This is a genomic window from Aggregatibacter aphrophilus ATCC 33389, assembly GCF_900636915.1.
In the GTDB taxonomy this organism is placed as follows: Bacteria; Pseudomonadota; Gammaproteobacteria; order Enterobacterales; family Pasteurellaceae; genus Aggregatibacter; species Aggregatibacter aphrophilus.
This window is the reverse complement of record NZ_LR134327.1, coordinates 459,111-689,796: the sequence shown is the minus strand read 5'-3', so window position 1 is coordinate 689,796 and position 230,686 is coordinate 459,111. Positions and strand designations below refer to the sequence as shown.

Here is a 230,686-nt window from a genome sequence, read left to right as displayed (position 1 = left end):
AAGGCCATGGGCGCGCAAGAGGTTTATCAACAAATTGTGCAGGAGCAGCCGCAAGAACCCGAGCCGAAACCACATAATTACAGACCTTATGGCGATTCTTTGGTGCATCCCGTGTTTCAGCAACATAAAAATAAAGTGGAAAAGCCGACTACGCCGTTGCCAAGCCTGGATTTATTGGAACATCATCCAACCCGCGCGCAAGATATTACGCAAGAAGAAATTGTGGAAACTTCACAGCGTATTGAACAACAATTACGCAATTTTAATGTGAAGGCCAAAGTGAAAGATGTCTTGGTGGGGCCGGTGGTGACGCGTTATGAATTGGAATTGGATCCCGGTGTGAAGGCTTCACGCGTTACCAGCTTAGATACGGATTTAGCGCGCGCATTGATGTTCCGTTCTATTCGTGTGGCGGAAGTGATTCCGGGCAAACCTTATATTGGTATTGAAACACCGAACGATCATCGTCAAATGGTGCCGCTGCGGGATGTGTTGGACAGCGACGAATTCCGTCATTCTAAGGCCTTACTTTCCATGGCATTGGGTAAAGATATCAGCGGCAAGCCGGTGGTCGTGGATCTGGCTAAAATGCCACATTTATTGGTGGCGGGAACGACCGGTTCCGGTAAATCCGTTGGTGTGAATACGATGATTCTGAGTCTGCTTTATCGGGTGAAACCGGAAGAAGTGAAGTTCATTATGATTGACCCGAAAGTCGTAGAACTTTCTATTTATAACGACATTCCACACTTGTTGACAGAAGTGGTGACCGACATGAAAAAAGCCGCTAATGCATTGCGTTGGTGTGTGGATGAAATGGAGCGTCGTTATAAATTATTGTCGGCAATTCGGGTGCGAAATATCGAAGGATTTAATGAAAAAATTGCTGAGTATGATACTTTAAATATGCCGATTCCGAACCCGTTATGGCGTCCCGGCGATTCAATGGATAATTTACCGCCGCCATTAGAAAAACTCAGCTATATTGTTGTGATTGTCGATGAGTTTGCGGATTTAATGATGGTCGCCGGTAAACAGGTGGAAGAACTTATCGCCCGCTTGGCGCAAAAAGCCCGTGCAGTCGGGATTCACTTAATTTTGGCAACCCAACGACCTTCTGTGGATGTGATCACCGGTTTAATCAAAGCCAACGTGCCAACCCGTATTGCATTTACCGTCGCCACTAAAATCGACTCGCGTACGATTCTTGATGCCGGTGGTGCGGAGTCGCTGTTAGGCAAAGGGGATATGCTGTATTCACCACAAGGGTCCACAGAATTGATGCGTATTCACGGTGCCTTTATGACCGATGACGAAGTGGGGCGGGTTGTGGATGATTGGAAAGCACGTGGCAAGCCGAATTATATTGACGGCATTCTTGATGGTGACGAAGAGGAAAATGGCGCAGACCGCACAGGCGATCGTTCCGGTGAAATTGATGACTTATTTGACGAAGTCGTAGAATTTGTCGTCAGCACCGGCACGACTTCTATTTCTGCCATTCAACGCCGTTTCCGCGTGGGTTTCAATCGTGCCGCTAACATTATGGATCAGTTGGAAGAACAAGGCATTGTTTCCGCCGTACAAAACGGTAAGCGTGAAGTGTTGGCACGTGGAACGGATTATTAGAATTAATCGATTCTTTTGATGTCAAATTGTTACTTTATTTTTCTTGCCTTTTCAGCCGTCCGTAAACGGAGAGAGAAAAGGTAATCGGCTTAAACAAGGAATTTAATCATATGAATAAAATGCTCCAAAAACTCACCGCACTTTCCCTTCTGGGTATGGTATCGCTTGCCTGGGCAAATGCCGATATTGAGCTACAAAATCGCTTAAACAAAGTGGATGTGTTGAGTGCGGATTTTGCACAAACCGTAATGTCGGCGAATGGTAAAAATGTGCAACAAGGCAACGGCAAATTACAAATTAAGCGTCCGAATTTGTTCCGCATGGACACCAAATCCCCACAAGAAACACAAATTATTGCCGATGGACAAACCCTTTGGTTTTATGATCCGTTTGTGGAACAAGTTACGGCCAATTGGGTAAAAGACGCGGTGAATAATACGCCGTTCGTGTTGTTGACCAGCAATGACAAAAGCCATTGGGCGCAATATTCCGTTGAGCAAAAAAGCGATACTTTTGTGTTAACACCAAAAGCGAAGAATAGCAATATCAAGCAATTTGATATTCGTATTGATGAAAGCGGCGTATTAAAAGGGTTTAGTACCATTGAGAAAGACGGCCAATCCAATCAATATGTGTTGCGTAATATTTCCAATCAAAATTTAGATAGTGCATTGTTTAAATTTAGCGTGCCAAAAGGCGTGGAATTGGACGACCAACGCAAAAAATAATCGGAATTGACGATGTCCAACTTCAGCTTTGATTTTAACGAAAATGATTTCCGCCCACTCGCCGCAAGAATGCGTCCAACTACATTGGCGCAATATTGCGGTCAGTCGCATTTATTGGGTGAAGGCAAACCGTTACGCAAAGCCATTGAGGCGGGATACGTCCATTCCATGATTTTCTGGGGGCCGCCAGGCACCGGAAAAACCACTTTGGCAGAGATTATCGCTCAACGCATTAACGCTGAAGTCGAGCGAATTTCTGCCGTCACCAGTGGCATTAAAGAAATTCGTGAAGCCATTGAAAAAGCCAAACAAAACAAATTGGCGGGTCTGCGCACCATTTTGTTTGTGGACGAAGTTCACCGTTTCAACAAAAGCCAGCAAGACGCGTTTCTGCCACATATCGAAGACGGCACCATTATTTTTATTGGTGCCACCACGGAAAATCCTTCTTTTGAATTAAATAACGCGCTACTTTCCCGCGCACGGGTTTATATTCTCAAACCGCTTTCTACGCAGGAAATTGAACGCGTTTTGCAACAAGCGATCGACGATCAGGAAAATGGCTTGGGCAAAGTACGGTTAGATTTGCAGGAGAATTTGTTGTCGCTTTTGGCAGAATACGTCAACGGCGATGCACGCCTTGCGTTGAACTGTTTGGAAATGATGGTGGACATGGCCGCTGAATCCAAAAACGGCAAAATTTTAGACCGCACTTTACTTACGGAAGTGTTGGGCGAACGGCAGGCGCGTTTTGATAAACAAGGCGATCGTTTCTACGATTTCATTTCCGCGCTACATAAATCCATTCGCGGATCCGCACCGGATGCGGCGCTCTATTGGTATGCCCGCATTATCACTGCCGGCGGTGATCCGCTTTACGTGGCTCGCCGTTTATTGGCGATTGCCTCGGAAGATGTGGGTAATGCCGATCCGCGTGCGATGCAGGTTGCCATTGCTGCATGGGATTGTTTTACCCGTGTCGGTGCCGCCGAAGGCGAACGCGCCATTGCGCAAGCTATTGTCTATTTAGCCGTTGCGCCAAAAAGCAACGCTGTTTACCTCGCCTTCAAAGCAGCGAAAAAACTGGCGACTGAATCTGCTGATTTTGATGTGCCGGAACACCTCCGCAACGCCCCAACCAATCTCATGAAAGACCTCGGCTTCGGTGCCGAATACCGCTACGCCCACGACGAACCCAACGCCTACGCCGCCGGCGAAAACTACTTCCCGCCACAACTCAAAGACACCCAATTTTATTTCCCTACTACAAGAGGCATGGAGATTAAGATTAAGGAAAAGTTGGAGTGGTTAAAAGGGCTAGATCAGGAAAGTTAGAAGAAACGATATAAATAGCCCCCCTACTTTCTTGCTTGTGTAAGACAATTACAAGTCAACAGATCAGATGAAACCCCACTAATGCCTGATAAAAGTGCGGTGAGTTTTAGAATTAGTTTTTGACCTGAAAACATCTGAAAATTAGACCGCACTTTAGAGAATAATGTACTGATTAAATAGATTCCCCCTATAAATTGCCCGAACGTGGGGTAATTTTTAGGGAAATTTCGCGTGTTTGAGCGAAGCGAGTTCGAAATTTTTCGTAAAGAAAATTAGCCCTAAGAGAGGATAAGCAATTTATCCGGGGTGTGCTTTCTTTTGGTTACTTTTCTTTGCACAAGCAAAGAAAAGTGACAATAACAAAAAGGCTACTCCCAACGAAATAGCCTTTTCATTCAACAAGATTTAATCAAATCTTCAAACTACAAATATCCAAACATCCCCGTAAAGATATACCCAAAGATACAGGAAGTAATCACTCCGATTAATCCAGGAAGGATGAAACTGTGGTTGATCACGAATTTACCAATATGAGTGGTGCCGGAGCGGTCGAATTGAATCGCCGCTAAGTCGCTTGGGTAAGTCGGTAAAATGTAGTAACCATAACAAGCGGCAGCGAACGCCAGGATGATTGCCGGATCAACACCGATATTTAATGCTAATGGTACGAAGGCAACCAAAGCAGCGGCTTGAGAGTTTACGAATTTAGAGATTAATAACAACATCACTGCATAAGTCCAAGGGTGGGCTTTTACAATGTCACCTAATGCCGCTTTCATCATTGGGGTGTGAACGGTGAACATAGTTTCCGCCATCCAAGAGATACCGAATACCGCAACTAACGCAATCATACCGGAGCGGAAAATCTCGTTTTTACTGATTTTACCGGCATCGGTTTTGGTGAAGATGATGATTAGCGCACCGGCTAATAACATGAAGATTTGGATAACATGAACCATGCCTAACGGGGCTTTTTTCTTCACACTGTCTTTTAACACGATAGTAGCGTTGGCAATGGTGTCGGATTTATCACCGGCGGTGATGACGACGTTGTTATCTTGGGCGGCTAAAGTTTGAGTTAATACGCCTTTAGCGTCATAAATTTCAATATTGTCATAAGCGGTTTTGGCTTTTGCTTTGCTGTCTTTTACATCAAGTGCCACTTTACCTTCTTTAGCCAGTGCGACGATTTTTCCGTCTTTCACATTGAAGCTTTGTACCGCTTTGTTATCGGAAACCACTTCAACCACTTGCGCAGGTGTGGATTTTTCAAAGGACGGACGTAATTCTTTGAAGTAACCTAATGCAGCAACCACTAAAATGGCACCGAAGAAAATCCACATAGCATTCCAACTGGATTGCGGCAATTTTTTGCCAAGTAAAGAGGTGCTGTCGCCATACACATATTTTTTGAACTCAGGATCTTTCAATTTTTCTTGGAATTCTTTGTCCTTATCCAAATCTTTACCGCGGAACCAACTGAAAATACCGATGGCTAACACGCCGCAAAGGGTGGATGGCACAGTGATTTTTAATAAGTCTAAATAACCATCGAAACCGGCTAAGTGATTTTGTGCATTGACTAAGAACGCAGTTAATGTCACTACAGCCACGGATACAGGGGAGGCGATGATACCCATTTGTGAAGCGATGGAACTGGCCGCCATTGGGCGTTCTGGACGGATGTTATTTTTAATAGCGATATCATAAATAATCGGCAACATGGTATAAACCACATGGCCGGTACCGCAAAGAATGGTGAGGGTACAAGTGACGAACGGCGCGAGAATACTGACATATTTCGGGTTTTTGCGTAGTAATTTTTCCGCGATTTGCAACATCACATCTAAACCGCCGCTGGCTTGTAATGTAGCGGACGTGACTACCACGGCAAGGATGGTGAGCATAACATCAATAGCCGGTTTGCCCGGTTCGATACCGAACCCGAAAACCAATACGATTAAGCCGATTCCACCTAAAAGACCTAATGCAATACCGCCTTTTTTGGCCCCGTAGAATAAACAGATTAAGACGAACGCAAGTTGAATAGCAAATTGCGTGCCTTCACTTAAGTTAGTTAAAAACTCCATAGATACTCCAGAAAATAACTTCATTTTGTGATTAGAAAATCGGCGCTAGTCTAACATTAAGACTACTTCTTAAGTAGTAGAATTATGTGGATCGTTGCGTTAAATCAAAATTCCTTGCATTAAAGAATTTTGTAGCGGCGGAAACTAAATCGTTTCATCGACATTTGTAAATATTTTCTCCTCTCAAGAGAAAAACATCGCTAAAAACGACCGCACTTTAGTCCATGTTTTCACTAGTCTATTTGGTTAATACGATATAGAATAAATGTATTTTTAGTCACAGGATAAAGGTAACAATTATGATCGATCCGAATTTACTTCGTAATAATCTGGTGGAAGTCGCAGAAAAATTAAAAGTTAAACGTGGTTTCACGCTCGATGTTGCAAAAATTACCCAATTAGAAGAACAACGCAAAGCCTTGCAGGTGAAAACCGAAACCTTACAAGCCGAACGAAATGCCCGCTCCAAGGCCATTGGTGCCGCGAAAGCGCGTGGCGAAGACATTGCGCCATTGTTGGCAGAAGTGGATCACATGGGAGAAGAATTAGAGCAAGGCAAAGCAGAACTTGAAAAAGTGCAAAACGCCTTAAATGATATTGCGTTAAACATTCCTAACATTCCTGCCGATGAAGTCCCGTTGGGCAAAGACGATAGCGACAATTTAGAAGTTTCCCGTTGGGGCGAGCCGCGTAAATTTGATTTTGATATATTGGATCATGTTAGCCTTGGCGAGCAATTGCAAGGGTTGGACTTTGCCGCTGCGGTGAAATTGACCGGTTCCCGCTTTGTCGTCATGAAAGGACAAATTGCTAGATTACACCGTGCAATTTCGCAATTTATGTTGGATTTACACACTGAACAACATGGTTACACCGAAGCTTATGTGCCTTATTTAGTGAACCACGATACCCTTTATGGTACCGGACAGCTTCCAAAATTTGGTGAAGATTTATTCCATACCAAACCACTGGAAGGTCAGGATCCAAATGAAGTACAACGTACTTACGGCTTAATTCCGACCGCAGAAGTGCCGGTAACCAATTTAGTACGCGGTGAGATTCTAGAAGCGGAAAATCTGCCGTTAAAAATGACCGCACATACGCCGTGTTTCCGTTCCGAAGCAGGCTCTTACGGACGTGATACTCGCGGCTTAATTCGTATGCACCAATTTGACAAAGTAGAATTGGTACAAATCGTAGAACCGGAAAAATCCATGGAAGCCTTGGAAGAACTTACCGGCCACGCAGAAAAAGTGTTGCAATTACTTGGCTTGCCATATCGTAAAGTGTTGCTTTGCACCGGCGACATGGGCTTTGGTTCTTGCAAAACCTATGACTTGGAAGTGTGGGTACCGGCGCAAAATACCTACCGTGAAATTTCTTCCTGCTCTAATATGTGGGATTTCCAAGCGCGCCGTATGCAAGCCCGCTGCCGTTCAAAAAGCGACAAGAAAACCCGCTTGGTGCACACCTTAAACGGTTCCGGCTTGGCTGTTGGTCGTACTTTGGTTGCAGTGTTGGAAAACTATCAAAATGCCGATGGTTCTATTACTGTGCCGGAAGTCTTGCGTCCTTACATGTGTGGCTTGGAAGTGATTGGAAAATAAGCCATCTATCCGTTTTAAAAAACGTTAAAAAAAATGACCGCACTTTTAACTCTAAAAAGTGATCTGCCCTCCAAAAAGTTTGGATGACAGATCATTTTTTTATTTCAACAACCGCGCCCAAATTTCTCGCACAAACGCCCGTTCTGCACAAAATTCCGACGCGTCCACCACAGAGGGTAAACCGAGCAAATTCAAATGGTGAATACGGTTGCGCAGGTCTACATAACATTGTTTTAAGCGTTCGCTGTCGGCGTCAGAAATTACGCCGTATTCTGCCATGATTTCGAAAATCCGCACATTGTCTGACCAGCGGGTGAGGGCAGGCTGTTGCGGCGAATGCGCCAACACCAAATATTGTGCGATAAATTCAATGTCCGTAATGCCACCTTGGTCGGTTTTAATGTTGAATTGGGCGTCATCATGTTTTGCCAAATGTTCATACATTTTTTCCCGCATTTCGCCGACATCGTGTTTCAGTTGAACTAAGTCCCGTGGGGCAGAAAGCACGTTGTGACGAATGGTTTCAAATTCGTCCCGTAGTTTCTGTTCGCCGAACACTGCACGGCTACGCACCAAGGCTTGTTTTTCCCAGGTCCAGGCTTCGTTTAGTTGATAGTTTTCAAAGGCGGAGAAAGAGCAACCAAGCAACCCTGCATCACCGGATGGGCGTAGGCGCATATCCACGTCATATAAAATCCCCGCGCTGGTATTCATGCTGAAAATACTGACGATTTTTTGGGCTAAACGTAAATAAAATTGGTTGCTGTCGATGACTTTTTTGCCGCCAACGGTTTGACTGTTGCCGGCTGGATCGTATAAGAAGACAAGATCCAAATCGGATTTATAGCCCAATTCAATGCCGCCCAATTTGCCGTAACCCACCACGAGGAAGTTTTTCTCCCCTTCCGCCAAATGTTCGGGCACACCAAAACGAACGGCGATTTGTTGCCACGCCAAATTGACCACTGCACCGATAATCGCCTCAGCCAAATAAGTGAGATGATCGCTCACTTTCATTACCGGCAACACGCCGAGAATATCGGCGGCGGCAATGCGGAGCAGGGCAGCGTGCTTAAACTGGCGCAAGCCGTCGATAAATTGTTCTTCGTCATCTTGCGGCAGGCGCAATAAATATTGCTGTAATTCGGAGGCGAACTCGGTAAAGTGCGGTGGATTTCGCAGGGATTTTTCATCAAGCAATTCATCGAGCAAAATCGGGTGGCGCGCCACTTGTTCTGCAATAAATTTTGATTGGGCGCAAAGTTCGATAAGCTGCGTCAAGGCTTGCGGATTCTCTGCCAACAGTTCGAGGTAAGTGGTACGCGTGAGGATTTTTTCAATAATCGTCAAAATCCGTGGCAGTAAAATAGGGCTGTTGGGCGTGTGTAAAACTTGTTCCAGCAGGTTTGGCATTAAGCGATTGAGCACTGCCCGCCCGCGCACACCAATGGCATAACGAGGCAATTCGTTGCGAAATTGCAACAGACGATCCAACACCGCATCTTGTTCCGTCTCCGGCACGCCGTTTTGTTGCAAAATGCCGAGCAATTCTTGTTCGTCAAAATCCGTTTCGAGGAAATCTTCCCACGCATTTTCCGATGTATTTTCTTCTTGTTCATCGCCAATTAATGACTGAAAAACCGACCGCACTTTGCGCTGATGTTCTTGTAACACAGAGAGAAAACTCGCCCAATCGTGAATCGGATAGGTGACGGAAACACTTTCTTGTTGCGCACCCCATTGGGTAAATTCCGCGCATGAGAAGATTAAACGTTGACGATCCCATTCATTCTCGGGCAGTTGTTGGGTTTGTTGATCTTTGATGGCTTGCAGCACATTTTCCGCTCGGCGTAAAAATAAATAGGCATGGCGCAAATCGGATTCCTGTTCGGTGGAAATCAAATTCAGCCTGCTCAGTTCCGGCAATAAATTTAGCAATTCGTGCTGCTGCAAGGCAATTTCCCGCCCTCCGCGAATTAACTGAAAAACCTGCACGATAAACTCAATTTCACGAATGCCGCCCGCGCCCAATTTGATGTTATCGGTGAGGTTGCGGCGGCGCACTTCCCGTTCGATTTTTTGTTTCATCTCACGCAACGCCTGAATCACGCTGAAATCAATGTAGCGACGATACACAAACGGGCGCAATAAATTCTGTAAAACGGCAATATTGGGATCCATTGCTTGCGCACCTAAAATGCGACCTTTGATCATGGCGTAACGTTCCCAATCGCGCCCTTGATCCTGATAATACTGCTCCATGGCGTTAAAACTGAGTGCCAGCGCGCCACTGTCGCCAAAGGGACGTAAACGCATATCCGTGCGGTACACAAAGCCGTCAGCGGTGTATTGATCCAACGCGTTAATCAAGCGTTGCCCCAAACGGGTGAAAAACTTCGCGTTATCCACGCTACGGCGTGCCCCCACGGTTTCTCCTTGGCTTGGATAAGTAAAAATCAAATCAATGTCGGAAGAAAAATTCAGCTCAAAGCCACCAAGTTTGCCCATGCCGAGAATATATAGCTGCTGCGCGTTGCCCTGCGCATCCATCGGCGTGCCCATTTCTTCACAAGCCCGCGCATAAAGCCAATCGCGCGCACCAATAATCAGGCTTTCAGCCAGTTGCGACAAGCGAATAAAAACCTGTTCCACCGTGGCGAAATTGAGACTTTGGCAAACACTCAGCTTCACCATTTCACGGGCGCGAAACAGACGTAATTCCCGGTAAAGTTGCTCTTCCGTTTGCACATGCTGTAACACCTCATCTAACCGCTTGGCGTACTGGTCACAGTCCTCAAAGTGCGGTAGTTTTTCCCAACATTTTGCTAAAAACGCAGGCTGTTTCTGCCACGCCTCCGCCACAAAATCCGACATTGCCACCGCCACAGCCATTTGCCCGATATTCGTTGCGGGATCTTCTCTTTGTTGTTCGATTTGTTCAAACAAGGTGGAATCGAATTTTTCCGGAAAAGAGTGAATTAAAACCTCGGCGAGAGAACGGAGTTTATCGGTAAATTGAGCAACAAAAGACATGGTGAATCCTTATGAAAAATGATACGTAAACTTTAGCATGAAATGGCGAAAATTTCAGGGGAGAAAAAGTGTGATTGGGGTCTCAGAATGAGAGAAAGGTGTTAGATGATATGCAATATTTTTGATACGCTCTGACTACAAGTAAGTGTGATGTTATGTTTCTAAAAAATCTAAATTTATTCTTAAAGAAACCACACCTTATTTATTAAATAAAAAATAATATTGTATTTAACCTTAGGAAACCAAAATGTCCCAATCTGTTATTCGCTACGCCCATTCCGCGCAAGACAAACTCGGCAATCTCTTACCTTACGAACATTGGCAAACCTTACAAAGCCATTCGGTCAATGCTGGTGAAATGGCTGCGGAGTTTGCTCGGGTGTTTGGTGCGCAGGAAATTGCCTGCCAGACGGGACAGCTTCATGATGTAGGGAAATATTCGGAACCCTTTAATCAGCGATTGCATGGAGGCCCATCAGTCGATCATGCCACCGCCGGAGCCAAAATTGCTGTCGAGCGTTGGGGAAATGTTATCGGCAAGCTGATGGCATTTTGCATTGCGGGGCACCATGCCGGGTTGGCAAATGGAAACGGTGAAGGCGATAACCGCCGCACGTTAAAGGATCGTTTGGCATTGCGATTCGGCGCAGATATTCCCGTTCTCGATAACCTGTGGCAACAAGAAATCAAGCTCCCGGAAACCCTATCCGCACCGCCACTCAAAGCCGACGCGCATCATCCTTTTTTCTCCTACGCCTTCTTCACCCGAATGCTCTATTCCTGCTTGGTGGATGCCGATTATCTTGACACCGAAGCCTTTTATTCAAACCTAGAAAACAAAGCCATCGAGCGCGGCGGTTATCCCGATTTAAACGCCTTACAACACAATTTCAATCAATTTATCAACAATTTCAGACGACGTATCGCCCAAGCTCCAGAGCAAACTGAAGCCGAAAAACGCAATGCCACCTTAAACTGCCTGCGCAGTGAAATTCTCGATCATGCCGTAGAACAAGCGGCACAACCGCTAGGGCTGTTCACGCTCACTGTGCCGACCGGCGGCGGCAAAACTTTCACTTCCATGGCATTTGCGCTGGAACACGCCAAACAGCACGGTATACGACGCGTGATTTACGTCATCCCGTTCACCAGCATCATCGAACAAAATGCTGCCGAATTTCGCAAGGCCTTTGGCGAATTGGGCGAACAAGCCGTGTTGGAACATCACAGCACCTTCGACGACGGCAAACTGCAAAATGAGGCCACCAAAGACAAATTGCGCCTTGCCTCGGAAAACTGGGACGCGCCGATTGTCGTAACCACCGCCGTGCAATTCTTCGAGTCCCTCTTTGCCGACCGCTCCTCGCGCTGTCGCAAGCTGCACAACATCGCAGGCTCCGTCATCATCCTCGACGAAGCGCAAATGCTGCCGCTCAATCTTTTGCTGCCCATCATGCAAGCCATCAAAGAATTGGCGCAAAACTACCGCTGCAGCGTCGTCATGTGCACCGCCACCCAGCCAGCCGTGCAAGCCGAAAACGGCTTCTATCGCGGCTTTGAGAACGTGCGCGAAATAGCCCCAAAACCGACCGCACTTTTCGATAAACTGCGCCGCACCACCGTGCAACACATCGGCACACAAACCGACGCCAACCTGCTCGCCAAACTTGCCGAACACCCGCAAATGCTCATTATCGTCAATAACCGCCGCCACGCCCGCAGCCTGTACGACCAAGCCAAACATCTTGACGGCACGTTCCACCTGACCACCTTGATGTGCGCCAAACACCGCAGCCAAAAGATTGATGAGATCCGAGGTCGTCTGAAAAACGGCGAACCCTGCCGCGTCATCGCCACCTCCTTAATTGAAGCCGGTGTGGATGTGGATTTTCCACTGGTGATGCGCGCCGAAGCAGGTTTAGACAGCGTTGCCCAAGCCGCCGGACGCTGCAACCGTGAAGGCAAAAGGCTACCTGAAAACAGCTTTGTCTGGATATTCGCGCCCGAAGAACAATGGAAAGCCCCGCCAGAACTTGCTACCCAAGCTGCCGTTATGCGCCTGACTGCCGATGAGTTTTCAGACGACCTCTTATCCACGCAAGCCGTCGCTGCCTACTTCGCCGAGCTTTATCAATTAAAAGGCAGCGAACTGGATAATAAAAAAATCCTGAAAATGCACAACGATACAGGGCAAAGCCTTGATTTCCCATTCCAAACCATCGCCGACAAATTCCGCATGATCGAAAGCCACATGCAGCCGCTGATTATTCCGTTTGATGGTGAGGCCGAAAACCTCATTAGCAGCCTGCACCACACCGACCACATCGGCGGACTCTTACGCAAATTGCAACCCTACACCGTCCAAATCCCCGAAAAAGCCCTCGCTGCTTTGTATAAAGCAGGACGTATCGAACCGATTAACGAGAAAAACTTCGGCAAACAATTTTATACGCTGATTGGACTTGATTTGTATGATGAGGTGGCGGGGTTGAGTTGGGAGGATACGGCATTTTTGAAGGGGGAGAGTTTGGCGTTTTAAATTAACTTATAATTTATAGAATATTAATTTGATTTTTACCTTTAAAAGGCATATCCTTCCTGTGGCTTAAAAAGTAATTTGGAGAAAATTAAGACCATGTCCCAATCTCAACTGACACTACATCAAGCTCGATACTACTCCTGGTTTTTAACCCGTCAAGCCGAGGGTGGCAGTATGGACTCGTTAGCAACAACATTGGTTGATGCCCAAGTCGATTTAAACCCACATCAAGTTGATGCAGCTTTGTTTGCCTGCAAAAATCCGTTGTCGAAAGGTGTGATTTTGGCAGATGAAGTAGGTTTAGGAAAAAACATCGAAGCGGGCTTGGTAATATTGCAGCATTGGGCAGAACGCAAACGTAAAATTCTGATTATCACCCCAACCGTTTGATTGAAGAGCTGGAAGAACAGTTGAAACAGAAGGTTGAAGAGGAAGAATTGTTTTTTATTGAGTGGGAGATGGTGTGATATGAGTCAAATTGAAAGGAAAAATAAATATGGCTGATTCATCTTTAAGATTAAGACCATGGGTCTCGTTAATTCTTTTTATTAGTGCATATTCTCCATTAATGGTGATTATGGCAATTAAACAAATAGATTTGACAAGTCCAAACTATTTTAATTCTCCAGAAATCGGAATTGGCTTATTAGTTGCAGCAATAATTAGCAGCATCATTGTGTTGCAAGTGGTTAAAAGCGTCCGAAGTGGATTAATGGTTGTCGTGAGTAAGGCATCGAATAAGTCAGGAGATATGTTTGGATATACAATTCCTTATATGATGTCTTTTATGCGGATTGACTTAACTGATTGGCAAACAATATTGGCGATTATATTATTTTTGACTGTATTGTTCACTATGGCTTATCGAACAAAAACAGTATTTATCAATCCTATCTTGGCTATTTTTGGATATATGTTGATTGATTGTACATTTAAGCGAGGGGAAAAGGAGGTGCAAGCAATGGTTATTACTAAGCAACCCATTAGCTATGGTGATACAGTTTGTTTGGATAGGCTTTCTCATTATCTATATATTCGTTCAAACTCTGACTATAAGAATGATAAGGAAAAATCATGAGCACAAACACTAAAAAACAAATTAAAGAAATACAAGCAGAAAATTTTAACGATTGGTCTGTATCATTCTGGCTGATAAAAAGAAAGGCTCCAACAACTATCAAAGAAGCTTCGTATCATGCTTGGCGTGTCGATATGGATAAAAAATTGCCTACTCGCTTTAAAGGCTACCTGAAAAATCAACTTCAAGGGAAAAAGTTTCATGTTGAGAAATATGATTATAGCAATGCAGACTGTGATGATGTATTGCTAACAGTTGATTCTGGTATCACAGATTTTGAAAAAGTTGAGGCGGAAATAAATAAAGGTTTTGATAATCCAAGAGTAGATAATCATAAAGATCTACTTAATTCATGGGCCTATGTTATTTTGTTTGAAAAAGATGATAAAAAATTGTATGCCTGGAAAAAAATCAATACGGACACGCAGCCTAAAAAGGTGGCTTCAAAAGGGATTCTGTTTTTTATAAATAAAGAATTGGTTGATCCTGATGATAAAGAGGTTTTTGTTATTTATCCAAATTATGATTTTTTTGTTTATAAAAGAACAGTATTTATAGCGAGCAAAAAACAGTTTGAGAGTTCAATGAATTTTCGGGAAGGGATGAAGCGAAAATCTGCCGAAGTGATTGCTGATTTTAAAAATCTTGAAACTTTTAAAAATATAGAATTGATTGAGCAGTATGTTGGTAATAATCTACATCACTTACGAAAAATGGCTTCTATATTAAAATCTGGTTATTATAAACAACCTGATTATCTTAAAAAATTAATTGCTGTCAATAAAAAAGAAAAATGGGATTTGAAGGTGGAGAATGGGCAGATTGTAGTTGAAGAAGAAACAATAGATTTATTGTTAAAACTGCTTAATAACGATCGTTTGCGCTCACCCATCAATGATGAAATATTTGATGCTGCTGCAAAATCCAAGGTTAATAAATAAGGTGTAAAGTTATGACCAAACAAAAACTAGAACTCACCTGAATAGGCAAACACAAACGTCCGAAGTTAGAAGCGCGGATTTTGCTGGAAGACACGGAAAAGTCCTATCATGCCAAAGTGTGGTCAGAATCGGCGGTGTTTGATAACCGATTGATTTTCGGCGACAACCTGCTTTCGCTTAAAGCGTTGGAGCAGGAATTTACGGGTAAGGTGAAATGCGTGTTTATCGAACCACCTTTTAACACTGGCTCTGCGTTTGAACATTACGACGATGGGGTGGAGCATTCTATTTGGATGGGGCTGATGCGCGACCGCTTGGAAATCATCAAACGCCTGCTTTCAGACGATGGTTCGCTATGGATTACCATTGACGACAACGAAGCGCATTATTTGAAAGTCTTGTGTGATGAAGTGTTTGGGCGGAGGAATTTTGTTGTAAATGCCATTTGGGTTAAGAAATCTGCTCCTCAAAATGATGCAAAATTGATTATGTACTGATTCCGCATGATGAAGTTGCCGAATCAAAAAAATTAGCAGATTTTTTAAGATTTGAGAAAAAGTCTGCCTAAAGCGGATCGCATTTATCAAGTGCGTGGATTGAAACTAAAATTTATAGGTTATCAGTAAAAATCAGCCGCTTTCGGGCGGCTGTGTGTTAAGGAGTTTATATGGCAAATCAAATCCGCCTACACATTTGGGGCGATTATGCCTGTTTTACCCGTCCGGAGATGAAGGTGGAGCGGGTGTCTTATGATGTCATCACGCCGTCGGCGGCGCGCGGGATTTTGGCAGCGGTGCATTGGAAGCCGGCGATTCGGTGGGTGATTGACCGGATTTATGTGTTGAAGCCGATTCGGTTTGAGTCGGTGCGGCGCAATGAGTTGGGCGGCAAGATTTCGGCGGGTAAGGTCAGCGGGGCGATGAAGCGCAAGAGCGTTGCCGATTTATATACGCTGATTGAAGACGACCGCCAGCAGCGCGCGGCGACGGTGCTTAAAGACGTGGCTTATGTGATTGAAGCTCATGCGGTGCTGACGGCAAAAGCGGGGGCAGATGAGACCGTTACCAAGCATATCGAGATGTTCAAACGCCGTGCGAAAAAGGGGCAATGTTTTCAGCAGCCTTGTTTGGGCGTGCGTGAATTTCCTGCTGATTTTGCGTTGATTGACGAAGGCGAGCCGCTGCCGCCGTTGGCATTATCGGAAAGAGAGGCAAACCGAGATTTGGGCTGGATGTTGCACGACATTGATTTTGATCACGGCAGCACGCCGCATTTTTTCCGCGCACAAATGAAAGACGGCGTGATTGATGTGCCGCCGTTTTACGCCGAGGAGGTGAAAGCATGATTCTTGCCTCCCTTGCCCGCTATTACCGCCGTTTAGCAGCGGAAAACGATGAAATGGGCAACCCGAAAGTGCCGCCTTATGGTTTTAGCGAGGAAAAAATCGGCTGGATTTTGGTGTTGGACAAAGAAGGTCGTCTGAAAACCGTTGTGCCGAATCTGACCGCCGATAAAAAGCCGCAGCCGAAGCTGATGAGCGTGCCTCAATCTTTCAAACGCCCTGGTACTACACCCAAGCCATTTTTTCTGTGGGATAAAACTTCTTATTCGCTTGGTGTGGAAACCAATAAAAACAAAGCCGAGGCGAAGGAAAAGCCGTTTACGTCGTCTGAAAAAACTTTTGATGCCTTTAAGCAATACCATCTCGATTTACTGCAAAATAGCGAAGATGAAGGCTTGCAAGCCTTGTGCCGTTTTCTGCAAAACTGGCAGCCTGCATATTTTGCTGCCGAAAATCTGCCTGCCGAAATGCTCGATGCCAACATCGCATTTTCTCTTGAAAAACCGACCGCACTTATCCATAAACGCGAAGCCGCACAAACCTTGTGGGCAGGCTGCCTGAAAAGCGATGAGGCGCTTGAGGGCTTGTGCTTGATTAGTGGCGATACAGCCCCGATTGCGCGGCTGCATCCGGCGATTAAAGGCGTGTTTGGCGGGCAAAGCTCCGGCGGTTCGATTATTTCGTTCAACAAAGAAGCCTTTGCCTCTTTTGGTAAAGAGCAAGGCGCAAATGCACCTGTTTCCGAACAATCCGCCTTTGCCTACACCACTGCGCTGAACTATCTGTTGCGCCAACGTAATCAAGAAGAAAACAATCACTGTTTGACCATTGGTGACGCCAGCACGGTCTTTTGGGCGGAAGCGGATGATAACGCAACTGCGCAGGCTGCCGAAGGTTTCTTCGCGCATGTGTTCACGCCGCCGGATGACGAACAAGAAAGCGCCAAAGTTTTCAACGTATTGGAACAGATCGGCAAAGGTCGTCCGCTGCAAGAAATTGCGCCCGAACTCTCTGCCAATACCCGTTTTTATATCTTAGGGCTTGCCCCCAACGCCGCGCGGATTTCTGTTCGGTTTTGGCTAGACACCACGTTTGGGCAGCTAGCGGAAAATTTGGCGCAGCATTGGCAAGATTTAGCCCTTGAGCCTTGTGCATGGAAAACGCCGCCGTCTATTTGGCGACTCTTATTGCAAACTGCCGTGTTGGGCAAAAGCGAAAACATTTCGCCCGTATTGGCAGGTGAAATGACCCGCGCCGTGATTTGCGGTACGCCGTATCCCATGAGCTTGCTGTCGCAACTGATTACCCGAATCCGCGCCGACGGCGATGTGAACGGTCTGCGCGTGGCAATGATGAAAGCCGTATTAGAGCGGCGTTTTAGAAAAGGTTTTATCGAAGAAGGAGTTCCTATGAGTTTGAACAATGAAAGCCCGAATCGCGCCTATCTTTTAGGGCGGCTGTTTGCCGTGTTGGAGCGCATTCAATATCAGGCATTGGGCGATTTGAATGCTGGTATTGCCGACCGCTATTACGGCTCCGCTTCCGCCGTGCCGTTTTCCGTTTTTCCGCGTCTTTTGTCGGGTGCAAAACACCATTTGTCGCGCTTGCGTAAAGACAAAGCCGGCATGGCGGTGAATTTGGATAAAGATTTGGGCGAAATCATTGCCAAACTGCCCGAAACCTTTCCGCGCCATTTGAGCATTGACGAGCAAGGCCGCTTCGCCATCGGCTATTACCACCAAGAACAAAGCTATTTTGCTAAAAAAGAAACCGCTGAAACTATTGAAAACTAAGGAGCCAGAAAATGTCTGCCATTCAAAACCGCTATGAATTTGTTTACTTTTTTGATGTTACCAACGGCAACCCTAACGGCGATCCCGATGCGGGCAATATGCCGCGTCTTGACCCCGAATCCAGTAAAGGCTTGGTAACCGATGTCTGCCTGAAACGCAAAATCCGTAATTTTGTGGAAATCAGCAGCGAAAATGAAGCCGGTTACGAAATCTATGTCAAAGAAAAAAGTGTGTTAAACCTGCAAAACAAACGCGCTTATGAAGCACTCGGCATTGAGTCAGAAGCCAAAAAACTGCCTAAAGACGAAGCCAAAGCCCGCGACATTACCGCGTGGATGTGCAAAAACTTCTTCGATATCCGCACCTTCGGCGCCGTGATGACCACCGAAGTCAACAGCGGACAAGTGCGCGGTCCGGTGCAACTGGCGTTTGCACAATCTATTGACCCGATTGTGCCGTTGGAAGTTTCCATCACCCGCATGGCGGTAACCAACGAAAAAGACTTGGAAAAAGAACGCACCATGGGTCGCAAATACATCGTCCCTTACGCGCTCTACCGCGTGCATGGCTTTATCTCCGCCAACCTTGCCGCCAAAACCGGTTTTTCAGACGACGATTTAGCCAAACTCTGGCAAGCCCTGCAACTGATGTTTGAACACGACCGCTCCGCCGCCCGTGGCGAAATGGCGGCACGCAAACTGATTGTGTTCAAACATGACAGCGCGCTCGGCAACCAGCCTGCACATAAACTGTTTGACGCCGTGAAAGTCGAACGCGTAAACGGCGAATCAGGTACGCCAGCTAGCGGTTTTGACGATTACAAAATCAGCGTGGTTTCAGACGGCTTAAATGGCGTGAGCGTGGAAGAGTTGCTTTAAAAAACACTTAAAAAGATACTCATAAATCACTTATGTGATTTATTCGCTCCTTCGGAGCCGTTGGCATAGCCAACGTTCAAAAAACGGAGTTTTTTGTGACCGCACTTTCAACTGAAACCCAAAGGGGAATTCAGGACACGCGCTTGATTCCCCTTTCCGCCCTGCAACACTACGCCTTCTGTCCGCGTCAATGTGCGTTGATTCACAACGAGCAGGCGTGGGCGGAGAACTATTTGACCGCGCAGGGCAAGGCGCTGCATGAGCGGGTGGATTCGGGCGAGCCGGAAACGCGCAAGGGTGTGCGCTTTGAGCGGACGGTGCAAGCTGGGCATCAGCGGTGTGTTGGATTTGGTGGAAGTGGACACGAAAACAGGCCGTCTGAAACCCGTGGAATACAAACGCGGCAAGCCCAAACCTGACCCGATGGACGAAATCCAGCTTTGCGCCCAAGGCTTGTGCTTGGAAGAAATGACGGTGCAAACCGTCTCTGAGGGCGCGCTGTGGTATATGCAAACCCGCCACCGCGTCCCCGTCGTGTTTTCAGACGACCTGCGCGCCCAAACACTCTCCACCATCGCCGCCGTGCGCGAACTCCTAAACAGCGGCCAAACCCCGCCGCCCGACTACGGCAAACGCTGCAAAGCCTGCTCGCTGGTGGAGATTTGTCAGCCGGAGCTGTTGGGAAAACGGGATAGGAGTTTGGGGTATGTGGTGGGGTTGTTCGAGTAAATAATATTTTATCTTAAAGTTTATGGAGTTAAATATGAATATTAGACCTGACTTTTTACCATTGCCTTGGCAATTAAATTCATTATTGGAATGTGCTAAGGTGCTTGAGAACAATAAAAATGATTGGTCTCATTTAAAAAATAAAGAAGATTTTTCTCAAGTTTATTACTTAGATTTAAAAGATCGCTTACCATTGGAAAAAATCTATGCAACTGGCGCAATGGTGTCAGGAATGTCCGATGACTTAAGACAATTCAACTATCCAAATTATTACCCAACGCTAACTTCATTTTTACAATCTAGCGTTATTAATAATATCATTACTGGGAAATGGTCTGATGATTTAACCTCAATATTAAAAAATGCTGAGGATAAAGTTTATGAATTAAAAGAAAATAGTGTCAGTGTTCCCTGGGCTATTGAACAGATGCTGAAATTATTTAAAAAGCAAATTGAGTTGCTTAATATCATAAGACAATTTTTAATTGGTTTGAAGCAATCAAATATTTATCAACGTGAGAATGAAATCTTAATAGGAAGTGTTTCAGTGGAAAGAATATTAGAGTGTATAAATAGAGCGGGAAAACGATTTGAAGATTTACCAGCCACATATAATCAGTTTGGTGAAGAGGATTTAAGGGATAATATTTTACTTGCATTAAGTGGAATATCAGATATATCAGCCTATGGTGAAGTTTTTAATAAAGTTGGAAAAACTGATATATTAGCTTTTGAAAATGGAGAAAAAAAATTTATAGCAGAATGTAAATTTTGGAGAGGTGAAAAAGTTTTTCTAGGAGCAATTAATCAGCTGCTAAGCTATTTGACTTGGAGAGATAATAATGTCGCGGTAATCATTTTTGTGGATAATGTTGATTTTGTTAGGGTAATTGATATTGCAAGAAGTTCAATTCAACAGCATCCATATTATGTCTCTTTGATTTCTCAAAGAGACGAAAGTTGGTTTGAGTATAAATTTAATAATGGTAATCAAGATATTAATTTATCGTTAATGATCTACCATATCCCGTCTTCAATTCAGCATTCGTAGCATTCTAAAGTACGGTCAACCCCTAAGGAGTTTTCCCCATGCGCAAACTGCAAAACACGCTCTATATCACCACCCAAGGCAGTTATCTGCATAAGGAGCGGGAGACGCTGGTGGTGGAGCAGGAGCGCAAGAAGGTGGCGCAGTTGCCGGTGCATTCCATCGGGCATATTTTCTGCTTTGGGAATGTGCTGGTGTCGCCGTTTCTGCTGGGGTTTTGCGGCGAAAATAATGTAAATTTGGCGTTTTTTACCGAAAATGGGCGTTTCTTGGGGCGGCTTCAGGGGCGGCAGAGCGGCAATGTGCTGTTGCGGCGGGCGCAGTATCGGGTGTCGGAGCAAAATCCCGTGTCGATTGCGCGCAATATCATTGCGGCGAAGATTCAGGCGAGTAAGCGGGTGCTTCAGCGGCAGATTCGCAATTATGGTGAGAATGCGGCGATTCAAAGTGCGGTCGATTCTTTGAACATTTCGCTGCGGCAGTTGAAGGGTACGGCGGAGCTGGACGTGGTGCGCGGCATTGAGGGCGATGCGGCGGCGCGTTATTTCGGCGTGTTTGGGCAGCTTTTGAGCGAAAAAAGCGGCTTTTCTTTTGATGGGCGTAACCGCCGCCCGCCCAGAGACGGGGTGAATGCGCTGTTGTCGTTTGTGTACAGCATCTTGGGCAAGGACATCAGCGGTGCGCTGCAAGGCGTGGGGCTGGACCCGCAGGTGGGTTTTCTGCACGCCGACCGACCTGGGCGCGACAGTTTGGCGCAGGATATTTTGGAAGAATTCCGCGCATGGTGGGCGGACAGGTTGGTGTTGTCACTGATTAACCGCGGGCAAATCAAACCACAGGATTTTGTTGCCGAGGCAAGCAGTGCGGTAAGCTTAAAAGCCGATGCGCGTAAGCTGTTGTTCCAAGCCTTGCAGGCGAAAAAGCAGGAGAAAATCGTGCATCCGTTTTTAGGCGAAGAAGTAGAAATCGGGCTGCTGCCGTATATTCAGGCGATGCTGTTGGCGCGGCACTTGCGTGGAGATTTGGCGGAATATCCGCCGTTTTTGATGAGATAAGTCATGTTAATGCTAATTACTTATGATATTTCTTTTGACGATCCAAATGGGCAAGCGCGATTGCGCCGCATCGCAAAACATTGCTTAGATTACGGCGTGCGGGCGCAATATTCGGTATTTGAATGCGATGTCACGCCTGACCAATGGGTTATGTTGAAAAACAAACTGTTGGAAACCTACGACCCCACGTGCGACAGCCTGCGTTTTTACCACTTGGGCAGTAAGTGGCGCAATAAAGTGGAGCATCATGGGGCAAAACCGGCAGTGGATGTATTTAAAGACGTGCTTGTCATTTAGTTCGCTAACCTGTTGTTCTCATTAAAACCCTGATGGGATAGCGATCCTTATTTTCTTTAACAATTTGGATGAATTAATCTATTTGTATAACGACAATGTGGCCGTTATACTTACCAAACTCCTTATCATAAAATCAGTTAGCGAAATACAGTGTTTAATCTGCTGATTTTTCTTACTTTTTTAGGTAGGGAGCAGCCGCTTTCGGGCGGCTGTGTGTTGAAACAGATATTTTTTGTGTTTCTGTACATAACAATAATGCAGCCGCTTTCGGGCGGCTGTGTGTTGAAACTTAAAACCCAAAAATTCAGATTCACCATTTTTTGCAGCCGCTTTCGGGCGGCTGTGTGTTGAAACACCCATTATGCGGCCGAACTCTCCCCATCGTCGCCAGCCGCCGCCTTCGGGTGGCTGTGTGTTGAAACGGCAAAGGCCACGGACAAGCAAAACCGATTGAACGGCAGCCACCTTTGGGCGGCTGTGTGTTGAAACAAGATGTCGAGCAAGTCGTGCTCATTTTGTGCGGTGGCAGCCGCCTTCGGGTGAGTATATATTCTATCTTTATGAAAAATAAGTGATATATAAGTTTCAAGCCTTTCTGCAAAAACGTCTGGAAAATCCACCGCACTTTTCTTTCATAAAAATAAAAAGCTGAACCTCTTTCGAGATTCAGCTTTTCTTTTGGGGTCAGATTATTTTAACCGCTCTTTTTGTTGACCTATGCTGAAATATTATTACATTTTCGGAATTTCAACGCCTGAAGAGAGTAGGTCTTGAATATCCGATTTCAATACATCAGCTTTTGGCCCGTAAATGGCTTGAATGCCTGTGCCTTTGACGATAAAACCCATTGCGCCTGCTTGTTTCCAAGCCGCTGCATCGCCCACCAGCTCAGGGTTGTGAACGGTGATACGTAAACGGGTCATACAAGCATCTACCTCAGCAATATTGTTGCGTCCACCCAGTAAATTTACGATTTGCACTACTTGCGCACTGGCATTAGCGACTTTTTTCTCCTCTGCAGGGGCTTCGTCAGTGCCTTTCGCATCGTAGTTGCCGTTGCGACCGGCGGTGGCTAAGTTGAGTTTCTTAATCATGAAATTCGCAATTAAGAAGGCAGCGACGGCAAACACACCGGATACCCAAATGAAGTTGATAAGATCCATGCCGATGCCTGCTTTAATCGCCATTGGCGTACGGGTTAAAAACTCAATATTACCGAATGAGTGAACGCGTAAGTTCACAATATCTGCCATGGCAAATGCGCAACCTTGGATAGCCGCATAAACAAGGTAAAGCGGTAGTGCAACGAACATAAACATATATTCGATCGGCTCTGTTACACCGGTTAAGAACACGGCAAGGGCAGAAGAAAGGAAAATCCCTTTGTAGATGGTTTTCTTATCTGGATCAACGTTCACGTACATGGCGAGCGTAATTCCCATTAGAATACCGCTTGAGCCGATCATTTGACCCACTTTAAAGCGCGCCGGTGTCACTGTTGAGAGGAGCTCGTTATATTGCGTCATATTGCCCGCGTCTTTCAGGTTGATTAAATCACTGATCCAAGCGAGCCATAACGGGTCTTGTCCGAATACTTGTTTGCCTTGTTGCATACCGGTTAAGAATTCATAGGTACCGCCCAATGAGGTGTAGTTCATTGGAATGGTGAGCATATGGTGTAAACCGAAAGGCAGTAAAAGACGTTCTAATGTACCGTAAACAAAAGGCGCAAGGATAGGCGCGGAGTCTTGTGAATTGGCAATCCATTCACCGAAATGGTTAATTCCGGTTTGCACTACCGGCCAGAACACCGCTAAGATTAACGCCACTAAAACGGAACGATAAATCACCACGAATGGTACAAAGCGTTTACCGTTAAAGAAGGTAAGCACTTCAGGCAGTTTGCGGAAATTGTAGTAGCTATTAAAGGTGGTTGCCCCTACAAAACCGGCGATGATCCCTACGAATACACCCATATTTAATGCAGGTTGTCCGAGGATATTCACAAAGTAGTTGGCCACTGGAATGTCGCCTGTCAAGATGGTACCGACGTGGGCATTCGGATCAGTCAACATTTCAATTTTTACGCCGAAGAAGTGACCGGTAATTAAGTTGATTAAAATAAAGGCAAGACCTGCGGCAAACGCACCGCCTGCACGCTCATTCGCCCAACTGCCACCAATGGCTAAAGCAAATAACAAATGCAGATTGCCGATAATGCCCCAACCGATTTGCGCGATGATATTACCCACGCGCGCCAGCCATTCGGCATCGCTAATTAACGGTAATGAGTTACCGATACTTACCATTAAACCTGCGGCAGGCATCACGGCAATTACCACCATCAGGCATTTGCCGAATTTTTGCCAAAATTCAAAACTGAGCAATTTTTTCATGTATGTTCTCCTACAATGTAAGCTCGACTTCCAAACCGAAATGGTCGGAAACTACCGGTTTATTTTTGCCATTAAAAACCACTTGACTCGATAAAACCCTTTTTGTTTGATTTAAAAAAATATAATCTAATCGTTTTTCTTCGCTGTGGCCTTTCCAACCATCAATCGCTTTCTCAACGGTAATCCCGCTATCTTTCTGTTCCGCCATCTCAAAAGTATCAAGTAAACCGAGAGATTTAATTTTCTGATAAGCGTTTGGATCGCTGATTGCATCCGTATTGAAATCACCCATCAAAATTTTAAGATTTCGGCTTTGGCTACGCTCCACGATATTGCGAATGTTGTCCAGTTGATTTTCACCTGCGCAATTCGGCAAGTTGATATGGCAGGAATAACAATCTACAAGTTGGCCTTGATATTCCACGGTTAAGCCAAGAATTTTGCGCGAGAGGATAGAATCGAGGCGCTGATGTTGGCTGCAATAAAAAGCATCCACTTCATAAACCGGCAAGCGGGTTAAAAAGGCGATGCCTTCGTCATATTTATCGTAGCCAATATGCGAATTGCTCCAAAACAGCGAATATTTTTGCGTCGCCCGTTGATTGATTTTATTTAGCAACACAACGCCATAGTTATCCTGCTTTAATGCTTGTGAAATCGCGGGCGCTGACATTAATTGGTTCACCTCTTGTAGGGCAACGATGTCGTAGCCCTTTTCAACAATGGTGTCGGCAATAATGTCGATTTTTTCCGCCTGGTTATCTTCTAACCAAGCGTGTACGTTGAGGGTGAGTAGTTTCATATGTTCCCCTTAATCCTCACAATGCCAAATATCGGTGTTATATTGTGCAATGGTGCGATCCGATGAGAAGAAACCGGCTTTGGCGATGTTATGAATCACTTTTTCGTTCCAGCTATCTTGATCTTCATAATCCGCCAGAATCTGTTCTTTCGCCGTGACATAAGCATCAAAGTCAATTAAGGTCATAAACCAGTCTTTATTGAGCAATTCATCATGCAGACGTTTTAAACGGTTTTTATTGCCTAGTTTCACCAGCGTAGAATCAAGGATAAAATCGACCGCTCTTTTAATGTGTTTATCCTTTTTATAGTAATCTTTTGAAACATAACCGGCAGTTTCATACAGTTTAATAATGCTTTCCGAATCTTTACCGAAGGTGTAAATGTTTTTCGCGCCGGCTAATTCGGCAATTTCCACGTTCGCGCCATCCATTGTGCCCAAAGTTAATGCGCCATTCAGCATAAATTTCATATTGCCTGTTCCGGAAGCTTCTTTTGAGGCAAGGGAAATTTGCTCTGAAATATCTGTCGCCGGAATCAATTTTTCCGCCACGCTGACATTATAGTTTTCCACCAAATGCACGTTTAAATAGTGATTCACATCCGGATCGTTATTGATTAACTCAGACAAGCAAAGAATTAAATGAATAATATCTTGTGCAATCACATAAGCCGGTGCGGCTTTCCCACCAAAAATCACGGTAATTTTACGTTTCGGCAGTTTGCCCGCTTTGATTTCAAGGTATTTATGAATCACATAAAGCGCATTCATTTGTTGGCGTTTATATTCGTGGAAACGCTTAATTTGAGTATCGATAATGGAATTTTCGTCCAACTCAATGCCTTTATTTTCTTTAAGATATGTTTTCAGTGCCAATTTATTCCAGAATTTAATTTCAGCTAATTTTTGATGCACTTTTTTATCATCTTTAAAGGCAAGCAGTTTTTCCAGTTGCGTTGCATCATGTAAGTAACCATCGCCGATAAGTTGTTTAATATAAGCGGCTAGCTCTTGGTTGGAAAATTCTAACCAACGACGGAAGGTGATTCCGTTAGTTTTATTATTAAACTTCTCGGGATAAATTTCATAAAACGCTTTGAGTTCGGAATTTTTCAAAATCTCCGTGTGTAATGTCGCCACACCGTTCACGGAGTTTGAAAAATGAATATCCATATGCGCCATATGGACGCGTTTTTGCTTATCAATAATTTGTACATCAGGGTTCGGATATTCTTTCTGCACCAATTTATTCAGTTTTTTGATGATTTTAACTAAATGTGGAACCACTTCTTCTAAATAAGCTAAAGGCCATTTTTCTAAGGCTTCGGCAAGAATCGTATGGTTCGTGTAGCCCACCATATTGCGCACGATTTCTACCGCCTCTGCAAATTTAATACGATGTTTTTCCGTTAATAAGCGAATCAATTCCGGAATCACCATAGACGGGTGAGTGTCATTAATTTGCACATAGGCATAATCGGCTAAATCATGTAAATTACTGCCTCGTTCAATGGCTTCATCAATTAATAACTGCGCCGCATTGGAGACCATAAAATATTGCTGATAAATACGTAATAATTCACCGTTTTTATCGGAGTCATCCGGATAAAGGAATAAGGTCAGATTTTCTTTGATTTTTGTTTTATCAAAGGTAATGCCTTTTTTAATCAATTTATGATTAATGGATTCAATATCAAATAAGTTGAGATGATTTTTGGTGTCTTTTTTGTAACCTAGAATATCAATGCGATCTAATTTAGAGGTTAAGGTGAAATCTTTAAATGGCACCTCATAACGGATGTCTGTAGGAATTAACCAAGACTCTTTTTCAATCCAGTTATTTGGTTCGGCATGTTGCTCATTGTTTTTAAAGACTTGTTTAAACAAACCGCAATGATAATTTAAGCCTACGCCCTCCGCATTTAACCCGAGTGTGGACATGGAGTCAATAAAACACGAGGCTAAACGACCTAATCCGCCGTTCCCTAAAGACGGTTCCGGTTCAATATCTTCAATATGGCTTAGTGATTTGCTTGCCTGCGCCAATTCATCTTTGATTTCTTGATATACGCCAAGATTGATTAAATTGTTAGACAGTAATTTACCAATCAAAAATTCCGCAGAAATGTAGTAAACCTTACGTTTAGCCGTATTTTTTTCTTTATTCGCAGCAAGGGTTTTAACATAGTTTAATAACTGTACGTAAATCGCATGATCACTTAATTTTTCAAGTTTTTTGTTTGTTGTTTGCTGTACAAATTCACTAAATTTAATCATTACTTGTTCCTTATTGGCACGCCCATATAACATGGTTATTTGGGTTAAAAAATCTTTTTTAGCTTTTGTTAAATCGCTTTCTTGCATTCGCCATTCCCAGTTTCCACCTATAGTAGAAGGAAGATTCATTCTGGAACTAGCCGGCAAATCTAAAATATCTTGCATGGTGGCAATAACCGTATTACTTACGGTAGCAAATAATTGGCGAATCATTGCCTGACAGACAGATTCATCGGTAGCGCGATGGGTATAAGCGTTGATATATTGTTGTTGTTTTGTGGATAAATCCGCATACCAGCCATTAATCACATCATTATCGTGTGTGCCGGTATAGGCAATGCAATGTGGAATGCAATAATGTGGGCTATCCAGGCTTTCGCCACTCACATTTTCAAAACCAAATTGCAAAATTTTCATGCCGGGATAACCGCAATCTGTGAGCAATTTCTCCGCTTTTTCATCAATATTGCCAAGATTTTCGGCGATAATCGGCAAATCACCTAGCTGTGCTTTTACCGCTTTAAACAAATCGTATCCCGGCCCAGGTTGCCAAGTGCCATATTTAGCAATGTCTGCTTTGCCATCCACTTGCCAATAATCGGAGAAGCCTTTGAAATGATCGATACGAAGTACATCGTAAATTTTAAAGCTTTCTTCAATGCGATGAATCCACCAGGCATAGCCTTGTTTTTTATGTTCAGGCCAGTCATAAAGCGGATTGCCCCAAAGTTGTCCGGTGGCACTAAATTGATCGGCGGGAACACCGGCAACAAAGAGCGGTTTGCATTCTTTATCTAATTGAAAGAGTTCCGGCATTGTCCATACTTCAACACTGTCCTCGGCCACATAAATCGGCATATCGCCAATAATTTTAATCCCTCTTTGATTAGCGTAATTTTTCAATGCCAACCATTGTTGGAAAAAGAAATATTGCGTTACTTTGAAATACTGAATTTGCTCTTTCAGCATCGTACGATATTTTGCAAGTGTCTTTGGCTTGCGGGCAACAACCAGTTTATCTTCCCATTCTTGTAGGGCCTTATTGCCGAAATGCTCTTTGATTGCCATAAATTCCGCATAGTCTTCCAACCAAGTGCGGTTGTTTTTTTCAAAGTTTTTGAAGTCTGCTTGACGTTTTTTATCGGCAAGGAAATGTTTGACGGCGATTTCTAAAATTGGACGGCGCGTATAAAAAATGCGCTCGTAATCCACTTTTGTTGGGTCATCACCAAAATTAACTGAAGCATAATCCGTTTCTTGCAATAAACCCATTTGGGTGAGTAAAGCAAAGTCAATTAAATGTGTGTTACCTGCAATAGCAGAGAAGGATTGATAAGGGGAATCACCGTAGCTGGTGGTGGTTAATGGAAGGATTTGCCAATAGGTTTGTTTCGTTTCAACTAAAAAATCCACAAAATCATAAGCGGATTGCCCAAAGCTACCAATTCCAAATGCATTGGGTAATGAGGTGATGTGCATTAAAACACCGCTTGACCGAGTAAGCATAATTTTTCCCTTCAGAAGTAAAAGTTGGAGAGATTTTAATCTAAATTCTATTTTACGCAACAGCTTTTACGTAAAAGTTTAAACGTTAACGTAAAAGTGTGATTTTGATCACAAAAACTATACGTATAAGAAGAAAGGTTTGTGTTATTCTATTGAATATTTGAAGTGAGGGAATGAAAGTAAAAAATGGAGTGAAAAAGTGAGTAAATACAAAGCGGTTTATAACGATATAAAAAGCAAAATAACCGATGGAATTTTACCTCCTAAGCAAGAATTACCCAGTGAAAGTGAGCTTATGCAAGAATATGGTTTTTCTAAAGATACCATTCGTAAAGCCCTTTCTCTGCTTGAAATGGATGGTTACATAAAAAAGCAACAAGGTCGCACGTCTATTGTTCTTGAACATAATTTATCAACGCCTCAACAGCTTTCTGAAATCAAAACTGTTGGTGAGCTGAACCGTCCTTTAACCCATCAAGTGAAAACAACCTTAACCAGCTTGTATATTGTGCAAGGAGAAGAGGAATTAATGCAGATCTTTAACGTAAATGATCAAATTGATTTTTACCGTATAGGTCGTGTTCGTGAAATTGACGGGGAAGCGGTGGAATACGAAGTCTCTTACTTTGATCGTCGTATTGTTCCTTTTATTAATCGTGAGATTGCGGAACAATCCATTTATCACTATTTAGAAAGTGAACTAGGTCTAAAAATTAGTTATTCACAGCGTGAAATAGTGTTTCGTTATGCCAATGAAGAAGAAAAAAGCACCATGGACCTCGGTGAGTATAATATGGTTGTGAACGTTACCAGTACCACTTATTTAGCCGACGGACGTCTATTTCAGTACGGTAGCATTAGTTATCGTCCTGATAAAATTACCTTTGCTTCCACTGCGAAGCGACATGTTTAAAAAAAAGAGAACTTTTCCGTATTTTGTTGAAACACGTCTAAAAACGACCGCACTTTTCTTTTCCATAAAACAAAAAAGCTGAACCTCTCTCGAGATTCAGCTTTTCTTTTACCAGTAAAGGAGTATCTGTGAATTAGGCTAATTCCGCACGTAATTTTTTCGTGATATCCACCATCACTTTTAATGCGGCGATGGTTTCCGGCCAGCCGCGGGTTTTTAGGCCGCAGTCCGGGTTTACCCATAAGCGTTCTTTTGGCACCACTTGTAACGCTTTGCGAAGAAGATGTTCGATTTCTTCTGCGGTCGGTACGCGTGGGCTGTGGATATCGTACACGCCCGGACCGATGTCGTTCGGGTATTTGAAATCACCGAAAGCGGTAAGCAATTCCATGTCGGAACGGGAAGTTTCGATGGTGATCACGTCGGCATCTAGGGCAGCAATGGCTGGTAAAATGTCGTTAAATTCGGAATAACACATGTGTGTGTGAATTTGCGTATCATCTTTACAACCCATTGAACTTAAACGGAAAGCTTCGCCAGCCCATTGTAAATAAGCGTCCCAATCGGCACGTTTGAGCGGTAAACCTTCTCGGATTGCCGGTTCGTCAATTTGAATGACTTTGATACCTGCTTTTTCTAAGTCCAACACTTCATCGGAAAGCGCTACAGCAATTTGTTTACACACCGTTGAACGTGGAATGTCGTTACGCACGAAAGACCATTGTAAAATCGTTACCGGGCCGGTCAACATACCTTTCATCACTTTGTTGGTGAGGCTTTGAGCATATTGCGACCAACGCACGGTCATCGGTTCCGGACGGGTCACATCGCCGTAAATAACCGGTGGTTTGACGCAGCGGGAACCGTAACTTTGTACCCAACCGAATTTGGTAAACGCGAAACCATCGAGCAATTCGCCGAAGTATTCCACCATGTCGTTGCGTTCTGCTTCGCCGTGCACTAACACGTCCAAATCCAATTTTTCTTGCTCACGCACCACGAATTCAATTTCTTTTTTCATTGCCGCTTCGTAATCTGCCAAGCTGAGATCGCCTTTTTTGAAGGCGGCACGGGCATGACGAATTTCCGTGGTTTGCGGGAAGGAACCAATGTTGGTGGTTGGCAGCAACGGTAGATTTAACCACGCATTTTGTAACTTAATCCGTTCCGCAAATGGCGATTTACGTTGAACGGCATTTTTCGGCAGATTTGCCAAACGTTCCGCCACACAAGTGCGGTGGATTTCACGAGAGTTTTTACGCGCGTCAGCTGCTGCTTGGCTGGCATCAAGCTCTGCTTGCACTGCTTCACGTCCTTGCTCAAGTGCGGTCTTAATGACGCGTAATTCTTGAATTTTTTGTAAGGTGAACGCCAACCATTGATAAAGCTCCGGCTTGTTGGCTTGCAGTTGGATTTCCACTGCCAAATCATAAGGCGTATGGAGTAGGGAACAGCTTGGCGCAATCCATAAACGCTCACCTAATTTCGCTTTTAATGGTTCAACCACATCTAACACTTGGTTTAAGTTCGCACGCCAGATATTACGTCCGTCAATCACGCCTACGGAAAGGATTTTGTCGTAATCGGCAAAGGCGGAAAGTTGTTCCGGTGCACGTACCAAATCAATGTGAAGACCAGCTATCGGTAAGGCTTTTAATAAATCGGCGTGTTCCGACACGGAACCGAAATACGTGGCAAGCAACAGTTTGGCGTTTACTTGTGCAGCAAAAGTGGCGTAAACCTCTTTATAAGCGGCAACCCATTCTGCCGGTAAATCAAGGGTTAAGGCAGGTTCATCAATTTGAATATATTCCACCCCTTCAGAACTCAACGCGTTTAAGATGTCCACATAAACCGGCACGAGTTTGTTTAACAAATCGAAACGATTAAACGCTGCACCTTTTTCTTTACCTAACCAAAGGAAGGTTAATGGGCCAACGATGGTTGGTTTTACGTTGTGACCAAGGGCTTTAGCTTCGCGGATTTGTTGCACATAGTGCGCCGGGTTGGCTTTAAATTGGGTGTCCTTGTGGAATTCAGGCACGAGATAGTGGTAGTTGGTATCGAACCATTTGGTCATTTCAATGGCGAATTGTGTTTTGTTGCCACGCGCCAATTGGAAATATTGATCCAAGGTTAAGTTTTGGCTATCAAAACCAAAACGCGTAGGAATGGCGCCTGTTGCTACTTGCAAATCCAAAATGTGATCGTAGAAAGTAAAGTCCGCAACCGCCACGAAATCCGCATTCGCATTGGCTTGATGTTGCCAGTTAATTTCACGCAATTTTTTTGCAATGTCTAATAAATCGGCTTCGGCGATTTCACCGCGCCAGTAACGTTCTTGGGCAAATTTGAGTTCACGCTTGGCACCTACACGCGGGAAGCCTGCTAAATGAAATATTGTCATCATAATTCCTTGTTTTGTGTTAAATGATTTAGACGGCTAAACGTCTGTACGTGTGTAGAATGAAGGAATTAGGATTATTATGCAAATTAATAATTTTCCAAATTTGTATGAATAATTTTAATATTTTGGTTTTGACGTAATAGCACAGAACGTAAAAACATTTTGATTTTCGACCGCACTTTTATTTCGTAGAACATTAAAGCGCAGTCGGTTTTGGTGTATGATACGAGTTCATTATTTTTCTTATTAATATGAATCTTTCTCATGAAACCAATCTTTCTCGAACTTCGACACCTCAAAACCTTACTCGCTTTAAAAGAAACGGGCAGTGTTTCTTTGGCTGCAAAGCGGGTTTATCTCACACAATCCGCACTTTCCCATCAAATTAAACTGTTGGAAGATCAATACGGCTTGCCGTTATTTGAGCGTAAAACTCAGCCGTTGCACTTTACACCGGCTGGCGAGCGTTTGATTCAGCTTGCCAATGATATTTTGCCTAAAGTGATTGAGGCGGAGCGTGATTTGGCGCGGGTGAAACAAGGGGAAGCAGGGGAGTTGCGCATTGCGGTGGAATGCCACACTTGCTTCGATTGGCTCATGCCCGCCATGGATTTATTCCGTCAGCATTGGCCGTTGGTGGAGTTGGATATTGTGTCCGGTTTCCACACCGATGCCGTTGGGTTGCTGTTAAGCCATCGTGCCGATTGGGCGGTGGTGCAAGAAGTGGAAGAGACTCCGGACATTGTGTATAAGCCGTTGTTTTCCTATGAAATGGTGGGATTGTGTGCGAAAGATCATCCGCTGGCAGCGAAAGATGTTTGGCAGGCGGAAGATTTTATTGATCAAACTTTGATTACTTATCCTGTACCGGATGATATGTTGGATTTATTGCGTAAGGTATTACACCCGAAAGGCGTTAATCCGACCCGCCGAACCAGTGAGCTCACCATTGCCATTATTCAATTGGTGGCCAGTAAACGTGGTGTTGCCGCATTGCCGTTTTGGGCGGCAAAACCCTACTTGGATCGTGGTTACATCGTGGCGCGTAAAATCACCGAACAGGGGTTACACAGTAATCTTTATGCCGCAACGCGAGAGTTGGATTCGCAAATTGCTTTCGTGGATGATTTCTATGAAACCGTGAAAGCCCAAAGTTTTTCTACCTTGCCCGAATTATCCATATTAGAAGAGATCTAGTTGTATGTCTGACGTAAAGACAAATTCCCATCCCATTTGGGCGGCTGCGAAAGCCGCCTTGCCCTATAGTGCGCCGATGCTTGCCGGTTTTTTGTTCCTTGGCGTGGCTTACGGCATTTACATGAAAGCGCTTGGTTTTAGTTTTTGGTACCCCGTGCTGATGGCATTGTTAATTTATGGCGGCTCGGTGGAATTTATCATTGCCGGCGCATTAAGTTTGGCATTTGCGCCGTTAAATGCGTTGTTGATTACCTTGATGGTGAGTGGACGACAGCTTTTTTACAGTATTTCTATGTTGGAAAAATATGGAAAGTCATTAGGCAAAAAACGCCCGTATCTCATTGCCACCCTGGTGGATGAATCTTTTTCCTTGAATTACATGGCAAAGGTTCCGTCGCATATTGATCGTGGCTGGTATATGTTTTTTGTCTCGTTTTATTTGCATATGTACTGGATGATCGGCGCAGGCCTCGGCAACCTGTTCGGTAATATTATTCCCTTTGATTTGAAGGGCATTGAATTTGCTATGACGGCGTTATTTTTAGTGATTTTTGCCGAAAACTGGGCTCAGGAAAAATCTCATGAAAGCTCTTTGTTGGGTTTGGCGATTGCCGCGATTTCCCTCATCGTTTTCGGACGTGAATATTTCTTATTGCCAACGTTAATCGGCATTTGGACAGTGTTGACTTTCCGTCGTCCGAAATTGTCCTCAAGATTGGAGAGGATAGAAGAATGACATTAACCGAACAAATCATCACCATTGGCATTGCCGTATTAGGTGTGCAATTTACCCGTTGGTTGCCGTTTTGGGTTTTCCCTGCTAACCGCCCGATTCCGGAATATATCCGTTATTTAGGTAAAGTTTTACCTGCGGCGATGTTTGGTATGTTAGTGGTGTATTGTTACAAAAACGTGGATGTGTTTAGCGGCTTTCATGGCGTTCCCGAATTTCTTTCCGGTGTGATCGTCGTTGCGTTACATTTGTGGAAGCGCAATATGTTCTTGTCCATCGCTGCCGGCACCATGTTATATATGTTCTTAGTTCAACGGGTTTTAGTGGCGTAAAAACGTTCTTCGAGATAACCGCACTTTTTCTGACATGATAAGTGCGGTTATTTTTTTAGGTGTTTTTTATTGACGTAAAATTGCTTCAAAACGGGCAGCTTTGACTAAAACTTTTCTTGCTAATGCCTCAAGGTGAGGTTTGTCGGCAAGTTGTTCCAATCGTTGATACAAATAAACCGACTGTGGGTTGCCTTGCTGCCAATAACTGTCCTCAATCATGCCTGCCACAGAGACGAGTGAATCAAACTGACGTTTGATGTATTGCTGTTGCTCAGCTTGTTTTTTGCGAAGTAGTGTTTCGTCTATACCGTTTTCAATAATTTCATCCAAAATTTGATGGGTCAATTTGATTAATTCTTCAGCACGATTAGGTGCGCAACTGAACGCAATTTTCCCTTCAATTTGCGGCGTATGCGGATCTTGGCTGAACCAACTATTGACGGAATAAATGCCCGATACTTTTTCACGTAAAACAAGGCGAAGTTTTTCTTGTACAATTTCACCAAGGATTTCTAAGGCATATTTCTGTTCCGGATGCCATTGATTTTCAGCGGTAAGATAAATTTCCACATCAGCACGTGGTTCACTTAATCCGCGCATAATGAATGCTTTTTTAGGAGTATGAATATAACCGGGCTGATAAGCGCGGGCCTGTGTTTTTATTTCCACTGTCGCTAAATATTGCTTTGCCAATTTTTCGAGCTCGGATCGGGAAATATCACCAATAATGAAATAAGTGAAATCCGTTTTACCTAAAATCTTTTCTTGATAAATTTGACTTAATTGTGCAGCTGTAAAGCTAAGCTGTTCATTTTGATTTTGGGTATAAACCGTAGCCGTGTTAGGTCGGCGCAAATAGGAAATAGCTTGCATAAACTTTGTTTCGGCATCAATTTGTTTAAAATAATCCTGTGTTTCCCGATGATATTTTTGTAACACATTATTTGAAACGGGAGCGGATTGGAGTTTCAGACGGAAAAGTGTCAGTAACCTACTGAGATCTTGCGGTTTTGCCACGCCGGTAAAACCTTGCTTATCGTCATCAATAACCGTTGCCAACACAAGTGGGCTTTGACCAAAGAGGTTGCTGACATCTGCCTGCGTTAGTTCACCTGTGCCGGTATCATCAACTAAGGTAATCGCCGTTCGCAATAAATGATAATCTTGGTTTGGTACAGATCGTAATCCACCGCTTGTTACTGCTCGAAAATGGACTTGGTTCGGTGTTTTATTGCTGTAGTGATAAATTAATTTTGCCCCGTTACTGAGGCGAAATTCATCAATATTGCCTTTATCCCAGTGTTTTTCTAATACTAATGAACCGTCTTTGAATTCAAAGTGCGGTTGTTTTACGATGTGTTTTTTGTTTTCCCATTGATTTTGATCGGAACGCATTGCTTGGTTCCAACGCTGTTCTATATAAGTTGCATCAAAAGGAAGTTTTTTCTCCGGTAGTAGTTGTGTTATCAGTAATAGCTTAGCGTTTAACGCTAACATTTGATTAAATGTTACATTTAAGTCAGTTACTTTAATTTCATTCAAAAAACGTCGATTTAGATTATAGCGTTCTTTAGCGCTTAACATGATTTGATGATTTGCCGCGATTGCAATCAAATCATTAGCAATTTTTAAGCTGCCGGGACGAATATTTTGTTGTTTTTCATTGAGATTATGTAGTCGTGCAATTTCACTGTTAAGCTCATCGGCGGTAAATCCATGTTGTTTAATTTCGGCGATAAAAGCAAAAAGTGCGGTGATATTTTTTAAATAATTGGTATCGGCTAATTGCAAGGAAAAGACGCTTTGCAAGGTTTGTTTACCAAGATGAGAGCGATAGAAATTCGCCGAATCCAACCAGTTATTTTGGTTTTCTTCCCATTTTTGTAGACGTAAATTGACTAAACGAGTCACAATTTGTTGAATGAGATCTTGTTTGTAGTCAGTGATCGTTTCCTTTTGTTTATCTTCTTCAAAAAAACTTAACTCCAGTGCCGGGATATTGGTGCCTTGTTCGGCAATACTTGCTACCCGCCAATGGTGAATCAACGGAATGCTAAAATCAATTTTATCTAATGGGCGTTGTGTGTGAGAACTCGGTTTATCTAGTTGTTGTGATATTAACTGTGTAATTTTGTGCGTATCGATATCACCGACGACAATAAGAGACATATTATCCGGTCTATACCATTTATGATAAAAATCGGCTACGCGATCACGGGAGATGTGACGAATAATATTCATATCGCCAATCGGGTCACGTAACACATAGCGCGAACCTGCCATTTCAATTGCACTTTTTTTATCTCCGAGACGTAACATTGGGCTTAGTCGACGTCGCCATTCTTCTTGTACCACGCCGCGTTCACCATCAAGGTCTTTTGGTAAAATTGTGAGATGATTCATCCATTCATTGATAACATCAAAAGCAAGGGATAGTTTTTGCGGGCTATTACCGTCTAAATTCAGAGTATAAACGGTATTTTCAAAATCAGTGAATGCATTAATATCGCGGGCAAATTTCATACCCAATTTTTCAAGGGCATTAATGATGGTATTTTCAGGATATTTTTTCGAGCCGTTAAACGCCATGTGTTCTACTAAATGGGCGATGCCTTTTTGATCATCATCTTCATGCATTGAACCGGCATTTACCACTAAACGAATATATACCCGATCTTTGGGATCACGATTATTCAAGATGTAATATTGCAATCCGTTTGTCAGTTTGCCGTGTTTAATATTGGGATCGAAAGCTAAGGCATCAGGATCTATTCCGGCTTGACAAGCAATGACTAAGCGAAAAGAGCAGAGCAGTACGAAAAGTGCGGTCAGTTTTTTCATCGTTTTTTGATTGGACATAACAAAGAAAACCTACGCTAATTCACATTAGCGTAGAAGTATGAAGTAATTATTATGAACTAGAATTTATAGCCGACTTCCAGCCAAAACTCGCGGCCGGGCGTGTAAATACCGTATTCATCGTTACTTGAAATTGGTTTCACGGTTTTTGATTTACGGGTTTTATTTAGTACATTTAGTATGTCAACTTGCAAATAAATACTGTGATTACCTGTAATGGTCGGTTGCCAACGAATACTACTGTCCCATTGGGTGTGTCGGCCGTAGTGATAAGAACGATAACGGGAAATTCCGTCGTTAAAATCACCTTCCAAAACGTCATAACTGCGAATCGGTGCTTTTATATACACTTTGTTTGACCAAGTGATGTTGTAATCGGGGATTGCCATATCCAAGCCGAAGCGGGTAATCCAGTCTTCTGTAGAACTATTGACTTTGTTCAGCATTTCTCTGCGGGTAAGTAATTTACCATCGAGATAAACCAATTCATTGGGATCAAGATCTCGACCTATATCCGCCCGTTTGGTTTTTAACCAATCAAATCCCAGAGAGCTTGTCCAGTAGCTTTTACCCAATTGCCAAGGTTCAATATTATTCATTTGGAAAGTGTAAACTTCGACGCTGAAGTCACTGCCGTTATGATAAAAATTAACTTTATTGGCATCACGTTTTAGCACAATACGATTTTTATTTTTGCGATGAATATAATTAAGTTTAAATGCCAGATTATTGAATTCTTGATCAAAACCGATACTAAGTTCATCAGCGTAAGGGGTTTTTAAGGAATGAAATTCTTGGTATTTACGACTGGTATCACGGTTTATTTTTAAAATCTCATTCGTTAGCTTTAATGAAGCGAAAGAACGTCCATAATAGCGATTTAAACCTAATGTGAATCCGGTTTCCTCCCACGGTTTATAGCGTGCAACAAAACGCGGAGCGATATTATTGTTTTGTAGATAGTCATCACGTTCAATACGTACACCCGGGCGTAGCTCCAATTTTTTCCACTTAATTAAATCTTCGGTATAAAAAACAAAGTTTTGATAACGGGTTTGGGCATTACCTTGGTGGGTAACATTTGTTGTCTCAATTGGGCTAAGGTTAGGATATTTTTGAATAATTTTGGAATGTACATCCTGCGGGCGGTTAAATTTATAATGGGTTGCCTGATAAATTCCACCTATAGAAATAGAATGGTTGGCAAAACCTAAATTAAAGGGATCTACGGCAAATTCTGTGGAGAAATGAATGTTGTCTTGCGTAAGGGAACTATTACCATAACCACCTTTTTCATAATCATAAAGCGGATCAAAGTTTTCATCGAAAACAGAAACGATTTCAACATTGGCAGAGGAGGATTTCCGCTTGTCTTTAAAGTGATCGTAAGCAAGTGTATTTGTCAAAATGCCTGAATTAAAAGAATGTACCCAGGCTAATGTTGAACCGAGGGCTTGATGATAATCACTGACGTTACTATCAATATTAGTAGCATAGTATTTTTGTTCTTTATAATTAGAATAACGGAAGCCCAGTTCAAAACGATCTTTTTCACTTGCCGCCAAATTGAAGTTCAACAATAAATTATCTGAATCGCGTTTATGATTTTGCTTGTCTAATTTAACGTCGGGAGCATAACCAATTAATCTATTCTGTTGAATGCGGGCGTGGCGTTTACTGTAACCGATCACCATGCCCAAATTTTCCGTTAAGCCTTTTTCTGCCATGATGCTGAACGTCTGTTTATGGTATTTAGGTTGAAATTCGGCAACACCGCCAGCATCAGGTCTAATTTTATCTAAAAGAGTTTTTGCTGAGCTATCTGCATTAATTTTTGCCCAACCGGAGTTGGTGGTGCGATATTTTAGTGAAACACCGTCTTTACCATTATATTGTTTGGTTTTAGCTACGACTGCGCCTCCCATGAAACCACCTAAACTTGCGGAAATGTTACTATCGTGAACTTCGACTTTTGATAGCATAGATGCATCAAAAAAATAAGCTTGCGTATTACTAATACCCGGAACAACCTGCATGGCTCCATCAAAGATTTCGTTATCGACGGTTAAATCATTATTTACGTTTACGTTATCGACAAAGTAAGCAGTTTGGTTTGCATCGGCTCCATTAATTGAGATATTTTGTGGTTTAATTTCGCCGAGCTGAAAACCATTTTGGTCACTGTCTTCATAACGAATGTGCGGATTGGAACGTAGATAATCGGTGATGTTATTATTGGTTGTCGGTATTTTTTCCATCTCATTGGAAGTAACAGCCTGGGTGGAGGAAAGGGATTTATTACTATCTCCATATACTATAATTTCCGGTAACATATTGGATTTATTTGTTGATTTTTCTTCCGAAAGAACATGCTGTGCGTAAAGCGCCGTACAAATGAAAAATGCGATCTTGGTTTTTTTATACATAGTGTTTCCTCTGATTCTGGCCATAAATAAAAACGATTCGCATTATATTTTTGTTTGGCTTAATGTAAATAATAAATTTATAAAATATTTGATATAAAATTTTGTAATTTTGACTACCTTACGTAGTGAAAGGTCCAGGGTGGCTTTTTAGTTAATTAATTGGGCTCATGTTTTAGGGACGTGACAAATTAAGTGCAGTGGTTTTTCCTCGTGTTTTTACGGTGCATGGGCGCATTTAAAACGACAAGGCTTTTTGCTATAATCCGACACTTAATTTATTGAATTGATTTTTATGGGGTTTATGATGGCAATGTCCCATTTTCCGACGTTTCATGAAATGTTTCCTTATGAAAAACGAAAATTAAAATTATTGCGGGAAGGGTTGCGCTATGGGGCGCGTCGTTTGTTTTTTGCCGAACAATGTTCGGCATTGGTCAAGTTTATTCAAGCCAACCCGTTGTGGCAGCCTATTTTTACTCAGCATCCTTATCGGGTGAATACGTTGTTAAGTCAGTATTGCGATAAGCGTTTTAATTCAACACAACGTTTACAGGCTATTCAAACGAATTTTGCAGTGGTAGAAGCGAAGTTTGGCAAAGCCTTATGTGAAACGTTGATTGCCCAACAACCGATATTGTTATCACAGTTGACGGAAACGTTGGCATTGCAATTACGTTTAAATGATATTGATCCTTATGAAGGATTTTTTGCGGTTGGATTAACCGACAGTGATCAGCGTACGATTTATTCCGCCAGTTTTACATTTTTGTCAGGCAATCGACTATTGGTGGCGTCCATTCAGGGGCCAAAGGGCGAAGAGGCGCAAGAGCTGGTTCGAGTGGCAACCAAATCATTACACGGTGTGCGACCGATGTTTATGTTGGTCAATGCCTTTAAATTATTAGCCACACAGTTGAATTGTCGTTTAGAAGGCATTCCGCATAAAAATCAGGCGAAATACCGTTGGAATGATTCAGCAAAGTTATTGTTTAATTATGATGAATTTTGGCAGGAAAATGAGGGGAAGTTGACTGAAAATTATTGGCAAATTCCGACCGCACTTGAGCGTCGTCCGTTGGAGGATATTCAGAGTAAAAAGCGGTCTATGTACCGTAAACGCTATGAGATGTTTGACAAGATGACAGCCGATATTCAATCCCTTTTTACAGAGAATACCCATGAATAAAATTATTACGGTGGACGGACCAAGCGGCGCCGGTAAAGGTACGTTATGTTATGCCTTGGCAGAAAAACTAGGCTTTGCATTGTTGGATTCCGGGGCGATTTATCGCGTGACCGCATTGGCAGCATTAAAACGCAATGCGGATTTAACCAATGAAACGGAATTGGCGGAGTTTGCCCGTCATTTAGATATTCAATTTGTACCGCAAGACGGTGAAGTGAATGTGTTATTAGGCGGTATGGATGTAAGCCGTTTGATTCGTACACAAGAGGTTGCGGATGCTGCATCAAAAGTAGCGGTTTTCCCGCAAGTTCGTGCCGCATTACTACAACTTCAGCAGGATTTTGCGAAAAATGATGGTTTAATCGCCGATGGCCGTGACATGGGAACGGTGGTGTTTCCTGATGCGCAAGTAAAACTATTTTTAGACGCCAGCGCGGAAGAGCGTGCAAAAAGACGGTATAACCAGTTGCAAAATAAAGGGATTAGTGGTAACTTTGCACAGATTTTAGCCGAGATAAAAGAGCGTGATTTGCGCGATAGAAATCGTGCCGTTGCCCCTTTAAAACCTGCTGAAGATGCGTTTTTGCTTGATAGTACATCGTTAACTATTGATGAAGTTATTGAGCAGGCGCTGACTTATATTCAACAGCGTCTTGATATTAAGGTTTAAAATTTTACGGTTTATTCACGGATGAATGAACATTATCATCAGCCCCACTTTTTATGGATTGGAAGTGGACGTTATTTATTTAAAATTGAAGATTAATTATGACAGAATCTTTTGCTCAACTCTTTGAAGAGTCATTGAAAGGCCTTGAAACCCGTCAAGGCGCAGTCGTTAAAGGTACCATCGTTGCTATCCAAAAAGGCTACGTTCTTGTAGATACCGGTTCTAAATCCGAATCTGCAATTCCTGCTGAAGAATTTTTTAATGCGCAAGGCGAATTAGAAGTTCAAGTTGGTGACGTTGTTGATGTAGTGCTTAAAGCGGTAGATGACGGTTTTGGTGAAACAGTTGTTTCTCGCTCAGATGCTAAACGCAACGAAGCTTGGATTGTATTGGAAAAAGCCTACGATGAACAAGCGACTGTGCTTGGTTTAGTGAACGGTAAAGTGAAAGGCGGCTTCACAGTTGAGTTAAACGGTGTTCGTGCATTCTTACCAGGCTCATTGGTTGATACCCGTCCGGTTCGTGATGCTGATCACTTATTAGGCAAAGAATTAGAATTTAAAGTAATCAAACTTGATCAAAAACGTAACAACGTTGTTGTTTCCCGTCGTGCAGTAGTCGAATCTGAAAGCAGCCAAGATCGTGAAGAAGTATTAGCGAACTTGTCTGAAGGTGCTGAAGTTAAAGGTACCGTTAAGAACTTGACCGACTACGGTGCATTCGTTGATTTAGGCGGTGTTGACGGTTTATTACACATTACCGACATGGCTTGGAAACGTGTTAAACACCCAAGCGAAATCGTGAACGTTGGTGATGAAATCACTGTTAAAGTATTGAAGTTTGACAAAGATCGTACCCGCGTATCTTTAGGCTTAAAACAATTAGGCCAAGATCCTTGGGCTGCAATCGCTGAAAACCACCCTGTAAACAGCAAATTAACCGGTAAAGTGACTAACTTAACCGACTATGGTTGTTTCGTTGAAATTTTAGACGGTGTTGAGGGTTTAGTTCACGTTTCTGAAATGGATTGGACTAACAAAAATATCCACCCATCTAAAGTGGTTAGCTTAGGTGATGTAGTTGAAGTTATGGTATTGGAAATCGATGAAGAACGTCGTCGCATTTCTTTAGGTTTAAAACAGTGCAAACCAAATCCATGGACTCAATTCGCTGAAACTCACAACAAAGGTGACAAAGTTGTTGGTAAGATCAAATCTATCACCGACTTCGGAATCTTTATCGGTTTAGAAGGTGGCATTGACGGTTTAGTCCACTTATCTGACATTTCTTGGAACGTTCAAGGCGAAGAAGCTGTTCGTAACTACAAGAAAGGTGACGAAGTTGCTGCCGTTGTATTACAAGTTGATGCAGTGAAAGAACGTATTTCTTTAGGTATTAAACAACTTGAAGAAGATCCGTTTAATAACTTCGTAGCAATCAACAAAAAAGGCGCGGTATTAAACGCTAAAGTTGTTGAAGCTGATGCAAAAGGCGCTAAAGTTGAATTAGATGGCGGTGTTGAAGGTTATATCCGCGCAGCCGATTTAACTAATGAAGTTGCTGCAGGCTATGTTGTTGAAGCGAAATACACCGGTGTGGATCGTAAAGCACGTATCGTTCACTTATCTGTTCGTGCGAAAGATCAAGCTGAAGAAGCAGCTGCTGTGGCAAACGTGAATAAGCAAGAAGAAGTTGCTATTCCAAATGCAATGGCCGAAGCCTTCAAAGCAGCTAAAGGTGAATAATTCACTTTATTAATAAAACCGGCATAGCAATATGCCGGTTCATAAAGAGTTAGGAGAATAGTATGACAAAGTCAGAACTTATTGAACTTTTAGTGAAAAAAAATAGCAACATTCCCGTTAAACATGTTGAAGAAGCGGTAAAAGCAATTTTAGAACAAATGTCATATGTATTAGAAAGTGGCGAACGTATTGAAGTACGCGGATTTGGTAGTTTTTCTTTACATTGTCGTCAACCTCGCATAGGGCGTAATCCTAAAACTGGTGAACAAGTTAAATTAGAGGCAAAATGCGTGCCGTATTTTAAGGCAGGCAAAGAGCTAAGAGAACGTGTTGACGTTTACGCATAATTTATTTAACTAACTTTTTCATAACGGCACTTTTAAGTGTCGTTTTTTGTACTCATTTTTGGCATAATGGGCAACAACTTTATTTCAAGGAGAAACCAAATGATTAAATATATTTTGGGATTAATCATCGTCTTGGCTATCATTTTAGTTGCTGTTACCGTGGGGGCTAACAACGATCAGGTAATTACCTTCAATTACATCTTTGCACAAAGCCAATTCCAACTTTCTACCTTAGTTGCTATTTTATTCGGTTTGGGTCTCATCCTCGGTTGGTTTATCACCGGTTTTTTCTACCTCAAATTAAAACTTAAAAATATCGCATTAAATCGTCAAATCAAACGTCAAACCCAACAAATTAACGAGTTAACGACCAGCAGAGATAAGGTTTCTCAATAATGCTTGAATTACTCTTCCTTCTTTTGCCGATTGCTGCCGCGTATGGTTGGTATATGGGTCATCGTAGTGCAAAAAAAGATCAGGAAGATGTCAGTAATAAGCTCTCCCGAGATTATGTTACCGGAGTTAATTTCCTTTTAGCTAATCAAACCGAGAAAGCCGTCGATTTATTTTTGGATATGTTGCAAAAGCAAGAAAACGAAAATGAAATTGACAGTAATTCACAGTTTGAAGCTGAGTTAACTTTGGGTAATTTATTTCGTTCTCGAGGCGAAGTGGATCGCGCATTGCGTATTCATCAAGCTTTGGATAACAGTCCTAATTATACATTCGAACAGAAATTACTGGCTAAGCAACAGTTAGCCCGAGATTTTATGGCCGTTGGTTTTTTTGACCGGGCCGAACATCTTTATATTTTAATGGTGGATGAACCGGAATTTGCTGAGGGAGCGTTACAACAGCTTGCGGTAATTTATCAAAAAACGAAAGAATGGAAAAAGGCCATTAATGTCGCTGAAAAATTGGTGAAAATTTCACCGAATAGTAATCGAATTGAATTGGCTCACTATTATTGTGAATATGTGCAAAATCTGCCTGATGAAAGCAAAGAAGAGCCAAAACAAATTTTGTTACAAGCCCTCAAGGTTTCACCGAATTGCGTTCGGGCGTCAATGATGTTAGCGGATTTATATATTAAACAGAAAGAGTACAAAAGTGCGGTAGATATTTTAGAAAATATTTTAACGCAAAATGCCGCTTATATCGGCGAGGTATTACACAGTTTAAAATTCTGCTATCAACAACTAAACCAATTGGATAATTTTGAATTATTTTTAATTAAGGCAAGCCGCGAAAATAATAACAGTGCGGTAGCTTTAATGTTAGCGGATTTAATTGAAGAAAAGGATGGTTTTGCCGCCGCACAGCTTCAGCTTTACCAACAACTACAGCAGAATCCGGCGACACTAATTTTTCATCGTTTTATTCAATATCAAATTAATGACGCAGAGAAAGGCCGAGGAAAAGACAGTTTGATTCTGTTACATAAAATGGTGGGTGAGCGGATTAAGCAAACTTTTGGTTATCGTTGTAGGAATTGCGGTTATCAAACTCACAAATTAATTTGGTGTTGCCCTTCTTGTCGCCAATGGGAAACGATTAAACCGGCTAGCTCAATTGAACATAATTAGGGGCTAGCCAGCTTTATTTATAAGGAGAAAACTATGACGAATAAAGTCATTATTGCATTAGATTATGAAAAAGAAACCGATGCCTTGGCATTGGTTGATCAGTTTGATCCGCAAACCTGTCGTTTAAAAGTGGGAAAAGAAATGTTTACTACCCTTGGCACGAGTTTTGTGAAACAGCTACATAGTCGTCATTTTGATGTTTTCCTTGATTTAAAATTCCATGACATCCCAAACACGGTAGCAAGAGCAGTGTGTTCTGCCGCCGATTTAGGGGTTTGGATGGTAGACTTACACGCCAGTGGCGGTTTACGCATGATGGAAGAAGCTAAAAAAATTCTTGAACCTTATGGCAAAGAGGCGCCATTGCTTATTGGAGTGACTGTGTTAACCAGTATGGAAGATTTGGATTTATTGCAAATTGGCATTAATTCGTCCCCGATGGAGCATGTTATTCGCTTGGCGAATTTAACTCAACGTGCGGGATTAGATGGCGTGGTATGTTCTCCGCAAGAAGTAGAAATTTTACGTAATAATTGTGGACCCGATTTTAAATTAGTCACACCGGGTATTCGCCCGATTGGGACGGATTTTGGTGACCAACGTCGTGTCATGACGCCTGCGGCTGCTATTCGTTCCGGAGCAGACTATCTGGTGATTGGTCGTCCGATTACACAAGCCGAAAATCCGGTTGAGGTTTTAAATTCTATTAATGCGTCTATTGCTTAAATTATCATGACAAGTCATTTAGTTTATTCGACAGAGGTAGGACGCATTAAGTCCGAGAAGCCTCAAGAGCAAGTACCGCAAGGCGATGGCGTTGTACGTATTCAGTTGCAAAAAAGCGGACGAAAAGGCAATGGTGTTAGTATTATCACAGGCTTGGGGCTTGCCGAAACCGAATTAAAATTACTTGCGGCAGAGTTAAAAAAACGTTGTGGTTGCGGAGGGGCGGTAAAAAACCACACTATTGAAATTCAGGGTGAGAAACGTGATTTACTGAAACAGCTACTGGAACAAAAAGGCTATAAAGTGAAATTAGCCGGTGGTTAAAATGAAAAAAAGTGGGTACTAAACCCACTTTTTTATTTCTAGTGAAAATATCCCAGTAAAATTGTTGCAATGAGTGAAATCAGGGCAAGAAAGAAAAACAATGGCTTAGATGACGGATTTTTCTTACTGAAATATTTTGCTGAGAACACAATATAACCTACCAATAAAAGGATTTTGATGATAATCCAAATTGGTAAACCGTAGTTGAACATGACCAACATAATCACACCGCTTAAGATTAAGAGTGTATCTACTAAGTGCGGTAAGATTTTCAAGAGTTTTATGCTACGCCAGTCTTTTTGGCTTAATTGCATACCTCCACGAACAAGCAATAATCCTAAACTTAAGAATGCGCAAAGGATATGCGTATAAGTTAGATAAATTCCCATTTTTCACTCCAACATTAAAGGCAGTAGTAAAACACTACTGCCTTGAAATAGAAATAACTTAATATCGTTATTCTTCGGTATTTTCAACCGCACTTTCCTGTTCGCCTTCGTCATCATCTACATCACAGATGCGCTCTAGGCTGACAACATGTTCATCTTCGCTAGTGCGGATGAGGCGAACCCCTTGTGTGTTACGTCCCACAATGCTGACTTCGCTGACGCGTGTACGAACAAGGGTTCCTGCATCAGTAATCAACATGATTTGGTCAGTATCGATCACTTGTGTCGCGGCAACGACTTTGCCATTACGCTCACTCACCTTAATGGAAATCACACCTTTAGTGTTACGGGATTTGGTTGGATATTCTTCCAATTTGGTTCGTTTCCCATAACCATTTTGCGTTGCCGTGAGGATTTCTCCATTATTTTTCGGCACCACCAAAGAGACAACTTTGTCGATATTCAAATCTAATGTTTCTTCCGCATTGTCATCAGAAACATCTTCAATTTCTACCGCACTTTCGTCGTCACTTAGATCATTGGTGAGAGCCAATTTTATCCCGCGAACACCGGTAGCTAAACGCCCCATTGCGCGTACGGCGGTTTCACTGAAACGAACTACACGGCCTTGAGAGGAGAATAACATGATTTCGTTGCTACCATCGGTAATATCCACACCGATCAACTCATCTTCATCACGCAGATTCAAGGCGATGATCCCGCTGGAACGCGGACGGCTGAATTCGGTTAAGGCGATTTTTTTCACCACACCGCCGGCGGTTGCCATGATGACGAATTTATCTTCTTCATATGCGGTTACCGGTAAGATCGCCGTAATTCGTTCATTTTCCCCTAACGGCAAAATATTGACGATTGGACGACCGCGTGAACCACGGCTGGCTTGTGGAAGTTGATACACTTTCAGCCAATATAAGCGTCCACGACTGGAGAAACAGAGAATCGTGTCGTGAGTGTTCGCAACTAATAGTTTTTCGATGAAATCTTCTTCTTTCATCTTCGTTGCCGATTTACCTTTGCCACCGCGACGTTGTGCTTCGTAATCGGTAATCGGTTGATATTTCACATAACCTTCGTGGGAAAGAGTAACAACTACGTCTTCCTGTGCGATTAAATCTTCCAAATTAATATCACCGGAAGCGGCCGTAATTTCCGTTCTGCGTGGGTCATTAAATTGTTCGCGGATTTGTTCCAATTCTTCTCGAATAACTTCCATTAAGCGTTCCGGGCTACGCAAAATGCGAAGCAATTCGCCAATGGCTTCCAACAATTTTTTGTATTCATCAAGAATCTCGTCGTGGCCTAAGTTGGTTAATTTTTGTAGACGAAGATCTAAAATGGCTTGAGCTTGAACTTCGGTTAAATAATACAAACCGTCACGAATACCGTATTGTTCATCCAAATCTTCCGGACGAGCCGCATCCACACCTGCTGTGGCCAACATATCGGCAACATGACCAAGTTGCCATGGACGGGCAATTAATTCGCGTTTGGCTGTTTCCGGGTTTGGTGCTTGGCGGATAAGCTCAATAATCGGATCGACGTTTGCCAAGGCAATGGCCAAGCCTTCCAAAATATGCGTACGTTCACGCGCTTTGCGCAATTCAAAAATAGTACGGCGTGTCACCACTTCACGACGGTGTAAAACAAAAGCTTCGATTAATTGTTTTAAATTTAATAATTTAGGTTGGCCGTGATCTAAGGCCACAATGTTGATGCCGAAAGTCACTTGCATTTGGGTGAGCGCATAAAGGTTATTTAAGACCACTTCACCTACGGCATCACGTTTGATTTCGATAACGATACGCATACCGTCTTTGTCTGATTCATCACGCAGACCGCTAATGCCTTCGATTTTTTTCTCTTTGACGAACTCGGCGATTTTTTCGATTAATTTGGCTTTGTTAACTTGGTAAGGAATTTCGTTAACAATAATGGTTTCACGGCCTTTTTCATCGGTTTCGATTTCGGCTTTTGCTCGCACATAAATTTTACCGCGGCCGGTTTTATAGGCTTCTTCAATGCCTTTACGGCCGTTAATTAGGGCTGCTGTTGGGAAATCCGGACCGGGAATGTGGCTCATTAATTCATCAATAGTGATATCGTTATTTTCAATATAAGCCAAGCACCCGTCTAATACTTCGCCTAAATTGTGTGGCGGAATATTAGTTGCCATCCCCACTGCAATACCGGAAGAACCGTTAACCAGTAAGGCCGGGACTTTAGTCGGTAACACCTCAGGAATTTGTTCGGAACCGTCGTAGTTCGGCACGAAATTCACGGTTTCTTTGTCTAAATCTGCCAATAATTCATGGGCGATTTTGGTCATACGGGCTTCCGTATAACGCATTGCCGCCGGCGCATCACCATCCACCGAACCGAAGTTACCTTGACCGTCTACCAACATATAACGCAGTGAGAAAGGTTGCGCCATACGCACCAAAGTGTCATATACTGCGCTGTCGCCATGCGGGTGGTATTTACCGATAACATCGCCCACAATACGGGCAGATTTACGATAAGGTTTGTTGTAGGCATTGCCGCCTTCATGCATGGCGAATAATACGCGGCGGTGTACTGGTTTTAAACCGTCACGCACATCAGGTAACGCACGCCCCACAATAACAGACATGGCGTAATCAAGGTATGAAGATTTTAATTCTTCTTCAATACTCACCGGCGTAATATCTTGGACTAAATCAGTCATTTAGAACTTCCTAATCATTAAATTTAATCGTGAAAAAATTGGCGTGATTATAGCACAAAAGGGCTTTTCTCCCTAAGAAAAATTGCGAAAATCTTGCATCGGATTGCATAAAAGTGCGGTCGTTTTTTAGGATATTTTTAGTGTTTTTGCTACACTAGGCACATTATGTAAAAAGTGGAGCATAATCATGAATGTTGATCAGCAAGAAATTGATAAATTTGAAAAAATGGCAATAAGTTGGTGGGATCCAAACGGTGATTTCAAGCCTATTCATCAGCTAAACCCACTACGTTTAAACTACATTTTGCAACAAGCCGGCGGGTTGGCTGGCAAGCGTGTTTTGGATGTCGGGTGCGGAGGCGGTATTCTTGCAGAATCAATGGCAAAACAAGGCGCTTTTGTTACCGGTATTGATATGTCTTCAGCACCTTTGGCTGTGGCTAAAACACACGCCGAAGAACAGGGGCTGAAGATTGACTATCAACAAATTACCATTGGAACAGTTATGTGAAAATATTTTGCAAAAACAGACCGCACTTTTAGCAGAAAATGAGTAGGCAGAATTTGGCTTTGATGTGATTACCTGTATGGAAATGTTAGAACATGTGCCGGATCCCGCATCAATTATTGAAAATTGCGCCAGGCTATTAAAATCCAATGGCGTCTTATTTTTTTCTACCATTAATCGAACATTAAAAGCTTGGGCGTTGGTCGTGTTGGGCGCTGAGTATGTGCTGAAAATGTTGCCGAAAGGCACTCATGATTATGATAAGTTTATTCAGCCGGCCGAATTATTGGCTTGGACGGATAAGGCAGGATTAGAATGCGTTGAGATGGTGGGGTATCACTATAATCCGCTAAGCGGAAATTTTTGGTTAAATAACGATGTGAGTGCCAATTATATGGCGGCTTTTCGCTTAACGACGTTTGATTTAATAAAGTAAAGTGCGGTCTGATTTTGATGTGTTTTTAAAAACGAAAAGGTGGTTCTGAAACCACCTTTTTTAGATTATTTTTTATTGTTTTCGCTACAGTGATTAATGTCACTGCATTTGCCGTAAAGGTACAGGCTATGGCTGGAAAGCTCAATGCCGTGTTGTTTACTGATTTCTTTTTGGCGATTTTCAATTAATTCATCATTAAATTCAAACACTTTTCCACAATCGGTACAAATAATGTGATCGTGGTGTTGTGTTGGGGCTAATTCAAAAACCGATTTGTTACCTTCAAAATTATGACGAATTAAGATTTTCGCTTCATCAAACTGATTTAATACACGGTAAACTGTGGCTAAACCGATATCTTCACCATTTTCCAAAAGCATTTTATAGACATCTTCGGCAGAAAAGTGCTGATCGTGATGTTTTTGCATTAAGGCTAAAATGGTTAAACGCGGTTCTGTGATTTTCAATCCCACTTTTTTTAATAGTTTAATGTTTTCTTCAGACATAACAGCTCCTTTTTTGCTATTAAGCTAATTCAGCTAAACACATCTCATCGTAGACCTGTTTAACCCATTTATTCACACGTTCAGACGTTAATTCCGGTTGGCGATCTTCATCAATACATAAACCGACGAATGTATTGTCATCAATTAATGCTTGAGAAGACTCGAAGGTGTACCCTTCGGTTGGCCAGTTTCCTACAATAATCGCGCCATGCGGTTCAACAATGTTGCGCACAGTTCCCATCGCATCGCAGAAATAATCTGCGTAATCTTCCTGGTCTCCACAACCGAAAATGGCGACCAATTTATCCGTAAAATCAATCTGTTCTAACGTTGGGAAGAAATCGTCCCAGTCACATTGCGCTTCGCCGTAATACCAAGTTGGAATACCGAAAAGCAAGAAATCATATGCTTCAATATCTTCCTTGCTGCTTTTTGCGATGTCGCGAATATCAACTAAATCACTACCTAATTGCTTTTGAATCATTTTAGCAATGTTTTCTGTATTGCCGGTATCACTACCATAAAATAAGCCAACAACAGCCATTTCTTTTTTACCTATTTTTCAATTTTAAAATAATCTTGCAAAATCGTGACAATTAATTCGGAACGACTAACATTCAGAGTTGATGCTAAATCTTCTAATTGTTGAACCAGACCTTCATGCAACTTTAACTCAACACGTTTTAACCCACTAGATTTATCGCGCTTTAATTGATTGCGTTTATTGATACGAATCTGTTGTTCTCGGGTCAGTGGATTAGTTTTCGGACGTCCAACTTTGCGAATATCGCTAAATAAATCTAAAGTAATGCAGTCAGAATCTTGTTTTGCCATTTTTTTAACCACTGGCGTGTAAATTTACTTCCTTTAATAAAAAGAATTATTTAGGAAGTGATAATGATAAGCTACAACCAAATTGGTAGGAAACTATACCATAATTCAAAGGCAAATGAAATTTTATTTAGATTCGTATTGACTATCAATTTTATCTAAAAAATTTGCTATTGCACGAATGACAAACTGCGGTTTTTCCGCATGCACCCAGTGACCGCTACCATTAATGATAAAGGCGTTTGCCTGTGGGCATTGTTTGATAATTTGTGACTTATATTGTGGCAAGATATAAGAGGAGTTACCGCCTTTGATAAACAAGCAAGGTTGTGGAATATGGCGGGTGTGCCACCCCATAAGGTTGGCATAATTTTGTTTAAGTGCGGTCAGATTAAAACGGAAGCGCTCGGGGGATTCGCCATCAAACGATTTCAGCATAAACTGTTGCACGCTTTCATCTTCAATGTGTTGTGCCAAAATCGGTTTAGCCTCTTGACGGGTGTGCGGTTGGGCGGCTTTGACCGCAAATAATCCGGCAAATACCGAATCATGGCCATGATTACCATAAACGACCGGCGCAATATCAATGACGACCAAACTTTCCACCATTTTCGGGTGTGATGCCGCCAGCGCCATTGCTGTTTTACCACCCATAGAATGTCCGATAAGCACCACTTTTTTAATGGATAAAGATTGAATCACTGCAAACACATCTTCCGCCATTGCATCATAATTCATTTCATCGCTATGGAAACTTTGTCCGTGATTGCGTAAATCCACGCGTAAAATGGCGTAATCATCACTAAATGCACGGGCTATCACGCCTAAATTATTCATATCGCCGAATAAACCATGAATAAAAACCAATACAGGCTTGTTAATTGCTTGTTTTAATTCATGAAATTGGAAATTGAGTAATTTTTGCATGGCGTGAATTTTTGTCTAGAGAATTTGTTAATAGCCCGCTATAATGTGCCAAAAGATTAAATAGATCAAGCAAGTGGAGAGATAAAATGAAAATTATTGAAGTCGATGAAGAGCTTTATCAATACATTGCCGGCAATACGCAATCTATTGGCGAAAGTGCGTCGGATATTTTGCGCCGTTTATTAAATCTTTCTCCGCGCAATGCTTATGTTAACTTATCGGAAAATCAATCCGGTCTTACACCATCTTCTTCGAATGAACAAACGCAGGTGACCGAGCAACCAACCGTTTTTGAAGAAGAAATCAACAAACCGGTGATCAGAAAACAATCTGACGAAGTCATGCAAAAAACCATTACGAAATTGGAATCTTTGTTAAATTCTGAAGAATTCAAACAGGAAAACAAAGCGGTTGTTCGTTTTTTAAATATTTTGACAATTTTATACCGCACCAATCCGGAAGGTTTTGCGCTTGCTACCGAATCTCTACAAGGGCGCACCCGTGTTTATTTCGCCCGTGATGAAGGTACTCTGCTAATGGCGGGGAATCATACCAAACCGAAACAAATTCCTGACACGCCATATTGGGTGATAACCAACACAAACAGCGGTCGCAAAATGTTAATGTTGGAAGGTGCGATGCAGTCTATGCATTTGCCGGAAGAATTAATCGAACAAGTGCGGTCATATTTTACGGCGAATTAGTAATGATCCCGCCTTGGCGTTGTTTTTCCAATTCACCATTGTTTTCCGAACGAATCGCCTTGCAAGTTTTGCAGGGCGAAACTTTTACATGGCGTCGGCTTGCGACAACGCTCCAAGCTCTTTCCTCCTATCTTGCACAACAAGGTGTAACCAAACAAAGCGGCATTGCGTTATGCGGGAAAAATAGTCTTGAACTGGTTCTGTTTTATTTGGCGGCGATTCAGCTTGGTGCTCGGGTGCTTCCCCTAAACCCGATGTTTCCAACGGAAAAAATCCTTGAGCTGTGTCGTGTAAATGACATTGAGTTTTTCTTGATATCCGAGCCGTCTGAAACAGCGTTTGAGCCACTCAAGTGCGGTCAATTTTTCAAACGTTTTTTCACCTTAACCCAGGCAATGACGCAAGCCCTGGAAATTGACCATTGCCACGATTTCAAATTTGATGATACACAACCTGCGACCATGACGTTAACCTCCGGCTCTAGCGGCTTGCCAAAAGCGGTTGTGCATTCGGTTCGGGCACACTTAGATAATGCCAAAGGAGTGTGCGCTTTGATGGATTTCACAGCAGAGCACTCGTGGTTGTTGTCTTTGCCTTTATATCATGTGTCGGGACAAGGCATTGTATGGCGTTGGTTGGTGAGCGGAGCCACATTGGTGTTGCCCGGTGAGGATTTTTATGTCTCGATCAATCAGGTTTCTCACGTCTCGTTGGTGCCGACACAGGTGCAACGCTGGTTGCATTATCTCAGCGAAAATCGAAGCACCTTTCAGACTCAAGCGGTGTTGCTTGGTGGCGCACAAATTCCCCTTGCGCTTACGCAAGCGCTAAAGTCCGTCGGAGTCAAAAGTTATGCCGGCTATGGTATGACGGAAATGGCTTCCACCGTTTTTGCTAAGGTTTATGATGGAAAAAATGGTGTTGGCCGACCTTTAAACGGACGGGAATATCAGTTGGTGAATGATGAAATTTGGCTACGCGGTGCCGGGGTGGCGTTAGGTTATTGGCAACAGGGACGAGTGGTGTCTTTGCTAAATGAACAAGGTTGGTTTGCTACCAAAGATAAAGGGGCTTGGGTTGATGATGAACTTGTGATTTTAGGACGAATTGATAATATGTTCATTTCCGGCGGCGAAAATATTCAGCCGGAGGAAATTGAAGCAAAGATTTTACAATCAGACCTGGTTCGTCAAGTGTTTGTGTTGCCCATTAGTGACAAAGAATTTGGGCAACGGCCGGTCGCGGTGGTTGAATTTAAAGAGATATTCAATCAAAGTGCGGTCAAAAATCTGCAAGAATTTTTACACGGGCGGTTGGAACGTTTTAAACAGCCCGTTGCCTATTATCCACTGCCGTCGGATTTGGTCTGCGGTGCAATTAAGATTTCACGGAAAGTGCTGGCAGATTGGCTGGCAAAGCAATTAGGATAACTATGAAAATATCGTATTTTTTAACCGCACTTTGCGCCGCATTTGTGTTGAATGTGGCTGTGTCGCAAAGTGCATTTGCTGATCAAAATAACAACGCATTGCCGACGGAAAAAAGCCTTAAAGCGGATCTTGCTGCGGCAAATAAAATGGCCGATAGCGATGAGAAAAAGGCGTTGATTGACAGCTTGCAAACTTCATTAGATTTGTTGCAACAAATTCAAGCTCAACAAAAAAACAATGATGCATTGCAAAATACGATTAATGGCGCTGATGCCGAAATTCAAAAAAATAACAGTGAGTTACAAAATCTCAAGAAGCAACTTAACACCGCCAAAGCAGAGGATTATCAGTCTCGTACCTTGGCTGATTTGCAGGCTCAGCTTGAAAAATTAACCAATCAACAGCAGGAGACCCAGGCGGCATTAAGTGTCGCGAATGGTCAATTGGCGGGGCAAAGCTCTGTTTCCGAGCGGGCGCAAACCACATTAACTGCAAATCTAAAGCGCACTCAAGAGCTTAATCAAAAACTTAGCAATAGTGGCATCTCAAGTGTTTTGAAGCAGCAGTATCAGTTGGAATTACAACTAATCGATTTGAAAAATACCTATAACCAAATTCTGTTGAAGAATAGCGATCAGCTCACGGTGTTGTATCAGAGCCGTTATGATTTATTAAGCGTTCGCGTACAAGTGCAACAGCAACAATTGGCAGTGATTCAGGAAGTTATCAACCAAAAAAATTTAGAGCAAACGCAAAATCAAGTCGATCAAGTTCAGCAACAAAGTCAAAATGCAGTCAAAAATGAGTTTATTCAAAAAGAATTGGAGCGTAATGCACAGCTTAGCAAATATTTGTTGGAACAAACAGAAAAAACCAACACGCTTACGCAAGATGAGCTGCGGATGCGTAATGTGTTGGATAATCTGACGCAAACCCAACGTACGATTGATGACCAAATCAGTTCTTTACAGGGCACATTGGTGCTATCGAGGATTATTCAGCAACAAAAGCAAAAATTACCGACAAATTTAAACATTCAAGGCCTCTCCAAGCAAATTGCCGATTTACGCGTGCAGATTTTTGATATTACGCAAAAACGTAATGAACTCTATGACTTAGATAGCTATATTGAAAGAATCCAGCAGGATGAGAATCAAACTTTCAGCGCGGCGGAAAAAACACAATTTATTAATTTGTTAATTGAGCGTCGCAAGATTGGTTCGGATTTGATTAAGTCATTGAATAATCAGTTAAATCTTGCTATTTCATTAGAGTTGACACAACAGCAAATTACGCAAATTAGTGATCAGATTCAATCTAAATTGGATCAACAGAGTTTTTGGGTAAAGAGCAACAATCCGATTAATTTAGATTGGATTAAAAACTTGCCGATGTCTTTAAGTACCCAGTTTGACGGTATTGTCAAAAAATTAGGCTTTCCAAACGACTTTGATAATTTGCCGTATTTGTTGACTTATGTTTTTATTTTAGTGGTTATCGGCGGCATTATTTTTAAATTTAAACCGGCAATTAAACATCGCTTGGGATTAATCAACGGCCAAATTAATACACTACGTTCCGACAGCCAATGGCATACGCCTATTGCTTTATTCTATACGGCTATTCTGTCTTTATCCGCGACTTTATGGTTCCTAGCCATTTGTCAAATGATTGGATTTTTCTTCTTTAGAAATCCGAATGAATTTTGGCAATGGTCACTGAGTATGGCGGGATATTGGTGGTTCTTTAGTTTTGTGTTGGCGGTGTTGCGCCCGAACGGCATTTTAGTGCGTCATTTTGGCTTTACGCAAGAAGGCGCGGAGAAATTGCAATCCATTACCAAGCGAATTATTGTTGCTATAGTTTTATTACTTAACACGTCAATTTTTAGTAATGTGATGGACAGCGGATTGGCTAATGATGTGCTAGGTGAAATTAATACGATTGTAGCGCTTGGTTTTTGTGTCGCGATTATTGCTCCGCGTTTTAATAAAGCGGTAAAAACTTTTGGTGATAGTGCACAAGATAATCGGGATAAAGTGATTCTAAAAATCGTTCGGATTTTGCTTCGTTTAGTGCCGGTGGGATTAATCGTGCTAGTGGCCTTGGGCTATTATTACACCGCGTTGAACCTGATTTCTCATGTGATTAATACTTATATTGCGTGGGTCGTTTGGTCACTTGTCCGCCATACGGTGTATCGTGCTATTACTGTTGCCTCCCGTCGCTTGGCCTATCGTCGATTACAGGAGAAACTCCAACAAAAAGCTGTTGAACCCAATGACGGAACATCATCTGATGATGTTGTGGTGGTCACTGAACAAGAAGAGGGTTTAGCGCTAAATGAAGTGCGTAGCCAATTGATGAGATTTGCCGATTTGTTTGTATGGACGGCCTTATTTGCTATTTTCTATTATGTTTGGTCGGATTTAGTCACTGTAGTAAGTTATTTACGAGACATTACGCTGTGGCAACAAACGACAACCACTGAGACTGGGATGGTGACGGAAAGCATTTCGTTATTCAATTTAATTGTTGCCTTGGTGATTGTAGCGATTACCTATATCTTGGTGCGTAACATTCCGGGGATTTTGGAAGTGCTTGTGTTCTCCCGCGTAAAATTGTCACAGGGCACGCCTTATACCATCAACACGTTATTAACCTATATTTTGGTGGCTATCGGTAGTGCTTGGGCATTCGCCACACTGGGGATGTCGTGGTCGAAATTGCAATGGTTGTTTGCTGCACTTTCCGTTGGTCTGGGTTTCGGTATGCAGGAAATTTTTGCGAACTTCGTGTCAGGTATCATCTTATTATTTGAACGCCCGATTCGCGTGGGAGATACCGTTACTATTAATGATGTCAGTGGTACGGTAGCAAAAATTCGCATTCGTGCGATCACTCTTATTGACCCCGATCGTAAAGAAGTCATTGTACCAAATAAATCCTTTGTAACCGGGCAGGTGATTAACTGGGCACTTTCTAATACCGTAACCCGCTTGGTGATTTCTATTGGCGTGGCGTACGGTTCCGATTTGGAACTGGTGAAACGTTTATTGTTACAAGCCGCAAACGAACAGCATTCCGTATTGAAAGATCCGGAACCACGAGCTTTGTTCCTAAGTTTTGGCGCGAGTACATTGGATCATGAATTACGCGTTTATGTAGGGCAACTTTCCGAACGTATCAACACTATTGATGCATTAAACCGACGGATTAATGAATTATTTGCGGAACACAATATTGATATTGCTTTCAACCAACTTGATGTCTTTATTAAGAATAAAGATACCGGTGTGATGATGCCGTTGGTGGATGTGAAATCGTAATTTGCAGTAAAGAGAGAAAATTATGGCAGGAAATACTATCGGGCAACTGTTTCGCGTGACCACTTTCGGTGAATCCCACGGCATTGCGTTGGGCTGTATCGTTGACGGCGTACCACCAAATATGGCGTTATCGGAAGCGGATATTCAACCGGATTTGGATCGTCGAAAACCAGGAACATCGCGTTACACCACCCCCCGTCGTGAAGATGACGAAGTACAAATTTTGTCCGGCGTATTTGAAGGTAAAACGACAGGTACCAGCATCGGCATGATCATCAAAAATTCGGATCAACGCTCACAAGATTATGGCGACATTAAAGATCGTTTCCGTCCGGGGCACGCAGATTTTACCTACCAGCAAAAATACGGTATTCGTGATTATCGGGGAGGTGGACGTTCTTCTGCTCGTGAGACAGCCATGCGTGTCGCCGCTGGAGCCATTGCAAAAAAATATTTGCGTGAACAATTCGGTATCGAAGTACGTGGTTTTTTAAGTCAAATCGGCGAGGTAAAAATGGCACCCCAAGCCATTGAAAACATTGACTGGGCAGAGGTGAATAGCAATCCGTTCTTTTGCCCGGATCAAAGTGCGGTGGAAAAGTTTGATGAATTAATCCGTGAACTGAAAAAACAAGGTGATTCCATTGGCGCAAAAATCACTGTGGTAGCGGAAAATGTACCTGCAGGGCTGGGCGAGCCTGTGTTTGATCGCTTAGATGCCGATCTTGCTCATGCTTTAATGAGCATTAATGCTGTGAAAGGCGTTGAAATTGGTGATGGCTTTGCGGTGATAGAACAGAAAGGCAGTCAACATCGTGATGAAATGACACCTGAAGGCTTTCTTTCTAATCATGCAGGCGGTATTTTAGGTGGTATTAGCTCTGGTCAACCGATAGTCGCCACAATTGCCTTAAAACCTACTTCCAGTATTACCATTCCGGGACGTTCCATTAATCTTGATGGCGAACCGGTAGAGGTCGTTACCAAAGGTCGCCATGATCCTTGTGTTGGTATTCGCGCTGTGCCGATTGCCGAGGCCATGATGGCGATTGTGTTATTGGATCATTTATTACGTTTTAAGGCACAGTGTAAATAAGCATAGTGAGACGATAAAATGAAAAAAACGTTACTTGAATTCCTCAAAAGTGCGGTCATTTTTAGCGGCGTTTTTTATACCGCCCAAGTGATTGCCGCACCGCAAGATTGGCAACAAATTAAGCGCCCGATTCCGGCAGAAGACGGAAGACCTCAACCCATCGGAAGTTATACCAATGGCTGTTTGATCGGTGCACAACCCTTGCCTTACAAGGGAGTGGGCTATCAAGTCATTCGCATGAATAAAAACCGTTATTACGGCCACCCTGATATGATTAGTTATTTACAACGTTTAGGTGAGCGGGCTAAAGTAGCAGGCTTGCCAACGATGTTGGTGGGAGATATTGCCATGCCCGGTGGCGGACGTTTTTTAACAGGGCATGCCAGCCATCAGATGGGATTGGATGCGGATATTTGGTTACGCATGGGAGCAATGTCTGATACGGATGCGCTAAACTCTGACGGTAAGGGGTTATTGGTGGTAAATCGTAAAGCACAGCGGGTGGATGAGAATATTTGGAATGCAAATCATGCAAAATTAATTAAACTCGCGGCGGAAGATCCAAAAGTCACCCGTATTTTCGTGAATCCGGCAATTAAGTTAAAACTTTGTGAAACTGCCGGAACTGACCGTCATTGGTTACATAAAATTCGACCTTGGTTCGGACACGATTCCCATTTCCATGTGCGGATCGCTTGCCCGCAAGGAGCACAGTATTGTGAAAATCAAGCACCAGTGCCAGCCGGTGATGGTTGTGGTGAGGAGCTTTATTCTTGGTTTGAACCCGCCAAGCCAGGTGCGCCACCAAGCAAACCGAAAGTCACCCCTCCGGAACCGTTTTTATGTCAACAGGTGTTAAGCTCTCCAAATCGAAGCGAATGGTTGGAGTAACATATGGAGTTTGGGGTTGATATTTTAGCCATTTTATTTGCGGTAGCGTTCATTGCCGGTTTTATCGATGCGATTGCCGGTGGTGGCGGGTTAATAACGATTCCCGCCTTATTAATGACAGGCATTCCCCCAGCTGCTGCTCTTGGCACAAATAAACTCCAAGCCTGTGGCGGTTCATTTTCAGCCAGTTTATATTTTTTACGCAAAAGAGCGGTTAAATTTTCGGAAGTTTGGTTGATTTTGCTGATGATCTTTCTTGGTTCTGTAGCCGGCACAATTTTGATCCAATTAATCGACGCCTCCTTAATTAAGAAAATTCTGCCATTTCTCATTTTGGCCATCGGCTTATACTTTTTACTTACGCCTAAATTAGGCGATGAAGATCGTAAGCAGCGCCTATCATATCCCATCTTTGCTTTTTGTATCGGCTCATTAATGGGATTTTATGATGGTTTTTTTGGTCCGGGCACCGGCTCCATTATGAGTTTGGCTTGTGTTACTTTACTTGGTTTTAATTTAGCCAAAGCCACCGCACATGCCAAAGTGATGAACTTTACGTCTAATCTGGCTTCGTTAATTTTCTTTTTAATCGGCGGACAGATTTTATGGACGGTTGGCTTGGTAATGATGGCAGGACAATTTATTGGCGCAAATTTCGGCGCTAAAATGGTCATGACCAAAGGCAAAACCTTAATTCGCCCAATGGTGGTGGTCATGTCTTTTATCATGACGATAAAAATGGCCTTTGATCAAGGCTGGTTTAATTTTTAACGGTATAAAGTGCGGTGAATTTCCGCAAAGTTTTTTATGACAGATTCTCAACAGAACATTCGTTTAACCGCACGTGTCGGCTATGAGCCGCATTTTTCATGGTCGTATTTAAAACCCAAATACTGGGGTGTTTGGCTCGGTATATTGGCACTGTTATTGCTGGCTTTCGTGCCTTTTCGCCTGCGTGATAAATTGGCTGCCAAACTGGGCGTGTTTATCGGACATAAAGCGAAAAAACAACGCAAACGGGCGCAAATTAATTTGCAATATTGTTTTCCTCAATGGACGGAGCAACAACGCGAGCAGGTGATTGATGAAATGTTTGCCGTGTTGGCGCAAGTAATGTTAGGTATTGGCGAAATTGCCGTACGTTCTAAAAAACATTTGCAAAAACGGAGTGAATTTATCGGCATTGAACACATCAAGCAGGCAAAAGAGCAGGGGAAAAACGTAATTTTGTTGGTGCCGCATGGTTGGGCAATTGATGCCTCCGGCATTATTTTACACACGCATGGCATTCCGATGACATCTATGTATAACCCTCACCGCAACCCGTTGGTGGATTGGCTTTGGACATTGGCGCGGGAACGCTTCGGCGGCAAAATGCATGCCCGCCAAAATGGCATCAAACCGTTTTTAGCGCATATTCGTCAGGGTCAGATGGGCTATTATTTACCGGATGAAGATTTTGGCGAAGAGCAGAGCGTGTATGTGGATTTCTTCGCCACGTACAAAGCAACCCTGCCGGGCATCAATAAAATGGCGAAATTGGCGAAAGCGGTAGTAATTCCCATGTTCCCGCGTTATAACGCCGAGGCGGGCAAGTACCAAATGGAAATTCATCCACCAATGACCTTAAGCGATGATCCGCAACAGTCGGCGCGTGCCATGAACGAAGAAATCGAAAGTTTTGTCACTGCCACTCCGGTCCAATATGTGTGGATCTTGCAGCTGTTGCGTACCAGAAAAAATGGTGAAGATCTTTATCATTAATGTTCGGCAAATCGCCTTTTTATGGTAATATGCCGCCCGTTTTATAATTTCAATCCGCGTTCAAAAATGACCGCACTTTTAGGTAAAAAAATGGAAAACAAACTTGCATTAATTGCATCTTCAATTAAATCAATTCCTAATTATCCGAAACCGGGAATTATTTTCCGTGATATCACCAGCTTGGTCGAAAATCCAAGTGCATTTCATGCCGCAATTGAACTCATCGTGCAGCATGTTAAAGCGAAAGGAATTACCAAAGTTATCGGCACCGAATCTCGTGGCTTTATTTTTGGGGCGCCCGTGGCTTTAGCGCTAAACGTGCCTTTTGTGTTAGTACGCAAACCGGGTAAATTGCCACGTGAAACCATTGCACAATCCTATGAATTGGAATATGGTCAAGATACCTTGGAAATCCATACGGATTCTATTCAAGCTAACGATAACGTATTAGTTATTGACGATTTGTTGGCAACTGGCGGTACAGTCGAAGCAACCATTAAATTGGTACAACGCCTTGGTGGAGATGTAAAATATGCCGCATTCGTGATTAATTTACCGGATTTAGGCGGCGAACAACGTTTACTTGGGTTGGGTGTTGAACCTTATACTTTAGTGAATTTCGAAGGCGAGTAATTTGCCTTCTTTAGCATGATTCAAGCAAGGATAAAGCATGAGTTATCAAGTATTGGCAAGAAAATGGCGACCAAAAACCTTTAACGAGGTTATTGGGCAGCAGCACGTCTTGGCGGCACTTGCAAATGGTTTACGTGAAAATCGCTTGCACCATGCTTATCTTTTCTCCGGCACCCGTGGTGTGGGCAAAACCTCCATCGCTCGGTTATTTGCTAAAGGACTGAATTGCGTCAACGGCGTGACGGCCGAACCTTGTGGTGAGTGCGAGCACTGCAAGGCCATAGAAGAAGGCAATTTTATTGACTTAATCGAAATTGATGCCGCTTCCCGCACGAAAGTGGAAGATACCCGAGAATTACTGGATAACGTGCAATACAAACCGGTGGTTGGACGCTATAAAGTGTATCTTATCGACGAAGTGCATATGCTTTCCCGCCATTCCTTCAATGCGTTGTTAAAAACCTTGGAAGAGCCGCCGGAATATGTGAAATTCCTGCTTGCCACTACAGATCCGCATAAGCTGCCGGTGACAATTTTGTCCCGTTGTATGCAGTTCCATTTGAAGGCTTTGGAGCCACAACAAATCTCTGCGCATTTGGCCGATATTTTGCAACAGGAAAATATTCCGTTTGAAGATCTGGCGTTGGATAAGTTAGCCAATGCAGCCCAAGGTAGTATTCGAGACAGTTTAAGTTTAACGGATCAAGCCATTGCCATGAGTAACGGCAAGGTGACGCTGAGCGTGGTAAAGGAGATGCTTGGCTTATTGGATGAAAGTCAAGCTATCGACATCATTTATGCCTTACAACAAGGTAATGGCGAAAAACTTATGCAGGTGGTGAATGCTGTTGCCGATAAAGCTGGGGATTGGGATGAATTATTACGGGAAGTGGCGGAAAATTTACACAAAATCGCCATGCAACAATTATTGCCACAACCGAATATTGATGAATCCAATCAAATTGGTTTTTTAGCCAAGCATATTGTACCGGAAGATGTGCAATTCTTTTATCAAGTATTGGTTACTGGCCGAAAAGAACTCACCTTGGCACCAACGCCACGCATGGGGGCGGAAATGGTGCTATTGCGTGCCTTGGCATTTCATCCGAAATTAGTGAATCATGTCATTGCTACGGAACCGGCGCAAAGTGCGGTAGAAAATGCTACTAAATCTTCGATGCCATCCGCTGCACAATCGGTTCATGCCATTGAAATGCCGGTAGTGTCTCAAGCTATCAAGGCACACTATCAGGCAAAAAAACAGCCGATTCATCAAGATGTTCCCCATCAAGCCAATCTTCAAACTACACAGGCTCAATCTTTGGAACAACCCGCCGAAGCGTTGGTGAATTCGCCGGTGCTTAATGCATTAGAAGGCCTGAATCAATTAGGGGCTATGCCAAGCCCTAGTGCATCAGAAAAAAAAAAGTCTGAGCACTTAAGCGAAAATTCGTTGCCAAAAACGACCGCACTTTTAGCCGATAAAGAAAATAGGGAAGCGAAAAGTGCGGTAGAAAATTCAACCGAATCCGATACCGATGAAAATGATGGCGAGCTGCTTGGTGAGGACTATCGTTGGGAGTGGAGCAATCCAGAACTTGCCAATGTGCAAGAAGGCCCAAAACCTTCCGAAATCAAGGCCGCCATTCTGCAAGACATCACACCTGAATTACAACAAAAAATCGTCAATTTAACTCAAGAACAAGATCGTTGGGCACGCTTAATTGAGCAAAGTGGTGTAGAGAATCTCACTAAAGAATTTGCTTTGAATACCTTTATTTGGCAGGAATCAGATGATGAATTAAAACTTGGTGTGCGTTCCAGCCATTCTCATTTGAATCAAGAAAAACATCGTAGTGCTTTGCAACGAGCAGTTTCTCTTGTGCTAGAAAAAACGTTGCAGTTGACTGTGGATGTCAATGATGATGCAGCTTACTTAACGCCAACAGATTATCGCCGTAAAACTTACATGACATTGCGTGAACAGGCAGAAATAGATGTATTGCAAGATAAGAAACTGAAATTATTAGAACAGGCATTTAATTGCACGATTGACGTGAAAAGTATTCGCCCGGTGTAAGGTTGATTTCCAATGCGTAAGATTTTATTTGTGATTTTTGCTGTGTTAGCTACTGTTCCTTCTTACCTTTTTTATAGCGTGGAGATTTTTTCTCCCGTTCATATCGAATTCCAACAGACTGAGAATTTAGCTTATCACCCGATGAAAACAGATAGCGGTTTGACTTGTTTCCAAACGGAGGAAAATATTAACTCGATTCAGCAAGATAAGTTTCGTTTATTGATTTGGAATGTGCATAAAGGGTTGGATCATGGTTGGCAAGAAGAATTGGAAAATTTAGTACAGGGTAAAGATTTTCTGTTGTTACAGGAAGCCACCAATACGCAAAACTTAGCCGAGAAATTTTCATCGCAATTTCCTACCGCACTTTATGCTACGGCCTTTGCTTATTTAACACAGCAATCCGGCGTGCAGATTCTTTCAAAATTTTCACCGCACTTTTACTGTGCCGGTGCAGAAGTTGAGCCTTGGATTCGCATTCCTAAAGTGGGGGAGGCCATGACATTTCCATTGGCTAATGGGCAAGCCTTGCTCGTGGTTAATGTGCATTTGATTAATTTTGAAATCAATCTTGCTGCTTATCGTCAACAACTTAGCAGACTGATGTCATTGGTGAACCGACATCATGGGCCGATTGTGTTGGCAGGAGATTTTAATTCTTGGAACGGTTATCGCTTAGCGTTAATTCGCGAACTGGCAAAGCAATATGATTTACAGGAAGTGAATTTCTCTGAGGATCATCGCCTGCGCTTTTTAGATTATCCGTTGGATCATGTCTTTTTACGCGGTTTATCCGTGACTTCCGCAACCACCCGCCCAACTGAGGCTTCCGATCATGCTCCATTGTTGGTGGAGGTGGATGTATTTCATTAGACTGCTGCCGTCACCACAATTTCAACTTTCCAGCGTGCGTCCGCTAATTTTGCCTCAACAGTGGCGCGCGCAGGGGCATTGTTTGTATCACCCCATTCATCCCAAGCATGATTCATTTCAGCATAATCCAACATATCGGCAAGGAAAATTTGAGCATTTAAAATACGACTTTTATTCGTATTGGCTTTGGCGAGTAATTTATCAATTAATGAGAGAACTTCTTTCGTTTGTGCGTAAGCATTTTCTGTTAGCGTTGTTTCTGGAACTTGACCCGCTAAATAAGCAACACCGTTATAAATTACCATTTCCGATAAACGGGCACCGCTGTCGATACGTTGAATGGGGTGCATCTTTTTCTCCTCGATTGTTTCAGCACAAAAATAACCGCTGGAGATTATACCAATTTGACGGAAAAAGCTCTAAAATTCTTGAACCTTTAAACTGATAATAAGTCCTATTTATGAAACTACTAATTTCTAATCAGCATGGCGCCATCGTAATGGCCTTAATGCCATTTTTATACGGAATGTTACTCGGTCGCCCTATTTGGCAACATGTTTTCTTCTTATTGGCATGGTTTTCGTTATATTTAATGACCTATCCGTTCTTAAATTTATTTAAAGGCAGAAATTTAGAACTGTATATCAAATGGTCATGGATATATTTCTTCGCTTGTGTCATTTTTGCCATTCCAGTGGTAGTTTATAACTGGCACACTGTATTATTTGTTGTTGCCATGTTGCCGTTAGTTTTAGTTAGTATCCATTATGTTAAGCAAAAAGATGAACGTGCATTTTTAAATGATTTAGTTGGGATTATTATTTTTGCTATCGCCGGTATGGGGTCTTATTACTTCCCTGACCGTGCGTTTGACCACAATATTTGGTTGGTCGCTTTATATCCAAGTCTATTTTTTATCGGAACCACATTGTACGTAAAATCGGTCATGCGTGAACGCAAGAATCCGTTATATTTGAAATTCTCTATTGGTTTTCATGTGGTTTGTATTCTTGTCTTCCTCTTGTTCCAACAATATTTAATGGCATTCGCTTTTGTACCGCCGTTAATTCGTGCAATTTGGTTACCGCATAAGAAATTATCGGTAAAGCAAGTTGGGCTCACCGAAATGGGCATTTCCCTCTTGTTTTTCGCCAATTTGTTATATGCTACTTTATGAAGATGATGAAAAAACAGTTAAGAAATTTTGCGATATTGTTGGGGCTATTCAGTTTCTCCGCACAGGCAATCGATGATGTGGCCTGGTCGGTAGAGCAAACTGCGCAGACCATGAGTAAGTTTGTACAAAATAAACTGAATAATGATGAATTAAGAAATTTAGCAAGGCAATTTTTTGCTCAAGATGATGCCCGTACTGCCTTTAATATTATGCGGATTTTAGCATTAAAAGATGATCGAAATGCTCAATTAGATTTAGGTCGTTTTTATTTTGGTGGCGACGGCGTTGAGCAAAATTATGAAAAAGCCTATTGGTGGTTTAGTGAAGCAGCAGAAAAAGGCAGTGTCAATGCGCTGACCAATTTAGGGATTATGTATGTCGGAGGCTACGGTATACAAAAAAGCTTGAAACATGGCATGGAGTTATTGGAGCAATCAGCAGAATTCAACGATTCTCATGCTATGCTCATTTTGGGCATGCTATATTTTAACGAGAACAAAATTAAAAATTTTAATAAATCTTTTCACTGGTTAGAAAAAAGTGCCAAATTAGGTAATGAAGAAGCTATTTTTCGTCTAGGCCTGATGTATGAACACGGTGTCGGCACCAAACGCAACCGTCCAATGGCAATTTCTATCTACCGTGACCTCATTGCTCAACAGAGCCATTTTTCCGGAATGGCACGGGAAAGACTAGAGATGTTAAGTTATTATCAATAACCATAAAAAAATCCATCTAATAAGATGGATTTTTTTGTTGAGTGGTTTTTTCAAATTCTGATCCTTTCTCAAACAGGAATACACTCGATTTTTAGGATGTTTTAGTGAGTAAAACACCCTAAAATTTAACCGCGCTTTGAGTTTATTTTAAGATGGTTCCTACGATACTTCGTGTGTTTTCTTTTACTTCGTTCAGTTGCACGCGGATAAGATCGCCGATTTTATATTGGCGCTGATCTTTAATGTAGAAGGCTATTTCATCATTATTTATGGTGATTTCCTCTCGGTTGTCATGGAGTGTGGAGGCCGGGATAAACATGGAGGCACCGTTTTCCAACAGCATGACACGCAAGCCGCCGCGGGTGACGTCTTGTACTTCGGCTTCAAATTCGACTTTGCTTTCCACCTTATCCGCCAAATAACGACAATATAGCCAATCGGCAATATCACGTTCCACCAAACGATTTTGGCGACGTGCTTCTTGCAAGCGGGCAAGTACCGTTTCTTCCGGTTTGGTAAAATCGCGGTTGGCTAAATGGGCTTTGATTAAGCGATGGTTCACCATATCGGAATATTTGCGGATTGGCGACGTCCACGTGGCGTAACCCTTTAAGCCTAGGCCAAAGTGCGGTGCTAATTCCGCTTTAAATTCTGCGAAAGTGAGGAAACGACGCAAACGGAATTCCAAATAATCTCCTTCAATCGGTTCAATATCATGGCGCATTTGGCAGTAACCTTTTAAGGTTGCCAAATTTTCTGGTGCATAACGGCTTTGTAATTCCGCTTTATTTTCATCATTGGCTAAATTAGCTAACAAGAAATTGTGGGCGTTTTCCAAGAATTTTTTATCGAATCCGCTGTGCGTGTTAAAAATGCCGCACTGTAAGTTTTCATGTAAAAATTGGGCGGCGCAGATATTCGCGATAATCATGGATTCTTCCACGATTTGGTTGGCGATACGGCGATACTCCGCCTTAATTTCTTGCACTTTGCCGTTTTCTGCCAGCACGAAAGAATAATCCGGTTTTTCTTTAAAAAGCAGTGCGTGGGTTTTGCGCCATTGCGTTCTAGTTAGGGTAAATTGGTGCAACCAGTGAATTTGCTGTGCCGTTTCCGGATTTTCCGGTTGCCAAGCATTGTCTTTGTCTTCTAAGTAATCAGAGACTTGGTTGTACGTTAATTTATCTTTTGATTGCACATCGGCTAACACAAATTTTGCCGGCGCACTGATGTTGCCCTGTAAGTCCGTTTGAATGTAGCAAACCAATGCCGGACGGGTTTCGTGAGGTTTTAAGGAACAAAGCTCATCAGAAAGTTCCCGTGGCAACATCGGAATATTGAAGCCGGGCAGATAATTGGTGAAACAACGTTGTTTGGCGTCTTTTTCGATTTGTGAATTTAAACTGATATAAGCCGTCGGATCGGCAATGGCAACCACTAATTTCCAGCCGGTTTGTTCACCGTTTGAGGCAATAGGCTCAATATACAAGGCATCGTCCATGTCCTGCGTGGTTTCAGAGTCGATAGTGACGAAGTGAAGTGCGGTCAGATTTTCGCGCGTTTCTTGATCTTGCATTTCATAGTGATCTTGTCCTTGTACCGGTTCACGCGGTTGTTCGTGACGCGCAAGTGTCACCCACCAAGGTGCCAGTTCATCATCGGCGTGGCAAATAAATTGAGTGATTTGCGCATAGAAAAAACGATCGTCGCGCAAAGGGTGGATTTTTAAGGTTGCCACAACCCAATCGCCTTCCTGTAATTCTTCTTTGACGGCTTTGCTTTGCGCGGCGCCAATGGGCTGATTAATGTTAGGGTGATCAACAAGCACCTGCAATTTCTTGTCTTTATTGAACCGCACTTTCGCGATAAAACGGGTAAGCATCGGCTCGATTAAGGTCTCCGGTTCGGCTTGTTCTTTATCGCCTTGTTTTTCGATAGTGGCACTGATTTTGTCGCCGTGCATCACTTTTTTCATGGCAGGTGGTGCAATAAAGTAGCTTTTTTTATCACATTCTAAAAAGCCATAGGCTTTATCGGAGCCTTTTACCGTGCCTTCTACACGTTCTTTACTGTCATGAATTTGTTGTTTGAGTTGTGCGAGTAATGGGTTGTCTTGGAACATAATTATTTTTATCGTAGGGCAGAGTGGAGTCCGCCGAAGCCGTCATAAAATGGCGGACTAAAATCCGCCTTACAAATAGAAAAGGCAGGTTAAAAAACCTGCCGATAAAATAAAGGAAGAAAAAATTATTCTTCGCCTAACTCGCCCATGGCGGTGATGCTGAAGCCTGCATCAACATGGACGATTTCACCGGTGATGCCGGATGCTAAATCAGAGCATAAGAACGCTGCGGAGTTGCCCACATCTTCAATGGTCACGGTACGGCGTAATGCAGCGGTTTTCTCGAAGGTTGCCAACATTTTCTTGAAGTTTTTAATGCCGGAAGCCGCTAAGGTACGAATCGGGCCTGCGGAAATGGCGTTCACGCGAATGCCGTCTTTGCCTAAATCTGCTGCCATCACACGGGTTGCCGCTTCAAGAGAGGCTTTGGCTAAACACATCACGTTATAGTTTGGAATGGCACGTTCTGCACCTAAATAAGAAAGGGTTAATAATGCCGCGTTAGGATTCAAATATGGACGTGCTGCTTGCGCCATTGCTACAAAACTGTATGCACTGATGTCGTGGGCAATGCGATAACCTTCACGGGTTGCCGCATTCACATAGTCGCCGTCTAATTGATCGCCCGGTGCGAATGCGATGGCGTGTACAAAACCATCAAATTTATCCCAGTGTTTGCTTAATTCTGCGAAGCAGTTTTGAATGCTTTCATCGGTGGCAACGTCTAACGGAAGAACGATGTTTGCGCCAAATTCTTTGGCAAATTCTTCAACACGCGGTTGTAATTTTTCATTTAAATAAGTGAAGGCTAATTCTGCACCTTGTTCTTTCATGGCCTTAGCGATACCGTAAGCGATAGAACGGTTGCTGGCGAGACCTGTGACTAAAATACGTTTACCTGTTAAGAAACCCATAGTTATTCCTAAATTGTTTGAGTTAAAAAGTGGCAAGATTATACTTGTTTTGCCGGTCTTGAGCAATGTGGCGGTTTTTGGTTTAACCAGTTAAGCCGGATTATCTATATCCTTAAATTCCACGTCAAAACCGTGTTCTTTTGCCAACCATTCGCCGAGAGCTTTAATGCCGTAACGTTCAGTGGCATGGTGCCCGGCAGCAAAGAAATGAATCCCTTGCTCTCTGGCGGAGTGAATGGTTTGCTCAGATACTTCACCTGTGATAAAAGCGTCACAATTTTGTGCTGCGGCAAGGTCGATATATCCCTGTCCGCCACCGCTACAAATACCGACTTTACTAATAAAGTGCGGTCCGTTTTCCGTGCAAATTAGCGGTTTGCGGTTTAACACGCGTTCAATGCGTTCGGCAAATTGTTCGGCGGTTGACGGTTCTTTTAAGGTGCCCCACACCGGAATGCTGACTGCGTTTTGTTCTAACGGTTGAAGATTTTCAATGCCAAGTAACCGGCCGAGCAGGGCGTTGTTGCCGAGTTCGGGGTGAACATCTAAAGGCAAATGATAGCCGTATAAATTGATGTCATTGACTAATAAGGTTTTGATTCGCTTGCCTTTCATACCGCGGATACAAGGATTTTCGCTTTTCCAGAAATAACCGTGATGAACAAGCAAGGCGTCTGCTTTTTGCTCAACGGCATAATCAATTAGGGCTTGGCTGGCGGTGACGCCGGTGATGATTTTTTTGACTTCGACCTTGCCTTCCACTTGTAAGCCATTTGGTGCGTAGTCGTTAATAGTATCGCTATTGAGCTTTTGATTAAGCAGATTTTCTAGGGCTAAATTTTGCATAAAGGTTCTCTAAAAGAAGAAAAAGAATGGCGTAATAATAATGGCTTTAGTAGGGAATAAGAAGAAAAAAATGGCCGATGCGAAGATCTTTTGACAAAGACGTGGGGGAGTTTTTGCATCGGCCACTGTGTTTAAGAATGACGACTATCTTAAATAAAAACGACTTCATTATACAATTTAATATATAGCGATCAAGCTAAATTTAAGTTTTTTCGACAAGAAATTTATGCTATGCCAATTAATTTATGCGTTTGTACACTTAATAACCACTTTGGTTTGTTGGGGCGTTGGTTTAATAAACCTAATTGGGTAATGGTTTCCAGCAAATTCATTTTGCCGTTGATTTCGCAAGGGGAAAGGTAGTAGCGAGTCGCCTGAATGTTCTCTTCAATCAACGCACAAAAATCACTGACATCGCCGTCTGCAACAATGCGTACTTCATCGGCAAATTCAATGCAACACTGTTCATATTTATGTTGATATAACCGTTTCGGGCTGGTGGCGATATAGTCAATTTGTGTGGGAATCGGTTTCAAGCCGTTAGTCTCAATGGCAAGAAAATAGCCCTCCGATTTCATTTGATCCAGCAGAAGCTCAATATTCGGCACAATGGTCGGCTCGCCACCGGTGATAATAATATTCTTTGCTGAAAATGACCGCACTTCTTCCATGATTTGCGCTAAGGTCATGCGTTCAAATTGATTGTAATTAGTGTCGCACCAAGGACAGGCGAGGTTACATTTGCCGAAACGTACAAAAATGCTTGGCATACCGGTGTTAAACCCTTCACCTTGTAGGCTCTCAAAAATCTCAACGATATTGTAAGAAGGCGTAAAAACGTCAATTTTTTGCACTGCACTTATTCCTCATATTCACAAAATGACGTTGGGGTTTCCCATAAACGGATGGCAGAAACCGGCAGATTTTCTTCGTCTTTCAAACGACGATAAATAAACTGTGCCAGCTGCTCGGCCGTCGTGCGAAACGGTACACCAAAGGTTTTGGAATCCAGCTGTTGTAACAATGTGGCGATTTTGCTTTCCCGCTCGCTGGTTTGATCGTAAATGAAAGCATGATCCATAGGATCTAAAACGGCACGTTTTACAATGGTTTTGAGATCGCTAAAATCAATCACCATGCCCTGTTTGGCACCGATTGCATATAAATTACCGCACACTTCAACTTGTAATTTATACGTATGCCCGTGCAGATTTTGGCATTTCCCGTCATGCCCATCCAACAGATGGGCCATATCAAAACTAAATTCTTTAGAAACTTTAAACATAATCAGCCTGTTAATGTGGTTAATAATGATCTAAACCGTTCGCTAACATAAAACATCATCGGCAGTCACAGAGGTGGTTGGAAAGAAAAGAGGAAATGTCATGTGATACCTAGTTTTTTTATGTAGGAGGTTTGCGAACTACAAATTGAAAATTGGCGGTATTATACAATGCACGGTGGCTTTTATGTGATTTATTTATAGTGCGTTGATAACACAATGAATTTTTATTTTATGTATGATGAGTTGTTTGTGCGTGAAGGGACGTTAGCAGTAGATTTTCAATATTTTTGAGGGAGGATAAGTGCGACTCTCATCTCACGCAATGAAAAAATATCAACATTTTGGTGATTCTTTTGTCTTATCTAAGGTGGTCTTTTTTTAGAGACAGTGTGAAGCGACTACTTGCAAGTCTGCTATGTAGCCATTATTTAATAAATCAGTTTTTTATGTCACTTAAATAATATTAAAATAGATTAAAGTGCGGTGAAAAATTAAGGTGTTTTATTGCATTCTTTCCTTTTTTGAGGCTTTTATGAAAAATATAAAAAAAACTATCTTTTTACTTCCATCTTTGCTTTTGTTGAACCCGTTAAATAGTCTTGCCGATGTAAAGATGTCTTCTGATAATTCCAATATAAATTCGCCAACAGTGCAAAAAACAACTTTAAAGGAAAGCGGATTAATGCTGGATATTGCAAGGCACTTTTATCCGCCTGAAGTTATTAAATCTTTTATTGATACTATTAGCCAGTCGGGCGGGACATTTCTGCATTTACATTTTTCCGATCACGAAAATTATGCTTTAGAAAGTCGGTTGCTGAATCAGCGTGTGGAAAATGCGATTCAAGATAAAAGCGGAATTTATATTAATCCTTACACCAATAAACCCTTCTTGAGCTATCAACAGCTTGATGACATTAAAGCATATGCAAAATCAAAAGGCATTGAGCTTATTCCCGAACTGGATAGCCCGAATCACATGACGGCGATTTTTACGTTATTAAAACAAGAAAAGGGGGAAGCCTATCTTCAATCTTTAAAATCACCACAAAATGATGACGAAATTAGCATTACCAATCCGGACAGTATTGAGTTTATGCAATCTTTGTTGGCTGAAGTTATTCATATTTTTGGTGACAGTACTAAGCATTTTCATATTGGTGGTGATGAGTTTGGTTATGATGAAAATAGTAATCATGAATTTATTGCCTATGCCAATAAATTAGCTGATTTTTTAAGAGAAAAAGGATTAAAAACCCGAATTTGGAATGATGGTTTAATTAAAAATACCGTCGATCAATTAAATCCTAATATTGAAATTACCTACTGGAGTTATGATGGTGATACGGAAGATGAAGGCGAGGCAAATCGACGTCGTCATCTGCGGGTGAGTCTGCCGGAATTAGTCGAAAAAGGTTTTACTGTTTTAAATTATAATTCTTATTATCTTTATATAAATCCTAAAACCTCTTCAACGCTTTCGCATGATGCGAGCTTTGCTCAAAAAGACGTCTTAAATCATTGGGATCTTAGTGTTTGGGATGGACAAAATACGGAAAATAAAGCACAAGATACCCATAAAATTGCCGGCGCGGCTTTGTCTATTTGGGGAGAAGATGTCAAGGCCTTGAAAAGTGAAGCCATTCAGAAAAATACAAAAGGCTTACTGGAGGCGGTGATTCAAAAGACGAACAGTGAGATTAAATAAAAAGTGCGGTCGGTTTGAAAAATGTTTTTTAACTGACCGCACTTTTTATTACTCAGACTAGAATGATTGTACTAGCAGGGTATGATTGCCATGAAAGATAGTAGATTGTTTAGGATACTGTATTACGTATTAGAAAAGGGGAAAGCTACTGCAAATGAACTAGCAGATAGGTTTGAAGTATCAGTAAGAACGATTTATAGAGATATAGACTCAATAAGCAGTGCAGGTATTCCAATTTATGTTATTCAAGGAAAGGGTGGTGGAATAGAGGTTGCTCAAGAATTTATTCTAAGCAAATCTTTACTGTCCCAAAATGAAAAAGAGCAAATAATGACCGCACTTCAGAGCCTGGAGCATACAAGTAAGTTATATGAAGGAGAGCTGTTAACGAAGCTATCTGCGCTATTTAAAATGAAAAATCAAAATTGGATAGAGATTGATTTTAATAATTGGCAAAACAATGAGGCATACGAAAAAACTTTTAATGATTTAAAGTTCGCTATTTTGAATAGAAATATCATTTCCTTTTCATACTTTAGCAGTAATCAAGAAAAAACATGTCGAACGGTAAAACCTGCTCGCTTATTATTTAAAGGTCAAGATTGGTATTTGTACGCTTTTTGTTTACTGAGAAATGATTTCAGATATTTTAAGCTATCGAGAGTTAAGAATTTAGAAATACTACTATTACATTTTAAAGAAAATTTTGGTGATATAAGACTAAGAAAAGATATAAAGCCCGACAATATGGTGCGAATAAAAGTGAAGTTTGATCGTAGGGCTGCTTTTAGGGTATATGATGAATTTAATGGAGATATTACTAAGGATGATGAAGGAAATTTATATACAGAAATAGACATACCTAATAGCGATACGTTATATAACTATATATTTTCATTTGGAAATTATGTAGAAGTGCTAGAACCGGAGGAGGTTCGGTTCCATATTAAAAACCTGGTAAATGAGATAGCGGATAAATATAAAACATGACAAATGGTGTCAAGTTTTCCCCTGTATAATGGAACCTGTGAAATTATATAGGAGAAAACTAAAATGAAGTATGAATGGAAAAAGAACGAGAAACACCTTTATGGCATAAAACAAACACCTGAGCTTGTAGATGTGCCAAGCCAAAAGTTTATTATGATACAGGGAGCAGGTAACCCTAATAAAGCGGATTTTTCAGATAGAATATCCACGCTGTATTCGCTTGCATATTCAATTAAGATGTTATTTAAATCCATGATGAAGAATGAATCTGACGATAAAATCACAGATTTCACAGTGTATCCTTTAGAGGGGATTTGGGAAAAAACCGACGAAGATGGGTTAGATAAAGATAAGCTAAAATATACGCTTATGATTAAACAACCTGATTTTATTACACAAGAAATTTTTCTAAATGCACTTGAAAATGTCCAAAAGAAAAAGCCAAACGTCTTATATAATAAAGTAAGTTTTGGCTGTATAGATGGTGGTAAAGCAATTCAAATATTGCATATAGGGAGTTATGACACTGAACTTGCCTCCTTTGAAAAAATGGATAAATTAACCAAAGAACTGGGCGTGTTTAGGTGTGCTGATTCTCATAGAGAAATATACTTGAGTAATAAAAACAAAACTTCGGAAGATAAATTGAAAACAATTTTAAGATATTTCGTAAGATAAGAGATGGTTTTGCTCCTTGACCGGTGTTACTTACTCTTTTATATAAGCGAATATCTTCCCCGTATGAGTTAAAACAAAAGTGCGGTCAGTTTGAAAAATGTTTTTTAAACTAACCGCACTTTTTTTGTCAATTAAGCAAATTCGGCTTGATGTGCCATTAATTCTGCTTTGGTGAGGGCAAACACGCCGAAGCCGCCATTAGGGAGATCCAACCAATGGAATGGTACATCGGGGTATTGTTCCATTAAATGCACCATGCTGTTGCCAACTTCGCAAATCAATAGACCGTTGTCGGTGAGATAATTAGAAGCCATGCGTAAAATTTCTTTAGTTATGTCTAAGCCGTCATTGCCCGATCCAAGTGCCATTTCCGGCTCATAATGAAATTCTTCCGGCATATCGGAGAGATCTTCCAAGTCGACATAAGGTGGGTTAGCAACGATGAGATCGTATTGTTCTTCCAATAAATGAGAGAACAAATTCGATTGAATCGGGAAAACACGGTGGTTCAGATTGTGGCGTTCGATATTCATTTCCGCCACATTGAGCGCATCAATAGACAAATCAACCGCATCTACATCAGCTTGTGGGAATTGTTCGGCGCAAGCGATGGCAATGCAACCACTACCGGTGCACATGTCTAAAATTCGTTTTGGTTCGTAGTTTAAGAGTCCTGCAAAGCGCTGTTGAATGAGACCGCCAATCGGTGAGCGTGGAATGATGACCCGCTCGTCCACATAAAATTCTAAACCGCAGAACCACGCACGATGAATTAAATAAGCAATAGGGACGCGTTTTTCCAAACGAATCATGACTAAACGAATTAATTCTGATTTTTCCGCCATGGTTAAACGGGCATCGTACAATTCGCTTGGAAAATCCGGCGGTAGGTGTAAGGTTGCCAGCACAAGTTGTTGTGCTTCATCCCAAGGGTTGTCATAGCCATGTCCGTAGAAAATATCGGCACGGTTGAAAATAGTGTAAGTCCAGCGTAGAAAATCTTTGATGCTGTGTAGGTCGTTTTGTACGTTGGCAGAATAAATATCGTCAATTAATTCTTGATTAAAGGCAATTTCGTTCATGATTTTCTCTTATCAATGTTAAAATTGGGGCTAGTTATATCATATTTGAAATAGGAAAGCGAAAATGTTGGATGAAGATGACATTTCTCTTTTTCGCGCCGAAATTAAGGGCGTTAAAAAGTTAAAACAAGATACGTTTTTGCCGCCTCGGCAGAATAAAAAGAAAGCTCAAATTGCCTTGAAGGACATGCGTGAACAACAGGACACGCTGTTTTATTTTTCTGATGAATATGAACCGCTGTTAAACGATGAAAGTGCGGTCAAATATTTGCGTGAAAATGAAGACTCCCATTTGTTGAAACAATTGCGGCGAGGGGATTTTTCGCCCGAGATTTTTTTGGATCTACACGGCTTAACCCGCGAGCAGGCGAAGCTGGAATTGGCGGCATTAATTCAGACTTGTGAGAAAGAGCATATTTATTGTGCCAGTGTGATGACGGGATACGGCACTTACACCTTAAAGCGTCAAATTCCTCGTTGGTTGGTACAACACCCTAAAGTACGCGCCTTGCACCAAGCCCCGAAAGCGTGGGGCGGTGATGCGGCAATTTTGATGTTAATTGATGTTTAGTCAAACTGCTGAATCGCACGATAAAGCGAGGGCAAAATCTGATTTATCATGTTGAGCTGTTGCATGGGAATATGGGACGATTGTTGCGTGGCTTTATCCTTTTGTGCTAAGTGGTTTTGCGCCTCTTTTAACGCGGTTTCAATCGCTTGTTGTAGCTTATCAAAAATTGCCGGTGACAATTGCTCAATATGTTCCAAAATATAAATAATTTTCTTCGCTGCCGGATAAAATTCGGCTAAAAAGAATGTGCTTTGTTGTAGTCGCTTCATTTTGCTGCGATAAGCCCCTAGGGCAGAAATGTAGCTAAGCAAAGAATAATTAATTTTTAATAATTCAAATCCCGCCTGCAAATGTGCTTGGTATTTTTTCGGTTCGTGGTTCATGTTAGACATTGTCGCGCTTAATGCCGCCGCATATTCATGGGCATAACGGCGGGCAATGCGATATTTTAGATTATCCCCTTTACCAAATTGTAGTTGACTGACGATATGCAACAAATATTTGGCATTGCTTTTAATCGCTTGACGACTTACTTTCTCCAATTGTAAATATTTCCAATCCGGCCATAAATAAGAGACGGCAAACCATGAAATGGTGGCGCCAATGAGCGTGTCAATCACCCGTGAATATAGCGCTTGTTCCACATCGAATCCCATCACATCAAAACTGAAAATTACCTGTAACGTAATGAAAAAGGTGGAAAAACTGTAATTATTGGTACGGAAAAAGAAGAATAGAGTGCTGGTGAGAACAATGAGCCCTAATTGTAATTCTAAGGTTGGGTTGGCATAGGGTAGTAAAGAACCGAACACTACACCAAGAATAGTACCGAGGATTCGTTGCTTAAGTCGTAACTTAGTGGCGGTGTAGTTTGGCTGACAAACAAACACCGCGGTGAGCAATACCCAATAACCGCGATCTAACGGTAAAAACTCACCGATCGTACAACAAATAAAAACCACAATAGATAAACGTACGGCATGGCGGAACAGTTGTGAATTAAAATTAAAATGGCTGCGAATGGTGAATAAAATATTTTTCAGGCCGGTAATTTGTTCCGTATAAATTTGAGCCGTGTCGGTTTGTTCAAGCTCGTTTATCTCTTGATCGATATGGCGTAATTGATAGTCCACGCTTTTTAAATTATCCAACAAGGTTTGGATATTAATCAGGATCTCGTTTTCTGTGCCGTGTGTGTTGTAGTAAAGCTCAAAAGATTGGTTTAAGCCATTAATGGCTTTTTCCACACGGGAGTCGTAACGATAGGTTTTGTTTTGTTGCAAGCTGAACGCAACATCACGACAGGCCTGTGCTTGTAGCTCCAGTAGGCGTTGAATGCGGAAAATCAAATCGGTATTTTTTAAGTGTTCAGCCAGCATTTTATAATTAAAATGGCTTGAACTGATTCGCTCGTGAATATCTTGTGCGGAGAAATAATAGCGAATCATTTTCGTGGTACGACTGTGACGATGTTGCCCCCGAATACGATAAAACAGCGCGGTTCTGGCGTCATTAAATGCATTAATGAGCTCGCTGTTTTTCATTGCCATAGTGATATGTTTATTCTCAATCTGATCGATATCGTCAGGATCGAAAAAGGTGGATTTTGCATCAAGGTAATTTGCTAACGCAATAAACGATTTTGCTACGCTTTCCTGGACGGGACGGTTAGGGAAAAATAAATGCACACATAGGGTTGTTACGCTATACAGCAATGTTCCGCACAAAATCATCAGCGGATTCATATACCAAACGGTTTCAGGCAAATAGGTTAATGTGGTATATAACGCTACAACCAAGGTGCCGAATGCGATGGTGCTATAACGTTGGCCAATAGCGCCGATCATTGTGAAGGCAAAGGTCATCGCCGTCATTAACAGCATAAATTGCCAGTTGTGATTAATACTGAGTTGAACGCTGATAGAAGAAATAGAAAAGGCGAGAAGCGTGTAAAACACATTTTTAATTCGACCGGTTAAGCGGTTATCCAAATCCACCAAACCACCGGCGATAATACCCAACACTAGCGGCATACTTTGCTCGGAAATGTTGAAATACCAAATGGCAATCATCGCCAGATTTACGGCAATAAAAATAGGAATGGAGGCGATGACTTTTGCATTAAACCAATGATTCATGCTTAACCTTAGCTCTTCTGCACTATTTATAAAAACGATCGTATTGTGTTGCGTTTCGTTGACGAATTAGCTCTGCCATGTCTTTAGGGATGACCCGTTGCCCCACCGGAAATAATGCGATTCTGGCAATGTTGAAATGAGCCAACCCGGTCGGGATGCCGATAATCGTAAGACATTGGGAAACACCACAAAAAATATGCGTGATAAATAACCACCAACCGAAAAAAATAAACCAAACAACATTAAGTAACGATCCAATAGAATTTTCCACCGCACTTTTGGGTTCTAAATATTTAACATGAATTAAATCATTGCCGAATGGCAGCAAAGACATTTTACAAATTTCCCAACAGCTACGGGTATAAGGAAGCGTGATAATTAATGCGGCACTCATGACGGTAGCAAATAACCAGCCAAGTGTCGTCACAAAGCCCCCGAGGACAAAATTCAGAATATTTAAAATTAAACTTAAGTTCATAAGCATTACTATTTCAAACGTTCAGCTAAATAACCTTGATAGTCGGGAATACGGATATCGCTATTACTATTAAATAATGGCGAGGTGATTAAAAAATCCGCACTGGCAATATTCATTGCCACCGGAATATTCCACACTGTTGCGATTCGCATAAGCGCTTTCACATCGGGATCATGTGGCACCGCATTCGTGGGATCCCAAAAGAAAACCATTAAATCAATTTTATTTTCGGCGATTAACCCACCTAATTGTTGATCTCCACCCATAGGCCCACTGAGCAAGCTGTTTACCGTTAAGCCGGTTTCCCGATGAATGAGATTACCGGTAGTGCCAGTGCCATATAATGTGTGATTGGCCAATAAAGTGCGGTGAGTTTTACACCAGTTTATGAGGTCTGCTTTACAGTGGTCATGAGCCACTAATGCGATGTGCTTACTTGCCGGTAATGTGCGATAGGTTGTTTGCATAATTGCTCCTAAAATAAAAAGTGAGCGGGCGGGCTCACTTTTTGCAGATAAATTTAACGGGATAGATCACCGATTATTTTTGTTTTTTAGCCCAATCAATGAAACGCGCTTGTGTTTCTTTATCGGCTTGTTGATACCAATATTGCAACATTTGTTCTGCGACGTTTTCACCTTGTAAAGTCACCTTACCTTTATTAACTTTACCGCTTGCTGCAGCACTGGCAACAACAGCTGCGGCAGGTGCTGCGGTTGCACTTGCGAATGCCGGTACGGCGGCTGGTGCGCCGGAGGCATTATATTCACCTAAGTCTTTGATTAAGCTCGTTGCTGGGAAGAAGCCTTCCTGCTTCAAATATTCTTGTTGATTAGCAACATTCGCGCCTGATTGGGTTTTTACGCTGATAACAGGGGATTTTTTGAAAGCATTAATGTCGCGTTCATTTTGCAAATGCGGAGCAGAAATCGCGATGTCTTCATTTGAACCTTGGAAAGTCACCACAATTGGATCTGATTCAAATAAAGAGCGGTCAGAACCCATTTGAACAATTTCGGATACACGTACCACCACTTGGTGTTTTTGCGTATCATTGATATTGAAAGAGCGGGTTTCTTTTAAGAGGGATTTGCTCGGTTTTTGGCCGTCAATGGCTAAGAAATCAATGTTTGATGAACCTGTTACCACACCTGCAAAGCTCGCAGTACTGGCTAAAAGTGTTGCAGCTAATGCAGCGAAACGAAATTTCATATTTACTCCTGTTTTGAAGGACATTAATTAAAATTAGATGACACTTTATAGCATAAAGCGTAGCCTGTATGCTATTCCAAATTAGGCAAAATGAAAACAGAAAATTCAGATTAATCGGGATTTTTTGCTTTTGTACAACATTAAGGAGACAAAAATGCAGAAAAAACGCTTTCTTGTTTATGGTCAGGTACAAGGTGTTGGATTTCGTTATTTTACTTGGAACGAAGCACAAAAAATCGGTGTGTTAGGTTTTGTGCGAAATTTATGGGATGGCTCTGTGGAGGTGATAGCTTGTGGTTCCGAGGAGCAAATTGAAACCTTTTCTGCATGGTTGCATCACGGGCCACGCACCGCTAAGGTAACGCAAGTTTTTGTGGAAGATTACCTTAGCGAACGGGAATTTACCGAGTTTCAGGTGCTACATTAAATCTGAGTCTTATTTTGCTATACACAAGCGCAATTAAGAATACTGCTGCTTGGAGCAAGATGATACAAGGACCGGTTGCGCCGTCAATGTGATAACTGACAATCGTGCCTAAAATGCTGGTGCTGATTGAGGTCACCAAAGCAATGGCAATCATATAATCAAAACGTTTGGTTAAAATAAATGCCGTAATGCCCGGTGAAATTAGCATAGCAACGACTAAAATAACGCCCACTACTTGCATGGCGCTCACGATGGTTAAGGCGAGAAGAATCAGCAAGCTGTAATGCAGGAGTCGAGGAGATAAGCCGACAATTTTGGCTTGCGTGGCATCAAAACAATACAGCAGAAAATCCTTACGGCGCAAAAAAACAACCAAAAAAATGACCGCACTTATGACCAGTGTTTGAAGCATTTCTGCATCGCTCACGCCAAGCAAGTTACCAAATAAGATATGGGTTAAATGTTGATCCGTTTCAATTTTGGTGAACAATACAATCCCGAGAGCAAACATCCCTGAAAAGACAATGCCCATGGCGGTATCTTCTTTAATACGACTGTTTTCTTTTAAATATCCCACGCAGACGGAACAAGTTAAACCTGCGACAAAGGCACCGATAGCTAAGGGCAATCCTAACCAGAAAGCCACCACAATGCCCGGCAGAACGGCATGCGAAATCGCATCTCCCATCAACGACCAACCTTTCAACACTAAATAGCAGGATAGCATGGCGCAAATAATGGATACCAATAACGCTGTAATCAAAGCATTTTGCATAAACGGATAGGTGAAAGGCTCGGTGAACCACTGATAAATGGCGGTCATTGTTGCACCTCTTCTTGCGTAATCGGTTTACGTTGACGTAATAAGCCGTATTTTGGTGAGAAAATGAAGGCCAATAGGAAAAGTGCGGTCTGAATACAGACAATGACGGCACCGGTCGCACCATCTAAGAAATAGCTGATATAAACCCCAATGGCACTGGAAAGGATACCTAGGATAGTCGCGATGATAGCAAGGGTTTTAAATCGATCGGTAAGTAAATAAGCGGTTGCGCCCGGTGTGATCACCATCGCGATGACCAAAATAGCGCCGACGGTTTGTAAGGCGGCAACGACACAAGCGCTGAGTAAAGTAAAAAACAGCACTTTGTAATAAATCGGTGTGAGGCCTACGGAAGTGGCATGGACTTCATCAAAGAAAATTAATAACAGATCTTTCCAAAAAATGAGTAATAAAATCAGACTAATGCCGATGATAATCGCCACTTGAATAATATCTTCATCCGCAATGCCTAGGATGTTACCTAACACAATGTCTTGCACATTGACGGAAGTCGGGTTGAGGGAAATGATCAGCAAGCCGAGAGCAAAAAATGTGGTAAAAATAAAGCCGATAACCGCATCTTCCCGTAGTTTGGTAATGGATTTTACCCATAAAATGGACACAGCAGCTAAAATGCCGGAGAAGAAAGCGCCTAATGCATAAGGCAGGGAAAGCGCATAAGCGATGGCAACACCGGGAACAACGGAATGGGAAAGGGCATCACCAATGAGCGACCAACCTTTTAGCATCAAATAGGCAGACAAAAAAGCACATACGCCACCCACTGCGGAACTGAGCAAGATGGCTTTCACCATATAATCATAGGAAAAAGGTTCCAGTAAGAGATCTAACATTATGGTTTTTCCTCTGATTTACAGTGTTTCACAATCGGCGCAGGTGGATCGACTTTGGTTTTACCATAGAACACCGCAGCCCGTTCATCATCGGTAAGCACTGTCACTGCTCGCGGATCTTCGTCATCGTGTAGGTCTGAACCGAGCAACTTAATGTGGCGCAATACGCCGCCAAAGGCCAGTTCCAAATTATGTTGATTGAAGGTCGTGTCCGTTGAGCCGGCTGCAATTACGGTACGATTAATCATCACCACCTGATCACAAAAATCCGGTACAGCACCCAAGTTATGGGTAGAGACCAAAATGAGATGGCCTTCGCTACGTAATTGCCCGAGTAAATCGACAATGGCATTTTCTGTTTGCACATCAACGCCGGTAAAAGGTTCATCCAGTAAAATAATCTGACTTTGTTGGGCAAGCGCGCGGGCTAAAAAGACCCGTTTTTTCTGACCACCGGAAAGCTCGCCAATTTGACGGTGAGCAAGGTGCTCAATATTCACCCGTTGCATGGCTTCTTGCACTTTTTGCTTATCTATTTCACTTGGGCGGCGCAACAAATTCATGTAGCCGTAGCGTCCCATGAGCACCACATCATAAACAGATACTGGGAATTGCCAGTCCACTTCTTCTGACTGGGGAACATAAGAGACCAGGTCTTGTTTTAATGCCTGCTTTATTGGCAAATGACACAACGTAATATTGCCTTGTTGTGGATTAATCAACCCCATTAGACTTTTAAATAGGGTTGATTTTCCGCTTCCATTTACGCCTACAAGAGCACAAGTGGTGCCGCCTTCTAAGTGGAAGGTGACATCGTGGATGGCGGTATGACCGTTGTTATAGCGAACGGTTACATCTTCAACACAGATCGAGGCAATATTAGATGACATTATTTTTCAAATCCTTTTGCGATAGTGGAAACGGTGGTATTCAACAAATCAATATATGTCGGTACCGGGCCTTTTTTATTGGAAAGGGAATCCACATAAAGCACGCCACCGTATTTCGCACCGGTTTCTTTCGCGACTTGTTTTGCCGGTTTAGGTGAAATGGTACTTTCACTGAAAACGACCGGAATGTTGTTGGCCTTAACAGTTTCAATGACTTTACGAACCTGTTGAGGCGTACCTTGCTGTTCGGCATTAATCGGCCATAAATAGGCTTCTTTAAAACCATAGTCACGGGTGAGATAGCTAAATGCCCCTTCACTGGTAACCAACCAACGTTGAGCTTCTGGCACTTGCGCTAATTTTTCGCGGAGTGGTTTATCCAACTCTTTGATTTTTTGTGCATAAAGTGCGGCGTTTTTTTCGTATGTTTCTTTATTCTGCGGATCGTATTTCACCAACGCATTTTTAATGTTCTCAATATAAATCAATGCATTGGAAGGGGACATCCAAGCGTGCGGATTCGGGTTACCGGTATAAGGACCTTCATGAATAGACATTGGTTCAATACCTTCAGTCACAACAACAGCCGGTTTATCTTTCACGTTTTGGAAGAATTTTTCAAACCAACGTTCAAGATTTAAACCGTTCCATAATACTAAGTCGGCAGATTGGGCTTTCACAATATCTTTTGGTGTCGGCTCATAATCGTGAATTTCTGCACCTGGTTTGGTGATAGATTCCACGGTAGCGACATCACCGGCGATATTCTGCGCCATGTCTTGAATGATGGTGAAGGTGGTAACAACTTTGAATTTTGCATAAGCCAAGCTGCTACTTAAACTTAGTGTAAGTACGCTGATGAGGGTTGCGAGTAAACGCATGATTTTTCTCCTTAGTTTTTTAATTATAGAATAACAACATAAGTTGCGAGGATGATTATATTCTTTTATTTTTTAAATGCAAATGATTCGCAAATTGGTTATAGGCATTTTGCCGGTTTAGGTAATCCGGCTAATTTGGTTGCCTGTTTGGCAGGGCCATCGGGAAACAGCCGTTGTAAATAACGGCTATTCCCTTTGTCTTCACCCAGTTTTTGTGCAGTGGCTTTTACTAGCATTCGAATAGCAGGAGAGGTTTTATATTCTTGATAAAAATCCCGCACAAAATGGATAATTTCCCAATGCGCTTCGGTGAGTTCTAAATTTTCTAATGTTGCAATAGCCAATGCCACATCCGGGGTCCAATCATTAATATTTAATAAATAGCCTGACGCATCAGTTTCAATTTGCTTATTATTTACACTCAACATCGTGATAACCTTATTGTTTTCATGGGTTTGATTATACAAAAACGCCCCAGAAAAGGGGCGTTGAATTTATCTATCAAATTAATAATTAATCTCTGGAAGAGAAGAATGAAAGCAAGTTTAATAAGCTGATAAACAGGTTATAGATAGACACGAATAAACTTACGGTCGCACGAATATAGTTGGTTTCTCCGCCGTGGATAATGTTGCTGGTTTCATACAAAATCCCCATGGTGGAGAATACGATGAATAGCGCGCTGATACCCACATAAAGTGCCGGGAAGTGGAAGAAGAAACTCGCTACCATGCCAACTAACAATACAACGAATAACGCCAACATTGTACCGGATAAGAAAGACATGTCTTTTTTGGTGGTCAACACATAAGCGGAGCAGGCAAAGAAGGTAATTGCCGTACCGGCCAACGCTAACACGATAGCATCACCCAAACCCGCGCTTACATACATATTCAAAATTGGCCCAATGGTATAACCCAAGAAACCGGTGAATGCAAACGCAGCCAAAATACCTAATCCACTATTCGCCAAGGCGTTTGTTAAGAAAAGCAAACCATAGAAACCCACAAGCAGAACGATTAACCCCGGGCGAGGTAAATCCATTGCCATAGAAACATAAGCCACCACGGCGGAAAATGCTAATGTTAACGCCAACAAGAAATACGTGTTGCGCAGTACTTTGTGTGTACTAAGTAACGATTCTTCTCTGCTGTCAACAATAATACGAGATTGCATAAAAGCTCCTTTAGTGTAAAGAAAATAATAGGTTGAAACCTTTGTGTAAGGTAAGGGCTAGGACACTAAATGTCAATTATTCCGCATAAATATTTTTAGATAGAGGAATAAAAGTGCGGTCAAAAAAATGATTGTTTTTCTGACCGCACTTTCTATGTTTGCGCGAAGATAGAGCAACTATTTTTCTGCCTTGAAAATCCCTGAAGAGCCTTCGGAATAGTCTTTCGGCTGATCGTCTGAATTTGTCGGCAACGGATTCCCTTTGTCATCCAATAAATTATGTTGGAACAATGCCTTGTCAGTGAGTTCCGGCAATAACCGATTAGAGGATTGTGCAAGGTGTTGATACAGTTTTTGATAATCCTGTGCAAGGGATTTCAACAAATCGGCACTTTCCGAAAAATGTTTCTCCAATTGTTGTTTTTGATTTTCCAACTGTTCTTTTGCGGCGCGTAATTCCGCTTCGGTTTTCACTTGTTTTTTGGCAGATTCTTTGGTGAGTCGTAATAAAAAATAACCAATAATAAAACCAACCACTAAACCGATTAATGCAGCTTGCCACATTTCAGTTGTCCAACTTTGCATAAATAACCTCCTCTAAATTTATGTGAAACAATTGGTTAAATCATAGCTTGAATGTTTTTGTATTTCTATGTGTTAGATCACAGAACGAAAATTTTCCATAAAAAAATGACAACTTAGTTTTTAAACGGTCATTTTGGTTATTGATGACGTGGTACATCAGAACGTTTAGTCTTATCTTCTTCATCGCTACTTGCTAAAACTTGAAGGGTTTTAATTGGTAACAAAGCCGTATCGGCTACAAAGCTAAATGGTAGATCTATTAAATACAACGATTTTATGAATGCATCTGCTAAATCAGCCGATGTTCCGTGAGATCGAGAACGATCATTAAGCGACTCAATATCCATTCGTGTACCGCTGTAAAATTTAGGTTTATCTAAGGTTTCAAGAGTGGCACAAGTATTTAATAATATGGTTATTGATATTGTTGCGAGTATTTTTTTCATGAAATTTTCCTAGGTTATTGAATATGTGAGGCGTTGTGTAGCTTTTCGATTATAGTGTTTTTCTTTGCTAATTCAATGAGTTGATAGGTTTTTCTACATTCCCTTAACAGAAATAAAAAGGGTGAATTGCTTCACCCTGATAAAAACGCTTAAAAAAATGACCGCACTTTACTGCCAATTTTCACGTTTTGCCTTTTGCAATTTAGCATAGGCTGCCAATAATTTTTGATGTTCACTAAAGTTAGCGAGAGTTTCGTCGCTGGCAGGCAGGTTATAGAACGGATTTCCACCTTGAATCGCGCCCCACGCAAATGCCACCGCGTCTTTGCCATACATTTTGTCGAATACCATACGGTATTGTTGTGGCGTGCGTTTGCTGTCCATAAATAATTCAAGGCTGCTAATTAAGCAACGGTAATAATTAGCGCGTTCAGCGGTGAACACGGAGCTGTTCATATTGTATGTCCAGTTCGCCCAGTCTAACGCCATTGCCAAGTCGCCTAAAGCGAGATAAAGCATGGATTTTAATTCACCGATGCGCAAAGTTGTCCAGCCGCTGGCTTTCGGTGCCACGATGCCGATAAATTCACGTACGCGGGTGGCGTCGTCAATGTCTTGTTCGTCCAGTTCGTCCAATAATTCTTGATAGGTTTCTTTGTCGTGGTGGAAGTGCGGTAAATCCAACAGGATTTCTCGCCAGTCCATGCCCATGTTACTGTTGGCGTAAATTAAGTCGTCTGCCGGATAAATATCGGACATGCTCGGCACGATGATGCGACAGGCGTAAACACCTAAGTGATTGTAGTCCATGATGTAAACCTCTTTGTTTTCCTCGCGGAGAACCGCCATGAGATTGTCGTATTCTTCATGGGTATCTTTGCCGGAGAAATCCCAATCGGCGAACTCATAATCCGGTGTGTCTTTGAATAAATCCCAAGAAATTAAACCGCTGGAATCAATAAAGTGGGTTTCCAAATTGGCGTGTTCGGCCACATCATCGTTATTGAATGACGGCGGGGCGAAAACGTCCAACTCTTTTAGGCTACGACCTTGTAATAATTCGGTGACGGTGCGCTCTAATGCCACTTGGAATTTTGGGTGCGCTCCGAAAGAGGCAAAACACGTGCCATTGGTCGGGTTGAGTAAAATGACACAAATCACCGGATATTTACCGCCAAGAGAGGCGTCATACGCCAAAATCGGGAAACCTTCCTGTTCTAGTTTATCAATAGACGCTTGAATGGACGGATAACGCGCCATTACGTCTTGCGGAATTAACGGCAGGCTGATCGCTTCTGCGATGATTTTATTTTTCACATAGCGCTCAAACACTTCCGACAATCCCTGTACACGGGCTTCAAATTGGCTGTTGCCGGCAGACATACCGTTGGAAACATAAAGGTTAGAGATAATATTTTGCGGAATATACACCGTCTGTTGATCTGATTGGCGTACATAAGGCAGCGCGACAATGCCTCGCTCATAGTTGCCCGATTGCAAATCCACTAAAAGTTCAGGTGTCAGCTCTTGATTCGGATCGAAATGTTCAAATAAATGATCGTCTAAAATACCACGAGGCAATAGGGCTTCATCTTCAATAGGGAACCATTTTTCGTTCGGATAGTGCACAAAATCGCTATTGGCAATGTCTTGCCCTAAATAGAAATCCGTCCAGAAATAGTTGGTGGAAAGACGCTCAAAATATTCGCCTAATGCGGAAGCTAATGCCGCTTTTTTACTGGCACCCTTGCCGTTGGTGAAACATTGCGGGCAGTCTTTGTCACGAATATGTACCGACCACACGTTTGGCACGGGATTTAACCACGAGGCTTCTTCAATGTTAAAGCCAAGTGCGGTCAGTTTTTGTTGAAATTTTTCAATACTTTCCTCAAGGGCGGCATCTTTGCCGAGAATAAAGGTTTGTTCGGTCATAATGTTCCTATTTTTGATGTATTTTCTTCTTGAATAACCAATAAAAATATGAATTTTTCTCCTCTTCCGTAAACGGGCGAGGGGAAGATAAACTGAATTTAAAGTGGCAACCCGGCAAACACGGCATAACCTTCTTGCATGCCATGCACACGATAGTCTGTATCTGCTTCAACGAACGCCGCTTGTCCTTGTTTCAAAGTGAGTTTTTGTTGTGCGGCTTCCAATGTGATTTCGCCAGTCATTACTAAGAGAATCGTGCCGTTTAAAGTGCGGTCGGAAATCTCGGTGTTTTTTGCGTAAGGCATATTGCTCAAGGCAAAATCGGCAATGGGCGTCGGATAGGTGTAAACCTGATTTTTAGGTGCCGGCGCGATAATCTGAGGGACAATTTCACTGCAATCGATGATTTTTAGCAATTGTTCGATATCAACGTGTTTTGGCGTTAGACCGCCACGAATGACATTGTCGGAACAGGCCATTAGTTCAATATTTTGTCCGCGTAAATATGCGTGCGGCACGCCGGCCGCTTGGAAAATACCTTCGCCAACCTGCAAATTCACAATATTGAACAAGTAAAAACTCATTAAGCCTGCATCTAACTTGTCTCGGGAAATCTGCATGGCGTGCAATGTGTAAAGCACCCAGTAATCAGGATCCTGCATGGCAAGTTGATTTTGCTCGTAAGCCTTCTGTTGACCCTCAATAATCGGCAAGAGCCATTGTGCTAATTGATCTTGTTTGGCTAACATAATGTCAGCGTAAAAATCCGCTAAATTCTGCGAGGCCAATTTTGTTGCCAGATCCGCAAGTGACGTGCGTTGGCGTAGGGTGTCGAGAATTTTGGATTTGGTTTTAAAACCATGTAAAAGCCAAAAATCGGACAAAGCAATCATCATTTCCGGCTTATGGTTATCGTCCTTATAGGTGCGCTTCGGATCATTTAACGGGATGCCTGCGGCATTTTCCTGCGCAAAGCCAATTTCAGCTTGTTTTTTAGTCGGGTGCAACTGAATGGAAAGGGGATTGGCGACATCTAAAATTTTCAGCAAATAAGGCAAATTATCACCAAACAATTGACGACTTTGTGTACCAAGTGCGGTGGGATTTTTGTGTAGAAAATCAAGTAATGATATTTCACCGTTGGCGATAAGTAATTGTGACGGGGCGGAAATGTGTGCGCCTAACCAATATTCAGCGTATGGTTCTTGATTGTTTGTGACATTTAGTAAGTTCGCAATATAATGTTTGCCACCCCAAGCATAAGGTTGAATACAGCCTTTTAGTTGATAAATACCGGCCATGTTAATTTCCTCTGTCAGTGTTTTGTCGCGTTATATTGGGCACGCATTTTAGCATATTTTCACTTTTGGCTGTTGCTATAAACGTGCTTTTTTTATACATTTAGCAATGTCTAAAATTTTTATTTTGCAAGGTATTTTTTTTCCTTTGTCTAATTAAATTTTAGACGGTTCACCCCATTGAATTAACCTTAGGAGGAATAAAAATGGCGCAAGGACATTATGAATTAAAAACAGCAAAAGACGGTCAATTTATGTTCAACTTGATCGCCACTAACGGACAAATCATTTTAACCAGCGAGCTTTATAAAACCAAAGCTTCTGCGCAAAACGGCATTGCCTCAGTGCAGAAAAATGGCGTGGATGAGAAAAATTTTGAGCTTCGAACCACTAAAAGCGATCAACCATATTTCGTGTTGAAAGCAGCCAACCATCAGGAAATCGGTCGTGGCCAATATTATTCTTCCCAAGCTGCCACTAAAAAAGGTATTGAATCCGTGATTAACAATGCTTCTACCACGGTAATCAAAGAAGCTTAATTGGTATTTTTTTCTAAAATCGGCATTTTCGAATGCCGATTTTTTTGTCCTAACTAATCACGTCCAGTCAGTTTTCTTGTTAAAACGAGATCTTAATCATGTTTTTTGTTTATATATTGAAGTAGTATTCTAAAAATATTTAGCACATGGAAAATTAACTCCATAAAAAAAGAAAATGGATTTCAGTTAAACATAGTGAATAGGAGACGAATTATGTTTAAACAACTTCAACAAGTAGGTAAAGCTTTTATGTTGCCGATCGCCATTTTACCGGCGGCCGGTTTATTATTAGGTATCGGCGGTGCCTTATCCAACAAGGCCACCGTGCAAGCCTATCCTTTGTTGGATAACCCTGTTTTGCAAGGCATTTTTCAGATCATGTCGGCTGCCGGTTCGGTGGTGTTCGGTAATTTGGCACTATTACTTTGTATAGGTTTAGGCATTGGTTTAGCCAAACGGGATAAAGGGGTTGCAGCGTTAGCGGCAACGGTCGGCTATTTGATCATGACCGGTACGATTGCAGCATTGATTCCGCTGTTTTCACCGGAAACCAAAGGAATTGATACGGGCGTGATCGGTGCTTTGGTGATGGGGTTGATTACCGTCAAACTGCACAATAAATATCATAATATTCAATTGCCTCAAATTTTAGGCTTTTTCGGCGGTTCACGTTTTGTGCCGATTGTTACCTCCTTTGCGGCGATTTTTGTCGGCGCCATCTTCTTTTTAATTTGGCCGACATTTCAAAATTGGTTGTTGTCTGCCGGTGAACATATTGCTTCTATGGGCGCAATCGGAACATTCTTTTATGGCTTCCTCATGCGCTTATGTGGTGCAGTAGGCTTACACCACATGATTTATCCTTTATTTTGGTACACCGAATTAGGCGGTACGGAAATCGTGAATGGTGAAACCATTATCGGGGCGCAAAAAATCTTCTTTGCCCAATTGGCGGATCCGAATCACCAAGGTTTATTTACGGAAGGTACACGTTTCTTCGCAGGCCGTTTTGACACCATGATGTTCGGCTTGCCGGCAGCCTGTTTGGCGATGTATCACTGTGTGCCGAAAGCGCGTCGTAAAACCATTGGCGGGTTATTCCTTGGTGCGGCGTTGACCTCTTTTATTACAGGGATCACCGAGCCTATCGAATTTATGTTCTTATTCGTTGCACCTTGGTTGTATGTTTTCCACGCCTTTTTAGACGGTGTATCCTTCTATATTGCCGACATTTTGAATATTTCCATCGGTAACACGTTCTCCGGTGGATTTATTGACTTCCTGTTGTTTGGGATCTTGCAAGGCAATGAAAATACCAACTGGTTTACGGTAATTTGGGTCGGCGTATGTTGGGCGGCGTTGTATTATTTCAGCTTCCGTTTCTTAATTACGCAATTTAATGTGATGACCCCGGGACGTGCAGAAGAGCAAGAAGACAGCGTGGAACAGCAAACCTCTTCTTTAACGGAAAACGCCCACGAGATCATCAACGCCCTAGGTAGTGCAGAAAATATTGAAAACGTGGATGCTTGCATTACCCGTTTACGGGTGGCAGTGAAAGACGTCAAATTAGTGGATAAACCACGCTTAAAAGCGTTAGGCGCCGTTGAAGTATTAGAAGTTGGTGGTGGCGTACAAGCAGTTTATGGGGCTAAAGCAGTATTATATAAAAGCGAGATTAACCAGATTCTAGGTAAAGAAGATTAATTTTTTCCTCACTACAAATAGGAACGGTCAGAAATTAATTTATTTCTGACCGTTATTTTTTTCTTTAAAGACTAAAGATCTTCCGCTTGTTTCAACGCTTCTGCCAGTTGTAAAAACGCCGGAATTTTTGACCGCACTTTTTGCGGATTAAGCGTCAACGGGTAGGTGCGTTTTTGCGCCACGATAACCGTTAACGGGGCAAACCAACCGGCGGCTTGATGGGATAGCGCCAAATTCCGCTGTTCCAAAATATCAAAGTTTAGTAATTCCAACCAATCAATGATCCGCCAAATGCAATAATGACGTGAAGGGAAGTCTCCCGTTTTTGATTTAAAAAATAGACCGTTAAACGGATTAAACAGACTGAGGAACAAATAGCCGTCATCGGTGAGAACGCGGTGGGTTTCGCGCAACACTTGATGGGGATCTTGGACAAAATTCAGCGTGTTAGTCAGCACACAAGCATCCAACTGCTGTTGAATAAAGGGGAGTTCGGTGAGCTTGGCTTGTACAACAGAATGATGATCGTCTAAAAGTGCGGTCAAATTTTCCGTTATTTTTTCGCTGAGACTAATTTGGTGGCGCAAGGGCAAATCACATTGAATTTCTGCGCTAAGTCCGCCAATTTTCAGAATCTGATAACCACAAATTTTTGTAAACCAAGGGGCAAAATAAGCGTTTAATGCGTTACAATAAGCGCACCCATTTGGCAGTTGTTGCCAACCGGTGGGCATCGCCAGTGACTTTTCATATTTAGCACGCCACATCATGGTAACTCCGAGGTCCTATGTTAATTCCGATTCCTGCGTTAAACGATAATTATATTTGGCTTTATGCACGGGAAAATTTACCGTTGCTCATTGTTGACTTGCCCGAAACCGACAAGCTATTTCACTTGTTGGAAGAACAACATTTTTCCGTTGAAGCATTGTTGCTCACGCACAACCATGCGGATCACACGGACGGTGTTGCGGCGTTTAAACAACGTTTCCCGCAAGTACCGATTTATGGTCCGGCAGAGTGTGTTGAACATGGGCTGACGCAGGTGATTAATGAAGGCGACCTTATCACCGAACATTACCAAATTCAAGTGCTACCCAGTGGCGGACATACAGCGCAGCATGTGAGTTATTGGGTGGATGGGCATTTGTTTTGCGGTGATGCCTTATTTTCCGCCGGTTGCGGGCGGGTATTTACCGGTGATTATGCGCAAATGTTCGCCACCATGCAGCGTTTCGCGGCGTTGCCTGAGGACACCATTGTTTGCCCGGGACATGAATATACGTTAAGTAATTTAGCGTTTGTGCAAAACGTTTGGGCAAACAAAAGTGCGGTGGAAAATCATCGTGTTTTGGTGGCGCAGTTACGTGCTGAAAATAAACCAAGCCTACCGACCACGATAGGCTTGGAAAAACAAATTAATCCGTTTTTAACGGCAACCAACTTGGCGCAATTTACCCAATTACGCCAGGCAAAAGATAAGTTTTAGCGAGTTGAGGGTAAATAAAAATTTAGGGCGGATAAGAGGCAAATAGCGACCTCAAAAGGCATTAGTAGATTAATGAGTTTTTTATAATCAATTACCGTGTTAATCGGTTTTTCTATTTTGACCGTGCCCACTTATTTGATGGTACGCAATAAAATTGCAGATTAATGGCTTTTTTCTTACATCAATTTGCCCAAAACTTGGCAATTCAGCTAGAATATGCCCGTTTTAATTTCTATCTTTTATTTTTCTGTGGGACAAATTTCGCCGCATTTGTATTTTAAAGAGAAAGTGCGGTGATTTTTTCATGTATTTTTTATGACGATTTTAGTTCTGGGTATCAATCACAAAACCGCTTCTGTTGCGTTACGGGAAAAAGTTGCGTTTTCTGACGAAAAGCGCGCTTTTGCCTTGCGTAATATTCAGCAAACCGAATTGGCGGAAAGCGCGGTTATTTTGTCCACTTGCAATAGAACAGAAGTCTATTTACACAATAAACGTGTTTCACCGCAAGAAGCACAAAGTTGGATTACACAGGCAGTGCAATGGTTTTCGACGATCCATCAGTTGGATTTAGCTGAGCTTAATCGTTGTATTTATATTCATGAAAATCTGCCGGCGGTAAATCATTTGATGGAAGTAGCTTGTGGCTTGGATTCGCTAATTTTGGGCGAACCGCAAATTTTAGGGCAGGTGAAACAAGCCTATCAAATGAGTGAAGAGTATTATCAACACGAACATCAGTCCATTTCCGGCGAACTCTCCCGTTTATTCCAAAAAACCTTTGCGACGGCGAAGCGGGTGCGGACTGAGACCAATATCGGCGAAAGTGCAGTGTCCGTTGCTTATGCTGCGTGTAGCTTGGCGCGTCAGATTTTTGAGTCTTTACGCGATCTAACGATTTTGTTAGTGGGCGCAGGTGAGACGATTGAATTGGTTAGTCGCCATTTGTTGCGCCATGGCGTAAAAAACATTGTTATTGCTAACCGCACTTTAGCCCGTGCGGAGACCTTATTGGACAAATTAGAGCGGCCGCAAAATGTTCAGGCGATTGGTCTGGAACGGTTGCAAGAAGGATTGAATCAAGCGGATATCGTGATTAGCTCAACGGGTAGTCCAACCGTGCTCATTACGCAAACAATGGTGGAGATGGCGCAACAACAGCGGGATTATAAACCGATATTGTTGGTGGATATTGCGGTGCCCCGTGATATTGAAGAAAGTGCGGCGGAATTAGACAGCGTTTATCATTACACTGTGGATGATTTGCAAAATATTATCCAGCATAACTTAAGTCGGCGGGAACAGGCTTCGGAGCAAGCAAAAGAGATTATTCGGCAGGAATGTCAGGATTTCTTTGAGTGGTTAAAAGTACATCAATTTTCTAATTTGATTCGCAAATACCGTGAAAATGCCGATCAAACCCGACAAGTTTTATTGGAAAGAGCTTTGAACGCAATACAACAGGGTGAAGATGCCGAACTTGTGGTGCAAGAATTAAGCTATAAATTAATGAATAAGTTAATTCATTCGCCGACACAAGCCATGCAGACGATGGTAAAAAACGGCAATGCTACCGGTTTACAAATGTTTTCCAAAGCCCTTGGCATGGAGCAGGAATAGCTATTTCCTATTTATGAAATCCGCTTTAAAATAATTCAATTCATATTTTGTGGGAGAATAAAATGCGAGAAAATCATCAAATCGCAAATGTTGATTTAGTGAAACAGATGAATAGTGCGGTGGTCTATAAACTTATCGATCAACAAGGGCCTATTTCTCGTATTCAAATTTCAGAAACCAGTCAACTTGCACCGGCAAGCGTGACGAAAATTACCCGTTATTTATTGGCGCGCGGTCTGATTAAAGAGGTGGAGCAGCAAGAATCCACGGGTGGTCGCCGTGCAACCTCTATCGTGGCCGAATATAAAGCCTTCCGTGCCATTTTAATCAGCTTAGGACGTGAACACTTAACTTTAGCGATTATGGATTTATCCACTAAGTTGCTCAAAAAAGAGGTGTTTGATTTACCTGTCCATCAATCTCCAAAAGAATTTGAAGCGTTTTTATTTCAGCATTTAGAAGCGTTCATTCAAGCTAATCAAAAACGCAGTAGCGAATTCATTGCTATCGGGATTACTGTGCCGGGATTTGTGGACATGAAAAGTAATATGATTGAACAAGTACTGCATTTTGAGCTCAATGAGCCTTGGGATTTGGCCAATCATATTGCGGCACACTTTAATTTACCGACATTTATCGGTCATGATGTGCGCAGTTTAGCCCTTGCCGAGCATTATTTCGGCGTGACAAAAGATTGTTATGATTCTTTGTTGTTGCGTATTCACAGAGGGGTTGGTGCGGGAATTGTGATTAATCATGAAGTCTTTTTGGGTTATAAGAATAATGTGGGGGAAATCGGACATATTCAGGTAGATCCATTAGGCAAGCGTTGTATGTGCGGTAATGTGGGTTGTTTGGAAACGGTTGTTAGTAATTCTGCGATTGAAAATAAAATGTCGGAGTTATTGGAAGATGGCTATCAAAGCAAATGGCTTTCTTTAGAGGCTCATGATATTGAAGCGATTTGTAAAGCCAGCAATAAACAAGACGCGGTGGCAACGGAGCTAATTGAACACGTTGGAGTGCAAATCGGGCGTGTGCTGGCGATGAGCGTAAATATGTTTAATCCGGAAAAAATAGTAATTTCCGGTGAAATTACCCAAGCGAAAAATGTGTTATTTGCTGCAATTCGTCGCACCTTAGAAAGCCACGCATTACCTGCGTTTGTGCAAAATACGCCGTTAGAAGCATCCGAATTAAGCAATGAAGATGTTATCGGTGCGTTTGCTTTGGTTAAGCGTGCATTGTATGACGGCAGTTTGTTGCGTCGTTTGATTGAGGAATAAAAACACTCAGGCTGTAAAGTGCGGTCAAAAAACAATGTTTTTTGAATATTGGCTTTATCAACAGCTCCAAAGGAATGAGTAGGTTTCTATGCGAGCTTGTGAATAAAATTAATACGATTTGTTTAATCTCTATTCGAATGTTCCGAAAATATTTATTTTAATAAAAAAATGGTTGACGAGTAGGGTCGATATCCGCATAATACGCTCCGCAAAGTCAATGAGATAGTTGCAAATAAATGGCTATGTAGCTCAGTTGGTTAGAGCACAACACTCATAATGTTGGGGTCACAGGTTCGAATCCCGTCATAGCCACCATATTGCGGGACTGGCGAAATTGGTAGACGCACCGGATTTAGGTTCCGGCGCCGCGAGGTGTGTGGGTTCAAGTCCCTCGTCCCGCACCATTCATTTCATTGATATCAATATAGTAGTTGGGGTATCGCCAAGCGGTAAGGCACCGGGTTTTGATCTCGGCATTCCTAGGTTCGAATCCTAGTACCCCAGCCATACTATTCCAAATTCTATTTTTCAGTACACTTTCTATTGGGGTATCGCCAAGCGGTAAGGCACCGGGTTTTGATCTCGGCATTCCTAGGTTCGAATCCTAGTACCCCAGCCATGTTCCTTATTAATAAAATTAAATTTCTACTTTTTATTTAGTTATCAATGTGATAAAGGCGCATTGTATGCGCCTATTTTGTATTTAATACCCGACTGTTTTCCCTTCAGGATTGCGTGGGTCGGAATAACCATAGAAGCCATTTTCGGTGGCTTGGATGATTTGAACCCGTCCCATTGGGGCTTTTTCTTTAATGTTGTAACCTTGCGCTTTGAGTAAAGACAAGGTATCCGGACTTAAGCCTTCTTCTATACGTAACTCATCAGGCAACCATTGATGATGAACGCGCGGGGTCACGATGGCTTCTGCCGGGTTCATTTTGTGGTCGATGGTATTGACGATACTTTGTAGTACGGTCGTGATAATTCGTGCGCCACCGGGGCTACCGGTGACTAACCACGGTTTATTGTCCTTCATTACTAAGGTTGGCGTCATGGATGAAAGCGGGCGTTTTTGCGGCGCAATGGCATTGGCCTCGCCGCCGATAAGCCCAAAAGCGTTTGGTACGCCCGGTTTGGCGGAGAAATCATCCATTTCGTCATTTAACAGAATTCCTGTGCCTTCTGCCACAATGCCACTACCGAAGTTAAAGTTGAGGGTATAGGTCACTGCCACCGCATTACCGTGCTTATCCATAACGGAAAAATGGGTGGTTTGGTCACTTTCGTAAGGTTGCGGCTTACCCGGTTTGATTTCACTTGCCGCTTTCACTTTACTGTCGCTAATACCTTGGGCTAATTCATCAGCGTATTTTTTCGAGATTAAGCCTGTTACCGGAATTTTTACAAAATCAGGATCGCCTAAATATTCGGAACGGTCGGCGTAGGCAAGTTTCATCGCTTCCGCCAAATAGTGAATGCTTTTGGCACTGTTCACGCCGTAATCAGCCATCGGATAGCGTTCCAAAATATTCAAAATTTGCACTAAATGCACTCCGCCGGAACTTGGTGGCGGCATAGTCACCACTTTATAACCGCGATATTCGCCTTCAATCGGTTTACGTTCCACGACTTTATAGCCTTTTAAATCTTCCAGCGTGATTAAGCCTTGATTTTTCTCCATTTCAGCGACAATTTTCTTGGCTATATTGCCTTCATAAAAGGCTTTTGCCCCTTGTTTGGCAATCAGTTTTAGAGAGTTAGCCAAGTCTTTTTGCACTAACAAATCGCCTTCTTGCAACGGCTCACCATTTTTAAAGAAGATGGCTTTTGATTGCGGCCATTTGCCTAAATTGTCTTTTTCTTCTTTTAATGTACTTGCTAACATCGGGCCAACTACAAAGCCCTTTTCTGCCAATTTAATGGCCGGTGCAATGACTTGAGCGAGGGACATTGTGCCCCATTTTTTCAAGGCATATTCCATACCGGCAACAGTGCCCGGTACACCTACGGCAAAATGAGTGTAAAGAGAACGACCGTCAATCACGTTACCGTCTTTATCCAAATACATATCACGATCTGCTTTCAACGGAGCAGTTTCACGGAAATCAACGGAATAATTGCCGCCGCTTTTGGCATCGTGTAATACCATAAAGCCACCGCCACCAATATTGCCTGCATTAGGCAACACCACCGCCAGCGCAAAGCCTACGGCAACGGCGGCGTCAACGGCGTTACCACCTTGGCGTAAAATGTCTGCGCCCACTTGTGTGGCTAAACCTTGTTCACTGGCAACCATCCCCTGTTTGGCATAAACAGGATGGAAGATATCATTGGCGCTGTCATAACGCGCTGCTGCCAATTCCGTTGCAGACGGTGTGGCAGCCGGTTGATTAGCTATGGCAAATGGGCTTCCCACTGCGAGGGCAATAGAAAGCGCTAAACTGCTAAATAAGCATTTGGTGGCGAGTTTTTTCATATTTTCTCCTGTTGTGTGTGCAATAACTGCTTTGAGATTAACCTAATTTTGGTGATTAAAACAACAAGAGATCGTAAGGTGAGCGATGAATTTGTGACTTAGATCATGTTTTAATATTTTTTTTAATGTTTCAGATAAATAAATTTTATGTGATTTCGTTTTGTCGAATAAAGAAAAGAGGGCGGTCATGTATTATAAAAAATACGAAAAAAACTGACCGCACTTTTGGCTGGAAGAGAGGGGTTATTTTACGCTAGTGATCTTACTGGTCTTTTTTAAACGCCATAACTGATAAATATGCACGACAACTAGAAATGCGTTTAATAATGCTACCGGGTAGGTTTGGGTGATGAGGGCGTAAACTACAAATAATGCGGCACCAATGCTATTAACGATACGAAGCGGAACGATGGATTTAAATAAAAAAGATGCGGCGACAATTAATGTTGCGACATAACCGAAAATTTCGACAGAGTCAATTCCAAACATAAATTACCTCAAATTAGTGAGTAAGAAAGGGGGCCTATGATATGGTAAATAGCGAGCAGTTGCAAAATCTTTACAAATAGGTCGTAGAGTACGGTTCGTTTTAGAAACGTTTTTTGTGGTTTAGATAAGATAAAAAATGGGTGTATGTAATGCACCCTTGGATCATTGTTATTTTAAACCGCACTTTGTAGAGATCTGTTACGTGTGTTCGTTAATCTCAAAAGTGCGGTGCTTTTCCTGCGTTTTTATGCTTTTTTATACAACTGTGGCAACGCGGAATCTTTATTTTTCGCAAGTAAACCGGTGCGGGAATAGATACCGAGTTTGTCACGAGTATCGGAGATATCAAGGTTACGCATGGTTAACTGACCAATACGATCCACTGGGTCAAATGGGGCGTTTTCCACTTTTTCCATACTCAAACGTTCCGGATGATAAGTTAGGTTAGGGGATTCAGTATTGAGTAAGGAATAGTCATTACCACGGCGTAATTCTAAGGTGACTTCACCGGTGATAGCACGAGCTACCCAACGTTGGGCTGTTTCACGCAACATCAGGGCTTGCGGGTCGAACCAACGACCTTGATATAACAAGCGACCTAAACGGATACCGTTGATGCGGTATTGTTCAATAGTGTCTTCGTTGTGGATACCGGTTACTAAACGTTCGTAAGCAATATGCAATAGTGCCATGCCAGGAGCTTCATAAATGCCACGAGATTTGGCTTCGATGATGCGGTTTTCGATTTGGTCGGACATGCCTAGACCATGACGACCACCAATGCAGTTGGCTTCTAAGAACAATTCCACGATATTATCGAAAGTTTTGCCATTTAATGCTACCGGTACACCTTCTTCAAAACGCACGGTTACTTCTTCTGCTTTGATTTGTACGTCTTCGCGCCAGAATGGCACACCCATAATTGGGTTAACGATGCGAATACCGGAATTTAAAAATTCCAAATCTTTGGCTTCGTGGGTAGCACCAAGCATATTGGAGTCGGTGGAGTAGGCTTTTTCGACAGACATTTTGTAATCAAAGCCATTTTCGATTAAGAAATTGGACATTTCAAAACGACCGCCCAGTTCGTCGATAAATTGTTGATCTAACCAAGGTTTATAGATTTTTAAATTTGGATTGGTCATTAAACCGTAGCGATAGAAACGTTCAATGTCGTTGCCTTTATAGGTGCTGCCGTCACCCCAAATATTCACATTATCTTCTTTCATGGCAGACACTAACATAGTGCCGGTGACCGCGCGACCTAAGGGGGTGGTATTAAAATAAGTTAACCCACCGGTGGTAACATGAAACGCGCCACACTGGATAGCGGCGACACCTTCTTGGGCTAATTGGGTGCGGCAGTCGATTAGGCGTGCCATTTCTGCACCGTATTCTTTAGCTTTGCGTGGAATGGCATCGTAGTCATCTTCATCCGGTTGGCCTAAATTGGCGGTGTAAGCACAAGGAATTGCGCCATGTTGGCGCATCCAAAGCAAAGCCGCACTGGTGTCTAAGCCACCGGAAAAGGCTATGCCGACTTTTTCACCTTTCGGTAAGTGTTGTAAAATGGTATTTGACATATTTTTCTTTCCTTATTTGTGTTTATGATTTCTGTCCCTTTGAGGCTATTTTAGGTTATACAAAGGGAAATAACGATGCTTAACCCAAAATATTGGCTATTCTAGAGTTAAAAATGACCGCACTTTTATTCTTCTGTTGTAAGCATTAAATTTGGATCCGGGTATTGGTAAACAAATTCCAATTCATTGCAAATTTTTTCCGCCATGATAATGCGCTGCGGATCTTGATCTGTACTAATAAAGTGCGGTAGTTCCAGCGCGTATTTTTCAGCAGCGTGACGGTAATATTCTTCCCGCGTCGGGTGAATTGGTGCGGCCAAATGGTATAAGCGATAGCCTCCGGGCGTTTCTAACAATAATTGAATGGCACGGGCGCAATCGTCTAAATGGACCAAATTCACCGGAGAATGACCGCACTTAAGCTCCTGTTTACCGGCAAGAGAGTAAATTGGGTGGCGATCGTTGCCGACTAAACCTGCAAAACGAATAATGTCGCAATCAATGTCTTGCATCTGAGCTAATCCGTTTTCGATTTCAACCAATGCACGACCAATATCGCTATCCGGTTGTGGAGTAACAGACTCGTCAAAATAAGCGGAAATATCAGGAAAAACAGAAGTGGAGCTAATAAAAATAATATGACTAACGCCATGTAACAAGGCTTCGTTAACCAAATTTTGTACGCTTTGGACGTACTGATTGAGATCAAAAAAATATTGGCTTGGTGGAATATTAATGATCAACGAATCAACATTGAGTAGCGCACTGACATCGTCAGGATCGGCATTAATTTCAGGGGTAAGTTCTAAATGATAGGCTTCCAAACGCATTAAACGCATTTGTTCTACACCTTCGTGGGTTCGTTTTGTACCTTTTACATCCCAGCCTAGATTTTTTAAATGTCGTGCTAGTGGCAAACCTAGCCAACCTAATCCGACAATGGCGACCGACCTCATATTACTCCTATTCCAGTTATAAAAATTCCCACTATTCTAATGCATAGCGGGAATACCTTTAAAGCTATTTCATCAATAAATCCAAGGCTTCTTGATATTTATCAACAGTTTTTTGAATGACATCCGCAGGCACTTTCGGTGCCGGTGGTTGTTTATTCCAACCGCTATTTTCTAACCAATCGCGAATAAATTGCTTATCGAAGGATGGTGGGTTTGTGCCTTCTTGATAGGTTTCTACCGACCAAAAACGGCTGGAGTCCGGCGTTAATACTTCATCCATCAATGTTAATGTGCCGTTTTCATCCAATCCGAATTCAAACTTGGTATCACAAATAATGATACCTTTAGTTAGCGCGTATTTTGCCGCTTCGGTATAAAGAGCAATAGCTTTTTCTTTCACTTGTACCGCTAAATCTTTACCAATGAGTTTTTCGCATTCGGCATAGCTGATATTAATGTCGTGGTTGCCGATTTCTTCTTTGCTGGACGGCGTGAAAATCGGCTCGGGCAATTTACTGGCTTCTACTAAGCCTTTTGGTAATTCTAAGCCGCAAATGGTACCGGTTTGTTTATAATCTTTCAGACCGCTGCCGGTTAAATAACCGCGCACAATGGACTCAATTTTAATTGGGGTTAAGCGTTTACAAACTACGGCGCGATCTTTTACCAAGTCCGCTTCGGCTTTGGGGAGCACATCATAAATGCTATCGCCGGTGAAGTGATTTGGCATGATATGGGCAAGTTTATTGAACCAGAAATTGGAAATTTTGGTAAGAATTTCGCCTTTACGCGGAATCGGATCATCTAAAATCACATCAAAGGCCGATAAACGATCTGTCGCCACCATTAACATCCGTTTATCATCAATTTCATATAAATCTCGAACCTTGCCCGAATAGATTTTTTTTAGACTGAGTTGTGTCATGTTATTCCCTTTTTATCTGCGTAAAAGTCGTGGCGTGTATTGTACCGCACTTTTGACGCAAACGTTTGCATTTTTTCTGGGAAATTGTATGAGTTCTATTGATTGGTAAGAATATTATGTGATTGCATCATAAAGTGCGGTCAGTTTTTATCGTGTTTTATCAGACATCAGCCTATAAAAACAAAAAGACCGACAACTTGCGTCATCGGTCAAAAAAAGACAGGAGCATTATGTTAAAGATTAGAACAGAATACGAGTACCTAAGCCTACACGACTTGCATCAGATACTTTTACGCCATTTTCTTTAACTTGCGCTTTGCCGCCTTCAAGGTAAACGGCAACTTGTTTAGTGAATTTATGATCTACACCAAGCATCCAGCCTCTGTGCTTACCGTTAGCTTGTCCTTTACCGGTACCCCATAAATATGCACCGTAAAGAGCATTTTTTTCGGTTAAATCAACTTTAAAACCTAAGTCGAAACGGTCGATTTTTTCATATTTAGCACTCAAGCTATGTTTGAAATTATAATCTTTATGACCCTTAGGTGAATGACCATGTGCCCAGTCTAAACCAAGGCTGACAATTTTATATTTTACATCAAAGCCGACACCTAACATTTTTTGTTTGTAGTCGTCTGCCGGAGTGGTGCCTTTGATGATTTCAACATAACCGGAACCGAATCTTACGGCTAGATCATCCCATTGACCATCATAGAATGCACCTACACCGTAACCTTGACCGTTTGCGGCTTTAGATTTATCTGCTTCACCAAAATAGTAGTCTGTTGCAAAGCGGAAACCGGAAAATTTATTTGACATAAAATGAACGGCTTTTGGTGCAGAATCGTGTAAAACGTTGCCGCCTAATTCATAGGAATAGTTTGCTTTAGGAATGTGGTCACCTAATGTTAATTGACGACCAAAGGTTAACGAACCTACATCTTCATGTGAGAATCCCACAAATAAACGTTGGGCTTTTATGCCGTCACCTACAGTGCCGTTTGTTGTGAAACGGAGTTCAACCGCACTTAATGCTGTAAAACCGCCACCCAGTTCTTGGAATGCGCGAACGCGTACACGGGAACCGCGGTCCACTAAATCGGTACGTTTACCTTTTACTTTGACGATTTCTAGTGCGCCACGTCCGTCTAAATCAATTTTTGTGCCTTCATTCTTATAAATGACAGCAGCGTTTGCCGAAGTAGCTGCCATGGCCGCTACTGCAAATGCGATAAGCGTTTTTTTCATATTGGTCACCTTATGGTTGGTTTTAACAAAATTGATGGTAAGTCCATTTACTAAATTAAGAAGTTTCACTCCATTTTTTATTGTTTGATGGCGTATTTCTTAATTTTGAATTAACGCTAATCAATGATTTTTCTCATGTCAACTTATCTCTAATTTTTACTTGAAAAATAATTTATTTTAATTTCAACTGGTTATGTTGATTTTGGTTTTTTATTGTCTAAAAAAATTGTTATTCAGATCACATTTCTAATATTTTTTTGAATTAGTATTTACTTGGAGATTGTTATAACTATTTGATTTTAAATGAAATTAAATAATTTTAAAATTTGACAAAAAATAAAATAAATCATTTTAAATTTAGAGCGGGATTTCATTTTAATTTTGTGACTTGGATCACAAGGTTTTGTGTGAATTCGCTTTTAAAAACAATGAGGTAGAAAATTTCTTCACTCCATTTGAAATGAACGGCTATTCTCTTTTTCTGTATTTTCAGCTTAAAGTGTGGTCAATATCGAATGCGTTTAAAACAAAAACAATCTGAAAAAACACCGCACTTTTTATTGTCGGTACTATATGAATAAATGGATTACCATCTTTTAAGAAACAGTCTGCGTGCATTTCCAAGCTTGAAAAAACGGGCTAAAAAGCATATAGTTGCGCGATTAATTTATCAGCCGTCTTAAGACGGTTTTCTTTATTCTTCTTAAATCAAATAAGTAACAGACAAATCATGACATACCCACAAGAACAGGTTAACAAACGTCGCACCTTTGCGATTATTTCTCACCCCGACGCGGGTAAAACCACCATCACTGAAAAAGTGCTGCTTTACGGAAATGCCATTCAAAAAGCCGGTTCGGTGAAAGGCAAAGGTTCTGCGCAACACGCCAAATCCGACTGGATGGAAATGGAAAAACAACGTGGGATTTCCATTACCACCTCTGTGATGCAATTTCCATATAACGATTGTTTGGTGAACTTGCTGGATACCCCAGGGCATGAGGATTTCTCTGAAGATACTTACCGCACTTTAACCGCTGTGGATAGCTGTTTGATGGTGATTGATTCCGCGAAAGGGGTTGAGGATCGTACCATTAAATTGATGGAAGTTACCCGTTTGCGCGACACACCGATTATCACGTTTATGAACAAACTTGACCGTGACATTCGTGATCCGATGGAATTGTTGGACGAAGTGGAAAACGTGTTAAAAATTCACTGCGCGCCCATTACTTGGCCTATTGGATGCGGTAAATTGTTCAAGGGCGTGTACCACTTATACAAAGACGAAACCTATCTCTATCAGACCGGGCAAGGGCACACTATTCAAGAAGTGCGAATTGTAAAAGGCTTGAATAATCCGGAATTGGATAACGCCGTAGGTGACGATTTGGCACAACAATTACGTGATGAATTGGAATTAGTCAAAGGCGCCAGCAATGAATTTGACTTAGATTTATTCCTAAACGGTGAACTGACGCCGGTCTTTTTCGGTACGGCGTTAGGGAATTTCGGCGTGGATCATTTCCTTGACGGCTTAACAGAATGGGCACCGGCGCCACAAGCCCGTCAGGCAGATGCGCGTAAAGTGTCTGCCGACGAAGAAAAATTCAGTGGTTTCGTGTTTAAAATTCAAGCCAATATGGATCCGAAACACCGCGACCGCGTTGCATTCTTACGCGTCGTGTCCGGTAAATACGAAAAAGGCATGAAGCTCAAACATGTGCGTATTGGTAAAGAGGTAGTGATTTCCGACGCTTTAACCTTTATGGCGGGTGACCGTGCGCACGCGGAAGAGGCTTACGCCGGCGATATTATCGGCTTGCACAATCACGGTACGATTCAAATCGGCGATACGTTTACCCAAGGGGAAGAGTTAAAATTCACGGGTATTCCAAACTTTGCACCGGAATTATTCCGCCGTATTCGTTTGAAAGATCCACTTAAGCAAAAACAATTATTAAAAGGCTTGGTACAGCTTTCCGAAGAAGGCGCCGTGCAGGTTTTTCGTCCGTTGTTGAATAACGATTTAATCGTTGGTGCAGTGGGCGTGTTGCAGTTTGATGTGGTCGTTTCGCGCTTGAAATCCGAATACAACGTAGAAGCCATTTACGAAACCGTTAATGTGGCAACAGCGCGTTGGGTTGAATGTGCCGATGCGAAAAAATTTGAGGAATTTAAACGTAAAAACGAGCAAAACTTAGCGTTAGACGGTGGCGATAACCTCACTTATATCGCCCCGACTATGGTGAACCTCAATCTTGCGCAAGAGCGTTATCCTGACGTGACATTCTTCAAAACCCGCGAACATTAATCTGTTCAAAAACATTAAAAAAGAAGACCGCACTTAGGAAAGTCAAGTGCGGTCTTCTTTTTCGGCGTTTTATCAGATGGCGTTAGAGCGCAATATACTCTAATTTCACATTCGTCAACGTACCGAGCAGTTCTTCCGCCATGGCTTTGTAGCTAAGCGATGCAGATTTTTCCATCATCACTACCCGTGTAATATTTTGCACTTCTTCGCCACTTAATATGAGGTGATTTAGCGCCACCTGTAATGCTGGCAGACTTGGATTAAATGCTGCATTTTCAGCATAGCTGCCATGATAAATTTGTCGATCTTGCGTTTGAATCGCGACGCCGTGGAAGGTGTTGGAATATGGCGCATGGGCTTGATTGGCCATTGTAAGTGCCTGTGCTGTCACTGGGTCTTCTGTGTTTAACGTAAGTTGATTATCATGCTGATCCAATAGATGCAAGTGAATATTCAGATTTTTTGGACCGAAAGCGTCGGGCAAATACTGATGTAATAAATTATGTTGACTGTGTGGCAAATGAATTTGTAGCTTGTCTGCGCCATTGAGTTCATTCATAAATTGACGGCAATGACCGCAGGGGGTGTAGTTGACGGTGATGTCAGTGATTTGTTTTTCACCACGCATCCAAGCATGGCTAATAGCGCTTTGTTCCGCGTGAATGGTTTGTTGAATATCGGTCTTACTAAATTCTTGGTTGGCGCCGAAGTAAAAATTTCCGCTTACGCCAGTGGTAATTGCGCCAACGTTAAAGTTTGAAATCGGTGTGGTGGCATAGCAGGCTGCAATAGGCAGTAGCGCGAGAGCCAGTTGTTGTACTGTTAACTGATATTTATTACAAAGATGTTGAACGGCAAAGTGCGGTAAGAATCCAGCAAATTTTTGTTCTTGTAAAATGTGCCAAACGTCTTGGGACAATTCATGGGGGGAAATATGGTGTAAGGCGTGTTGAATTTTATCTGAAATATGAATCGACATGACCATCTCCTTTTATTTTCGATAATAATTTCCTTATCTTAGCATTTTAGAAAAAAAGTGCGGTCGATATTTTAAATAAATTTACGACCGCACTTTGTATTCGTTTAAACAGATTATTTTGCTGCTTTCAGCTCTTGATAATATTGTTCATAATACTGAATAGCATCACCTACGTCATCTTGCCAGTGGCTGTTTTTTAATACCTCAGCAGTAGGGTAGATCGAAGGATCTTCAGTGATTTCTTTTGGCAGCACTTTTTTTGCTTCAAGATTAGCCGTTGGATAACCGATAGCAAGTGTCAATTTTTCCGCTGCTTTCGCACCTAACAGATAGTTAATGAGTTTGTGTGCGCCTTCTGGATTTTTAGAGGTCACTGGAATGGCTAGCGTATCCACCCAAAGTACCGGACCTTCTTTTGGGAATACCATGTCTAAAGGTGCTTGTTCTTTTTTCGCGATACGTACAGAACCGTTCCATAATTGACCTACTTCCACTTCACCTGAAATGAAAGAGTTTGCCGGATTGTCAGAATTAAAAGAAAGTACATTTGGGCGTAGTTTCAATAATTCTTCGTAAGCCTGTTTGATAATCGCCGGATCTTGGGTATTCGGATCTTGCCCGCTTTTCAATAAAGCAATATTGAATACTTCGCGGGCATCATCTAATAATTGCACTTTATTGGTAAATTCAGGTTTCCAGAAATCTCCCCAAGAGGTGAAGTCAGAACCTTTGTAAGTGTTGGTATTAAAGGCGATACCCGGTGCGCCTAATAATTGCGGAAGGGAATATTTGTTACCTTTATCATATGGTTTATTTAACCAATCCGGATCAAGCTCTTTAATTACCGGTAATTGATTGTGATCTAATTCGGCCAACATACCTTCACGAGCCATTTTTGACACGAAGTAGTTAGAAGGAGCAATAACATCATAACCTCCGGAGGCACCTTGGGTTTTTAATTTTGCATACATTGTCTCGTTTGATTCAAGACTTGACACAATCACTTTAATACCGGTTTCTTTGGTGAAATCATCTAAAAGACCATCCGGTACATATTCAGTCCATGTGTAAAGATACACGGTATCATTTGCAGGCGCTTCAGCTTTAGGAGCTTCCGGCGTGGTTTGCGTTTGTTTGTTTTCTTTATCGTTACAACCGGTAAGTGCAACAGCGATCATACTTGCGGTGAATAAACCAGCAAATTTTTTCATTTTTGTTTGTTCTCCGTAAAAGAGGTGAAAAAAAACACCTGCATTTTATGCAGCTATAAAAAAACGCCTTGATTGTGCGTCAAGGCGTATTGTATGTGCTATTAAATTATTTGTGAAGCATTATTATGACTAGATGTCTTTATGCTCTTTACCGATTAATTGGCTAGCAATAACTAGTAATAACGACAGCACAATCATGATGGTAGCCAATGCATTCACTTCCGGTGTCACCCCAGTTTTTACTAAGGAGAAAATACGCAACGGTAGGATTTCATAGCTCACACCACTTACAAAAGAGGACACTACAACATCGTCTAGTGAAATAGTGAAACTCAATAACCAACCTGAAACTACCGCAGGCAAAGCGAGCGGAAGAATGATTTTGCGTAAAATCGTAATTTCACTTGCCCCTAAGTCTTTCGCCGCTTCTAACATTCTTGCATCGAATCCGTTTAAGCGAGAGAAAATAGTTACCGTTACATAAGGTAAACAGAAGGTTACATGGGCTAATAATAAAGACCAGAAGCCTAAGGAAATGCCGACAACCATGAACAAGGCAAGTAAAGACACCGCCATGACGATATCCGGTGACATCATTACGATAAATAACATTCCACTCACAGCTTGTTTACCGCGGAAACGGTAGCGATAAAGCGCAATTGCGGTTAAACCGCCAACAATAGTGGCAAGCGTCGCTGCAAAGAAAGCAATCGTTACGGAATGAATGGCTGCTTGAATTAAGGTGTCGTTGTTAAATAAACGTTCATACCAGTTCCAACTAAAACCTTTCCAACTTAAACCATAACGATCAGAATTGAAGGAGTTAGTCACTAAAATGATGATTGGGATATACAAATAAGCGTACACCACAAACATAAAAATATTACGTAGTAAACGGCTCATTATTCCAACTCCACTTTTTTGTTCAGCAATTTATTTGCACGATAATAAACGAAAATTAACAATGCCATTAAAATGGTTAAACCGATACTGATTGCCGAACCAAATGGCCAGTTACGGGAAATTAAGAACTCGCTCTTAATCACGTTACCCACTAACAACACTTTTGCTCCACCGAGTAAGTCAGCCACATAGAACATACCCATTGCAGGTAACAATACCAACAAGCAACCGGCAATGATACCCGGCATAGTTAATGGCAGAATCACGCGGAAGAAACGCTGGATAGCATTGGCTCCCAAGTCTTTTGCAGCTTCTAATAAACGACCATCAAGTTTTTCGATAGCGGAGTAGAGCGGCAGAATCATAAATGGTAACAGCAAATACACTAAACCGATGATAACTGCAACTTCTGTATTCAGAATTCGAATTGGTTCGCTCAAAATTCCCATATCCATCAACATGGTATTCAACACACCTTTTACACCAAGGAATATTTTCATACCATAAATACGAATAAGGGAGTTAGTCCAGAATGGCAATACCACAAGGAATAACAAGAGCGGTCGATATTTCGGGTGAATTTTACTGACCATAAAGGCGAACGGATAGCCGATCAGTAAGCAAATGATTGTGGCAATGCCCGACATATACAATGAGTTCCACACTACCTGCGCATAAAGCGGATTAAACAGGTTGATGTAGTTATCAAAGTTAAATGGCAAAGCGTAGAAGTTGCTACTATCTCTAGTTAAGAAACTTACGACTAATACCAATAAGTTGGGAATTAGTACAAAGAAGATGAGCCAACTGAAGATAATCGCAACAGTAATTTTCTGAAATTTATTATTGATTATCTTCATCGTTGAGTACAACCTCCCAACCTTCGTGCCATGTAATACCTACACGTTGACCAATACTGTGATCCATGTGCGGATCGTCTTCGTTAAAGAATTCGCTGACTAACACGCGTTTTCCGTTATGTTCAAATTCTACAGTAGACTCAAGTGTCATTCCTTTATAGGTACGATCCACAATGCGACCAATAATTGCATTTGAGTGCTCATTTTCGTCAAGCTCTTCAATCACAATGTCTTCTGGGCGTAATAATACTTGCAGTTTTTGATCTTTTTCAGCAGAGATGCTCGTGTGGATATCACATACACGACCTTCTACGTTAGCAAGTAGTTCATCATCAGATTTACGTTCAATTACAGTTGCCTCAAACACATTAATTTCACCGATAAAACGAGCAACAAACAGGTTCGCCGGATCTTCATAAATTTCACGCGGGGAACCGTCTTGCGCAATTTTACCTTTACGTAACAACACAATACGGTCAGACATCGTGATCGCTTCTTCTTGGTCATGTGTTACGAAAATAAAGGTAATACCTAATTGGCGTTGCAACATTTTTAATTCTTGTTGCATTTTTTTACGTAATTTGTAATCCAACGCAGATAAGGATTCATCAAGCAATAATACTTTAGGCTTATTTACTACCGCGCGGGCAATGGCAATACGTTGTTGTTGACCACCTGAAAGTTGGGTCGGTTTACGATCTGCCATCTCTTCCAACTGCACCATACGCAAGGCATCCAGAACGCGAGGTTTAATTTCGCTTTCTGCGACTTTTTGCATACGCAAACCGAAGGCGACATTCTCAAAAATCGTCATGTGTGGGAATAAGGCATAACTTTGGAATACGGTATTGATGTGGCGTTTTTCCGCAGGCACATGAGTGATATCTTCACCGTCCAAAATAATGTGACCGGAATCTAATTCTTCAAGACCTGCAAGTAAGCGTAAAACAGTGGTTTTACCACAACCGGAAGGACCTAAAATAGTTAAGAATTCACCATTATTAATGGTTAGATTAAAATCTTTAAGAATGGTGTTGGTTCCGTATGATTTAGTAAGAGAACGAAGCTCAATAATTGGCTTGTTTTGAACTGGATTTTCCACTAGCTTTGGTTTTCTCCCTAATTTCACCAAATAAGTTGGTACTGAGTAGAAATAAAAACCTGCAAAATTATGCAGGGGCTACATTAAAATAGGAGCTAATGATATAGTGATCGGGGCATAATGAAAAGTAATTAATAGTGATTTTTAATAAAAACTAGAATAGTTGTTATATATCAAGGAACTGTATACGTTTTATCACTAGACTAAACTTGATTTTTTTCATGTGTTTTTCGGAAAGCAAAATAGATAAAAATAAAGGAGGAAAATTATGCAAGATTTACTATCTAAAGAACCGGTTTTGGAACGTTTTTTTAATTATGTTGATTATGATACCCAATCTAAACTAGGTGCAAAAAACTCACCTAGCTCTTCAGGTCAACTTACCCTTGCCAAACACCTACAACAAGAGCTTGTTGCGTTGGGATTACAAGACATTGTGTTGAGTAAACATTGTGTTCTCACGGCATTTTTACCTTCTAATGTGGATTTAAACGCGCCTACTATCGGCCTCATTTCGCATTTAGATACCTCGCCTGATTGTAGCGGCAAAAATGTACAACCTGAAGTTATCGAAAATTATCGTGGCGGTGACATTGCTTTAGGTATCGGCGAAGAGTTTATCAGCCCTGTCTATTATCCTTTCTTGCATCAGCTCATCGGCAAAACTTTGATTGTGGCTGATGGAAATACCTTATTGGGTGCTGATAACAAATCCGGAATAGCGGAAATTATGACCGCACTTTATCGTTTAAAAACGGAAAATTTACCTCACTGTAATATTCGAGTTGCATTCACACCTGATGAAGAAATCGGTCTCGGTATGCAATTTTTTCCTTTCGATGATTTTCCATGCGATTGGGCTTATACCATTGATGGTGGGGCTGTGGGGGAACTGGAGTATGAAAACTTTAATGCAGCTTCTGCCAAAGTGACTTTTCACGGACGTAATATTCACACCGGTTCGGCAAAAAATAAAATGATTAATGCATTAGCTCTCGCTTGTGAATTTCAGCAATCTTTTCCTCAGGCAGAAACCCCTGAAAACACTGAACAGAGGGAAGGTTTCTTTCATTTAAATCATTTTTCCGGCGATATTGAAAAAGCAGAGTTGCATTATCTCATTCGTGATTTTGATGGAGCAGAATTTGAAAAACGTAAACAATTTATCCGTAATTTAGTAGATCAATTTAATCAACAAAAACATTTACCAAAACTGATTGAGCTAGAACTTACCGATAGCTATAAAAATATGTATGAGGCAGTAAAACAAGTGCCTCAATCTATCGCACTGGCGGATCTTGCCATGAAACAATGCGGAATTACACCAAATCATAAGCTCATTCGAGGTGGCACCGACGGTGCTTGGTTAGCAGAAAAAGGGTTGGCTTGTCCGAATATTTTCACCGGCGGGTATAATTTTCATAGTAAGCATGAATTGATTACGCTTGAAGGCATGAAAGACGCGGTGAATGTAATTGTGAAAGTCGTGGAATTGGCAACTCAAAAATCGTTTAGCTAAAAATCGCAGTCAAAAATGACCGCACTTCAACAAAGTGCGGTCATTTTTCTCATCAATTTTTTGCTGCCGGTAACGCGCCTTGGTTCCATTTTTGTGCGTCTTCAGGGCGTTTGACTTGTAGTAAGAAATGTTGATTGGCTTTAGCTTGTCCCTGAACTACAGTGCTCGATGGTGTGGAAAAGGAGATACCGCCTTTTAACAGTTGTTGTACACTGCCTGTATTAAATTGTGCGCCGCCGGTCAGACTGAGATTAAAATCATAGCCGGAAGCGATCCAGAACTCGGAATTTTGGCGCACTAAATGTTGGTATCTCGGGGCGATAAGAATGTTGATAAATACTCGATCGCCTAAAGAATTCAATTCTAAGTTTTTAATCGTACCTACTTCCACTCCGCGATACATGATCGGTGATCCCGCCGTGATGTTTAATGCATCATTAGTTTCTAGAACAAGCGGTAACCCGTTGGTATATTTGATGTTATTGCTGACAGATTGGCTTAAAGTAAATTGTGTTTTGCTTTTACCGGCTCCTACTTCTACATCAATATAAGGTTGCAGCAGGCTATCGATATTTTCAATGCCTCCGGCGGAAATTTGTGGTGAAATCACTTTAAAGCGCGATCCTTCTTTGGCAATGAGCGCCATATAATTCGGATTAATGAAGGCCTTGGTGATAATTTTGTTATTTTTTTGGTCAAGCTGAATGCTATCGATTTCACCAATGTTTAACCCAAGATAACGTAATACCATGCCTTTGCTGATGTTGGTGGCATCTTCTGCGGTTAATGTAATTTGCTGCCCGGCAGATTTCGCCCGCAATTCATTTGGGTAAAGGGTGTGATTGTTTTTACCTCCACTATTATCAAAACTGATTGCACCCTTTAGAGAACGGGCCACAGGGGATGCCTGAATACTGATACCTTTTGGTGTTATATCAATTTGTGCGGCGCTTTCCACCCAGAATAGGCTTTTCTCTGTTAGCAAATGCTGATATTTCGGGTAAATAAATACATCCACTTCGAAGTTTTGTGTTTGTGGACGAACATCTAAAATCTTCCCGACTTCATATTGACGGTAAAGCACTAGAGAACCTTTGCTAATACTTGGTAGATGAGTAGTATTTAAGGTGATTGTCGGCTTAGGCTGAACCTCGGTAATACCAGCTTCCGCATTGCTTAAATCACTGTAAAGTGCATAAGTGGCTTTGGGTTTGCTTTGAGTTTTGCCTGCCACCACTCGAATGCCGCCTTGTAACCATTTTTCCGGTGTTGCAGCCTCGAAACGTAAACCGTCAATGCCGATACTGACATCAAAATTAGAAGCAGCAATAAAGAGTGTATCACCATGAATTAAATGACGATATTCTCCGGCTATGGCCACTTTAAATTTGACGCCAGCAGTATCTATAGACTGGTCTACGATTTCACCGATTTGAATGTTGTTATAAATCAGTGGTTGTCCTTCACTGACGCCATAGGTTTCCGGTGCTGTGAGGTTGAGAACTAAAGTATTAGGTTGTTTTAACAGCAGCTCGCTTTCTTTAATAACATCAAATGCCATTTTGCTATCACCGGAGCCCGGCAATACCTCAAAATATTTTCCACGCAATAGCTTTTGTACATCGGTTAAATCACCGAGTCCCGGTTTTTTCACGCGTAATACAATGTTGGTATTGGCTTTAAATAAGTTGGCAAGGTTTGGATCAATGAGCAATGTACCAGTTAAAATTTCATCGTTACTTTCCACTGCACTTAGTTTCGAGAGTACGCCGATTTCCGTATTTTGGTAGTACACATGGGTTTTTCCTTCTTCCAATCCGGCCGTGTTTGGAATATTGACTTGAATATTGATACCACGCTTGGCCGCTTGTAAATTGGAATAAAGGGTATATTTTTCATTCATTTCAGCGTTTACGCTTTCGTTTGGTGAGTCAAAGGCAACGGCGCCTTGCACCACGGAATTTAAACTATCCATGTTTACATTTAGGCCGGAAATACTGATATTGGCATTAATACCGCTGATATTCCAAAAGTGACTGTCTTTTTTCACGAATTTTGTATAAGGCTTGTCAATGACCACATCAATTTCGACTTTTTTACCGTCTTCGGTGAAATGATAGTCATAGATTTTACCTACCGGTGTTTTTTTATAATAAATAGATGCACCAATGGAAATTGAACCCAAGTCGTCAGAAATCAAATGAATTAATAAATCGCCGGGATTGAGTTGTGCAATTGGCCCTTCTGTTTCCGCTGTGAATTCATGCTGGGTATCGCCATCACCAGGCTGTAAGGTAATGTAGTTACCAGAGACTAATGCATCTAGACCGGAAATCCCGGCCAAAGAAGCACTTGGCTTAACCAACCAAAATTTAGTGTTTTCACGGAGTACGCTTCTAGCCTCAGGATAAATATTGGCGACCACTTCTACTGTTTGTAAGTCATTGGTGAAATTAACTTTCTTCACCACCCCAATCTGTAACCCTTGATAACGAATCTGAGTTTTACCTGCTACGATACCATCACCATTGGAAAAACTGATACGAACGCTAATGCCTTGCTCTTGTACAATTTGAAAGAACAAAATGGCGCCGATACAAAGTGCGATGAACGGAAGTAACCAAAAGGGTGAAATTCGTTTATTTTGACGAATCTGTGCCGACACTTCGGTTTCATGAGTTGGTGTGTTTTGCTTGTTGTCTGTCATATATTTCCCAAATTAAGCGGCTGTCAAATTGTTCCGCTGCAATCATTGTTAAAAATACCGCTGCGCCGAAATAAAACGCTGCAGTACCTACAGAAAAATCAATAATTTGTCCGCGTGTGACCAAGGACATCATTAACGCCAATACGAATAAATCTAACATAGACCAACGTCCGACGAAATGCACGATATGTAATAAGCGCATTTGCCAACGGATCGAGTGTTTGAGCTTGAAATGCACACAAATAAGCAAATACAACATAATCAGTACTTTGCTAATTGGTACGAAAATACTGGCAGTGAACACGATAAAGGCGATGAAATAGCTACCCATCTCCATAAAACTTATTACGCCCGACATCAATGTATCTGCGCTAGGCGCACCGTTTAAATAAATCACCGACATTGGCAATAAATTGGCGGGGAATAGCATGATAATCCCAGCGAGTAACAATGCCCAAGTACGTTGCAATTTAATGGAAGGTGGGATATCTATTTGTGAAAAACAACGGGGACAGATTTCTCGTTCTTTGCGATCCGACAGTGGATTGATAAAACTGTACTGGCAGGAGTGACAATAACGCAAGTTCTCTGCTCGAGTCAGTTCATTAACGGCTTTGCTTTGCGGGTAAAAATCGTTCCACACTTCGTTAGGATTAATTTTAATAAATAATAATGTGGTTAAAAGTGCGGTGAAAACCAATGCAATTAAATAGATATCCACTTCGACTGTGGCGTATTCACGAACTTTAAATATACTCACGCCTAGCGCAACTAAGTAAACATCAAACATCACCCAAGGTTTGATATATCCTAGAGAAATTAATAAATTGCGCGGTTTGATTTTTATCATTTTCGATAACTGCAATAAAATGACTAACAGCGCAAAGGCAATAGGCATAAATACGGCACAAATAAAGATTAAAAACGCTGTATAGGAAAAACCTTGAGTCGCCATTTTCCAAACGCCCAACCAAACTGACGCATCAATTTTTTCACCAAGCAAATCAATGCTAAGCAGCGGATAGGTTAGGGCAAAAGGCATTAAAATCAATATTGAAAGGGCGATGATAGAACAACGTTTTAAGCTCCAACGACTGGTGGCGTATAAGACGTTATGACAGCGTGGACAAACGGCACTTTGACCTTGTTGCAAGGTGGAAATTTTAACCACGGCATTACAATCTCCGCAACGCGTTATACGGTAGAAGTTGGCCTTGGTGAAATTTACGGATGAATTTGCTGTCATTAATTATGTTACCTAAGTAAAAGAGAGCGCATTTTATACTGTATTTCAGCTTTTTTGTATGAATTTACATTGCTTAGACATAAAAGTGCGGTCATTTTTACAAAAATTTATTATTTCTTGAGGGTAAATAGATTATTAATTGTCATTTTTTCTGAAATTAAGCTAAAATGTAGCAAGTTTTTCTACTTAAAATCTATGCAGGATTTCGTAATGACAGAAGTGCAAAAGTTAACTAATAACAAAGAGATTATTGCTTATTTGGCGGAAAAGTTTCCGCTATGTTTTTCTATTGAGGGAGAGGCAAAACCATTAAAAATCGGTTTGTTTCAAGACCTCAGTGAGGCGTTAAAAGATGATGAGCGCGTAAGTAAAACTCAATTGCGTCAGGCCTTACGTCAATATACCTCAAACTGGCGTTATTTGCATGGCTGTAAAGCCGGAGCTGTGCGTGTGGATTTGGAGGGAAATCCTGCCGGTGAATTGGAGCAGGAACATATAGAACACGCTGCGCAACAGTTGGCTGAAGCCAAAGCAGCGCTTGCTCAAAAACGGGCAAGCGAAAAAGCTGCCAAAGGTGCTGCTGAGAAAAAACGTCCGCTACGTCGTCATAAGCCCATCGATAGACAGGGCGAAAAACCTGCTCGTAAACCAAAAGTGGTATTAAATAGCATTGATATGGCAACATTGCAAAAAGGTCAACAAGTTAAAGTGAAAGTGGGAGAACGTGCACAAAATGCTTTGGTTTTAGCGTTTTCCAATGATACAGCCCGTGTTGAATTGGACAATGGATTAGTGATAAACATCACAGCAGATCGTTTATTTGCCTAACTTGAGTTTTAATAAAGTTATCTTGTCAGATAACTTTATTTTATTGGTATTTATTAGGAAAGTCTGAATGAAATTTACTAAAACAAAAAATTATTTGACCGCACTTGTGTTAGGAACATTTTTATTTAACGCCGGTGTTGTAGAAGCGGTACAACCAAAGTTAAAAGCAAGCGATCTTGTTACTTTGCAACCTTCCGAAGTGAATATGTTTGCGACTAAGCGTGCAACGACCCGTCTGACACAATCCCATTATCGTAAATTTCAACTTGACGATGAGTTTTCAGAAAAGATTTTTGATCGTTATCTTAAAGCACTCGATTTTAATCGTACGACTTTTTTGCAATCTGATATTGATGAAATGCGTGCAAAATATGGTAAGAAAATAGATGAAGAGTTAAATGCTGGCACATTAGACATTGCTTTCAATATGTATGATTTAATGATGAAACGCCGTTACGAGCGTTATCGTTATGCATTGTCATTGCTGGATAAAGAACCGAATTTAAGTGGTGATGATCAAATTGAAATTGATCGTGAAAAAGCTGCTTGGCCCAAAACAGAAGCTGATGCCGAAAAATTGTGGGAGGCGCGTGTTAAAAATGACATTATCAGCTTGAAATTAAAAGATAAAAAATGGCCAGAAATTAAAGATAAATTGGTTAAACGTTACAATTTAGCCATTCGTCGTTTAACTCAAACCAAGGCCGATGATGTGCTACAAACCTATTTAAATGCCTTCGCCCGCGAGATTGACCCTCATACCAGTTATTTGGCGCCCCGCACTGCAAAAAGTTTCAACGAAAGTATGAATCTTTCTTTGGAGGGGATTGGTGCCACTTTGCAAGCTGAAGATGATGAAACCAGTATTAAGTCTTTAGTTCCTGGCGCTCCGGCAGAACGTAGTAAGAAACTGAAAGCCGGTGATAAGATTGTCGGTGTAGGTCAAGAAAAAGGCGAAATTGAAGATGTTATCGGTTGGCGTTTGGAAGACATTGTTGATAAAATTAAAGGTAAAAAGGGGTCTAAAGTTCGTTTAGAAGTGGAACCTGCAAAAGGCGGAAAATCCCGTATCGTTACGCTAGTTCGAGACAAAATCCGAATTGAAGATCAAGCCGCCAAATTAACTGTTGAAAAAGTTGATGGCGTGACTGTAGCTATTATCAAAATTCCAAGTTTTTATCTTGGTTTAACGAATGATGTGAAGAAGCTACTTGTTGAAATGCAAACTAAAGGTGCATCTGCATTAATTGTTGATTTGCGTGAAAACGGCGGTGGAGCTTTGACTGAGGCTGTAGGTTTAAGCGGTTTATTTATTAGCGATGGTCCAGTGGTGCAAGTCCGTGATGCTTATCAACGCATTCGTGTTCACGAAGACCCGGATAACGCGCAGCAATACACTGGTCCGTTATTGGTGATGATTAACCGCTTTAGTGCATCTGCTTCCGAGATTTTTGCAGCGGCAATTCAGGACTACAATCGTGGTATTATTATAGGCCAAAATACTTATGGTAAAGGCACGGTACAACAAAGTCGTTCATTGAACTTTGTGTACGATTTGGATCAAACTCCGTTAGGTTTAATTCAATATACTATTCAAAAGTTCTATCGGATTAATGGGGGGAGTACTCAATTGAAAGGCGTAGCGCCAGATATTACCTTCCCTAATGTCATCGATATGAAAGAATATGGCGAAGAGAAAGAGGACAATGCGCTGCCTTGGGATAAGATTCCGTCGGTGAACTATTCCGAAGTGACAAAAGCACGTGATTTAGTCGCCGAATTAACAAAAAAACATCGAGACAGAATGGCGAAAGATCCTGAATTCATTGCATTAAATGAAGATTTAAAAGTGCGTGATGAACGTCGTGATCGTAAATTCTTATCGCTGAATTATGAAAAACGTAAAGCAGAAAATGACAAAGATGACGATAAGCGTTTGAAAGATCTAAATGCGCGCTTTAAGCGTGAAGGTAAGAAACCATTAAAAGACATTAATGATTTGCCGAAAGATTATGATGCACCGGATTTCTTCTTAAAAGAAGCGGAAGCTATGGCGGTAGATGTCGTAAAATTTAGTGGAGAAAAAGAAGAGATAAAAGAAGCGAATAAATCTTCGAATAAATAAACGTTTTATTTTTAGGCCGCACTTTTAAAAGTGCGGTCGTTTTTACATAAGTTTTTAAGAAGATGAATTAAGGAACTACTATTCATGAATACAAAGTCTTTTAAATTAGCAACATTGGCATTAATGACATCTTTTTATGTAGGAAATGTTGTTGCTGAAGAGGTTAAGTCTGCGGCTCCTCAGGTCGCGGAGAAAATTGCCGAACAGGTTTTGCCACAGCAGGAAATAAATTTAACTACACAACAGTTAGAATTGGAAGCTAAAGCAGAAGAGGAACGCTTAGCTGCCGAGAAAAAAGCAGAAGAAGAGCGTTTGGCTGCCGAAAAACAACAACAAGCTGAGCAGGCCTTAGTTGAGCGTATTGGTGATACTCAGTTGCAGTTTAAACCGCTCATTGCAAAAATTTATACAGAGAATAATTTTGCTCCTCTTTGGACGGATACCCAAGCCAAACAACAATTTTTACATGATTATGCGCTTATGATTGCCGCTGGTATTTCCAAGCGTTCTTCCGGCGCGTTGAATGCAGTGAGTGAATCTGCTGGAAAAGGGGAATTGATTGAGGATGTCATTTTAACCGACGCCTTTTTAGACTATTTGTATTATGCCAATAATGTGAAACGTTCAGCTCAAAAATGGTTATATTCAGAAAATAGTTATAAAGCCGGCAAGTTTGATGAAAACCAACTTTCTGCGTGGTTAAGTGCGGTTAAAAATAATGATAATTTGGCTTTCATAAAAAATCTTTCCAGTGACAATCCTTTGTTTAAGCAAACTTTAGATAAAGTGAAAGCGTTGATTGTAAAAGGCGTGGATAAAAATAAAACTACCGAGTTGCACCGTCTGGCAATTAATGCACAACGTTTGCGAATTTTGCCTACTTTCCAAAATGGGATTTTTGTGAATATTCCAAGTTATCAGTTAACTTATTACCGTGATGGAGAAGCGGTGTTAAATTCTCGCGTGATTGTCGGAAAAACAGAACGTAAAACACCAGTCATGTTTAGTCGTTTAAGTAATGTGGTTGTGAATCCGCCCTGGAATGCACCAACTCGTCTAATTAACGAAGATATTATTCCGAAAGTGCGAAAAGATCCGAGTTATATTTATCGCAATGGCTATACGATTATTGACAGCAATGGAAATACGATTGATCCTTACACCATTGATTGGGAAAACATGACGGCGAAGAAATTCCCGTACCGTTTACGCCAGGCTCCAAGCGACAATAGCGCTTTAGGTAACTATAAATTTAATATGCCTAGTTCTGATGCCATTTACTTACACGACACCCCAAAACGCAGCTTATTTGGTAATAAAAAACGAGATTTAAGTTCCGGTTGCGTGCGTGTAGAAAAATCTGATCAACTTGCGACAATTTTATTGAAAGAAGCGGGTTGGAGCGATGAACGAAAACAAAATGTATTGAAAAGCCGAAAAACGACATCAGCCAGCATTAAATCCGATAATCCGGTCTTTTTATATTATGTCACCGCATGGGTTGATAAAGATCAAGTGCATACTTTGCCGGATATTTACGGTTATGACAAAGCCCCGAATTTGAGCTATATTGACTGGGATGTTTTAAAGCAATATGTTCAGTAATTATGGGTTGAACTAAGTTTGGCGGAATCAGTCAAAAACAACGATTTGTAACAATATTTAGGAATAAAAGATGAGTAATATTAACCATGGCCGTCGTAAGTGGTTATCGCTAGGAGGAATTGTGTTGGGCGCAGCATTATTGCCTGATACAGTGTTAGCTGCGGTTTCAACACCAAGACCACGAATGTTGAGTTTCCGTAACATCAATACCGGGGAAAAATTAAGTGCTGAATTTGCCTTTGGGCGAGGCTTCAGTGTCAATACGTTACGACTTCTTGATCATTTTCTGCGTGATAAACGTACCAATCAGGTACATAAAATGGATCCGCAGCTGTTTACAAAATTCTATCGGGTTCAACAACAATTAGGTTTACGCAATACCGAAATTCAAATTATTTGTGGATATCGTTCCGCTGCCAGTAATGCCGCAATGCATCGTCGTAGTCGTGGCGTGGCAAGCAATAGTTATCATATTCGTGGTCAGGCCATTGATTTTCGTATTGATGGTGTACCATTAGCAAAATTGCGTAATACAGTAGAATCTTTGCAAGATGGTGGCGTGGGGTATTACCCGCGTAGTAATTTTGTTCATATGGACACAGGTCCAGTTCGTACATGGAATGGCAGCTAGCGAAACAGCCAAATTTTAAACCGCACTTTGTTGCGGTTTTTTTATACAAGGTAACAGGGAGAGACGATGAATATTGAAATTATTCCGGTGACGGCATTTCAGCAAAATTGCTCATTAATTTGGGATGAGAATAACAATGCCGCTATTATTGATCCGGGTGGCGAGGCCGATAAACTCATTAAGCGTATTGAAGAATTAGGATTGAATTTACAGGTGATCTTGCTTACGCACGGTCATTTGGATCATGTCAGCGCGGCAGAAAAGTTGAAGCAGCATTTCAATGTGCAAATTTTAGGTTCAAATTCCAAAGACGATTATTGGTTTAAAAGCCTGCCGCAACAATCGGAAAAGTTCGGTACCTTATTTGAAGTGGCTGCTTTTGAACCTGATCGTTGGTTGGATCAGGAAGGGGAAGTGTTAACGATAGGCGATTTTACCTTTGAAGTGTTACATTTGCCGGGCCATACGCCTGGTCATATCGGTTTTATCGAGCATCAAAAACGCATCGCTTTTACCGGTGATGTATTATTCAAAAGCGGCATTGGTCGTACGGATTTTCCTGGCGGAAGCTATGAAGAGATTATTGCGTCTATTCGTGAAAAGTTATATCCCTTGGGGGATGATATGATTATTGTTGCCGGTCATGGCCCTTACACTACGATTGGCACCGAAAAGCAAACAAATCCTTATGTAAAAGCGGAGTAATTGTTTTTTACAAATGAAGTGCGGTGAAAAAATACGGCATTTTTTCCATTATAACATCGCGTTTGTTCACTGCACTTGTAGCCAAAAAGGAGATAAAAAGTTATTTTTTTGTAAAAATTCAAATCTGGATCACAGTATGGATTTTATTTCTCAGGCATAATGTGTCCCTCTCTGAAGAGTAGAACTCTTCTATGTTTATCTATCGTCACGTTGTTTGTTAGCGTATTAATTTAAAGGTGGTATGTATGCAGCATTCTTTACAGGAATTGCTCACCTCTAGTGCATTAGGTGGAGCGAATCAGTCTTATATTGAGGATCTTTATGAACGCTATCTTGAAGACCCGAAAAGCGTGGATGCCAGTTGGCAGGCGATTTTCGAAACGTTGCCAAAATCCACCGCACCTGAGCAACCCCATTCGACAGTACGCGATTATTTCCGTCGTTTAGCGCGAGAAAATCATGGACAGAGTGTTACCGTGATTGACCCGGAAGCGAGTGCGAAATTAGTCAAAGTTTTACAGTTTATTAACGCATACCGTTCTCGTGGCTACATTGAAGCCACACTTGACCCCCTCAATTATTACCGTTGGAAAACTTCCTCGGTGCCTGAATTAGATTATCACCAACATGGATTAACCGACGCCGATTTGGATGAAAGTTTCAATATTGACTATGCCGTTTATGGCAAAGAAAGCATGAAACTGCGTGATTTAGCCCGCGATTTGAAAGCAACCTATTGTGGCAACATTGGCCTCGAGTTTATGCACATTCATGATATGGAACAGCGTAATTGGTTGCAAAGCAAACAAGAAAAATGGATTGAACAGCCGCTTTTCAGTAAAGACGAAAAAATCAATTTGCTGAAAGAATTAACGGCGGCCGACGGTTTAGAGCGTTATTTAGGAGCGAAATTCCCGGGAGCCAAGCGTTTCTCTTTGGAAGGAAGCGATGCGTTTATTCCGATGATGAAAGAGATCATCCGCCACGCCAGCCGTAACGGTATGGACGATGTGGTGTTGGGGATGGCACATCGTGGTCGTCTAAATATGTTAGTCAACGTCTTCGGTAAACGTCCGAGTGAATTATTTGATGAGTTTGCCGGTAAACATGCTGATAACAAGCGCACCGGCGATGTGAAATATCACCAAGGTTTCTCCTCCGATTTTGCGGTAGATAATAAAAAAGTGCATCTGACACTTGCTTTTAACCCGTCTCACTTGGAAATTGTGAGCCCGGTCGTTATTGGTTCCGTACGTGCAAGACAAACCCGTAAACAAGATAAAGAACATAACAAAGTGTTAGCAATTACCGTACATGGCGATTCTGCGGTAACCGGTCAGGGTATCGTGCAAGAAACACTGAATATGTCCAATGCTCGCGGTTATAAGGTGGGCGGTACGATTCGTATTGTGATCAACAACCAAATTGGTTTCACTACCTCTAACCCGAACGATACCCGTTCTACCGAATTTTGTACTGACATTGCGAAAATGATTCAAGCGCCAATTATTCACGTGAACGGCGATGATCCGGAGGCAGTTGCGTTTGCCGCCCGAATGGCGGTGGAATATCGTGCTGTCTTTAAACGGGATATTTTCATTGATTTAATTTCTTATCGTCGTCATGGCCACAACGAAGCTGATGAACCATTAGCTACCCAGCCGATGATGTATGGCATTATCAAAAAACACCCGACTCCGCCGAAGGTGTACGCCAATCGTTTAATTCAAGAAGGCGTGATTACTGAAGAAGATGCCACTGAAATCTCCAATTTGTACCGTGATGCTTTAGATAACGGTGAATGTGTTGTGCCGGAATGGCGCCCAATGGATATGGCAAAAGTGGATTGGTTGCAATATCTTAACTACGATTGGACAACACCATATGAAAGCCATTTCCCAATTAAGCGTTTTAAAACGTTGGCAAAACGGGTGTCTCAATATCCTGATTATGTGCAGCCGCATCCGCGTGTCGAAAAAATCTATGCGGATCGTATGGAAATGGCCAAAGGCAAGAAACCATTAGACTGGGGAATGGCCGAAACTATGGCATATGCTAGCTTATTAGATGAAGGCACTCATGTGCGTTTATCTGGTGAAGACGCGGGTCGAGGCACATTTTTCCATCGTCATGCTGTAGTGCATAACCAAAAAGACGGTACCGGCTATGTGCCATTAACCCAATTGCACGCCAATCAAGGTCGCTTTGAAGTATGGGATTCCGTATTGACGGAAGAAGGCGTGTTGGCTTTTGAATATGGTTATGCCACAACGGATCCGAAAACCCTTACCATTTGGGAAGCGCAATTCGGCGATTTCGCCAACGGTGCTCAAATCGTCATTGACCAATTTATCAGTTCAGGAGAACAAAAGTGGGGAAGAATGTGCGGCTTGGTCATGTTGCTTCCGCACGGCTATGAAGGACAAGGGCCGGAACACTCTTCCGCCCGTTTGGAACGTTATTTACAACTTTGCGCGGAGCAAAATATGCAGGTGTGCATTCCGTCCACGCCGGCTCAGGTTTATCATATGTTACGTCGCCAAGCCATTCGTAAAATGCGTCGTCCATTAATTGGTATCTCGCCGAAATCCTTATTGCGTCATCCGTTAGCAGTGTCTAGTATGGAAGAATTAGTCAACGGAACATTCCAAACGGTTATCGGTGAAATTGATGAACTTGATCCGAAAAAAGTGAAACGTGTCGTGATGTGTGCTGGTAAGGTATATTACGATTTATTGGAACAACGCCGTAAAAACGGGCAAACCAATGTCGCTATTATTCGTATTGAACAACTTTATCCGTTCCCACACGAAGACGTCAAAGCGGTGCTTGCCCCATATGCTTATGTAAAAGATGTGGTGTGGTGCCAAGAAGAACCGTTAAATCAAGGTGCTTGGTATAGTAGCAAACATAACTTTGAAGCGGTGATTCCGACAAAAGCAAAATTAACTTACGCCGGCCGTCCGGCATCTGCGTCACCTGCGGTGGGTTATTTGTCTTTGCATACTAAACAGCAACAGCAATTGGTGGAAGATGCCTTAACGCTTTAATAACGAAATGACGTAAAGTGCGGTGGATTTTGAAACTGTTTTTTCCGTTAAAAAACGTCTTGAAAAACGACCGCACTTTAAGTGCAATAAATTGATACTTAGCGAAATGAATACAAAAAAGGAATAAAATCATGACTATTGAAATTCTCGTGCCGGATTTGCCCGAGTCAGTTGCCGATGCCACCGTTGCCACTTGGCATAAAAAAGCAGGGGATGCGGTGAAACGTGATGAAGTGATTGTGGAAATTGAAACCGACAAAGTGGTGCTTGAAGTCCCGGCGCAAGCGGATGGCATTATTACCGAAATTTTGCAAGGTGAGGGTGCTACTGTCGTGAGCAAACAATTGCTCGGTACGTTGGAGGATTCTGTTTCAGCAGCTGCTGCAGCAATGGAAAAAATGGCAGAACCGACCCCGGCGGATCGTCGTACCGAAGTGCCGGATGAACCTCATACCTCTGATGTGTTAAGCCCGGGAGTTCGCCGTTTGTTGGCGGAACATGATGTACAAGCCACTGAGGTGAAAGGGACCGGCGTGGGCGGTCGTATTACCCGTGAAGACGTCGAAGCGGTTATTGCAAAACGTGCCGCTGCTGTGAAACCGGCAGAAAATACCGTCAGCACCGTCTCTTATGCTGCCCGCAGCGAAAAACGCGTGCCGATGACCCGTTTGCGTAAACGCATTGCAGAACGTTTGTTGGAAGCCAAAAATAACACTGCCATGTTAACCACATTCAATGAAGTGGATATGCAACCGATTATGAGTTTGCGTAAACAATATGGTGAAAAATTTGAAAAACAACATGGCGTACGTTTGGGTTTTATGTCTTTCTACATTAAAGCTGTGGTGGAAGCCTTAAAACGTTATCCGGAAGTGAATGCCTCCATTGACGGTGATGACGTGGTTTATCACAACTATTTTGACGTAAGTATTGCCGTTTCTACGCCTCGTGGTTTGGTGACGCCGGTATTGCGTGATTGTGACAAACTTTCTATGGCGGAAATTGAAAAATCTATTAAGGCGTTAGCAGAAAAAGGCCGTGATGGCAAATTGACCGTGGAAGATTTAACCGGCGGTAATTTTACGATCACCAATGGCGGTGTGTTCGGTTCCTTAATGTCCACGCCAATCATCAACCCGCCGCAAAGTGCGATTTTGGGTATGCACGCCATTAAAGATCGTCCGGTGGCTATTGATGGCCAAGTGGTGATTCGTCCAATGATGTACCTGGCGCTAAGCTATGATCACCGTTTAATTGACGGCCGCGAATCTGTGGGTTTCTTGGTAACAGTCAAAGAATTGTTGGAAGATCCAACCAGATTATTGTTAGAAATTTAAAAGAGAAGAACCGCTTGTTCGTAAGACAGGCGGTTCTTTATTGTCTCGAGACAAGTTATTACGCAAATTAGTGCATTTAACCAAGGATTTTTTTATGAATCTACATGAATATCAAAGTAAGCAACTTTTTGTCGAATACCAATTGCCTGTCAGCAAAGGGATTGCTTGTTCAACAGCAGATGAAGCGGCAGACGCCATTAAGCATCTGGACGGTGACGGGTGGGTTATCAAATGTCAAGTGCATGCCGGAGGACGTGGCAAAGCGGGAGGTGTGAAACTCGTGCGCAATGAAGCGGAAGTGAGAGAATTTGCTGATAAATGGTTGGGACAGCGCTTGGTAACTTTCCAATCTGATGCCAATGGTCAGCCGGTAAATAGCATTTATGTAGAGGAAAAAGCACAAATTGAACGTGAGTTGTACTTAGGTGCCGTATTGGATCGCGCATCGCAACGTGTGGTCTTCATGGTGTCCACCGAAGGTGGCATTAACATTGAAGAAGTCGCTGAAAAAACACCGCACTTATTACATAAAATGGCGATTGACCCGCTGACCGGCGGCATGCCGTATCAAGGTCGTGAGTTGGCGTTTAAATTGGGTTTAAAAGGCGATCAAGTGAAACAATTTGCCCATATTTTTACCCAAATGGCAAAAATGTTCGTCGAAAGAGATTTGTCCTTATTAGAAGTGAATCCGCTTGTGGTTACCAAAGAAGGCAATCTTCTTTGTTTAGATGCCAAAATTGTGGTGGATAGCAATGCGTTATATCGTCAGCCGGCTTTAGCGGCAATGCAAGATCCAAGCCAAGAAGATCCTCGCGAAGCCTTAGCGGAAAGTTTCCAACTCAACTACGTGGCATTAGACGGCAATATCGGTTGCATGGTGAACGGGGCGGGGCTTGCCATGGGCACCATGGATATTGTGAAGCTAGAAGGGGGCCAACCGGCGAACTTCTTGGACGTGGGCGGCGGCGCAACCAAAGAACGCGTTGCAGAAGCCTTCAAAATCATTCTTTCCGATAAAAATGTGAAAGCGGTGCTCGTCAATATTTTCGGCGGTATCGTGCGTTGTGATCTCATTGCAGAAGGGATTATCGCGGCAGTAAATGAAGTGGGTGTGAATGTGCCGGTTGTGGTGCGTTTAGAAGGTAATAACGCGCCATTAGGGCGTGAAATTTTAGCGAAGAGCGGTTTGAATATTATTGCGGCGCAAACCTTAACGGATGCAGCGGTAGAGTCTGTGAAAGCGGCAAATGGTCATGCGTAAGGAGTAAAAAAATGTCAATTTTAATTAATAAAGATACAAAGGTCATTTGCCAAGGTTTCACCGGTGGTCAAGGCACATTTCATTCCGAACAGGCATTAGCTTACGGCACAAAATTAGTTGGCGGCGTTTCTCCAAATAAAGGCGGCACAACCCATTTAGGCTTACCGGTTTTCAATACGGTACGCGAAGCGGTAGAAGCTACCGGTGCCACCGCAACGGTAATTTATGTGCCAGCGCCCGGTTGTAAAGATGCCATTTTAGAAGCCATTGATGCAGGCATTAAATTGATTGTTTGTATTACTGAAGGCATCCCAACTCTTGATATGTTGGTGGTAAAACAACGTTTAAATCAAACCGGTGTACGCATGATTGGACCAAACTGCCCTGGCGTGATTACACCGGAAGAATGCAAAATCGGTATTATGCCTGGCCATATTCATAAAAAAGGTAAAATCGGTATTGTTTCCCGTTCCGGTACCTTGACTTATGAAGCGGTGAAACAAACCACAGATGAAGGTTTTGGTCAATCTACATGTGTTGGTATCGGCGGTGACCCAATTCCGGGTTCTAGTTTTGTAGATATTTTGAAATTATTCCAAGACGATCCGCAAACCGAAGCGATTGTGATGATTGGTGAAATCGGCGGTTCGGCAGAGGAAGAAGCGGCGGCGTTCATTAAAGAGCATGTGACCAAACCTGTTGTAAGCTACATCGCAGGTGTTACCGCACCTAAAGGTAAGCGTATGGGACACGCCGGTGCTATCATTAGTGGCGGTAAAGGCACTGCCGATGAGAAATTCGCAGCCCTTGAAGCTGCCAGTGTAAAAACTGTCAGAAGTTTAGCACAAATCGGCTCAGCATTGAGAGAAGTATTGAATAAGTCATTTTAAAGAAATAAAAGTGCGGTAGATTTTCCGAACGTTTTTTAACATCGCGAAAATTCACTGCACTTTTTTATGCTAATTTTATTGAATAGAGCATTAGTTTTAACAAAAAATAATCAATTGAAAAATATTTTGCAAAAAATCACAAAAAGGGGTTGCAAGGTCTGGATAAAAGCCTATAATACGCCCCCACAACGACGCGCCGTTGTAAAGCACTAAACAGCGCGTCGTTTTTTGTTCTTTAACAATCAATCAGACAAACTGTGTGGGCACTTGAAGATTCGTTTTTAAAAGAATTTTAAAATTGAACTGAATAGTGCTACGAAGATTCGTTTATTTATAGATAGATTAATTAAGTCAGCAGTATTGAGCGATTAAACTTTTTGAATTGAAGAGTTTGATCATGGCTCAGATTGAACGCTGGCGGCAGGCTTAACACATGCAAGTCGAACGGTAACAGGTAAGTACTTGTACTTATGCTGACGAGTGGCGGACGGGTGAGTAATGCTTGGGGATCTGGCTTATGGAGGGGGATAACGACGGGAAACTGTCGCTAATACCGCGTAGAATCGGGAGATGAAAGTGTGGGACCTTCGGGCCACATGCCATAGGATGAACCCAAGTGGGATTAGGTAGTTGGTGGGGTAATGGCCTACCAAGCCGACGATCTCTAGCTGGTCTGAGAGGATGACCAGCCACACCGGGACTGAGACACGGCCCGGACTCCTACGGGAGGCAGCAGTGGGGAATATTGCGCAATGGGGGCAACCCTGACGCAGCCATGCCGCGTGAATGAAGAAGGCCTTCGGGTTGTAAAGTTCTTTCGGTGACGAGGAAGGTTGTTGTGTTAATAGCGCAACAAATTGACGTTAATCACAGAAGAAGCACCGGCTAACTCCGTGCCAGCAGCCGCGGTAATACGGAGGGTGCGAGCGTTAATCGGAATAACTGGGCGTAAAGGGCACGCAGGCGGACTTTTAAGTGAGGTGTGAAATCCCCGGGCTTAACCTGGGAATTGCATTTCAGACTGGGGGTCTAGAGTACTTTAGGGAGGGGTAGAATTCCACGTGTAGCGGTGAAATGCGTAGAGATGTGGAGGAATACCGAAGGCGAAGGCAGCCCCTTGGGAATGTACTGACGCTCATGTGCGAAAGCGTGGGGAGCAAACAGGATTAGATACCCTGGTAGTCCACGCTGTAAACGCTGTCGATTTGGGGATTGTGCTTTGAGCTTGGTGCCCGTAGCTAACGTGATAAATCGACCGCCTGGGGAGTACGGCCGCAAGGTTAAAACTCAAATGAATTGACGGGGGCCCGCACAAGCGGTGGAGCATGTGGTTTAATTCGATGCAACGCGAAGAACCTTACCTACTCTTGACATCCATGGAATCTTGTAGAGATATGAGAGTGCCTTCGGGAACCATGAGACAGGTGCTGCATGGCTGTCGTCAGCTCGTGTTGTGAAATGTTGGGTTAAGTCCCGCAACGAGCGCAACCCTTATCCTTTGTTGCCAGCGATTTGGTCGGGAACTCAAAGGAGACTGCCGGTGATAAACCGGAGGAAGGTGGGGATGACGTCAAGTCATCATGGCCCTTACGAGTAGGGCTACACACGTGCTACAATGGCGTATACAGAGGGCGACGAAGCCGCGAGGTGGAGTGAATCTCAGAAAGTACGTCTAAGTCCGGATTGGAGTCTGCAACTCGACTCCATGAAGTCGGAATCGCTAGTAATCGCGAATCAGAATGTCGCGGTGAATACGTTCCCGGGCCTTGTACACACCGCCCGTCACACCATGGGAGTGAGTTGTACCAGAAGTAGATAGCTTAACCGCAAGGGGGGCGTTTACCACGGTATGATTCATGACTGGGGTGAAGTCGTAACAAGGTAACCGTAGGGGAACCTGCGGTTGGATCACCTCCTTACCGAAAGACGAACTTAAGTGTCCACACAGTTTGGCTGATGATTGTAGACAAGAGAGAACAAAGCAAAGGAAGAAAAGAGAGCATCTTTATATGTTGTCCCCATCGTCTAGAGGCCTAGGACATCGCCCTTTCACGGCGGTAACCGGGGTTCGAATCCCCGTGGGGACGCCATATAAAGATGATTATTCATCTTCTTTATAAAACCTGTTCTTTAACAAACCGGAAACAAGCTGAAAACGAGACTTTCAAGAAAGTCTGAGTGAGAGTGATTGATAAAAGGTGATTACTCTTAATAAATTAACTGTTACTGCTTAGCGGCGTTAAGTGTTTTTCGATTCAATGTTGTGATTTTAAGTGGATTTTCAATTTAATGTTAAGTTCATGAGGTTGAGTTAATCATAAGGTTGAGTTAATCATAAGAATACTTGGGGTTGTATGGTTAAGTGACAAAGCGTACAAGGTGGATGCCTTGGCAATCAGAGGCGAAGAAGGACGTGCTAATCTGCGAAAAGCTTGGATGAGTCGATAAGAGGCGTTTAATCCAAGATGTCCGAATGGGGAAACCCAGTGGGTGAAGAACCCACTATCATTATCTGAATCCATAGGATAATGAGGCGAACCGGGAGAACTGAAACATCTAAGTACCCCGAGGAAAAGAAATCAACCGAGATTTCGTTAGTAGCGGCGAGCGAACGCGAAGGAGCCTGTTAGTGATAATGACAGAGGCAGAGGAACAAGCTGGGAAGCTTGGCGACACAGGGTGATAGCCCCGTACTCGAAGTCCAGGTTATGGTACTAAGCTAACGACAAGTAAGGCGGGACACGTGATATCCTGTTTGAAGATGGGGGGACCATCCTCCAAGGCTAAATACTCCTGATTGACCGATAGTGAACCAGTACTGTGAAGGAAAGGCGAAAAGAACCCCGGTGAGGGGAGTGAAATAGAACCTGAAACCTTGTACGTACAAGCAGTGGGAGCCTGAAAGGGTGACTGCGTACCTTTTGTATAATGGGTCAGCGACTTATATTTTGTAGCGAGGTTAACCGAATAGGGGAGCCGAAGGGAAACCGAGTCTTAACTGGGCGAGTAGTTGCAAGGTATAGACCCGAAACCCGGTGATCTAGCCATGGGCAGGTTGAAGGTTGGGTAACACTAACTGGAGGACCGAACCGACTAATGTTGAAAAATTAGCGGATGACTTGTGGCTGGGGGTGAAAGGCCAATCAAACCGGGAGATAGCTGGTTCTCCCCGAAATCTATTTAGGTAGAGCCTTGAGTGGACACCTTCGGGGGTAGAGCACTGTTTCGGCTAGGGGTCCATCCCGGATTACCAACCCGATGCAAACTGCGAATACCGAAGAGTGATACTCAGGAGACACACGGCGGGTGCTAACGTTCGTCGTGGAGAGGGAAACAACCCAGACCGCCAGCTAAGGTCCCAAAGTCTATATTAAGTGGGAAACGAAGTGGGAAGGCTTAGACAGCTAGGATGTTGGCTTAGAAGCAGCCATCATTTAAAGAAAGCGTAATAGCTCACTAGTCGAGTCGGCCTGCGCGGAAGATGTAACGGGGCTCAAATATAGCACCGAAGCTGCGGCATCAGTAGCAATACTGTTGGGTAGGGGAGCGTTGTGTAAGCGGAAGAAGGTGGCTCGAGAGGGCTGCTGGACGTATCACAAGTGCGAATGCTGACATAAGTAACGATAAAACGGGTGAAAAACCCGTTCGCCGGAAGACCAAGGGTTCCTGTCCAACGTTAATCGGGGCAGGGTGAGTCGGCCCCTAAGGCGAGGCTGAAAAGCGTAGTCGATGGGAAACGGGTTAATATTCCCGTACTTGGATAAACTGCGATGTGGGGACGGAGCAGGTTAGGTTAGCGTGCTGTTGGATATGCACGTTTAAGTTGGTAGGTGGGGAGTTTAGGCAAATCCGGACTTCCTTAACACTGAGAGATGATGACGAGGCTCTACGGAGCTGAAGTAACCGATACCACACTTCCAGGAAAAGCCACTAAGCTTCAGGTTTATCTAAACCGTACTGAAAACCGACACAGGTGGTCAGGTAGAGAATACTTAGGCGCTTGAGAGAACTCGGGTGAAGGAACTAGGCAAAATAGCACCGTAACTTCGGGAGAAGGTGCGCCGGCGTAGATTGTAAGGGTTTACCCCTGAAGGTTGAACCGGTCGAAGTGACCCGCTGGCTGCAACTGTTTATTAAAAACACAGCACTCTGCAAACACGAAAGTGGACGTATAGGGTGTGATGCCTGCCCGGTGCTGGAAGGTTAATTGATGGTGTAATCGCAAGAGAAGCACCTGATCGAAGCCCCAGTAAACGGCGGCCGTAACTATAACGGTCCTAAGGTAGCGAAATTCCTTGTCGGGTAAGTTCCGACCTGCACGAATGGCATAATGATGGCCAGGCTGTCTCCACCCGAGACTCAGTGAAATTGAAATCGCCGTGAAGATGCGGTGTACCCGCGGCTAGACGGAAAGACCCCGTGAACCTTTACTATAGCTTGACACTGAACATTGAATTTTGATGTGTAGGATAGGTGGGAGACTATGAAGATGATACGCCAGTATTGTTGGAGTCGACCTTGAAATACCACCCTTTAACGTTTGATGTTCTAACGAAGATGACGAAACGTGGTCTCGGACAGTGTCTGGTGGGTAGTTTGACTGGGGCGGTCTCCTCCCAAAGAGTAACGGAGGAGCACGAAGGTTTGCTAATGACGGTCGGACATCGTCAGGTTAGTGCAATGGTATAAGCAAGCTTAACTGCGAGACGGACAAGTCGAGCAGGTACGAAAGTAGGTCATAGTGATCCGGTGGTTCTGCATGGAAGGGCCATCGCTCAACGGATAAAAGGTACTCCGGGGATAACAGGCTGATACCGCCCAAGAGTTCATATCGACGGCGGTGTTTGGCACCTCGATGTCGGCTCATCACATCCTGGGGCTGAAGTAGGTCCCAAGGGTATGGCTGTTCGCCATTTAAAGTGGTACGCGAGCTGGGTTTAGAACGTCGTGAGACAGTTCGGTCCCTATCTGCCGTGGGCGTTGGAGAATTGGTTGGGGCTGCTCCTAGTACGAGAGGACCGGAGTGGACGCACCGCTGGTGTTCCGGTTGTGTCGCCAGACGCATTGCCGGGTAGCTAAGTGCGGAAGAGATAAGTGCTGAAAGCATCTAAGCACGAAACTTGCCAAGAGATGAGTTCTCCCAGATTATAAATCTGTAAGGGTTGTTTAAGACTAAGACGTAGATAGGCATGGTGTGTAAGTGGTGCGAGCCATTGAGCTAACATGTACTAATTGCCCGAGAGGCTTAGCCATACAACGCTCAAGTGTTTTTTGGGGAGACCTGAGGCATGAGGGCGGAATTGGGTGAGTAGCAGTTAAGAGAGAGTAAAGAGAGACTGTAGGTGATTCACCGGGAATAGAGGTGATGATACAGAGAGAAAGTTGAGAGTCAGCTTGTTTTGGTTTGAAGGATAGAGAGTAAGATAAAGAAGACGGATTTTAAGTCATCGACCGAATTTTGGCGGCGATAATGCGGTGGGTCCACCTGACTCCATCCCGAACTCAGAAGTGAAACGCCGTAATGCCGATGGTAGTGTGGGATGTTCCCATGTGAGAGTAGGTCACCGCCAAGCTGAATGTAGCCCCCTGATGTGAATGCATCGGGGGGTTTTGTTTTTGGGCAAAGCGGATAAACAGGATTAAGTTAAAGGTTGAAGAAAGACTAAAGGCAAAGAAAGAGAGCAAAAAGTAAGAGAATGACAAGTTACCAATTAAAGAGATAACGGAGAGATAACAAGGGAATTTAGCGAAAAAGAAAACCGCACTTTGGAATAGATTCAAAGTGCGGTTGATTTTATGAATATTTTTAGTGAAGATTTGTTTGCTAGAAGGAGAATTATATCTTCATTTTACGTAATCCATTGCTTTCTAGTAAGTCATTTAACTTTATTAGCTTTTTCTTTTTCTCTTCTTCAGAGAGCAAACTTACATGTTTGTTTTTTAATGCGGCAATAAAGGTCCACAATAAATCAATATTTGCAGGAATACCAAGTTTCTTTAGTCTAATAAAACTATGATAGGCACCTAATTTTCGATATTCAGTTACTGTATAAATATTGACCTTAGCTAGGAGCCTTTCGTGTTTTATAGAAAAGTTAGCTAATTCTTTAATACGTTCTTTTTTAGATAGCTCATCAGAAAGTTTTTTAGCTTTTGCTTGCTTTATAGCGAGAATAAGGATTTCTTTAAATTTTTCCTTGTTTCTCCGAATTGAATTTGGTAATTGATAATAATTGTATAGGGCTAGCTTCTTCATACTATCATGGTTAATTGCATAAGCTACAGCTCCTAATTTCTCCAAATAGGATACTAAATCTCCTTCTGCTTTTATATAAATGCTACCATTTTGATGTAAAGCAAACATAATATCTTGATGAAAAATACCATGGCCGTTAAATAAATTTTTAACTTTAACATCTTCGATAAGTTCCGAAAACTCAAGTTGCAGTTGTGATATGATATTACTCATAAATTTCCCTTTAGGTTAGTTATAATTAAGAAATAGTTATATCATTAAAAAATTTTATATAACAAAATTTTAGTTAATTATATATTAAAGATGTGATCTGGATCGAGATTTTTATAAATAAATAGTAAAGAATTTAAGGTTTTATATGCTTTAGCAACGTTAACACTCATTTTATTAAAAAATAAAAGTAATTGTTAAGTTTAAGTTGCTAGGTTGTGCCAAGTAAAATCTACCTTTTATAAAGGTGGATTTTACTTAAATACGGTTACCTTTAGATATAGATTTAGCCTTTTAGAAATCACCCTGCTGGGAACACAAATGGATTTAAACCGCTTTTCATAAAGCCTTTTTTCTCCATTTCCATATCTAAAAAGATAGACGCCAAATCGTCGGCGATGACCTCGATTTTCGGATCTTTTTCTTGGAATAAGGCTTTCAGGTAACTACGGCAACTTCCGCAACTTTCGCTACGAATCGCGGCTAAATGTTCATCAAATGACCAATAATCCAAGTCACTGCTTTGCCCGCAGTTGGTGCATTGTGTACGAACCATGTTCCATTCGCTTTCACATAAAGAACAATGCAGATAGCGCAAACCTTGATTTGTACCTAAATGAATCATACTGGCGGTTGGGGAAGAACTACAAACCGGACAAATATGTAGATCCTCTGAGCTTTCTTGTTTGGCATTATGTGGAATTTGTTGCACTAATTGGAACCAATACAAGGATAATGCTGCCCACACAAACACTGCTTTATCGCTGGAAATGTTAGCAAATTCTTGTGCCAGCAGGTTGTCGGCAAAGTCTTCCAATTCGCTGTCGGCAGCTTTTTCCAACCATTCGATTGTCGTGAGAATCTGGTCGTTGGCAGAGGGTTTCAATTTTTCCAAAAGTGCGGTCAATAATTTTCGCCAAATCGGATCACGTTGCCAGTTTTTTACATCCAACGGTTTATTCGCCAATTGTTCACCGGAAAGCGCCTGCAAACGCGGTTCTTTTGGAATCGGTATGTTTTCCAGCAGTTCCAATTGGGCATCTGCAATCGCCGCAGCGAATAACAGATAATCAGCAAGCGGATGATCCTGCGCTAATTCTCTTAAACGCGCGCCGCGGCGTTGATATAAATTTTTCGGGTTGGAGAACAACAGCGGGAGTGCGGTATAAGACGCAGCCGCGTGTTTAATTTCATTTTCGGGAAGGATTCGGATACTCATAATTTTTCATTTTTGGGTGATAGAAAGTAAAAATTCGTACTTATTATAGGCGCATAAATTTGCCATTCAATGACCGAAACGGGTAATTTTTATTTATTCGCCAGCCATTGTTTAATGCGGTTTACCCCTTCTTGCAAATGCTCGATGTTGCGCGTGTAAGCAAAACGCAAATAATGCTTCGTGCCGTTTTGGCCGAAATCAATTCCCGGTGTAGTGGCGACTTGAATTTCATGTAGCATTTGTTTGGCAAATTCGTAACTGTCATCGGTATATTTAGATACATCCGCCCATAAATAAAAAGCGCCTTGCGGTTTAAATTCAATGGTGAAAATGTCTTTTAAGGCGGCTTTTACGTTATCCGATGGCGGCAAATCCGGTTGACCAATTTCAAAGTGAATAGCGTTGGGATATTTTGCTGCTTCCCGTACAATATCCATCACAATGAAAGCAGACATTTGGTCATAGCGCATATATTTTCCTTTTTTGATAAAAAAATGATTCTCTTAATACTTTCTTAATGTTCCATTGGTTTAATAGTTCTCAACAAAGCGAAGGTGCTTTGTTATGATTAACCTTACAAAGGAGATTGAAAAATGAAGAAAGTTAGTTTAGCAACAATTTTAGTATTATCAACCGTTGCCGTAACAGGTGCATTTGCTAAAGGCGGTTTCCAAGATCCAAATGCACAAGCACCACAACAACATCATCACAAAGAGGATTTTAAACGCGGTGGTTTCATCAATTCAAATCAAAGTGTGAGTAAGGCCTCTGAAGCCAATTCTTGGTTAGATGATCAATACATCATTTTACAAGGACACATTGTAAAACAGGTCGGTAAAGATGATTTTATTTTTAAAGATAGCACCGGTGAAATCCGTGTAGAAATTGAGCGTAAAGCATGGCGCGGGCAAGATATTTCACCAAATGATGAAGTAAAACTTTACGGTGAAGTGGATAAATCTTGGGAAAAGACGGAAGTTGATATTGATCGCGTAGAAAAAATTGTAAAATAATCGACAAATAAAAGAGGAGGAGCAAAAAGTGGTGTTATGCCACTTTTTGTTTATTTAGGTGAATGTATTTTCAATAAAAGTGCGGTGGTTTTTTTATGCGTATTTTATTAGTCGAAGACGATCCATTAATCGGTAATGGGATTCAAATTGGCTTAACCAAATCAGGCTTTGCGGTGGATTGGTTTACTGATGGTAAAATTGGCTTGGAAGCCGCTCAATCGGCACCTTATGATGCTGTCGTATTAGATTTGACGTTGCCGAAAACGGATGGTTTAGATGTATTGCAAGCTTGGCGCCAGAAAGGGATTGATGTGCCGGTCTTGATTCTTACCGCACGGGATACCTTAGATGAGCGCATCACAGGATTACAACGTGGCGCAGACGATTATTTATGTAAACCTTTTGCTTTGGCAGAAGTGGTGGCGCGCTTACATGCGTTGATTCGCCGTCGTTACGGCCATGCCAATCCTGTAATTCAACATAGTTTGGTACGCTTTGAGCCAAATCAACGCAAGGTATTTTTGCGTGATCAGGAAATTTTCCTCACTACTCGAGAGTATAAGCTGCTCGAACTTTTTATGATGAACAAAGAGCGTGTACTTACCCGAAATTTTATTGAGGAAAAACTTTATACTTGGGATAACGAAGTGAGCAGCAATGCTTTAGAAGTGCATATTTATAATTTACGCCAAAAGCTTGGTAAACAATTTATCCGCACTGTACATGGCGTGGGCTATGCTTTAGGAAAAAATGATGAAGAGTCTTAATTGGCGTAATCGTAGTTTGAGTTTCCGGCTCATTATAACCCTTTCTCTAGTATCTGTTTGCGTATGGTTGCTTTCAACGACGGTAGCATGGTTTCAAGTTCGTAAAGAAGTCAATCAAATGTTTGATGCACAACAAATTTTATTTGCTGAACGGTTGGCGTCTTCCGATTTACGTAATATTTTAATTGGTCATCACCGCGAATTTAAACGACCACCATTTAAAAAAGCACGATTTGATGACGATGCCTTAGCTTTCGCTATTTTTACTCCTGACGGTGATATTGTGCTGAGTGACGGTGAAAATGGCGAAAATTTTATTTTTGCCCCTAAGAAAGGTTTCTCTAAAAGTCGTATTCGAGGTGATGATGACGAATGGCGTATATTTTGGCTGCCGGTTGCCGGCGGTCGACTGATGATTGCTGTGGGACAAGAACAGGAATATCGTGATGATCTTATTAATCAAATGGTATTCGGGCAAATGTGGATTTGGTTTGCCAGCCTGCCTTTTTTATTAGCGGCGCTTGGTCTTATTATTCGTAAAGAATTACGTGGTTTAAAACAAATCGGTGAGCAAGTCGCACAACGTACACCTGATGATACGTCATTATTAAAAACTGACAATCTGCCTTCTGAAGTGTTGCCATTGATTCAGAGTTTAAATCAATTTTTTGACCGCACTTCTACGATGTTATTACGTGAGCGCCGTTTTACTTCTGACGCCGCTCATGAATTACGTAGCCCGCTAGCGGCATTACGTATTCAAACAGAAGTGGCACAAATCGCCGGTGAAGATTCTATTTTACGCGAGCAGGCATTGGATAATCTCACTAAAGGCATTGATCGCGCGACACAACTTGTTGAACAATTATTAACCTTATCCCGTTTAGATAATTTGAAAGAATTGGATAATTTGCAGGAAATTCACTGGGAACAACTCATCCCATCGCTTATTGGAGAATTGTATTTCCATGCGGAAAAACGCCAAATCGACATTCAATTTGAAGAAGACGGCATTCCACCTACAAAAAAAGGGCAGCCTTTGTTGCTCTCGTTAATGTTACGTAACTTGATTGATAATGCTATTCGCTATTGCCCTGAAGGCAGTCGGATCAAAGTGCAGTTGAAGAAACACAAAATTTCGGTGGAAGATAATGGTGGCGGGGTTGAGGAAGCCGATCTAGCAAAACTGGGTCAGCGTTTTTACCGTCCAGCAGGGCAAAATGAAAAAGGCAGCGGCTTAGGTTTATCTATCACTCATCGCATTGCTGAGTTACATCATTATAAAGTGCGGTTAAAAAATACGACGGATTCGAACGGTGTCAGAACCGGATTACTGGCGGAGATTTTTTTGTAATCCATGTAATTAAAAGGTCGCGTAACAATGCGGCCTTTTATTTTTGAGGTGTTATATTTAAAAAACACTTGGAAAATCGACTGCACTTTCTTTCATTCACAAAAAAGCCATTCCTTTGGGAATGGCCTTTTTTATTTATTGTTGATTAAGCTAAAATTTTATCTAATTCTTTGCTGACATCTTCTACTTTTTGGGTGCCGTCTAAGCGGAAATATTGTGTGTTGGCCGCTTTGGCTTCTGCTTGGTAGTAGTCCACTAATGGTTTGGTGGTGCTGTGATAGACTTTCAAGCGGTCTAACACGGTTTCCGGTTTGTCATCGGCACGGATGATTAAATCTTCACCGGTGACATCATCTTTACCTTCCACTTTCGGTGGGTTGTAAATAACATGGTAAGAACGGCCGGACGGTTGGTGTACACGACGACCGCTCATGCGTTCTACAATTACTTCATCAGGCACATCAAATTCCAACACATAATCAATAGCAATGCCGGCAGATTTCAATGCGTCCGCTTGCGGAATGGTGCGAGGGAAACCGTCAAGCAAGAAGCCTTTGGCGCAGTCAGGTTGTGCTACGCGTTCTTTCACAAGAGAAATGATTAAATCATCCGGTACGAGCTGACCTGCATCCATTAAGGTTTTGGCTTGTTTGCCTAATTCGGTACCGGCTTTAATGGCGGAACGTAACATATCGCCGGTAGAAATTTGCGGGATGGCAAATTTATTCATGATGAATTGTGCTTGTGTGCCTTTTCCTGCGCCCGGCGCGCCTAATAGAATAATTTTCATATTGTCCTCTTTTTTAAATGAAAAAACAGTTTCAAAAATGACCGCACTTTTTGTTGAATGGTAAGAAAGTGCGGTGAGTTTTGAAGATGTTTTATAAATCGCCGTGTATGGTTGCCTAATTCCCCTGAAAAGTCAACCTTCTAGCCGGAGAGTTATTCTTTCGCATTCCACGGAGCTACCCAGAATAAACAAAGCATTCCGGGTACAGCAAGTAATAAACAGATCCAGAAGAAATTATAGTAACCCACCGCTTTGACCAAATAGCCCGACAACATGCCGAATCCCTTGCTTGGTAACGCGGAAAGACTGGTGAACAGCGCCAATTGGGTAGCGGTGTAAAGCGGATTGGTTTCCCGTGCCATGAACGCGACGAAAGCGGCAGTTCCCAAGCCTACACCGATGTATTCGGCGGCAATCACGAAGCCGAGTTTCCACAGTTCGATCGCGGTAATTTGTGCAAAATGTCCGAATCCTGCCAACCAAACAAATCCGCCGATGGTGATTAATTGTACGAAACCAAAGACCCACAGCGCACGGTTAATGCCGAGTTTTATCATAATTACGCCGCCCGCGAGTCCGGCGGAAATGCTGGCCCAGAGTGACGTACTTTTTACTACGATGGCGATGTCATCTTTGCTAAAGCCCATATCATAGATAAATTTGGTTTGTAGCGTGGTAGCGAAAGAATCACCAAATTTATATAAAAATAGGAAAAGCAAAAAGCCCAAGGCTTGTGCCACACCTTTACGCTGAAAGAACTCCTGAAGCGGGATCCAAAAGGCAAGATAGAATGGTTTATCGCGATCTTGAACAGCAATTTTCGGCTCTTTAGCGAGAAATAAGGTCATAAACAAACCGAATAGCATACAAAGTGCGGTCAATAAAAAAACAGTTTCCCAAGGGAGGCGGGTGGCGAGATAAAGAGACAGCCCACCGGGGATTAAGCCCGCGACACGATAAGCATTAATGTGGATGGTGTTGCCCAGGCCAAGTTCTTTATCCGTTAAAATTTCACGTCGATAGGCATCAAGCACAATGTCTTGGGTTGCTGAGAAGAAAGCAATGAGAAAGGCGATATTCGCCACAATAGTTAATTGTGAACTTGGATCGAATTGGCTAATGGCATAGAGCAAAATCAGTAAAATGATTTGTGAAATAAGCAACCAACTCCGCCGCCGCCCTAGAAAGTTTGGAAAATAGCGATCCAATAAGGGGGCCCATAAAAATTTTAAACCGTAGGGGAGGGTGACCCCCGTCACTACGCCGATCAGTTCAACGGAAAGCCCTTTATCCGTCAGCCATACCGGCAACATTTGCAATAAAACAAATAGAGGGAGACCTGAGCTAAAGCCGGTAAAAACACAAATCAGCATGTTACGGCTGAAAATTTGGCTTGCAAGGGTTGGGTTAGAGGCTGGAGTTGTCATAGGTTATTCAACGGCAATTTCTTTGATTCGTAGTTCATCGCCACTTTGGCGTTGCAAATGTACACCGCCGCAATTTGGGCAAGTACTGTTATTGGCTTGAATTTCAACGAATTGTTTGCAATTCCAACACCAAGCCTTAGCCGGGATAGGAATTAAATGCAGTTTGCAATTTTCGGCAGGAGTGCCTTTAGCGGTCATTTCAAAACTAAATTCCAAGGCGCTCGGTTCAATGCAAGAAAGTACGCCGACCTCAAGCCAGAGGTCGGTCACTTTGTTGACATTATGCTGTTTGCATTGTTGCTCAACAATTTCGATGATGTTTTGGCACAAAGAGAGCTCGTGCATGGCGATTAATCTCTATAACCTTTCGGGTTATTTTTTTGCCAATTCCATGTATCTTTCATCATTTCTGTTAATCCTCGTTCCGCTTTCCAGCCTAATTCTTTCGCCGCTAAACTCGGATCGGAATAACAAGTGGCAATGTCGCCCGGACGACGATCAACCAATTTATAAGGAATTTGAATATCGTTCGCCTGTTCAAAGGCGTTTACCATATCCAACACGGAATAACCCATACCGGTGCCTAAGTTATAAATGTGCAAACCGGCATCGTCTTGATGGCGATTCAGCGCTTTTAAGTGACCGATAGCCAAATCCACAACGTGAATATAATCGCGCACACCTGTGCCGTCATGAGTGTCATAATCGCTACCAAAGACGGAAAGTTGTGGTAACTTGCCGATTGCCACTTGGCTGATGTAAGGCAAGAGATTATTCGGAATGCCATTTGGGTCCTCGCCGATTAAGCCGCTTGCATGCGCGCCCACGGGATTGAAATAGCGCAAAATGGTCATGCTGAATTTTGGTTCCGCTTTGGCAATGTCGCGTAGGATTTGTTCTACCATAAACTTGGAAGTGCCATACGGGTTGGTGGTGCCGCCTACTTTGCAGCTTTCTGTAATCGGGATAATTTCAGGATCGCCATAAACAGTGGCGGAAGAGCTGAATACAAAATTCCATACGCCGGCTTTTTTCATTTCTTGTACCAAGACGAGGGAGCCGGTCACGTTGTTTAAATAATATTCGGCAGGTTTTTGCACACTTTCGCCAACCGCTTTTAAGCCGGCGAAATGAATGACGGAATGAATGGTATTTTCGGCAAAGATTTTTTGTAACAATGCACGATCCAATACATCCCCTTCATAAAATTTCACAGTCTTTCCTGTAATTTCTTTAACCCGCTCTAGCGATTTCGGTGAGGAGTTGCAAAGGTTGTCTAAAACTACCACTTCCTTGCCCGCATTTAATAATTCAACGACTGTGTGTGAACCGATATAGCCGGCACCGCCTGTTACTAAAATAGTCATTCTATTTCCTTTTAAATAATGAAGATTAAATTGTCCGTCAGTATAGCACCGATTGATTTTAATCAGAAAAAAATTATCCCTATCCAAGGCATACAAGTCTTTTGGACTACACTGGTTTGCGAACGTTTCGAAATAACGTAAATTTTATGCAAAATATTTGCGCAAACGTTTACTTCTCGCCTGCTTTCGGTAAAATACGGCCTCCTTAATCTTCCCTTCATTTAAAGGTAATTTTCATGTCATCTTCACAATCCAGCGCGTTAGAACAACGTTTTGAGTTGACTAAACGCGACTCCACCGTGCGCAAAGAAATTGTTGCTGGTTTAACCACTTTTCTTGCCATGGTGTATTCCGTTATTGTCGTGCCGAATATGTTAAGTGCGGCGGGATTTCCGGCGGAATCCGTCTTTATCGCCACCTGTTTGGTTGCGGGCCTTGGCTCCATTTTAATCGGCTTTTGGGCAAATGCGCCGATGGCAATCGGTTGTGCCATTTCCCTTACTGCGTTTACGGCTTTTAGTTTGGTTATTGGACAAAAAGTCAGTATTCCGGTGGCGTTAGGTGCGGTCTTTTTAATGGGTGTTTTTTTCACTCTGATTTCTGCGACGGGGATTCGTGCTTGGATTTTGCGTAATTTACCGATAGGTATTGCACATGGTGCGGGCATCGGTATTGGTTTGTTCTTGCTTTTAATCGCCGCCAATGGCGTAGGCTTAGTGGTTGGCAATCAAAATGGTTTGCCGGTGAAATTAGGTAACTTCACCGCATTTCCTGTCATAATGTCATTAATTGGTTTAGCGTTGATTATTGGGTTGGAAAAAAGAAAAGTTAAAGGTGGTATTTTATGGGTAATTATTGCCATTACCATTATTGGTTTAATTTTCGATCCGAATGTGACTTTTGACGGTAAAATTTTTAAAATGCCATCGTTTGGTGATGAATCCTTATTCTTAAAATTAGATGTGCTTGGCGCGTTACAACCGGCAATTTTACCTGTCGTATTCGCCCTCGTGATGACTGCTGTTTTTGACGCTACTGGCACCATTCGTGCGGTGGCAGGCCAGGCAGGTTTGTTAGATAAAAGCGGTCAAATTATCAATGGCGGAAAAGCCTTGACCTCCGATTCCATAAGCAGCTTATTTTCCGGTATTTTCGGCACGGCGCCCGCCGCAGTTTATATTGAATCTGCCGCGGGCACAGCTGCAGGCGGCAAAACCGGCATTACCGCTATCGTGGTCGGCGTATTGTTCCTGTTAATGTTGTTCTTCCAACCGTTAGCCTTTTTAGTCCCAAATTACGCCACCGCACCGGCGTTGATGTATGTGGGGTTACTCATGTTAAGTAACGTGAGCAAGTTAAACTTTGATGATATTGTCGGCGCCATGAGCGGTTTAATTTGCGCAGTGTTCATCGTATTAACCGCCAATATTGTCACCGGCATTATGTTAGGTTTTGCAACGTTGGTTATCGGTCGAATTGTGAGTGGAGATGTAAAACGCTTAAATGTCGGCACAGTGGTGATTGCTGTTGTTTTAGTGGCATTCTACGCTTGTGGTTGGGCGATTTAAGTCATTTGATAAAGACAACAAAGGCGCATGAGTATGCGCCTTTTTGTTTGCCTTAATTTTGGGAAACGGTAAAAAAACCGACCGCACTTTGCAGCTTATCATCGTAGAAAATCAGCGGAATTCGTTGGCGCTGCCAAGGCGGCACGTTCAAATTCTGCCACACTTTTTTAATATCCTGATTCATACCCTTTGGGGTTAATTTCACTTTGCCCGAATAACCAAAACGAATCCAAACTTTCGTTTTCTCTAACGGTAACGCTAAGGTTTCTTTATATATGTTGCCGTTTTCATCATGCCAAAGTGCGGTCATTTTCTGCGGTGTCTTTTGCAACCGAAGCGTTCCAAGGTTATCGGGCAACGCCATGGGTTTATCCAATTCCGCTTCAATATCGTTTGATGAAATATCGGCGAAAATCGGTGTGAGAAACAGCTTGTGTTGATACCGACGCACAATGTTATTTTCTAATCGAAATTGTGGTTGTGTATCAGGCTTGGCAAAAACTACATCGGAAATTAGGTGTTCTAATTGCACCAATGACGGCATGGCAACGCCGCATTCTTGTAGCCACAAGCGCAACAGGGCACGTTGTTTAATCGCCGAATAATCGGCAAAGTGTTGCACTTTAAAAGTGCGGTCAGTTTTATCAACGTTTTTTTGATATTCCTCTGCCAGTAATTCATTTAACAGTTGCTGCTGTTCGTAACAATGTTGTGCACAACGTTGCACGGCCGAATCAAAATGCCCCCAACGTTGACGTAGATCGGGCAGAATTTGATTGCGTAAGAAATTGCGATCGTATTGATTGTCGGCGTTGCTTTCATCTTCGATCCACGTGATCCCTTGCTGTTGCACAAATTTGAGCAGTTGCTGACGACTAAAAGATAACAGCGGACGAAAAATCGGCACATTGTAAACCGTGCTTTGGGGTTGCATTGCGCTCAAGCCTTGCAACCCGCTACCGCGTTTTAAGGCAAGAAAAAAAGTTTCCGTCTGATCTTGCAGATGATGTGCTGTGGCCAACCACTCTTGGGGCAAAATATGTTGTGCAATGGCTTCATAACGCGCCTGACGGGCACCGGCTTCAATGCCGTTCGCCATATTCACGTTGACCCGTTGGATCAACAACGGAATTTGGAATTGTTGGCAGAGATTTTCACAATGAGTTGCCCAAGCATCGGCGTTTGAACTTAGCCCGTGATGAATATGAATGGCGCGCAACTGAAAGTGCGGTTGATTTTCACGGAGTTTTGCGAATAAGGCGAGGAGTGCAGTGGAATCCAGCCCACCACTAAAACCGATAAGAAATTGTGTTTGGTTCGGGGCGAGTTGTCGGAGTTGTTGTGAGAATTGTTCAAGAAGCATAGGCGGATAAAATTTCCTCCCGTGGAACAGGAGGAAGTTGAGCGTTACGCGATTTTTTGTGCTTTGTAATGACTACGCGGGTTGATAATGAGATCTCGGGCTGCAATGATTTGTAATTCATATTCGCCACGTTCTAACGTGGTTTGCATGACTTCATTGACTGCGTTTGCCATGTGCTCAAAAGCGTCCACATCTGATTTTCTGTTCAGCAAATTGGCTAAGAATAAACCGGCGGTTAAATCGCCCACGCCTACCGGCTCACGATCAAACGGGTGTAATGGACGGGAAAGATGCCATACGCCTTGAGGGGTTGCCAATAGCATTTCAAATTGAGACGCGTCTTTGCCAACTTTGCTCAAATGTTTTACTAACACTTTTTTCGGACCTTTCACCAAGATGGCTTGAACGGCAGTCAGTGCCTGTTCAAAATTTTCTACCGGTAAACCGCTTAATTCACGTAGCTCTACCAAGTTCGGCGTAATGATATCGGCTTCCGATACGATGTTGATCAAGCCTTCGCGCACCCCATCGGCAACGATACAACCTTTATCCGGATGACCCATAACAGGATCGCATAAATAAAGCGCATTAGGATTGATGGCTTTAATTTTATGCACGGCTTTGATGATTTCATCGATTTGTTCTGCAGAGCCTAAATAACCGGAAACTACCGCATCACATTTTTTCAATGCATCAATTTCATCAATGCCACGCACAATTTCAGCAATTTGTTCTTTTGGAATGACGATTCCCGTCCATTTGCCGTATTGCGTATGATTAGAAAATTGCACGGTGTTTAATGCCCAAACATCTACACCGAGGAGCTGCATTGGGAATGTTGCCGACTTATTACCGGCATAGCCGTAAACCACATGAGACTGAATTGAAAGTACGTTTTTCATTGTTATTTTCTCCTTTTAAATCCCTTTAAAAACAGCAAATACGGTTTATTTTTTTATTATTTTCTATACGTAACCGTAGCTCATTAAACGTTGATAACGACGATCCAACAGATTTTCGGCATCTAAGACTTCCAGATCTTCTAAATCAGCAAGCAGACGTTTTTTCAGATTTTGTGCCATTTCGGCATAATTGCGATGAGCACCGCCTAGTGGTTCGGTAATGATATTATCAATCAGGCCTAATTCTTTTAAGCGCGTGGCAGTTAAACCCATAACTTCGGCTGCGGTTGATGCTTTGTCGGCACTTTTCCATAAAATAGATGCACAGCCTTCAGGTGAAATAACGGAGTAGGTTGAATATTGCAACATATTGACTTTATCGCCCACACCAATAGCCAATGCCCCACCAGAACCGCCTTCGCCGATCACAGTACAGATTACAGGTACTTTTAACATGGACATTTCGCGTAAGTTGCGGGCGATTGCCTCAGATTGGCCGCGTTCTTCCGCACCCACACCCGGATAAGCTCCCGGGGTGTCGATAAAGGTAATAATTGGCAATTTGAAACGTTCAGCCATTTGCATTAAGCGCAACGCTTTGCGATAACCTTCCGGTGCCGGCATACCAAAGTTGCGTTTCACTTTGTCTTTTACCGTGCGACCCTTTTGGTGGCCGATAACCATTACCGGTTTGCCATCTAAACGGGCCAAACCGCCGACAATGGCTTTATCGTCAGCAAAGGCGCGATCGCCGGCAAGTTCTTCAAATTCGGTAAAAATATGTTCGATATAGTCAAGAGTATAAGGACGGTTCGGATGGCGGGACATTTTTGAAACTTGCCACGCATCTAAATTTGCGAAGGTTTTTTCTGTTAATTCAATACTTTTTTTCTGTAAGCGGGCAATTTCATCATCAAGATTAATTTCGTTATCTTGGTCAACTACGGAGCGTAAGGATTCAATTTTCGCTTCGAGTTCGGCAATGGGTAATTCAAAATCTAAGTATTCTTGACTCATGTGTGATTCCTAATTTTGTGAAAAATCTGTACCGCACTTTAACAAGATTTCAGGGGCGGCGCAATTAGACCGATTATTTTATGTGTTTTTTTCATAAAAGTCATAAAAATTCATCTGGTTACACCAGGTAACACTCTGTAATCACAGTAATTTATTGTTATTACTTAAAAAATAAACTATGAAAAAATTAACATAAATATATATTAAAGCACAGATTGACAATCGGCTAAAACGATTTTATGATGTAATCACTTTCAAAATAAGATGTTTGAAAGTCAGGATTGGTCTCCTGAAATAAGCGGCTAGAAGGTATAAAACACTTTTGGTATGAGTTTTATGTCGCAACTACAAACCATCATCCTCTATCAATGGTGGACTAGGTAGAAACCCGCAGGGATGCGACGCAGTAAACCGCTTACTGTTAAGACCAATTCTGCTTAGTTCACCACCTAATCCAAAATCCTATTTTTTTCCTTTGTTTTCAATTTTTACCTTCATACTTAATTTTTTGTTGTGCTATAAATAAAATAGGCACATTTCTGTGCCTATTTAAATTTAGATTAATTTGTTATTTAGCTCCATTGTTTGGCATTTGGATAAAAGGAACTGTACTGTTTGGAAGCATAGTTTCCGGGAGCTTGCCGTCCCATTTTTCTGTGGCGGTGAGCGAAACCAATTGCTGGTTTTCTTTTAATGCTTCACCTTTTGCTTTGATGGTTTGCGCTTCCGCTTCCCCAGTGGCTCTAATCGCTTGGGCTTCCGCTTCGCCGCGCAATTTCACCTTTTCTGCTTCCACTTTCGCTTGAATAATTTGTGCATCCGCTTCTGCCTGTGCTTGCGTTCGGATAATTTCCGCTTCTTTTTGAGCAATGGTTAATTGACGCTCTTTAGTTTGAATTTCAATGTTTTTCTGCATGGATAATTCAATCCCTTTTTCATAAGCATCAGAATATTTAATTTCGGAAAGTTGTACGCTATTTACTGCAATAGGCTGTCCTTCCAAGGCTTTTCTGATGTTATTTTGCAGCGTGTCGGACAATTTTGCCCGCTCGGTGATGCTAGTTTGCACGGTAAATTGACCAAAAGTCGTTTCAACTTGAGAACGAACACGTGGCTCAATAATTTGCGTTACCATATTCTCAATGGTGCGATAACGATCATAAACCCCAATAGGATCCGTCACGTTGTAAGTAATCGTCAGAGCAGCGTTGACAGATTGTTGATCCCGGGTGTAGGCGTTTAATCCATAACCCACTTCGCCATCGCTACGACGGCTGCCGAAAGACAAGGATTGATCGCGGGTGGAAATCGTAATCAGGCTATCTACGACCGGGATCTTAAAGCCTAAACCGGCATCGACAACCCGAATAGTTTCACCGAAGCGACGAATTACGCCTTTTTCACCGGCATCTACAGTAAAATAAGAATTGAGAGCAATAAGAACAGCCACTGCACCTAAAGCGACGAAGCTATATTTTTTGATAAATGTTTTCGGATTTTCAATGGTATCGGTTTTTGTCGGTTTTAACATCATGATTCCTTATTAAAATAAAAATTATTGTTTCTTGTACAAAAGAGACGCTGAATTTTCAGTGTCTCTGTCATGCAGAGTGGTCATTCCCACTCAATAGTTGCCGGCGGTTTACCGCTAATGTCATAGACTACGCGGGAAATGCCGTTCACTTCATTGATGATGCGGTTGGAGATTTTGCCCAGTAGATCATAAGGCAAATGCGCCCAATGTGCGGTCATAAAATCAATCGTTTCTACGGCACGTAAGGAAATCACCCAGTCATACTTACGTCCGTCGCCCATCACGCCTACAGATTTCACCGGTAGGAACACGCTGAAGGCTTGGCTGGTTTTGGCATACCAACCGCTGTTGCGTAATTCTTCGATAAAGATCGCATCGGCACGGCGTAATAAATCGCAGTATTCTTTTTTCACTTCACCGAGTACACGAACGCCTAAACCCGGGCCTGGGAATGGGTGGCGATTGATCATCTCAGCCGGTAAACCAAGCGCTAAGCCGATTTTGCGCACTTCATCTTTGAACAATTCACGCAACGGTTCGACTAAGCCAAGTTTCATATAATCAGGCAAGCCGCCTACGTTATGGTGGGATTTAATGACATGGGCTTTGCCTGTTTTGCTGGCGGCCGATTCGATTACGTCAGGGTAAATGGTGCCCTGTGCCAACCATTTCACTTTTGTCAGTTTTTTCGATTCATCATCGAATACATCCACGAACACTTTACCGATAATTTTACGTTTTGCTTCAGGATCGGATACGCCTGCAAGTTCACCTAAGAAACGGCTTTCAGCATCCACACGGGTGATGTTCAAACCGAATTTGTCGCCAAACATTTCCATTACTTGATCGCCTTCGTGTAAGCGGAGTAAACCGTTATCCACGAATACGCAGTGTAAGTTTTTACCGATAGCACGATGTAATAATAAGGCTACCACCGAGGAATCCACACCGCCGGATAAACCTAAAATGACTTCGTCATCGCCCACCTGCTCTTTAATACGGGCAACGGCGTCTTCAATAATGTTTTCGGCGGTCCATTTGGTTTCGCAACCACAAATGTTCACCACGAAATTGGTTAATAATTCCAAGCCCTTTTTTGTGTGAGTGACTTCCGGGTGGAATTGCACGCCGTAGAAATGACGGCTTTCATCAGACATTGCCGCAATCGGGCAGGTCGGCGTGGTGCCGGTGATTTGGAAATTTTGTGGCAAGCGGGTGACTTTATCGCCGTGGCTCATCCACACGTCCAATTTGCTGTCGCCGTCATTTAAATGGGCGAAAAGTGCGGTCGGATTTTCCATTAAAACGGAAGCATAACCAAACTCACGATGATCAGAGGTTTCCGTTAAGCCGCCAAGCTGCATCGCCATGGTTTGCATACCGTAGCAAATGCCCAGCACGGGCACGCCGGCATTAAAGACATATTCAGGCGCACGCGGGCTGTTTTCTTCCGTGGTGCTTTCCGGACCGCCGGAAAGGATAATCCCGGTTGGGTTGAAATCACAGATTTGTTGTTCGGTGACATCCCACGCCCAAAGCTCGCAATATACACCGATTTCACGTACACGGCGGGCGATAAGTTGGGTGTATTGGGAACCAAAGTCGAGGATGAGGATTTTATGGTCATGGATATTGGTCATTTTTTTCTCTAACAATTGATATTATTAATCTTACTTAAAAATTTCTATGTATTCTGGACTGGATTGAATTTTGCCCGCACTTCTTATGACAAAAAATTGCATCGTGCGCCAAAAGCGGTGGCGCATTCTACCATTTCCCCCATCTAACGTAAACGATTGCCGTGTTTTGTGGCATAAAGTGCGGTCGTTTTTTTATTTGTTTTTTAACGATCCCAAATAAAGTGCGACTAAGGTCAAAAAGGCGCCGAGCCATTGCCATGCGTTGATGGGTTTGTGTAATAAAAAGGCGTCGATAACGAGGGCGGCAACGGGTTCGGTGAGTAACAATAATCCTGTTAGGCTTAGGCTGAGTAGAGGGATGTTGTAGGCGATCATGCCCCAAGCAATACATTGCATAACCACGCCATAAATCAGGATTAAGCCGATGTCAGTAAGCGTGGTTGGGTAGAGGGAATCGGCATTAAAAATAAGCGCAGGAAGTATTAACGCTACGGCGCCGCTGAAGCTGATAAGCCACATTAATGGAAAAATAGAAATCGGTTCAATGCTGTGTGCTTGGCGGATGGCTGCCATGGAGGCGGCGAGACAGGCGCCGGAGAGTAGGCCGATGAAAATACCATAGCCTGCTTTGAAGTTATGTTGCAACTCGGGACTGGTAATAAGCAGGACGCCGATAGTGGCGATAAACAAACTTATCCGTTGCAATTTACTTTGCCGTTCTTGGAAAAACAACCAACCGATAAATGCCAAAAAGAAAATTTGGAGGCTGTTTAGCAAGGTGGAAATGCCCGGGCCGACAGCATAAATACTTTCATGCCAAAAGGCTAAGTCAAACGCTAAAATCACGCCGGAAGCAGCGGCCCAAAATATTGCTTTTGGCGCTTTGGGAATGGGCTTACGGTAAAGTTTCATTAATACCCCAAAAATCCCCGATGCGATAAGCAAACGCCAAAAAGCGATGGCGTAGGCACCGACGGGGACAAATTTTACGATAAGGCTGCCGAGTCCGAATAAAATACAGCCGATGACCAACAGGATGGCGGCAAAGCGATTTGAGTACATAGCATTAATGAAAAAGGAATCGAGTGGGGATTATAACAAAAGTGCGGTGGTTTTTCGGCGTGTTTTTTAAAACGTTGCGAAAACTCACCGCACTTTTAGTGAAAGTGGTTATGCTGCCGGAATGAGAAATTCGGTGGCGATAATCACGCAAATGAAACCGACAGCCATTGGTACGGACATTCGTTTGACAATTTCAAATGGGGAAATTCTTGCCATACCGGATACGGCAACCACGACGCCGGACACCGGGGATAAGCCGCGACCTAAGTTGGAGGCTTGTAACATTGGCACGGTTAAATAGGCCGGATTTGCGCCCATTTGGGTGGCAAGTTTTGGAATTAATTCGGCGAAGGCATAGAATGCCGCATTGCCCGAACCGGTTGCCATGGTGGCTAAAATCGTGATGACGGCCAAGACTAACATCATAAACATTCCGCTACCACCGAAGGATTGGGCGGAATTAATCAGGTTGGTGATAAAGCCAATGGTGCTTAAACTTTGTGCGAACACGCCGGCGGCAACCAATAACATCACCACGCCGGCAAAGGCATCTGCCATACCGCGATAGGCAATCACTAAATTGTCGAAGGTTTTTTTCGCACTGAAATTACGTATGAAGTCGATGACTGCGGTGATCACAAAGCAAAGAATAATGACGGTGACGATGTGTAATTCAGGTAAGTTAAACCATTTACCATCAAACAGGATTACACCGATGATAGGTAATAATGGCAAAATAGCGTAAAAGGTCGGTACATCGGTTCTGATTTCGGACATATCGACCGGTTTTGCGCTCACTTTTTCTTTGCGATCCAAATAACGTTGCCAGAAGAAATGGGCGGTACCAATGCCGCAAATCGCCACAATGGACACCGGCAAGCTGGTGGAAAAGGCGAATTCGCTTAATGATTGTTTGGAAATCTCAGCGGACAACACCACATCGCCGGAGGTTGGCGATAAGATGATGGAAATCGGCGATGCGCAAATGGCAGCGGCCGCACCACGAGAAATACCCATGTTGACCATGACAGGGAATAAGGTTGCCATTAATAACACGCCCAAGCCTGTTGCAGAGGACACCGCAAAGGACATCAAACAGGCGAGAAAATACGCGAATACCATGAGAATGTAAGGGGAGCGGATATTTTTTAACGGCATAGAAACGATTTTTACTACCATGTCGTTGGCGCCTAAGTGGGTCATGTAGGCGGAGAAGCCGCATAAGATCATGATCATTAAGCCTAGCCCGCCGCTCCGGTTGGAAAGCAAATATTTTACATATTCAAGAATATCGAAATAGGCTGAGCCGGTACTTTTGACGTTTTCCGGCAAAATGGAATGCCCCATTAACACAGAAATCAATAACAAGACTAAACCGCCGAACATGAGCACGCCCGTAGCGGAATAGCCTTTCACGATATAGTAAGCGACCAGAATAATCGCCACTAACCCGATGATTAAATCCATAATATCTCCTTAGGTTTTAAATAAGTTACTAGAGGGAATTTAGCGAAAAAATAAAGCGGTTGTAAACGGCTTTATGTGGAAAACTTGAAATAGATCATAGAAAAAGTGCGGTGATAAATCACAACGTTTTTTTAGACGCTTTTATCACCGCACTTTTATCGTGCATTCGTTTATTTTTCGGTCAAATAAATACTTTTATCTTGCTCATCACGAGGCAGAATTAAATTTAACAGAACCGCTGTGATTCCGCCTGCCGCAATGGCATTACGGAAGACTTCAGGCAACATTTTGAATACGTCCGGCTCAAAGGCGACACCTAAGCCCACGCCGACGGCCGTTGCGGCAATGACGGCTTCACGACGGTTGATGCCGTGAGTCATGATGATTCGTACACCGGCAATGGCAATGAGACCAAACATTAACACCATAGCGCCGCCGAGTACCGGGCTTGGAATGGTGGTGAAAGCGCGACCGACAATCGGGAATAAACCAAATAACACCAAAATAGCCGCGATAAATTTCCCTACATGACGGGAAGCCACGCCCGTCATTTGAATCACGCCGTTATTTTGGGCAAAGGTGGTAAGCGGTAGGGAACCTAGCGCGGTGGCAATCACAGAAACTAATCCATCAGCAAAGACCCCGCCGCGTAAACGTTGACGGAATTCTTCGCCTTCATAAGGCTGACCGGAAACCATCGCCGTTGCGGTTAAGTCGCCAACGGCTTCGAAAACGCTTAATAAATAGATGATGGCCGCAACCCAAAAGGCTGACCAATCAAAAGCAAAACCATATTTAAACGGCATGGGGATGGTGAAAAAGTCCACGTCTTTTAACGGTGAAAAATCAACCATGCCTAAGGTTAATGCTACGATGTAGCCTGCAATGAGTCCTACGGCAATGCCGTTCATGCGTAAAAACGGGTTGCGCATACAGTTAAAAATTAACGTGACAACCAAACCTAAGTAGGTTAAGCCGATATTTTGCAACTCATGTTTCATGTAAAGAATCTTAGACTAGGAGGAATAATAGTAAAATTTTAGTGGTTTTTTACATGAATTTTGTCGATATAGGCATTGGATGAAGAGGAAGTTATACTAAAAAATAAAGCAAAAAATGACTGCACTTTCGCGCGTTTGTTTAATAAAAAAGGCACAGAAATTTATCTGTGCCTTTTGCTTTAAGTCATTGATTAGAAGTGCATTCCAGCGCCTACAGCTACACCAACTTTGCCTTGAGAATCGCTGGTAGTGGAAAGTCGGATAATGTATTTACTATTGTCGGAAACTTTCGATACCCCTACTGCAACAGCATTTTGACCTTGGTAACTACCGGCCGCCACAGATACCATGCCTTTACCTGGCATGAAGGCTTGTGGCAATTGGGAAGCAGCCAATGCACTGGCAACACCTGCATTCACACGTCTGCCCATTTGGTTTACTTGGCCGGCAAGAGCATTGTATTTATTGCCCACGTCGGTTAATGCCGCGTGTAATTGACCGCCATTGATTGCATCTTTGCTGTCTTTTGTGACGCGACCCGGCGCAACATTAGTTACTCGCGTATTGCCTGCATCAATGCCTTTGGCGCTGACACTTGGACTATTGGCCAATTGGTTACCGTCTTTATCTACGAAGGTCAAACCTTTTTCACCAATGCGTGTACCACCTTTGGTTGTAACAGAATCAACGTTCAATTCTTTCGCCATGGCGACAGTAATTGTGTTGCCCTCTACTTTGGTCATGATATTTTTGCCTCCATCGAATTTACCCCAATCAGAATTGTCTTTGTGACCTTTTACGTTCACTTGGGTATTCAATTTGGCAGAATGTACATCACCGCTATTTGCACCGAATTTCAAGCCATCGTTTAGGGTAGCAACATTTTCATTACCCACTTTCAAACGCGGTTTATTGGCAGTGCCATCTTGCGGATCTACACCGGCAGGGCCTTCGGCAACGCTAATAGAGGCTGTGACACCATTAGCGCCTTTAAACGCAATAGATCCGTCTTTGCCGTTAAGCGCTATGCCGTTCTTACCGTCAGCGCTATCAACATTTAACACGCCATCTTTGCCATTAGTACCATCTGTATTTTTACCACCTACATTGACTTTATCCGCTGCGATAGATTTCGCTTGAATATCATCTTTGGTGGCAATGGTAATTTGCGTACCGTTTTGCGTAATAGCAATGTTATTGCCTGCGGTGTAAGTGACCATATCGCCCGGTTTTACCGTTGTTACACTTGTTCCGGAAACGGTGCCGCTACCTGTGGCAGAAGTTGTTATATTCCAACCGCGACCGGCAAGTTCTTTTACTTCATGCAATTGGCTACCGTTTACGGCTTCTTTGCTGTCTTTATCTACTTTGCCTTTAGCAACATTAGTAATCACTTTATTGCCTGCATTAATACCGGTATCTTTATTGATCTCGACATCGCCTGCTTTTAAGCCGTTTTCAGTGACTTTCACATCATTGCCAACATTTAAGCCATCTTTAGTTACGGAAACTTTGTCGCCCACTTTCAGACCGTCTTTATTAACTGTGGTATCGCCCATTTTCACGCTACCGTTTTCACCAAGATCAAGGTTCTTCGCTAATTCAAGCTTAACTTTTCCATCAGTCACTTTAGTGGAGATGTTATTATCGGCGCCAACGACTTCGACGGTATCGCCCAGGCCTTTCTTCACCTCGTTACCATCTTGGGCTTTTAAGCCAAATCCTTTGTTGCTTAAGTCATTCACGGCTTTGTGTAATTGACCGCCATTAACGGCATCTTTACTACCATCAGCAATATTGCCATCGGCAACGTTAGTGATTTTATTGCCGCCATTATTTAACCCATTTTCGGTTAAGCTAACAGGATTTTTACCACTACCATTTGCCGGAGTGATGGTTATGCCACTGCCGTCAATTACAGTATTATTACCTATGGCATTAACAAATTGTGCGCTAGTTAAGTTTTTCAACTCTTTCGCTAGTTTCACTTTTAAGGTATTTTTGCCATCGGCAACCACACCAATGTTATCATCAGTTAGTTTATCTTCATCAGTGATGCCACCTTTCACATTCACTTGCTCACCAAGTTTGCGTTTAAAGGCTGTACCGGAATCTCCACCAAATGTTAATGGATTAAAGGCCTGGGTGGCTGTTTTGGTAATGGCATCGTTTAGGTTATTTATCGGCGTGCCGTTCACGGTTGGCGCAGTGCCTGTTACAGTCAAATTCCCAACTTTTAACCCATCGTTATCAATAGATGTCTTGCCGGTATTAACTTTGGTGACATTCACAGTATCTGCCAAAGTGATTTTCACTTTGCCATTGTCCACAGAAGTGGAAATATTTTTGTTATCGCCCACTACATCAACAGTTTCACCTAATTTTTTGTTAACTTCATTGTTATCTTCCGCTTTCAAGCCAAAGCCTTTGTCAGTCAAACCTTTGGTTGCTTTGGTTAGTTGCTCAAAATTCACCGCGTCTTTAGCTGTTGTACCTGCTTCAACATTGGTAATTTTCTTATTCGCGGCATCAATGCCGGCTGTGGTAATACTTGGACCATTATTAATAGTTAAGCCACCTTCATTTAATACAGTATTACCCAAATTCACTGTAGTGAAGCTTACGTTATCTGCTGTAGCATAAGTAAAGTTATTGTTAACTTTCTTAATGGTTAAGTTTTTACCTGCTTTGAAGACAACTTCATCACCGTTAGTAACTTCGGTTTTAGTTGCTGTTCCATCAACAGTACCACCATCCGCTGCTGCGTTGGCTTTCCAACCAGAATTATTGATTGCAGTAGCTACATCGGCAGCTGTTGCAAAGGCGTCTCCTGCGGTGCTCGGGTTTAATTTTCCTGTTGTTGAGTCTTTCGTTAAAGTTGCTTTTACAACATCAAACTTCACAGAGGTTTCATTATTCGCTACCTGAGTTACATTAGCTTTTGTGCCTTTACCATCAACAAAACGAACAGTTGCGTTAGATTTTACTTGACCTTTATCAGCTTGGTTCTCAGCAATCTTCCACCCCATACCGTTGACATTATTAGCCAAATCTTGCAATTGGCTGAAATTCACTGCGTCATTGGCATTGGTGCCATTGGCCACACCCATTAATTTAGTCGGTTGGCCTGCAGCATTGCTTAATGTTAAACCGTCTGCAGTCGGTGCTAAATTCACAGTATTTCCGTTATCGGTCAACTTAACACCTTTAAATTCAGGTTTTTCCGCCATTTTTACGGTAAGTGAACCAGTAGCATCTGCTTCAACATGAATGTTTTTAGCAGAGACATCTGTTGCATCGTGATCGCCTTTAATTTTTAAGGTTTCACCTAAGTTACGATGAACAGTTACGCCATTATTTCCCGTAAAGTTCATACCTTTTGTGGTAAGTGTGGTCTCTTTTTGGGTTAAATTATCGTTTAACTGTTTCACGTTCACGGCGTCAGTGTCTGCGGTGCCAGTGGTTACGTTGGCAATTTTGTGGTTACCTGCGTCAATGCCGTTGTCTTTGCTAATGCTTGCTGTGCCAACGGTAACTTTATCAAAATTTACTTCTTTTGCAGTAGCAAAACTGAATTTATTGGCAGTGTGGGTTAATACAATATTTTTACCGGCGTCAAATGTCACAGTATTGCCGGCTTTGATGGTATCTGCTACGTCGTTTGCCACACCATTGCCACTGCCTGCTGCTTTCCATGCTGCGTTGTTAATAGCAGTTGCTACGGAACCTGCAGTGACAGGTTTAGATGCATCTGTTGTTGTCGGGGCAGTAACGGTACCATTGTTGGCATCCACATTTAACGCCGTAGTGGTTACATTCACTTTAAATGTTTTCTTACCTGTGGCGGCGTCTGTGGTATTGCTTACAACAGTGTTATCGCCGTTTTCCATATCCACCAAATCAGTGATGACTTTTTTGCCACCAGCTGTAATATTGCTTAAGTCTTTATTGGCTGCATTATCAATTTTGGCTTTGGTGTCAGTGTCCATTTCAACAGTCACATCATTACCGGATGCTTTTGTCGTTAAACCATTAGCACCTTTCACGTTAAATTGTAAACCGCCTTGCTTGTTTAATGCTTGAGTATCGGTTGTGCCGGTATTACCACCCAATTTAATAGTGTTATTACCAAGAGCGTCTAACTGACTTTTATTTACGGCATCGCTACCCGCCGTACCGTTTGCTACGCCAGTAATTTTCTTATTGTTTAACGTAATGCCGTCCGCGCCAAAAGTCATTGTAGTTCCGGCACCGGAAATGCTGGTAATGTCGGTTAGAGTAGGGGAAACGGAGAATTTGAAATCTTTGGTTGATTGATCAATCACCATATTTTTCCCGGCTTTTAATTTCACTTTTTCTTTTGGTTTGACATTTTCCTCAGTTGAGCCATTAGCCTTACCGCCATCTGCTTCAGAGGTAATATTCCAACCAGCAGTAGCGATTTCAGCGACAGCATAAAGTTGGGAACCATTAATCGCATCGGTTGATGTTGCGCTGACATTACCCGCAGCAACATTTTTCAATTGGCGTTCATAACCTTCAGAGCCAAAGGATACAATATCACCTTTAAGCGTTTTATTTCCACCTGCCCAAGTTAGAGCGGTACCGTTGATTGTAGTGCTTAACTCTTTTGTACCTTCTTTATCTGTCGTTGAACCACCACCGATTGCTACAGCATTATCGCGATTTGCAACTGCGCCTGTACCAATTGCAATGCTGTTTGTTTTAGCAGCTTCTGCGCCAGTGCCTAATGCTAAGGCAATATCGCCAGCAATGGCTTTGCTACCTAAAGCAACTGAGGATTCACCTGCTGTGGTATTGCGGTATTGCTGTGTTTGGCCATTGCTGCTTGTGCTCATTTTGAATGACTTACCGGTAATACTGGTAAACGCTTGTTCAATTGTACCTTGCGTTTCAGTTCCACTTGTTGGATTGGTGTATTTTGTTTGTGTATCTGCGCTTTTATCTACATCGTCACCACCAATGGCAACAGATGAGTTACCTTTGGCATAAGTATTTCCCCCAATGGCGATAGATTGATCGCCTGTTGCATTTGCGCCCGCTCCTTCATAGTTGCCACCACCAATGGCAATGCTTTGTGAGTTACCTGCACCATTTGTAGAGGCAAAACGACCGATTGTGATGCCGTCTCTGGCTTCTGCTTTGTTTTCAGAACCAACGGCAATAGAACCAGCGTTGCTTGCACTAGCTTTATTACCTAGAGCAACTGCGTAATCTCCAGCAGTGGATTCTGGACCTACAGCGATGGAATCATTACCTTTTGCACCATCATTATTTCTATTTCCGATTTTTGACGAATTGACAGAATAGTATCTCATTTTTTCTAATGTGTTTAATACACTGTAAAGTTGAGAACCGTTTACAGCGTCTGTACTCGTTGCTGATACTTCACCTGGAGCTAAGTTTATAAGCTGACGTTCAAATCCTTTTGTTCCAATGGATACAACATCACCTTTGTCTATAGAACTTCCTCCTTGCCATACATAATTTGTTCCAAAGATATTTTTGCCCGGTTGTAGTTGTCCTGCTTTATCTGTTTTTGATGCCGCACCTAATGCAACAGAATTTAGTAAAGTTGCCTCTGCACCGGCACCGAATGCTACGGAATCAAATCCGGATGCTTTACTCGCACTACCTAATGCAGTGCCAAAATGTCCGTTTGACACGGCTTGAACACCTATTGCTACAGAAGCTTCTCCTCCAGATGTTGTTGAGGCATGCCACTGAATGGATTTACCGGTCATTTTTGTAAAAATGCTTTGTAACGATTGGCCTTGTAGTTTCCACGGTGTTTTATTTGTGACTTTTCCTGTTTTTGGATCATAAGTGTAATCAACAAATTCATCAGTGCCTTGATATTTAAATTTATTGGCCTCATCCAAGTCATCATTACCAATAGCAATAGATGAATTCCCTTTAGCAACGGTATTACCTCCGATAGCAATAGACTGGGTTCCATATACTGTTGTTGAAGGAGTATGTGTATTAGTTTTTGAGGCTCCGCCAATGGCAATAGATTCAAATGCATTATTTGCTATATTTGCGCCTGAACCAATAGCTATATTTCTTTGACCATTTCCTGCAGTTGCACCATCTCCTATTGCAATGGAACCTTTGCCTGTTGCAACGGCATCTTTTTTATATTCTTCTACTTTTACTTTAACTAATGATGTATTTGTATCAGATGCTGATTGAGCTGAAAATGCGGCTAGAGCACCGGTTGCGATGAGAACGAATTTTACTGACTTAGCAATGGTGCTATGTTCTCCGGTCGAAGATTTAAGCTTTTTACGGGATTTGGTTAATTCTGAAACAACGACAAATGACTGAGTGGCGTGATTCCAAATAACTTTAAATACTTTATTCATAAATTGACCTTGTATATAGATAATGAAGAAATTGGCTAAAAATTGGACTGCGGAACCATTTTGAGCGGCCGATTATAGACCTTTTATTGGTTAGTTCAACTATAATCTCTACTAAATTACATACTTTTACATAAACTCGACAACATCTTGTTTTTTTTACTTCTTTGAGAACATATATTGAAAATATACAAAAATGATTCAATTTTAAAGTGTAAAGTGCGGTGGATTTTTAAGGTGTTTTTAAAACGTGCAAAAAACTGACCGCACTTTTAATAAGTTTTAATCCTTCATAAAGTATTTGATGTTGGCTGAGAGTTATCAATGACATAAAACCTATTGTTTTATAAGGAATAACGGCTGAATCTTGATATTACTTGGTTAGAAAGATTAAAAGTTTGTAAAGATGCTTAAATATTAATCTATTTTATGTTATATTTGCGCACCTTCTTAAAACGTTGTTGGATTATTGTTTAATCAATTTTAATTGGTTTTGAACAGAAACAACCAATTTTTATCACCTGAATCTATCTTCTCTAAAGTCTAGAATTTAAGTTCCTCTTAAGGTTTTACATATGAATAAAGTATTTAAAGTTATTTGGAATTCAACGCTAAATCGTTTAATCGTTGTTTCAGAATTAACCAAAGCAAAGGGAAAAGCCTCTTCATCCTCTGATAAACGTGTCAAATTGTCCGCTTCAAAAAGTTTCTTTAATTTAAGCACTTGTGGTCCGGCAATGGTGACTATTGGGATGGTGGCATCGTTTGTAATGAATGATGCTGGGGCTTACACAAATAATTATGGTACTGCTGCAGCCGATGGTATTGCTATCGGTGCAAATCATGGAAGTGTTGCATCTGCTAACGGACAAGCGTCAATTGGTATGGGGGCTGGTGCAAATGCTTCAGGTGCGAATGCAACAGCTATTGGTCGTGGAGCAAAAGCATCCGGTACAAGTTCATTTGCTTTTGGTGTGGACAGTAATGCCAACGCAACTGACTCTATGTCATTTGGTTCTTATTCTAATGCGACGGCTAATCAAGCTGTGGCAATCGGTTATGCGGCAAATAGTTTAGGTGCTAATGCAGTGGCATTAGGTAGTAATGCAAAAGCCACAAAAGACTATACAACTGCGATCGGTTTAAACGCTAATGCAACAGCAACGAGTGCCTCTGCAATTGGTAATGGTGCCAATGCTTCGGGAGTGAATTCACTTGCATTAGGTTTATATGCAAATGCTTCAGGCCAAAGTGCGGTTGCTGTTGGTGATAGTGCTAAAGCTGAAGGATTACAAGGTATTGCCACGGGTTACAAGGCAAATGCAAAAGGAGACTATTCTTTTGCTATGGGGAATAGTGCTAATGCCACGGACAATAATGCCATTGCATTAGGGAGTTTAACGAATGCGTTGGGTAAATACACGGTGGCGATTGGTAATGAGGCAAATGCATCTAAGCAAGACGCTGTTTCTATCGGCTCCGGTTCGAAAGCACTTGCGAAAAGTGCAACAGCCCTAGGTAATGATGCACATGCTAACGCTGAGAGTTCGTTGGCGTTAGGACATAACGCTAATGCAACTCACGCAAATTCTGTAGCATTGGGCAATGGTGCAACAACAACTACCGCAACCGATATAGCGAGTCTAAGTTATAGGGATGCGCAGGGTAATACTCAAGTCGTTCGCTTTGCCGGTTCAAATTCCACCGGTGTGGTTTCTGTTGGTAATGCTTCAAAAACCCGTCAAATTAAATATGTGTCAGCCGGACAACTTACGGCAACTTCAACTGATGCGGTAAACGGTAGTCAATTATATGCAGTTCAACAAATGGCACAAGCGGGTATTACTGCTGCCAGCACAGCACAATCAACAGCTGTTGTTGCCAATAATGCTGCAAATGCTGCAAATAGCACGGCGACAGCAGCTAATTCAACCGCAGTGGCTGCAAGTAATGCGGCAAGTACAGCTTCGGTTACGGCAACTCGTGCAGAGTCTACGGCAAATAAAGCGAATGATACCGCGACTGCAGCTAATGCCACAGCAACAGACGCAAAAGACATTGCAACCACAGCCAATAATACAGCGGATAAAGCGAATGCAACGGCAAACTCTGCGCAAACTGTCGCAAATGATGCGAGAAAGATTGCGACGGACGCTAAAACTTTCGCTTCTGAAGCAAAAAATACCGCAGCTGCAGCATCTACTGCTGCAAATAATGCTAACCTGAATGCAACGTCTGCCTCAACAGCTGCAAGTAATGCGGTTATCACAGCAAACCAAGCTAGCACAACTGCTTCGGCAGCATCAGCTACAGCTAATCAGGCTAAAGATACGGCAACTTCGGCTTCCACATCGGCCAGTACTGCACAATCAACGGCAACGGTAGCAAATACCACCGCTAGCACAGCTTTAGCTATGGCACAAACTAAAGCAGATTCCAACCGTAGTTATACCTTTAAAACGAAAAATGAGGGACAAGCGGAATCGACTGCGACGACATGGAAATTGGATAAAGATAATTCCCTTGCTTTTGCCGCAACTTCTGATCTAGAAGTCAAGAATGACGGCAATGGGACAATTACTTATGGTTTATCTTCTACAGCCAAACAATCCATTTCTGCCGCTTCGTCAGCTGCATCAACCGTCACCAAGAATTTAGGCAAGATTGAAATGGCAGCAAGCAGTGCTGTAAGTGCGGCGAGTTCTGCAAGTGGATCTGCCCTTGCGGCCAGCACATCGGCAAGTAAGGCAGATTCTTCAGCATCCGCGGCATCAACATCGGCGACTGAAGCGTCAACTTCAGCTAGCAAAGCGGATAGTTCTGCGAGTGCGGCTAGTACTTCAGCTAGCAAGGCTGATTCCTCAGCAAGTCAGGCATCAAGCTCAGCGTCTGCAGCGGGTTCATCTGCTACAGTGGCAAGTTCAGCGGCATCTAATGCACTAAGTTCGGCAAGCGCAGCGAGTACTTCAGCCAGCAAGGCAAATTCCTCAGCGTCCGCAGCATCAACATCGGCGACTGAAGCCTCAACTTCAGCCAGCAAAGCGGATAGTTCCGCGACGAAGGCAGACAGTTCTGCGAGATCGGCCAGCACTTCAGCCAGCAAAGCTGATTCCTCAGCATCTGCTGCCTCAACATCAGCGACTGAAGCCTCAACTTCAGCCAGCAAAGCGCATAGTTCTGCGACGAAGGCAGACAGTTCTGCGAGTGCGGCAAGTACTTCGGCAAGTAAGGCGGATTCATCTGCGAGTGCAGCGAGTACTTCAGCGGTATCTTCAGCTTCTTCTGCAAGCGCTGCATCCAGTTCAGCGACAGCGGCAAGTACGTCTGCGGATAAATCAGCGTCCTCTGCAACTGAATCAGCGAGATCAGCGGATTCATCAGCGAGCTCAGCAACTAAGGCACAAGAGTCAGCGACTTCAGCGGCAAGTTCAGCTACAGCAGCAGATAGCTCCGCAACGAAAGCGGATAGCTCGGCTACAGCTGCGAGTACGTCCGCGGATAAATCAGCGTCTTCTGCGGTTGAATCAGCGAAGTCAGCGGATTCATCCGCAAGCTCAGCAACACAAGCGTCTAGTTCTGCGACCGCAGCGGGATCTTCGGCAACGGCTGCTTCAACCTCTGCTACAGCAGCAGATAGCTCCGCAACTAAGGCAGACAGTTCAGCGACAGCGGCAAGTACGTCCGCGGATAAATCAGCGTCCTCTGCAACTGAGTCGGCGAAATCTGCTGATTCTTCAGCCAGTTCTGCTGTTGAGGCGGACAAATCTGCTACATCAGCAGCAAGTTCTGCAACGAATGCAAGTACATCAGCTTCTGCAGCGGATCGTTCTGCAGTCTCTGCAGCGTCTTCGGCATCTTCTGCACAAAGTTCGGCTACTAAAACTGAGAATTTATTAAATAATTCTGGTATTTTGAATCAAGCCAAAGGTGAAAATGCCACTCAATATGGTAAAAATTCTGCGGCGGATGGTAAGAACTCTTCTGCTTTCGGCAATAATGCGAAAGCCACGAAAGAAAATACGACCGCTGTAGGTAAAGATGCTAAGGCAATGGCGAAAAATGCCACCGCATTAGGACAAAATGCGACTGCGTCAGCAGAAAATTCCGTAGCATTAGGTAATAATTCCGTGGCGGATCGCCCGAATAGCGTTTCTGTCGGTAGTGAAGGTAATGAACGCGTGATTACCAATGTGGGACGCGCGGTGAAAGACACTGATGCGACCAATTTTGGCCAAGTCAAGGATATGGTTTCTGCGTCGGAGTCTCGCTTGAATAACAAGATTGATAGATCTAATCGCAAGTTACGCGCGGGAATTGCCGGTGCGACAGCCATTGCTAGTATCCCGCAAGTCACCCAACCGGGAGCTCACATGGTAGCCGTTGGTGTAGGCAATCACCATGGACAAAGTGCGGTAGCGGTTGGGTATTCAAAAGCTAGCGATAACAATAACGTTATTTTGAAATTGAATGCCGGTGCATCAACCCAAGGGGAATATAACGTCGGTGCCGGTATTGGTTATCAATGGAAATAATGTTCAAACCTTAATTATGATCTCACCTGCCTTTGTAGGTGAGATTTTTTTATCAAAGAATTTTATGGTTTTCGGAGATGTGTATGTCGCGTAAATATAAAATCGGTATCACCTGCAATTTTGAATCCAACGTGCCTGATATTTGGGCGAATGGCGTGAATCAAAATGTCGTTTTCCTTTATCGGTTATTTGAAGCATCTTCTATTGTGGAGGATGTGGTTTTAGTATCTTGGGGGCCAGAGAAAAAATCTACGCCGCCAAGCGGGTTTATGATGGATGATGAAGCCTTAAACTGTGCTTATGTGGAAGATGTCATTGATGAGCTGGATGTGTTAATTGAAGGCACTTTAGTGATTGAACCGCAATATATGCACCGTATGCACGATCATGGCGGCAAAATCGTATGCTATAAAATGGGCAACGATTATGTTATGGATATGGAATATTTTCTGTTTGATAAAAAAGGTGGGCGCACATTTAATGGTACGGTATATGATAGCAACTGGATCATTCCGCAAAATATGAATATGTGCGCTTCTTATTTTGCCATTATGCATCGTTGCAAGTCTTATCAAGTACCGGCCATTTGGGCGCCGACCTTCTGTGACAAAGTGATTCGTCGTATTAAAAACGAACATAATATCGACTTTGGTTATAAACCGAATCAAGAGAAAAAATCTCGTCGAATGGCTTCTTTTGAAGCAAACATTAATGTGTTTAAAACCTGTTTTACGCCAATTTTGATTTGTGAGCAGGCGTATCGTATGGCGCCGGAAAAAATCGGGCATGTTTATATGTGCAATACTTACGATAAAAAAGACAATCCGACTTTCTTTAATTTTATCGGCCGCACAGAATTGGTGAAAGATAACGTGATGACCGTAGAAGGGCGCTATCAAATGCCGGATTTTCTTGCCCGTTACACGGATATTGTGGTCAGCCATCAATGGGAGAATGGGCTGAATTATGCCTACAATGATGCGCTTTATGGCGGTTATCCGTTCATCCACAATTCTAAATTATTGCCGAAAGGCGTCGGTTATTATTACGACCAATTTGATGCGTTTGAAGGCGCACGGGTGCTGTTGGATGTGATCGATAATCACGACAAACATCATGCGGATTATGTGAAGCGAGCCAATGAATATCTGGAATCGCAATCACCAACCAATCTGGTGAATATTTATTGTTACGAGAAAGAATTGAAGCGTTTATTTGAGGAATAAAAAAGTACGGTCGATTTAAAAAACGTTTTTAAAACCGACCGCACTTTTTATATGCAGAATTAGCTCATGCGATAATTTGGCGCTTCTTTGGTGATGGTGACATCATGTACATGGCTTTCTTTAACGCCGGCACCGCTGATACTTACGAATTGGGCTTTGGTGCGTAATTCGTCGATAGTGGCACAGCCGGTTAAGCCCATACAGGAACGTAAACCGCCCATTTGTTGATGGATGATTTCTTTGAGCAAGCCTTTATAAGGAATGCGCCCTTCAATGCCTTCCGGTACTAATTTATCCGCGGCGTTATCTGATTGGAAATAACGATCGCTGGATCCTTTTGCCATAGCACCAAGTGAACCCATACCACGATAAGATTTGAAGGCTCGGCCTTGATATAACTCGATTTCGCCCGGCGCTTCTTCTGTTCCTGCGAACATTGAGCCTACCATTACGCAACTTGCGCCGGCCGCAATGGCTTTGGCGATGTCGCCGGAATAACGAATACCGCCATCGGCAATCACCGGAATACCGCGATCTTTTAAAGCTTCCGCCGCATCGGAAATCGCAGTAATTTGTGGCACACCCACGCCGGTGACGATACGGGTGGTGCAAATGGAACCCGGGCCAATCCCCACTTTCACAGCACTAGCGCCAGCGTCAGCTAGGGCAATGGCGCCTTCAGCAGTGGCAACGTTGCCTGCGATAATCGGTAGATTCGGGTATTTCGCGCGGGTTTCGCGTACACGTTGTAACACGCCTTCAGAATGGCCGTGAGAGGAGTCGATAAGCAACACATCCACACCAGCCTTCACTAAGGCATCAATGCGTTCTTCATTACCGGCACCCGCGCCAACTGCTGCGCCAACGCGTAAACGGCCAAATTCATCCTTACAAGCGTTCGGTTTTTGTTCGGCTTTTTGATAGTCTTTTAAGGTGATCATGCCTTTCAATTTGAAATTATCGTCCACAACTAACACTTTCTCTACGCGGTGTTCGTGCATTAATTGGAAAATTTCTTCCCGTTGGGCATCTTCTTTTACAGTTACTAAGCGATCTTTCGGGGTCATTAAATCAGCTACGGTTTTAGTCGTATCGGATACAAAACGCGTGTCACGGCCAGTGATAATACCTACTAAATTTTTGTCGGCATCTACCACAGGGTAACCTGCAAAACCATTTTTCTGTGCAATGGCTTTAAGTTCGCTGATAGTTAAATTCGGCGGTACGGTGATTGGATCGGAAACCACACCGCTTTCAAATTTTTTCACTTTGCGGACGCGATTTACTTGGCGTTCAATCGTCATATTTTTATGAATGAAACCAATGCCGCCTTCTTGCGCGAGAGAAATGGCTAATTTCGCTTCGGTTACGGTGTCCATTGCTGCAGATAACATAGGAATGCTTAAGCGAATGGTAGAGGTTAATTGGGTTGAAAGGTTCGCTGTGTTAGGTAACACGGTAGAGTGAGCGGGAACGAGAAGAACGTCGTCAAACGTGAGTGCTTCTTTTAGGATGCGTAATGCCATTGCAATATCTCTCTTATGATTAATGATGAAAAAATATTGCGGGCGGATTATACAGATTTGCCCTGCTTTTGGAAAGAAAAAATTGTAAAAAGACGGGATTTTTAGCGTATGATAACCGCCGATAAAATACATTAGCCAACCCAAGTTATAGGAATACACATGGCAAAATTAATCGAACTTCTTATCGGTGGCGTAGAAAATTCATTGGAAAATTTGACCGCACTTTTAGGCTGTAACAAAGCGGAATTGTTAAACGAGGTCGCGCAATTGGAACAGCAAGGGTTATGTTTTGAGCTGGAAGGCGATCATCTTTATTTGGTTCCTGAGTTACCGCTACTTAATGAACAGCGCTTAGCTCAAGCCTTGCAGCCTTATCATGTCACGTTAAAGCCAGTGATTTCCTCAACCAATCAGTATTTATTGGATAATATTGAAACGCTGCAAAAAGGTGATCTTTGCTTGGCGGAATACCAAAGTGCAGGGCGTGGACGTCGCGGAAGGCAATGGATTTCCCCTTTTGCCGGGCAGATTATTTTGAGCTTTTATTGGCAGTTAGATCCAAGTAAACCTTTAGATGGCTTGAGTTCGGTGACTGGGCTCGCTATCGTGCAGTCGTTGGTGGAATTGGATATGTACGGCTTTCAAGTGAAATGGCCGAATGATATTTTGGTCAATGATCGAAAACTGGCGGGCATTTTGGTGGAAATTATCAATCGTCCAAACGGCAAATTAAATTTGGTCATAGGCATTGGCATGAATGTTTCACTTGGGCAGGAAAAGCATATCGACCAGCCGTGGGCGGAATTAAGTGAGTTTTTTCCCGATATCGATCGTGAACAGATCATTATCCAAATGGTGAAAACCATTTATCGTTATTTGTCTCATTTTGAGCAGCACGGTATTGACGCGGAAATACAACAACAATGGTTGGAACATGATGCGTATTTCGGTACGGAAGTGAATGTGATTACTGAAAAGAGCATGATTTCCGGCATTGACCAAGGTATCAATAGCAGTGGCCATTTGTGTTTAATGACGCAAGATGGCGTTCGGTACTTTAATGCCGGCGAGGTGTCATTGCGTAAAAAGTAAAACTTTTTAGCAAAAGCTCAGTCTAACGTGCTGAGTATAAACAAGAACATTACTCATATCATTTAAGCAACTAATGAGGTTTTAAAATGAAAAAGATTGTTCAAATTCTCGGTATTGTTACCTTAGCTGTCGCGTTAACCGGTTGCCACAATTTAAGCAGAACGCAGAAAAATACTGCGATTGGTGCTGCGGTTGGTGGTGTGGCCGGTAATGTAATCGGTGGCTCAACCGGCGCAACCCTAGGTGGTGCGGCATTAGGCGGCTTAATCGGTAGCCAAGTCGGTAAGTAATCAGACTTATCTACACCAATCAATAAAAAGTGCGGTCAGAAATAAATGTGTTTCTGACCGCACTTTTTTTAACTCATTCTCTTCAATTACATTTTTCCATGAAAATTCCGTTGTCCTCTTGTCACGCATAGCCAAAATCGATAGACTGAAAGCCGTTATTAGTCGGGGTGCTTCGTGCTGAGATAATACCCGTGAACCTGATACAGTTAATACTGACGTAGGAAACTAATCGGAGAATCAAATTTCCTTTCTTTTCTCTCATCTTCATTCGTCATTATTGCCAATTCACTCTTTTCCTTAAATAAAGGAACAATTATGCAATATGGTTTATGTGTTTCCTCTTCGTTAAATCGCGGAGGATATTATGAGTAACATCGTTCAAGCTTTAACCATTGCCGGCTCGGACAGCGGTGGTGGCGCCGGCATTCAAGCTGATCTAAAAACTTTTCAAATGCGTGGCGTGTTCGGCACATCGGTGATTACGGCAATTACTGCGCAAAACACGTTGGGCGTGTTTGATATTCACCCCATTCCCCTGCAAACCATTCAAAGCCAGCTGAAAGCTATCGCCGATGATTTCACGATTAGCGCCTTTAAAATCGGTATGTTAGGCACGGCAGAAATAATCGAGTGTGTCGCTGAGGCATTAACGCAATATGATTTTAGACCGTTGGTGTTGGATCCTGTGATGATTGCCAAAGGCGGTGCGCCGTTGCTGCAACAAAGTGCGGTGGATTCTTTGGTTAAATTTTTATTGCCGCAGGCGGAGGTGATTACTCCGAATTTACCGGAAGCGATGGCATTAACCGGCATAGACATTGTGGATGAGCAAAGCGCCCAACGAGCCGCGCAAATGTTGCAGGCGCAGGGCGTAAAAACGGTGGTAATTAAAGGTGGACATAGCGGCAATTCGCAAAGCGCGGAGTGTTGCGATTGGATTTTTACCCCTAACGAACATTTTGTTTTGCAATCGCCACGCTATCCGACGCCACACACTCACGGCACAGGTTGCACGTTTTCCGCCTGCCTCACTGCAGAATTAGCCAAAGGGGCGGATATTCGATCCGCCGTGCAAACCGCCAAGGCGTATATCGGTGCCGTCATTAGCCACCCGTTAAATATTGGCCACGGACATGGGCCGATCAATCATTGGACATATCAAGAATAAGGTTTAATTTAACGTCAATTTAATCTCACTAAGGACTTGTTATGAAAAAAACAATTTTATTTTTCACCGCACTTTCATTTTCCACTGCCGTTTTAGCCGGCCAACAGGCGCAAAACGTGAATATTTATACCTACGATTCCTTCACTTCCGACTGGGGCGCCGGGCCGAAAATAAAACAGGGATTTGAGCAAAAATACCCGCTGTGCAAAGTGAATTATATGCCTTTTGAAAGTGGCGGTACGCTGTTTAATCGAGTGCGTTTGGAAGGGCATAAAACCAAGGCAGACATTGTGTTAGGTTTGGATAATTTTGTGTTGGAAGAGGCCAAAAAAAGCAAACTGTTTGATATCAATCACGTGGATTTAAGCAAACTCAGTTTGCCGACCCAATGGCAAGACAACACCTTCCTGCCTTATGATTTTGGTACTTATGCGTTTGTGTATGACAAAGATAAAGTCAAGAATCCGCCGAAAAGTTTAAAAGAATTGGTCGAACGTGAAGATTTGCGTGTCATCTATCAAGACCCACGCACCAGCAGTGTCGGTCGTGGTTTGTTGGTGTGGATGAATACCGTTTACCCGGCAGAACAAGTGGCGCAGGCGTGGCAACAATTGGCCAAACACACGGTGACGGTAGGTAAAGGCTGGTCTGACACTTATGGTGCCTTTTTGAAAGGTGAGGCGGATGTGGTGTTAAGCTACAGCACATCGCCGTTATATCACCAATTATTTGAAAATAAAGAAAATTACGCAGCCACACAGTTTGTCGAAGGCAATGTGATGCAAGTAGAATTGGCGGCACGGGTGGTGGAGCATAAGAACCAATGTGCCGATCAATTTATGGCGTATTTGATCACACCTGAAGCACAAAAACACATTGTCAGCGCCAATGTGATGTTCCCGGTGATTCAAGAAGCGGTGGAACCGCACTTTGATGCCTTAAAAGCGCAAAAACTACAAGAAACCTTTTTGGACACTTCGGCGGCAACATCGGACGCGTTAAAAAGATGGATCAGCCAATGGCAAACCACCTTAACAAAGTAATCCATTAATGTTTGCGTTGTTTTCCAACTCACAATTCCGCCCACGTCATTATCTGGGCGGAATGTTTGTTATTTTATTTATCACGCTGTTTTATACGGGTGCGTTGCGTGCTGTGTTGGCGGAAGGCAGCTATGACTGGCGACTGATTTTTCATGATGCTTATTTGCACCATGTTATTGCCTTTAGTTTAGGGCAGGCCTTGCTTTCGGCATTGTTGTCTTTGTTTTTCGGTATGCTGTTGGCGCGTGCGTTTTATTATATGGATTTTATCGGCAAAAATTTTTTGCTGAAAATCATGTCGCTCACCTTTGTATTGCCGGTGTTGGTCGCCATTTTCGGGTTAATCGGCGTGTATGGCGCGTCGGGTTGGATTGCGCAAATCTTGCATTTTTTTGACCGCACTTGGGCGGGGAGCATTTACGGCTTGTCGGGCATTTTAATTGCTCATGTCTTTTTTAACATTCCGCTTGCGACCAAACTCTTTCTGCAAAGTTTGGAAGCGATTCCTTACCAACAACACCAACTGGCGGCACAACTAAATATACGTGGATGGCGCTTTGTGCGTTTAGTGGAATGGTATTATTTACGCCAACAAATTCTGCCTTCGTTCAGCCTGATTTTCATGTTATGTTTCACCAGTTTCACTGTCGTGTTAACACTCGGTGGCGGGCCGCAATATACCACGCTGGAAACTGCCATTTATCAGGCGATTTTGTTTGAGTTTGATTTGCCGAAGGCGGCGTTGTTTGCGTTGTTACAATTTATTTTTTGTCTGTTACTGTTTAGTGTGAGCAGTTGGTTTAGCCGTACAACGCAAACCAGTTTGAGCAGTGGCTATCGTTGGTTTACCCGGCCGCAAAGTGCGGTGAAAATTTTCCACATTTTTTTGCTTGCCCTATTTGTGTTATTTATGTTGTCGCCGTTATTGAATATTATTATCGGCGCGCTAACATCGGAAAAATGGCTCGCTGCATGGCAAAACCCGCAACTTTGGAAGGCTTTAGCCTATTCCTTAACTATCGCGCCGGCTTCCGCCTTGTTGGCATTGCTTATGGCGGTGGCGTTATTGTTGTTATCCCGTCGTTTGCAATGGTTGTATTATGTGAAAACCGCGCACTTTATTATTAATGCAGGCATGGTGATTTTGGCGATTCCCATTTTAGTTCTCGCTATGGGGTTGTTTTTATTGTTGCGTGAAATTGACTTTAACAACGCTTATTTATTTGCCATTGTGGTGGTTTGTAACGCGTTAAGTGCGATGCCCTTTGTGTTACGAATTTTAAGTGTGCCGTTTAACAATAATATGCAATATTACGAACGCCTGTGTAATTCCCTTGGCATTGTAGGCTGGCAGCGATTTCGTTTAATTGAATGGCACGATCTGCGCACGCCGATAAAATACGCACTTGCCTTGGCATTCGCGCTATCGTTAGGGGATTTCACCGCCATTGCGTTATTCGGTAATCAAGATTTTACCTCGTTGCCACATTTGTTGTATCAACAATTAGGTAGCTATCGCAACGCAGAAGCGGCAGTTACCGCAGGCATTTTGCTGTTATTGTGCGGCATAATATTTGCCTTGCTTGAGCAACAAAAAGACGAACAACAAAAGGAACAGTATGATTCGTTTAGATAAGGTATTTTTAGCCGATAACATCATGCCCATGACGTTTGATTTGCACGTGGCGGCAGGGGAGCGTATTGCCATTATCGGGCCAAGTGGTGCAGGCAAAAGTACCTTGCTTAATTTGATTGCCGGCTTTGTTTTGCCGACCCGTGGCGAAGTTTGGCTCAACGGTGAAAATCATACGCAAAGCGCGCCTTATGGACGCCCTGTGTCTATTTTGTTTCAAGAGAACAATGTGTTTCCGCACTTAACCGTTTGGAAAAATTTGGCGTTAGGCTTAAAAATATCGTTAAAATTGACCGCACTTGAGCAACAACAGCTTGAACAAGTAGCCGCCGCTGTGGGTTTAACGGATTTTTTGAACCGTCAACCAAACAGCCTTTCCGGCGGACAAAAACAGCGTGTCGCCTTGGCCCGTTGTTTGTTGCGCGATAAGCCGATTTTATTGTTGGACGAGCCGTTCTCCGCGCTCGATCCGGCTTTGCGGAGCGAAATGTTGGATTTAATCGACCAACTTTGCCAACGCAAAAATCTGACCTTATTGCTTGTCACCCATCAACCTTCCGAGTTGAAAGGCAATGTTGATCGGATGATTCGTGTGGAAAATGGTCGGATAACCCAAGAATAAAAATACGCATAAAATGTACCGCACTTTTAAAAAGTGTTTTCTACTTAAAGGAAAACTATGTTAAGCAGTACTCTACAAATTTACTCTATCACTCCCCACCCAAGCGTGGAATATTGGTCTGTGTGCAAAGTGGAAGCGTTGTTTGAAACGCCGTTTTTGGATTTGGTCTATCGTGCGGCGCAAGTTCATCGCAAAAACTTTAACCCACGCGCCATTCAGCTTTCTACCTTAATGTCGATTAAAACCGGCGGTTGCCCGGAGGATTGTGGTTATTGTCCGCAATCGGCGCGTTATCAAACAGGCGTGCAAAATCAACAATTATTAGATGTAGAAGAAATCGTTGCGAAAGCCAAAATCGCCAAAGCCCGTGGCGCAGGGCGTTTTTGCATGGGTGCCGCGTGGCGCGGCCCGAAACCAAAAGATATCGCCAAAGTGACGGAAATCATCAAGGCGGTGAAATCCCTCGGTATGGAAACTTGCGGTACCTTCGGCTTATTGCAAGACGGCATGGCGGAAGAATTAAAAGACGCAGGCTTGGATTATTATAACCACAACCTAGACACCGCGCCGGAGCATTACAGTGAAGTGATTGGCACGCGCCGTTTTGACGACCGTATCAGTACCTTAGGCAAAGTGCGTAAAGCCGGTTTGAAAGTCTGTTGCGGTGGGATTGTGGGCATGAACGAAACCCGCAAAGAACGCGCAGGACTCATTGCCAGCCTGGCGAATTTGGATCCGCAACCGGAATCCGTTCCTATCAACCAATTAGTGAAAATCGAAGGCACACCGCTTGCCGATGCAGAAGATTTGGACTGGACAGAATTCGTGCGCACTATCGCCGTGGCGCGTATCACTATGCCAAACAGTTACGTCCGCTTATCCGCCGGTCGCCAAGGCATGAGCGAAGAAATGCAGGCAATGTGCTTTATGGCTGGAGCTAACTCCATTTTCTACGGCGACAAACTGCTCGTAACCAGCAACCCAGAAGAGGACGGCGACCGTTTGTTGATGGAAAAACTCGATTTAGAACCGGAAACGGAAGAGAATAAGCATTTGCGTTGATGCTTGATGGAAACGAATAAAAAAGCCACTTTGAAGTCAAAGTGGCTTTTGTGTGTTTAAGGATTTTTGTTGTATTTGAAATTATTTCACTTTCGCCTTAATTGCTTCTGCGACAAGTTCGGCTTCTGGGCCAAGAATCACTTGTAAACCATCGTTGCCGAGTTTTACGTTGCCTTTAGAACCGAGAACTTTTAATTGTTCTTCATTGATTTTCTCACGATCAACTAAGGTCAAGCGTAAACGGGTAATACAAGCATCGATAGTTTTGAAGTTATCGGCTCCCCCTAAAGCGTCAATAAATTTGACCGCTCTTTCTTCGCGTGATTGGTTGGTTACCGGTTGTGCCGCTACAGACTCTTCAGCCTCTTCCGTACGACCAATGGTTTTTAAGTTGAAGGCTTGGATAGCAAAGCGGAACACCAAGTAGTAAATGGTGAAGAATACCAAACCTTGTACTAATAACATGTACCAATCAACGGCTAATGGGTTACGTGAAGATAGCACCATATCCACTAAACCTGCGCTGAAGCCGAAGCCCGCAATCCAGTGCATGCTGGCTGCGATAAACACGGAAATACCGGTTAATAGCGCGTGTAACACATAAAGAATTGGTGCGACGAACATGAAGGAGAATTCAAGCGGTTCGGTGATACCGGTGAAGAAAGAGGCAAATGCACCGGCTAACATGATGGAAGCTACTTTCACTTTTTGGCTTGGTTTTGCACATTGGTAAATCGCCAATGCAGCGCCCGGTAAACCGAACATCATGACCGGGAAGAAACCTGCTTGATACATACCGGTAACACCAACAGTTGCGGTGCCTTCAGCGATGGATTTTGCACCACCTAAGAAATTCGGAATGTCATTAATACCGGCCACGTCAAACCAGAATACAGAGTTTAAGGCATGGTGTAAGCCCACCGGAATTAATAGACGGTTGAAGAAACCGTAAATACCCGCACCTACAGCGCCTAAATCTTTGATGGATTCACCGAAAGAAACTAATGCGTTGAAGATATAAGGCCATACATAAAGCAGAATGAAAGAAAGGGCAATCATGGCGAAAGATACCACGATTGGGACTAAACGTTTTCCGCTGAAGAAGGACAGCGCTTTTGGTAATTCCACTTGATAGAAACGGTTGTAAAGTTCAGCAGAAAGTACACCGATTAAGATCCCGATAAATTGGTTATTGATTTTACCGAAAGCCGCAGGCACTTGGCTTGGATCAAGATGTTGTAATTGTGCGACGCCGCCCGGTGCGAGTAGGGTAGTCACGACATAGTAACCCACTAAACCGGAAAGAGCGGCGGAGCCATGTTTGTCTTTGGATAAACCGAAGGCCACGCCCACGGCGAATAATAGTCCCATGTTGTCGATGATGGCGGCACCGGATTTGATGAGCAACGCGGCAAGTTGGCTATTCGCCCCCCAGCCATCCGGATCCAGCCAGTAACCGATCCCCATTAATACGGCAGCTGCCGGCAATACGGCAACGGGTACCATTAAGGCTTGCCCGATTTTTTGGGCATAACTAAGAACGCTCATAAGAACTCCTTTAATTTTTTTGATTCCATAAAATAATTGTTTTAAGCCTGTGTAGCATAGCGCGATAGGATTTCTCTTTTCAAATGAAAACTTTTGTATTTGTGAGAACTATCACGAATCCATTGGATTTTATGCTGGGCAAATAAAAAAATAACGGATTAAGCGTAACTTAATCCGTTAGCTTAAGGTTAAAAAGAAGGTTATTCTACTTTTAATTGTTTACCGTCATAGCTCATGCTTTGTACGGAAGTTAAGGCTTTGCCACCGTCTGTTTCACCGCCGATGAGCAACACTTTATTGTCATAAGACACGGCAACACCATAACCGATGCCCGCAGGTAATTCACCAATGATGTTCCATTTACAGTTGTTTAACGTATAAATGTCTTTATGCCATGCTTTGCTTAAGCCTTGGTGAGCGTGAAGTTTTCCTTCTTTAAATTGTTTTACAGAACCAGGGAAGTTTGCACCACCGGTGACTAAATAATGACCGTGGCTATAACCTGCCATGGCACCGGCTAAACCATCTTGGCTTTGACCTTTTGGTGCCGGTAAGTCAGGCAAGTTTTTCCATTGCACGCCTTTATCGGTGAATTTACCGGAATGGGTTTCCGCTGTGCGTAAACCCGGTTTGATTTCACCGTTCACGACAACTAAATCATTGCCTTGAATGGTAAACGCCGCACCGGCACGACCGGAGAATGGTACACGACCTTCGTTACGCCATTTGTTGGTGGAAGGTTCATAGCTTAACAATTCTGTAGTGAAGAAGTAATCTTCAGGACGTTGTTCAAAATAGGCTTTGGTTATTTCACCTTTTTTCGCTTTGTCTTCACCTGCGGCAACGGTGTCTTGGAAGAACCCGTTGAAAATAGATAGGTTAGAACCGCCCACGATATACACTTTGTCGTCGTGAGAAGCACCACTTGAACCGACTAAACCGCGCGGTGAACGGGTCGGTAATTTGCTCCAAGTGTTGTCGGCAGGGTTGTAGCTATAGGCGTCATTGACTAATTGCAATTCACCTTTTTTATTTTTTTGTAATCCGCCGAATACATACAATTTGCCATCAACGGCAGCCGCAACCGGTTGATTACGTTCGCCGCCTGGGAATGCAGCAATTTCTTTCCATTGGGCGTTCGGGGTTTTTAAATCTAAGGCATAGAATTTGTCACCACCTGTACCTAAGCCCACATAAACGGTATCGCCGATTAATGCACCGGCACCACTCTTAATGCCCACCGGTAAATCAGGATAAGTGGCAGCTTGCGCTGTCGCTGTAAAAACTGTTGCAGCAAAGAATAAAGCAGCTAATGTTGTTTTTTGAAATGTCATAATAAACCTCGTTTTGAGTTATTGTTTGCTATTCGTAAACGGCATGAATAGGTTTCTATGTTTTTAGATTATATCCGTAAGGTGGACGTTGAGATGCTTGGTAAACTTATCAAACCATTAGTCGAAACGTAGCCTTGCCGGGTTTTTGAAATTACTTCTGCTCAACAAGTTCAACAACCGTAATTTCCTTTGGTAAGAAAAGTGCGGTGAAAATTTATAGCATTTTCAACCGCACTCTTGGGCTCCTTAAGGTATTAACAAATTCGGAATGAATGTGATGATACTTGGGAAAATGGTAATTAATATTAACATAACGAAAATCGGTACTAAGAATGGCAACACGCCTTTTGTTACAGTGGACACGGACATGTTACCCACGCGTGCTACTACAAATAAGGCCATACCCATCGGTGGTGTTAAGATACCAATCATCATGTTCAAAGTAGTCATTACACCGAAGAACACAAGATCGATACCAAATTGCATAGCGATTGGAATTAACATTGGCAATACCAAGAATTGTAATGCTAACGCGTCAATGAACATGCCGAGGAACAATAACAAGGCATTGATCATGACTAATACCATTAACGGAGAATCAGCCACGGCAACGAATACATCAGCAATGCGCATTGCCACTTGCTCACGGGCGATCATATCGCCGAAGAATGTAACCGTCATAATCATCAATGCGACAACACCGGTAATGGACATGGCTTCCACACAGCTATTGAAAAGCATTTTCAAGGTTAATTCTTTATAGACGAATTTACCCACGATAACGGAATAAGTTGCTGCAACCACTGCAGATTCAGTTGGACTGAATAAGCCGGAGAAAATCCCGCCGATAATCAATAATGGCGTTAAAATTGCCCAAAATGCTTTCTTAAATGAAGTGCAAAGTTCTTTACGGGTCGCTTTAGGCGTTTTTGGATAGCCGCGTTTTTTCGAGACCCAATAATTCATTGTCATTAATGCAATAGTGATTAATACACCGGGTACGAATCCGGCAATAAATAGTTTTGCAATGGATTCGTTGGCAATAACGCCATAAATGATCATAGCGATACTTGGTGGAACCAATGGGCCGATGATACAGGAGGCTGCAGTGATACCACCGCAAATGTCGTTATCATAGCCTGCATCACGCATGGCTTTGATTTCTAATTGACCTAAACCGCCTGCGTCCGCAAGTGCAGAACCTGACATTCCTGAGAACAAGAGACTTGCGCCGATGTTAACGTGTCCCATACCGCCAGTGTAATGGCCTAATAAGGCTTTGGCAAAGTTAAAGATACGTTCGGTGATACCGCCGGTATTCATTAAAATCCCAGTAAGAATATAGAACGGTACGGCAAGGAGTGGGAAACTATTCAAACTCATGGTGAGTTTGTCAGAGGCGGCATTCACCACGTTCCAACGGGTCATGGAGAAATAAAGCAGGGTAGTGATAAATAATGACCAACCTACCGGTACACCTAGGAACATGATGACTAACCAGAAAAGCAATGCCACATACACCGCATTTGGACCAAATTTCACATATTCCGTAATGCGTAAGACTTTATACCATTCAGGGAAGGTGAATAAAATGCCCAATAAAATAACCGTACTTACAATAAAGAAAATAGCCGGTAAATAGCTTTTATCTTCTTTGAAATTATCAGCCTGTGCTTGGAAGAAACGAATCAACATTAATACGGAAATAATTGGCAGTGAAGCATAAATCCATTTTTCCGAAATACCACCTAAGGCATCAATAGGGAAATTGGCTCCTGTGAAAGTTTTTATGCCGAAGTGAATAAAGAAAATGACACCAAGGAAAATCACCAATTGCACAAAAGTGTTAGTTATTTTTTTGATTGCCGATGGCATTAAGTTGGTTAAGAAGTCAATATAAACATGTTCTTGTTTTCTGATCGCAACACTAATGCCAAGCATGCCTACATAAACGAACAGCAATTTGGCAAGTTCTTCACTCCAAATTAATGGGGAGTGGAAAGCTTGTCTGAACAGAATTTGCAAAACAAGAATGCAGAATATCACGAGGAATAATACCCCACCGATCCATTCTTCGAGTTTATTAAAGATTTTCATATTCAACTCCGTTGAATAATAAAGGAGAGGAAAAGAGTGCCTGCTGAAGCAGGCACACGATCAAAGAGAATTATTTGCTAACAGCCTCGATTTGTTTAAGCGCTTCTTCGCCTTTTGTACCAGTTTGTTTCACAAAGTCGGCATAGTAGGACTTCATCGCTTCTTTGAATGGAATAAGATCCGGATGCGTGACAGTGACACCTTGTTTTTCAAAGAAGGCAATTAATTCTTTTTCACCGTCAAAGAATAATTTGCTGTGATATTCTGCGGCTTTTTGTGCTGCATCTTTAACCACTTTTTGCAAATCTTCCGGCAAATCGGCAAAAGTTTCGTTACTCACTAAATAAAGTTGGTCGTTCAAAATATGGTTGGTCATTGCCAAGTATTTTTGTACTTCATAGAATTTTTGCGCTTGTACGGTAGCTAACGGGTTTTCTTGACCGTCAACAGAGTTGGTTTGGAGCGCTAAATACACTTCGGAGAAAGCCATCGGTGTTGGAGATGCGCCTACATATTTTGCATACGCTAAGTTGGTTGCAGCGTTTGGTACACGTAATTTCAAGCCTTTCATGTCGGCAATGCTTTTGATTGCACGGTTGGACGTGGTTTGGCGTGTACCGTTATAGGCTTGGGATAATAAAGTTAAACCTAGATCTTTATTCATTTTTTGAATTAAATCTTTACCGAATGCGGTATTGAATAGGGCTTTTTGTGCCACATTGTAGTCGGTGATCACATAAGGTAAAGCAAATACTGCTGCTTCAGGATAGAACAATTGGAAACGGGCGGATTCTGCAAAGGTGAAATCCAACGCGCCGTCTTTTAATTGTTTTAACATGGCGCGGTCGTCACCTAATTGTGAGCTTGGATAAAGAGAAATTTCAATTTTGCCGTTAGATTTTTCTTTGACTTCTTTGGCAAACATTTCGGCCGCTTTGTACTCATTAGATGATGTGCCCGCGTTCATACCGAATTTTAAATCGTAATCCGCAGCGTTAGCGACAGAGGTTACGCCTAGTGCAATTGCAGTGGCGAGAAAAAGTTTGGCTAGTTTCATGGCTACACTCCTGTAGTTAAAATGAGTTAATGTATATAAAGAGGATTGATTACAACTCAACTTGCATTTTAAAGCAAAAAAATCATTTTTAAATAGAGAATGAAGTTTTATTTCAAAAATGAGAGGTAGATCACATGTTTGAAATATCACTTCAAAAAATATTTTTAAATGACGTTTTATTTTCATATAATAATGCCACTGACTAGAATGACTGCCAAATGCAGCCGCAAAGAACGCAAAAAAGAGGAGTTTCTATGTCACAGTTATTCAATAAAAAATTATCTCACCAAGCGGTTTTCGCTCAAATTCAACATGGTTTAATTGCTTCCTGCCAACCGGTGGATGATGGTCCGATGGATAAACCGGAAATCGTCGCCGCCATGGCGCAGGCGTCCGTTATGGGCGGAGCAGCAGGGTTGCGCATTGAAGGCGTAGATAACCTAAAAGCCGTTCGCCCAGCCGTGAATGTGCCGATCATTGGGATCGTTAAGCGGGATCTTCCAGACTCCCCGGTGCGTATCACTCCATTTTTGCAGGATATTGAAGATTTGGCACACGCCGGAGTGGATATTATTGCGGTGGATGGCACCAATCGTCCACGCCCGGTTGACATTGAAAGTGCGGTTAAAAAAATTCATGAAATGGGCTGTCTTGCCATGGCGGATTGCTCCAATTTAGAAGAAGGGTTGTACTGTCAAAAATTGGGTTTTGATATTGTGGGCAGCACCATGTCAGGTTACACAGGCGGTGCCGTACCGGAGGAGCCGGACTATCAATTAGTTAAAGACTTGAAAGCGGCAGGCTGCAAAGTGATGGCGGAAGGCCGTTATAACACCCCGGAACTGGCTAAAATTGCCATTGAAATCGGCGCTGATTTCGTCACTGTAGGCTCCGCCTTAACCCGTTTAGAACATATTGTGAGCTGGTTTTCAAGTGCGGTCAAATCTGCGAATAAATAACTAAGAGGGAAAAATGATGCGTTGTTTAGCGTTAGATATCGGCGGAACCAAAATGGCGACCGCCATTGTGTCAGAGAACCAAGTGACACAGCGGAAACAAATTAGCACACCACAGGAAAATGTGGTGGAAGCAATGCATCAAACATTGGCACAATTATTGGCAGATTATGCCGCTCAATTTGAGTATGTGGCGGTGGCTTCAACAGGTATTATTAATAAAGGAATATTAACCGCACTTAATCCGAAAAACTTAGGTGGGTTGGCCTATTTTCCTTTAAAACAAAGCATTTCCAAACATACGTCCAAGCCGGTATTGTTATTAAATGACGCACAAGCGGCAACTTATGCCGAATATCAACTGCAAGATAAAAATAACATTCAAAACTTTGCATTTATTACCGTCTCTACCGGCGTAGGTGGCGGGTTAATTTTAAACCATCAGTTACTCACAGAACCGAATGGTATTGCCGGCCATATTGGGCATACTTTGGCCGATCCGAACGGGCCTGTGTGCGGTTGCGGGCGTGTAGGTTGCGTAGAAGCCATCGCATCAGGCCGTGCCATTGAAGCGGTTTCCAAACAATGGGACGATCCTTGTGATCCCAAAGAAGTCTTTACCCGTTTCAGAAAAACGGATGAAAAAGCTACCGCACTTGTGTCCCGTTCGGCAAAAGCCATTGCTAACCTAGTCGCGGATTTGGTTATTGGTATGGATGTACAAAAAGTGGTGCTAGGTGGTAGCGTTGGATTGGCGGAAGGTTATTTACCTTTGGTGAACGAATATTTGGCAGAAATGCCGGAGATTTATCGTTGTCCGTTGGATGCAGCACGATTAGTGCAAGATGCAGGTCTTATCGGTGCTGCTGCTTGGGCTCAGACACAATTAACTCACTTGGAGTGAATTTATGGCAAAAAGTGGAAATGTATTGAATACCATCAGTTCGTTGTATCAAAGTTTAACTAAAACAGAAAAGAAAATCGCCGATGTGATTACTCAATCGCCTGATGTGATTGTGCAATATTCTTTGGCAGAACTTGCCGAACGTTTAAATGTGGGTGAGGCTACCTTTGTGCGTTTTTGCCGTACCTTGGGTTTTAAGGGGTTCAGTGATTTTAAACTGGAATTTTCCATTGAATTGGCCACCAATAGAGAAGGGCGAGATGATACTGTATTAGATACGGAAATTATGCCGGATGATGATTCCTTAAAAATTACCCATAAATTACAAGCCACCCTTAACAACGTTATGGAAGAAACCATAAATTTACTGGATTTTAGTCAGTTAGAAAAGGTGGTGGAGGCAATTCAACACGCTAATAAAGTTTTTTTATTTGGCGTAGGATCTTCCGGTGTAACTGCAGAAGATGCGAAAAATAAATTTATGCGTATCGGTATGCAAGTGGATGCCAGTGGTAATAACCATTTTATGTATATGCAGGCAGCGTTATTGAAGAAAAACGATGTAGCCATTGGTATCAGTCATTCCGGTTATTCCCAAGAAACTGCCCATACCTTAAAAATAGCAAAACAGAATGGTGCAGTTACTGTGGCGTTGACCCACAGTTTGCGTTCCCCTATCACCGAACATGCAGATTTTGTCTTGGTGAATGGTAATAAGCAAGGCAAATTACAAGGGGATTCCATTGGTACCAAAATTGCTCAACTATTTGTGTTGGATTTAATTTATGCTTTGCTGGTGCAAGCCGAACAAGAAAGAGCGGTGAAAACCAAGCAAAAAACATTAGATGTGATTTTAGAACAACGTATTAAATGATAAATCAAGGAGAAAACAATGCGTGATTTAAAAGGTATTTTCAGTGCGTTATTAGTGTCATTTAACGAAGATGGCTCTATTAATGAGAAAGGCTTGCGTCAAATTATCCGCCACAACATTGATAAAATGAAAGTGGACGGTTTATATGTGGGCGGTTCAACCGGTGAAAACTTTATGCTTTCCACCGAAGAGAAAAAACAAATTTTCCGTATCGCTAAAGATGAAGCCAAAGACCAAGTGGCATTAATCGCTCAAGTAGGTAGCGTGAATTTACACGAAGCCGTGGAATTGGGTAAATACGCCACCGAATTAGGTTATGACAGCCTTTCTGCCGTAACCCCGTTCTACTATAAATTCAGCTTCCCTGAAATCAAACATTACTACGACACCATCATCGCTGAAACCGGCAATAACATGATCGTGTACTCCATTCCGTTCTTAACCGGTGTAAATATGGGTATTGAGCAATTCGGCGAGCTTTACAAAAACCCGAAAGTGCTTGGTGTGAAATTCACTGCAGGCGATTTCTACTTGTTGGAACGCTTGAAAAAAGCCTATCCAAATCACTTAATCTGGGCAGGCTTTGACGAAATGATGTTACCGGCTGCTGCGTTAGGAGTGGATGGTGCTATCGGTAGTACCTTTAACGTTAACGGCGTACGTGCAAGACAAATTTTTGACTTAACCAAACAAGGCAAACTTGCCGAAGCCCTTGCTATTCAACACGTTACTAATGACTTAATCGAAGGCATTTTAGCGAATGGTTTATATTTAACCATCAAAGAATTGTTGAAATTGGAAGGTGTGGACGCCGGATACTGCCGCGAACCGATGACGGCAAAAGCGACAGACGCTCAGTTAGCAAGAGCAAAAGAATTAAAGGCGAAATATTTATAATTTAATGGAAAAAATGACCGCACTTTTACGGTATCGCTATAAGTAAAAATTACCCACGGTTACGCATAATTCGGATTCTTTAGGCCTTTAGCCTCCTCTCTTGGTTTCTAAAGGGAAAACGATTATGCGTAACTTAGGGTAATTTATTGCCCTAGGTTGAACCGGGATAAAAAGCGCGGCACAATAAAGGAAGTTTATCATGCGCCTCATCCCATTACATAACGAACAACAAGTCAGCCGTTGGGCGGCTCGTCATATTGTCGATAGAATTAATCATTTCAACCCGACGGCAGAACGTCCTTTTGTTTTGGGGTTACCGACCGGCGGGACGCCATTGAAAACCTATCAAGAACTAATCAAATTTAACCAAGCCGGTCAAGTGAGTTTTAAGCATGTGGTGACATTTAATATGGATGAATATGTCGGTTTGCCGGCAGAGCATCCGGAAAGTTATCATAGCTTCATGTATAACAACTTCTTCAACCACATTGATATTCAGCCGCAAAATATCAATATCTTAAACGGCAACACGGATGATCATGATGAAGAATGTCGCCGTTATGAAGAAAAAATCAAATCTTACGGCAAAATCCATTTATTCATGGGCGGCGTAGGTGTGGATGGGCATATTGCCTTTAACGAACCGGCGTCTTCTTTAAGCTCCCATACCCGTATTAAAACCCTTACACCGGATACGATTATTGCCAATTCCCGTTTCTTTAATAATGATGTGAATCAAGTGCCAAAATATTCTTTAACCATTGGTGTCGGCACCTTGTTAGACGCGGAAGAAGTGATGATTTTAGCAACGGGACATTCCAAGGCACTCGCTGTGCAAGCCGCCGTAGAAGGATCGGTGAATCATCTTTGGACGGTTAGTGCGCTTCAATTGCATCGCCACTTTGTGTTGGTGTGTGATGAGCCTGCGCTCCAAGAACTCAAAGTGAAAACCGTGAAATATTTCACCGAATTGGAAAATCACGCGATTCATAGTGTGTTGTAGCTTTTTAGCTAAAAGTGCGGTGGATTTTTAGATTATTTTTTAGAAGGTAGCATTATGAAATATGCATTGATTAACTCTGTCATTTACACCAAATATGAGATTCTGCGGGATTATGCCGTGGTGATTAACGGTGAAAACATTGAGGCAGTGATTCCGCAAAGCGAATTGGAAAGTGACATTAAGACCATTGATTTACAAGGGCATAATCTTACGGCCGGTTTTATTGACTTGCAATTAAACGGCTGTGGTGGCGTCATGTTTAACGATCAAACCAGTGTAGAAACTTTGGAAATTATGCAAGCCACCAATTTGAAATCGGGTTGTACCAGCTTCCTGCCAACCTTTATCACGGCACCCGATGAAGGTATTAAAAGTGCGGTTAAAATCATGCGTCAATATTTAGCCAAACATAAAAACCAAGCCCTTGGATTGCATATTGAAGGACCTTATTTAAGCGTAGAAAAAAAAGGCGTTCATCGCCCTGAATACATTCGTGAAATTTCACCTGAAATGAAAGATTTTCTTTGCGACAACGCGGATGTGATCACCAAACTCACTATCGCAGCCGAAAACCCGACAATCAATTACACCCCTGATTTCGTGAAAAGTGGCATTGTGGTGTCTGTCGGCCATTCCAACGCCAGTTATGAAGTAGCAAAAGCCGCTTTCCACAAAGGCGCTACTTTCGCCACCCACTTACATAACGCTATGTCGCCGATCAGTTCCGGTCGTGCTATGGGCGTGGTGGGTGCGGTGTTGGATTCCGACGTTTATACCGGCATTATCGTGGACGGCGTACACGTGGATTTTGGCAATGTGCGTTTGGATAAAAAAGTGAAAGGTGACAAACTTTGTATCGTCACCGACTCCTTAGCGGCTGCCGGTGCAGGCCCTGAACTAGAAACGTTCACCTTCGTAGGTAAAACCATTTATGTGAAAGAAGGACGTTGCTATGACGGTAACGGCACTATTGCCGGTGCGTCTATCACTATGATGGAATCCATTAAAAACGCTGTGGAATACGTAGAAATCCCTCTTGCCGAAGCCGTTCGTATGAGTAATCTCTATCCTGCCCGCGCTATTGGTGTGGATAACCGTTTAGGTTCCGTCGAGGCAGGCAAAATTGCCAACCTCGCGGTATTCACCAATGATTACAAGGTCATCGGCACAGTAGTGAACGGAGAGTGGAAGGTAAATTGATAAGGTAGGATGCGTGTAAACGCACCTTTTAGATTAGTATGAGCTTGTTGTCTAATTGGTAGGACAGCGTTTAATAAACGCTCTGTGCGACTTCGATATTCGCCAAGCTCACTATTTTCTTCTCAGATGGCGCGCGTTTCCTAACGCGTGCCATAAATATCAAAAGGCTATCGGCACACGCTATGAAGCATGCGCCATTAAATATCCTGAAAACAAAAGTGCGGTGGATTTTCCAAGTGTTTTTAACACACCGAGAAAACCACCGCACTTTGCTTTATTCGTGATTAGACCAACACGGCAAGTGCAGCGTCGTAATCCGGCTCGTTTTTAATTTCAGACACTAATTCGCTGTGTAACACGTTGTTATGTTCATCTAACACAATAACGGCGCGGGCGGTTAGGCCGGCGAGAGGGCCAGATGTAATGTCAACGCCGAGGGTTTTGTGTAACTCGTGGTGGCGGAATGTGGAAAGGGTTTGTACCTTGTCGATGCCTTCAGCGCCACAGAAACGGATTTGCGCGAAAGGCAAGTCAGCGGAAATGCAAAGTACAACGGTGTTAGCCAATGTTGCGGCTTTTTCGTTGAATTTACGCACGGAGGTGGCGCAAACACCAGTGTCGATACTTGGAAAAATGTTTAGTACTTTGCGTTGGCCGGCAAAGGTATTTAGATTTACATCGCCCAATTCATTATTCACTAATGTGAGTTCAGTGAGCTGGTCGCCAATTTGTGGGAAACGGCCTGCAACATCGATTGGATTGCCTGCTAAAGTGACGTTACTCATAATGTTCTCCTTAAATATGAAGTAAAAAGGTTGTTAAGATTAATGACAACGGCTGCTTAAATTGCTTGTGGTTGGCACAGAAATAGTTGGAATCACGTCAATATTCGGCGAATTGCAGTTATTACATTTCATTTTCGCTATTTGGTTCATCACCAATTTGCCTAACATTTCAATGTGTGCCGGTTCTGCATTGAGAGCGGGAATGTATTGAAAACTTTCTCCACCCTGGGTTAAGAACAACGTTTTGTTTTCTTCCGAAATTTCTTCCAAGGTTTCCAAACAGTCTGCCGCAAAGCCCGGGCAGATCACCGCCATTTTTTTGATGCCTTGTTGCGCCGCATTAGAAATAAATTCATCGGTGTAAGGTTGCAACCACACTTCTTTGCCAAAACGCGATTGGAAGGTAATACCCCATTGTTTTTCGTTTAAACCTAAACCTTGTGCTACCGCGGCGGCGGTTTGTTGGCAGTGGGTTCGGTAATAATCGCCGGTGTTTTCGTAACGCAACGGAATTCCATGGAAGGAAAACAGCAAAAACTCATCGGATTTTAACCGCACTTTGCAGGATTCGATTAAGGCGGCGATGTAATCTTTATTCAATTGGTATGAATGAATAAAATCAAACGGCACAATGCCACGTTGCTGTTTTAATGCACCGGCAAAAGCATCGAACACCGCGCCTGTGGTGGTACTACTGTACTGCGGGTAGAGCGGTAGCACGATAATGTGTTCTACTTGTTTTTCCAGTAATTTTTGTACCGCACTTTGCATGGACGGGTTGCCGTAAGTCATACCGATTTCAATTTCGACTTCAAGTTGTTGCTGTTGTAAAAAGGTAGTCAGCGCTTGTTTTTGTTGTTGGCTGATGGCAAGTAGAGGCGAGCCTTGTTCCGTCCAAATTGAACGATAATTTTTGGCAATACGTTTTGAACGCAAAGGCAAAATAATGGCCCTTAATAAGGGATACCATTTGTAACGTGGTAAATCCACAACGCGCGGATCCGTTAAAAATTGCCATAAATAGCGGGAAATGTCCTTAGGATTTGGTGAGTTTGGCGTGCCTAAGTTAGCCAAAATGACGCCGATTTTTAAATTAGTCATGAGCAATTACAGAAAGAGTTAAACGTGAAACGCAGCATAGTTTATCTTGCTCGTCCCGAATGTCAATTTGCCAAACTTGTAGTATTTTACCTAAGCGAATGGGAGTGGCTTTGGCATATACATTACCTTGTCGCACGGCGCGTAGGTGATTGGCGTTGATTTCTATACCAACCACCGCCTGATTTTCCGCCACGCAGCAAAAACCGGCAGTGGAAGCAACAGTTTCGGCGAGTGCGGCGGAAATGCCACCGTGCAATAAGCCCATAGGTTGTGTAGTACGTTGATCCACCGGCATTCGGGCTTCCAGCCAATCATCGCCCTGTGCGATAAATTCAATGCCTAAATGTGCTACCGTACAGTTTTTACAGAAGTCATTGAGCTGTTTTAGCGTTAAATTTTTTTTCCATATCGTCATAATGAACATCCATTATTCAAATAACGTTAATAATGCTTGCACCGGATGTTTCGGCTGATAATGGGCGAAACGCTTCACCTGACTACGGCAGGAATAACCGGTTGCCAGACAGAAGTTCGGATCTTTATTTTGCAGTTTTTTCTCCCATGAGGCTTCATAAATGGCTTTTGACATTTCAATGTGCTGGGTTTCGTGCCCGAAAGTCCCTGCCATGCCACAACAGCCCACGCTTTCAACTTGCAACTGCTGGTCGAAGGCAGCAAAAATATGTTGCCATTCTTTGCCACTGTTCGGCATAGCGGTCGTTTCCGTACAGTGTGGGAATAAATACCACTGATGCGGCTCAAAAGTGCGGTCGGTTTTTTCGGTGTTTTGCGCAGATAACAATATGCCATTATCCAGTTGTTGTTTGAGCCATTCATGTGCGGTCAGCACATGGAAATTACCGCGCTCTGCACCAAGAATTTCTTTATATTCGTCCCGATAAGACAACACAATGGCCGGATCCACCCCCACCATCGGCATCTCAAGTTTTGCCATGCGATTAAGGAACTCTGCTTGATTTTTGGCTGTTTTCGCAAAACGGGTTAAAAATCCCTTGATGTGTTGCGCTTTGCCATTAGGCTTAAACGGCAGTACCACAGGCTTAAAACCAAGTTTTTGGGTTAAGGCCACAAAATCGGCGACGACTTTGGCATCATAATAGGAGGTGAACGGATCTTGCACGATAAGTAAAACATGTTGTTTTTCTACCGCACTTAGGCTTTCTAATTGCTCTAACGAGGCATTTTTATGACCTAGCTGAATGAGTTGTTGTAGATTTGGCGTAGAGAGCAACGGTAAGTCTGTCATGCCCAAATATTTTTCTGCCACTTTTTGGATGAATTGGGTTGCCGTAAAATAATTGAAGAATTTCGCTTGTTTTGCCATCAGCGGTACGACGTATTCCACATTGGATACCACATAATCTTTGATTGGACGCAGATAACGTTGGTGGTAAAAATGGAAGAATTTGGCGCGGAAGCTTGGTACGTCGATTTTAATCGGGCATTGGCTGGCGCAGGCTTTACAAGCCAGACAAGTATCCATTGCCGCTTTCACTTCATGAGAAAAATCGTATTCGCCACGGCGTTTTTGGTAGCTGTTTTTTAATTTTTGCACTAAATCCGTGAGCTTCACTGTGGATTGTTTGAAATCTAATTGCGCCGGGGTAACTTGCTCGTTCGCCATTAAACGCAACCATTCGCGCACCATTGCCGCGCGGCCTTTCGGTGAAAAGACGCGATTTTTACTCACTTTCATAGACGGGCACATGGTGCTGTGGACGTCAAAGTTAAAGCATAAACCGTTGCCGTTACAATTCATGGCACCGATAAATTCTTCTTTCATTTGAACGGGAATTTGACGGTCTAGGTCGGCTCGCATTGGCGATAAAATGGAATAAAGTTCTTGTTCGCTGTTTAACGGCGTGCAGATTTTCCCAGGATTGAGGCGATTTTGCGGATCAAATAAGAATTTGATGTAACGTAATTCACGCCATAATTCGGGCGTAAAGAATTTTTTGCCGTATTGCGAGCGCATCCCTTTGCCATGTTCGCCCCAAATTAAACCGCCATATTTACGGGTGAGTTCTGCCACCTCGTCGGAAATCTGTTTGAATAATTTAACTTGCGCTTGATCGCATAAATCTAGCGCCGGGCGAACGTGCAACACGCCCGCATCCACATGACCGAACATACCGTATTGTAAATTATGGCTATCTAATAAAGCGCGAAACTCGGTAATGTAATCCGCCAGATTTTCCGGCGGCACACAAGTGTCTTCTACAAAAGGAATAGGTTTTGCTACGCCTTTGGCATTGCCAAGCAACCCTACGGCTTTTTTGCGCATGGCATAAATTCGTTCAATAGATGGCAAATGATCGCAAACTTGATAGCCGATAATATGATCTTTTCCCTCGGCGATTTTTTGATCCAATTCCGCACATAAATGCGCTACCTGCTTTTCAATTAATGCCTGATTATTACCGGCGTATTCCACTATATTTAAGCCAAGAATCGGATTTTGTTCGTCTTCCGTTAATAAATCTTGCACCGAATGCCAAATAATATCCTGTTTAGCCAAATTCAGCACTTTGGAATCCACGGTTTCCACGGAAAGCGCATTGGCTTTGACCATAAAAGGTGCGTTACGCAATGCCGCATCGAAAGAATTGTATTTGATGTTAATTAATGTGCGATGCTGTGGTAGCGGCATTAAATCTAACGTGGCTTCGCAAATAAAGGCAAGTGAGCCTTCAGAGCCTGTCAGAATACGGGTTAGATTGAATTCGCTTAAATCATCGTTAAACACATTTTTTAAATCGTAACCGGTCAGAAAACGATTGAGCTGTGGCAAATCATGAAGAATTTGCTCCCGCTTTTCTTTACAACGTTGGAAGATTTCTTGATGGATGTTTTTTACGCGGGCAGAGCCATGGTTTTCTTCGACATGTTGAAAAATGTCGTCGGATTTGACCGCACTTGTGTCCAAAATATCGCCATTGATTAGCACGGCACGCAAACCCAGAACGTGGTCGGATGTCTTTCCGTATTGCAAGGAACCTTGTCCGGAAGCATCGGTGTTAATCATACCGCCTAAGGTGGCGCGATTACTGGTGGAGAGTTCAGGGGAGAAAAATAAGCCGTGTGGTTTGAGAAATTGATTGAGTTGATCTTTTACCACACCTGCCTGCACCCGTACCCAACGTTCTTTAACATTGAGTTCAAGAATTTGGGTCATGTGGCGGGAAACATCCACAATAATATTATTATTGATAGATTGCCCGTTGGTGCCGGTGCCGCCTCCGCGTGGAGTGAAAGTGAGAGAAAGGTATTTTTCCTGTTGTGCCAGTTTGGTAATACGCACTACATCTGCCACGCTTTTCGGAAATAAAATCGCCTGTGGTAATTGTTGGTAAACGCTATTGTCTGTGGCCAAACTTAAACGATCGGCGTAATTGGAGGCAATATCGCCTTCAAAATGTTGTAACCGTAATGCGTTTAAATAATCACCAACTAAAGGCGAGAGTTGAGGGATATTTTTTAAACGAGGTAGCATTTTGCAGCACTCTTAGATCATTATTTAGGGTTTAAGGGAGTAAAAAGTGGCTGAATTTTAGCATATAAATAGGAAGGAATGTCAGATAAACGAAGTCAATAATGAGGATAATTTCTGAAGAAATACTTAAAATTGATTAAAAAACGAACTCAGGATAGTGATTTTTGCTTAAAAAATAAGCAAAAGAGCATCCTTTTGTTTGATTTTCCATTTTTTCAGTAGATAATACTTGCACTTTTGAACATTCCTTTAATAAAGGATACGAATCTGTCAAAAGGAAGTAGGTGATGCAACCCTACTTGAAACGATATCTTAGGCTGAAAATTGTAAAAAATTTCCTTTTTTCACATAAACAGTTTAAGATGACAGGTAACACAAGTACTTGTGTTGGTTTTCAGCTATATCAGCTGATACTGTTTTAAATTAAAGATGACTAAATATAAAGAGGATCATCAAAATGAAAAAAACTGCAATCGCATTAGCTATCGCTGGTTTAGCAGCAGCAACAGTGGCACAAGCAGCGCCACAAGCAAATACATTCTATGCCGGTGCAAAAGCCGGTTGGGCTTCCGTTCACCACGGTTTAGGTCAATTTACTGACGGTAACGATGGTAAAATCAGACGTAACTCAGAAGCATACGGTATTTTCGGTGGTTACCAGATCACGGATAACTTAGCTGTTGAAGCCGGTTATGAATATTTTGGTCGCGCTAAAGTTAAATACAGCGATGGCGATCAATTTAGACATACCGCTCACGGTACCACTTTAGCCCTTAAAGGAAGTTACCCTGTATTAGACAACTTAGATGTTTATGGCCGTGCTGGTGCAGCTCTAATCCGTAGTGATTATAAACAGGTGAATGACGGGGTTGCTGATAAATATCATAACTTGAAAGTATCTCCTGTATTTGCAGCGGGTGTTGAATATGCAATTCTTCCTGAATTAGCATTACGTGCAGAATATCAATGGGTTAGCCGTGTAGGCAACTTAGGCAAAGCAGTAAGAAAAACTGGCGAAGAAAGCGACATTCGTTACTCTCCAGATATCGGTTCTGTAGCAGTTGGTTTATCTTACCGTTTCGGTCAAGGTGTAGCACCTGCTCCGGCTCCTGAAGTTGTAAGCAAAACTTTCAACTTGAACTCTGATGTAACTTTCGCGTTCGGCAAAGCTAACTTAAAACCACAAGCACAAAGCGTGTTAGATGGTATCTATGGTGAAATCGCGCAAGTTAACAATGCAAATGTTAAAGTTTCTGGTTATACAGACCGTATCGGTTCTGATGCTTACAACCAAAAATTATCTCAAAGACGTGCTGAAACCGTTGCTAACTACTTAGTATCTAAAGGTGTAGCACAAAACGCAATTTCTGCAGCTGGTTACGGTAAAGCAAATCCTGTTACCGGTACTAAATGTGACGCAGTTAAAGGCCGTAAAGCGCTTATCGCTTGTTTAGCTGATGACCGTCGTGTAGAAATCGCTGTTAACGGTAGCAAATAATTAACGCTATTGTTGCTAAATAGAGATTGAAATGAGGCCTAAACACTTGTTTAGGCCTTTTGTTTTATACTACAAGAAAATTTTAGATGTTAAGGAATAAAAATGAAAAAATGGCTTGTCTTGATTATTGTTGCCGTGATTGCTGCTGTAACATTGATTCCAAGTTATAACGGCTTGGTCGCAGCGGAAGAGCAAATTAATTCCGTGTGGGCAAATGTAGAATCGACTTATCAACGTCGTTCCGATTTGATCCCGAATTTAGTGAATACCGTGAAAGGTCAGGCAAACTTTGAAAAAGAAACCTTGACCGGCGTTGTTGAAGCTCGCGCAAAAGCAACTCAAACCAAAATCGATCCGTCTAATTTAACGGAAGAGCAATTAACCCAATTCCAACAAAACCAAAACGCGGTGGGTTCTGCGTTATCCCGTTTATTAGTCAGTGTAGAGAATTATCCTGAATTGCGTGCGAACGAAGGTTTTATGAACTTACAAGCGCAATTGGAAGGCACAGAAAACCGTATTAACGTAGCACGTAATAAATTCAATGAAGCGGCGCGTGAATACAACCAAAAAATTCGTACATTCCCAACCAAATTAGTGGCGATGATTTTTGGTTTTAAAGAAAAACCTTACTTTAAATCTGTTGAAGGTGCGGCAAACGCGCCGACAGTGAATTTTAACTAAACGGAAAACAAGGTGGCGACTATGCCATTATTTGCAAAGATCCCGATAGATAAAAAGCAGCTCGAGGCGGCAATTGCACGCCTTGAGCAACAAACCTCAGCCGAGTTTCGGATTTTTATCGAACGAAAAATACCGTCAAAACCGACCGCACTTTCTGCTTACCAACGTGCATTAGCCGTTTTTTCACAACTTGAAATGCATCAAACGGCAGCGCATAATGGCGTGTTAATTTATATTGCTTATACCGATCGTCAATGTGCCATTATCGGTGACATAGGTATTCATCAGTATGTAGGCGATGATTTTTGGCAAACGGAATGTGCCCGCATGATTGAGCATTTTAAACAAAAGCAATATACAGAAGGTATTTTGGCTTCTATGCAGCAGATAGGTGAGCAGCTGATAAGGCATTTCCCTGTTCAACCGGACGATCAAAATGAACTGGATAACGAGGTGATCATTCATGATTAAACGTGTATTCGGCTTACTGAGTTTAAAAAGTGCGGTCATTTTTTTCTGTGTTTTTATGGCGGCAGCTGTTTCAGCCGTGACCTTTCCCGATTCTCCGAAACCTTTTCGTTATGTTAATGACTACACTAAAACATTATCGGAAAAGCAGCTAGACGCATTAGAAGCTAAGTTGGAAGCCTATGGCAAAGAAACCAGTTCGCAAATTGCAGTGGTGATTGTGCCGACGACCGGTGAATATGAAATTTCTCAATACACCTTTGAATTAGGTGATAAATGGGGGATTGGACGAAAAAAACTTAATAATGGTGTGTTGTTACTCATTGCAAAAGACGATCGAAAATTGTTTATTGCCGTGGGACAAGGCTTGCAGGGCGTGTTAACGGATGCGCTTGCTTCGCAAATTATTCGTAATCAAATTCGACCTTACTTTCGTAACGAGCAATATGCTCAAGGCATTGATAATGGGTTGAATTACATTATTGCCGCCACTAAAGGTGAATATGCGGCACAACAGGTTGAAGAGACCGATTTAGGTGATTATGTGCCGTTTATTATATTGGCATTGTTTATTTTAGTTGTCGTGATAGGCGAAATCAGTTGGCGCCGACCTTATGTTAGCCCAACGAATAACCATATCCTGAATGAAATATTGCGCCAATCCATGTCAGATCGTCGTCGTAATGGCAGAGGTGGCGGCGGTTTTGGCGGCTTCGGCGGAGGCGGTTTTGGTGGTGGTTCCGGTGGCGGCTTCGGCGGAGGCGGTTTTGATGGCGGCGGTGCCGGCGGCAGTTGGTAATACTCTTTTGGATTATTGGTGGGGAAAATTGTTTGTGATACAATGCGCGCGTTTTCTCTTCAATGAATACAAGGAACATTATGGAAACGTTAGATAAAATCAAAAAACAAATCAGTGAAAACCCGATTCTGATTTATATGAAAGGCTCACCGAAATTCCCATCTTGCGGTTTCTCTGCCCGTGCAGTGGAAGCGTTGATTAACTGTGGTGTACCGTTTGGCTATGTGGATATTTTACAACATCCGGATATTCGTGCCGAATTACCGGCTTACGCAAATTGGCCGACATTCCCACAATTATGGGTGGAAGGCGAGTTAATCGGCGGTTGTGACATCATGTTGGAAATGTATCAACAAGGCGAACTTAAAACCTTGCTACAAGAAGTGGCAGCAAGACACCCGCAAGCGTAAAAACGTTTTGAAAAATAACCGCACTTTGGTTTTCCAAGTGCGGTTTTTTGTTGTCTGCCTCAGGGCAAATTTTATGGCTTATGCTATAATTCTCCACAAATTTTTACCGCACTTTAGGATCAATATGTCGCTCCAATTCAACATGGTTGCCTTGCTTTTGGTGATTTTAATTTTACTCGGCATTTTCAGCCACAACAGTTCTATCACTATTTCTGCCGCCGTGCTACTGATCATGCAACAAACGCTACTCGCCAAATATATTCCTTATTTGGAAAAATACGGCTTGAGCATTGGTATTGTGATTTTAACCATCGGCGTCTTAAGTCCGCTGGTTTCCGGCAAAATTCAGCTTCCGGGCCTATCGGCGTTTGTCAGTTGGAAAATGTTTGTCGCTATTGCCGTTGGTGTTTTCGTTGCATGGCTTGCGGGCAAAGGTGTTCCGCTGATGGGGGAACAACCTGTCTTAGTGACAGGCTTGGTCATCGGCACCATTATCGGCGTCTCTTTTCTGGGCGGCATCCCGGTGGGGCCGCTTATCGCCGCAGGTATTTTGGCATTACTCATAGGAAAATTTTAAATGAAAAACAAATGGTTATTTATCGCCGCCTTGAGCGGTTTTTTATGTGTGACAATTGGTGCTTTTGCGGCACATGGATTAAGTAAGGTTTTAGAACCTAAAGCGTTAGCGTGGATTGAAACCGGTGTGAAATATCAAATGTTCCATACCCTTGCCATCATGGGTATCGGCATTGCGCAATTGTGTCGCGAATCATTGGTTGCCGGCAAAATGGCTAATTTCGCCGCAGGTGCATGGGCATTCGGCATTCTTCTCTTTAGCGGCAGTCTTTATGCACTCGCGCTTGGCGCAGGCAAATTCCTCGTTTGGGTGACACCGATTGGGGGTACCTTATTTTTAATCGGTTGGCTTTGCTTGGCTTACGGTAGTGTTAAAAGTAAATAGGTATGAAAAACAAATCCGTAAAACGTGAAGTAACCTCTTTACAGCAATCCCTTTTTTCTCAGCTTAACGACATCATGCGGGTGGATAAACGCCGTTTATCCGCCCGCATTCACGGCATCGGCAAAATTAAAAGCCAAGAAGCCCAACAAGCCGTTGCAGATGAAATCCAACAACAAATTGAACAAGCAAGATTACGTGTAGAAAGCCGTAAAAGTGCGGTCAAAAATCCGATCGTTTTTTCGGAAAGCCTGCCGGTTAGCCAACGCAAAGCAGAAATTGAAAAACTGCTTTCCGAGCATCAAGTGATCGTGGTGGCGGGGGAAACCGGTTCGGGTAAAACCACGCAGTTGCCGAAAATGTGTTTGGAACTCGGCTTAGGCAATCTCGGTACAATTGGACATACCCAACCGCGCCGTATTGCGGCACGTTCTGTGGCGGCTCGAATCGCCGAAGAATTGCAAACAGAACTTGGCGATTTAGTGGGGTATAAAGTCCGTTTTAACGATCAAATCAGTGACAACACCCAAATCAAGTTGATGACGGACGGGATTTTGCTGGCTGAAATTCAAACGGATCGTTTCCTCAACCAATATTCTTGTCTGATTATCGACGAAGCCCACGAACGTAGCTTGAACAACGATTTTATTCTCGGTTATCTGAAACAGCTGCTGCCGCGTCGTCCTGATTTAAAAGTTATTATCACCTCGGCTACCATTGACGTAGAACGTTTTTCTAAACATTTCAATCATGCGCCGATTATCGAAGTCTCGGGCAGAACTTATCCCGTGGAAGTGCGTTATCGACCTGTTGTAGAGGAAGACGATCGAGATCAGCTACAAGGTATTCTTAATGCGGTGGATGAACTGCAAGCAGAAGGGCGTGGCGATATTTTGATTTTTATGAATGGTGAACGGGAAATTCGTGACACCGCCGAAGCCTTGCAAAAGCAAAATCTAAAACACACGGAAATCCTACCGCTCTTTGCCCGCTTGTCTGCGCAAGAGCAAAATAAAATTTTCCATCCGAGCGGTTTAAATCGCATTGTGTTAGCCACCAACGTAGCAGAAACCTCGCTCACCGTACCAGGCATTAAATATGTGATTGACCCAGGTACAGCCCGCATTTCCCGTTATAGCTATCGCACCAAAGTACAACGTTTGCCTATTGAGCCGATTTCACAGGCCTCCGCTAATCAGCGAAAAGGGCGTTGCGGACGGGTGAGCGAAGGGATTTGTATTCGTCTTTATTCGGAAGAGGATTTTAACAATCGCCCGGAATTTACCGATCCTGAAATTTTGCGTACCAATTTGGCATCCGTTATTTTGCAAATGACGGCATTGGGTTTAGACGACATTGAAGCGTTCCCCTTTGTAGATGCGCCGGATAAACGGCATATCCAAGATGGTGTGAAGTTATTGGAAGAGTTGGGGGCGATTCAACCTAAGAAAATTAAATCGTATAAACATGATGGCGCGCGTTTCCCAACGCGTGCCCAAAATTTGACAGATGAAAGCACACGTCAGGAGACGCGCGCTAGCGAATCGACAGAGAAAAAGCAAGGTTGGGAACTTACCCCAATCGGTCGCCAACTTGCCCAACTTCCTGTCGATCCGCGCCTTGCCAAAATGCTCCTAAGTGCGGTCGATTTTGGCAGCGTTTATGAAGTGATGATTATTGTCTCGGCGTTATCCATTCAAGATCCGCGTGAGCGTCCGACAGACAAACAACAGGCTTCCGATGAAAAACATCGTCGCTTTGCCGATAAAAAATCGGACTTCTTGGCATTCTTGAATCTTTGGCATTATGTGCAAGAACAGCAAAAAGAATTAACGAAAAATCAATTTCGCCGCCAATGTCAAAAGGATTTTTTAAATTATTTACGTATTCGAGAATGGCAGGATATTTATCAACAAATTCGCCTTGCCGTGCGTGAAATGGGCTTGCCGATTAATTCGGAAAAAGCCGAATATCAGCAAATTCACACCGCACTTTTAAGCGGCTTGCTGTCGCATATCGGTTTAAAAGAAGCGGAAAAACAACAATATCTTGGCGCCCGCAATGCGCATTTTGCGATTTTCCCCAATTCCGTGCTTTTCAAAAAACAACCGAAATGGGTGATGGCGGCAGAGTTGGTGGAAACCTCCAAACTTTGGGGGCGCATGGTGGCGGAAATTGAGCCGGAATGGATTGAGCCGCTTGCCGAGCATTTAACGAAAAAATCCTATTCCGAGCCACGTTGGTCGAAATCTCGCGGGGCGGTGATTGCCGATGAAAAGGTGAGCCTGTATGGCGTGCCGATTGTGGCAGCCAGACCGGTAAATTATGGCTCGATTGATCCAACAGTGAGCCGTGAGATCTTTATTCAATCCGCCTTGGTGGAAGGAGATTGGAACACGAAACATAAATTCTTCAAGCAAAATCAGCAGCTGATTCGTGAAGTTGAGGAACTGGAACACAAAAGCCGTCGCCGCGATATTTTGGTGGACGAGCGCACTTTATTTGAGTTTTACGATCAGCGTATCGGCACAGACGTGGTGTCGCAAAAGCATTTTGATACCTGGTGGAAAAAGGTAGAAAAACAAGATCCTGAGCTACTTAATTTTGAACGCTCATTCTTGATTAATGATGATGCGGAACAAGTGAGCAAGCTTGATTTCCCGAATTTCTGGCATCAAGGTAATTTAAAACTCAAACTGACGTATCAATTTGAACCGGGTACGGATGCGGACGGCGTGACCGTGCATATTCCGTTGCCGTTGCTCAACCAGGTGGAAATGACGGGCTTTGATTGGCAAATTCCGGGTTTACGGGAAGAACTGGTGATTGCGCTGATTAAGTCTCTGCCGAAATCCTATCGCCGTAATTTCGTACCTGCACCGAATTATGCCCAAGCCTTTTTAGGGCGCGCTGTGCCGTTGGAAAAGCCGTTGTTGGATACGTTGATTTATGAATTGCGCCGCATGACGGGTGTCTCCGTAGAAGCGGAACATTGGAATTGGGAACAAATCCCAAGCCATTTAAAAATGACTTTCCGTGTGGTGGATGAAAACGGCAAAAAAATTGCTGAATCCATGAATTTGGACGAGCTGAAATTTAGCTTAAAAGATCGTGTGCAAGAAAGCATTTCTGCCGTGGTGGATGATGGCATTGAGCAAAGTGGGTTACACATTTGGAGTTTTGCGGAGTTGTCACAATGTTACGAACAAAAACAGCGCGGTTTCAGTGTGAAAGCCTTTCCTGCCATTGTGGACGAAAAAGACGCGGTGGGCATTAAACTGTTTGAAACGGAATTTGAACAAGCGGTGGCAATGCAACAGGGTTTGCGCCGATTGTTGCTGCTCAACGTGCCGTCACCGATTAAATATCTGCATGAAAAATTACCGAATAAAGCCAAATTGGGGCTGTATTTCACGCCATTTGGTCGTGTGTTGGATTTAATTGACGACTGCATCGCCTGTGCCGTGGATAAACTCATTGCGGATTTTGGCGGCTTTGTGTGGAACGAAGAAGGTTTTGATAAGCTACGGGATTTTGTGCGTGAAAACGTCAATGAAGTCACCGTGGATATTGCGCAAAAAGTGGAGCAGATCCTCACGCTCACTCACCAGCTCAACCAACGCCTCAAAGGCAAGATGGATTTCACCATGGCGTTCGCCCTGTCTGACATGAAAAGCCAGATTTCAGGTTTGATTTATCAAGGATTCGTACAAAAAAGCGGCTACGCCCGCCTGCCGGATTTACTCCGCTATCTGCAAGCCATTGATAAACGCATGGATAAACTGGCTCAAGATGTGAATCGCGATCGCGCCGCTATGCTACGTGTGGAACAGGTGCAACAGGCTTACCAACAATTGCTTGCCAAACTGCCAAAATCCAAACCGATTTCGGATGAAGTGGCGGAGATTCGATATATGATTGAGGAATTGCGTGTGAGTTTATTTGCGCAGCAGTTGGGGACGAAGTATCAGGTGTCGGATAAGCGGGTTTTGAATGTGGTTAATAGTATATAATTTTGAGGTTTACTTAATTTTGGAGGTAGATATTTTGAATGAATTATTTATTAGTGATCTTTGGGAGATTATACCAATTGGTATATCTATATTGGCATTATTAGTTTCCATATACGCTCTAAGATTAAATAAAATAAACTATATAACTCAGAGCTATTATCAGAATGGTTCATATAAAGTTTTTTTTGTAAAATTAAGTTGTTTAGATAAGATTCTTTCAAGAGATTGTTTTGAGGTTAAAGTTTCTCAATCAGTAATATCTGATAGTTATGTTTTCCCTTACTATATTTGTATTACTCCTAATGTTGGTGGAATCGAAAGAGCTCAATTATTTGATATAATTGATAATGGTGGGATAGTGCTTGGAACATGTAAAACGAGGCCAATTATACGAAATAAATTTAAAAAATTTAATTTTTTTAATAAACAATATGCTCATTCTCAAATAACATCTTTTGGGGAGGTTAAAAAATATCCTTATTTTATAAAGAACTATAATGATTCTGGGCTTTCATTAAGTAGGTATCATTTTTGTATAGAAATAACAGATTTTAGGAGTAATACTGAAATATGGTATGTTTCTTTTTCCTTAGTTTTAGATAAAGATGATGTGAATTATGTAGTTGACGGGAAATTTGATGATTTAAATATAGTGTCGCAAAGAGATCTGGTGAAAAATATGAATATGCTTATTAATTTTAATGAAACGTTAGATGATATATTTAAAAAAGATAATATTGATGATGCTACATATAGTCTCCAGCTATTTGAAATGAAGGAATATCTAAATTTTTTAGTTAAATTGAAGCAGTATTTATAAATGTATTTAATATGTTCTCCCCCAAGACATCGCAAGCATCCAAGCTTGTGCTTATGTGGTCTAAGCGTGGACGCTTGAATCATCGTTTCGTTTTTAAAAAGTGCGGTCATTTTTTAAAACGTTTTTCAACCTCTAAAACATTTTCAAAATCCACCGCACTTTTTTCCGTTATTTCTTCAACGTTTCCACGTAGCTCGCGACATCCTGCATATCTTGTTCGCTGAGCGTGGACTTGGCGCGGTTGCCACCGCCTTCGATTTTGCCGCTTTTACGATCTTGTAGCGACTGGATGATTTGATCTTGGGTAAAGGTGTTGATGATTTGGGATTGTCCCATGGCCGGTTTTTCGGCTTGCTTACCGTGACAGAGGGCGCAGGTGCGGTTGTAAACTTTCTGACCGTGTTCAGGGTTAGGTTCCGCGTGGGCGTTAGGGAAAATGCACCAAGCGAGTAGGATGAGGGTAGAGTAATGTTTTTTCATAGGATTTTTCGTTAGCTTTTTGTGGGTTGAAATAATCGTTGTAAATCGTTTTCGGAGATTAGACCTTCAAATTTATAGATCACTTTGCCGTTTGGGTCGATCACGAAAGAGGTTGGCGTGCCGACAAGTTGGTAACGTTCGGCAGTGATTTTCATTTGATCTTTAAACACCGGCAAGGTGAGTTGTCGTTTGGTGACAATCGCTTGTGTGTCGGCCTTTTCGCCATCGATATTCATGGCGATCAGTTGCACTTGGTTCGGGTATTTTTCCGCCCATTGTTGCAAGGTTCTTAATTCCGCAATGCAGGCGCCGCAGGTTTCCGACCAGAAGTTGATGAGCACGGTTTTGCCCTGCCAGTCGCTTAATGAGGCTTTATTGCCTTGCAGATCGAAGGCGGCAATTTCCGGTGCGGGTTGACCGATTTGAGCGGATTCCTCTTTGCAGGAAACGCTGAAAAAAACGACCGCACTTATGCCAAGCATTTTCGCTAATTGATTAAGCCGTTGGGGTTTCATTGTTTTTTTCCTCACGCAATAGTTTGCCGTGTTGCAAGTAAATAATGCGGTTGGTGAGTTTACCTAAATCCGGGTTATGAGTCACCATGACGATAGTGCGCCCTTGTAGGTTTAATTCCGTGAGTAAATTTAACACCAAATTTTCATTTGTTTCATCGAGGTTGCCGGTCGGTTCGTCGGCAAAAATGACCGGCGGCTGATTCACTAAGGCGCGCGCAATACACACTCGTTGTTGTTCCCCGCCGGAAAGTTGGCTTGGGCGGTGATTCATACGATGCGCCAAGCCCACTTGATCTAATACTGCTTTGGCGGCGGCTTCATCTACTACGCTGTGATAATGTTGCGCCAACATTACGTTTTCAAGTGCGGTTAAATAGGGGATGAGGTGAAATTGTTGGAACACCAAGCCGATTTTTTCCGCGCGGAAACGTTGTCTGCCCGTTTCGTCCAGTTGTGCGGCATCCACACCGTCTAAAATCACTTTGCCTTCGGTTGCAGTATCCAAGCCGGTGAGAATATTCATTAATGTGGTTTTACCTGAACCGGAGGCACCCATGATAGAGACGAATTCGCCTTCGGCAATTTGAATATTAATGTCTTCAAGTGCGGTCACTTGGCCGAATCTTTTATATAAATGCTGTGTTTCAATGACTAGTTTAGCCATGTTATTCCCCTTTCAATACGTTGGCGGTTTGAATGTCTAAAGCGCGGCGGGTCGGTACGATAACCGCGATAAACGCCACTAATAAGGATAAAGTAATGGTAATCGGGAGCACCGGCAGGCGCATATCAATATAGGCTTTGAATACGGTTAAGCCGAGCACCTGTGCTAATAGATAGCCGATGATTAAGCCGCATACAATGGCGCAAAGGGCGATAATCAAGGTTTCTGCGCCGATTTGTTTGATGATGTCGCGGCTTTTGGCGCCAAGGGCTTTTTGCAACGCAAACTCTTTCGCCCGTTCGCCCACAATGGCGATTAAGGTGGTGTTCACGCAAAGGGTGGCTAAAATCAAAATCACTACAGAAATCAACCCCATCAAGCCTTTGATTTTATCTAAAATTTGCCCTTCGGAGGCGGAGACTTTGCGGATCGGGTGAATGTCTAAATCGGGATACTGTTGTTGCAACTGTTGGGCTAATTGATCCACTTGGCCTTGATCGTTTTTGACGTTTAACAATACGTTGGTCGCCAAGTTTTCTTTTTCTAACCAGTTTTGTGCAAAATCCAGGCTCACGATCAACATATTGTCGGTGGCATCGCCCGCTTCTACGATGGCTTTAATATTGAACTGGTGTTTATCTACGGAATTGAGGCTTAACGTGAGTTTATCGCCCACTTTTAAATTAAGCCGTTCCGCGAGAGTTTTACCGATCATGGCGTTGCGCTCGTCGAAGTTCACCCCGATAGGATTGCCTGTGATTTGCCAATAAGGCGCAAGGGTTTTCATGTCTTCAAACCACACGCCCATCATCACGATTTTTTCCAAATCACTACGTGTCACGCCATATAAATAGGGGCTTGCAGCCGTAATTAAGCCTTTCGGTGCTTGGTCAAGGATCTGTTGCACTTGATCTACTTTGATTAAATTGCCGTTGCTGGGGCCAATATAAAAATTGGCGCCGAAGGTACGCAGTTCTTGGCTCATTTTGGTGTTGATGTCGAAGTACACCGCCGCCATTGCCGTCACAATGCTTGCGCCCACAGTGAGCGCGGCAAAAATGATGAATACCCGTTGCAAGCGCAGACGCAAGGCGCGTAACACCAAGCGCCAAAACATATTGATAGGTTTATTGTCTGCCATAAAGCACCTCGATAGGATAAAGACGGGCAATACGGTGTGCCGGGAACCAAGCACCGATCACGGCGATCAAGACAGAAAGTACCAGTACGCAAGGGATAACGATCCAGGCGAAACTGAGCGGTGCGCCAAATAACGTGGCACCGATAAAACGTGCTAACCCCCAACCGGTAACGCAACCTAAGATGCCACCGATTAAGCCGCTGATGATGGCTTCGCAATAAAACAGCAAGACAATTTGCCATTGATAGGCACCGAGCGCTTTCATTAAGCCGATTTCTTTACTGCGTTCGATAATGGTTGTGGTCATCAATGAGGCAATGCCCATGGCAGCGGCAATCAGTGCGGCAAGGGTGACGACAGCGAGTAATAATTGAATTTTTTCAATGACGACGCCTTCGGAAGCCGCGACTTGCCAGATAGGGCGAACAATCGCGCCGGAAATCGCTTCTTCCAATTGATGGGAAATAGAGGAAACGTAGGCCGTGCAATACCAACGGTCATATTCCTCTGCGGCCAAACCGTCGACATTGGCACGGGCTTTGCGGGATAAATCATTTTCCGGCACGGTGAGCGCGGAGACTTTAATCGCCTGTACCTTGCCTTCTAATCCAAGTAAATTTTGCACCGCACTTAACGGCAAAATCAGTTGTTGTTCTTCTGTGCTGCCGGTTTTAACAATGCCTTTCACGATGGCGGTCATGTGTTGTGGTGACGCACTTTCTTCTGCCTGATAACTTAGTGTGATGATATCACCGATTTTCCATTGCTGTTGTTTGGCAAGCTGGGCACCGAGTAGGGCAGGAATTTGTTCACCGAAATCATCAGTAGCATCATCCACCCACTCGCCTTCTACTTGCCAGTAAGGGCTGATGATTTTCTGCCCGGTGTGGTAATCCTCTTCATCCGGCACAGGAATATTATGATCAAAAAACGTCCCGAGGATGCTCACATCGTTTTCTGCACCGTTAGCCACGTTGGCTTTTACCTGTGTGCTCAGTAAGGGCGCGAACCCCACAATGTTGTTGCGCCAGAAAATGTCTTTCACATTCGGCAGTTCTTTTTCATCTAAAAAATCTTGCGTAGCGAGGGAACTACGACCGCTGACATCATCCGGCAAAACGGCACTGCTGGCGGGTTCTACCAAAATATTGGCGCCGTAAGATTTCAACTCTTTTGCCATTTTGTCGCCAATATCGATCGACACCGCGAGCAAGGCGGAAATCAAACCGGCGGCAAGAAAAATAGTGACAATGGCAAGAAGCTTGCGTTTTAAACCATAACGCCAAGACTGAAATAACATTCGCGCTAACATGATTATTTTTCCTCCTTGGCGGTTTTGGCTTCATCGGCTTGGTTTAAATAGGCCTCAGGATTATCACGGAACAGATCCAAGTTCTTTTCATTAGTAAAGAAATAGGTTTTGCCTTCATGGCTGTATTTGTGTTCCGTTTTGGTGTTGGTCAATTTCTTACCATTGACGGGATCCACCACTTCAATTTCAATGATGGTAGTGAAGTAATTCAAGCCTTCTTCCAAGTTTTTCTTGTTGATGACCACTTCTGTATCCGTTTGTTTCCAATCATCAATTGGCACCGGGTTACAACCGCCCGGTTTGCCGATAGATGGGGTAAACATACGGACGCCACAACCTACGCATACCACTTGGTTACCTTCCATCACATAGCCTTGATCGCCGCATAAAATACAGGCGTCGAACACGGCAGCAAGACTGAGTTTATCGGGCAGGCGATTAATAATGAAGAAACGTACAGCTTTGCCGTCGTCTGCAACCCAAAGGAAACGGTGTAATTTGCCATCTTTTACTTGTTCGATTGGAATGTGTACGTTGTTTTCTGCATCTAAGGTAACTCTTTGGGCTTCGGAAAGTTGTGGCGGCTGGGACGCGATTCGGTCCCAGTAAAGTTGCGTGGCTAACATGATGAGGATTGCTGTTATGCCATAGCTGATAATTTTGCCGGAGGTGCGTTTGGCAGCAATAGCTTTACGTTTTTCGATAGGTTGTTGTTCGCTATTGGCAGTTCGCACGCGTGGGCGATGAATATTTAAAGCAAAAATGAGAACGATAGCGGTAAGAATAGCTGCGTTGATGTAGTTCAAATAAGTCGTGATATTGCCCGATTTTGCCACGAAACTTAAGCGCACTTTGGTGAGCTCGATGGCTTGCAATTTCATTAAGATAAGTAATACATCACCAAGGAGCGGGGCGATCAAAATGAGGGTGATAACTGTGGTGAGCACGAAATGAAGTGCAGTCGTTTTTTTCGATGTTTTACTCTGTGCAAATAAAATGTAACACCAACCGGCAACCACTAAACAGAAAATAAAACCTAGCGCGATGGCGCTAATGTATAATAAGAAATCGGTGTTGATGACATCCGTGCCGGTGATGGCGGCGATGTTTGGATCCTTTGCCCAAAAACTTCCTGCTAATACGGCGAGCATGATATGCCAAAAGCTAGTTAAGCGTTGCCAATGAATAAATTGAGAGAAGTAAGCAAGGAGTAAAATACACAGGCTAAAAATGGCAAGGGTGAGTTTAATGTTTTGGGTGTTGGGTAAATTTAACGTAATTACACTGCCGATGATAAAACCAAGGATGGCAAGCCATACTAGTTTTTTGAAATTAGCATGAGGATAAGCCACCCAGCTACACGCCAGCAGCAGAGAAAAAGGGAGTAGGGTTTGAATAAGAAAGACAAAGAAATAGTTCATAGCTTACTCCGAAAATTTAAATGAATCATGTCGCCTATTTTTTTAGTATTCTGTTTCCTCCGTAAAGGGAGGTAGGTAAGGATCTTTGTGAAACAGATGTTAATGATATCTCAATATAAATAAAAACACCTCGATATGTCTCAAGGTGTTTTATTTATTGTTTTTGTTAACACCTAAAAGGATTATTTCAAACCGGTAAATTTGAATTCATAGTTAACATCAAACGGTTTCCACCAACGGCCAACACCGGTTTCTTCGTCAGTGTGACGGTGCATACCGGCTTTTGGTGGCGGGTCAATGTGGTAGGTTAATTTATAGTTGCCCACGCCCATCATTTTGATATTTGCACCATAGTGAGGACCGTCGCTGGCAACCATCGGCATGAATGTACCTTCTTGTTTTTCACCGGTATCGGTATTCACTAAAGTGTATTGAATAGTGAGGTATGGCATCCATTCGCCTTCACCAAAGCCGTTTTTGTTACCTTTTGTGGCGTGAATATCCGCTTCCAAGTGAATATCGGATTTCGCTGCAGGTAATCCCATACCACGCGGTTCCATATCAACCGGTTGTAAATAGACGGCGGCGATTTCCATTTCATTCATAGTAACAGGTTCGCCAACCGGGAATTCTTTAAAACCTAACGCGGCTGGCGCCGTGATCATGCCGGCTAAAAGCGCGGTGGCTAATAACGTTTTTTTCATACTTAGTTTCTCCTTAATAAGATAAGTATTGTCGTCAAAAAAATTAAGCTGATTTTCGACTTTGGTATTTCATATAAACCAAAGCGAACAGTGCAGCAATAAGTAGAATGACTTGCGGAACCAAGGTTTCCACATAAGGGTAAATTCCCAACCATGAAATTTCTTTCATTCCGGAAATTAAAGTCGGTTCGAATAACAACGGTATTAAGAACGTTGCACAAAGCGCCGCAATAATACTGTAAACCACCATCGGAACAATAGTCGTTTTAATGATGGTACCTTCTTTGTTTTGAATATTTAATACAGAGCAGACGGCAACAATGTTATTAATACACACCATGTTACCCATAGCACCACCAACGGATTGCAATGCCAATACTAACGCGACGGATATACCGGTAGTTTCTGCGGTGGATAATTGTACGCTACCAAAGGTTAAGTTCGATACGGTGTTAGAACCGGAGAAGAATGAACCTACTGCACCAAGGAAGGAGGAGAAGATTGTCCAGTCATTACCGGTGATTTCCGCAAAAGTGCGACCAATGATTTTCACCATAGAATGCTCGCCACCCACTAACATTAAGTTCACCATTACTAATGCTCCCATTAACGCGATAAACGGATTTTTTGATTGTTTCAGACTGGAGGTAAAAATATCTTTGACTTTTGCACCGGAAACACCAAATACCGGAATGGCGATTAACACCGTGATAATGAATGGAATTAATGCCGGCACATAAAGCAATTTATAGCTTGATGACACATCTGAACCAAAGATATTTTTTAAAGAGAAAATAAGACCTTTACTGATTTCAAACGTCCCTAATGAACCCAAGACAGTGGAGAACCAAACAGTGGTATCGTTCATCATCGCTTTAAACGGTAGCTGATGAATACGTGTTACGATTAAGAAGGCAATTAATAAACCGGTTGGGAATAAGGCTTTTACCACTTTTCCGGTGGTTACCGCATTGCGGTCAAGTGTATTTTCCACTTTAGTCAAACCGATGTTGCGATTGGCCACCCACACGGAAATAAATAAGCCGATTGCACCGCCTACTAAAGAAGGGAACTCATAGTTGACTTGGGCTAATAATAAATAAGGAATCACACAAGCAAAGATACTGATGTAAATAAATACAAGGTTTTTGCGAATTTCACTCCAGCTCACTAATACACGAAGCGCTAGCAATGGAATAACAAGTGCAGCAACAGCGTGGATAAGCGCAGTCATAGAACCAATTTCTAAGATCATGTCTTCAGATAATTTTAATGGACCAAAACCGAACCAAGTTGGTGTGCCCACTGCCCCGAAAGACACCGGTACGGAGTTCATGATGAGTGTAAGCATGGCGACTTTCAACGGATTAAAGCCTAAGCCCATAAGAATTGGTGCCGCAATGGCTGCTGGTGTACCGAAGCCACTGGCGCCTTCAATCATAAAGGCAAACGCCCAACCGATAATCATAAGTTGCGCTACCGGGTTCGGGTTAATGTTACCCAACCATTTGCGCATAATATCGGTTGCGCCAGACACTTCACTAAAACGATTGAATAAAATCGCCCCGAAAATTACCGTGATAGGTGTTTGCACGGCTACGATAGCAGAGGTAACGTTAGCACTGATGGTAACGATGTCTGTATTAAAGTGTAATAAATGCACTCCCATCACCAATGTTGCAATCCAAGGCAGGGCAACATAGGAAGGCAGCGCATTTCGCTTAACCATGAGGTAGATGAGTAAGATGATGGGTAATACGCTTAAGAAGAAAGACATGTTTGCTCCTTTAGAAATGAAAAAAATCTCGCGTATTCTATGAATCTCCCCTCAAAAAGATATACCTATTTTGGGAAAATGTGATCTAGTTATCAAAAAAATGTAACATTTTTTTAAATTTTGTGATCTATGTAGCTTAAATGTTTCAGTTGAATAGATTCTATGTCGTTTTTAGTACAAAGTGCAGTTAAAAATAAGGTTGTTTTTCTATATCTTGGCTGTTATTCTCTGTTATTTTTCGCCTTATTTTTTGTTAACTTTTTATTAACTAACATTACAACGGGTGGTAGTCATGACAAAAACCGAATTAATTAATCAACTTCAACACGTAAAAAACAGACTGCACTTTTGGTTGGGAAATTAAAATGCGGTCTTTTTTTATGTTGTTTTTGTAGGGACGGAGCAAAAAATTATTTAAATCATTCCAGGTTAATTGGACGGTTTTGCTTCTTCCACCGGTACTGATTTGTCTTCTTTTAATACATCCCAAACACTTTCCGGTTTTGCCGTAGTATTGGCATTCGTTTGCGTTGGGGCATTGGTGACGATATTAGCGGTTTGGGTCAACACGGCTTGTTGACAGAAGGATTGATTTTTGTCTGCCCAAACAGGAATAGTGCGTGCGCTATTGCAGTCCCAGCCACCGTAGGCATTAATGCCGACCCATTTAATATCTGTTGGTTTGTGTGGTTTTAATGGCGTGATAGCGGAACGTTTTAAATAGTCTTTGTAAACCTGTAATGCGCCACTGGCACCAGTGAGCTTGGTATCACCGTTGTCGTCACGGCCGAGCCAAACTGTCGCAACATTTTCACCATCAATTCCCACAAACCAGGTGTCTCGTGCATCATTGGTGGTACCGGTTTTACCGGCCAAATGCAAGTGGGCAAAATCATTTTGTAAGCTACGCGCCGTACCGCGTTCCACGACTTGTTGCATAGCAAAGAGGGTTTGAAACGCTGCTTCGCGAGGAACGACCTGTTGCGGATCAAATTCACGTTCATAAATCACATTGCCTTGTCTGTCCACAACGCTGTTGATGGTACTCAACGGAATGCTGGCTCCTTCGTTCGCAATGGTTTGGTAGAGCTTGGTCACGTCATAAGGCGAAATAGAGTAGGAGCCGAGCAAGGTTGACGGCACTTTGGGAATAGATACTTTGTCCCAGCCCATGGCTTGTTGCACAGAAATCACCTTGGTTAATCCTAATTTCATGCCGATATTCACCGTTGGAATATTCAACGAACGCACTAACGCATCCATCAGCATGACCGAACCGCTGTATTTGCGATCGTAATTACGCGGTTGCCACGGGGGGCTGCCTTTTACGTTAATGGTAATCGGTTGGTTGTTAATCGGTGTGTTCAAGCGGAATTGATCCGGGTACATAAGTGCGGTCAAATAAATGGATGGTTTTACCAGAGAACCGATTTGACGCTGCGCCATCAATGCACGGTTAAAGCCGGCAAATTGAGTTTGTACACCGCCTACTACGGCACGTACTTCACCGGTTTGATAATCAGCAACAACCATGGCGGATTCCAAATGCGGGTTTTTATGTTTTACCTGTAATTCGGATACCATATTGATAACGGCTTGTTCTGCTCGATTCTGTTGTTTGACATCTAACGTGGAGAAGATCCTCGCGCCTAGTAAATTGGCGGCTTTGCCTTCACCAATTTGATGGCGTAGCTCTGTTTGCAGAGTTTTGATAAAGGCGGGATATTTCCGACTGATTTTCCCTTTATCTTGCACGCCAAGCGGGCGTTGACTTAAGAGTTGATAAAGCTCTTCACCGATAACTTTGTGTTCTAACAATAAATGTAACACTACGTTGCGGCGCTCCAAGGCATTTTGCGGATTACGCCATGGATTGTATAAAGAAGGGCCTTTTACCATGCCGACCAACAAGGCAATTTGATCCAAACTGATTTCACGAATAGAACGACCGAAATAGAACTGGCTGGCTAATTCAAAGCCATGAATTTGGCTGTCGCCGTTTTGCCCGAGATAAATTTCATTGAGGTAGGTTTCTAGAATGCGATTTTTGTCATAACGCCAGTCTAAAATTAATGCCATCATGGCCTCATTGACTTTACGGCTAAGGGTGCGTTCGTTACTTAAAAACAGATTTTTAACCAATTGCTGAGTTAGGGTACTACCGCCTTGCACGGTGTGTCCGGCTTGAATATTGGTGACGACCGCACGCAAAATACCGAGCGGACTAATACCATCATGTTCAAAAAAACGGCGATCCTCTGTGAGTAGAAGCGCATCGATTAATAAGCGGGGGTATTGTTGCAAAGAAATGGCCAGGCGTTCTTCTTTGTCCGATTGCAACATGGCGATCAATTTAGGTGCCATGCGAAATTCTTCAATGGCTTTAACGTTGATTAAATCCTCAATCACCGCCAATTTATTGTCATTAAAACGCAAACGGAACACGCGCTGTGCTTCTGGTTTATCGGGAAATGGAAAGGCTCGACGCAATAACACAATCGTATTGTCTTCAATTTTAAAATCGCCCGGCGCGGCAATCATGGTCGTTTGGCGATATTCGTTATCCAACAAAATTTGCTTAATTTGTTCCAAACTTAATTCATCGCTCAACCGAATGCTTTCGATTCGGCTATACACTTCTGCTGGTAAACGCCAAATTTGGCCGTCCATTTTGCTGCGGATTTGCCAATCCAGATAAACGGAATAGAAAGATACCATACAAAAGCCGGTAAAAGCGGTTTTGAGAAGCAAGATTTTCCAAGATCTTTTCTTCTTAGAGGATTGCTGTTCAGGAGAGGTTTGTTGATCTTGTTTTGTTGCCATTAGTATTACCGTTTGGGGCTGAATTATGTGGGGATTACTGTCGGATGAACGCTAAATAAGACTGCAGAAAATGTGCGAAATCTTCCGTTCCGCAAAATGCGATGCTTTCTTGATCGTAATAGTAAAAACCGTCTTCAAGATCATCTTGATTTTCAATAGCGAGATTATTGGCTTTGGCCATTACTTCATCTACGTTGATGTATAGACTGTATTCGGCGCCGCTTAAAATAATGTCTTGTTCTGCGTGCGCCGGTAAGTTCTCTAAATGAAAAAGTGCGGTGGAAATTAATTGTGGATTCGACCGCACTTCAATGTTAAACCAGTTGGCGAAGGCTTCGTGTTCCATAGAACAGGTCGCCACAGTATTGCCGTTGTAATAGGTAAATTGGAAATCCATGTTAAATGCTAAAAGAAGAACCGCAGCCACAAGTAGATGAGGCGTTCGGATTATTGACGACAAAGCGCGAACCTTCCAAGCCCTCGGTGTAATCGACGGTGCCACCGATTAAATATTGTAAACTCATCGGATCAATCACTAATTGTACGCCTGAATTTTCTACGGTTAAGTCGCCATCATTTACTTTTTCATCGAACGTAAAACCGTATTGAAAACCGCTGCAACCGCCACCGGTAATGTAAACCCGAAGTTTGAGATCAGGGTTTTCTTCTTCGCTGATTAAAGATTTAACTTTTTGTGCCGCAGCATCGGTAAAAGTTAACGGAACGGATATATCTGTCATGTTATGTAATTCCCCACTATTTATTTAAGCGCGTATTATCTAATAACCCTCTAAGGCATTCAAGAATTTATCAAGGATTTTTCAATAGGTAAGTGCTATAATTCCGCCCATTAATTTTTATTAGGGAGATGAATATGGGTATTCCACTAAGAACAGAAGAGGAAATTGTTAAATTACGTGAAGCCTGTAAATTGGCGGCAGATGTGCTGGTGATGATCGAACCTTATGTGAAAGAGGGCGTTACTACCGGAGAATTGGATCGCATTTGTCATGAATATATGGTAAATGAACAAAAAGTCATCCCTGCCTGCCTGAATTATCATGGTTTCCCAAAAGCAACTTGCATTTCTATTAACGAAGTGGTTTGCCATGGCATCCCAAGTTTTGATAAACACCTGAAAAATGGCGATATTGTGAATATTGATGTGACGGTGATAAAAGACGGTTATTACGGTGATAACTCGAAAATGTATATTGTCGGCGAAACCAATTTACGCAGTAAAAAACTGGTGGACGCTGCTCAAGAAGCCCTTTATGTGGGGTTACGTACGGTCAAACCGGGCATCCGTTTAAACGAGATCGGTAGAGCGGTGCAAAAATATACTGAATCCCAAACCTTCAGCGTGGTACGTGAATATTGTGGTCATGGTGTTGGTACGGAATTTCATTGCGAGCCACAAGTGTTGCACTACTATGCAGATGATGGTGGCGTAATTTTAAAACCGGGTATGGTCTTTACTATTGAACCTATGATTAATGCCGGTAAAAAAGAAGTTCGTTTAATGGGCGACGGTTGGACAGTTAAAACCAAAGACCGTAGCCATTCTGCCCAATTTGAACACCAGCTGGTCGTTACCGAAAACGGTTGTGAAGTGATGACCATTCGAGATGAAGAAATCGCCGAGGGGCGTATTCAGCGTTTCATGGTGAATGTTTAATGATCTAATCCATCGCTAAATTCTGTGACGGATTTTTTTATAGCTCAAATTTTAGTGAGTGATCCTATGTTTTTCCCTTACGACACCCAAGCCGAAATGACGCCAAGTGCGGTAAAAATTCAGAAAGAAAATTTAAAGCAATTTGAATTGACCCATTTCACCGAGCTTGATGTAGATCGCCTGATTGCTAATCGCACGGTGTTTTACGATCATCTGTTACAACATTTGTGGCGGCATTTCGGGTTTAAAGCTCTTCCATTAAGCCTTGTTGCCGTGGGCGGCTATGGGCGGGAAGAAATGTTTCCGTTGTCCGATTTGGATATTTTAATTTTAGCCGAGCAGCCGATTTCTCCAGATTTACAAGATAACATCGCGCAATTTGTGCAATTTTTATGGGATTGCAATTTTAATGTGGGACACAGCATTCGTACCCTTGCAGAATGTGAAACGGAAGGTAAAGCGGATATCACCATCGCTACTAACTTGTTGGAAGCTCGTTATTTGTGCGGTCATCATGCCTTATTTGAGCAACTTGTGCAGTTGGTTAGGCAGGAAGATTTTTGGTCAAAAATTGATTTTTGTCAGGCGAAGATTCAAGAAAAAATAGCGCGTTATCAACGCTATAACAACACCTCTTATAATCTTGAACCCGACATTAAATATAGTCCCGGCGGGTTGCGTGATCTGCATTTGTTATATTGGATTGCCTTGCGTCATAACGGTGCGAAAAATTTACAGGAAATTTTACAGGCGGGGTTTATTTATCCTGCCGAACACGCCTTATTGCTGAAGAGCCAACAGTTTTTATTTAAAGTGCGGTATGCTTTGCACTTGATTTTAAAACGTTATGACAACCGCTTGTTATTTGATCGTCAGTTGAAAGTCAGCGAATTATTAGGTTTTCAAGGCGAAGGCAATTTAGGCGTGGAAACCATGATGAAACGCTTTTTTCGGGCGTTACATTCCATCTCTTTGCTAAGTGAGTTGTTGGTGAAACATTATCAGGAGCATTTCCTGATTGATTACGAAATCATTCATGAACAGGTATTAGATGAAAATTTTAGCTTGATAAATCAAGCTATTTGTTTGCGTAATCATCAATGTTTTGAACAGCAACCGGACAGCATTCTCGATCTTTTTTATTATCTTACCCAATATCCGGATGCCGAGATTCATTCTTCCGTATTGCGTGAATTGCATTTGACGCTGGAGTATCGCCAAGAGCATCAACTGAGTTATTTGTGTGAGTCGCCATCAGCACGGGAGAAATTTATTCGTCTCTTTAATCAGCCTTTGGCTATCAAGCGAGCGTTTTTCCTCATGCATCAATATGGCGTGTTGACGGCCTATTTGCCACAATGGCGCAATATTGTAGGCTTAATGCAATTCGATTTATTCCATTGTTATACGGTGGATGAGCATATTTTTCGCGTAATGCTGAAACTAGAGAGTTTTTTATCCGAAGAATCTGCCAAGGCACATCCGATTTGCTATCAAATATTTAGCCAAATTCCCGACCGCATTTTGCTTTACATCGCTGCGTTATTTCACGATATTGCCAAAGGACGGGGGGGCGCTCATGAAATACTTGGTGCTGTTGATGTGCGCGAGTTTGCCTTGTTACACGGTTTTGACCAACGAGAAGCTGAAACTATGGCGTGGTTGGTGGAGCAGCATTTATTGATGTCGGTAACGGCCCAACGACGTGATATTCATGATCCGGAAGTGGTGCTGAATTTTGCTGAACAAGTGTGTAATCAGGTGCGCTTGGATTATTTAACCTGTTTAACCGTGGCAGATATTGTGGCAACCAATGAAACCCTGTGGAACAGTTGGAAACGTTCTCTAATCGCAACACTTTATGATTATGCCAAACAGCAGTTTAGCCAAGGCTTGCAAACGTTGTTAGATAATCAGGTGAAAGCCAAAGAACATCAAGAGTTAGCGTTATTGGAAATACGCGCAAAAAACACCGCACTTTCAGCGTTGCAAATCGAAAAATTGTGGCAACGTTGTCCGTTGGATTATTTTTTACGTAATTCACCGCAACAAATTAGTTGGCATACTTGCTTACTTGCCGAGTTTAAGGGTGATTTATTGGTGAAGGTGAGTAATCGGTTTTCCGGTGGGGGCACTGAAATTTTCGTTTATACACAAGACCGACCTAACCTATTTAATAAAGTTGTGACCACCATTGGCGCAAAAAAACTGAGTATTCACGATGCGCAAATTATTACCGCTAAAGACGGTTATGTGTTGGACAGTTTTATTGTTACCGAGCTCGATGGTTCAGAGTTGCCTTTTGATCGTCGTCGTATGCTGGAGACGGCGCTGACGGAAAGTTTAACTTTCGAGCTGGTCAATAAACAACGATTACGTGAAAAACATCAACTGGCGCATTTTCATGTAAAAACTGAAGTGCGTTTTTTGAATCTCGACAAAACCGATCAAACGGAAATGGAATTGTTTGCATTGGATCGAGCTGGTTTACTGGCAGATGTCAGTGCGGTATTTTGCGAACTTGAACTGAATTTGTGCAATGCCAAAATCACAACTATCGGAGAAAAAGCGGAAGACTTCTTTATTTTGACCAATAAAGAGGACAGGGCGTTGAACGAGATGGAAAGAAAGGCGTTGTTAGAGCGATTGTTGCATATTTTAAACTAGCTTTTTCGTAAAAAGTGCGGTGGATTTTTAAAGCGTTTTTAAATCCACTGCACTTTTTATTCCTCGAACTAAGCCAACTCGGCAAAGGCAATATCCGCCGCCGCTAAAGTGCGGTCGATATCTTCATCGGAATGAGCTAGAGACATAAAGCCGGCTTCAAATGCGGAAGGTGCTAGATACACGCCTAAGGCCAACATTTTATGGAAGAAGCGTTTGAATTTTTCAGTGTCGCAGGCCATCACATCTTGATAGCAACTCACTTCTTTTTTATCGGTAAAGAAAATACCGAACATACCGCCTACATAATTCACGACAAACGGCACTTGATGCTTATCGGCAAGCTGTTGCAAGCCTTTCGCCAATTTTTCGGTTTGTTGGGCCAATTTTTGCTCATTGCCCGCTTTCTTTAATTCGGTCAGGCAAGCAAGCCCGGCCGCCATGGCAATTGGGTTGCCGGATAAGGTACCGGCTTGATATACCGGCCCTGTCGGTGCGATATGCTGCATAATTTCTTTTTTGCCGCCAAAAGCGCCTACCGGCATCCCACCGCCAATCACTTTGCCTAAACAGGTCAAATCCGGCGTGACATTATAATAATGTTGTGCGCCGCCAAGTGCCACACGGAAACCGGTCATCACTTCATCAATAATGAATACGGCGCCGTATTGATCACAAAGTTCACGTAACCCTTGTAAGAAATTGTTTTTTGGCGGAATGCAATTCATGTTGCCGGCAACGGGTTCTACGATAATACAGGCGATTTCATTCGGATATTGCTCAAATGCTTGTTTGACGGAGTTGAGGTCGTTGTAAGTGCAAGTGAGGGTGTGTTTGGCAAAGTCGGCCGGTACGCCGGGAGAATTAGGTTGGCCTAAGGTTAGCGCGCCGGAACCTGCTTTTACTAATAGCGAATCGGCATGGCCATGGTAGCAACCTTCAAATTTGATGATTTTGTCACGTTTGGTATAACCGCGGGCTAAACGAATGGTGGACATAGTGGCTTCGGTACCGGAACTGACCATTCTCACCATTTCAATCGATGGAATCAGTTGGCAAACCAATTCGGCAAGGTCAATTTCTAATGATGTCGGCGCACCAAAACTTAAACCGTTTTCGGCAGTTTTGAGTACGGCTTTTAAGATCGCCGGGTGGTTATGACCCAAAATCATAGGCCCCCATGAACCTACATAATCAATATATTGTTTACCTTCTGTATCAAAAATATAAGCGCCTTGAGCTTTTTCAATAAATACAGGCGTTCCGCCTACGCCATTAAAGGCACGAACAGGGGAGTTAACGCCACCGGGAATCACTTGTTGTGCGCGGGAAAAAAGTGCGGTTGAATTTGTCATCTTTTTTTATCCTTGTGTTCAAAAAATGTAAGCTATTGTACTGAAAAAAGAGAATATTGTTAAAAATATTTATGTACGATTTTTCCTTTATGATATGCTTTGCGCACTTGTTTTCACGGAAAGAGCTTATGTTGCTAACGTTATTTATTACTTTTTTAGGCGCATTTCTAACCTTAATCGTGATGCGTCCGATTGCTATCCATATTGGATTAGTGGATAAACCGAATTATCGTAAACGTCACCAAGGCGCTATCCCGCTCATTGGTGGGATTTCCTTGTTTATGGGGAATCTATGCTTCTACCTCATGCAATGGGATCAAACTAGGCTTCCTTATCTATATTTATTCAGTACCTTAGTGCTTTTGTTGATGGGAATCATTGATGACCGTTATGATATAAGTCCTTTTTTACGCGCGGGCATCCAGGCCTTCTTGGCGATTCTGATGATTGACATGGGGAATGTATATCTCGATCATTTGGGACAGATTTTAGGGCCATTCCAGTTAACATTAGGATCAATTGGATTAATTATCACAGTGTTGGCGACTATCGGGATTATTAACGCATTTAATATGATTGATGGTATAGATGGCTTACTTGGAGGCTTGTCTTGTGTGTCTTTTGCGGCGATTGGTATTTTAATGTATCGCGATGGACAAATGGATTTGGCCTATTGGAGTTTTGGTTTAATTATTGCCGTACTACCTTATTTAATGATGAATTTAGGAATTCCATTAGGGCCTAAGTTTAAAGTTTTTATGGGGGATGCAGGAAGTACCTTAATCGGTTTTACCATTATTTGGATTTTGCTTTTAAGTACTCAGGGTAAAGGCCATCCAATGAATCCGGTAACAGCGCTTTGGGTAATTGCTATTCCGTTAGTTGATATGGTGGCGATTATTTACCGTCGTTTAAGAAAAGGGAAAAGTCCGTTTCGGCCGGATCGTTTACACGTTCACCATTTAATGGTGCGTGCCGGTTTAAGTTCTCGCCAAGCATTTTTGTTGATTACTTTTGTTGCGGCACTGTGCGCAGGTTTCGGGATTTTAGGTGAGATTTACTACATTAATGAATGGATCATGTTTATTGCCTTCATTATTTTGTTCTTTTTATATTCTTCGTCTATTACGCGCGCTTGGAAAATTACCCGTTGGATTCGTCGTATGAAACGTCGTGCGGCAAAACGTTTAAGAAATAAATAAGAAATAAATAAGAAATAATCTTTTGTCTAAAAACTTAAAATTAAACAAAAAACAAGCAATAACTTTACAATTTATATTCGTTTTGCATAAAAAAATAGCGTGTAATAAAAATTTATAAAAAAATACTAGACAAGCAGTTTTGAAACTTTTAATATACGCCCCGCAACGACGCTTAGGGCGCTCGTAGCTCAGTTGGATAGAGCGTTGGCCTCCGGAGCCAAAGGTCGCAGGTTCAAATCCTGTCGAGCGCGCCAGAGGTATGCAAATCTGACTCAATTCAATATGGTGGCTGTAGCTCAGTTGGTAGAGCCCCGGATTGTGATTCCGGTTGTCGTGGGTTCAAGTCCCATCAGCCACCCCATTCGGCGAGTAGCGCAGCTTGGTAGCGCAACTGGTTTGGGACCAGTGGGTCGTAGGTTCAAATCCTATCTCGCCGACCATTTTCTAAATTCTGTAGTTCTCAGAATTTTTGTTCTTTAACAATCAATCAGACAAACTGTGTGGGCACTTGAAGATTCGTTTTTAAAAGAATTTTAAAATTGAACTGAATAGTGCTACGAAGATTCGTTTATTTATAGATAGATTAATTAAGTCAGCAGTATTGAGCGATTAAACTTTTTGAATTGAAGAGTTTGATCATGGCTCAGATTGAACGCTGGCGGCAGGCTTAACACATGCAAGTCGAACGGTAACAGGTAAGTACTTGTACTTATGCTGACGAGTGGCGGACGGGTGAGTAATGCTTGGGGATCTGGCTTATGGAGGGGGATAACGACGGGAAACTGTCGCTAATACCGCGTAGAATCGGGAGATGAAAGTGTGGGACCTTCGGGCCACATGCCATAGGATGAACCCAAGTGGGATTAGGTAGTTGGTGGGGTAATGGCCTACCAAGCCGACGATCTCTAGCTGGTCTGAGAGGATGACCAGCCACACCGGGACTGAGACACGGCCCGGACTCCTACGGGAGGCAGCAGTGGGGAATATTGCGCAATGGGGGCAACCCTGACGCAGCCATGCCGCGTGAATGAAGAAGGCCTTCGGGTTGTAAAGTTCTTTCGGTGACGAGGAAGGTTGTTGTGTTAATAGCGCAACAAATTGACGTTAATCACAGAAGAAGCACCGGCTAACTCCGTGCCAGCAGCCGCGGTAATACGGAGGGTGCGAGCGTTAATCGGAATAACTGGGCGTAAAGGGCACGCAGGCGGACTTTTAAGTGAGGTGTGAAATCCCCGGGCTTAACCTGGGAATTGCATTTCAGACTGGGGGTCTAGAGTACTTTAGGGAGGGGTAGAATTCCACGTGTAGCGGTGAAATGCGTAGAGATGTGGAGGAATACCGAAGGCGAAGGCAGCCCCTTGGGAATGTACTGACGCTCATGTGCGAAAGCGTGGGGAGCAAACAGGATTAGATACCCTGGTAGTCCACGCTGTAAACGCTGTCGATTTGGGGATTGTGCTTTGAGCTTGGTGCCCGTAGCTAACGTGATAAATCGACCGCCTGGGGAGTACGGCCGCAAGGTTAAAACTCAAATGAATTGACGGGGGCCCGCACAAGCGGTGGAGCATGTGGTTTAATTCGATGCAACGCGAAGAACCTTACCTACTCTTGACATCCATGGAATCTTGTAGAGATATGAGAGTGCCTTCGGGAACCATGAGACAGGTGCTGCATGGCTGTCGTCAGCTCGTGTTGTGAAATGTTGGGTTAAGTCCCGCAACGAGCGCAACCCTTATCCTTTGTTGCCAGCGATTTGGTCGGGAACTCAAAGGAGACTGCCGGTGATAAACCGGAGGAAGGTGGGGATGACGTCAAGTCATCATGGCCCTTACGAGTAGGGCTACACACGTGCTACAATGGCGTATACAGAGGGCGACGAAGCCGCGAGGTGGAGTGAATCTCAGAAAGTACGTCTAAGTCCGGATTGGAGTCTGCAACTCGACTCCATGAAGTCGGAATCGCTAGTAATCGCGAATCAGAATGTCGCGGTGAATACGTTCCCGGGCCTTGTACACACCGCCCGTCACACCATGGGAGTGGGTTGTACCAGAAGTAGATAGCTTAACCGCAAGGGGGGCGTTTACCACGGTATGATTCATGACTGGGGTGAAGTCGTAACAAGGTAACCGTAGGGGAACCTGCGGTTGGATCACCTCCTTACCGAAAGACGAACTTAAGTGTCCACACAGTTTGGCTGATGATTGTAGACAGAGCCAGAACACTATAGAAGACAAGAAATCCTGTTGGGTCTGTAGCTCAGGTGGTTAGAGCGCACCCCTGATAAGGGTGAGGTCGGTGGTTCAAGTCCACTCAGACCCACCACTTAGACTGGTGAGTTTGGTTGGTTAATTTCATTGTGAATTAACTTTCAATATATCAAAAGCACTATGTGTGAGTGAAAGCCAAAGGATATGATTGGGGATATAGCTCAGCTGGGAGAGCGCCTGCCTTGCACGCAGGAGGTCAGCGGTTCGAACCCGCTTATCTCCACCAATATCGTCATAGTTAAGTTTATTGCATACGTATTATTAAAAATACCATACTTATCTTCTTTACTTAAAGTAGATACGTTATTTGTGGTCCAAATAGGTAGGCGTAAAGATATCAAGTCAATAAATTTAACTATGATGATAAAGAAACAAACTTCTTTATAAAAACCTGTTCTTTAACAAACCGGAAACAAGCTGAAAACGAGACTTTCAAGAAAGTCTGAGTGAGAGTGATTGATAAAAGGTGATTACTCTTAATAAATTAACTGTTACTGCTTAGCGGCGTTAAGTGTTTTTCGATTCAATGTTGTGATTTTAAGTGGATTTTCAATTTAATGTTAAGTTCATGAGGTTGAGTTAATCATAAGGTTGAGTTAATCATAAGAATACTTGAGGTTGTATGGTTAAGTGACAAAGCGTACAAGGTGGATGCCTTGGCAATCAGAGGCGAAGAAGGACGTGCTAATCTGCGAAAAGCTTGGATGAGTCGATAAGAGGCGTTTAATCCAAGATGTCCGAATGGGGAAACCCAGTGGGTGAAGAACCCACTATCATTATCTGAATCCATAGGATAATGAGGCGAACCGGGAGAACTGAAACATCTAAGTACCCCGAGGAAAAGAAATCAACCGAGATTTCGTTAGTAGCGGCGAGCGAACGCGAAGGAGCCTGTTAGTGATAATGACAGAGGCAGAGGAACAAGCTGGGAAGCTTGGCGACACAGGGTGATAGCCCCGTACTCGAAGTCCAGGTTATGGTACTAAGCTAACGACAAGTAAGGCGGGACACGTGATATCCTGTTTGAAGATGGGGGGACCATCCTCCAAGGCTAAATACTCCTGATTGACCGATAGTGAACCAGTACTGTGAAGGAAAGGCGAAAAGAACCCCGGTGAGGGGAGTGAAATAGAACCTGAAACCTTGTACGTACAAGCAGTGGGAGCCTGAAAGGGTGACTGCGTACCTTTTGTATAATGGGTCAGCGACTTATATTTTGTAGCGAGGTTAACCGAATAGGGGAGCCGAAGGGAAACCGAGTCTTAACTGGGCGAGTAGTTGCAAGGTATAGACCCGAAACCCGGTGATCTAGCCATGGGCAGGTTGAAGGTTGGGTAACACTAACTGGAGGACCGAACCGACTAATGTTGAAAAATTAGCGGATGACTTGTGGCTGGGGGTGAAAGGCCAATCAAACCGGGAGATAGCTGGTTCTCCCCGAAATCTATTTAGGTAGAGCCTTGAGTGGACACCTTCGGGGGTAGAGCACTGTTTCGGCTAGGGGTCCATCCCGGATTACCAACCCGATGCAAACTGCGAATACCGAAGAGTGATACTCAGGAGACACACGGCGGGTGCTAACGTTCGTCGTGGAGAGGGAAACAACCCAGACCGCCAGCTAAGGTCCCAAAGTCTATATTAAGTGGGAAACGAAGTGGGAAGGCTTAGACAGCTAGGATGTTGGCTTAGAAGCAGCCATCATTTAAAGAAAGCGTAATAGCTCACTAGTCGAGTCGGCCTGCGCGGAAGATGTAACGGGGCTCAAATATAGCACCGAAGCTGCGGCATCAGTAGCAATACTGTTGGGTAGGGGAGCGTTGTGTAAGCGGAAGAAGGTGGCTCGAGAGGGCTGCTGGACGTATCACAAGTGCGAATGCTGACATAAGTAACGATAAAACGGGTGAAAAACCCGTTCGCCGGAAGACCAAGGGTTCCTGTCCAACGTTAATCGGGGCAGGGTGAGTCGGCCCCTAAGGCGAGGCTGAAAAGCGTAGTCGATGGGAAACGGGTTAATATTCCCGTACTTGGATAAACTGCGATGTGGGGACGGAGCAGGTTAGGTTAGCGTGCTGTTGGATATGCACGTTTAAGTTGGTAGGTGGGGAGTTTAGGCAAATCCGGACTTCCTTAACACTGAGAGATGATGACGAGGCTCTACGGAGCTGAAGTAACCGATACCACACTTCCAGGAAAAGCCACTAAGCTTCAGGTTTATCTAAACCGTACTGAAAACCGACACAGGTGGTCAGGTAGAGAATACTCAGGCGCTTGAGAGAACTCGGGTGAAGGAACTAGGCAAAATAGCACCGTAACTTCGGGAGAAGGTGCGCCGGCGTAGATTGTAAGGGTTTACCCCTGAAGGTTGAACCGGTCGAAGTGACCCGCTGGCTGCAACTGTTTATTAAAAACACAGCACTCTGCAAACACGAAAGTGGACGTATAGGGTGTGATGCCTGCCCGGTGCTGGAAGGTTAATTGATGGTGTAATCGCAAGAGAAGCACCTGATCGAAGCCCCAGTAAACGGCGGCCGTAACTATAACGGTCCTAAGGTAGCGAAATTCCTTGTCGGGTAAGTTCCGACCTGCACGAATGGCATAATGATGGCCAGGCTGTCTCCACCCGAGACTCAGTGAAATTGAAATCGCCGTGAAGATGCGGTGTACCCGCGGCTAGACGGAAAGACCCCGTGAACCTTTACTATAGCTTGACACTGAACATTGAATTTTGATGTGTAGGATAGGTGGGAGACTATGAAGATGATACGCCAGTATTGTTGGAGTCGACCTTGAAATACCACCCTTTAACGTTTGATGTTCTAACGAAGATGACGAAACGTGGTCTCGGACAGTGTCTGGTGGGTAGTTTGACTGGGGCGGTCTCCTCCCAAAGAGTAACGGAGGAGCACGAAGGTTTGCTAATGACGGTCGGACATCGTCAGGTTAGTGCAATGGTATAAGCAAGCTTAACTGCGAGACGGACAAGTCGAGCAGGTACGAAAGTAGGTCATAGTGATCCGGTGGTTCTGCATGGAAGGGCCATCGCTCAACGGATAAAAGGTACTCCGGGGATAACAGGCTGATACCGCCCAAGAGTTCATATCGACGGCGGTGTTTGGCACCTCGATGTCGGCTCATCACATCCTGGGGCTGAAGTAGGTCCCAAGGGTATGGCTGTTCGCCATTTAAAGTGGTACGCGAGCTGGGTTTAGAACGTCGTGAGACAGTTCGGTCCCTATCTGCCGTGGGCGTTGGAGAATTGGTTGGGGCTGCTCCTAGTACGAGAGGACCGGAGTGGACGCACCGCTGGTGTTCCGGTTGTGTCGCCAGACGCATTGCCGGGTAGCTAAGTGCGGAAGAGATAAGTGCTGAAAGCATCTAAGCACGAAACTTGCCAAGAGATGAGTTCTCCCAGATTATAAATCTGTAAGGGTTGTTTAAGACTAAGACGTAGATAGGCATGGTGTGTAAGTGGTGCGAGCCATTGAGCTAACATGTACTAATTGCCCGAGAGGCTTAGCCATACAACGCTCAAGTGTTTTTTGGGGAGACCTGAGGCATGAGGGCGGAATTGGGTGAGTAGCAGTTAAGAGAGAGTAAAGAGAGACTGTAGGTGATTCACCGGGAATAGAGGTGATGATACAGAGAGAAAGTTGAGAGTCAGCTTGTTTTGGTTTGAAGGATAGAGAGTAAGATAAAGAAGACGGATTTTAAGTCATCGACCGAATTTTGGCGGCGATAATGCGGTGGGTCCACCTGACTCCATCCCGAACTCAGAAGTGAAACGCCGTAATGCCGATGGTAGTGTGGGATGTTCCCATGTGAGAGTAGGTCACCGCCAAGCTGAATGTAGCCCCCTGATGTGAATGCATCGGGGGGTTTTGTTTTTGGGCAAAGCGGATAAACAGGATTAAGTTAAAGGTTGAAGATGTAGGAAGGATGTTCCCAATAAATTTAATAGCGAATTAACTCACTGCTTACAATTAAAAGGTAAGCTTATGCATGAGTAAATATTATAATGCTAGAAATTTTTATGTAAGTTTTGGGTTGTATGGGGTATATTTATTATAAAGATTTCTTTAAGCAAAAAAGCTGGCAAACCCAACTCTTTTAACTATTAACTAATACAGCTTAGAAATATAAAACTACATAATCTCATATCTTTGCAATTATAGCGTAATTAAGCTGTTTTCTCTTCAAACAACTTCATCACTGGTAACACAACCAAACAGCATAAAGCACCTACGGCTACACCGACTATAATTGTAGATAGTATTCCCAACCAACCTTCGGCGATTTGGTAATCGGCCAGCAAATGATGCAACGTTTCAACGTTATGTACAAAAATCCCGCCGCCTACAAGGAACATGGCAACGGTACCGATAAAACTTAGGGAACGCATAAATTTAGGCATGATAAATAAAATGCCTTTGCCTAACGTTTCGGCTGCACCGCCTTTTTTTATAAGAAATACACCGAAATCATCTGCTTTCACGATTAAGGCCACAATGCCATAAACCACAAGGGTAATGCCTAGCCCGATAATGATAAGCGAGATAATTTGTGTGAGGATTTCCGCGTCGGAAAGTTCGCCTAAAGCAATAATAATGATTTCGGCAGAAAGAATGAAATCGGTACGAATGGCACCTTTAATTTTGGCCTTTTCATCAAAAGGTTTGTTTTCTTCATGGGGTTCGTCGTGGTGAGCAAAAAAGAATTTGTGCAGAATTTTTTCCACACCTTCGAAACATAAATATGCCCCACCGATCATTAATAGTGGGACAATTAACGCGGGCAGAAAGGCGGATAACAAAAGCGCAATTGGGATTAAAATGATTTTGTTGACTAATGAGCCTTTAGTTACCGCCCACACAATAGGTAGTTCTCGTTCTGCGGTAGCGCCGGTGACTTGGTTGGCGTTCAATGCCAGATCATCGCCCACAACGCCAACGGTCTTCTTGGCGGCGACTTTGGTCATCACCGAGACATCATCCAACAATGAGGCAATATCGTCTAATAAAGTAAATAAGGAGCTAAAAGCCATTTTCTTTCCTTGCGTAAAAATAATCAAAATAGGGGCGTATTGTGGGATGATGAAAGGCATCCGTCAACGGGAATTTTTGGCGGCAAAGTGCGGTGGTTTTTTGTTGTGTTTTTGTATGGTGAATATTTGCTTAGGTCTGTCGGCAATTAATGGTATATTTAGCGCGTTTTGTTAAAAGGAATAAGCAGGTTATGTGGCAACAATCGAGTAAAATTAAGCATGGGCAATCTCTTATCGGCGGGGCGAAAAGTATTCGTACCGCAAGTCGCTTTTTTATTCCATTGAAAAAAACATGTTCAATTTTGACCGCACTTTTCCTTTTTACCTCCTTTTCTTTTGCCGCCCAAGGCGATGACTTATCGAAAATTCATCAGCAAATTAAACAGCAAGAACAAAAAATTGCGGGTCAAAAAGCCGAGCAGCAAAAGTTGCAATCCACACTTAAAAATCAAGAAAATCAGATTCACAATGTGATTGGCAAATTACGTCAAACGGAATCTGATTTGAAAGAAATTCGCAAAAGCATTAGCGATACCGATAAGCAAATCAAACAGTTACAAAAACAGGAAAAAGAACAAAAAGCGAAACTGGCGAAGCAGTTAGATGCTGCATATCGTTCCGGCGCGAATGCTTCGGTTGCACAGCGAATGTTGTCGGAGAAAGGGCAAAACGCCGATCGCATGAAAGCGTATTATGCCCATTTGAATCAAGCGCGCATGAAACTCATTGAGGATTTGCAGAATACACAAACGCAGTTGGCAAAACAAAAAGATGTGATTGCCGAACAACATAAAGAACAACAGACACAACTTGCCGATCAGAAAAAACAGCAGCAAGAGTTACAAAAAGTTCAGAAAGAGCGTCAATCCACCTTGAATCAGTTAACGCAAAGTTTAAGTCGTGACGAAAGCAAATTAGAAGCGCTGAAAGCCAATGAAAATGCCCTTCGTCAGGAAATTCAACGGGCAGAGCAAGCGGCACGTCAACAGGAGCAACGTGAGCGGGACGCCTTGGCGCAGAAAAAACAGGCAGAAGAAATCAAAACGCAGAAACCTTATCAGCCGACTGCACAGGAGCGTCAGTTGTTAAGCAGTTCGTCCGGCTTAGGTAAACCGGCTAAACAATATGCCTTCCCGGTCAGCGGAAAAATCGTGAATAGTTTTGGTTCTATACAAATGGGCGAATTGCGCTGGAAGGGAATTGTGATTGCTGCCGGAAGCGGTACGTCGGTCAAAGCCATTGCCGATGGCCGGGTGATTCTCGCTAACTGGTTACAAGGCTATGGTTTGATGGTGATCGTCAAACATGGCGAAAATGATTTAAGTTTATATGGTTATAACCAATCCGTTGCAGTGAAAGAAGGTCAACTAGTGAAAGCCGGGCAGAAAATCGGTGAGGTTGGTAACAGCGGAGGACAATCCAAAAGCGGGTTGTATTTTGAAATTCGTCGTAAAGGCGTGGCAGTGAATCCAGTAGGTTGGTTACGATGAACGTGACAATAAAAACGTTGTTTTTTTTATTCATAAGCTCACTCGTTCGCTTATTCCTCCCGAAAAGGGTCGTTGGCAAAGCCAACGTTGAAAAAACGTTGTTTTTTTTGACCGCACTTTTGCTGTCGCCTTGGGTGTATTCTGCCAAACTTGCGATTGTCATTGATGATCTAGGCTATCACCCCAAGGAAGA

179 protein-coding genes, 10 tRNA genes, 6 rRNA genes, 4 pseudogenes, 1 CRISPR repeat array and 2 riboswitches (2 of these 202 only partly in view) are annotated in these 230,686 nt (G+C 42.8%); of the genes and pseudogenes, 112 read left to right on the top strand and 87 right to left on the bottom strand.

Annotated elements, in window-relative coordinates; translation table 11 throughout:
* The 3 genes from EL144_RS03445 to EL144_RS03435 all read left to right on the top strand — a co-directional run.
* Positions 1-1,629 carry the 3' portion of a DNA translocase FtsK gene (locus EL144_RS03445; protein ID WP_005703535.1) on the top strand. The gene continues 1,128 nt to the left of window position 1, outside the view, so the window shows 1,629 of its 2,757 coding nt (coding positions 1,129-2,757); the start codon falls outside the window, past its left edge; it ends in the stop codon at positions 1,627-1,629.
* Positions 1,630-1,739: 110 nt separating this feature from the next.
* Positions 1,740-2,357: an outer membrane lipoprotein chaperone LolA gene (gene lolA, locus EL144_RS03440; protein WP_005703536.1), complete on the top strand. Its 618-nt coding sequence runs from the start codon at positions 1,740-1,742 to the stop codon at positions 2,355-2,357.
* Positions 2,358-2,369: 12 nt separating this feature from the next.
* The gene (locus tag EL144_RS03435; RefSeq protein ID WP_005703537.1) at positions 2,370-3,692 is read left to right on the top strand and encodes a replication-associated recombination protein A; all 1,323 of its coding nucleotides are present in this window, start codon (positions 2,370-2,372) and stop codon (positions 3,690-3,692) included.
* Positions 3,693-4,114: 422 nt separating this feature from the next.
* Here EL144_RS03435 and EL144_RS03430 read toward each other — a convergent pair whose 3' ends face one another.
* Entirely contained in the window at positions 4,115-5,782 is a 1,668-nt protein-coding gene (locus EL144_RS03430; protein WP_005703539.1) for an anaerobic C4-dicarboxylate transporter, read from the bottom strand.
* Between the two features lie 299 nt (positions 5,783-6,081).
* Between EL144_RS03430 and serS the strand changes: the two genes are divergently transcribed.
* Entirely contained in the window at positions 6,082-7,389 is a 1,308-nt protein-coding gene (serS, locus tag EL144_RS03425; protein WP_065336509.1) for a serine--tRNA ligase, read from the top strand.
* A 99-nt stretch (positions 7,390-7,488) separates the two neighbouring features.
* On the opposite strand, the gene glnE is transcribed toward serS, so the two are convergent.
* On the bottom strand, positions 7,489-10,422 hold the full coding sequence (glnE, locus tag EL144_RS03420) for a bifunctional [glutamate--ammonia ligase]-adenylyl-L-tyrosine phosphorylase/[glutamate--ammonia-ligase] adenylyltransferase (protein WP_005703619.1): 2,934 nt from the start codon (positions 10,420-10,422) through the stop codon (positions 7,489-7,491).
* A gap of 247 nt (positions 10,423-10,669) precedes the next feature.
* Between glnE and EL144_RS03415 the strand changes: the two genes are divergently transcribed.
* The 13 genes and pseudogenes from EL144_RS03415 (at position 10,670) to cas2 (ending at position 22,122) form a co-directional block, all read left to right on the top strand.
* On the top strand, positions 10,670-12,961 hold the full coding sequence (locus EL144_RS03415; RefSeq protein WP_005703620.1) for a CRISPR-associated helicase/endonuclease Cas3: 2,292 nt from the start codon (positions 10,670-10,672) through the stop codon (positions 12,959-12,961).
* A 96-nt stretch (positions 12,962-13,057) separates the two neighbouring features.
* Positions 13,058-13,342: pseudogene (locus tag EL144_RS03410) on the top strand (ATP-dependent helicase); the annotation flags it as partial.
* Between the two features lie 115 nt (positions 13,343-13,457).
* A complete protein-coding gene (locus EL144_RS11330) occupies positions 13,458-14,039 on the top strand; it encodes a hypothetical protein (protein WP_005703623.1) in 582 nt (193 codons plus the stop codon).
* Positions 14,036-14,980 (top strand): DUF4868 domain-containing protein, encoded by a 945-nt coding sequence (locus EL144_RS03395; protein ID WP_005703624.1) that lies wholly within the window; start codon positions 14,036-14,038, stop codon positions 14,978-14,980. Before EL144_RS11330 ends, EL144_RS03395 begins: the two co-directional genes overlap by 4 nt.
* A 41-nt stretch (positions 14,981-15,021) precedes the next feature.
* A pseudogene (locus EL144_RS03390) lies at positions 15,022-15,468 on the top strand (DNA methyltransferase); the annotation flags it as partial.
* Positions 15,469-15,647: 179 nt separating this feature from the next.
* Positions 15,648-16,325 (top strand): type I-C CRISPR-associated protein Cas5c, encoded by a 678-nt coding sequence (cas5c, locus tag EL144_RS03385; protein WP_005703626.1) that lies wholly within the window; start codon positions 15,648-15,650, stop codon positions 16,323-16,325.
* The gene (gene cas8c / locus EL144_RS03380; protein WP_005703627.1) at positions 16,322-18,115 is read left to right on the top strand and encodes a type I-C CRISPR-associated protein Cas8c/Csd1; all 1,794 of its coding nucleotides are present in this window, start codon (positions 16,322-16,324) and stop codon (positions 18,113-18,115) included. Before cas5c ends, cas8c begins: the two co-directional genes overlap by 4 nt.
* 11 nt (positions 18,116-18,126) lie before the next feature.
* Positions 18,127-18,993 (top strand): type I-C CRISPR-associated protein Cas7/Csd2, encoded by an 867-nt coding sequence (gene cas7c, locus EL144_RS03375; RefSeq protein ID WP_005703628.1) that lies wholly within the window; start codon positions 18,127-18,129, stop codon positions 18,991-18,993.
* Positions 18,994-19,088: 95 nt separating this feature from the next.
* A complete protein-coding gene (locus EL144_RS11750) occupies positions 19,089-19,412 on the top strand; it encodes a CRISPR-associated protein Cas4 (RefSeq protein ID WP_407923675.1) in 324 nt (107 codons plus the stop codon).
* Positions 19,300-19,722 carry a CRISPR-associated protein Cas4 gene (gene cas4 / locus EL144_RS03370; protein WP_407923674.1) on the top strand — a complete coding sequence of 141 codons (423 nt, stop codon included), beginning with the start codon at positions 19,300-19,302 and terminating at the stop codon, positions 19,720-19,722. Before EL144_RS11750 ends, cas4 begins: the two co-directional genes overlap by 113 nt.
* Before the next feature lie 34 nt (positions 19,723-19,756).
* Positions 19,757-20,773, top strand: coding sequence for a hypothetical protein (locus EL144_RS03365; protein WP_032995088.1), 1,017 nt, complete (start codon positions 19,757-19,759; stop codon positions 20,771-20,773).
* 38 nt (positions 20,774-20,811) lie between these two features.
* A complete protein-coding gene (gene cas1c, locus EL144_RS03360; protein WP_005703631.1) occupies positions 20,812-21,825 on the top strand; it encodes a type I-C CRISPR-associated endonuclease Cas1c in 1,014 nt (337 codons plus the stop codon).
* A gap of 3 nt (positions 21,826-21,828) precedes the next feature.
* Positions 21,829-22,122, top strand: a complete 294-nt coding sequence (cas2, locus tag EL144_RS03355; protein ID WP_005702619.1) for a CRISPR-associated endonuclease Cas2 — start codon at positions 21,829-21,831, stop codon at positions 22,120-22,122.
* Between the two features lie 191 nt (positions 22,123-22,313).
* Positions 22,314-22,611: direct repeats of the CRISPR family, unit length 32 nt; unit sequence GCAGCCGCTTTCGGGCGGCTGTGTGTTGAAAC.
* Between the two features lie 242 nt (positions 22,612-22,853).
* On the opposite strand, the gene EL144_RS03340 is transcribed toward cas2, so the two are convergent.
* The 3 genes from EL144_RS03340 to malQ are packed head-to-tail and all read right to left on the bottom strand — an operon-like array spanning position 22,854 to position 29,103.
* Positions 22,854-24,518 (bottom strand): PTS transporter subunit IIBC, encoded by a 1,665-nt coding sequence (locus tag EL144_RS03340; RefSeq protein ID WP_005703632.1) that lies wholly within the window; start codon positions 24,516-24,518, stop codon positions 22,854-22,856.
* Positions 24,519-24,528: 10 nt separating this feature from the next.
* On the bottom strand, positions 24,529-25,320 hold the full coding sequence (locus EL144_RS03335; RefSeq protein WP_005703633.1) for an endonuclease/exonuclease/phosphatase family protein: 792 nt from the start codon (positions 25,318-25,320) through the stop codon (positions 24,529-24,531).
* A gap of 9 nt (positions 25,321-25,329) precedes the next feature.
* Positions 25,330-29,103, bottom strand: a complete 3,774-nt coding sequence (malQ, locus tag EL144_RS03330; RefSeq protein ID WP_080987864.1) for a 4-alpha-glucanotransferase — start codon at positions 29,101-29,103, stop codon at positions 25,330-25,332.
* Positions 29,104-29,302: 199 nt separating this feature from the next.
* Here malQ and EL144_RS03325 point away from each other — a divergent pair, with 199 nt between their 5' ends.
* Positions 29,303-30,016: a UTRA domain-containing protein gene (locus tag EL144_RS03325; RefSeq protein WP_005703636.1), complete on the top strand. Its 714-nt coding sequence runs from the start codon at positions 29,303-29,305 to the stop codon at positions 30,014-30,016.
* 133 nt (positions 30,017-30,149) lie between these two features.
* Here the strand turns inward: EL144_RS03325 and metE are convergent, their stop codons facing one another.
* Positions 30,150-32,423 carry a 5-methyltetrahydropteroyltriglutamate--homocysteine S-methyltransferase gene (metE, locus tag EL144_RS03320; protein WP_032995091.1) on the bottom strand — a complete coding sequence of 758 codons (2,274 nt, stop codon included), beginning with the start codon at positions 32,421-32,423 and terminating at the stop codon, positions 30,150-30,152.
* Between the two features lie 264 nt (positions 32,424-32,687).
* Here metE and EL144_RS03310 point away from each other — a divergent pair, with 264 nt between their 5' ends.
* Genes EL144_RS03310 through EL144_RS03300 form a run of 3 tightly spaced genes read left to right on the top strand, consistent with a single transcriptional unit; the run spans position 32,688 to position 34,685 of the window.
* On the top strand, positions 32,688-33,620 hold the full coding sequence (locus EL144_RS03310; protein WP_005703639.1) for a LysR family transcriptional regulator: 933 nt from the start codon (positions 32,688-32,690) through the stop codon (positions 33,618-33,620).
* 4 nt (positions 33,621-33,624) lie between these two features.
* A complete protein-coding gene (locus EL144_RS03305) occupies positions 33,625-34,356 on the top strand; it encodes an AzlC family ABC transporter permease (protein WP_050332750.1) in 732 nt (243 codons plus the stop codon).
* Positions 34,353-34,685, top strand: coding sequence for a branched-chain amino acid transporter permease (locus EL144_RS03300; protein ID WP_005703643.1), 333 nt, complete (start codon positions 34,353-34,355; stop codon positions 34,683-34,685). Before EL144_RS03305 ends, EL144_RS03300 begins: the two co-directional genes overlap by 4 nt.
* Before the next feature lie 66 nt (positions 34,686-34,751).
* Here EL144_RS03300 and EL144_RS03295 read toward each other — a convergent pair whose 3' ends face one another.
* Positions 34,752-37,526, bottom strand: coding sequence for a M16 family metallopeptidase (locus tag EL144_RS03295; RefSeq protein WP_032995122.1), 2,775 nt, complete (start codon positions 37,524-37,526; stop codon positions 34,752-34,754).
* A 77-nt stretch (positions 37,527-37,603) separates the two neighbouring features.
* The gene (locus EL144_RS03290) at positions 37,604-39,970 is read right to left on the bottom strand and encodes a TonB-dependent receptor plug domain-containing protein (protein WP_005703645.1); all 2,367 of its coding nucleotides are present in this window, start codon (positions 39,968-39,970) and stop codon (positions 37,604-37,606) included.
* A 292-nt stretch (positions 39,971-40,262) separates the two neighbouring features.
* Between EL144_RS03290 and EL144_RS03285 the strand changes: the two genes are divergently transcribed.
* The 8 genes from EL144_RS03285 to yciH all read left to right on the top strand — a co-directional run bounded on the left by EL144_RS03285 (position 40,263) and on the right by yciH (position 46,554).
* Entirely contained in the window at positions 40,263-41,156 is an 894-nt protein-coding gene (locus EL144_RS03285) for a VirK/YbjX family protein (RefSeq protein WP_032995093.1), read from the top strand.
* Positions 41,149-41,826 carry a (d)CMP kinase gene (gene cmk, locus EL144_RS03280; RefSeq protein ID WP_005702634.1) on the top strand — a complete coding sequence of 226 codons (678 nt, stop codon included), beginning with the start codon at positions 41,149-41,151 and terminating at the stop codon, positions 41,824-41,826. The genes EL144_RS03285 and cmk overlap by 8 nt, the downstream gene beginning before the upstream one ends.
* 98 nt (positions 41,827-41,924) lie before the next feature.
* A complete protein-coding gene (gene rpsA, locus EL144_RS03275) occupies positions 41,925-43,571 on the top strand; it encodes a 30S ribosomal protein S1 (protein WP_005703647.1) in 1,647 nt (548 codons plus the stop codon).
* A 62-nt stretch (positions 43,572-43,633) separates the two neighbouring features.
* Positions 43,634-43,918, top strand: a complete 285-nt coding sequence (locus EL144_RS03270; protein WP_005703649.1) for an integration host factor subunit beta — start codon at positions 43,634-43,636, stop codon at positions 43,916-43,918.
* Positions 43,919-44,017: 99 nt separating this feature from the next.
* Positions 44,018-44,314, top strand: a complete 297-nt coding sequence (locus EL144_RS03265; RefSeq protein WP_005702637.1) for a LapA family protein — start codon at positions 44,018-44,020, stop codon at positions 44,312-44,314.
* Positions 44,314-45,504, top strand: a complete 1,191-nt coding sequence (lapB, locus tag EL144_RS03260; protein ID WP_005703650.1) for a lipopolysaccharide assembly protein LapB — start codon at positions 44,314-44,316, stop codon at positions 45,502-45,504. Before EL144_RS03265 ends, lapB begins: the two co-directional genes overlap by 1 nt.
* Before the next feature lie 33 nt (positions 45,505-45,537).
* On the top strand, positions 45,538-46,230 hold the full coding sequence (gene pyrF, locus EL144_RS03255; RefSeq protein WP_050332751.1) for an orotidine-5'-phosphate decarboxylase: 693 nt from the start codon (positions 45,538-45,540) through the stop codon (positions 46,228-46,230).
* 6 nt (positions 46,231-46,236) lie between these two features.
* Entirely contained in the window at positions 46,237-46,554 is a 318-nt protein-coding gene (gene yciH / locus EL144_RS03250; RefSeq protein ID WP_005703653.1) for a stress response translation initiation inhibitor YciH, read from the top strand.
* Between the two features lie 38 nt (positions 46,555-46,592).
* Here the strand turns inward: yciH and EL144_RS03245 are convergent, their stop codons facing one another.
* Together EL144_RS03245 and gyrA are read right to left on the bottom strand one after the other, a co-directional pair.
* Positions 46,593-46,943 carry a SirB2 family protein gene (locus EL144_RS03245; protein ID WP_050332753.1) on the bottom strand — a complete coding sequence of 117 codons (351 nt, stop codon included), beginning with the start codon at positions 46,941-46,943 and terminating at the stop codon, positions 46,593-46,595.
* Positions 46,944-47,010: 67 nt separating this feature from the next.
* A complete protein-coding gene (gene gyrA, locus EL144_RS03240; RefSeq protein ID WP_005703656.1) occupies positions 47,011-49,668 on the bottom strand; it encodes a DNA topoisomerase (ATP-hydrolyzing) subunit A in 2,658 nt (885 codons plus the stop codon).
* Positions 49,669-49,852: 184 nt separating this feature from the next.
* On the opposite strand from gyrA, the pseudogene ubiG reads away from it, so the two are divergent.
* A pseudogene (gene ubiG, locus EL144_RS03235) lies at positions 49,853-50,612 on the top strand (bifunctional 2-polyprenyl-6-hydroxyphenol methylase/3-demethylubiquinol 3-O-methyltransferase UbiG).
* 65 nt (positions 50,613-50,677) lie between these two features.
* On the opposite strand, the gene fur reads toward ubiG, so the two are convergent.
* The 4 genes from fur to EL144_RS03215 all read right to left on the bottom strand — a co-directional run bounded on the left by fur (position 50,678) and on the right by EL144_RS03215 (position 52,876).
* Complete coding sequence (fur, locus tag EL144_RS03230) at positions 50,678-51,118, bottom strand: ferric iron uptake transcriptional regulator (RefSeq protein ID WP_005702645.1); 441 nt, start codon at positions 51,116-51,118, stop codon at positions 50,678-50,680.
* A gap of 19 nt (positions 51,119-51,137) precedes the next feature.
* Entirely contained in the window at positions 51,138-51,662 is a 525-nt protein-coding gene (fldA, locus tag EL144_RS03225) for a flavodoxin FldA (protein WP_005702646.1), read from the bottom strand.
* A gap of 11 nt (positions 51,663-51,673) precedes the next feature.
* Positions 51,674-51,952 (bottom strand): LexA regulated protein, encoded by a 279-nt coding sequence (gene ybfE / locus EL144_RS03220; protein WP_032995095.1) that lies wholly within the window; start codon positions 51,950-51,952, stop codon positions 51,674-51,676.
* A 123-nt stretch (positions 51,953-52,075) separates the two neighbouring features.
* Positions 52,076-52,876: an alpha/beta fold hydrolase gene (locus EL144_RS03215; RefSeq protein ID WP_005703660.1), complete on the bottom strand. Its 801-nt coding sequence runs from the start codon at positions 52,874-52,876 to the stop codon at positions 52,076-52,078.
* An 86-nt stretch (positions 52,877-52,962) separates the two neighbouring features.
* Between EL144_RS03215 and seqA the strand changes: the two genes are divergently transcribed.
* The 10 genes from seqA to EL144_RS03165 are packed head-to-tail and all read left to right on the top strand — an operon-like array spanning position 52,963 to position 65,676.
* Complete coding sequence (gene seqA / locus EL144_RS03210; RefSeq protein ID WP_005703661.1) at positions 52,963-53,580, top strand: replication initiation negative regulator SeqA; 618 nt, start codon at positions 52,963-52,965, stop codon at positions 53,578-53,580.
* A 2-nt stretch (positions 53,581-53,582) separates the two neighbouring features.
* Positions 53,583-55,010: an o-succinylbenzoate--CoA ligase gene (gene menE, locus EL144_RS03205; RefSeq protein WP_005703662.1), complete on the top strand. Its 1,428-nt coding sequence runs from the start codon at positions 53,583-53,585 to the stop codon at positions 55,008-55,010.
* A 2-nt stretch (positions 55,011-55,012) separates the two neighbouring features.
* Positions 55,013-58,339, top strand: coding sequence for a mechanosensitive channel MscK (mscK, locus tag EL144_RS03200; RefSeq protein WP_005703663.1), 3,327 nt, complete (start codon positions 55,013-55,015; stop codon positions 58,337-58,339).
* A gap of 22 nt (positions 58,340-58,361) precedes the next feature.
* Complete coding sequence (gene aroC / locus EL144_RS03195) at positions 58,362-59,435, top strand: chorismate synthase (RefSeq protein ID WP_005703664.1); 1,074 nt, start codon at positions 58,362-58,364, stop codon at positions 59,433-59,435.
* An 18-nt stretch (positions 59,436-59,453) separates the two neighbouring features.
* The gene (gene mepA, locus EL144_RS03190) at positions 59,454-60,326 is read left to right on the top strand and encodes a penicillin-insensitive murein endopeptidase (protein ID WP_005703665.1); all 873 of its coding nucleotides are present in this window, start codon (positions 59,454-59,456) and stop codon (positions 60,324-60,326) included.
* A 3-nt stretch (positions 60,327-60,329) separates the two neighbouring features.
* Positions 60,330-61,097 carry a TSUP family transporter gene (locus EL144_RS03185; protein ID WP_005703666.1) on the top strand — a complete coding sequence of 256 codons (768 nt, stop codon included), beginning with the start codon at positions 60,330-60,332 and terminating at the stop codon, positions 61,095-61,097.
* 36 nt (positions 61,098-61,133) lie between these two features.
* Positions 61,134-62,090, top strand: coding sequence for a lauroyl-Kdo(2)-lipid IV(A) myristoyltransferase (gene lpxM / locus EL144_RS03180; RefSeq protein WP_005703667.1), 957 nt, complete (start codon positions 61,134-61,136; stop codon positions 62,088-62,090).
* A gap of 21 nt (positions 62,091-62,111) precedes the next feature.
* A complete protein-coding gene (gene apt / locus EL144_RS03175; RefSeq protein ID WP_005703668.1) occupies positions 62,112-62,723 on the top strand; it encodes an adenine phosphoribosyltransferase in 612 nt (203 codons plus the stop codon).
* A gap of 37 nt (positions 62,724-62,760) precedes the next feature.
* Entirely contained in the window at positions 62,761-64,803 is a 2,043-nt protein-coding gene (gene dnaX, locus EL144_RS03170; RefSeq protein ID WP_065336505.1) for a DNA polymerase III subunit gamma/tau, read from the top strand.
* 12 nt (positions 64,804-64,815) lie between these two features.
* Positions 64,816-65,676: an endonuclease/exonuclease/phosphatase family protein gene (locus EL144_RS03165; RefSeq protein ID WP_005703672.1), complete on the top strand. Its 861-nt coding sequence runs from the start codon at positions 64,816-64,818 to the stop codon at positions 65,674-65,676.
* Here EL144_RS03165 and EL144_RS03160 read toward each other — a convergent pair.
* A complete protein-coding gene (locus EL144_RS03160) occupies positions 65,673-66,026 on the bottom strand; it encodes a RidA family protein (protein ID WP_005703673.1) in 354 nt (117 codons plus the stop codon). The genes EL144_RS03165 and EL144_RS03160 overlap by 4 nt on opposite strands.
* 110 nt (positions 66,027-66,136) lie before the next feature.
* Between EL144_RS03160 and EL144_RS03155 the strand changes: the two genes are divergently transcribed.
* Entirely contained in the window at positions 66,137-66,853 is a 717-nt protein-coding gene (locus tag EL144_RS03155) for a YwiC-like family protein (protein ID WP_005702663.1), read from the top strand.
* Positions 66,850-67,572, top strand: a complete 723-nt coding sequence (locus tag EL144_RS03150) for a tetratricopeptide repeat protein (RefSeq protein ID WP_032995097.1) — start codon at positions 66,850-66,852, stop codon at positions 67,570-67,572. The genes EL144_RS03155 and EL144_RS03150 overlap by 4 nt, the downstream gene beginning before the upstream one ends.
* 142 nt (positions 67,573-67,714) lie before the next feature.
* Here EL144_RS03150 and rnb read toward each other — a convergent pair whose 3' ends face one another.
* The 5 genes from rnb to queD all read right to left on the bottom strand — a co-directional run bounded on the left by rnb (position 67,715) and on the right by queD (position 72,739).
* Positions 67,715-69,694, bottom strand: a complete 1,980-nt coding sequence (gene rnb / locus EL144_RS03145) for an exoribonuclease II (RefSeq protein WP_005703675.1) — start codon at positions 69,692-69,694, stop codon at positions 67,715-67,717.
* Between the two features lie 125 nt (positions 69,695-69,819).
* Positions 69,820-70,608, bottom strand: coding sequence for an enoyl-ACP reductase FabI (locus EL144_RS03140; RefSeq protein ID WP_005703676.1), 789 nt, complete (start codon positions 70,606-70,608; stop codon positions 69,820-69,822).
* A gap of 90 nt (positions 70,609-70,698) precedes the next feature.
* The gene (locus EL144_RS03135) at positions 70,699-71,454 is read right to left on the bottom strand and encodes a Nif3-like dinuclear metal center hexameric protein (protein WP_005703677.1); all 756 of its coding nucleotides are present in this window, start codon (positions 71,452-71,454) and stop codon (positions 70,699-70,701) included.
* 224 nt (positions 71,455-71,678) lie between these two features.
* A complete protein-coding gene (locus EL144_RS03130) occupies positions 71,679-72,308 on the bottom strand; it encodes a 7-carboxy-7-deazaguanine synthase QueE (RefSeq protein ID WP_005703678.1) in 630 nt (209 codons plus the stop codon).
* A gap of 5 nt (positions 72,309-72,313) precedes the next feature.
* Positions 72,314-72,739 carry a 6-carboxytetrahydropterin synthase QueD gene (gene queD, locus EL144_RS03125; RefSeq protein ID WP_005703679.1) on the bottom strand — a complete coding sequence of 142 codons (426 nt, stop codon included), beginning with the start codon at positions 72,737-72,739 and terminating at the stop codon, positions 72,314-72,316.
* Positions 72,740-72,842: 103 nt separating this feature from the next.
* Positions 72,843-72,887, bottom strand: a riboswitch (PreQ1 riboswitch).
* A 534-nt stretch (positions 72,888-73,421) separates the two neighbouring features.
* On the opposite strand from queD, the gene EL144_RS03120 reads away from it, so the two are divergent.
* The 3 genes from EL144_RS03120 (at position 73,422) to EL144_RS03110 (ending at position 76,115) form a co-directional block, all read left to right on the top strand.
* On the top strand, positions 73,422-74,447 hold the full coding sequence (locus tag EL144_RS03120; protein ID WP_032995124.1) for a family 20 glycosylhydrolase: 1,026 nt from the start codon (positions 73,422-73,424) through the stop codon (positions 74,445-74,447).
* Positions 74,448-74,537: 90 nt separating this feature from the next.
* On the top strand, positions 74,538-75,437 hold the full coding sequence (locus tag EL144_RS03115; protein ID WP_032995099.1) for a helix-turn-helix transcriptional regulator: 900 nt from the start codon (positions 74,538-74,540) through the stop codon (positions 75,435-75,437).
* Positions 75,438-75,500: 63 nt separating this feature from the next.
* Complete coding sequence (locus EL144_RS03110; protein ID WP_005703683.1) at positions 75,501-76,115, top strand: GyrI-like domain-containing protein; 615 nt, start codon at positions 75,501-75,503, stop codon at positions 76,113-76,115.
* A gap of 131 nt (positions 76,116-76,246) precedes the next feature.
* Here the strand turns inward: EL144_RS03110 and prmB are convergent, their stop codons facing one another.
* Positions 76,247-77,197, bottom strand: coding sequence for a 50S ribosomal protein L3 N(5)-glutamine methyltransferase (gene prmB / locus EL144_RS03105; RefSeq protein WP_005703684.1), 951 nt, complete (start codon positions 77,195-77,197; stop codon positions 76,247-76,249).
* Positions 77,198-77,261: 64 nt separating this feature from the next.
* On the opposite strand from prmB, the gene smrB reads away from it, so the two are divergent.
* On the top strand, positions 77,262-77,768 hold the full coding sequence (gene smrB, locus EL144_RS03100) for an endonuclease SmrB (RefSeq protein WP_005703685.1): 507 nt from the start codon (positions 77,262-77,264) through the stop codon (positions 77,766-77,768).
* Here smrB and yccS read toward each other — a convergent pair.
* From yccS to EL144_RS03080, 4 genes are all read right to left on the bottom strand, one after another.
* Positions 77,765-79,906, bottom strand: coding sequence for a YccS family putative transporter (yccS, locus tag EL144_RS03095; RefSeq protein ID WP_005703686.1), 2,142 nt, complete (start codon positions 79,904-79,906; stop codon positions 77,765-77,767). The two genes, smrB and yccS, sit on opposite strands and share 4 nt — an antisense overlap.
* Before the next feature lie 22 nt (positions 79,907-79,928).
* On the bottom strand, positions 79,929-80,390 hold the full coding sequence (locus EL144_RS03090; RefSeq protein WP_089503472.1) for a YccF domain-containing protein: 462 nt from the start codon (positions 80,388-80,390) through the stop codon (positions 79,929-79,931).
* Positions 80,391-80,392: 2 nt separating this feature from the next.
* Positions 80,393-80,851, bottom strand: a complete 459-nt coding sequence (gene mgsA / locus EL144_RS03085; RefSeq protein WP_005703689.1) for a methylglyoxal synthase — start codon at positions 80,849-80,851, stop codon at positions 80,393-80,395.
* Positions 80,852-80,924: 73 nt separating this feature from the next.
* Positions 80,925-81,596 (bottom strand): curli polymerization inhibitor CsgI-related protein, encoded by a 672-nt coding sequence (locus EL144_RS03080; protein ID WP_032995101.1) that lies wholly within the window; start codon positions 81,594-81,596, stop codon positions 80,925-80,927.
* A 154-nt stretch (positions 81,597-81,750) separates the two neighbouring features.
* On the opposite strand from EL144_RS03080, the gene EL144_RS03075 reads away from it, so the two are divergent.
* Complete coding sequence (locus EL144_RS03075; protein ID WP_005703691.1) at positions 81,751-82,023, top strand: acylphosphatase; 273 nt, start codon at positions 81,751-81,753, stop codon at positions 82,021-82,023.
* Here the strand turns inward: EL144_RS03075 and EL144_RS03070 are convergent.
* The 10 genes from EL144_RS03070 to manA form a co-directional block, all read right to left on the bottom strand.
* Complete coding sequence (locus EL144_RS03070) at positions 81,998-82,846, bottom strand: metal ABC transporter permease (RefSeq protein ID WP_050332757.1); 849 nt, start codon at positions 82,844-82,846, stop codon at positions 81,998-82,000. The two genes, EL144_RS03075 and EL144_RS03070, sit on opposite strands and share 26 nt — an antisense overlap.
* On the bottom strand, positions 82,843-83,700 hold the full coding sequence (afeC, locus tag EL144_RS03065; protein ID WP_005703695.1) for an iron ABC transporter permease subunit AfeC: 858 nt from the start codon (positions 83,698-83,700) through the stop codon (positions 82,843-82,845). Before afeC ends, EL144_RS03070 begins: the two co-directional genes overlap by 4 nt.
* A complete protein-coding gene (afeB, locus tag EL144_RS03060) occupies positions 83,700-84,590 on the bottom strand; it encodes an ironABC transporter ATP-binding protein AfeB (RefSeq protein WP_005703696.1) in 891 nt (296 codons plus the stop codon). The genes afeC and afeB overlap by 1 nt, the downstream gene beginning before the upstream one ends.
* On the bottom strand, positions 84,590-85,471 hold the full coding sequence (gene afeA / locus EL144_RS03055) for an iron ABC transporter substrate-binding protein AfeA (protein ID WP_050332759.1): 882 nt from the start codon (positions 85,469-85,471) through the stop codon (positions 84,590-84,592). The genes afeB and afeA overlap by 1 nt, the downstream gene beginning before the upstream one ends.
* A 98-nt stretch (positions 85,472-85,569) precedes the next feature.
* Positions 85,570-85,899: a TusE/DsrC/DsvC family sulfur relay protein gene (locus EL144_RS03050; protein ID WP_005703700.1), complete on the bottom strand. Its 330-nt coding sequence runs from the start codon at positions 85,897-85,899 to the stop codon at positions 85,570-85,572.
* An 85-nt stretch (positions 85,900-85,984) separates the two neighbouring features.
* Positions 85,985-86,647, bottom strand: coding sequence for a Bax inhibitor-1 family protein (locus tag EL144_RS03045; protein ID WP_005702689.1), 663 nt, complete (start codon positions 86,645-86,647; stop codon positions 85,985-85,987).
* 177 nt (positions 86,648-86,824) lie between these two features.
* A complete protein-coding gene (locus tag EL144_RS03040) occupies positions 86,825-87,232 on the bottom strand; it encodes a YhcB family protein (protein WP_032995103.1) in 408 nt (135 codons plus the stop codon).
* A 137-nt stretch (positions 87,233-87,369) separates the two neighbouring features.
* The gene (locus EL144_RS03035) at positions 87,370-87,678 is read right to left on the bottom strand and encodes a YceK/YidQ family lipoprotein (RefSeq protein WP_032995104.1); all 309 of its coding nucleotides are present in this window, start codon (positions 87,676-87,678) and stop codon (positions 87,370-87,372) included.
* A gap of 168 nt (positions 87,679-87,846) precedes the next feature.
* The gene (gene ycaO / locus EL144_RS03030) at positions 87,847-89,610 is read right to left on the bottom strand and encodes a 30S ribosomal protein S12 methylthiotransferase accessory factor YcaO (protein ID WP_005703702.1); all 1,764 of its coding nucleotides are present in this window, start codon (positions 89,608-89,610) and stop codon (positions 87,847-87,849) included.
* Between the two features lie 98 nt (positions 89,611-89,708).
* Complete coding sequence (manA, locus tag EL144_RS03025; RefSeq protein ID WP_005703703.1) at positions 89,709-90,911, bottom strand: mannose-6-phosphate isomerase, class I; 1,203 nt, start codon at positions 90,909-90,911, stop codon at positions 89,709-89,711.
* A gap of 203 nt (positions 90,912-91,114) precedes the next feature.
* Here manA and EL144_RS03020 point away from each other — a divergent pair, with 203 nt between their 5' ends.
* Both EL144_RS03020 and EL144_RS03015 read left to right on the top strand, forming a co-directional pair.
* Positions 91,115-91,447 (top strand): YegP family protein, encoded by a 333-nt coding sequence (locus tag EL144_RS03020; RefSeq protein ID WP_005703705.1) that lies wholly within the window; start codon positions 91,115-91,117, stop codon positions 91,445-91,447.
* A gap of 213 nt (positions 91,448-91,660) precedes the next feature.
* Entirely contained in the window at positions 91,661-93,154 is a 1,494-nt protein-coding gene (locus EL144_RS03015; RefSeq protein WP_005703706.1) for a PTS transporter subunit EIIC, read from the top strand.
* A gap of 71 nt (positions 93,155-93,225) precedes the next feature.
* Here EL144_RS03015 and EL144_RS03010 read toward each other — a convergent pair whose 3' ends face one another.
* Positions 93,226-93,921 (bottom strand): class I SAM-dependent methyltransferase, encoded by a 696-nt coding sequence (locus tag EL144_RS03010; RefSeq protein ID WP_032995126.1) that lies wholly within the window; start codon positions 93,919-93,921, stop codon positions 93,226-93,228.
* A gap of 20 nt (positions 93,922-93,941) precedes the next feature.
* On the opposite strand from EL144_RS03010, the gene gloB reads away from it, so the two are divergent.
* The 7 genes from gloB (at position 93,942) to EL144_RS02975 (ending at position 98,168) form a co-directional block, all read left to right on the top strand.
* Positions 93,942-94,643 carry a hydroxyacylglutathione hydrolase gene (gene gloB, locus EL144_RS03005; RefSeq protein WP_005703708.1) on the top strand — a complete coding sequence of 234 codons (702 nt, stop codon included), beginning with the start codon at positions 93,942-93,944 and terminating at the stop codon, positions 94,641-94,643.
* A gap of 315 nt (positions 94,644-94,958) precedes the next feature.
* Complete coding sequence (hemA, locus tag EL144_RS03000) at positions 94,959-96,263, top strand: glutamyl-tRNA reductase (RefSeq protein WP_005703710.1); 1,305 nt, start codon at positions 94,959-94,961, stop codon at positions 96,261-96,263.
* Positions 96,264-96,325: 62 nt separating this feature from the next.
* Complete coding sequence (locus EL144_RS02995) at positions 96,326-97,549, top strand: ROK family transcriptional regulator (RefSeq protein WP_005703711.1); 1,224 nt, start codon at positions 96,326-96,328, stop codon at positions 97,547-97,549.
* 238 nt (positions 97,550-97,787) lie between these two features.
* Positions 97,788-97,864 (top strand) — tRNA-Met (locus EL144_RS02990).
* A gap of 4 nt (positions 97,865-97,868) precedes the next feature.
* Positions 97,869-97,953 (top strand) — tRNA-Leu (locus tag EL144_RS02985).
* 28 nt (positions 97,954-97,981) lie between these two features.
* Positions 97,982-98,056: transfer RNA gene (locus EL144_RS02980), tRNA-Gln, on the top strand.
* A gap of 37 nt (positions 98,057-98,093) precedes the next feature.
* Positions 98,094-98,168: transfer RNA gene (locus EL144_RS02975), tRNA-Gln, on the top strand.
* Between the two features lie 84 nt (positions 98,169-98,252).
* On the opposite strand, the gene ggt is transcribed toward EL144_RS02975, so the two are convergent.
* The 6 genes from ggt to EL144_RS02945 form a co-directional block, all read right to left on the bottom strand.
* Complete coding sequence (ggt, locus tag EL144_RS02970; protein ID WP_005703712.1) at positions 98,253-100,025, bottom strand: gamma-glutamyltransferase; 1,773 nt, start codon at positions 100,023-100,025, stop codon at positions 98,253-98,255.
* A 243-nt stretch (positions 100,026-100,268) separates the two neighbouring features.
* A complete protein-coding gene (locus EL144_RS02965; RefSeq protein WP_005703714.1) occupies positions 100,269-100,514 on the bottom strand; it encodes a YgjV family protein in 246 nt (81 codons plus the stop codon).
* A 245-nt stretch (positions 100,515-100,759) separates the two neighbouring features.
* Positions 100,760-102,097 carry an argininosuccinate synthase gene (gene argG / locus EL144_RS02960; RefSeq protein WP_005703715.1) on the bottom strand — a complete coding sequence of 446 codons (1,338 nt, stop codon included), beginning with the start codon at positions 102,095-102,097 and terminating at the stop codon, positions 100,760-100,762.
* Positions 102,098-102,222: 125 nt separating this feature from the next.
* Positions 102,223-103,053, bottom strand: a complete 831-nt coding sequence (locus tag EL144_RS02955) for an SDR family oxidoreductase (RefSeq protein ID WP_005703716.1) — start codon at positions 103,051-103,053, stop codon at positions 102,223-102,225.
* 64 nt (positions 103,054-103,117) lie between these two features.
* Positions 103,118-103,978, bottom strand: a complete 861-nt coding sequence (locus tag EL144_RS02950; protein WP_005703717.1) for a phosphoribosylaminoimidazolesuccinocarboxamide synthase — start codon at positions 103,976-103,978, stop codon at positions 103,118-103,120.
* A 240-nt stretch (positions 103,979-104,218) separates the two neighbouring features.
* The gene (locus tag EL144_RS02945; RefSeq protein WP_032995107.1) at positions 104,219-105,226 is read right to left on the bottom strand and encodes a porin; all 1,008 of its coding nucleotides are present in this window, start codon (positions 105,224-105,226) and stop codon (positions 104,219-104,221) included.
* Between the two features lie 730 nt (positions 105,227-105,956).
* Between EL144_RS02945 and prfC the strand changes: the two genes are divergently transcribed.
* Complete coding sequence (gene prfC / locus EL144_RS02940) at positions 105,957-107,540, top strand: peptide chain release factor 3 (RefSeq protein ID WP_005703720.1); 1,584 nt, start codon at positions 105,957-105,959, stop codon at positions 107,538-107,540.
* An 82-nt stretch (positions 107,541-107,622) separates the two neighbouring features.
* On the opposite strand, the gene cdd is transcribed toward prfC, so the two are convergent.
* From cdd to potA, 5 genes are all read right to left on the bottom strand, one after another.
* Complete coding sequence (gene cdd, locus EL144_RS02935) at positions 107,623-108,519, bottom strand: cytidine deaminase (RefSeq protein WP_032995109.1); 897 nt, start codon at positions 108,517-108,519, stop codon at positions 107,623-107,625.
* Positions 108,520-108,632: 113 nt separating this feature from the next.
* The gene (locus tag EL144_RS02930; RefSeq protein ID WP_005703723.1) at positions 108,633-109,730 is read right to left on the bottom strand and encodes an extracellular solute-binding protein; all 1,098 of its coding nucleotides are present in this window, start codon (positions 109,728-109,730) and stop codon (positions 108,633-108,635) included.
* Positions 109,731-109,859: 129 nt separating this feature from the next.
* Positions 109,860-110,633 (bottom strand): spermidine/putrescine ABC transporter permease PotC, encoded by a 774-nt coding sequence (gene potC, locus EL144_RS02925; protein ID WP_005702711.1) that lies wholly within the window; start codon positions 110,631-110,633, stop codon positions 109,860-109,862.
* On the bottom strand, positions 110,633-111,493 hold the full coding sequence (potB, locus tag EL144_RS02920; protein WP_005703724.1) for a spermidine/putrescine ABC transporter permease PotB: 861 nt from the start codon (positions 111,491-111,493) through the stop codon (positions 110,633-110,635). Before potB ends, potC begins: the two co-directional genes overlap by 1 nt.
* Complete coding sequence (gene potA, locus EL144_RS02915; RefSeq protein ID WP_032995111.1) at positions 111,477-112,595, bottom strand: spermidine/putrescine ABC transporter ATP-binding protein PotA; 1,119 nt, start codon at positions 112,593-112,595, stop codon at positions 111,477-111,479. Before potA ends, potB begins: the two co-directional genes overlap by 17 nt.
* A 268-nt stretch (positions 112,596-112,863) precedes the next feature.
* On the opposite strand from potA, the gene pepT reads away from it, so the two are divergent.
* Positions 112,864-114,114 (top strand): peptidase T, encoded by a 1,251-nt coding sequence (gene pepT / locus EL144_RS02910; protein ID WP_050332761.1) that lies wholly within the window; start codon positions 112,864-112,866, stop codon positions 114,112-114,114.
* 52 nt (positions 114,115-114,166) lie between these two features.
* Here pepT and EL144_RS02905 read toward each other — a convergent pair whose 3' ends face one another.
* Both EL144_RS02905 and EL144_RS02900 read right to left on the bottom strand, forming a co-directional pair.
* Positions 114,167-116,821 carry a PqiB family protein gene (locus EL144_RS02905; protein WP_050332763.1) on the bottom strand — a complete coding sequence of 885 codons (2,655 nt, stop codon included), beginning with the start codon at positions 116,819-116,821 and terminating at the stop codon, positions 114,167-114,169.
* A complete protein-coding gene (locus EL144_RS02900; RefSeq protein ID WP_032995113.1) occupies positions 116,787-118,067 on the bottom strand; it encodes a paraquat-inducible protein A in 1,281 nt (426 codons plus the stop codon). The genes EL144_RS02905 and EL144_RS02900 overlap by 35 nt, the downstream gene beginning before the upstream one ends.
* A gap of 210 nt (positions 118,068-118,277) precedes the next feature.
* On the opposite strand from EL144_RS02900, the gene proQ reads away from it, so the two are divergent.
* The 13 genes from proQ (at position 118,278) to rrf (EL144_RS02835) (ending at position 136,075) form a co-directional block, all read left to right on the top strand.
* A complete protein-coding gene (proQ, locus tag EL144_RS02895) occupies positions 118,278-118,895 on the top strand; it encodes an RNA chaperone ProQ (RefSeq protein WP_032995115.1) in 618 nt (205 codons plus the stop codon).
* Positions 118,896-118,962: 67 nt separating this feature from the next.
* A complete protein-coding gene (gene prc / locus EL144_RS02890) occupies positions 118,963-121,020 on the top strand; it encodes a carboxy terminal-processing peptidase (protein ID WP_005703733.1) in 2,058 nt (685 codons plus the stop codon).
* A gap of 84 nt (positions 121,021-121,104) precedes the next feature.
* Positions 121,105-122,625 (top strand): L,D-transpeptidase family protein, encoded by a 1,521-nt coding sequence (locus EL144_RS02885; RefSeq protein WP_050332765.1) that lies wholly within the window; start codon positions 121,105-121,107, stop codon positions 122,623-122,625.
* Positions 122,626-122,695: 70 nt separating this feature from the next.
* Entirely contained in the window at positions 122,696-123,256 is a 561-nt protein-coding gene (locus tag EL144_RS02880; protein WP_005702722.1) for a YcbK family protein, read from the top strand.
* 66 nt (positions 123,257-123,322) lie between these two features.
* Positions 123,323-123,961 carry an MBL fold metallo-hydrolase gene (locus EL144_RS02875; protein WP_005703735.1) on the top strand — a complete coding sequence of 213 codons (639 nt, stop codon included), beginning with the start codon at positions 123,323-123,325 and terminating at the stop codon, positions 123,959-123,961.
* A 245-nt stretch (positions 123,962-124,206) separates the two neighbouring features.
* The gene (gene sucA, locus EL144_RS02870; protein WP_005703736.1) at positions 124,207-127,011 is read left to right on the top strand and encodes a 2-oxoglutarate dehydrogenase E1 component; all 2,805 of its coding nucleotides are present in this window, start codon (positions 124,207-124,209) and stop codon (positions 127,009-127,011) included.
* A gap of 131 nt (positions 127,012-127,142) precedes the next feature.
* Positions 127,143-128,348, top strand: a complete 1,206-nt coding sequence (gene odhB, locus EL144_RS02865; protein WP_005703737.1) for a 2-oxoglutarate dehydrogenase complex dihydrolipoyllysine-residue succinyltransferase — start codon at positions 127,143-127,145, stop codon at positions 128,346-128,348.
* Between the two features lie 94 nt (positions 128,349-128,442).
* Positions 128,443-129,612, top strand: a complete 1,170-nt coding sequence (sucC, locus tag EL144_RS02860) for an ADP-forming succinate--CoA ligase subunit beta (protein WP_032995117.1) — start codon at positions 128,443-128,445, stop codon at positions 129,610-129,612.
* Between the two features lie 11 nt (positions 129,613-129,623).
* A complete protein-coding gene (sucD, locus tag EL144_RS02855; RefSeq protein WP_005703739.1) occupies positions 129,624-130,502 on the top strand; it encodes a succinate--CoA ligase subunit alpha in 879 nt (292 codons plus the stop codon).
* Between the two features lie 379 nt (positions 130,503-130,881).
* Positions 130,882-132,421: ribosomal RNA gene (locus EL144_RS02850) — 16S ribosomal RNA — on the top strand.
* Positions 132,422-132,516: 95 nt separating this feature from the next.
* A tRNA-Glu gene (locus tag EL144_RS02845) sits at positions 132,517-132,592 on the top strand.
* A gap of 266 nt (positions 132,593-132,858) precedes the next feature.
* Positions 132,859-135,755 (top strand): 23S ribosomal RNA (locus tag EL144_RS02840).
* Between the two features lie 204 nt (positions 135,756-135,959).
* Positions 135,960-136,075: ribosomal RNA gene (rrf, locus tag EL144_RS02835) — 5S ribosomal RNA — on the top strand.
* Together the 16S, 23S and 5S rRNA genes with 1 tRNA gene alongside form the textbook arrangement of a ribosomal RNA operon.
* Before the next feature lie 263 nt (positions 136,076-136,338).
* Here the strand turns inward: rrf (EL144_RS02835) and EL144_RS02830 are convergent.
* From EL144_RS02830 to EL144_RS02820, 3 genes are all read right to left on the bottom strand, one after another.
* Entirely contained in the window at positions 136,339-136,971 is a 633-nt protein-coding gene (locus EL144_RS02830) for a TfoX/Sxy family protein (RefSeq protein WP_005703405.1), read from the bottom strand.
* A gap of 298 nt (positions 136,972-137,269) precedes the next feature.
* On the bottom strand, positions 137,270-138,187 hold the full coding sequence (gene fdhE, locus EL144_RS02825; RefSeq protein WP_005703404.1) for a formate dehydrogenase accessory protein FdhE: 918 nt from the start codon (positions 138,185-138,187) through the stop codon (positions 137,270-137,272).
* An 89-nt stretch (positions 138,188-138,276) separates the two neighbouring features.
* A complete protein-coding gene (locus tag EL144_RS02820; protein ID WP_005703403.1) occupies positions 138,277-138,657 on the bottom strand; it encodes an aminotransferase class I/II-fold pyridoxal phosphate-dependent enzyme in 381 nt (126 codons plus the stop codon).
* 123 nt (positions 138,658-138,780) lie between these two features.
* On the opposite strand from EL144_RS02820, the gene EL144_RS02815 reads away from it, so the two are divergent.
* The 3 genes from EL144_RS02815 to qseC all read left to right on the top strand — a co-directional run bounded on the left by EL144_RS02815 (position 138,781) and on the right by qseC (position 141,321).
* The gene (locus EL144_RS02815) at positions 138,781-139,200 is read left to right on the top strand and encodes a YgiW/YdeI family stress tolerance OB fold protein (RefSeq protein ID WP_005703402.1); all 420 of its coding nucleotides are present in this window, start codon (positions 138,781-138,783) and stop codon (positions 139,198-139,200) included.
* Positions 139,201-139,295: 95 nt separating this feature from the next.
* Positions 139,296-139,967, top strand: coding sequence for a response regulator (locus tag EL144_RS02810; protein ID WP_005703401.1), 672 nt, complete (start codon positions 139,296-139,298; stop codon positions 139,965-139,967).
* The gene (qseC, locus tag EL144_RS02805) at positions 139,951-141,321 is read left to right on the top strand and encodes a quorum sensing histidine kinase QseC (RefSeq protein WP_197718134.1); all 1,371 of its coding nucleotides are present in this window, start codon (positions 139,951-139,953) and stop codon (positions 141,319-141,321) included. Before EL144_RS02810 ends, qseC begins: the two co-directional genes overlap by 17 nt.
* 145 nt (positions 141,322-141,466) lie before the next feature.
* Here qseC and adk read toward each other — a convergent pair whose 3' ends face one another.
* The 4 genes from adk to galE form a co-directional block, all read right to left on the bottom strand.
* The gene (adk, locus tag EL144_RS02800; RefSeq protein WP_005703398.1) at positions 141,467-142,111 is read right to left on the bottom strand and encodes an adenylate kinase; all 645 of its coding nucleotides are present in this window, start codon (positions 142,109-142,111) and stop codon (positions 141,467-141,469) included.
* A gap of 152 nt (positions 142,112-142,263) precedes the next feature.
* The gene (locus EL144_RS02795) at positions 142,264-143,538 is read right to left on the bottom strand and encodes an MFS transporter (RefSeq protein ID WP_005703397.1); all 1,275 of its coding nucleotides are present in this window, start codon (positions 143,536-143,538) and stop codon (positions 142,264-142,266) included.
* A gap of 3 nt (positions 143,539-143,541) precedes the next feature.
* Positions 143,542-143,883: a hydrogenase maturation nickel metallochaperone HypA gene (hypA, locus tag EL144_RS02790; RefSeq protein ID WP_032994946.1), complete on the bottom strand. Its 342-nt coding sequence runs from the start codon at positions 143,881-143,883 to the stop codon at positions 143,542-143,544.
* Positions 143,884-143,888: 5 nt separating this feature from the next.
* Entirely contained in the window at positions 143,889-144,905 is a 1,017-nt protein-coding gene (galE, locus tag EL144_RS02785; RefSeq protein ID WP_005703395.1) for a UDP-glucose 4-epimerase GalE, read from the bottom strand.
* Positions 144,906-145,141: 236 nt separating this feature from the next.
* Here galE and EL144_RS02780 point away from each other — a divergent pair, with 236 nt between their 5' ends.
* Positions 145,142-146,473: an NCS2 family permease gene (locus EL144_RS02780; protein ID WP_005703393.1), complete on the top strand. Its 1,332-nt coding sequence runs from the start codon at positions 145,142-145,144 to the stop codon at positions 146,471-146,473.
* A gap of 52 nt (positions 146,474-146,525) precedes the next feature.
* On the opposite strand, the gene tilS is transcribed toward EL144_RS02780, so the two are convergent.
* The 9 genes from tilS to EL144_RS02735 form a co-directional block, all read right to left on the bottom strand.
* Positions 146,526-147,836, bottom strand: coding sequence for a tRNA lysidine(34) synthetase TilS (tilS, locus tag EL144_RS02775; RefSeq protein ID WP_005703392.1), 1,311 nt, complete (start codon positions 147,834-147,836; stop codon positions 146,526-146,528).
* Positions 147,837-147,880: 44 nt separating this feature from the next.
* Positions 147,881-148,738 carry a pyridoxal kinase PdxY gene (gene pdxY / locus EL144_RS02770; protein ID WP_005703391.1) on the bottom strand — a complete coding sequence of 286 codons (858 nt, stop codon included), beginning with the start codon at positions 148,736-148,738 and terminating at the stop codon, positions 147,881-147,883.
* A 63-nt stretch (positions 148,739-148,801) separates the two neighbouring features.
* Entirely contained in the window at positions 148,802-149,755 is a 954-nt protein-coding gene (gene accA, locus EL144_RS02765; RefSeq protein WP_005700199.1) for an acetyl-CoA carboxylase carboxyl transferase subunit alpha, read from the bottom strand.
* A 568-nt stretch (positions 149,756-150,323) separates the two neighbouring features.
* Positions 150,324-151,286, bottom strand: a complete 963-nt coding sequence (locus EL144_RS02760; RefSeq protein WP_050332710.1) for an SPFH domain-containing protein — start codon at positions 151,284-151,286, stop codon at positions 150,324-150,326.
* An 83-nt stretch (positions 151,287-151,369) separates the two neighbouring features.
* On the bottom strand, positions 151,370-152,929 hold the full coding sequence (gene guaA / locus EL144_RS02755) for a glutamine-hydrolyzing GMP synthase (protein WP_032994943.1): 1,560 nt from the start codon (positions 152,927-152,929) through the stop codon (positions 151,370-151,372).
* A 192-nt stretch (positions 152,930-153,121) separates the two neighbouring features.
* Positions 153,122-153,991 carry a DMT family transporter gene (locus EL144_RS02750; RefSeq protein ID WP_005703386.1) on the bottom strand — a complete coding sequence of 290 codons (870 nt, stop codon included), beginning with the start codon at positions 153,989-153,991 and terminating at the stop codon, positions 153,122-153,124.
* 108 nt (positions 153,992-154,099) lie between these two features.
* Positions 154,100-155,458: an anaerobic C4-dicarboxylate transporter DcuC gene (dcuC, locus tag EL144_RS02745; RefSeq protein ID WP_005703384.1), complete on the bottom strand. Its 1,359-nt coding sequence runs from the start codon at positions 155,456-155,458 to the stop codon at positions 154,100-154,102.
* Between the two features lie 170 nt (positions 155,459-155,628).
* Positions 155,629-156,459 (bottom strand): solute carrier family 23 protein, encoded by an 831-nt coding sequence (locus tag EL144_RS02740; RefSeq protein WP_005703383.1) that lies wholly within the window; start codon positions 156,457-156,459, stop codon positions 155,629-155,631.
* 191 nt (positions 156,460-156,650) lie between these two features.
* A complete protein-coding gene (locus tag EL144_RS02735) occupies positions 156,651-162,848 on the bottom strand; it encodes a YadA-like family protein (protein ID WP_126379369.1) in 6,198 nt (2,065 codons plus the stop codon).
* Between the two features lie 572 nt (positions 162,849-163,420).
* On the opposite strand from EL144_RS02735, the gene EL144_RS02730 reads away from it, so the two are divergent.
* Together EL144_RS02730 and EL144_RS02725 are read left to right on the top strand one after the other, a co-directional pair.
* Positions 163,421-167,377, top strand: a complete 3,957-nt coding sequence (locus EL144_RS02730; protein ID WP_032994940.1) for a YadA-like family protein — start codon at positions 163,421-163,423, stop codon at positions 167,375-167,377.
* A gap of 83 nt (positions 167,378-167,460) precedes the next feature.
* Positions 167,461-168,603 (top strand): DUF2827 family protein, encoded by a 1,143-nt coding sequence (locus EL144_RS02725; RefSeq protein ID WP_005703373.1) that lies wholly within the window; start codon positions 167,461-167,463, stop codon positions 168,601-168,603.
* A gap of 59 nt (positions 168,604-168,662) precedes the next feature.
* On the opposite strand, the gene guaB is transcribed toward EL144_RS02725, so the two are convergent.
* The gene (guaB, locus tag EL144_RS02720; RefSeq protein ID WP_032994952.1) at positions 168,663-170,129 is read right to left on the bottom strand and encodes an IMP dehydrogenase; all 1,467 of its coding nucleotides are present in this window, start codon (positions 170,127-170,129) and stop codon (positions 168,663-168,665) included.
* 159 nt (positions 170,130-170,288) lie between these two features.
* On the opposite strand from guaB, the gene birA reads away from it, so the two are divergent.
* The 7 genes from birA to bioB all read left to right on the top strand — a co-directional run bounded on the left by birA (position 170,289) and on the right by bioB (position 177,039).
* On the top strand, positions 170,289-171,221 hold the full coding sequence (birA, locus tag EL144_RS02715) for a bifunctional biotin--[acetyl-CoA-carboxylase] ligase/biotin operon repressor BirA (protein WP_005703370.1): 933 nt from the start codon (positions 170,289-170,291) through the stop codon (positions 171,219-171,221).
* Between the two features lie 86 nt (positions 171,222-171,307).
* Positions 171,308-171,511, top strand: coding sequence for a glycine zipper 2TM domain-containing protein (locus tag EL144_RS02710; RefSeq protein WP_005700214.1), 204 nt, complete (start codon positions 171,308-171,310; stop codon positions 171,509-171,511).
* A 153-nt stretch (positions 171,512-171,664) separates the two neighbouring features.
* A riboswitch (TPP riboswitch) is annotated at positions 171,665-171,752 on the top strand.
* A 123-nt stretch (positions 171,753-171,875) separates the two neighbouring features.
* Positions 171,876-172,679 carry a bifunctional hydroxymethylpyrimidine kinase/phosphomethylpyrimidine kinase gene (thiD, locus tag EL144_RS02705; RefSeq protein ID WP_005703369.1) on the top strand — a complete coding sequence of 268 codons (804 nt, stop codon included), beginning with the start codon at positions 171,876-171,878 and terminating at the stop codon, positions 172,677-172,679.
* A 41-nt stretch (positions 172,680-172,720) separates the two neighbouring features.
* Complete coding sequence (gene thiB / locus EL144_RS02700; protein WP_005703368.1) at positions 172,721-173,722, top strand: thiamine ABC transporter substrate binding subunit; 1,002 nt, start codon at positions 172,721-172,723, stop codon at positions 173,720-173,722.
* A gap of 7 nt (positions 173,723-173,729) precedes the next feature.
* Positions 173,730-175,358 (top strand): thiamine/thiamine pyrophosphate ABC transporter permease ThiP, encoded by a 1,629-nt coding sequence (gene thiP, locus EL144_RS02695; RefSeq protein WP_005703367.1) that lies wholly within the window; start codon positions 173,730-173,732, stop codon positions 175,356-175,358.
* A complete protein-coding gene (gene thiQ / locus EL144_RS02690; protein WP_005703366.1) occupies positions 175,342-175,977 on the top strand; it encodes a thiamine ABC transporter ATP-binding protein in 636 nt (211 codons plus the stop codon). The genes thiP and thiQ overlap by 17 nt, the downstream gene beginning before the upstream one ends.
* A gap of 57 nt (positions 175,978-176,034) precedes the next feature.
* Positions 176,035-177,039, top strand: a complete 1,005-nt coding sequence (gene bioB / locus EL144_RS02685; RefSeq protein ID WP_032994938.1) for a biotin synthase BioB — start codon at positions 176,035-176,037, stop codon at positions 177,037-177,039.
* A gap of 81 nt (positions 177,040-177,120) precedes the next feature.
* Here bioB and nagE read toward each other — a convergent pair whose 3' ends face one another.
* The 4 genes from nagE to EL144_RS02665 form a co-directional block, all read right to left on the bottom strand.
* Positions 177,121-178,587 (bottom strand): N-acetylglucosamine-specific PTS transporter subunit IIBC, encoded by a 1,467-nt coding sequence (gene nagE / locus EL144_RS02680; protein WP_005703364.1) that lies wholly within the window; start codon positions 178,585-178,587, stop codon positions 177,121-177,123.
* A 200-nt stretch (positions 178,588-178,787) separates the two neighbouring features.
* The gene (locus tag EL144_RS02675; protein WP_005703363.1) at positions 178,788-179,921 is read right to left on the bottom strand and encodes an N-acetylneuraminate epimerase; all 1,134 of its coding nucleotides are present in this window, start codon (positions 179,919-179,921) and stop codon (positions 178,788-178,790) included.
* Between the two features lie 246 nt (positions 179,922-180,167).
* Positions 180,168-182,018, bottom strand: a complete 1,851-nt coding sequence (locus tag EL144_RS02670) for a TRAP transporter large permease subunit (RefSeq protein ID WP_005703362.1) — start codon at positions 182,016-182,018, stop codon at positions 180,168-180,170.
* A gap of 70 nt (positions 182,019-182,088) precedes the next feature.
* Positions 182,089-183,075, bottom strand: coding sequence for a sialic acid TRAP transporter substrate-binding protein SiaP (locus EL144_RS02665; RefSeq protein WP_005703361.1), 987 nt, complete (start codon positions 183,073-183,075; stop codon positions 182,089-182,091).
* Between the two features lie 254 nt (positions 183,076-183,329).
* On the opposite strand from EL144_RS02665, the gene EL144_RS02660 reads away from it, so the two are divergent.
* From EL144_RS02660 to nagA, 6 genes are all read left to right on the top strand, one after another.
* Positions 183,330-184,034 (top strand): N-acetylmannosamine-6-phosphate 2-epimerase, encoded by a 705-nt coding sequence (locus EL144_RS02660; protein WP_005703359.1) that lies wholly within the window; start codon positions 183,330-183,332, stop codon positions 184,032-184,034.
* 16 nt (positions 184,035-184,050) lie between these two features.
* On the top strand, positions 184,051-184,935 hold the full coding sequence (locus EL144_RS02655; protein WP_032994936.1) for an N-acetylmannosamine kinase: 885 nt from the start codon (positions 184,051-184,053) through the stop codon (positions 184,933-184,935).
* Positions 184,936-184,939: 4 nt separating this feature from the next.
* Positions 184,940-185,809, top strand: coding sequence for a MurR/RpiR family transcriptional regulator (locus EL144_RS02650; protein ID WP_005700231.1), 870 nt, complete (start codon positions 184,940-184,942; stop codon positions 185,807-185,809).
* Positions 185,810-185,827: 18 nt separating this feature from the next.
* Positions 185,828-186,706 carry an N-acetylneuraminate lyase gene (gene nanA / locus EL144_RS02645; protein WP_005700232.1) on the top strand — a complete coding sequence of 293 codons (879 nt, stop codon included), beginning with the start codon at positions 185,828-185,830 and terminating at the stop codon, positions 186,704-186,706.
* Positions 186,707-186,905: 199 nt separating this feature from the next.
* A complete protein-coding gene (gene nagB, locus EL144_RS02640; protein WP_005703357.1) occupies positions 186,906-187,709 on the top strand; it encodes a glucosamine-6-phosphate deaminase in 804 nt (267 codons plus the stop codon).
* 54 nt (positions 187,710-187,763) lie between these two features.
* Positions 187,764-188,909 (top strand): N-acetylglucosamine-6-phosphate deacetylase, encoded by a 1,146-nt coding sequence (gene nagA, locus EL144_RS02635; protein WP_005703355.1) that lies wholly within the window; start codon positions 187,764-187,766, stop codon positions 188,907-188,909.
* Between the two features lie 284 nt (positions 188,910-189,193).
* Here the strand turns inward: nagA and tpx are convergent, their stop codons facing one another.
* From tpx to ydiJ, 4 genes are read right to left on the bottom strand one after another with little or no spacing between them, the layout of a single operon-like run.
* Complete coding sequence (tpx, locus tag EL144_RS02630; protein ID WP_005703354.1) at positions 189,194-189,694, bottom strand: thiol peroxidase; 501 nt, start codon at positions 189,692-189,694, stop codon at positions 189,194-189,196.
* 39 nt (positions 189,695-189,733) lie between these two features.
* On the bottom strand, positions 189,734-190,795 hold the full coding sequence (gene hemH / locus EL144_RS02625) for a ferrochelatase (RefSeq protein WP_050332707.1): 1,062 nt from the start codon (positions 190,793-190,795) through the stop codon (positions 189,734-189,736).
* Complete coding sequence (locus EL144_RS02620) at positions 190,788-191,210, bottom strand: hotdog fold thioesterase (protein WP_032994932.1); 423 nt, start codon at positions 191,208-191,210, stop codon at positions 190,788-190,790. The genes hemH and EL144_RS02620 overlap by 8 nt, the downstream gene beginning before the upstream one ends.
* Before the next feature lie 12 nt (positions 191,211-191,222).
* Entirely contained in the window at positions 191,223-194,309 is a 3,087-nt protein-coding gene (gene ydiJ, locus EL144_RS02615) for a D-2-hydroxyglutarate dehydrogenase YdiJ (protein ID WP_005703349.1), read from the bottom strand.
* 457 nt (positions 194,310-194,766) lie between these two features.
* On the opposite strand from ydiJ, the gene ompA reads away from it, so the two are divergent.
* The 9 genes from ompA (at position 194,767) to EL144_RS02570 (ending at position 203,959) form a co-directional block, all read left to right on the top strand.
* Positions 194,767-195,807 carry a porin OmpA gene (gene ompA, locus EL144_RS02610; protein ID WP_005703347.1) on the top strand — a complete coding sequence of 347 codons (1,041 nt, stop codon included), beginning with the start codon at positions 194,767-194,769 and terminating at the stop codon, positions 195,805-195,807.
* Between the two features lie 102 nt (positions 195,808-195,909).
* The gene (locus tag EL144_RS02605; RefSeq protein ID WP_005703346.1) at positions 195,910-196,491 is read left to right on the top strand and encodes a LemA family protein; all 582 of its coding nucleotides are present in this window, start codon (positions 195,910-195,912) and stop codon (positions 196,489-196,491) included.
* 21 nt (positions 196,492-196,512) lie between these two features.
* Entirely contained in the window at positions 196,513-196,962 is a 450-nt protein-coding gene (locus EL144_RS02600) for a TPM domain-containing protein (RefSeq protein ID WP_005703345.1), read from the top strand.
* On the top strand, positions 196,955-197,758 hold the full coding sequence (locus EL144_RS02595) for a TPM domain-containing protein (protein ID WP_005703344.1): 804 nt from the start codon (positions 196,955-196,957) through the stop codon (positions 197,756-197,758). Before EL144_RS02600 ends, EL144_RS02595 begins: the two co-directional genes overlap by 8 nt.
* An 80-nt stretch (positions 197,759-197,838) precedes the next feature.
* Positions 197,839-198,168, top strand: a complete 330-nt coding sequence (gene grxD, locus EL144_RS02590; RefSeq protein ID WP_005703343.1) for a Grx4 family monothiol glutaredoxin — start codon at positions 197,839-197,841, stop codon at positions 198,166-198,168.
* 124 nt (positions 198,169-198,292) lie between these two features.
* Positions 198,293-198,745: a DUF441 domain-containing protein gene (locus EL144_RS02585; RefSeq protein WP_032994929.1), complete on the top strand. Its 453-nt coding sequence runs from the start codon at positions 198,293-198,295 to the stop codon at positions 198,743-198,745.
* A complete protein-coding gene (locus tag EL144_RS02580; RefSeq protein WP_005703340.1) occupies positions 198,746-199,129 on the top strand; it encodes a DUF423 domain-containing protein in 384 nt (127 codons plus the stop codon). It abuts the gene before it with no gap.
* 2 nt (positions 199,130-199,131) lie between these two features.
* Positions 199,132-203,139 (top strand): ATP-dependent RNA helicase HrpA, encoded by a 4,008-nt coding sequence (gene hrpA / locus EL144_RS02575; protein ID WP_005703339.1) that lies wholly within the window; start codon positions 199,132-199,134, stop codon positions 203,137-203,139.
* 34 nt (positions 203,140-203,173) lie between these two features.
* Positions 203,174-203,959, top strand: a complete 786-nt coding sequence (locus EL144_RS02570) for a hypothetical protein (RefSeq protein ID WP_005700250.1) — start codon at positions 203,174-203,176, stop codon at positions 203,957-203,959.
* Between the two features lie 168 nt (positions 203,960-204,127).
* Here the strand turns inward: EL144_RS02570 and EL144_RS02565 are convergent, their stop codons facing one another.
* The 11 genes and pseudogenes from EL144_RS02565 to erpA all read right to left on the bottom strand — a co-directional run bounded on the left by EL144_RS02565 (position 204,128) and on the right by erpA (position 215,536).
* Positions 204,128-204,439 carry a c-type cytochrome gene (locus EL144_RS02565; RefSeq protein ID WP_005700252.1) on the bottom strand — a complete coding sequence of 104 codons (312 nt, stop codon included), beginning with the start codon at positions 204,437-204,439 and terminating at the stop codon, positions 204,128-204,130.
* 11 nt (positions 204,440-204,450) lie between these two features.
* The gene (locus EL144_RS02560; protein ID WP_032994926.1) at positions 204,451-204,954 is read right to left on the bottom strand and encodes a TlpA family protein disulfide reductase; all 504 of its coding nucleotides are present in this window, start codon (positions 204,952-204,954) and stop codon (positions 204,451-204,453) included.
* Positions 204,935-205,618, bottom strand: coding sequence for an ABC transporter ATP-binding protein (locus EL144_RS02555; RefSeq protein ID WP_005703335.1), 684 nt, complete (start codon positions 205,616-205,618; stop codon positions 204,935-204,937). The genes EL144_RS02560 and EL144_RS02555 overlap by 20 nt, the downstream gene beginning before the upstream one ends.
* A gap of 1 nt (position 205,619) precedes the next feature.
* Positions 205,620-206,759, bottom strand: a complete 1,140-nt coding sequence (locus EL144_RS02550; protein WP_050332706.1) for an ABC transporter permease — start codon at positions 206,757-206,759, stop codon at positions 205,620-205,622.
* The gene (locus tag EL144_RS02545; protein ID WP_005703332.1) at positions 206,746-208,071 is read right to left on the bottom strand and encodes an ABC transporter permease; all 1,326 of its coding nucleotides are present in this window, start codon (positions 208,069-208,071) and stop codon (positions 206,746-206,748) included. The genes EL144_RS02550 and EL144_RS02545 overlap by 14 nt, the downstream gene beginning before the upstream one ends.
* A gap of 2 nt (positions 208,072-208,073) precedes the next feature.
* Positions 208,074-209,492, bottom strand: coding sequence for a Fe-S-containing protein (locus EL144_RS02540; protein WP_005703331.1), 1,419 nt, complete (start codon positions 209,490-209,492; stop codon positions 208,074-208,076).
* A 182-nt stretch (positions 209,493-209,674) separates the two neighbouring features.
* Entirely contained in the window at positions 209,675-210,196 is a 522-nt protein-coding gene (locus EL144_RS02535; RefSeq protein WP_005700259.1) for an iron transporter, read from the bottom strand.
* Between the two features lie 214 nt (positions 210,197-210,410).
* Positions 210,411-211,973 (bottom strand): annotated as a pseudogene (locus EL144_RS02530) (lactate permease LctP family transporter); the annotation flags it as partial.
* Positions 211,974-212,402: 429 nt separating this feature from the next.
* Positions 212,403-214,796 (bottom strand): penicillin-binding protein 1B, encoded by a 2,394-nt coding sequence (mrcB, locus tag EL144_RS02525; RefSeq protein WP_005703323.1) that lies wholly within the window; start codon positions 214,794-214,796, stop codon positions 212,403-212,405.
* Between the two features lie 34 nt (positions 214,797-214,830).
* On the bottom strand, positions 214,831-215,193 hold the full coding sequence (locus EL144_RS02520; protein WP_005703322.1) for a YacL family protein: 363 nt from the start codon (positions 215,191-215,193) through the stop codon (positions 214,831-214,833).
* 1 nt (position 215,194) lies between these two features.
* Positions 215,195-215,536, bottom strand: coding sequence for an iron-sulfur cluster insertion protein ErpA (gene erpA, locus EL144_RS02515; RefSeq protein ID WP_005703321.1), 342 nt, complete (start codon positions 215,534-215,536; stop codon positions 215,195-215,197).
* A gap of 134 nt (positions 215,537-215,670) precedes the next feature.
* Between erpA and map the strand changes: the two genes are divergently transcribed.
* Both map and glnD read left to right on the top strand, forming a co-directional pair.
* Entirely contained in the window at positions 215,671-216,474 is an 804-nt protein-coding gene (gene map / locus EL144_RS02510; RefSeq protein ID WP_005703319.1) for a type I methionyl aminopeptidase, read from the top strand.
* Positions 216,475-216,540: 66 nt separating this feature from the next.
* A complete protein-coding gene (gene glnD, locus EL144_RS02505) occupies positions 216,541-219,141 on the top strand; it encodes a bifunctional uridylyltransferase/uridylyl-removing protein GlnD (RefSeq protein WP_032994922.1) in 2,601 nt (866 codons plus the stop codon).
* A gap of 68 nt (positions 219,142-219,209) precedes the next feature.
* Here glnD and hemL read toward each other — a convergent pair whose 3' ends face one another.
* Positions 219,210-220,493 (bottom strand): glutamate-1-semialdehyde 2,1-aminomutase, encoded by a 1,284-nt coding sequence (gene hemL / locus EL144_RS02500; RefSeq protein ID WP_005703317.1) that lies wholly within the window; start codon positions 220,491-220,493, stop codon positions 219,210-219,212.
* 128 nt (positions 220,494-220,621) lie between these two features.
* Here hemL and wecA point away from each other — a divergent pair, with 128 nt between their 5' ends.
* The 9 genes from wecA to rrf (EL144_RS02455) all read left to right on the top strand — a co-directional run bounded on the left by wecA (position 220,622) and on the right by rrf (EL144_RS02455) (position 227,803).
* On the top strand, positions 220,622-221,695 hold the full coding sequence (gene wecA, locus EL144_RS02495; protein ID WP_005703316.1) for a UDP-N-acetylglucosamine--undecaprenyl-phosphate N-acetylglucosaminephosphotransferase: 1,074 nt from the start codon (positions 220,622-220,624) through the stop codon (positions 221,693-221,695).
* A 177-nt stretch (positions 221,696-221,872) separates the two neighbouring features.
* Positions 221,873-221,949 (top strand) — tRNA-Arg (locus EL144_RS02490).
* A 31-nt stretch (positions 221,950-221,980) separates the two neighbouring features.
* Positions 221,981-222,056, top strand: a tRNA-His gene (locus tag EL144_RS02485).
* 2 nt (positions 222,057-222,058) lie between these two features.
* A tRNA-Pro gene (locus tag EL144_RS02480) sits at positions 222,059-222,135 on the top strand.
* A 180-nt stretch (positions 222,136-222,315) separates the two neighbouring features.
* Positions 222,316-223,855 (top strand): 16S ribosomal RNA (locus EL144_RS02475).
* Between the two features lie 85 nt (positions 223,856-223,940).
* Positions 223,941-224,017 (top strand) — tRNA-Ile (locus tag EL144_RS02470).
* A gap of 95 nt (positions 224,018-224,112) precedes the next feature.
* Positions 224,113-224,188 (top strand) — tRNA-Ala (locus EL144_RS02465).
* 398 nt (positions 224,189-224,586) lie between these two features.
* Positions 224,587-227,483, top strand: a 23S ribosomal RNA gene (locus tag EL144_RS02460).
* A 204-nt stretch (positions 227,484-227,687) separates the two neighbouring features.
* A 5S ribosomal RNA gene (gene rrf / locus EL144_RS02455) occupies positions 227,688-227,803 on the top strand.
* Between the two features lie 336 nt (positions 227,804-228,139).
* On the opposite strand, the gene EL144_RS02450 is transcribed toward rrf (EL144_RS02455), so the two are convergent.
* The gene (locus tag EL144_RS02450; protein ID WP_005703466.1) at positions 228,140-229,003 is read right to left on the bottom strand and encodes a DUF808 domain-containing protein; all 864 of its coding nucleotides are present in this window, start codon (positions 229,001-229,003) and stop codon (positions 228,140-228,142) included.
* Positions 229,004-229,194: 191 nt separating this feature from the next.
* On the opposite strand from EL144_RS02450, the gene envC reads away from it, so the two are divergent.
* Together envC and EL144_RS02440 are read left to right on the top strand one after the other, a co-directional pair.
* Complete coding sequence (gene envC, locus EL144_RS02445; RefSeq protein WP_089503492.1) at positions 229,195-230,493, top strand: murein hydrolase activator EnvC; 1,299 nt, start codon at positions 229,195-229,197, stop codon at positions 230,491-230,493.
* Positions 230,490-230,686: the 5' portion of a divergent polysaccharide deacetylase family protein gene (locus EL144_RS02440; RefSeq protein WP_232010646.1), read on the top strand. It continues 709 nt past the right edge of the window; 197 of the gene's 906 nt are visible here — the first part of the coding sequence; it begins with the start codon at positions 230,490-230,492; the stop codon falls past the right edge of the window. Before envC ends, EL144_RS02440 begins: the two co-directional genes overlap by 4 nt.

What these genes read in the sequence shown, in the direction of transcription:
- lolA (WP_005703536.1), top strand. Translation starts at nt 1,740, where the DNA reads ATGAATAAAATGCTCCAAAAACTCACCGCACTTTCCCTTCTGGGTATG.
- EL144_RS03435 (WP_005703537.1), top strand. Translation starts at nt 2,370, where the DNA reads ATGTCCAACTTCAGCTTTGATTTTAACGAAAATGATTTCCGCCCACTC.
- EL144_RS03430 (WP_005703539.1), bottom strand. Translation starts at nt 5,782, where the DNA reads ATGGAGTTTTTAACTAACTTAAGTGAAGGCACGCAATTTGCTATTCAA.
- serS (WP_065336509.1), top strand. Translation starts at nt 6,082, where the DNA reads ATGATCGATCCGAATTTACTTCGTAATAATCTGGTGGAAGTCGCAGAA.
- glnE (WP_005703619.1), bottom strand. Translation starts at nt 10,422, where the DNA reads ATGTCTTTTGTTGCTCAATTTACCGATAAACTCCGTTCTCTCGCCGAG.
- EL144_RS03415 (WP_005703620.1), top strand. Translation starts at nt 10,670, where the DNA reads ATGTCCCAATCTGTTATTCGCTACGCCCATTCCGCGCAAGACAAACTC.
- EL144_RS11330 (WP_005703623.1), top strand. Translation starts at nt 13,458, where the DNA reads ATGGCTGATTCATCTTTAAGATTAAGACCATGGGTCTCGTTAATTCTT.
- EL144_RS03395 (WP_005703624.1), top strand. Translation starts at nt 14,036, where the DNA reads ATGAGCACAAACACTAAAAAACAAATTAAAGAAATACAAGCAGAAAAT.
- cas5c (WP_005703626.1), top strand. Translation starts at nt 15,648, where the DNA reads ATGGCAAATCAAATCCGCCTACACATTTGGGGCGATTATGCCTGTTTT.
- cas8c (WP_005703627.1), top strand. Translation starts at nt 16,322, where the DNA reads ATGATTCTTGCCTCCCTTGCCCGCTATTACCGCCGTTTAGCAGCGGAA.
- cas7c (WP_005703628.1), top strand. Translation starts at nt 18,127, where the DNA reads ATGTCTGCCATTCAAAACCGCTATGAATTTGTTTACTTTTTTGATGTT.
- EL144_RS03365 (WP_032995088.1), top strand. Translation starts at nt 19,757, where the DNA reads ATGAATATTAGACCTGACTTTTTACCATTGCCTTGGCAATTAAATTCA.
- cas1c (WP_005703631.1), top strand. Translation starts at nt 20,812, where the DNA reads ATGCGCAAACTGCAAAACACGCTCTATATCACCACCCAAGGCAGTTAT.
- cas2 (WP_005702619.1), top strand. Translation starts at nt 21,829, where the DNA reads ATGTTAATGCTAATTACTTATGATATTTCTTTTGACGATCCAAATGGG.
- EL144_RS03340 (WP_005703632.1), bottom strand. Translation starts at nt 24,518, where the DNA reads ATGAAAAAATTGCTCAGTTTTGAATTTTGGCAAAAATTCGGCAAATGC.
- EL144_RS03335 (WP_005703633.1), bottom strand. Translation starts at nt 25,320, where the DNA reads ATGAAACTACTCACCCTCAACGTACACGCTTGGTTAGAAGATAACCAG.
- malQ (WP_080987864.1), bottom strand. Translation starts at nt 29,103, where the DNA reads ATGCTTACTCGGTCAAGCGGTGTTTTAATGCACATCACCTCATTACCC.
- metE (WP_032995091.1), bottom strand. Translation starts at nt 32,423, where the DNA reads ATGACAATATTTCATTTAGCAGGCTTCCCGCGTGTAGGTGCCAAGCGT.
- EL144_RS03310 (WP_005703639.1), top strand. Translation starts at nt 32,688, where the DNA reads ATGAAACCAATCTTTCTCGAACTTCGACACCTCAAAACCTTACTCGCT.
- EL144_RS03305 (WP_050332750.1), top strand. Translation starts at nt 33,625, where the DNA reads ATGTCTGACGTAAAGACAAATTCCCATCCCATTTGGGCGGCTGCGAAA.
- EL144_RS03300 (WP_005703643.1), top strand. Translation starts at nt 34,353, where the DNA reads ATGACATTAACCGAACAAATCATCACCATTGGCATTGCCGTATTAGGT.
- EL144_RS03295 (WP_032995122.1), bottom strand. Translation starts at nt 37,526, where the DNA reads ATGAAAAAACTGACCGCACTTTTCGTACTGCTCTGCTCTTTTCGCTTA.
- EL144_RS03290 (WP_005703645.1), bottom strand. Translation starts at nt 39,970, where the DNA reads ATGTATAAAAAAACCAAGATCGCATTTTTCATTTGTACGGCGCTTTAC.
- EL144_RS03285 (WP_032995093.1), top strand. Translation starts at nt 40,263, where the DNA reads ATGGGGTTTATGATGGCAATGTCCCATTTTCCGACGTTTCATGAAATG.
- cmk (WP_005702634.1), top strand. Translation starts at nt 41,149, where the DNA reads ATGAATAAAATTATTACGGTGGACGGACCAAGCGGCGCCGGTAAAGGT.
- rpsA (WP_005703647.1), top strand. Translation starts at nt 41,925, where the DNA reads ATGACAGAATCTTTTGCTCAACTCTTTGAAGAGTCATTGAAAGGCCTT.
- EL144_RS03270 (WP_005703649.1), top strand. Translation starts at nt 43,634, where the DNA reads ATGACAAAGTCAGAACTTATTGAACTTTTAGTGAAAAAAAATAGCAAC.
- EL144_RS03265 (WP_005702637.1), top strand. Translation starts at nt 44,018, where the DNA reads ATGATTAAATATATTTTGGGATTAATCATCGTCTTGGCTATCATTTTA.
- lapB (WP_005703650.1), top strand. Translation starts at nt 44,314, where the DNA reads ATGCTTGAATTACTCTTCCTTCTTTTGCCGATTGCTGCCGCGTATGGT.
- pyrF (WP_050332751.1), top strand. Translation starts at nt 45,538, where the DNA reads ATGACGAATAAAGTCATTATTGCATTAGATTATGAAAAAGAAACCGAT.
- yciH (WP_005703653.1), top strand. Translation starts at nt 46,237, where the DNA reads ATGACAAGTCATTTAGTTTATTCGACAGAGGTAGGACGCATTAAGTCC.
- EL144_RS03245 (WP_050332753.1), bottom strand. Translation starts at nt 46,943, where the DNA reads ATGGGAATTTATCTAACTTATACGCATATCCTTTGCGCATTCTTAAGT.
- gyrA (WP_005703656.1), bottom strand. Translation starts at nt 49,668, where the DNA reads ATGACTGATTTAGTCCAAGATATTACGCCGGTGAGTATTGAAGAAGAA.
- fur (WP_005702645.1), bottom strand. Translation starts at nt 51,118, where the DNA reads ATGTCTGAAGAAAACATTAAACTATTAAAAAAAGTGGGATTGAAAATC.
- fldA (WP_005702646.1), bottom strand. Translation starts at nt 51,662, where the DNA reads ATGGCTGTTGTTGGCTTATTTTATGGTAGTGATACCGGCAATACAGAA.
- ybfE (WP_032995095.1), bottom strand. Translation starts at nt 51,952, where the DNA reads ATGGCAAAACAAGATTCTGACTGCATTACTTTAGATTTATTTAGCGAT.
- EL144_RS03215 (WP_005703660.1), bottom strand. Translation starts at nt 52,876, where the DNA reads ATGCAAAAATTACTCAATTTCCAATTTCATGAATTAAAACAAGCAATT.
- seqA (WP_005703661.1), top strand. Translation starts at nt 52,963, where the DNA reads ATGAAAATTATTGAAGTCGATGAAGAGCTTTATCAATACATTGCCGGC.
- menE (WP_005703662.1), top strand. Translation starts at nt 53,583, where the DNA reads ATGATCCCGCCTTGGCGTTGTTTTTCCAATTCACCATTGTTTTCCGAA.
- mscK (WP_005703663.1), top strand. Translation starts at nt 55,013, where the DNA reads ATGAAAATATCGTATTTTTTAACCGCACTTTGCGCCGCATTTGTGTTG.
- aroC (WP_005703664.1), top strand. Translation starts at nt 58,362, where the DNA reads ATGGCAGGAAATACTATCGGGCAACTGTTTCGCGTGACCACTTTCGGT.
- mepA (WP_005703665.1), top strand. Translation starts at nt 59,454, where the DNA reads ATGAAAAAAACGTTACTTGAATTCCTCAAAAGTGCGGTCATTTTTAGC.
- EL144_RS03185 (WP_005703666.1), top strand. Translation starts at nt 60,330, where the DNA reads ATGGAGTTTGGGGTTGATATTTTAGCCATTTTATTTGCGGTAGCGTTC.
- lpxM (WP_005703667.1), top strand. Translation starts at nt 61,134, where the DNA reads ATGACAGATTCTCAACAGAACATTCGTTTAACCGCACGTGTCGGCTAT.
- apt (WP_005703668.1), top strand. Translation starts at nt 62,112, where the DNA reads ATGGTAATATGCCGCCCGTTTTATAATTTCAATCCGCGTTCAAAAATG.
- dnaX (WP_065336505.1), top strand. Translation starts at nt 62,761, where the DNA reads ATGAGTTATCAAGTATTGGCAAGAAAATGGCGACCAAAAACCTTTAAC.
- EL144_RS03165 (WP_005703672.1), top strand. Translation starts at nt 64,816, where the DNA reads ATGCGTAAGATTTTATTTGTGATTTTTGCTGTGTTAGCTACTGTTCCT.
- EL144_RS03160 (WP_005703673.1), bottom strand. Translation starts at nt 66,026, where the DNA reads ATGCACCCCATTCAACGTATCGACAGCGGTGCCCGTTTATCGGAAATG.
- EL144_RS03155 (WP_005702663.1), top strand. Translation starts at nt 66,137, where the DNA reads ATGAAACTACTAATTTCTAATCAGCATGGCGCCATCGTAATGGCCTTA.
- EL144_RS03150 (WP_032995097.1), top strand. Translation starts at nt 66,850, where the DNA reads ATGAAGATGATGAAAAAACAGTTAAGAAATTTTGCGATATTGTTGGGG.
- rnb (WP_005703675.1), bottom strand. Translation starts at nt 69,694, where the DNA reads ATGTTCCAAGACAACCCATTACTCGCACAACTCAAACAACAAATTCAT.
- EL144_RS03140 (WP_005703676.1), bottom strand. Translation starts at nt 70,608, where the DNA reads ATGGGTTTCTTAACAGGTAAACGTATTTTAGTCACAGGTCTCGCCAGC.
- EL144_RS03135 (WP_005703677.1), bottom strand. Translation starts at nt 71,454, where the DNA reads ATGCAAAATTTAGCCCTAGAAAATCTGCTTAATCAAAAGCTCAATAGC.
- queD (WP_005703679.1), bottom strand. Translation starts at nt 72,739, where the DNA reads ATGTTTAAAGTTTCTAAAGAATTTAGTTTTGATATGGCCCATCTGTTG.
- EL144_RS03120 (WP_032995124.1), top strand. Translation starts at nt 73,422, where the DNA reads ATGCTGGATATTGCAAGGCACTTTTATCCGCCTGAAGTTATTAAATCT.
- EL144_RS03115 (WP_032995099.1), top strand. Translation starts at nt 74,538, where the DNA reads ATGAAAGATAGTAGATTGTTTAGGATACTGTATTACGTATTAGAAAAG.
- EL144_RS03110 (WP_005703683.1), top strand. Translation starts at nt 75,501, where the DNA reads ATGAAGTATGAATGGAAAAAGAACGAGAAACACCTTTATGGCATAAAA.
- prmB (WP_005703684.1), bottom strand. Translation starts at nt 77,197, where the DNA reads ATGAACGAAATTGCCTTTAATCAAGAATTAATTGACGATATTTATTCT.
- smrB (WP_005703685.1), top strand. Translation starts at nt 77,262, where the DNA reads ATGTTGGATGAAGATGACATTTCTCTTTTTCGCGCCGAAATTAAGGGC.
- yccS (WP_005703686.1), bottom strand. Translation starts at nt 79,906, where the DNA reads ATGAATCATTGGTTTAATGCAAAAGTCATCGCCTCCATTCCTATTTTT.
- EL144_RS03090 (WP_089503472.1), bottom strand. Translation starts at nt 80,390, where the DNA reads ATGCTTATGAACTTAAGTTTAATTTTAAATATTCTGAATTTTGTCCTC.
- mgsA (WP_005703689.1), bottom strand. Translation starts at nt 80,851, where the DNA reads ATGCAAACAACCTATCGCACATTACCGGCAAGTAAGCACATCGCATTA.
- EL144_RS03080 (WP_032995101.1), bottom strand. Translation starts at nt 81,596, where the DNA reads ATGAAATTTCGTTTCGCTGCATTAGCTGCAACACTTTTAGCCAGTACT.
- EL144_RS03075 (WP_005703691.1), top strand. Translation starts at nt 81,751, where the DNA reads ATGCAGAAAAAACGCTTTCTTGTTTATGGTCAGGTACAAGGTGTTGGA.
- EL144_RS03070 (WP_050332757.1), bottom strand. Translation starts at nt 82,846, where the DNA reads ATGACCGCCATTTATCAGTGGTTCACCGAGCCTTTCACCTATCCGTTT.
- afeC (WP_005703695.1), bottom strand. Translation starts at nt 83,700, where the DNA reads ATGTTAGATCTCTTACTGGAACCTTTTTCCTATGATTATATGGTGAAA.
- afeB (WP_005703696.1), bottom strand. Translation starts at nt 84,590, where the DNA reads ATGTCATCTAATATTGCCTCGATCTGTGTTGAAGATGTAACCGTTCGC.
- afeA (WP_050332759.1), bottom strand. Translation starts at nt 85,471, where the DNA reads ATGCGTTTACTCGCAACCCTCATCAGCGTACTTACACTAAGTTTAAGT.
- EL144_RS03050 (WP_005703700.1), bottom strand. Translation starts at nt 85,899, where the DNA reads ATGTTGAGTGTAAATAATAAGCAAATTGAAACTGATGCGTCAGGCTAT.
- EL144_RS03045 (WP_005702689.1), bottom strand. Translation starts at nt 86,647, where the DNA reads ATGCAATCTCGTATTATTGTTGACAGCAGAGAAGAATCGTTACTTAGT.
- EL144_RS03040 (WP_032995103.1), bottom strand. Translation starts at nt 87,232, where the DNA reads ATGCAAAGTTGGACAACTGAAATGTGGCAAGCTGCATTAATCGGTTTA.
- EL144_RS03035 (WP_032995104.1), bottom strand. Translation starts at nt 87,678, where the DNA reads ATGAAAAAAATACTCGCAACAATATCAATAACCATATTATTAAATACT.
- ycaO (WP_005703702.1), bottom strand. Translation starts at nt 89,610, where the DNA reads ATGACCGAACAAACCTTTATTCTCGGCAAAGATGCCGCCCTTGAGGAA.
- manA (WP_005703703.1), bottom strand. Translation starts at nt 90,911, where the DNA reads ATGGCCGGTATTTATCAACTAAAAGGCTGTATTCAACCTTATGCTTGG.
- EL144_RS03020 (WP_005703705.1), top strand. Translation starts at nt 91,115, where the DNA reads ATGGCGCAAGGACATTATGAATTAAAAACAGCAAAAGACGGTCAATTT.
- EL144_RS03015 (WP_005703706.1), top strand. Translation starts at nt 91,661, where the DNA reads ATGTTTAAACAACTTCAACAAGTAGGTAAAGCTTTTATGTTGCCGATC.
- EL144_RS03010 (WP_032995126.1), bottom strand. Translation starts at nt 93,921, where the DNA reads ATGTGGCGTGCTAAATATGAAAAGTCACTGGCGATGCCCACCGGTTGG.
- gloB (WP_005703708.1), top strand. Translation starts at nt 93,942, where the DNA reads ATGTTAATTCCGATTCCTGCGTTAAACGATAATTATATTTGGCTTTAT.
- hemA (WP_005703710.1), top strand. Translation starts at nt 94,959, where the DNA reads ATGACGATTTTAGTTCTGGGTATCAATCACAAAACCGCTTCTGTTGCG.
- EL144_RS02995 (WP_005703711.1), top strand. Translation starts at nt 96,326, where the DNA reads ATGCGAGAAAATCATCAAATCGCAAATGTTGATTTAGTGAAACAGATG.
- ggt (WP_005703712.1), bottom strand. Translation starts at nt 100,025, where the DNA reads ATGAAAAAACTCGCCACCAAATGCTTATTTAGCAGTTTAGCGCTTTCT.
- EL144_RS02965 (WP_005703714.1), bottom strand. Translation starts at nt 100,514, where the DNA reads ATGTTTGGAATTGACTCTGTCGAAATTTTCGGTTATGTCGCAACATTA.
- argG (WP_005703715.1), bottom strand. Translation starts at nt 102,097, where the DNA reads ATGTCAAATACCATTTTACAACACTTACCGAAAGGTGAAAAAGTCGGC.
- EL144_RS02955 (WP_005703716.1), bottom strand. Translation starts at nt 103,053, where the DNA reads ATGAGGTCGGTCGCCATTGTCGGATTAGGTTGGCTAGGTTTGCCACTA.
- EL144_RS02950 (WP_005703717.1), bottom strand. Translation starts at nt 103,978, where the DNA reads ATGACACAACTCAGTCTAAAAAAAATCTATTCGGGCAAGGTTCGAGAT.
- EL144_RS02945 (WP_032995107.1), bottom strand. Translation starts at nt 105,226, where the DNA reads ATGAAAAAAACGCTTATCGCATTTGCAGTAGCGGCCATGGCAGCTACT.
- prfC (WP_005703720.1), top strand. Translation starts at nt 105,957, where the DNA reads ATGACATACCCACAAGAACAGGTTAACAAACGTCGCACCTTTGCGATT.
- cdd (WP_032995109.1), bottom strand. Translation starts at nt 108,519, where the DNA reads ATGTCGATTCATATTTCAGATAAAATTCAACACGCCTTACACCATATT.
- EL144_RS02930 (WP_005703723.1), bottom strand. Translation starts at nt 109,730, where the DNA reads ATGAAAAAATTTGCTGGTTTATTCACCGCAAGTATGATCGCTGTTGCA.
- potC (WP_005702711.1), bottom strand. Translation starts at nt 110,633, where the DNA reads ATGAGCCGTTTACTACGTAATATTTTTATGTTTGTGGTGTACGCTTAT.
- potB (WP_005703724.1), bottom strand. Translation starts at nt 111,493, where the DNA reads ATGAAGATAATCAATAATAAATTTCAGAAAATTACTGTTGCGATTATC.
- pepT (WP_050332761.1), top strand. Translation starts at nt 112,864, where the DNA reads ATGCAAGATTTACTATCTAAAGAACCGGTTTTGGAACGTTTTTTTAAT.
- EL144_RS02905 (WP_050332763.1), bottom strand. Translation starts at nt 116,821, where the DNA reads ATGACAGACAACAAGCAAAACACACCAACTCATGAAACCGAAGTGTCG.
- EL144_RS02900 (WP_032995113.1), bottom strand. Translation starts at nt 118,067, where the DNA reads ATGACAGCAAATTCATCCGTAAATTTCACCAAGGCCAACTTCTACCGT.
- proQ (WP_032995115.1), top strand. Translation starts at nt 118,278, where the DNA reads ATGACAGAAGTGCAAAAGTTAACTAATAACAAAGAGATTATTGCTTAT.
- prc (WP_005703733.1), top strand. Translation starts at nt 118,963, where the DNA reads ATGAAATTTACTAAAACAAAAAATTATTTGACCGCACTTGTGTTAGGA.
- EL144_RS02885 (WP_050332765.1), top strand. Translation starts at nt 121,105, where the DNA reads ATGAATACAAAGTCTTTTAAATTAGCAACATTGGCATTAATGACATCT.
- EL144_RS02880 (WP_005702722.1), top strand. Translation starts at nt 122,696, where the DNA reads ATGAGTAATATTAACCATGGCCGTCGTAAGTGGTTATCGCTAGGAGGA.
- EL144_RS02875 (WP_005703735.1), top strand. Translation starts at nt 123,323, where the DNA reads ATGAATATTGAAATTATTCCGGTGACGGCATTTCAGCAAAATTGCTCA.
- sucA (WP_005703736.1), top strand. Translation starts at nt 124,207, where the DNA reads ATGCAGCATTCTTTACAGGAATTGCTCACCTCTAGTGCATTAGGTGGA.
- odhB (WP_005703737.1), top strand. Translation starts at nt 127,143, where the DNA reads ATGACTATTGAAATTCTCGTGCCGGATTTGCCCGAGTCAGTTGCCGAT.
- sucC (WP_032995117.1), top strand. Translation starts at nt 128,443, where the DNA reads ATGAATCTACATGAATATCAAAGTAAGCAACTTTTTGTCGAATACCAA.
- sucD (WP_005703739.1), top strand. Translation starts at nt 129,624, where the DNA reads ATGTCAATTTTAATTAATAAAGATACAAAGGTCATTTGCCAAGGTTTC.
- EL144_RS02830 (WP_005703405.1), bottom strand. Translation starts at nt 136,971, where the DNA reads ATGAGTAATATCATATCACAACTGCAACTTGAGTTTTCGGAACTTATC.
- fdhE (WP_005703404.1), bottom strand. Translation starts at nt 138,187, where the DNA reads ATGAGTATCCGAATCCTTCCCGAAAATGAAATTAAACACGCGGCTGCG.
- EL144_RS02820 (WP_005703403.1), bottom strand. Translation starts at nt 138,657, where the DNA reads ATGCGCTATGACCAAATGTCTGCTTTCATTGTGATGGATATTGTACGG.
- EL144_RS02815 (WP_005703402.1), top strand. Translation starts at nt 138,781, where the DNA reads ATGAAGAAAGTTAGTTTAGCAACAATTTTAGTATTATCAACCGTTGCC.
- EL144_RS02810 (WP_005703401.1), top strand. Translation starts at nt 139,296, where the DNA reads ATGCGTATTTTATTAGTCGAAGACGATCCATTAATCGGTAATGGGATT.
- qseC (WP_197718134.1), top strand. Translation starts at nt 139,951, where the DNA reads ATGATGAAGAGTCTTAATTGGCGTAATCGTAGTTTGAGTTTCCGGCTC.
- adk (WP_005703398.1), bottom strand. Translation starts at nt 142,111, where the DNA reads ATGAAAATTATTCTATTAGGCGCGCCGGGCGCAGGAAAAGGCACACAA.
- EL144_RS02795 (WP_005703397.1), bottom strand. Translation starts at nt 143,538, where the DNA reads ATGACAACTCCAGCCTCTAACCCAACCCTTGCAAGCCAAATTTTCAGC.
- hypA (WP_032994946.1), bottom strand. Translation starts at nt 143,883, where the DNA reads ATGCACGAGCTCTCTTTGTGCCAAAACATCATCGAAATTGTTGAGCAA.
- galE (WP_005703395.1), bottom strand. Translation starts at nt 144,905, where the DNA reads ATGACTATTTTAGTAACAGGCGGTGCCGGCTATATCGGTTCACACACA.
- EL144_RS02780 (WP_005703393.1), top strand. Translation starts at nt 145,142, where the DNA reads ATGTCATCTTCACAATCCAGCGCGTTAGAACAACGTTTTGAGTTGACT.
- tilS (WP_005703392.1), bottom strand. Translation starts at nt 147,836, where the DNA reads ATGCTTCTTGAACAATTCTCACAACAACTCCGACAACTCGCCCCGAAC.
- pdxY (WP_005703391.1), bottom strand. Translation starts at nt 148,738, where the DNA reads ATGAAAAACGTACTTTCAATTCAGTCTCATGTGGTTTACGGCTATGCC.
- accA (WP_005700199.1), bottom strand. Translation starts at nt 149,755, where the DNA reads ATGAGTCAAGAATACTTAGATTTTGAATTACCCATTGCCGAACTCGAA.
- EL144_RS02760 (WP_050332710.1), bottom strand. Translation starts at nt 151,286, where the DNA reads ATGTTAAAACCGACAAAAACCGATACCATTGAAAATCCGAAAACATTT.
- guaA (WP_032994943.1), bottom strand. Translation starts at nt 152,929, where the DNA reads ATGACCAATATCCATGACCATAAAATCCTCATCCTCGACTTTGGTTCC.
- EL144_RS02750 (WP_005703386.1), bottom strand. Translation starts at nt 153,991, where the DNA reads ATGTACTCAAATCGCTTTGCCGCCATCCTGTTGGTCATCGGCTGTATT.
- dcuC (WP_005703384.1), bottom strand. Translation starts at nt 155,458, where the DNA reads ATGGATTTAATCATCGGGTTAGTGGCGATTATTCTGGTCGCTTACTAT.
- EL144_RS02740 (WP_005703383.1), bottom strand. Translation starts at nt 156,459, where the DNA reads ATGAAACATGAGTTGCAAAATATCGGCTTAACCTACTTAGGTTTGGTT.
- EL144_RS02735 (WP_126379369.1), bottom strand. Translation starts at nt 162,848, where the DNA reads ATGAATAAAGTATTTAAAGTTATTTGGAATCACGCCACTCAGTCATTT.
- EL144_RS02730 (WP_032994940.1), top strand. Translation starts at nt 163,421, where the DNA reads ATGAATAAAGTATTTAAAGTTATTTGGAATTCAACGCTAAATCGTTTA.
- EL144_RS02725 (WP_005703373.1), top strand. Translation starts at nt 167,461, where the DNA reads ATGTCGCGTAAATATAAAATCGGTATCACCTGCAATTTTGAATCCAAC.
- guaB (WP_032994952.1), bottom strand. Translation starts at nt 170,129, where the DNA reads ATGGCATTACGCATCCTAAAAGAAGCACTCACGTTTGACGACGTTCTT.
- birA (WP_005703370.1), top strand. Translation starts at nt 170,289, where the DNA reads ATGGCAAAATTAATCGAACTTCTTATCGGTGGCGTAGAAAATTCATTG.
- EL144_RS02710 (WP_005700214.1), top strand. Translation starts at nt 171,308, where the DNA reads ATGAAAAAGATTGTTCAAATTCTCGGTATTGTTACCTTAGCTGTCGCG.
- thiD (WP_005703369.1), top strand. Translation starts at nt 171,876, where the DNA reads ATGAGTAACATCGTTCAAGCTTTAACCATTGCCGGCTCGGACAGCGGT.
- thiB (WP_005703368.1), top strand. Translation starts at nt 172,721, where the DNA reads ATGAAAAAAACAATTTTATTTTTCACCGCACTTTCATTTTCCACTGCC.
- thiP (WP_005703367.1), top strand. Translation starts at nt 173,730, where the DNA reads ATGTTTGCGTTGTTTTCCAACTCACAATTCCGCCCACGTCATTATCTG.
- thiQ (WP_005703366.1), top strand. Translation starts at nt 175,342, where the DNA reads ATGATTCGTTTAGATAAGGTATTTTTAGCCGATAACATCATGCCCATG.
- bioB (WP_032994938.1), top strand. Translation starts at nt 176,035, where the DNA reads ATGTTAAGCAGTACTCTACAAATTTACTCTATCACTCCCCACCCAAGC.
- nagE (WP_005703364.1), bottom strand. Translation starts at nt 178,587, where the DNA reads ATGAGCGTTCTTAGTTATGCCCAAAAAATCGGGCAAGCCTTAATGGTA.
- EL144_RS02675 (WP_005703363.1), bottom strand. Translation starts at nt 179,921, where the DNA reads ATGACATTTCAAAAAACAACATTAGCTGCTTTATTCTTTGCTGCAACA.
- EL144_RS02670 (WP_005703362.1), bottom strand. Translation starts at nt 182,018, where the DNA reads ATGAAAATCTTTAATAAACTCGAAGAATGGATCGGTGGGGTATTATTC.
- EL144_RS02665 (WP_005703361.1), bottom strand. Translation starts at nt 183,075, where the DNA reads ATGAAACTAGCCAAACTTTTTCTCGCCACTGCAATTGCACTAGGCGTA.
- EL144_RS02660 (WP_005703359.1), top strand. Translation starts at nt 183,330, where the DNA reads ATGTCACAGTTATTCAATAAAAAATTATCTCACCAAGCGGTTTTCGCT.
- EL144_RS02655 (WP_032994936.1), top strand. Translation starts at nt 184,051, where the DNA reads ATGCGTTGTTTAGCGTTAGATATCGGCGGAACCAAAATGGCGACCGCC.
- EL144_RS02650 (WP_005700231.1), top strand. Translation starts at nt 184,940, where the DNA reads ATGGCAAAAAGTGGAAATGTATTGAATACCATCAGTTCGTTGTATCAA.
- nanA (WP_005700232.1), top strand. Translation starts at nt 185,828, where the DNA reads ATGCGTGATTTAAAAGGTATTTTCAGTGCGTTATTAGTGTCATTTAAC.
- nagB (WP_005703357.1), top strand. Translation starts at nt 186,906, where the DNA reads ATGCGCCTCATCCCATTACATAACGAACAACAAGTCAGCCGTTGGGCG.
- nagA (WP_005703355.1), top strand. Translation starts at nt 187,764, where the DNA reads ATGAAATATGCATTGATTAACTCTGTCATTTACACCAAATATGAGATT.
- tpx (WP_005703354.1), bottom strand. Translation starts at nt 189,694, where the DNA reads ATGAGTAACGTCACTTTAGCAGGCAATCCAATCGATGTTGCAGGCCGT.
- hemH (WP_050332707.1), bottom strand. Translation starts at nt 190,795, where the DNA reads ATGACTAATTTAAAAATCGGCGTCATTTTGGCTAACTTAGGCACGCCA.
- EL144_RS02620 (WP_032994932.1), bottom strand. Translation starts at nt 191,210, where the DNA reads ATGACGATATGGAAAAAAAATTTAACGCTAAAACAGCTCAATGACTTC.
- ydiJ (WP_005703349.1), bottom strand. Translation starts at nt 194,309, where the DNA reads ATGCTACCTCGTTTAAAAAATATCCCTCAACTCTCGCCTTTAGTTGGT.
- ompA (WP_005703347.1), top strand. Translation starts at nt 194,767, where the DNA reads ATGAAAAAAACTGCAATCGCATTAGCTATCGCTGGTTTAGCAGCAGCA.
- EL144_RS02605 (WP_005703346.1), top strand. Translation starts at nt 195,910, where the DNA reads ATGAAAAAATGGCTTGTCTTGATTATTGTTGCCGTGATTGCTGCTGTA.
- EL144_RS02600 (WP_005703345.1), top strand. Translation starts at nt 196,513, where the DNA reads ATGCCATTATTTGCAAAGATCCCGATAGATAAAAAGCAGCTCGAGGCG.
- EL144_RS02595 (WP_005703344.1), top strand. Translation starts at nt 196,955, where the DNA reads ATGATTAAACGTGTATTCGGCTTACTGAGTTTAAAAAGTGCGGTCATT.
- grxD (WP_005703343.1), top strand. Translation starts at nt 197,839, where the DNA reads ATGGAAACGTTAGATAAAATCAAAAAACAAATCAGTGAAAACCCGATT.
- EL144_RS02585 (WP_032994929.1), top strand. Translation starts at nt 198,293, where the DNA reads ATGTCGCTCCAATTCAACATGGTTGCCTTGCTTTTGGTGATTTTAATT.
- EL144_RS02580 (WP_005703340.1), top strand. Translation starts at nt 198,746, where the DNA reads ATGAAAAACAAATGGTTATTTATCGCCGCCTTGAGCGGTTTTTTATGT.
- hrpA (WP_005703339.1), top strand. Translation starts at nt 199,132, where the DNA reads ATGAAAAACAAATCCGTAAAACGTGAAGTAACCTCTTTACAGCAATCC.
- EL144_RS02565 (WP_005700252.1), bottom strand. Translation starts at nt 204,439, where the DNA reads ATGAAAAAACATTACTCTACCCTCATCCTACTCGCTTGGTGCATTTTC.
- EL144_RS02560 (WP_032994926.1), bottom strand. Translation starts at nt 204,954, where the DNA reads ATGAAACCCCAACGGCTTAATCAATTAGCGAAAATGCTTGGCATAAGT.
- EL144_RS02555 (WP_005703335.1), bottom strand. Translation starts at nt 205,618, where the DNA reads ATGGCTAAACTAGTCATTGAAACACAGCATTTATATAAAAGATTCGGC.
- EL144_RS02550 (WP_050332706.1), bottom strand. Translation starts at nt 206,759, where the DNA reads ATGGCAGACAATAAACCTATCAATATGTTTTGGCGCTTGGTGTTACGC.
- EL144_RS02545 (WP_005703332.1), bottom strand. Translation starts at nt 208,071, where the DNA reads ATGTTAGCGCGAATGTTATTTCAGTCTTGGCGTTATGGTTTAAAACGC.
- EL144_RS02540 (WP_005703331.1), bottom strand. Translation starts at nt 209,492, where the DNA reads ATGAACTATTTCTTTGTCTTTCTTATTCAAACCCTACTCCCTTTTTCT.
- EL144_RS02535 (WP_005700259.1), bottom strand. Translation starts at nt 210,196, where the DNA reads ATGAAAAAAACGTTATTAGCCACCGCGCTTTTAGCCGGCATGATCACG.
- mrcB (WP_005703323.1), bottom strand. Translation starts at nt 214,796, where the DNA reads ATGGCAACAAAACAAGATCAACAAACCTCTCCTGAACAGCAATCCTCT.
- EL144_RS02520 (WP_005703322.1), bottom strand. Translation starts at nt 215,193, where the DNA reads ATGGATTTCCAATTTACCTATTACAACGGCAATACTGTGGCGACCTGT.
- erpA (WP_005703321.1), bottom strand. Translation starts at nt 215,536, where the DNA reads ATGACAGATATATCCGTTCCGTTAACTTTTACCGATGCTGCGGCACAA.
- map (WP_005703319.1), top strand. Translation starts at nt 215,671, where the DNA reads ATGGGTATTCCACTAAGAACAGAAGAGGAAATTGTTAAATTACGTGAA.
- glnD (WP_032994922.1), top strand. Translation starts at nt 216,541, where the DNA reads ATGTTTTTCCCTTACGACACCCAAGCCGAAATGACGCCAAGTGCGGTA.
- hemL (WP_005703317.1), bottom strand. Translation starts at nt 220,493, where the DNA reads ATGACAAATTCAACCGCACTTTTTTCCCGCGCACAACAAGTGATTCCC.
- wecA (WP_005703316.1), top strand. Translation starts at nt 220,622, where the DNA reads ATGTTGCTAACGTTATTTATTACTTTTTTAGGCGCATTTCTAACCTTA.
- EL144_RS02450 (WP_005703466.1), bottom strand. Translation starts at nt 229,003, where the DNA reads ATGGCTTTTAGCTCCTTATTTACTTTATTAGACGATATTGCCTCATTG.
- envC (WP_089503492.1), top strand. Translation starts at nt 229,195, where the DNA reads ATGTGGCAACAATCGAGTAAAATTAAGCATGGGCAATCTCTTATCGGC.